Here is a 226,099-nt window from a genome sequence, read left to right on the forward strand (position 1 = left end):
GTCACTCACCGCTCCGGGCCCGCCCGCGCGCTGGCCGTGCAGCCCGGCGTACGGACCCGGCTGCCGCGCACCTTCCGCGCCGAGGGCGAGGAGTGGGTCGTATGGGTGACGGACGCCGAGGGCGACGACGCCCTCGAGTTCGCGCCCGCCACCGGACTCGCCCCCGGCGCCACCGCCCGCCGCCTCGCCGCCGGGCAGCTCGGCCGGGTCCTGGGCCTGGCCATGGCACCGGACGGCAGCCGCGCCGCCGTCGCCTCGCACGACGGGCGCGTCCTGCTCGTCGAGCGCGAGAGCGGCGAGGTCCGCGAGGTCGACCGCAGCGAGGACGGCGACGCCTCCGGGCTGGTCTTCTCGCCCGACTCGGCCTGGCTGGCCTGGTCGCACCCCGGCCCCGAACCGCTGCGCCAGCTGAGGCTCGCCAACACCACCGACCTGTCGGTGAGCGAGGCGACGCCGCTGCGCTTCAAGGACTACTCGCCGGCCTTCACCCTGGACGGCAAGCACCTCGCCTTCCTCTCCACCCGGTCCTTCGACCCGGTCTACGACGAGCACGTCTTCGACCTCGCCTTCGTCGAGGGTGCCCGGCCCCATCTGATCACCCTCGCCGCGACCACCCCGTCGCCCTTCGGCCCGCAGCGCCACGGCCGCGCCTTCGAGGCGCCGGACCGTGAGGAGACCCCTGACAGCGAGGGCACCCCGACCACCCGGATCGACATCGAGGGCCTCGCCGACCGCATCGTGCCCTTCCCGGTCGAGGCCGCCCGCTACTCCCGGCTGCGCGCCGCCAAGGACGGCGTGCTGTGGCTGCGCCACCCGGTCACCGGCGTCCTCGGCGCCTCCCGGGCCACCCCCGAGGCCACCGACCCCAACACCGAGCTGGAGCGCTACGACCTCGCCCAGCAGCGGATCGAGCACCTCGCCGCCGACGCCGACCACTTCGAGGTCAGCGGGGACGGCAAGCGGGTCCTGCTGTGGGCCGACGGACGGCTCAAGGTGGTGCCCAGCGACCGGCGGGCCTCCGGCGACGAGGACAGCGACACCAACATCACCGTCGACCTGAGCCGGATCCGGCAGACCGTCGAACCGGCCGCCGAGTGGCGGCAGATGTACGACGAGACCGGCCGCATCATGCGGGACCACTTCTGGCGGCCCGACATGAACGGCGTCGACTGGGACGGCGTCCTGGACCGCTACCGGCCCGTCCTCGACCGCCTCGCCACCCATGACGACCTGGTCGACCTCCTGTGGGAGGTGCACGGCGAACTGGGCACCTCGCACGCCTACGTCACCCCGCGCGGCGGCCACGTCGGCGCCGCCCGGCAAGGACTGCTCGGCGCCGACCTCTCCCGCCACGAGGACGGCACCTGGCGCGTCGACCGCGTCCTGCCCTCGGAGACCTCCGACCCCCATGCCCGCTCCCCGCTCGCCGCGCCCGGTGTCGCCGTACGCGCCGGGGACGCCGTCGTCGCCGTCGCGGGACAGGCCGTCGACCCGGTCACCGGGCCCGGCCCGCTGCTCGTCGGCACGGCCGGCAAGCCGGTCGAGCTGACCATCTCCCCGTCCGGCGGCGGCGAACTGCGGCACGCCGTGGTCGTCCCCCTCGCCGACGAGGAACCCCTGCGCTACCACGCCTGGGTCGCCGACCGCCGCGCCCACGTCCACGAGCGGTCGGGCGGCCGGCTCGGCTATCTGCACGTCCCCGACATGCAGGCGCCCGGCTGGGCCCAGATCCACCGCGACCTGCGCGTCGAGGTCGTCCGGGAGGGACTGGTCGTCGACGTGCGCGAGAACCGCGGCGGGCACACCTCCCAGCTGGTCGTGGAGAAGCTGGCCCGGCGCATCGTCGGCTGGGACCTGCCGCGCGGCATGCGCCCCGCCAGTTACCCGCTGGACGCGCCCCGCGGCCCGGTCGTCGCCGTCGCCGACGAGTTCTCCGGCTCCGACGGCGACATCGTCAACGCCGCGATCAAGGCGCTCGGCATCGGCCCGGTCGTCGGCACCCGCACCTGGGGCGGTGTCATCGGCATCGACAGCCGCTACCGGCTGGTCGACGGGACGCTGATCACCCAGCCCAAGTACGCGTTCTGGCTGGAGGGTTACGGCTGGGGCGTGGAGAACCACGGCGTCGACCCGGACGTCGAGGTCCCCTACCGCCCCCAGGACCACGCGGCGGGCCGCGACCCGCAGCTGGACGAGGCGATCGGGCTCGCGCTGGCGGCGCTGGAGGAGACCCCGGCGAAGACCCCGCCGAGCCTGCCCGGCTCCGACTGAGGCACCCGCTCGATACGATGCCCCGGTAGCAGATCACCACCGTGAGGAGTACCGCATGGCAGGGGAACCCCAGGACGACTGCCTGTTCTGCAAGATCGTCGCAGGCACGATCCCGGCGACCGTCGTCCGCGAGACGGACACGACCCTCGCCTTCCGGGACATCAACCCGCAGGCGCCCACCCACGTCCTGGTGATCCCCAAGGCGCACTACCGGGACGCCGCCGCGCTCGCCGCCGGCGCCCCGGAGCTGGTCGCGGACCTCCTGCGCGAGACGCGGGCGATCGCGGACCAGGAGAAGCTGGACAGCTACCGCACCGTCTTCAACACCGGCAGCGGCGCCGGCCAGACCGTCTGGCACACCCACGCGCACGTGCTCGGCGGGCGCGGCCTCGCATGGCCCCCCGGATAGGCGGCGCGTGTCCGTACGCGAACTGGTGGTCCTCGGCACCGCCAGCCAGGTCCCGACCCGGCACCGCAACCACAACGGCTATCTGCTGCGCTGGGACGGCGAGGGCATCCTGTTCGACCCCGGTGAGGGCACACAGCGCCAGATGCTGCGCGCCGGGGTCGCCGCCCACGACCTGAACCGGATCTGCGTCACGCACTTCCACGGCGACCACAGCCTCGGCCTCGCCGGCGTCATCCAGCGGATCAACCTCGACCGGGTCCCGCACGAGATCACCGCCCACTACCCGCGCTCGGGCCGGCGCTTCTTCGACCGTCTGCGGTACGCCACCGCCTACCGCGAGACCGTCGCCCTCACCGAGGCCCCCGTCGACACCGACGGACCCCTCGCCGCCACCCCCGCCTACACCCTGGAGGCCCGCAGGCTGTCCCACCCCGTCGAGGCGTACGGCTACCGGCTGACCGAGCCCGACGGCCGCCGCATGCTGCCCGAGCGGCTGGCCGCGCACGGCATCGAGGGCCCCGACATCGGCCGGATCCAGCGCGACGGCTCGCTCGGGGGCGTCCGGCTCGACGAGGTCAGCGAGATCCGCCGCGGCCAGCGGTTCGCGTTCGTCATGGACACCCGGCTGTGCGCCGGGGTGCACGCGCTCGCCGAGGGCTGCGACCTGCTGGTCGTCGAGTCCACCTTCCTCGACGCGGACGAGGCGCTCGCCACCGAGCACGGCCACCTGACCGCCGGCCAGGCGGCACGGGTCGCCCGGGACGCGGGCGTACGGCACCTCGTGCTGACCCACTTCAGCCAGCGCTATCCGGACCCGGCGGAGTTCGGACGGCAGGCACGGGCGGCCGGCTACCGGGGGGAGCTGACCGTGGCCCATGATCTACAGAGGGTCCCGGTTCCGAAACGTCGGTGATATCGCCGTACGATGCTCTGATGCCCCTGCCCAAAGCGGAACTGCACCTCCATATCGAAGGCACCCTGGAGCCCGAGTCGGCCTTCGCGCTGGCCGCCCGCAACGGCGTGTCCCTGCCGTACGCGGACGAGGACGCGTTGCGCGAGGCGTACCGGTTCGAGGACCTCCAGTCCTTTCTGAACCTGTACTACGAGCTGATGGCCGTCCTGCGCACCGAGCGGGACTTCGAGGACCTCGCCAACGCCTACCTCGCCCGCGCCGCCGCGCAGGGCGTGCGGCACGCGGAGATATTCTTCGACCCGCAGGCCCACCGCTCGCGCGGGGTGGAGATGGGCACGGTGGTGGAGGGACTGTGGCGGGCGCTGGGCCGCAGTCGGGAGAACCACGGCGTCTCCACCCGGCTGATCATGTGCTTCCTGCGCGACGAGTCCGCCGAGTCGGCGCTGGAGACCCTCGACGCCGCCAAGCCCCACCTGGACCGCATCACCGGCGTCGGCCTGGACTCGGCCGAGGCCGGCCACCCGCCGGTCAAGTTCCGCGAGGTGTACGAGGCCGCCGCCGCCCTGGGCCTGCGCAGGGTCGCGCACGCGGGCGAGGAGGGGCCGCCGGAGTACGTCACCGAGGCCCTGGACGTGCTGGGCGCCGAGCGGATCGACCACGGCCTGCGCTCGGTGGAGGACCCGGCGCTGGTCGAGCGGCTGGCGCGCGAGCGGGTCCCGCTGACGCTGTGCCCGCTGTCCAACGTGCGGCTGCGCACCGTCGACGCGCTCACCGACCACCCGCTGCCCGCGATGCTGGACGCGGGCCTGATGTGCACCGTCAACTCCGACGACCCGGCCTACTTCGGCGGCTACGCGGGCGACAACTTCGCCGCCGTGCACCGGGCCCTCGGCCTCACCGAGGAGCGGCTGCGGGAACTGGCCCGCAACTCCTTCCTTGCCTCCTTCCTGGAGGACGACGAGGACCTGCGGGCACGCTGCCTCGCCGAGGTGGCGGCCTACGAGTTCCCCGGCCCGTAGGGGCGCCGCAGCGGCCGGCCCATTGACGCCTGGCGGGCGCCTGCCTAGCCTCCATCTCCATACGTAGACGACAGCTACATACGGAGATGTGCCCGACCTGGGAGGATCCGCCCCGTGAACCTCACCGTCGCCGATGTCCGCCTGACGCCGATCCTGGTCGCCGATCCGCCCCTGCTGAACACGCAGGGCGTGCACCAGCCGTACACCCCCCGCCTGATCGTCGAGGTCGAGACCGCGGACGGGGTCACCGGGGTCGGCGAGACCTACGGCGACGCCAAGTACCTGGAGCCGGCCCGCCTCTTCGCCGGAAAACTGGTCGGACGTCAGATCTCCGACCTCAACGGCCTGTCCACCGTCGCGGACGAGGTCGCCGTCGACGCCACCCGGGTCTCGGAGCAGGTGGACACGGGCGGGCTGCGGGGCGTCCAGAGCGCCGACAAGCTGCGCCTGTCCGTCGTCTCCGCCTTCGAGGTCGCCTGCCTGGACGCCCTCGGCAGAACACTCGGCCTGCCCGTGCACGCGCTGCTGGGCGGCAAGGTGCGCGACGCCGTCGAGTACAGCGCGTACCTCTTCTACAAGTGGGCCCGCCATCCCCGGGGCGTCGCCGCCGAGCAGGACGACTGGGGCGCCGCCGTCGACCCGGCCGGGATCGTCGCACAGGCCCGCGCCTTCACCGAGCGGTACGGATTCGCCTCCTTCAAGCTCAAGGGCGGCGTCTTCCCGCCCGACGAGGAGATCGCCGCCGTACGGGCCCTCGCCGAGGCCTTCCCCGGACACCCGCTGCGCCTGGACCCCAACGGCGCCTGGTCCGTGGCGACCTCGCTCAGGGTCGCCGCGGAACTCGGGGACGTACTGGAGTACCTGGAGGACCCCGCGCTCGGCACCCCGGCCATGGCCGAGGTCGCGTCGAGGACCGGCGTGCCGCTGGCGACCAACATGTGCGTGACGACGTTCGCCGAGATACCGCAGGCGTTCGTCCGGGGCGCCGTACAGGTCGTGCTCTGCGACCACCACTACTGGGGCGGACTGCGCAGCACCCGGCAACTCGCCGCCGTCTGCCACACCTTCGGCGTCGGCGTCTCCATGCACTCCAACACCCACCTGGGCATCAGCCTCGCCGCCATGACCCACGTGGCGGCCACGCTGCCGGGGCTCCACCACGCCTGCGACACGCACTACCCCTGGCAGCGCGAGGACGTGCTCACCGAACGCCTCGCCTTCGACGGCGGCAGGGTCGCCGTCCCCGACGCCCCCGGCCTCGGGGTCGAACTCGACCGCGACAGGCTGGCGTTCCTGCACCGGCGCTGGCTCGACGACGACGGCACGCTCCGGGACCGCGACGACGCCGCCGCCATGCGGGTCGCCGACCCGGGGTGGGTCGCCCCCTCCGTCCCCCGCTGGTGACCCCCGGCGGGCGCCGGTCCCGCCGCCGCGGCCCCGGCCGACGGCGAGGACGCCGCCGGCCGGCGCCGTGGTGCACACTGGCCTGATCCGCACCATGCCAGGGAGCGCACCGTGACAGCGTCCACCGTGTCCACCGCCTCCGACGTGCCTGCCATGCCCGCCATGCCGGCCGACGGGAGAACCCACCGCCACACCCAGGACGAGGAACCGCACCGCCAGTCCCGGGTCGACCCCCTGGCCGGCCTGCGCACGCCGCAGGACCCGCCCTGGGACGTGTATCTGACGGGCACCGTCTTCCTCGACGTGATCTTCACCGGGCTCGACTCCGCCCCGGTGCGCGGGACCGAGTCCTGGGCCCGCGGAATGGGGTCGAGTCCGGGCGGCGTGGCGAACATGGCGACGGCACTGGCCCGCCTCGGCCTGCGCACCTCGCTGGCCGCGGCCTTCGGGGACGACCACTACGGCGACTACTGCTGGGACGCCCTCGCACAGGGCGAGGGCATCGACCTGAGCCCCTCGCGCACCGTGCCCGGCTGGCACTCGCCGGTGACGGTCTCGATGGCGTACGAGGGGGAGCGCACGATGGTCTCCCACGGTCACGAGCCGCCGCCCGAGGAGCCCTCCCCCGACTGCCCGCCCCGCGCGCGGGCCGCCGTCGCCTCCCTCACGCCCGGCGTCCGCGCCCCCTGGATCGCCCAGGCCGCCGCGCGCGGCACCCGGGTCTTCGCCGATGTCGGCTGGGACGACACCGGCGCCTGGGACCTGGCGGGGCTGCCGGACCTCGCGCACTGCGAGGCGTTCCTGCCCAACGCCGAGGAGGCCATGCGCTACACCGGCGCCACCTGCCCGCGGGCCGCCGCGCACGCCCTGACCGAGCATGTGCCGCTCGCCGTGGTCACCCTCGGCGCGGACGGCGCGTACGCGGTGGACCGGCGTACCGGGGAGAGCGCCGAGGTCCCGGCCATCGAGGTCGAGGCCCTGGACCCGACCGGCGCCGGGGACGTCTTCGTCGCCGGGTTCGTCACCGGCACCCTGGCCGGCTGGTCGCTGGCCGACCGCCTGGCCTTCGCCGGTCTGACCGCGGCCCTCTCCGTCCAGGAGTTCGGCGGCTCCCTCTCGGCGCCCGGCTGGTACGAGATCGCCACCTGGTGGCGCAAGGTCCAGTCGGTCCAGGGCCAGGACCCGGCGGCCCTGCGCCGCTACGCGTTCCTCGCGGCCCTGCTCCCGGCCGACCTGCCCGGCTCCTGGCCCCTGCGCCGAGCAGTCCCGACCATCGGCTTCCGCCCACCGTCCTGACCGGCCTCCCGGAGCCCCTCAGAAGCCGAGGCGGCGGAGTTGCTTCGGGTCGCGTTGCCAGTCCTTGGCGACCTTCACATGCAGGTCCAGGAAGACCGGTGTGCCGAGGAGTGCCTCGATCTGTTTGCGGGACTTGATGCCGACGTCCTTGAGGCGCTTGCCCTTGGGGCCGATGATGATGCCCTTCTGGCTGGGGCGCTCGATGAAGACGTTGGCGTGGATGTCCAGGAGGGGCTTGTCCGCCGGGCGGTCCTCGCGCGGGAGCATCTCCTCCACGACCACCGCGATGGAGTGCGGCAACTCGTCCCGCACGCCCTCCAGCGCGGCCTCCCGGATCAGCTCCGCGACCATGACCTGCTCGGGCTCGTCGGTCAGGTCGCCCTCCGGATACAGCGCGGGGCCCTCGGGCAGCAGCGGGGTCAGCAGGTCCGCGAGCAGGTCCACCTGCTGGTTCGCGGTGGCCGACACCGGCACGATCTCCGCCCAGGAGATGCCCAGTTCCTTGCCGAGCCGGTCGATCGCGATCAGCTGCTCGGCGAGGGTCTTGGAGTCCACCAGGTCCGTCTTGGTGACGATCGCGACCTTCGGGGTCTTCCTGATCCCGGCCAGCTCCTTGGCGATGAAGCGGTCACCCGGGCCCAGCTTCTCGTTCGCCGGCAGGCAGAAGCCGATGACGTCGACCTCGGCCCACGTCGCGCGCACAACGTCGTTGAGCCGCTCGCCCAGCAGCGTGCGCGGCTTGTGCAGCCCCGGGGTGTCCACCAGGATCAGCTGCGCCTCCGGCCGGTGCACGATGCCCCGCACGGTGTGCCGGGTCGTCTGCGGACGGTTCGAGGTGATCGCCACCTTCTGCCCGACCAGAGCGTTCGTGAGAGTGGACTTGCCCGCGTTGGGGCGGCCCACGAAGCAGGCGAAGCCGGCCCGGTGAACAGCCTCGGCCGGTTCTTCGGATGACTGGGTACGAACGCTCATGGCGCCCATTGTCCCTGATCCCCGAAGCCCCGCCGCACCGCGGTCGTCCGCCGGGCCCGCGGCGCTCAGCCCGCGCCCACCGTCTCACGCACCGCGCCGTCCGGACCGGCGACGAGAACCGGCGTCCCGGCACCCCCAGATCCCGCACCGCCGCCAGGTCCTCCCGCGACGCGGACTGCGCCTCGGTCACCACGGCCGCCGCCTCCAGCGACTTCGCACCGGACGCCACCGCCATCGCCACCGCCGTACGCAGGGCGCTCAGCCGCAGGGAGTCCAGGTCCACCGTGCCGGCGACATAGGTACGACCGGTCTCGTCGCGTACGGCGGCGCCCTCGGGGACGCCGTTGCGGGCGCGGGCGGAGCGGGCCAGGGTGACGATCTTGCGGTCCTCGGGGGCGAGCGCGCTGCTGTCGGTCATGGCATGAGCATACGGAGACGGCGGCGGCGAGCGGCACGGAGGGCGTCAGGGACGGTCGAGCCGGAGCCGCTCCGCACGCGGCAGACCGGCGACCACCAGGTCGTACGAGTCCTCGACCAGCTCCCTGACCAGGCGCTCCGGGAGGCCGCCGTCGACGGTCACCGTGTTCCAGTGCCGCTTGTTCATGTGCCGGCCCGGGACGATCAGGTCCGGATGGCCGCCGCGCAGCCGGACCGCGTCGTCCGGGTCGCACTTGAGGTTGACCGTGAGCGGGCGCCCCTCCAGAGAGGTCAGCGCGAACATCCTGCCCAGCACCTTGAAGACCAACGTCTCCGGGTTGAAGGGGAAGTCCTCCACCGCCGCGTTGAACGACAGGCACAAGCGGCGCAGCGCCTCGGGACTCACTCCGGTCCGGCCCCCTTCGGGGGTTCCGCCGCGCCCACCGGCTCCGCCAGCACGGTCACGATCTTGTTCCGGCGGCCCGCCGCGGCCTCCGCCGTCAGCCGCAGACTCCGGCCGTCGGGCAGCTCCACGGTCGAGGAGGCACCCGCGATCGGCACCCGGCCGAGCGCCTTCGCCAGCAGGCCGCCCACCGTCTCCACGTCCTCGTCGTCGAACTCCTCCAGGCCGTACAGCTCGCCCAGGTCGCCGATGTCGAGCCGGGCGGTGACCCGGAAGCGGTCCCCGCCCAGCACCTCGACGGGCGGCAGCTCCCGGTCGTACTCGTCGGTGATCTCGCCGACGATCTCCTCCAGGATGTCCTCGATGGTGACGATGCCGGCCGTGCCGCCGTACTCGTCGATGACGACGGCGACGTGGTTGCGTTCCTTCTGCATCTCGCGCAGCAGGTCACCGGCGTTCTTGGTGTCGGGCACGAAGGACGCCGGACGTATCGCCGTGGAGACGAGGTCGTTCTCCGCCTCCCGGCTGATGTGCGTCCTGCGGACCAGGTCCTTCAGATACACGATGCCGACGATGTCGTCCTCGCTGTCACCGGTGACCGGGATCCGCGAGAAACCCGAGCGCAGGGCGAGAGTGAGCGCCTGCCGGATGGTCTTGTAGCGCTCGATGACGACCAGGTCGGTGCGCGGGACCATGACCTCCCGCACGAGCGTGTCGCCCAGCTCGAACACCGAGTGCACCATGCGGCGCTCCTCGGCCTCGATCAGGGACTCCTTCTCGGCGAGGTCCACCAGCGCCCGCAGCTCCGCCTCGGAGGCGAACGGACCGCGGCGGAAGCCCTTGCCGGGGGTGAGCGCGTTGCCGATGAGGATCAGCAGCGAGGGGATCGGCCCCATGACCCGGGCCAGCGGCAGCAGCACGTACGCCGAGACCGTCGCCGTGTTCAGCGGGTGCTGGCGCCCGATGGTGCGCGGCGACACCCCGACGGCGACGTACGACAGGAGCACCATCACCGCGATGGCGATCACCAGCGCCTCGCCGGTGCCGTCGAACTGCCTCAGACAGGCGTAGGTGACCAGCGCGGCGGACGCCATCTCGCAGGCGACCCGGACCAGCAGCGCCACGTTGAGATAGCGCGTCGGGTCGGCGGCGACCCGGGCGAGCTTCTCGCTTCCGCGCCGCCCGGACCGTACGGCCTCCTCGGCGCGGAAGCTGGAGACCCTCGCGAGCCCCGCCTCCGCGCACGCGGCGAGCCAGGCGACCACCACCAGGGCGACGGCCCCCGCGACCAGCGGCAGGCTCATGAGACGGTCGGGGCCGGAGACGGGCCGGTCAGGCCCTTCTCCGCACGCCAGCCGTCCACGATGGCGGCCTGCAGACCGAACATCTCGGCCTTCTCGTCCGGCTCCTCGTGGTCGTAGCCCAGCAGGTGCAGCACCCCGTGGACGGTGAGGAGCTGGAGTTCCTCGTCCATGGAGTGCTGCGTCGCCGCCTCGGTGCCCTGCCTGGCGGCGACCTCCGGGCACAGCACGATGTCGCCGAGCAGCCCCTGCGGCGGCTCGTCCTCGTCCTTCGACGGCGGCCGCAGCTCGTCCATCGGGAAGGACATCACGTCCGTGGGGCCCGGCAGGTCCATCCACTGGATGTGCAGCTGCTCCATGGCGCCGGCGTCCACGACGATCACCGAGAGTTCGGAGAGCGGGTGGATGCGCATCCGCGCGAGCGCGTAGCGGGCAATGTCGAGGATCGCCTGCTCGTCGACCTCGGTTCCGGACTCGTTGTTGACGTCGATCGACATGGGCGTGCTGGTCTACTTCCCCTTGGCCTTGGCACCGCTTCTCGGTGTCCGGCCGCCGTTGTGGCCGCCGTTCTCGGTGCCGTTCCTGCTGTCGTACTGCTCGTAGGCGTCGACGATACGGCCCACCAGCTTGTGCCGTACCACGTCGTGGGACGTGAGCCGGGAGAAGTGGACGTCCTCGACGCCCTCCAGGATCTCCTGCACCTGCCGCAGACCCGACTTGGTGCCGCCGGGCAGGTCGACCTGCGTCACGTCACCCGTGATCACGATCTTCGACTCGAAGCCCAGGCGGGTGAGGAACATCTTCATCTGCTCGGGGCTGGTGTTCTGGGCCTCGTCCAGGATGATGAAGGCGTCGTTCAGCGTGCGGCCGCGCATGTAGGCGAGCGGGGCGACCTCGATCGTCCCCGCCGCCATCAGCCGCGGGATCGAGTCCGGGTCGAGCATGTCGTGCAGCGCGTCGTACAGCGGGCGCAGATACGGGTCGATCTTCTCGTACAGCGTGCCCGGCAGGAAGCCGAGCCGCTCGCCGGCCTCGACCGCCGGGCGGGTCAGGATGATGCGGGTGACCTGCTTGGACTGCAGGGCCTGCACCGCCTTGGCCATCGCCAGATAGGTCTTGCCGGTGCCCGCGGGGCCGATGCCGAAGACGATGGTGTGCTTGTCGATCGCGTCGACATACCGCTTCTGGTTCAGCGTCTTGGGGCGGATGGTGCGGCCGCGCGAGGACAGGATGTTCTGCGTGAGCACCTCGGCCGGGGTCTCCTGGCCGTCGCTCTCCCCGTTCTCGCTCGCCTTGAGCATGGCGATCGAGCGTTCCACTGCGTCCTCCGTCATCGGCTGCCCCGTGCGCAGCACCAGCATCATCTCGTCGAACACGCGCTGTACGAGGGCAACGTCATGGGCGTCGCCGACCGCGCTGATCTCGTTTCCCCGGACATGGATGTCGGCCGCCGGGAAGGCCTTCTCGATCACGCGCAGGAGGGAGTCTCCGGAGCCCAGAACGGTCACCATCGGATGCTGGGCGGGGACGCTGATCCGTGCGCTCGCCTGCTCCTGCGCGGGGGTGTGGGCTGAGGGTGTCTGAGTCATGGGCCGGCGCTCTAGGCCTGCTCGTCCTCCTCTGCGGCGTGCGCCGCGTGACGGATGTGGTCTGCTTCCCCCAGCGTACGACTCCCCGCCGACAGCACCCAGGTCTTTTGTCCGTCCGGGCGTACGACGGCCCCCGCCGGCGGCGCTCACCGCTGGTCGCGCAGCAGATCCCGGAACCAGCCGTACGACGCCTTGGGCGTGCGCCGCCGCGTCGCGAAGTCCACGTGGACCAGCCCGAAGCGGCGGGCGTACCCCTCGGCCCACTCGAAGTTGTCCAGCAGCGACCACACGAAGTAGCCGCGCACGTCCACGCCCGCCTCCAGCGCCCGGTGCAGGGCGCGCAGGTGCCCGTCGAGGTAGGCGACGCGGTCCCGGTCGTCCAGGCCCTCGTAGGCGCAGCCGTTCTCGGTGATCACGACCGGCGGGAGCCGGTCGCCGTAGCGCTCGCGGAGGCCGGTGAGCAGCTCGGTGAGGCCTTCGGGGACGACGGGCCAGCCGGAGTCCGTCCGGGGCCGGCCCTCGACCCCGCGCACCGAGAAGGGCAGCCCGGCCGGGAACGCCACCCCGCCGAACTCGGTCTCCGTGCCCCCGGGAGCGCCCACCCGGGTCGGCGCGTAGTAGTTCACGCCGTACCAGTCCAGCGGCTCGGCGATGACCTCCAGGTCCGCCGCGAGCCGCCCGGCGGGCCCCGGCATCAGCTCGTCGAGGCCCTGCGGATACCGCCCGGTCAGCAGCGGGTCGGAGAACATCCGGTTCAGCAGGGCGTCGTAGAAATCGGCCGCCTCCCGGTCGGCCGGCTGTGCCGAGGCCGGCCAGGTCGGCCCGTGCGAGTTGGCGATGCCGATGTCCGCGGCGCCGCCCGCGCGCAGGGCCCGCACCGCCAGGCCGTGCGCGAGGAGCTGGTGGTGGGCCGCCGGCAGGGCGTCGAACATCAGCTGCCGGCCGGGTGCGTGGACGCCGAGGGCATGGCCGAGCAGGGTGTGCTCGGCGGGTTCGTTGAGAGTGATCCACTTGCCGACCCGGTCGCCCAGCCGCCGTACGACGAGCGACACGTACTCCGCGAAGCGGGACGCCGTGTCCCGCTCCAGCCAGTCCAGACCGGCCGGCAGGTCCCAGTGGAAGAGCGTCGGCACCGGCCGCACGCCCGCCGCGCACAGCTCGTCCACCAGGCGGTCGTAGAAGCCGAGTCCGCCGGGGGAGTTCACCCGCGGCCAGGAGACCGAGAAGCGGTAGGCGTCCACGCCCAGGTCCGCCAGCAGCGCCACGTCCTCGCGGTAGCGGTGGTAGTGGTCGCAGGCCACCGCCGCCGTCGAGCCGTCCCCGACCCGCCCCGGCCGGTCCGTGAAGTCGTCCCACACGGACCGCTCGCGCAGGTCGGCCGCGCCCTCGATCTGGTGCGCCGAGGTCGACACGCCCCACAGGAAGCCGTCCGGGAACCGCGGTACCGGGTTCGTCGCCATGCGCGGATCATCCGCACCCCCGGTGAGGGAAGTCAACGCCCCCGCACCCGGGCGGCGTTACGCGCCCTCCTTCAGCACCCGGGAGATCAGCCTGCGCTGCTCGTCCGTGAGCCGGGGGTCGGCGGCGTACACCGTGTTGCCGTCCACGGTGATCTGGTAGCTGAACCCGTCCGGCACCCCCGCCGGGGGCGTGCCCCGGCCGTCGGCGACCGCCCGCTCGGCCAGGGCCCGCCACTCGGCCGCGTCCGGGCGTCCCGCGATCTCGACCTCCGCGTGGCGTTCGATGCCCGCGAAGCCTCCTGTGCGCCTCACCTGAATCCGCATGGGACCGTGTCTAGTACGGAACTACCGCGTGCGCACCCCCACCTGCTCCCAGGCCTTGCGCACCGCCTCCAGCTCGTCCGCGTCCCCGTACCGCTCCCGGGCCGCCTTCACGGTCAGGGTCGCGAAGTCCTCGAACAGCGCGTCCTGCGCCAGCTCGCCGCCGGTCAGCACGTCGTACCAGACCTGTCCCGCCCGCTCCCAGGCGTGTCCGCCGAGTTCGGTGGCGAGCAGGTAGAAGGCGTGGTTGGGGATGCCGGAGTTGATGTGCACGCCGCCGTTGTCGCGGCCGGTGCGCACGAAGTCGTCCATCGTCGCGGGCTGCGGGTCCTTGCCGAGCACGTCGTCGTCGTACGCCGTGCCCGGCGCCTTCATCGAGCGCAGCGCCTGCCCCGTCACGCGCGGGGCGAGCAGGCCGGCGCCGATCAGCCAGTCGGCCTCGGAGGCGCTCTGGCCGAGCGAGTACTGCTTGACGAGGGCGCCGAAGACGTCCGACACCGATTCGTTGAGGGCGCCGGGCTGGCCGTAGTAGGTCAGATTGGCGGTGTGCTGGGTGACGCCGTGGGTCAGCTCGTGGCCGATCACGTCCAGGGCGACGGTGAAGTCGAGGAAGATCTCCCCGTCCCCGTCGCCGAAGACCATCTGCTCGCCGTTCCAGAACGCGTTGTTGTACTCGCGGTCGTAGTGCACGGTGGCGTCCAGGGGGAGGCCGGCGCCGTCGATGGAGTCGCGCCGGTACACCTCGAGGAAGTGCTCGAAGGTGGCGCCCAGGCCCGCGTAGGCGCGGTTCACGGTGGCGTCCTTGCCGGGCTCCTCGCCCTCGCCGCGCACCTTGCGGCCGGGTAGGTCGGTGCCGTGCCGCGCGTCGTAGACGGTGCGGTGCGGTCTGCCGGTCTCGGCGCCGGCGCGCGGGGCCACGGTGGGGGCGCCGATGACCGTGGTCAGACCGCGGTGGGTGCGCTCGAAGGCGTCGCGCTGGAGGGTGCGGCGGGCCGGGCCCGAGAGCACCGGGTCCGTGTGCCGGGCGAGCCTGTCGAGGACGTGCGGCGGCACGATGGTGCAGAAGACGGGCTCGAAGCCCCCGTGAGTCGTCATGCCGAAAACCATCGCACTGAGTAATCAAGCTGTCACTACCCGCAATCATGATTGGTGAAATGCGGGATCGGGGTCTCCCGGTATCCGGTCGCGAGTGGTATACGGCGCTTTTTGTCCCGGTTCCCTCCGTGGTCCCGCATACTGATACGGACCCGCGTGACCGGCGTGGCTCGGCTAGAGTGCTGGGCACTATGCGTTTCGGGCTGCTTCTCCTTAGCTGCCGCGGCGAGGGCCTGTAGAGGCCGACTCCCTCCCCGCGGAGCTTGGTGGTGCCGTCGGCCGTCCTTCCGGACACGCGGACCCCGCCGAGAGACCGCGGACATCACGAGGAGCCCTCGCCATCATGGCCAACCGCCAGCAGCCCAGCCCCATGCCGACCGCCAAGTACCGCGGCTACGAGCAGGTGGACATCCCCGACCGCACCTGGCCCCAGAAGCGGATCACCGCCGCGCCCCGCTGGCTCTCCACCGACCTGCGCGACGGCAACCAGGCCCTGATCGACCCCATGTCGCCCGCCCGCAAGCGCGCGATGTTCGATCTGCTGGTCAGGATGGGCTACAAGGAGATCGAGGTCGGCTTCCCCGCCTCCGGCCAGACCGACTACGACTTCGTGCGCTCGATCATCGAGGACCCGGACGCCATCCCGGACGACGTGACGATCTCCGTACTGACCCAGGCCCGCGAGGACCTGATCGAGCGCACGGTGGAGTCCCTGAAGGGCGCCAGGCGCGCCACCGTCCACCTGTACAACGCGACCGCCCCGGTCTTCCGCCGCGTCGTCTTCCGCGGCTCCAGGGACGACATCAAGCAGATCGCCGTGGACGGCACCCGGCTGGTCATGGAGTACGCCGAGAAACTGCTGGGCCCCGAGACGGAGTTCGGCTACCAGTACAGCCCCGAGATCTTCACCGACACCGAGCTGGACTTCGCCCTGGAGGTCTGCGAGGCGGTGATGGACACCTACCGGCCCGGCCCCGGCCGCGAGATCATCCTCAACCTGCCCGCCACCGTGGAGCGTTCCACGCCGTCCACGCACGCGGACCGCTTCGAGTGGATGGGCCGCAACCTCTCCCGCCGCGAGCACGTCTGCCTGTCCGTCCACCCGCACAACGACCGCGGTACGGCGGTGGCGGCGGCCGAACTGGCGGTCATGGCCGGCGCCGACCGCGTCGAGGGCTGCCTGTTCGGGCAGGGCGAGCGCACCGGCAACGTCGACCTGGTCACCCTGGGCATGAACCTGTTCTCGCAGGGCGTCGACCCGCAGATCGACTTCTCCGACATCGACGAGGTCCGTCGCACCTGGGAGTACTGCAACCAGATGGAGGTCCACCCGCGCCACCCCTACGTGGGCGACCTGGTCTACACGTCCTTCTCCGGCTCCCACCAGGACGCCATCAAGAAGGGCTTCGACGCCATGGAGGCCGACGCGGCGGCCAGGGGCGTCACCGTCGACGACATCGAGTGGGCGGTCCCGTACCTGCCGATCGACCCCAAGGACGTCGGCCGTTCCTACGAGGCGGTCATCCGCGTCAACTCGCAGTCGGGCAAGGGCGGTATCGCCTACGTCCTGAAGAACGACCACAGCCTGGACCTGCCGCGCCGGATGCAGATCGAGTTCTCGAAGCTGATCCAGGCCAAGACCGACGCCGAGGGCGGCGAGATCACGCCGGCGGCGATCTGGGACGTCTTCCAGGACGAGTACCTGCCCAACCCGGAGAACCCCTGGGGCCGGCTGCAGGTCAAGAACGGCCAGACCACGACCGACCGCGACGGCGTCGACACCCTCACCGTCGAGGCCACCGTCGACGGCGCGGAGACCACCCTGGTCGGCACCGGCAACGGCCCGATCTCGGCGTTCTTCCACGCGCTGCAGGGCGTCGGCATCGACGTACGCCTGCTGGACTACCAGGAGCACACGATGAGCGAGGGCGCCTCCGCGCAGGCCGCCTCGTACATCGAGTGCGCCGTCGGCGACAAGGTGCTGTGGGGCATCGGAATCGACGCGAACACCACGCGCGCCTCGCTGAAGGCGGTCGTCTCCGCCGTCAACCGCGCGGCTCGCTGACCAGCCGAATCGGTGGTTTGGGGTCCCGCTCGCCGGAAAACGGCGGGCGGGACCGCGTCATATACCGGCCATATATCTGTGCAGGTCACGGAAAGGTCTCGTCCGGGGTACTGACTCGGCGTCGGTGATGTGGCTAACATCACGCCAGCGCGACGATGCTGTCGCGCCGTTACGGAGGTGCGACGTGCTGCCTGGACGGGGACGAAACAGCCGAGCTGCCCGGCTGCCACGCATCCTGGGCACCCGCACCGCGTGGACGCCCGTCGGCGACGGCGAGTTCTTCTGCCCCGGCTGCGGGGGCGACCGCAACTACCAGCGGCTCTCCGGCCGCCGCCGCTTCACCCTGCTCGGCGTGCCCGTGCTGTCGCGCGGCGAGGCGGCGCCGACCGTCGAGTGCGCCGCCTGCCGCCGCCACTACGGCACCGACGTGCTCGACCACCCCACCACCATCCGCTTCTCCGCGATGCTCCGCGACGCGGTCCACACCGTCGCCCTGGCGGTCCTGGCCGCGGGCGGCACCTGCTCGCGCACCTCGCTGGAGACGGCGGCCGTCGCGGTGCGCGCGGCGGGCTTCGAGGACTGCACCGAGGACCAGTTGGACGCGCTGGTCGAGGCGCTGGAGGCGGACACCGGCCGGGTCCGCGACGAACCCCGGGTGCCGGGCCTGGCCATAGAACTGCACGAGGCGCTGGACCCGCTGGCCCCGCACCTCGCCACCGTCGGCCGCGAGTCCATCCTGCTCCAGGGCGCCCGGATCGCCCTGGCCGACGGCCCCTACACCCCCGCCGAACGCGACGCCCTGGCGACCGTCGGCGCGGCCCTGACCATCTGCTCCGACGACGTGACCCGCCTCCTGGAGTCGGCGGGGACGCCCTCCTAGCGGGGTGCGCTCCTGACGGGTGCGCTCCTGGCGGGCGCGTTCCCGGCAGGGCCTAGCGGGGGAGATCCAGCCGCATGATCTGGCGGTGCATGCCAGGACCGAAGTAGTCCGGGCGCAGTCCGCCGTCCGGCTCCTCGGGGCGGAAGCCGAGGGAGCGGTAGAGGAAGATGGCGGCGAGGTTGGCGGGTTCCACGGTGAGGCGGACCACCTCGATGCCGTTGCGGCGCAGCCGGGTCAGAACCTCCGTCATCAGCTCCCGGCCCAGCCCGTGGCGCCGCCGGTCGGGGGTGACGCACAGGCCGAGGATCCAGCTCTCCGAGCCGAGCGCCCGGGTGGCGGCCAGGACGTAGCCGCGCAGCCGGCCCAGGCCGTTGTCGAGGACCAGGAAGTGTTCCTCGTACATGTCGAAGAGCTGGCGCAGCAGGAAGCCCGGGTAGGCGACCTCCTGGAAGACCTCCTCGTCCAGCCGCCGCAGTTCGGGCAGGTCGGACTCCCGTGCCGTGCGCAGGATCAGCGGCGTGTCCGGGCGGGGGGCGGGTTCCGTGAGCTGCTCGTGGCGGTCCAAGGAGCGTTCCAGCGGTTCGGCGGTCATGCAACCCCCAAGTCAGGACGTGCGGACGTCAACTCGAAGCCACCGGCGACGCAACCCGAAGGAATGAGGCGGTGTGTGGCGGCCGGTGACTCCTTCTGGCTAGAGTGAGCTTCCAACTTCCCCCGTGCAAGGGCGAGTTCGGGTATGCCACGATGCGCCCGACGTGCGCCCGGCGGATGCGGAGTGGCGAGTTCCCGGCTGTCTCGCAGTGTCCCGGTGTCCTACCGTGCACAACAGTGGGGTTTGTCCGGAATCGAATGGAACGCGGCAGGGTGACTATGGATCGCAACGCCGACGCACCTTGGTCGCAGTTCGACCCAGAGGTGTATGTCGACAACAACTACCGGACGCCGCTCGAAGTCGACCTGCTGATCGTCCGGTTGATGCGCGACTACTTCACCCGCTGTTTCGGCGGAGGCGTTCCGGATTCCGTGCGCGGCGTCAACGTCGGCGCCGGTGCGAATCTCTATCCCGCGCTTTCCATGCTGCCCTGGTGCGAAAAGGTGCTCCTGCTGGAATACGCGCGTCCCAATGTCGAATACCTGGAGAAGCAGGTCTCCCCGGGCGGGTACGACACCGCGTGGGACGCGTTCTGGGAAGTGCTGCGCGAGTCCCCCGCCTATGCCGCCGTCGAACCGAAGGCCCTGGTCAGCGAGATCGTCCGGGTGGAGCGAGGCAATCTGTTCGACCTGGAGCACGGAGACCGGCGCTGGGGTCTGGGGACGATGTTCTTCGTCGCCGACTCGATGTCCGAGTGCCCCGACGAGTTCCACCGCGGCGTGCGGTGCTTCATGAACGCGCTCACCGAGGACGCGCCCTTCGCCGCCGCCTTCATGAAGGAGTCGGTCGGCTACCGCGTCGGCGAACACCACTACCCGGCCTACCGGGTGAACGAGAACCGGGTCAGGGAGAGCCTGGAACCCTTCACCGCGGAGCTGGAGATCCACGATCTGCACCACATGGTGCGGCCGGGACACGAAGGAATGCTTCTCGCCCTGGGACGGCGCAATGCGGAGATTGCCGCCCCGTAGGAACGGGGACCATGCTGAACACAGGGCAACGGGATCTGTACGAGGGGTGCGGGGATGCAGATCAAGCCACGCCAGCATTTGCTGGACATCTGGCAGGCCATGGCCCGTCACTCGTTCGACGGCGGGAAACTCGTCCGGGGGGACACCGACGGGCTGAGCAGTGTCGCCGACGCCGAACGCCTGCTCTGCCTGCTCTACCCGGCCACCGAGGTCCCCGCCTTCCGGCTCGACCAGCCGGACACCACCGAGCGCGACGTCCTGCGCGCCCTCGGCCCGGTCGGCAGCCGGCTGGAGATCCCGCCCAACCTGATCACCGCGCTGACCCAGTTCATGCGCACCCACACCGGGGCGGACGACAGCCCCACCTTCTCCGGCGGCCACTACTTCCGGCCCGCCGAGCCCGACGGCGAGATCAGCTACGAGCAGAGCCAGTTGGGCGTGGTCGACTCCTACTCCATGTCCGTCACCCTCTGCCTGGCCACCCTCGGCTTCCTCAAGGTCTACGAGGGCACCACGACCCGCCCCGAGGTGCTCAGGGCCATCACCGAGCTGAGGGTCGCCACCAACGCCCGGCTGACCGCCGCGATGATCAGCCTGCTGCGCTCCTTCACCGTCAACGTCTTCGACGCCGAGTCCGAACAGGGCCAGCGGCTGATCCAGGTCATCGGCCAGGGCAGACAGTCCGACCGCCTCGTACTCCAGCAGTTCTCCCGCCGGTTACGCCCGCTGCGCGCCACCATCATCGAAAGCCTCACCCGCGGCATCCAGGTCGACGAGGGCATCCGCGACGAGAGCCAGCTCTTCGAGTGCGGCTGGTCCTGGGGCATCGTCAAGGACGCGCCCGAGATCTCCGACCTCGGCGTCCAGGTCCCCGGCCAGCCCGTCGGCATCGCCGACCGGCTGCCCTACGTGTACTTCACCGTCGTCGCCCTCGACGGCATCCAGGACCTCTTCTCCGACCGCACCCTCACCCTCGGCCTGCTCGACGCCGACCAGCAGAAACTCGCCGAGGCACTGCGCCTGCGCTGGGAACTCAGCCAGCAGTACTGGTCCGCCGTCGCCCGCTTCGGCACCGACCGCTGGCCCCTGGAGGACCTGCCCTGGCAGACCACCGGCCTGCGCCTGGAGTCCGAGTACTTCTCCCTGACCGTCGCGGCCATCCTCGTCCACGACCTGGTCCGCCGGAAGGCGACCGACGACGACCTCACCCGCACCGTCGCCGTCATGGAGCGCCTCGCCGACCGCGGCCGGATCACCAGCCGCATGACCAGGCGGGACCCCACCATCCGGCTGCACAACCCGGGCGTCACCATGCCGCTCGCCGGATCCGAACGCTCCGGCGGGCAACTGCTGTGGCGGATGACCGACTTCTCGGCCCAGCTCCTCAAGCGGACCGTCCAACTCGCCGAACTCTCCCGGAACATCGGCGCGCAGGACCGCCTGCTGCGCCTGTCCGAGCAGACCTTCGAGCACCTGTGGTCACGGCGCATCGAGGACGAGGAGGGCGCCGGCCTGTGGGACAACGTCCTGGCCGTCTACCCCGGCGCGCACAATGTCGGACTGCGCCTGTCCTGGAGCATCACCGAGCGCGTCACCGAATGCCTCGTCGCCGCCCACAACCTGTACATGCAGCAGCCCATCCGCAGCCCCGAACTCGGCGCGCTGGCCCGCGAACTGCTCAGCGAGGCCGGCCACCTGTTCGGCAAGGAGCAACTGGAGGCGTCCGCCGTCGCCGAGGGCAGCAGAGCCCGAGCCATGCGGAGCATCGAGAGCCGCCTCGACCACGCCCGCAGCCTGGTCGACGAACGGCCCGCGACCGCCTTCGCACTGGCCCTGCCCGTGCTCCAGGAACTCGACACCCTGGCCCAGGCCAGGGGCGCCGCCACACAGGAGGTGTGAGCGTGCTCGTCTTCGCCGCCTCCGACAAGGGAGGCACCGGGCGCTCGGTGACCAGCGCCAACCTGGCCTATCAGCGGGCCCTCACCGGCGACCACGTGGCCTACGTGGACTTCGACTTCGGCTCGCCCACCGCCGCCGCCGTCTTCGACGTGCCCGGCGCGACGCGCGGCACCGAGGAACGCGGCCTCCACTCCTACCTGGAGGGCGAGGCGGCCGAACCGGCCAGGATCGATGTCTGGCGGCAGACCGAGCACCCCCTGCTGCGCGCCCGCCCCAACCAGTCCGGCCGCCTCGTGCTGTTCCCCGGCGACGCCGGCGGCGGCGAGTTCGCGGTCGGCGAGGAGGTCCTGGAGCGGTGCGTCGACCTGCTGCTGCGGCTCAACGGCGAGTTCGACCTCACCGTCGTCGACCTCAGCGCCGGCCGCAGCTACGCCGTCGACATGGTCCTCGCGGCCACCGCCCACCCCCGGATGCGCAACGTCCCCTTCCGCTGGCTGGTCTTCCACCGCTGGACCCGCCAGCACGTCGTCGCCGCCTCCGGACTGGTCCACAAGGACCACGGCATCATCGGCGGCGGCGTCGAACGCGGCCACGACGAGGAGACCCTGCGGGCCGCCATCCGCTTCGTACGGGCCGCCGTACCCGACCCCGAGTCGCCGCTGTGGTCCCAGGGCTCGCCCGCACAGGCCGCCTGGATGCAGGCCTGCGACGAGTCGCTGCGCCGGCTCGCCGCCGAGCACCGCGTCGGCGACAGCGTCGTCCTCGGCATCGTGCCGCTGGAGCCCATACTCCAGTGGCGCGAGCAGTTGATCACCGAGGAGGACGTGCTCTCCACCCAGATCGCCAACAAGGAGACGCTGGAGGCGCTGGAGGAGATCGCCCGGCGCCTGACGGACGACTCGCACTGGGGGCGGCCATGACCGACGCCGTGTTCCGCGAGACCGCCGCCGAGCCGCGCACCCAGTCGCTCCCGCTGGCGCACCTCTCCCTGGAGCTGGGCCACCTCTACATGGAGGACTTCGAGGCCGGACCCGAGCGGCTGCGGGCACACTTCGCCGAGGTGCGGCCCTGGGTGGAGGCGGCGCGGGCCGCCGCCACCGGACGCACGGGCGGCAGACGCGCCCGGATCAGCACCTGCTTCCTGATCGACGACTACTTCACCCGCTTCGCCACCCCCGCCGAGGTCGTCCCCATGCTGCTCGCGGAGGCCGAGCGGGCCGGGCTGGGCGTCGACTACCTGGCCCGCGAGTCCGGCTGCGCCGTCACCGGCAAGGTGCCAGTCGCCGAGGCGGTGGCCGGACGCATCGTCGAGTCGCCGCCGCCCGGCAGCTACGGCGGACGCCCGCCCGCCGCACAGACCGGCTGGCTCGCCAACGGCCGGCGCAGCCCCGCCGCCCGCGCCCCGCAGGCGATGAAGCGGGCCGCCGTCTGGCAGCCGCCGCGGGAGACCGCGGCCCGCCGCCACTCCGTCTTCCTCGACGCCGAGCTGTGGAGCGAGGACGCCGACGGACACCGCACCTGGTCCTGCCCCTTCCTCGCCGCCGTGTGGCAACTCGCCCGCCTCGGACTGCTGCGCGACGCGGGCGAGGCCGTCCTCGCCCCCCAGCCGCACACCAGGGCCGGCTTCCCCGACGACTGGGACGAACTGCCCACCCTGCTCAGGCTCAACGACCGCGCCGACCCCTTCGCCGCCTACCGGACCTGCTCGGTGCTGCCCACCCGGTTCCTCCCCGTCGAGCACGCCGTCCGCGTGATCCTCGACCAGATCGAGGTCGACCCCGGCGCGCTGGCACAGGTCGCCGAGCGCTCCGCACGGGAGCGCACGCCCGTCCCGGACTCGGTCGCCGACCGCGTCTCCTACGTGTTCTACGCGGGGCCCTGACATGACGCCGCGGCAGAGCGCACCGCGCGCCGTACTCGCCTTCGGCGAGATCCGCACCTGCCTGCTGCCCGCCCGGCAGGCCCTCGACATCCGCTCCGCCGCCGGGCTCCTCGGCCTGCGCGCCGACGAACGGGTACTGCTCTCCGAACGCCCGGGTCTCTACGCGCGTTCTCCCGACACCCTCACCGGCGTCGACTGCCCCCTGCCCAGCTCCAGCGGCGCCCGGATCCGCGCCGTCGGCACCGTCGCCGCCCGCGCCGCGCTCACCGAGGGGCGCGTCCTGCAGACCTCCGCCCACTGCCGGCTCCCCGCCACCGGCCCCGACCAGCGGCGGCCCTGGGGCGAGTACCTGGTGCGGCCTGGAGTGGTCGAGCCCCTCGGCAAGCTGCCCCACGAGGCCGTCGCACAGGGCGTGCTGGACGGCGGACGCCGCGGCGACCTCGATGTCGGGCTGATCGCCGGCGGGCTGCTCACCCGGCTGCTGCGCCACCCCCTGCTCGACCAGCGCCCGCCCTTCAGATCCCGCCCCACCCGGCTGCGCTGGGCGGCCCTGCCCGCACCGCCGGGCGACGGCCCCCGCCTCGAACGGTTCACCCTCGCCGAGGACGAACTGCGCACCGTACGCCTGCGCGTGCCCGAGGACACCGCCGCGGCCGACCTCGCCGGGCTCTGCGCCGACCTCGCCCTGCACGACTGGCTGCTCACCACCGTGGTCCGCATGCTCGACGGCGTCCGCCTGGGCTCCGGGACCGCACAGGACGACGGCACCGTCGTCCGGGCGCTGCGCCCGGCCGTCGACCATCTGCTGCACCTGTGGATGCCGCGCGCCCGCGTGAGCGGGGAACTGGCCCCGCTGTGGGACCCGTTGGAGGAGCGGCCCGGCTTCACCCGGCAGTGGCTGGCCCTGGTGCAGCGCATCCGCGACCAGCTCACCCTGCACGCCATACCCGCATCCCACCGGGAGGTGGAACCGGCTCCCTGAACGGACGCCAGCGCCTTCCACGCACATCACCGCACCCCGATCCGACGCGCATCCCAACGGGGGGAGAAGCGAGATGAGCACGGCACAGTCACCCCGACCCGACGACACGCCCCGCAAGAGCAACCCCATAAACCCGAGGGCGGAGTCCCCCTGGGCGCGCCGGCTGCTGGTCGGCCTCGTCATCGGCGTCCTCACCTGGAGCACCGCGGCACTGCTGAGCCCGGAGGACGGAACACCGCGGCAGCTCGCCGTCGCCGCGCTCTTCACCGTCGCGGCCGTCCTCGTCCAGTACGTCCTCGCACTGGCCCCGCGCCCGGACCGCCCGAGGCTGGACGAGCACACCCGGCGGGTGGAGAGCGCCCTCGCCGAGAACACCGCCGCCGTACGGGAGGGCCTGAGCCGGTACGACGACGAGCTGCGGACCGGCCTGACCCGGCACACCGAGGCCGTGAAGCAACTGGTCGAGACGCATGTCACGCAGGTGGACCACCGGCCCGACGGGTCCCGCCCCCAACTGGACCCGGTCCGCATCGACAGCGTGCCCGACCTGGCCAAGGGCTTCGCCGACGTCCTGCTGCCGAGCCCCTCGATCCTGCACACCTTCGTGCACCTGGAGATGTCCCGGGTGGTCGGCCACATGGCGGACCTCACCAACCTGAGCGCCGAGTGCCCCGGCGAGAACCACGACTGGATGCTCACCCTCACCCGCGCCGCCGAGCAGTCCATCTGCGCCACCAGCACCTCCGTCGACCGGGAGTTCTGGAACAGCGAGCCGGCCGGCCGCTACCTCGACGCCCAGCAGGCGGCCATCGACGAACAGGGCGTCTCGGTACGCCGGCTGTTCCTGCTGGAGAGCGCCCGGGAACTCGACGACCGGCTGCTGCGCCTGTGCGAGGAACAGGAACTGCGGCGCATCGACGTACGCGCCGCCGTCCTGCCCGAACTGCCTCCGCACCTCCAGCGGGGCACCACCAACGACTTCATCCTCTACGACGAGGAGGTCTCCTTCGAGATCGAGCAGGACCTCCGCGACGTCAACGTCAGAACCCGGCTCACCGCCCGCCAGGAGTATGTGCGGGACCGGCTGAAACGCTTCCGGGAACTGTGGGACGCGGGCATGGGCCTGCGCGAACTCGAGGTACGGGTCGACGCCGAGGAGGACGGCAACTGGATGGTCGACCGGGCCTGACCGGCGCCCAAATCCGCTACCGGTTCCGGCTCGCTCGCCGCGGCATTGAAGTGGCTTGCGGGATTCAGGAGTTGAGCGCCTTCTCGGGTTCGGACACATGGTGGCTCCAGGCGCGGTAGGTGTCCGTGTGCGGGCGTTGTCCCGTTGTCAGGAAGTGGGTGACCGTGCGGTCGCCGCAGGTGTTGCCGTTGGCGAGGTGGGCGTTGTGGCCGGTGGAGTTCACCGTCACCATGACCGCGCGGCGGCCGAGGGCTTCCCGTAGCTTCCGGGCGCCGCTGAGCGGGGTGGCGACATCGCGTTCGTTCTGCACGAGCAGGATGTCCGAGGGGCCGCGGCCGGTGATCCGTACGGGGGCCTCGCGGGGCGGGTAGGGCCAGGCGGCGCACAGCATCGCGTTGCGCGGCATGCCCGCCGTGAGCGGGTACTTGGCGCGGCTTGCGGCGACATCCTTCTCGTAGACGGCCGCCTCGGTGGGCGCGGCCACGTCGTTGCACAGGACGCCGGCCCCGACGGTGGTGACGTTCTGCAACGCGGCCTCCGGCGGCGCTTCGGGCGCGGGCGGCACGGTGCCCTTCAGGGCGGCCCGCATCAGCCGGGCGAGCGTGGGGAACCTGTCCGGGGAGTAGAGGCTGTCCAGCATCGTCTGGCGGAGCACGTTGCCGTTCAGCTCCGTCGGGTTGGCGCCCGGCCAGGGGATCGGCTCCCGGTCGAGCCGGGCGGCGAGCCGCAGGAACAGCGGCCGTACGTCGGCGGCCCGCCGCGCCACCCGGTCGGGGTTGCCGGGCCTCGACGCCCAGGCCGCGAACTCCGGGAAGGTGTCCTCCACGCCCTGCTCGTGCCCGGCGAGCCAGGCGCGGGCGACGCGGGTGGGGTCGGGGTCGTCGTTGCTGTCCAGCACGAGCCGGTCGGTGTGCCCTGGGAACAACTGCGCGTACACGGCACCGACATACGTCCCGTACGACATCCCCCACGCGGAGAGCCTCCGCGTTGGCGGTGCTGAGGTGCCGGATCAGCTCGCCGCCGTTCTCGGCACAGGCGTCGGAAATCCGCCGGGCGGTGCCGAGGTTGCCGTCGATCGAGCCGTCGGGGGCGGGCCAGGGCCGGATCCTGGACGTGGCGAGGTCGCCGTGCTCCAGCCCGCAGCTCACCGAGGTCGACGGCGCGAGGCCGCGCGGCGCGAATCCGACGAGGTCATAGGTGTCCCGGACGCTCTTGGGCAGCTTCCGCCCCTTGCCCGAGGGGTCGTCGAGGCTCGACCCGCCCGGTCCGCCGGGGATGAGCAGCAGCGTCCCGCGCCGGGCCTGCGGACGCTCACTGCGGATGCGTGAGACTGCCATCTCGATGCGGGGGCCGTCGGGATCGGTGTAGTCCATGGGGACTTCGAGGGTGGTGCACTCCTGCCGGGGACGAGGCCCGATCCCTCGCACGTGGTCCAGGTGAGGGGCTCTCCCGGGTTCGTCGCGGACGCGGTGACGGGGGCGGTGGCGCCGAGGAGGGCGGCGTTGCGGAGGATTCGGGTGCGTTGCGTCATGCGACGAGCCTCACGGATTCGCTGGGCCATGCCCCATCCGGAGAACAACCCGAATACCAGGGGGGATTACCCCAGTGCGCCCCGGCGTCGGCCTGTCGGACGAAGAAGCCGTAGGTTGAAGGACCGCCCGCTGGAGGAGTGACCGTGGGGCCGCCCGCTTCCTTGTCAGTGTCGTGCTTCCACGTCCCGAGTAAAGGGCGCTCCCTGCGGTCGCGTCGCCTTCGGCGATGGCCCTGCGGGCCACCCTTGACTCGGGACGCTCCAGCACGGGTGAGAAGCGTGCGGGCGGCCGGGGGAGAGCGGGTGTCCCGGGCCCGTCGGTCCCTTGCGCCGACTGCGTAGCCACCCGGCACGAGGGGCGCGTCGGCGCCTCGCAAGCACGCCGGGCGGTCTCGGCGGCTGACGGCCGGTGGGCAGTTGATGGGTGTCCGGTGGGTGGTTGACGGGTGCCCGGTCGGTGCCGGGCGGGCGGCCGATGGCCGATGGCCGATGGCCGATGGGTGGCCTGGTGGGCGGCCGGTAGGCGGGGCGGAGGTGGGAGGGGGTGGGGAGCTGAGGGTGGGGGGGGACCTGTGCCGAAAAGCGTGAACACTTCGGGCCGAAGTGTTCACGCTTTTCGAGAAGGGTCCGCCACCCCCCCCGCCCATGTGGACTACGGTCCGTGGCGCATGGCGGAGCTGTTGCGTTGCCGTACTGCCCACTCACCGATCGCCGCTTAGCCGGGCCGGCGTGCATGCGAGGCGCTGACGCGTGGCGCCGACGCCGGGTGGTGGGGCAGCGGGCGGCTGATCGCAGGTGCCGGTCGGCCACCCGTTCCCCCGGGCCGCCCGCACGCTTCTTCCCCGTGCTGGAGCGTTCCGAGTCAAGGGTGGCCCGCAGGGCCATCGCCGAAGGCGACGCGACCGCAGGGAGCGCCCTTTACTCGGGACGTGGAAGCACGACACTGACAAGGAAGCGGGCGGCCCCAACGGTGCGTATGAACTCCGTCCACGCCGACGACCCGACGACGATCACCGGTCCACCGGCCGCTTTGCTGTCCCGGACCGGCACGATGCCGGTGACTCCGGCGGCGACCTCGACGCAGTCGCCGCCTTGGCCGTTGCTGTATGTGCTCTTCGTCCAGCGGGCGTCGCTCAGGTCGTACTCGCGCATCGTTTAAAGTCCTCCGCCGCCGATTCGATCAGGGGAAGGGACGCCTTCGGCGACAGCGCGGCGACCCTGAGCAGATCGTATGTGCGCTGGGCGTGCATCACTACGGCTGGATCGTCGATGAGTGTCCCGGAGTACTCCGTCTCTGTATAGGCCACTGGCGGGGCGTCTTCGAAGTTCATGAGCTTCAACATCCCGCCCATGGAGGCATGCGCCCCTGACCTGTAGGGCAGCACCGTCACCATCACTGCGCGCTCCCGCATCAGCCGTGCCACATGCTCCAGTTGGGCCGCCATCGCCTGGGGCCCGCCCACCGGGATCCGCAGCACGGTTTCGTGGAGCGTCACCCAATACTCCGGCCGTGTAGCGTCGTTCAGGATCAGCGACCGCTCCAGTCGGGCGGTGACGATCTCGTCGACGTAGGAGTCCGGCTTGAATGGGTTCGCGGCGATCGTGACCGCGCGGGCGTAGTCCTCCGTCTGGAGCAGGCCCGGAACGACCGTCGGTGCGAACTCGCAGATCCGCGTGGCCAGCCGCTCCAGCTCCACCACGTGCGCGAAGTAATCCGCATACCGCGGATCATCAATCAGCTTCCGGCACAGTCGCTCGAAAATACCGTCGGTTTGCAGTACGCCGTCAATCCGCTGGGCCACGTCCAGTTGCGGTTTACGAATTGCCTGTTCGAACTGGCCGATGTAGCCGCCGGACACGAATACCCGTGCACCCAGCTCGACTTGGGTGATCGCGGCGTTCTCCCGGCGGCGTTTGAGTTCGGTGCCGAAGAACTCCCACGCTGCTTGACGTGAACCGTTGGCCATAACCAATCCCCCCGCGCTGAACGGCACTTGTAGTGCGCAGACTTCTGCCGAGTGTAGGCGTGGAGAGGCATTCTGGGGACACGAAGAGTGAAACCGTAAAGCGAAGGGGAACACCGTGGAGGCACGACACTCGGCGCTCTGCGTCGAAGAAGCGGAGGCAGTGGTGGAAGAATTGCGCGCAGCACTCGTGAAGGCAGGAATTGTTCTGCCCTCCCTCGGGCTCGACCCGGTGAGTCTTGCGCGGGAGGCCCCCTGTCCACTCGTCGAACTGGGCCGGTGCTCCGTCGAGACCGCGCGGCGGCTCACGGCGGCGCTGCGATGATGCCGGTCGGTTCCCACGCCGTGGACACCCGCAGCGGGCGGGTCGGCGTCGTCATGGGGTACGAGGGGCCGTACGTGCAGATGCGACCGTACGGCGGGGGCCGGGAGTGGGACGCCGAGCCGGGTGACGTACGCCACGCCACCCTGTCCGAGCGGCTCAGCGCGGCGACGGCGTACACCAACGCCCGAAGCCGTGGCGAGGTGCCTTGAAGCATGCGCGAGAATGGGCGCCATGAGTCTGTTCCGCGACGACGGCATCGTGCTGCGCACCCAGAAGCTGGGCGAGGCGGACCGGATCATCACCCTGCTCACACGCGGTCACGGACGCGTACGCGCCGTGGCCCGCGGGGTGCGGCGGACGAAGTCGAAGTTCGGGGCGCGGCTGGAGCCGTTCTCCCACGTGGACGTGCAGTTCTTCGCCAAGGGGAGCGAACTGGTCGGGCGCGGGCTGCCCCTGTGTACGCAGAGCGAGACCATCGCGCCGTACGGCGGCGGGATCGTGACGGACTACCCGCGGTACACCGCGGGGACCGCCATGCTGGAGACGGCCGAGCGGTTCACCGACCACGAGGGCGAGCCGGCGGTGCAGCAGTACCTGCTGCTGGTGGGCGCGCTGCGGACCCTCGCCCGGGGCGAGCACGCGCCGAACCTCGTCCTCGACGCGTTCCTGCTGCGCTCCCTCGCCGTGAACGGCTACGCCCCGACCTTCGGGGACTGCGCGAAGTGCGGCCTGCCCGGTCCGAACCGGTTCTTCTCGGTCGGCTCGGGCGGCTCCGTCTGCGCCGACTGCCGGGTGCCCGGCAGCGTCGTACCCTCGCCGCAGGCCCTGGAGCTGCTCGGTGCGCTGCTCACGGGAGACTGGGGGACCGCGGACGTGTGCGAGCCGCGGTACGTCCGGGAGGGGAGCGGGCTGGTGTCCGCGTATCTGCACTGGCATCTGGAGCGCGGGCTGCGCTCCCTGCGGTACGTCGAGAAGTCCTAGACACAGGTAGAGCACGAGGAGACGAGAGACACATGGCCGTACGCGCGATCCTGGGGCGTCAGCGCCGGGAGTACAGGACGCCGGAGCCGCACCCGTCCGGTGCGCGGCCCCCGAGGCTCGGTGAACTGGTGCCCGAGCATGTGGCGATCGTCATGGACGGCAACGGTCGCTGGGCCAAGGAGCGCGGGCTGCCGCGCACCGAGGGGCACAAGGTCGGGGCCGAGCGGGTCCTCGACGTGCTCCAGGGCGCGGTCGAGATCGGCGTGCGGAACATCTCCCTGTACGCCTTCTCCACCGAGAACTGGAAGCGGTCGCCGGACGAGGTGCGCTTCCTGATGAACTTCAACCGGGACTTCATCCGCAAGAGCCGGGACCAGCTCGACGAGCTGGGGATCCGGGTGCGCTGGGTGGGGCGGATGCCGCGGCTGTGGAAGTCGGTGGCCAAGGAGTTGCAGATCGCCCAGGAGCAGACCAAGGACAACGACCGGCTCACGCTGTACTTCTGCATGAACTACGGCGGCCGGGCCGAGATCGCCGACGCGGCGCAGGCCCTCGCCGAGGACGTGCGGGCCGGGCGGCTGGACCCGTCGAAGGTCAACGAGAAGACCCTCGCGAAGTACCTGTACTACCCGGACATGCCGGACGTGGACCTGTTCCTGCGGCCGAGCGGCGAGCAGCGGACCTCCAACTACCTGCTCTGGCAGAGCGCGTACGCCGAGATGGTGTTCCAGGACGTGCTGTGGCCCGACTTCGACCGGCGTGACCTGTGGCGGGCCTGCCTGGAGTTCGCCTCCCGGGACCGGCGCTTCGGCGGTGCCATCCCGAACGAGGAGCTGCTGGCCATGGAGGGCCGCACCGAATGATCCGGTGATCCGGACGGTCCAGCCCGTCCGGCAAGGGGGTCCGGGGCGCGGCCCCGGCCCCGGCGGCTCAGCCGCCGCAGGCGCAGTCGGCGCAGGTACCGAAGACCTCCACCGTGTGTGCCACATTGACATAGCCGTGCTCGGAGGCGATGGCCTCGGCCCACTTCTCCACCGCGGGGCCCTCGACCTCGACCGCCTTGCCGCAGGTGCGGCAGACCAGGTGGTGGTGATGGTCGCCGGTGGAGCAGCGGCGGTAGACGGACTCGCCGTCGGCGGTGCGCAGAACGTCGACCTCTCCGGCGTCGGCGAGGGACTGCAGGGTGCGGTAGACCGTGGTGAGCCCGACCGAGTCGCCCTTGTGCTTGAGCATGTCGTGGAGTTCCTGTGCGCTGCGGAACTCCTCGACCTCCTGGAGGGCCGCCGACACGGCGGCCCGCTGCCGGGTGGCGCGGCCCTTCACGGGCGGTCCAGCGGTCGTCACTGGATTCCTCCTCACGTCTGGCGGCTTGCCGGGCCATTGTGCCAGCCCGGTCGGCCGGCGGTCAGACGCCGGTCTCGTCGGTGGCCCCCCTGATGGCCGGAATCCTGCACTCCGCCGGATCCTCGGCGGGCTGCGCGGCGGCGAGCGTCCGCGCGCGTCGCCGGGCGAGCGGCGCTGCCAGCACGGTCAGCAGGACGAACGCGCCGATGGTGAGCAGCACGATGGTCGCGCCGGGCGGCACGTCCTGGTAGTACGAGGTGACCGTGCCGCCGATGGTCACGGTCACGCCGAGCGCGACGGAGATCGCGAAGGTGGCGGCGAAGCTGCGGGTGAGCTGCTGCGCGGCGGCCACCGGGACCACCATCAGCGCCGACACCAGCAGCAGTCCGACGACGCGCATCGCGACCGTCACCGTCACCGCCGCCGTGACGGCCGTCAGCAGGTTCAGCGCGCGCACCGGCAGTCCGGTGACCCGGGCGAACTCCTCGTCCTGGCTGACCGCGAAGAGCTGGCGGCGCAGGCCGAGGGTGACCAGCACCACGAACGCGGCCAGCAGGCAGATCGCCGTCACGTCGGACTCGCTCACCGTCGACAGCGAGCCGAAGAGGTACGAGGTGAGGTTGGCGCTGGAGCCCGTCGGCGCGAGGTTGATGAACATCACACCGCCGGCCATGCCGCCGTAGAAGAGCATGGCGAGGGCGATGTCGCCGCGGGTTCTGCCGTACCAGCGGATCAGCTCCATGAGGACCGCGCCGAGCACGGAGACCAGGGTCGCCATCCACACCGGGGACCAGGAGAGCAGGAAGCCGAGACCGACGCCGGTCATCGCCACGTGGCCGATGCCGTCGCCCATGAGGGCCTGGCGGCGCTGGACGAGGTAGATGCCGACGGCGGGGGCCGTGATGCCGACCAGGACGGCCGCGAGCAGCGCCCGCTGCATGAAGGCGTAGTTCAGGATTTCCATCAGCTCAGCAGTCCCGTGCGGATCGGTTCGGCGCCCGACGGTGCGTGCGGGTGCACGTGGTCGTGGCCGGGCAGCGCGTGCTGGCCGACCGCCTCGGGGGGCGGTCCGTCGTGCGTGACGCAGCCGTCGCGGAGCACCACGGCCCGGTCGATCAGGGGCTCCAGCGGGCCCAGCTCGTGCAGTACGAGCAGGACGCTGGTGCCGTCCGCGACCTGTTTGCGCAGCGTCGCGGCCAGCACCTCCTGGCTGGCCAGGTCGACGCCCGCCATCGGCTCGTCCATGATCAGCAGTTCGGGTTCGGAGGCGAGCGCGCGGGCGATCAGCACCCGCTGGTGCTGGCCGCCGGAGAGGGCGTTCACGGAGTCCTTGGCCCGGTCCGCCATGCCGACCAGCTCAATGGCCCGGTGTACGGCCTCGTGGTCGGCCTTGCGCAGGATGCCGAAGCGGGCCCGGGACAGGCGGCCGGAGGAGACGATCTCGGTCACCGTCGCGGGGACGCCGCCCGCGGCCGTGGTGCGCTGCGGGACGTAGCCCACGCGCGCCCAGTCGCGGAAGCGGCGCAGCGGGGTGCCGAAGAGTTCTATCTCCCCGGCGGTCACGGGCACCTGGCCGATGACCGTGCGCACGGCCGTGGACTTGCCCGACCCGTTGGCGCCGAGCAGCGCGACGACCTCACCGTGGCGCACGGTGAGGTCGATGCCGCGCAGGACGGGGCGTGAGCCGAGTTCGGCGCGGACACCGCGCAACGATATGACGGGCTCGGTCATGCCACCCTCCGGTGGGTCGGGTCGGTCATTTGGCGTTCAGGGCCGTTTGCAGGGCCTTGAGGTTGGCTTCCATGACCTGGAAGTAGTCGTCGCCGCGGGACTGGTCGGTGATGCCCTCGATCGGGTCGAGCACGTCCGTCTTGAGACTCGCGTCCCGGGCGACCGTCTTGGCGGTCTTGTCGCTGACGAGCGTCTCGTAGAAGACGGTGGTCACACCGTCGGCCTTGGCCATCTTCTCAAGCTCCTTGATCCGGGCGGCGCTGGGCTCGGACTCGGGGCTGAGACCGCTGATGGCCTCCTCGATGAGGCCGTAGCGCTCGGCGAGGTAGCCGAAGGCGGCGTGCGTGGTGATGAAGACCTTGGTCTTGGTGTCCTTCAGCCCGGTCTCGAACTTCGTGTTCAGCTCGCCGAGCCTGCCGACCAGGGCCTCGGTGTTCTTCTTGTAGTCGGCGGCGTGGTCGGGGTCGGCCTTCTCGAAGGCCTTGCCGACGCCCTCGGCGACCTCGGTGTACTTGACCGGGTCGAGCCAGATGTGGGGGTCGAGGCCGCCCTCTTCGCCGTGGTCGTGGCCGTCCTCGTCGTCGGCGTGCTCGCCTTCGTCGTCGGCGTGCTCGTCCTCGGCGTGCTCGTCCTCGTGCTCGGCCGCGTGGCCGCCGACCTCGGAGCCGTGCTCCTCGAGCGAGGTCAGCGTGGCCGCGTCGATCTTGGTCTTGGTGCCGGACTGGGCGATGGCCTCGTCGACGGAGGGCTGGAGGCCCTTGAGGAAGAGCGCGGCGTCCGTCTCCTCCAGCTGTGCGCGCTGCTTGGCGCTGATCTCCAGGTCGTGCGGCTCCTGGCCGGGCCGGGTCAGACTGGTGACGTTGACGTGGTCGCCGCCGATCTGCTCGGCGAGGAAGGCCATCGGGTAGAACGACGCGACAACGTCGAACTTGTCCGTGTTGCCCGCCGCCTCGCTGTCGCCCGAGCAGGCGGAAAGGGTCCCGAGGCCGAGCGCGGCGACCGCGGTGACTGCTATGCCGGATATGTGGTGTCGTCGTACGTTCATGACACTCATTTTCAACAAATATGGAAACCGTTGTCAACAAGCATCCGCTCCGGGGTTGGCCGCCCCCGATTTGGTCGTGGGGTGACCCGCGCCGGTAACCTGAAGCATTCTCTGGAAGCAACTCGCTTCGTCGCCCGTCGTCGTAATGAAGAGAGCACCGTGGCCGCCGACAAGATCGACACCATCGTCAGCCTGAGCAAGCGCCGTGGCTTCGTATTCCCCTGCAGTGAGATCTACGGCGGTCAGCGCGCCGCCTGGGACTACGGTCCGCTGGGTGTCGAGCTGAAGGAGAACCTCAAGCGCCAGTGGTGGCGTTACATGGTCACCTCGCGCGAGGACGTCGTCGGTCTCGACTCCTCCGTGATCCTGGCCCCCGAGGTCTGGGTGGCCTCCGGTCACGTCGCCACCTTCACGGACCCGCTGACCGAATGCACCTCCTGCCACAAGCGGTTCCGCGCGGACCACCTGGAGGAGGCGTACGAGGAGAAGAAGGGCCGCGCCCCGGAGCACGGCCTCGCGGACCTCAACTGCCCCAACTGCGGCAACAAGGGCACCTTTACCGAGCCCAAGCAGTTCTCCGGCCTGCTCTCCACCCACCTCGGCCCGACCCAGGACAGCGGCTCCGTCGCCTATCTGCGGCCCGAGACCGCCCAGGGCATCTTCACCAACTTCGCCCAGGTGCAGACCACTTCGCGCCGCAAGCCGCCCTTCGGCATCGCCCAGATGGGCAAGTCCTTCCGCAACGAGATCACGCCCGGCAACTTCATCTTCCGCACCCGCGAGTTCGAGCAGATGGAGATGGAGTTCTTCGTCAAGCCGGGCGAGGACGAGAAGTGGCAGGAGTACTGGATGGAGCAGCGCTGGAGCTGGTACACCGGGCTCGGCATGCGTGAGGAGAACATGCGCTGGTTCGAGCACCCGGCCGAGAAGCTCTCCCACTACTCCAAGCGCACCGCCGACATCGAGTACCGCTTCCAGTTCGGCGGCAGCGAGTGGGGCGAGCTGGAGGGTGTCGCCAACCGCACGGACTACGACCTGTCCTCGCACGCGAAGGCCTCCGGCCAGGACCTCTCCTACTTCGACCAGGAGGCCGGCGAGCGCTGGACGCCGTACGTCATCGAGCCGGCGGCCGGTGTCGGCCGGGCGATGCTCGCCTTCCTGCTCGACGCGTACATCGAGGACGAGGCGCCGAACGCCAAGGGCAAGCTGGAGAAGCGCACGGTGCTGCGGCTCGACCCGCGGCTGGCCCCGGTGAAGGTCGCGGTGCTGCCGCTGTCCCGCAACCCGGAGCTGTCGCCGAAGGCGAAGGGGCTCGCGCAGGCGCTGCGGCAGAACTGGAACATCGAGTTCGACGACGCGGGCGCGATCGGGCGGCGTTACCGGCGCCAGGACGAGATCGGTACGCCGTTCTGCGTGACGGTCGACTTCGACACGCTGGACGACAACGCGGTGACCGTGCGGGAGCGGGACACGATGAAGCAGGAACGCGTGTCGCTGGACCAGATCGAGGGGTACCTCGCTTCGAGGCTCGTCGGCTGCTGACCTCCGCCGTCGGAGGTCCGGGGCTCCGCGCCCACCGGCCCGCCCCTCGCCCGACTCGCTCGGGTGAGGGGTGGGCCTTTGGCGATCCGGGGGCCTTCGCGTCGGGCGTCAGCGGCCCTGGAGTGACTTCACGTTGTCGCCGAAGGTCCAGTTCTGGGCACCGTCCCAGTTGACGGACCAGGTCATCAGGCCCTTGAGGGCGCCGTCGTAGTGGTTCCAGGCCTCGGCGACCTGGGACGGTGCCAGGTGGCCGCCGCCCGCGCCGGGCTGGGCGGGCAGGCCCGGGACCTGCTTGTCGTACGGCACCCGGATCGTGGTGCCCTGGATCTCCAGACCCTGGTCCAGACAGTCGGTCTGGGCGGTGAAGCCCTGCACCGTGCCGGCTTCGTGGGAGTCGCCGGAGCAGCCGTACATGCTGCCGTTGTAGTACTGCATGTTCAGCCACCACAGGCGGCCGTTGTCCGCGTACTTCTTGATGATCGGCAGGTACGCGCCCCAGATCGAGCCGTAGGTGACGCTGCCGCCGGTGACGTAGGCGGTCTCCGGGGCCATGGTGAGGCCGAAGTCCGACGGCATGCGGTCCAGGACGCCGTCGATGATGCGGATCAGGTTGGCCTGGGACGTGGAGAGTTGGCCGATGTCCCCGCTGCCGGACAGGCCGGTCTCGATGTCGATGTCGATGCCGTCGAAGTTGTACTCCTGGAGGATCGGCACGATCGTGTCGACGAACCGGTCGGCGACGGCGGTGGAGTTGAGGTCGATGCCGGCCGTCGCGCCGCCGATGGAGAGCAGGATCGTCTGTCCGGCCGCCTTGGCCTCGCACATCTCCGCCGGGGTCGCCACCTTCACGCCCGCGTCCATGCCGTCCTCCCACAGGGCCGTTCCGTCGGAACGGATCACCGGGAAGGCCGCGTTGATCACGTTGTAGCCGTGGGCGGCGATGTCGGGATCGGTGATGGGCGTCCAACCGAAGGGCGGGTGCACGCCGTTGGCGGCGCCGTCCCAGTTCTCCCAGTAGCCCTGGAGGACCTTGCCGGCGGGCTTCCCCTTCAGGGCGCAGGTGTCGGCGGCGGGCGCGGCCGGGGGAGCGGCGGACGCGGTGGCCGTCCCCAGTGGGGTGAGGACGGTGGCCGCGAGCGCGGCGGCCAGTAGACGGAACTTGCGGCGGATCATGCCGGGCCTCCCGGTGGGGGTGCGGTGAGGTGTTGTAGGCATGACAGTGCTGTGGTCCAGACCTTTCGTCAAGAGGTCTGGACCATCTGGGAGCGGAAAGCGGGTGCCGCGACCGTGCGGTGCGGGGTGATGTCCTCGGGGTGAGTGCTCGAAGTGCGAAATTCCGGATATATACGGAAGGTGATGTTCCAGGGTTTCGACAGCACGCACAGGGCGAGGACGAACAGCCATGGCTGAGCAGAAGTCGGCGCAGACGCTCCCACGGCCGCTGCACGCGGCCGTTTCCGCGTTGCGGAAGGTGCCGGGCGCCGAGACGGTCGGCAGGGCCGCCGAGGGCGCGCTGGACAGGATCGGGGCCGTGTCACCACGCGGACGCCGCGCGGTCGTGTACACGGGCGCCGGGGTACTGGGCGTCGCCGGCCTGGTCGAGTGGCCGGTGGCCCTGACGGGAGCGGCGGTGGCCTGGCTGACACAGCCACGACGCGGGGATGGTGGGGGCAGGGGCGCTGTGTCGGTGGGGGTGCGGGCGGCCGGGGCGCGTGACGCCGTGAGGAAGAGCACCGCCGCCGGGGCCGGGAAGAACACCCGGGCGGCGGAGACCGCCCAGGGCAAGCAGGCTGCCAGGAAGACCACCGCCAGAGCGAGCACGGCGAAGCAGACCCCTACGGAGAAGGCCGCCACCAGGACGGTCGCGGCAAGGAAGGCCACCGGCGCGGAGGCCACGGCGAAGAAGGCCCCCGCTACGAGGGCCGCGGCGAAGAGGCCGACCGGCGTGACGGGCGTGGCGAAGGAGCCGAGCGGCGCGGTGCGGAAGGTGACCGTCGCGACGGCAACGCCGAGAAAGGCCGCCGCCGCGACGGGCACGGCCAGGAAGGTCACCAGCGCGACGGCCACGGTAAGGAAGGCCCCCGCTACGACGGTTTTGGTGGAGAGGGTGACCGGCGCGGCGAACAAGGCCACCGGCGCGACGGGCACGGTGAAGAGGGCCACCGGTTCGGGGGATGCCGGGAACAGGGCGGCGGTGAGCAAGGCAACCGCCACGACTGCCACGGCGAGGAAGGCCACCGGCGCGGCGGATACGGCGAAGAGGGCCACCCGCGTGGGGGATGCCGTGAAGAAGGCTGCGGCGAGGAAGGCCGCCGCCACGGGCGCGGCGAGGAAGGTCACCGGCGCGGCGGGCGCGGCGAAGGTGCCGACCCGTGCGGTGCGGAAGGCGGTCGGCGGGACGGCTGCGGCGAGGAAGGTCACCGGCGCGGCGAGCGCGGCGAAGGTGCCGACCCGCGTGGCGGGCAAGGCCACCGGCGCGACGGCGACGGCGGGCAAGGCCACCGGCGCGACGGCGACGGCGGGCAAGACCACCGGCGTAACGCCCGCGCCGGGCAAAGCAACCGGCACGACGGCCGCGGCCAAGAAGGGCACCGGTCCGGTCGTCGGGGGCGTACCAGAGACCCCCGTGTCACCCGGGCGGGCCAACGCGTCCCCGGGGCGTTCCCCGGTGCCGGCCGGGACGCGGGGGCGTAGGGCCGCGGGCTCCTCGGCGCGTGTGCGCAAGGCGGGCTGAGGGCACGATGGCCGGTGGAGTTCTGACGCGTTCTCAGGGCGCCGTCGCCGGGTTCGTACTGGTCGGACCCCGGCTGTTCGCGCGCGGCACCGCCCCCGCCGTGGGCGCCGCGGCGCGTGCCGTGGCGGGCACCGCACGCGCCGGTGTACGCGGCGCGGACTTCGCGGCGCGAGTCGCCCGGGTCGCCCGCGCCGCGCTGCCGGGCGGCACCACGGACTGGCGGGCCGGACCCCGGGTCCACCTCGCGCTGCGGCCCGCCGCACCCGGCGAGGTGCGCCGGGCGGGCGGCACGGAACGCGTCGCGCGACAGGTGGCCGAGGCCCTGGCCCGGCACCCGGACGTACTGCTCGCCTACTGGGACACCGGCCTCGCCCGCCTGGTGGTGACCGCGACCGAGGACGAACTGACCGACCGGGTGGTGGACCGGGCCACCGAACTCGCCGAACGGCACGGACTGACCCGGGCGGACCAGGACCTGGGCAACCAGGCCGACGAACCGGCCCACCCCGGCGACCCCGCTTCGGTGCGCGTCGCGGCGACGGCCCTCGGCGCCGACACGCTGGGCGTCGCCGCCGCGGTGACCGGCGCACGCCTGCGGCTGCCGCCCTCGCCCCGCCTGGTGACCGCCGTGGCGACGCTGCTGCGCGAGAACCCGGCGTTCCGCGCCTGGCTGCGCGAACGGCTCGGCGACCACCGTATGGACGTGACCCTGGCCGTCGTCAACGCGGCCGTCCACGGCGCCGGACAGAGCCCCACCTCGCTGGTGCTCGACGGGGCGCTGCGCGCCTGCCAGTTGACGGAAGCGGTGACCCGGACGGCGGCCTTCGAGGCGGTGCACGACCAACTCTGCGTCCCCGGCCGGGGCAGCCTGCCCGCAGGCGCCGCCCCGCGTCCGCCGCTGCGCTGCTCCCCGGCCCAGGACTACGCCGCCCACGCCTCGGCCGGCAGCGTGGCGGGCGCCCTGGCGACCCTGCTGGTCAAGCGCGACCTGGCCGAGGCGGCCGAGGCGGTGCTCGCCGGCTCGCCCAAGGCCGCGCGCTACGGGCCCGCCGCCTTCCACGCCGTACTGAGCGCCGCGCTGTCCCGTACCGGCGTGCTCGTGCGCGACCCCGGACGGCTGCGGCAACTGGAGATGGCCCGCACGGTGCTCCTGCACCCCAGCGCCCTGCGGGTGCCCGGCGCGGGCGCGGACCCGTGGACCGAGGACGTGCTGGACGCGGCGCGCCGCGCGGGCCTGAACGTGGTGATGGTCGAGGACCCGGCGCTCGCCGACTTCACCGGCCTCGCGGACCGGGTCGTCCGGGCCTGGCGCCCGCTCCGGGACGTCGTGGACGAACTGCGCGCCGAGGGCGGCGTCATCACCGTCGTACGGCCCGCCCACGGCGACGACGAGTCGGTGGCGGCCGGACTGCTCGGCGGGGACGTGGCCGTCGCGCTGGCCGACGCGGACTGCCCGGTGGCGTGGGACGCGGACGTACTCGCCCCGCACGGCCTCGCCGACGTGTGGCGGCTGCTGCGGGCGGTGCCGCGGGCCCGTGCGATCGGGGGCCGCTCCCAGACGCTGGCCCGGTCCGGGGCCGCGCTGTCCGGGCTCCTTGTCGCGGTCGGCGAGGCGCGCGGTCGGCGCAGGGGCGGTGTCTCGTCGCTGATCGGGCTGCGGCACGCCCCGGTCGACATGAGCGCGGCGGCCGCCCTGCTGTCCGGGACGCGCGCCGCGCTCGGGGTGGCGATGGAGCGCGCCCCGCACCCCCGGGCACGGGTCGCGTGGCACGCGCTGGACCCCGACGACGTACGGGACCGGCTGGAGCGGGAGAGCGCGCCCGCGCCGCCCCTCGTCGAACAGGCCGCCGGCCGGGTGCGCGAGGGCGCCGACCGGGTGGTCCGGATCCGGGCACTGGCCCCGGCGCGCTGGTCGTGGCAACTGACCCGTGCCGTACGCGGCGAACTGGACGATCCGCTCACCCCCGTGCTGGCGGTCGGCTCGGCCGCCTCGGCGATCCTCGGCTCGGTCGTGGACGCGCTGCTGGTGGTCGGGGCGCTCGAACTGAACGCCCTGGTCGGCGGGTTCCAACGGCTGCGCGCCGAGCGGGCGCTGTCCGGGCTGCTGGCGGAGCAGAAGCAGAAGGCCCGCGTCACCGAGAAGCCCGCCCGGGACGGCGAGGAGCCCTCGCCGCGGAGCGCGCCGCGCATCGTGGACGCGGCCAGGCTGCACCCCGGCGACGTGATCGAGCTGAAGACCGACGACGTGGTGCCCGCCGACGCCCGGCTGCTGTGGGAGGACGGGCTGGAGGTGGACGAGTCCGCGCTGACCGGTGAGTCGCTGCCGGCGGACAAGCGCGTGGAACGGGCACCCCGGGCACCGGTGGCCGAGCGGTACTGCATGGTCTTCGAGGGCACGACCGTGGTGGCCGGACGGGCCCAGGCCGTCGTCGTCGACACCGGTGACCACACCGAGGCGGCCCGAGCGGTCGCGCTGGCGGCCCGTACGCCGTCGGCGGCGGGAGTGCAGGCCAGGCTCCAGGAGCTGACCCGCAAGGCGCTGCCGCTCACCCTGGCGGGCGGGGCCGCGGTGACCGGTCTCTCGCTGCTGCGCGGGGCGCCGGTACGGCAGGCCGTCGCCGGCGGCGTGTCGGTAGCGGTGGCCGCCGTGCCCGAGGGGCTGCCCCTGGTGGCGACGGTGGCGCAGCTCGCGGCGGCCCGCCGGCTCAGCCGCCGCGGCGTCCTGGTGCGCACCCCGCGCACGCTGGAGGCGCTGGGCCGCATGGACACCATCTGCTTCGACAAGACCGGCACGCTCACCGAGAACAGGCTGCGGCTGACGCGGGTCGCGGGCGCCGACGGCATCGTCCGCAAGGTGGCCGATCCGGACGCCGCCGACACCGTACGGATCGCCGCGCGCGCCTGCCCCCGGCTGAACGGCGACGGTGCCCGGCCCACCCACGCCACCGACGAGGCCGTCCTGGACGCGGCCGGCGACGACCCGCACTGGACGCAGGACAAGGGGCTGCCCTTCGAGACCTCCCGCGGCTACGCCGCCGCCGTCGGACGGGACGGCGCGGGCGGGCCCGGAACGCTGGTGGTCAAGGGCGCCCCGGAGACGGTGCTGCCCGCCTGCGTGGGCCTGCCGCCGCACGTCTCGGAGGTGGCGCAGCGCCTCGCCGGGGGCGGGCTGCGTATCATCGCGGTGGCGCGGCGGGTGCTGGCGGACGGCGAGAAGGCCGCCGACGTGCTCGAACAGCCGCCGTCCAAGCTGGAGTTCACCGGTCTGCTGGCGCTGGCCGACGTGGCCCGCGAGACCTCCCCCGCGCTGGTGCGCGGGCTGCGTGAGGCGGGCGTACGGCCCGTGGTGCTGACCGGCGACCATCCGCGTACCGCCCGCGCCATCGCCGTCGACCTGGGCTGGCCCGCGGACGCGGTCGTGGTCACCGGCGACGAACTCGCCGGCGCGGACCGCTCGGCACGCTCCCGCATGCTGCGCGACGCGGACGTGGTGGCCCGGGTGGCGCCCGAGCAGAAGCTCCAGGTCGTCGAGTCCCTGCGGGACGCCGGGCGGGTCGTCGGCATGGTCGGCGACGGGGCCAACGACGCCGCCGCCATCCGCGCCGCCGACATCGGCGTCGGCATCAGCGCGCGCGGTTCGGCCGCCGCCCGCAACGCCGCCGACCTGGTCGTCACCGGTGAGGACCTGCTGGTCCTGGTGGAGGCGGTCCGGGAGGGCCGCGCCCTGTGGCACAGCGTCGCCGACGCCATCGCCATCCTGATCGGCGGCAACGCGGGCGAGGTCGGCTTCGGCATCCTCGGCACGGTGCTGGGCGGCGCGGCCCCGCTGTCGACCCGCCAGATGCTGCTGGTGAACCTCTTCACCGACCTGTTCCCGGCGATGGCGGTCGCGGTGACGAAGACGGGGGACCCCGAGCAGGAGGCCGCCGACGCGGGCGCGCCGCTCGGTACGGCGATGCTGGGCGAGCCCCTGCTGCGGCAGATCCGGCACCGAGCCCTGACCACGGCACTCGGGGCGACCGCGGCCTGGCTGTTCGGCCGGTTCACGCCGGGCACGGAGCGCCGCTCGACGACCATGGCCCTGTGCGCGGTGGTCGGCACCCAGCTGGCCCAGACCCTCACCGACCGCCGCGGCAGCCGCCTGGTCCAGGTCACGTCCCTCGGTTCGGCCGCCGTCCTGGTCGCCCTGGTCCAGACCCCGGGCGCCAGCCGGCTCTTCGGCTGCACCCCGCTGGGCCCGGTCGCCTGGACGGGCGTGACGGCGGCGATCGTACTGGCCCTGGCGGGCCAGCGGGCGCTGCCGACGGTGGAGGAAGCGATCGCGAAGCACTGGCCAAAGCTCACCGAACCCCTCCCGGACGCCGTGCGATAACACGAACGCGGTCCCGCCCGTCCGGGCACCGACCGGCACGTCCCGACCGGGGCCCGGCGGATGCGCCCAGTGCGCCCGGCGGGGCCGGGGCGGGGCGCCTTCGGCGGGCGGGCCACCGGGGTCCGGCGGGCCCGGGAGATGTGTCCAGCGGCCGTGACGGGTGTGCACGCCGGCCGTGGGGCGCGGCACGGGCGTCCAGCGGCCGTGGTGGGCGCGTCCGGCCGCTGCGGCAGGCGGGTTCGGTGGGCGCGGACGTACGGCGGCCGTGGCAGGCGCGTCCGCCGGGCCCGGCACGCGGGCATCCAGCGGTCCCGGCGGGTGTCCGGCGGCCGTGGCAGCGGCATCCGGTCGGTGGGGGAGGGCTCACGCCCCCGTGTGCGCAGCCTCCCGTACCTCCGCCGACTCCAGTCGCCGCGCCGTCCGTTCGGCCGTACGGCGGGCCCAGGGGCCGTTCATGAGGGCGCCGAGGACGAGGACCGCGAGGCCGCAGGCGGCCAGGATCCACCAGCCGGGGCGGGCGGCGGAGACGAAGGTGTCCCGGTACGACGACGCGCCCACGCCCGCCGCCAGTACCGCGCCGACCACGGCGACGCCCAGGGTCTGGCCCAGCTGGCGGCTGGTGGAGGCGACGGCGGCGGCGACCCCGGCCTGGGCGCGGGGCATGCCGGAGACCGCGGTGTTGGTGATGGGCGCGTTGACGAAGCCGAAGCCGATGCCGAAGAGGACGTAGCCGATGACGAGGGTCAGGTCGGAGGTCTCGGCCTCGAAGGCGGCGAACAGCAAACCGCTCAGGGTCAGCGCGCCGCCCGCGATCAGCAGCGGCAGCCGTGGCCCCCGGCTGCCGACCAGCCGCCCGGACAGCGGGGCGCACAGGAAGGTCGGCACGGCCATCGGCAGCATCCACAACCCCGCCCGCAGGGCGCTGAGTCCGCGCACCTCTTGCAGATACAGCGTGGACAGGAACAGGAAGCCGCCCAGCGCGGCAAACGCGCTGATCGCGATCACGGTCGCCCCACTGAACGGCGCCGACCGGAAGAAGCGCAGGTCGATGAGGGGTTCGGCGCGACGGGGCTCGTAGCGGAGCAGTCCGATCAGGGCGGCGAGGGCCAGGACGGCGAAGGGCAGCACCGACCTGAACCCGGCGTTCGGCGCCTCGATGATCGCGTACGTCAGGGAGCCGAACAGCGCGATCACCATCAGCTGGCCCAGCGGGTCGGGGCGGCGGGCCTTCGGGGCGCGGGACTCGGGGACGTAGCGCAGGGTGAGCAGGAGCGCCACCAGGCCCACCGGCAGGTTGACCCAGAAGATCGAGCGCCAGCCGACCGACTCCACGAGCACGCCGCCCACCAGCGGACCGGCGGCCATGGATATGCCGACCACCGCGCCCCACACCCCGATCGCGCGGGCGCGTTCACGCGGGTCGGTGAAGGTGTTGGTGATGATCGACATGGCGACCGGGTTCAGCATCGAACCGCCCACCGCCTGGATCATCCGGAACACGACCAGCCAGGACAGGTCCGGCGCCATGGAGCACAGCAGCGAGCCGAGGGTGAAGACGACCAGGCCGGTCATGAAGACCCGCTTGCGGCCGATCCGGTCCGCGGTGGAGCCGGCCAGCATCAGCAGCGCGGCCAGCACCAGCGTGTACGCGTCGACCGCCCACTGCAGGCCCGACGTGCTCGCGTCCAGGTCGCGCCGCATGGCGGGCAGGGCGACGTTGAGGATCGTGTTGTCGATGCTCACGATCAGCAGGCTCATGCAGCAGATGGCGAGCACGAGCAGACGTTGGCGGTGGGAGAGCGCGGGCATGGCCCATATCGTACGCCCGCTTCGATAGTGCGGCTAACTAATGACCCATGCACGATCTTTGTCCACAGGGCGCGGCGAGCACCGCGGCGGGTACGTGACAATGGGGGAATGTCCACGCTCACCACGCCCGCCCCCAGCACCACCGACCGGCCGTTGCGGATCGGCCCGCACACCGTCGCGCCGCCCGTGGTGCTGGCGCCGATGGCGGGGATCACCAACGCGCCGTTCCGCACCCTGTGCCGCGGGTTCAGCGGGGGCAAGGGCCTGTTCGTGAGCGAGATGATCACCACCCGGGCACTGGTCGAGCGCAATGAGAAGACCATGCAGCTCATCCACTTCGACCCCACCGAGACACCCCGCTCGATCCAGTTGTACGGAGTCGACCCCGCCACCGTCGGCAAGGCCGTCCGCATGATCGCGGAGGAGGGCCTCGCCGACCACATCGACCTGAATTTCGGCTGCCCCGTGCCCAAGGTGACCCGCAAGGGCGGCGGCTCGGCCCTGCCGTACAAGCGGAATCTGCTGCGCGCCATCGTCCGCGAGGCCGTCGGCGGCGCCGGTGACCTGCCCGTCACCATGAAGATGCGCAAGGGTATCGACGACGACCACCTCACCTACCTCGACGCCGGCCGCATCGCCGTCGAGGAGGGCGTCTCCGCCATCGCCCTGCACGGCCGCACCGCCGCCCAGCACTACGGCGGCACCGCCGACTGGGACGCCATCGCCCGGCTGAAGGAGCACGTCCCGGAGATCCCCGTCCTCGGCAACGGCGACATCTGGTCCGCCGAGGACGCGCTGCGCATGGTGCGGGAGACCGGCTGCGACGGCGTGGTCGTCGGGCGCGGCTGCCTGGGCCGGCCGTGGCTCTTCGCCGACCTGGTCGCCGCCTTCGAGGGGCGCACCGACGCGTTTGTGAGGCCCACCCTGCGCGAGGTCGCCGACGTGATGGTCCGGCACGCCACCCTGCTCGGCGAGTGGATCGAAGGAGGAGGGACGGCCCGGAGGGCCACCGTTGAGGATGGTGGCGGCGGACGGGCGGGCGAGGCCCGCGGTGTCGTCGACTTCCGCAAGCACGTCGCCTGGTATCTCAAGGGCTTCGCCGTCGGCTCCGAGATGCGCAAGCGGCTCGCGGTCACCTCGTCCCTCCAGGCGTTGCGCGAGGGCCTCGACGAACTCGACCTCGACCAGCCCTGGCCCACCGGCGCCGACGGCCCCCGCGGCCGTACCTCCGGCAACAACCGGGTGGTCCTGCCGGACGGCTGGCTGAAGGACCCGTACGACTGCGCGGGCGTCGGTGAGGAGGCCGAGCTGGACACCTCCGGCGGCTGATCAGCCCTTCGACGGATGCGGGACGGAGCCGTACGCCGTAAGGAAGCGGTCGCGGAAGGAACTCATCTTCCACACCGGCGCGTCCTGGTCGGGCTTGAGTCCCCGCGTCCAGTTCCAGTCGTCGATCGCGTCCAGCACCTTCGGGTCCTTGGCGACGATCGACACGGGGACGTCCCGGCTCGCCTTGGCGCCGCTGACCCGGGCGAGCGGCTGGTGGTCGCCGAGGAAGACCAGGACGGTGTCGTCGGTGCCGTAGCGCTCCAGCCACTCGGCGAGGCTGGTGAGCGAGTACTCGATCGACTTGCCGTACTCCTCCTTCGAGCGGGCGGAGTCGGTGATGATGTCGGACGCCTTCACGCCCGACGCCTCGATGCCGTCGAAGACCGACCCGTCGCCCATCTCGTCCCAGCCGACCATCTTCGGGATCGGCGCCCACGGCTGGTGGCTGGAGGTGAGGATGACCTCCGACATCAGCGGCTTGTCGCGCTCCTTGCCGTGCTCCAGGCGTTGGAAGGCCTCAAGCGCGTACTGGTCGGGCATGGTCGACCAGCTGAACTTCGGGCCCTGGTAGCCCATGCCCGACGCGTCGTAGACCTTGTCGAGCCCGTACCACTTCGACTCCGGCCACGCCTTCTGCACCCCCGGCATCACCCCGACCGTGTCCCAGTCGCCGGTCTTCCGGAAGGCCTCGGTGAGCGTGAGGTGGTCGCTCGCGGTCACGGTGCGGTAGCGCTGCTGGCTGTCGACCCACAGGCCCGACATGAAGGTGGAGTGGCCGAGCCAACTGCTGCCGCCGTACGTCGCTGAGGTCAGCCAGCCGCTACGGGCCTGGAAGCCCGCGTCGGCCAGCGCCCGCGTGCTGGTGTCCAGGGTCCGGTCGACGCCGGGCGCCATGACCGGGTCCTCCAGGGCGCTGCGGCCGTAGCTCTCGATGAACGTGAAGATCATGTCCTTGCCGCGCAGGTCCGGTACCAACTGCGCGGCGGGCGTGGCGCCGAAGCGGTCCGCCTTCGCCTCCTTCGCGAAGGCCGCCTCGTCCCGCAGCGTGTCCGTCACCCGGCGCGCCTGGATCTCCACGGCCGCGGAGGCGCCCCTGGTGGCGACCGGCACGCCGAAGGTCTGCAGGCCGACCGCGGCGCAGGTCATCCACACCGTGGCCGCCATCAGCGCGCCCCGCGTCGCCCGTTCCCGGTGCTCGGCGAGCAGCTCGCCGAGCCGGACCATCGCCAGGGTCGTGAGCACCGGCAGCAGGACGGCGAGCAGCACGGCGCCCACGACGGCCCAGGTCGCCGCCGCCCCGCCCATCGAGTCCGCCACGTAGGACTGGGCGTCGCCGAGCAGGCCCCAGTCCAGGACGAGGTTGAAGCCCCGCCCGAGGTACTCGTTGAAGCCGATGTCGAGCAGGTTCAGCACGGTCAGCGTGCCCAGGCAGATCCCGAAGAACGCTGCCGCCACCAGGCGCCCCAGGCGCGGCAGGCGGAGCAGCAGCACCGCGATGACGACCGCCTCGGCCGGGATCCGCGCGAGCCGGTTGAGATGGAGGGCGGCGGCGTTGCTCGGCAGCAGCAGCGCCCCGAGCACGAGGACGGCCGCGAGGACGGTCGTGGTCCGGCGCACGACGAGGGCGGCACGGGGGTGCCGGGTGCGCCAGGCGCGCCAGTGGTCCAGGCGGGCGCGGAGGGGCGGGCGGGACTCGCCCGACGGGGTGCGGTCGGCGGGTGGGGTTTCGTCACCGGGGGTGGCCGGGTCACCGGTTCCGTCACCGGGCGGTGCGGGGGCTTCGGCCTCTTTTGGTTCCTCCGGCCGGTTCGGGTCGCCGGACTCATCGGTCCCGCCGGTCTTGGTGGCCTCCCCAGACTCCCCAGACTCATCGGTCCCGGCGGTCCCGGTGGCCTCCCCGGTCTCACCCGTCCCGCCGGAGTCACCGGAGTCACCGGGTTCGTGCGGTTCGTCGGCCGGTGGCGGGGAGGGGCGAAAACGCGTGAAGACTGGCACCCGGAGGTCCTTCCGTACGAAACCCGGTGGACGGCGGGCCCAACGAGGGGGCCGGGCCCGCCGCATTGTGTACGGCCATGGCGGGCGGTCCGTTCACATGTCCCGCATGGTGGAATCCAACGGCCTGTGGCAGCGTGATTCTCGCCACCTCTGATAGGAGTGTCGCTCAGATGAGCGGATCATGGACGGCTCCACTTCTCGCAGGTGTGGCACTGAGTGCCACGCTTTGATCGTTCATCGATCGAACTCAAACGTGGTGAATGGCGCTCATGTGAGCGCAGGGTGGGTGGGTCGGGGAACCCATCACTTCAAGAAGTGAAAACACAAGCGGTCGGTTGCTTGCCAAGCCTTGACTTTCAATCCGCTGGCGGACGAGTGGTTACAGGCACATGACGCGCACGTGGACGTACCAAGAGGCCTTTGAACTGGGTACATTCCTCGCCGTCAGGGCAGCCACCGCGTCCTCGAGGAGTCGAGACCCGTGTCGGAAAACAAGGAATCCCAGGGTGCGAACCCACCGAAGTTCGTTTACGACTTCACCGAAGGCAACAAGGACCTCAAGGATCTCCTCGGTGGCAAGGGCGCGAACCTCGCCGAGATGACCAACCTGGGCCTTCCGGTCCCGCCCGGCTTCACGATCACCACCGTGGCCTGCAAGACCTACCTCGACAGCGGCGAGGAACCGGCGGCACTGCGTGACGAGGTGAGTGCGCACCTCGACGCCCTCGAAGCGAAGATGGGCAAGAAGCTCGGCCAGGCCGACGACCCGCTGCTCGTGTCGGTCCGCTCCGGAGCCAAGTTCTCCATGCCCGGCATGATGGACACGGTCCTCAACATCGGCCTCTCCGACAAGTCCGTGCAGGGCCTGGCCAAGCAGGCCGGCGACGACCGCTTCGCCTGGGACTCCTACCGCCGTCTCATCCAGATGTTCGGCAAGACCGTCCTCGACATCGACGGCGACCTCTTCGAGGAGGCGCTGGAGGCGGCGAAGAGGGCCAAGAAGGTCGAGGTCGACACCGAACTGGAGGCCGCCGACCTCAAGAAGCTGGTCACCAGGTTCAAGAAGATCGTCAAGGCGGAGGCCGGCCGGGACTTCCCGCAGGACCCGCGCGAGCAGATGGACCTCGCCATCAAGGCGGTCTTCGAGTCCTGGAACGGAGAGCGCGCCAAGCTCTACCGCCGCCAGGAGCGCATCCCGCACGACCTCGGCACCGCGGTCAACATCTGCTCCATGGTCTTCGGCAACCTGGGCCCCGACTCCGGCACCGGCGTCGCCTTCACCCGCGACCCCGCCTCCGGACACCAGGGCGTCTACGGCGACTACCTGCAGAACGCCCAGGGCGAGGACGTGGTCGCGGGCATCCGCAACACCGTCGCGCTGGCGGACCTGGAGCGGATCGACAAGAAGTCGTACGACCAGCTGATGCAGATCATGGAGACGCTGGAGAAGCACTACCTGGACCTGTGCGACATCGAGTTCACCATCGAGCGCGGCCGGCTGTGGATGCTCCAGACCCGGGTCGGCAAGCGCACGGCGGGCGCGGCCTTCCGCATCGCCACCCAGCTCGTCGACCAGGGCCTCATCGACGAGGCGGAGGCCCTCCAGCGCGTCAACGGCGCCCAGCTCGCCCAGCTGATGTTCCCGCGCTTCGACGACGAGGCGAAGGTCGAGCAGGTCGGCCGGGGCATCGCGGCCTCGCCGGGCGCGGCGGTCGGCAAGGCGGTCTTCGACTCGTACACCGCCGTGAAGTGGTCCCGCTCCGGCGAGAAGGTCATCCTGATCCGCCGCGAGACCAACCCCGACGACCTGGACGGCATGATCGCCGCCGAGGGCATCCTGACCTCGCGCGGCGGCAAGACCTCGCACGCGGCCGTGGTCGCGCGCGGCATGGGCAAGACCTGTGTCTGCGGCGCGGAGGAGCTGGAGGTCGACACCAAGCGCCGCCGGATGACCGTCCCCGGCGGGCATGTCGTCGAGGAGGGCAACGTCGTCTCCATCGACGGCTCCTCGGGCAAGGTCTACCTGGGCGAGGTCCCGGTGGTGCCGTCGCCGGTCGTCGAGTACTTCGAGGGCCGTATGCACGCGGGCGCCGAGGACGCCGACGAGCTGGTCGAGGCCGTGCACCGCATCATGGCCTTCGCCGACCGCATGCGCAGGCTGCGGGTGCGCGCCAACGCCGACAACGCCGAGGACGCGCTGCGCGCCCGCCGCTTCGGCGCCCAGGGCATCGGCCTGTGCCGCACCGAGCACATGTTCCTCGGGGACCGGCGCGAGCTGGTGGAGCGGCTGATCCTGGCCGACTCCGAGGCCGTGCGCGAGGAGTCCCTGAAGGAGCTGCTGCCGCTCCAGAAGCGGGACTTCGTCGAGCTGTTCGAGGCGATGGACGGACTGCCGGTCACCGTCCGCCTCCTGGACCCGCCGCTGCACGAGTTCCTGCCCGACATCACCGAGCTGTCGGTGCGTGTGGCGCTCGCCGAGTCCCGTCAGGAGCCGCACGAGAACGAGCTGCGCCTGCTCCAGGCCGTGCACCGGCTGCACGAGCAGAACCCGATGCTGGGCCTGCGCGGCGTACGCCTCGGCCTGGTCATCCCCGGTCTGTTCACCATGCAGGTCCGGGCGATCGCCGAGGCCGCGGCCGAGCGCAGGGCGGCCAAGGGCGACCCGCGCGCCGAGATCATGATCCCGCTGGTCGGCACCGTCCAGGAGCTGGAGATCGTCCGCGACGAGGCCGACCAGGTCATCGCCGAGGTCGAGGAGGCCACCGGCACGAAGCTCAAGCTGGCCATCGGCACGATGATCGAACTGCCGCGGGCCGCGCTGACCGCCGGGCAGATCGCCGAGGCCGCGGAGTTCTTCTCCTTCGGCACCAACGACCTGACCCAGACCGTGTGGGGCTTCAGCCGCGACGACGTGGAGGCCAGCTTCTTCACGGCCTACCTGGAGAAGGGCATCTTCGGCGTCTCCCCGTTCGAGACCATCGACAAGGACGGCGTCGGCTCCCTGGTCGCCGCCGCGGCCAAGGCCGGCCGCGCCACCCGCCCCGGACTGAAACTCGGCGTCTGCGGCGAGCACGGCGGCGACCCCGAGTCGGTCCACTTCTTCCACGAGGTGGGCCTGGACTACGTCTCCTGCTCCCCGTTCCGGATCCCGGTGGCCCGCCTGGAGGCCGGCCGCGCGGCATCCCAGTCCAGGGGCAGCGACCACCGCTAGGCCCGGCCCGCCCGAAACCCCCGGAGCCGCCGTCTGTCACCCGACCACCCTCACCGATCGACGACGACTCCGGCTCGTGAGAAGGGCGGCACCCGTGCGGGGGTGCCGCCCTTCTCCTTCGGGGCGATCTGCCCCTGCTCTCCGACCTGCACGAGCAGGTCACGTACGTGCCCGACTTGCCTGCGCCTGCGATTGACCGCCCGAGCCGGGCAGCGAGGCCCCGACCCCCGGCAGGCCGGGCTCGAAGTCCGCGCGGGTCAGCCCGTGCCGTGCCTCGGTGACGCGGAAGTCCCGCTGCTGAGGCGGCAGATGCGCGAACCGGGCGGCATACGGGGTGGGGCGGCGACGGGTACCTCACGCTCGTTCGGCGCGGCGACCACTTTGTCCGCCGTGACGTCTTCCAGCGCGGTGACGACCATGACGGTGCGGGCCGTCGCTCAGTCCGACGGTCAGTCCGGCTCGTCTGTGGCTGCGGGTTCTGCCCGCCGCCCCCGGAGCCCGTCTCCACCACCTGGCCGACGGTGTCGGTGTAGCGGGCGGTCTGCGAGAACCGGCCTGTACCGCGCCGCGATCGTCGCCCAGCTCGCCGAGGTCGCCCGCCGCATCCACCGGGATTGTGGAACCGCCTGGAGTTCAGGCGCCGCTGACGCCGCCCTCGAAGCTACCGGCGCGCCGCTCGGTGATGCAGCGGTACAGGGCGCCGAGCGCGGCGGCCTGGACGACGGCGCCGATGGGGATGCCCACCAGGCCTGCGGGGCCGGTGAAGAAGAACAGCATCGAGGTCGGTGCGGTAACCAGGACGGCCCACACCCCGGCGAAGCCGGCGTCTCCGGAGGAGGCGCCGGAGAAGGCATCCGCAGCAACCCACAGACACACCGCGAGCACGATGCCCAGATACCCCAGAGCCATAGGGTTGACCAGGTAGTGACGGAGGGCCTGGGTCAGCGAACGAGAGGTCTTGTCCATGTCGGATCTCCTGGAAACGCCGGAATGCCCGGTGCGGTGGCTGATCTGCTGACACCCCGAACAATGCCGTCCGCCGGCACCCGCCACATGAGTAGCCATACTCATGCTCGTCCTCATTGTCCGACGCTGCCGGCCGAGTTCGAGCACGATTCGCGCCGTTGCCGTGACGCCCCCCGTCGCCGGCCCCCGTCCGTCGTCCAACCCTGTCAGCCCCGAACCCCCGGTCGTGCGCGTCAGTCCTGCACCGTCGGCCGGACGACGATCTCGTTGACGTCGACGCCCGCGGGCTGTTCGATCGCGTAGCCGATGGCGGAGGCGACGGCGGACGGCGGCATCGCGATCTCGTCGCGTCGTTGGATCAGTGCCGAGGCGACCTCGGGGATGGTGCCCTTGCCGACGCCCTCGGTGTTGGTGAAGCCGGGCGACACGACGGTCACGCTCAGGTCGGGGCCCGACTCCTGGCGCAGGCCCTCGGAGATCACGTTCACCGCCGCCTTGGTGGCCGCGTACACGGCCTGCGGGGGGACGACGACGTAGGCCGCGGTGGAGCTGACGTTGACGAAGTGACCGGAGGCCTGCCGGCGGAAGACGGGAAGGGCCGCGCCGATGCCGTTGAGCAGGCCGGTGATGTGCGTGGAGACCATGGCGTCCCAGTCGTCCTGGCGCAGTTCGTCGAACGGGGAGATGGCCATGGTGCCCGCGTTGGAGACGAGGACGTTGAGGCGGCCGTACTGCTCGACGGCCGTGTCGGTGAGGCGGTGGAGGTCTTCGCGGCGGGTGACGTTGACGAGGACGCCGGTGGCGGTTCCGCCCTTGGCCGTGATGCCGTCCACCACGGCGCTCAGCCGGTCCTCGCGCCGGGCCCCGAGCACGAGCCGGGCGCCCTTTTCGGCGAGGAAGTCCGCGGTCGCCTCGCCGATGCCGCTGCTGGCCCCCGTGATCGCGATGACCTTGCCCTGGATGCTCGACATGATCAGGTCCTTCCGGGAGGTGTGCGCAGGTCATCGCGTGACCTACAGTGAAAGCGGAGCCGCCCCCACTTGTTAGAGGCTAAGTGGGGAACTCTCCATTTGGCAAATCGGGTCACCCCGGGAAGGAGGCCGAAGACGATGGCCGCCGAAGCGCACCGCCCGTTGCGCGCCGACGCGCAGCGCAACAGGGACAAGATCCTCACCGCTGCCGCCCGCGTGTTCACCGCGGAGGGTCTGAACGCGCAGATGGACCGCATCGCCAAGGAGGCGGGCGTGGGCAGCGCGACCCTGTACCGCAACTTCCCCACCCGGGAAGCCCTGGTCGAGGCGGTCTACCGCAACGAGGTGGCCCAGCTGTGCGATTCCGTCTCGTCCCTGCTGGCGCAGGAGCCGCCCGAGGAGGCCCTGCGCTCGTGGACACGTCTGTTCCTGGACTACGTCACCACGAAGTACGGCATGATCGACGCCCTGCGTGCCATCGCCGCGACGGGAGGCAACCCCTACGGCCACAGCCGGGAGATGATCCAGGCCGCCGTCACCACCCTCATGGACGCGTGCGCGGCGGCCGGGCGGATCCGAACCGACATTCCCCCCACGGACATCAGCGCCGCACTGGAGGGCATCGCCCTCACGTCGGCGGGCGCGGAACACCGGCAGCAGGCGGAGCGCCTGCTCGACCTCATCCTGGACGGCCTGGGGCCCCGTGCGTGAAGACGCGCGGTCGTCCCGCCCCGCCCCCGGCAGTGCGGCGGGCGGCACCCCTGCCAGGGGTGCCGCCCTTGTCGTGCGCGCCGTGCCGCCGGGTCAGCGCGAGCCGGCGCCGCGGCGCCTGTTCACCGCCAGCAGCAGTCCGCCGCCGGCGAGCACGACGGCCGCGCCGCCCGCCGCGAGGTAGGGCGTGCTGTCGTTGCCGCCGGTCTCGGCCAGGTCGGCCCCCTGCTGCCCGGCGGCCTCCTTCGCGCCGGCCCCGCCGTCGTCCGTACTCCCGGAGCCCTTCCCGCTCCCCGAGGCCGCTCCGTCGGCGCTGTCCTTGTCGTCGTGGGACACGAAGCCGGCCGGCGGCCTGTCGCAGCCGAAGCCGTCGTTGTCGCGGTCCAGGTGCGCGCCGTAGTGCTCGTCGCCCTTGGCGATGTTGGAGTAGCCGGCGTTGTACGCCTCGGTGCAGTTCTTGAACGGGTGGGCGCCGTCGTGCGCCTGGGCGGCGGTCGGCAGGGCGGCCAGGGCCAGCGCGGCGACGACCACGGCGGCGGGCTTGTGGAGCAGGTTCATCAAGAGTCCCGGGAATGGTGTGGATGAGCGGATATGAGGTGACGAAGCTATTGAGATGACGAAGATGTGGTGGCGATATGGATGACTCGTGATGCGAACGTGACGTGACCGGACGGTAACTCTCTGCTCAGTGAGTTCGGGAGCGTACGGTGAGACGGGTCCGGACCAGGGAAGGAGCCGCGGATGACCGGCTGGAACACGGGCGACATCCCCGACCTGGACGGGCGCGTCGCCGTCGTCACCGGGGCCAACGGCGGCCTCGGCCTCGTGGTCGCCCGGGAACTGGCGCGCAAGGGCGCGTGCGTGGTGCTCGCCTGCCGCAGCGAGACACGGGGCAGGGCCGCCGTGGAGCGCCTCGCCGCCGAGGTCCCCGGCGCCGCCGTGGAACTGGCCCGGCTGGACCTCGGGGACCTGGCCTCGGTCCGCGAGTTCGCGCACGGGCTGCCGTACGAGCGGGTCGATCTCCTCGTCAACAACGCCGGGGTGATGGCGCTGCCCCACGGGACGACGGCGGACGGTTTCGAGACCCAGTTCGGCGTCAACCATCTGGGCCACTTCGCCCTCACCGGACTGCTGATGCCCACCCTGCTCGCCACGCCGGGCGCCCGCGTCGTGACCGTCTCCAGCTTCATGCACGCGCTGGCCAACATCGATCCGCGCGACCTCAACAACGTACGGCGCTACGGTCGCTGGACCGCCTACGCCCGCTCGAAGTCCGCCAACCTGCTGTTCACCCACGAGCTGGCGCGCCGGCTCGCGGCGGGGGACACCGCCTGGGACGTGCGCGCGGTCGCCGCCCACCCCGGGTACGCGGAGACCGGTCTGCAGACCGCCGGGCCCCGCGCCGAGGGGCGCCGGCTCGCCGAGCGCCTGGCGCTGCTCGGCAACCGGGTCGTCGCCCAGCCCGCCGAGGCGGGCGCGCTGCCCGTCCTGTACGCGGCGACCGCGCCCGGCGTGCCCTCCGACTCCTTCACCGGGCCGTCCTTCGCGATGTGGCGCGGCGCGCCCGCACCGTCCTGGCGGGCACCCTGGACCCTCGACGACGCGATGGGGGAGCGGCTGTGGGCCGCCTCGGAGCGGCTCACGGGGGTCACCTACGAGGCGCTGACGACCTGAACGCCCGCCGCACCGCCGCGCCGGGGAAGCTCAGAAGCCGCTCATCTCGATGGACGGGGCATCCATCTCGTCCATAGGGTCGCGATCATGCCCGACATGTCGCTGACCACGGTCGTCCTGCTCTGCCTCGCCGCGCTCGCGGCCGGCTGGATCGACGCCGTGGTCGGCGGGGGCGGCCTCCTGCTGCTGCCGGCCCTGCTGCTCGCGCTGCCCGCCGGTACGCCGGCCGCGCACGCGCTGGGCACCAACAAGGCGGTCGCCATCGTCGGCACCACCGGTGCGGCGGTGACGTACGCCCGCAAGGCGCCCGTGGACGTCCGTACCGCCGTGCGCATCGGCCTCGCGGCCCTCGCGGGTTCGTCCGGCGGGGCCTTCTTCGCGGCCGGGATGAGCACCGACGTGCTCAAGCCGGTGATCATGGTGGTGCTGCTCGCGGTCGCGGCCTTCGTCATCCTGCGCCCGGCCTTCGGCACCGCCCCCGCCCCCGGACCGGCCGGCCGCCGCCGGATCCTCGCCGCGATCGGCCTGGGCGGCCTCGGCATCGGCTTCTACGACGGCCTGATCGGACCCGGCACCGGCACCTTCCTGGTCCTGGCGCTCACCGCGCTGCTCCACCTCGACCTGGGCACCGCCTCCGCCACCGCCAAGATCGTCAACTGCTGCACCAACGCGGGCGCCCTCGCGATGTTCGCCTGGCAGGGCGCCGTCCTGTGGCAGCTCGCCGCGTCGATGGCCGTCTTCAACCTCGCCGGCGGCACCCTGGGCGCGCACACGGCCCTCAAGCGGGGCAGCGGCTTCGTCCGCGTCGTCCTGCTGACGGTCGTCCTCGCCCTGGTGGCGAACCTGGCGTACGAGCAGTGGGTGGCGTAGGGACGCCGTCCGGACCGCCCACCCGCCGGCTCCCTCGCGGTGAGGATCACCAACTGCCCTTGCCCGATGGGGCGGTTGAGCCCGCCTCCGGAGGCCTGGCGTATGTCGTGCGCACCGTGGTGCACGCGTTCGACCACCGCCCAGGGTCTTCCGAGCCGCCGGACCGCCGCCCGACGAGCGGGACGCAGCCCCGTCTCACCCGCCCCCGGTGAGGTGTGCGAAGACGACGACGTTGCCCTGGTACCCGGTGTCGCGGGAGTAGCCGCCGCCGCAGGTGATGACCCGCAGTTCGGGCCGTCGTGCCGCGCCGTAGACCCTCTCGTCGGGGAAGTCGTCGGCCGCGTACACCTCGACCGCGTCCACCGTGAAGACGGCCACGGTGCCGTCGCGGCGGTCGATCTCGATCGTGGCGCCCTTCTTCAGGGCGCCGAGGCGGTAGAAGACGGCGGGGCCCTTCGCGTTGTCGACGTGTCCGGCGACGATCGCGGTGCCCCGCTCGCCCGGGGTGGTGCCGGCCTCGTACCAGCCGGCGAGGTTCTTCTGCCCGGCGGGCGGCACGTCGAGGCTGCCCGACGGCGTCAGGCCGAGGCCCGTCAGCGGCGCGTCCACGCCGATCGCCGGCACGCGGACGCGGTCCGGCGGGGAGGGCGGCAGCGCCGGTACGGAGGCGGCCTCGCCGGTTTGCCCGGTACCGGCCTGGGCGGCGGAGGGCTGCGGCGGGGCCTCGGTGCGGGCGCCGCCGAGCAGCAGCCACGCCCCCGAGCAGAGGGCGACCGCGGTGACGGCCGCTATCGCGGTGTCCTTGACCCTGCGCATGGCGTCCCCTCTCCCTCACGTCCCTGGAGATCCCCCGCCCCCTCCGGGCCGCGAGGGGCATCGGACCCGGAGGGGGCGGGGAGTGCGGTACCGGCGGACGGGCAGCGGAGGGTGCCCGTCAGATCCCGTCGCCTCTCGCCCGGCGGTGCAGGAGCCAGGTACCGCCCGCGGCGGCGACGGCGAGGGCCGCCACGCCGGCCGCGGTCTGCACGGGGTCGGGGCCGAGAGCGCCGCCGACCCCCGTCTTGACGCTTCCCCTGGGGTACACCTGCTCACGGGCCGGGGTCAGCGTGATCACCAAATCGCCCGTCACCCGCCGGTCGCTGCCCCCGCAGGTCGCGACGATCTCGTACGTCCCCGGCTGCGCGCTGGGCGGCACCTCGAAGTGCCCGGTCGCCTGGCCCTCGTGGGCCCCCGGCGCCAGCGGGAACGCGCCGGCGCCCACCGCTGCGGCGTCGCCCGCCGCCGAACCCTCCGCGCCGCACGCCGTGGTGGTCACCGTGGCCCGCTCGCCCGGCACGACCGAGGTCGGGTACACCTCGAGTGCGCCGGCCGCCGCGGCCTGCCCGGCGTGCCCGGACGCCGGGGAGGCGAGGCCGACGGCCGCGACGGCGAGCGCGGTACCGGTCAGCAGGCGGGCGGTGCGTCGCATCGGTGCTCCTTGAGCTTCTTCGGTCCCTGTGAGCTACTTCGGTGGCCCCTGCCCTACCGAGGAAAGTCGCACCGAGGGCGGCCCGCTCCCCGAGAACGCCCCGGCAATGGGATGAACGGGTGTCGCCCGGACTTCCCGCGCACCCGAGCGGAACCCTGTTCCGGCAGGTCATCGACAGGTGGGGGCGTCCGCCGGAAAAGATCCCGAAGAGCGCCGGACGCGGGTGTGAACGGGTGACCCGTGCCTCCGAACGGGCCCACCGGCGGCGCCGACCGCTCCACGGATCACCCGGCCCGCGCGCCGCGAAGCACCTGCGCCGGGCCGCGGACCGTGACGGCGGGCAGTTCGGCGAGGACGACGCTCGGCCAACTGGTGTGGCGGCATCCTCCGCCGGGACGGCGCGGCGCGGCGAGGGACGCGTCAGCCCGCGTCGGCGAGGGCCCGTGACACGCCCGGTTCCTTCGGGCCGAGGAAGTGCGGGTCCGGTTCGAAGGCCGCGTCCAGCGCCGCCTTGCCCGCCGCGAGGATCTCCCGTACGCCCCCGTAGTACCAGGTCACGTCGTGCGGTTCGGCGACCCCGACGCCGTACGACGCCACCCCCGCCTCCTGGCACAGTGCCACCGCCCGCCGGATGTGGAAGCCCTGGCTGATCAGGACCGCCCGGTCCACACCGAAGATCTTCTTCGCGCGGACGCAGGAGTCCCAGGTGTCGAAGCCCGCGTAGTCGCTGACGATCCGCCGGTCGGGCACGCCGTGCCGTACGAGGTAGGTCCGCATGGCGTCCGGCTCGTCGTACTCCTCGCGGCTGTTGTCCCCGGTCACGAGGACCACCTCGATCCGGCCCGCGCGGTACAGCCCGGCCGCCGCGTCCAGCCGGTGCGCGAGGTACGGCGACGGCTCCCCGTCCCACAGGCCGGCGCCGAAGACGACCGCCACGTCGGTGCGGGGCACGTCGGCCGCGGTGCGCAGCCGGTCCCCGGTCACCAGGTGCAGCCACGTGGCCGGCAGCAGCGCCAGCACACAGCCGGCCACCACCGCCCGGATCAGCCGCCGCCGTCCCGTACGGGTGCGCGGCAGGCGCGGTCTGCGAAGTCTCGGGCGGCGCATCCGGGTGGTCCCCTCCTGGTGGTCTCCTGCCCCCAGGGACGTACCTGCGCACCGTCCGGTTCACCCGCCGGCTCGCACGCGGGGGCCCGCAGCCGCCCGGCGACCCCGTGGACCGCCGGCTGTCCCACCTTCCGCTTACTGTTCATGACATGGAAGGCACCGCACCCCCACCCCCGTACGACCCGACGTTCGGCCGCCCGCTACGCCCCCGAACCCGACAAACGCCCCGGCCGCACCGCCTTCCAGCGCGACCGGGCACGCGTGCTGCACTCCGGCGCACTGCGCCGCCTCGCAGGCAAGACGCAGGTCGTCACGCCGGGGGAGGCCAGCCCCGTCTGGGACGCCAGCCCCCGCACCCGCCTCACGCACTCCCTGGAATGCGCCCAGGTCGGCCGCGAACTCGGCGCCGCCCTCGGCTGCGACCCGGACCTCGTCGAGGCCGCCTGCCTCTCCCACGACCTGGGCCACCCGCCCTTCGGCCACAACGGCGAAGAGGCGCTCAACGCGTTCGCCGAGGACTGCGGCGGCTTCGAGGGCAACGCCCAGTCGCTCAGGCTCCTCACCCGCATCGAGCCCAAGCGCTTCACCGAGGAGGGCTCCGTCGGCCTCAACCTCACCCGCGCCACCCTGGACGCCGCGACCAAGTACCCCTGGCCCCGCGGCGCCCACCCCACCGACCCGGCCTCGCCCAAGTTCGGCGTGTACGACGACGACCGGCCCGTCTTCGAGTGGCTCCGCAAGGACGCCCCCGGCGCCCGAACCTGCTTCGAGGCCCAGGTCATGGACTGGGCGGACGACGTGGCGTACTCCGTGCACGACGTCGAGGACGGCCTGCACGCCGGCCACATCGACCCGAACTGCCTGTTCGCCGACCCCGAGCGGGAGGCGGTCTTCGAGACCGCCGTCGGCCGCTACGTCCCGGCCGGCACCGACCACGCCGAACTGGCCGCCGCCCTCGACCGCCTCCTCGCCCAGGACTGGTGGCCGCACGGCTACGACGGCTCGGCCGGCGCCCAGGCCCGCCTCAAGGACGCCACCAGCCAGCTCATCGGCCGCTTCTGCCTGGCCGCCGAGGCCGCAACGCGGGCCGCGTACGGCGGCGGCCGGCTCACCCGGTACACCGCCGAACTGGTCGTACCGCGCGAGACCCGCGCGGAGTGCGCCGTCCTCAAGGCGGTCGCCGTCCGGTACGTCATGCAGCGCACCGAGCAGGAGCGGCTCCGCGCCGCCCAGCGCGTCGTCGTCGCCGAACTCGCCGAGGCGCTCACCGCCCGCGCCCCGGAAGGACTCGACCCGCAGTTCCGCGCCCTGTTCGACCGGGCCGGCGACGACCGCGCCCGCAAACGGGTCGTCGTCGACCAGATCGCCTCCCTGACCGACGCCTCGGCCCGCTCGCTTCACGCACGCCTGACGGGGCATCCATGAGACTGGTGGGACAGGTGTGACCCGATGGGCCCGCGGACGCGGTGAACACGGCCCTCCGTGGCCTGATCGGGTCACTCCCCCTTCCCGCGCCACGGCGCGTGCGGGACGCTCGCATGTGGCGGCACCCTGACGAGGAGGCAGACAAGTGGTCGACGCGGATCAGACATTCGTCATCGTCGGAGGAGGCCTGGCCGGTGCGAAGGCGGCCGAGGCACTCCGCACGGAGGGGTTCACCGGCCGGGTGATCCTCGTCTGCGACGAGCGCGACCACCCCTACGAGCGACCCCCGCTGTCCAAGGGCTATCTGCTCGGCAAGGAGGAACGCGACAGCGTCTTCGTGCACGAGCCCGCCTGGTACGCGCGGCACGACATCGAGCTGCACCTCGGCCAGACCGTCGTCGCCGTCGACCCCGTCGCCAAGACCGTGCACTACGGCGACGACGGCACCCGCGTCGGATACGACAAGCTGCTCATCGCGACCGGCGCCGAGCCCTGTCGCCTCGACGTCCCCGGCACCGACCTCGCGGGCGTCCACCATCTGCGCCGCCTCGCCCACGCGGAGCGCCTCAAGGGCGTCCTCGCCTCCCTCGGCCGGGACAACGGCCACCTCGTGATCGCCGGCGCCGGCTGGATCGGCCTGGAGGTCGCGGCGGCGGCCCGCGAGTACGGCGCCGAGGTCACCGTCGTCGAGCCGGGCCCGACCCCGCTGCACGGCGTCCTCGGCCCCGAGCTGGGCGCCGTCTTCGCCGAACTGCACGAGGCGCGCGGCGTCCGCTTCCGCTTCGGCGTCTCGCTGACCGAGATCGTCGGGCAGGACGGCATGGTGCTGGCCGCCCGCACCGACGACGGCGAGGAGCACCCCGCGCACGACGTGCTCGCCGCGATCGGCGCCGCCCCGCGCACCGCGCTGGCCCAGTCCGCGGGCCTGGAGACCGCCGACCCGGCGCACGGCGGCGGCATCGTCGTCGACGCCCGCCTGCGCACGTCCGACCCCGACATCTACGCGGCCGGCGACGTGGCCTCCTTCCACCACACCCTCTTCGACACCCGCCTGCGCGTGGAGCACTGGGCCAACGCCCTGAACGGCGGCCCGGCCGCGGCCCGCTCGATGCTCGGCAAGGGCCCGGCCCACGACCGCGTGCCCTACTTCTTCACCGACCAGTACGACCTGGGCATGGAGTACTCGGGCTGGGCGCCCGCGGGTTCGTACGACCAGGTGGTGATCCGCGGGGACGCGGCCAAGCGCGAGTTCATCGCCTTCTGGGTCAAGGAGGGCCGGGTGCTGGCCGGGATGAACGTCAACGTGTGGGACGTCACGGACCCCATCCAGCGGCTGATCCGCTCCAGGGCCCGCGTGGACACGGACGCGCTGGCCGACCCGCACGTCCCGCTGGAAAGCCTCGCGGCACAGCTGTCGTAGCGCCCCCGTAGAATCGCATCGTGGCAGGACGGATCAACGACGAGGACGTGAAGGCGGTACGGGACGCGGTCCCGATCGACGCCGTCGTCTCGGAGTACCTCCAGCTGCGGAGCGCGGGCGGCGGCAATCTGAAGGGCCTGTGCCCGTTCCACGACGAGAAGTCCCCGTCCTTCCAGGTCAGCCCGAGCAAGGGGTTCTTCCACTGCTTCGGCTGCCAGGAGGGCGGCGACACCATCACGTTCGTGATGAAGATCGACCACCTCACCTTCTCGGAGGCGGTCGAGCGCCTGGCCGGTCAGGCCGGCATCACCCTGCGCTACGAGGAGGGCGGGTACAACCCCGCACACCAGCGCGGCGAGCGCATCCGCCTGGTCGAGGCCCACAAGGTCGCCGCCCAGTGGTACGCGGAGCAGCTGGCGACCAGCCCCGAGGCCGACGCCGGCCGCAGCTTCCTCGCCGAGCGCGGCTTCGACCAGGCCGCCGCCCAGCACTTCTCCGTCGGCTATAGCCCCCAGGGCTGGGACCACCTCACCCGCTTCCTGCGCGGCAAGGGCTTCAGCGACAAGGAGCTGGTCCTCTCCGGCCTCGCCCAGGAGGGCCGCCGCGGCCCCATCGACCGCTTCCGCGGCCGGCTGATGTGGCCCATCCGCGACATCGGCGGCGAGGTGGTCGGCTTCGGCGCCCGCAAGCTCCACGAGTCGGACAACGGCCCGAAGTACCTCAACACCCCCGACACGGCGATCTACCGCAAGTCCCAAGTCCTGTACGGCATCGACCTCGCGAAGAAGGACATTGCCAAGGCATCCCGGGCCGTGGTCGTCGAGGGGTACACCGATGTCATGGCCTGCCATCTGGCCGGGGTCACCACCGCCATCGCGACCTGCGGCACGGCCTTCGGCGGCGACCACATCAAGATCCTGCGCCGGCTGCTGATGGACAACGGCTCGGCCCGCGTGATCTTCACCTTCGACGGCGACGCGGCCGGTCAGAAGGCCGCCCTGCGCGCCTTCGAGGACGACCAGAAGTTCGCCGCCGAGACGTACATCGCCATCGCCCCGGACGGCATGGACCCCTGCGACCTGCGCCTGGCCAAGGGGGACGAGGCGGTCGCCGACCTGGTCGAGCCGCGCACCCCGCTCTTCGAGTTCGCGCTGCGCCAGATCGTCGGCCGCTACGACCTGGACACCCCGGCCGGCCGCGCGGCGGCGCTGGACGAGGCCGCCCCGGTCGTCGCCCGGATCAAGAACAGCGGCGCCCAGCACGAGGTCGCGGTGCAGCTCGCCGGCATGCTCGGCATCCTCGACACCCAGTTCGTGGTCAAGCGGATCGCCCAGCTGGCCCGCTGGTCCCGCGACCGCGGCGGCAGGGGCCCCGCCCCCGACCGGCAGCAGCGCGGCGGCGGCCCCCAGCAGCACGCGCCCGCCCCCGTCGGCCCCCGGGGCCCCGCCCTCAACCTGCGCAACCCCGTCTTCGCCACCGAGCGCGAGCTGCTCAAGCTCGCCCTCCAGTGCCCCGAGCTGGTCTCCCCGGCCTTCGACGCGTACGGCGTCGACGAGTTCACCGCCCCGCCCTACGCCGCCGTACGCCAGGCCATCCTGGAGGCGGGCGGCGCCGAGTTCGGCGTCCAGGACCCGCAGGACTATCTGGTCCGCGTCCGCGAGGCCGCCCCGGACGACGCCGTGCGCGCCATGGTCACCGAGCTGGCCGTCGAGGCGATCATGCTGCACCGGGGCGTGAAGGGCGTCGACGAGATCTACGCGGGCGCGCAGTTGGTCACCGTGCGCCGCCGCGCCGTCGAACGCCGCATCCGCGACATCACCGGCCGCCTCACCCGCCTGTCCGGCCACGGCGACCCGGCCGAACTGGCCGCCGTGCAGAATGAGCTGTGGGTCCTCCAGCAGTACGACCAGACCCTCCGCGAACACGGCGCCGACGCCCTCTAGCCGCACCCGCGCGGACACCCGGGGACGCCCGTCGGTCACGGCCCGGACGCAAAAAGTCACCGCACGCCCCTCGTGGCGGCGATGTGTCGTACCCCACACTGGGGGCGGTGCCTGAGCCGGACGGCGGCGAGTGAGCCGACTGCCCCCCCGAAGTACCGCCGCCGGCCCCCGCCGGCCGCGTCCATCCTGGAGGTCGCCCCCGTGCAGACCCAGACCCTCACCCCGACCCACACCGGTACCGGCGGCGCGGAGCCGAACACGGAGAGCGGTGCCCTCGCCGCGATCCCCCCGCGGCCCGATGCCGAGCACCACATCGAGGACCGGCCCGACGAGCCGCCGCCGCCCACCCGCACGGAGAGCGGCGGGCCCTCCTCCGACCTGTTCCGCCAGTACCTGCGGGAGATCGGCCGCATCCCGCTGCTCACCGCGGCCGAGGAGGTCGACCTCGCCCGGCGCGTGGAGGCCGGGCTGTTCGCCGAGGAGAGGCTGCGGCTCGCCCCCGACCCGGACAGCCGGCTCGCCCTCGACCTGGACCGGCTCGTCGTCATGGGCCGGGTCGCCAAGCGCCGCCTGATCGAGGCGAACCTGCGGCTCGTGGTGTCCGTCGCCAAGCGCTACGTCGGACGCGGGCTGACCATGCTCGACCTGGTCCAGGAGGGGAACCTGGGGCTGATCCGGGCCGTGGAGAAGTTCGACTACGCCCGCGGCTACAAGTTCTCCACCTACGCCACCTGGTGGATCCGCCAGGCCATGTCCCGGGCCCTGGCCGACCAGGCGCGCACCATCCGCGTCCCCGTCCACGTCGTGGAGCTGATCAACCGCGTCGTGCGCGTCCAGCGCCGCATGCTCCAGGAACGCGGCTACGAGCCGACCCCGCAGGAGGTGGCCGCCCATCTGGACCTGCCCCCCGAACGGGTCGGCGAGGTGCTGCGGCTCGCCCAGGAGCCGGTCTCCCTGCACGCCCCGGTCGGCGAGGAGGACGAGGTGGCCCTCGGTGACCTGATCGAGGACGGCGACGCCGCGAGCCCCGTCGAGTCCGCCGCGTTCCTGCTGCTGCGCGAGCACCTGGAGGCGGTGCTCTCCACCCTCGGCGAACGCGAGCGCAAGGTCGTCCAGCTCCGCTACGGACTGGCCGACGGGCACCCACGGACGCTGGAGGAGATCGGCCGCATCTTCGGCGTCACCCGGGAGCGCATCCGCCAGATCGAGTCCAAGACCCTCAACAAACTCCGCGACCACGCCTTCGCGGACCAGCTGAGGGGCTATCTGGAGTAGCCGGCCGGCGCCCGCCCTCAGTCCACCTCGGCCACGGCCTGCGTGAACTGCGCCTTGTACAACCGCGCATAGGCCCCGTCCGCCGCCAACAGCTCCGTATGCGCCCCCTGCTCCACGATCGCGCCGTTCTCCATCACCAGGATCGTGTCCGCGTCCCGGATCGTCGACAGCCGGTGCGCGATCACGAACAACGTCCGCCCGTGCGCCAGTTTGGCCATCGCCTTCTGGATCAGCACCTCGGTACGGGTGTCCACGGACAACGTCGCCTCGTCCAGCACCAGGATCACCGGGTCGGACAGGAAGGCCCGCGCGATGGTGACGAGCTGCTTCTCACCGGCGCTCACCCCTGTGCCCTCGTCGTCGATCACGGTGTCGTAGCCGTCGGGCAGCGTCCGCACGAACCGGTCGGCGTGCGCGGCCCGCGCCGCCTCCTCGATCTCGCCCCGGGTGACCTTCCGCGCCGCCCCGTACGCGATGTTCTCCGCGATGGTGCCGCCGAACAGCCAGGTGTCCTGGAGCACCATGCCGATGCCGGCCCGCAGCTCGTCCCGGGACATCTTCGCTATGTCCACGCCGTCCAGGGTGATCCGCCCGCCGGACACCTCGTAGAACCGCATCAGCAGGTTGACCAGCGTGGTCTTGCCGGCGCCCGTCGGTCCGACGATGGCGACCGTCTGTCCGGGCTCGACCTTGAGCGACAGGTCCTCGATGAGCGGCTTGTCGGGGTCGTAGCGGAACGACACGTGCTCCAGCTCCACCCGCCCCCGCAGCTCCTCGGGCCGCACACCGGGGATCGGGTCCGCCGACTGCTCCTCGGCGTCCAGCAGCTCGAAGACCCGCTCCGCCGACGCCACGCCCGACTGCACGAGGTTCGCCATCGACGCGACCTGCGTCAGCGGCATCGAGAACTGCCGGGAGTACTGGATGAACGCCTGCACGTCACCGATGGACAGCGAACCGGAGGCGACCCGCAGGCCGCCCACCACGGCGACCAGCACATAGTTCAGGTTGGACACGAACATCATCAGCGGCTGCATGATCCCGCTGTTGAACTGCGCCTTGAACCCGGCCTCGTACAGCGCCTCGTTCTGCTCGGCGAACTGCTTCGCCGACTCCTCCTGGCGGCCGAACACCTTCACCAGCGCGTGCCCGGTGTACATCTCCTCGATGTGCGCGTTCAGCTGCCCCGTGGAGCGCCACTGCTGCACGAACTGCGGCTGCGAGCGCTTGCCGACACGCGTGGCCACCACGAACGACAGCGGCACGGTCACCAGCGCGACCAGCGCCAGGATCCAGGAGACGTAGAACATCATCGCCAGTACGCCGATGATGGTGAGCAGCGAGTTGATCAGCTGGCCCATCGACTGCTGGAGCGTCTGCCCGATGTTGTCGATGTCGTTGGTGGCCCGGCTCAGCACCTCGCCGCGCTGCCGCTTGTCGAAGTACGACAGCGGCAGCCGCGACAGCTTCGTCTGCACGTCCTCGCGCAGCCGGAACATCGTCCGGTTGACCGCCCGGTTCACCAGCCGGGTGGCCACCGCCATCAGCAGCCCGGCGACGGCGAACGCGGCCAGCGCGAGCAGCAGCACCTCGCCCACGGCGGTGAAGTCGATGCCCCGGCCCGGGGTGAAGTCCGTGCTGCGGAGCATGTCGGCGACCTTGCCGTCACCGCGCTCCCGCATGGAGTCGAGCACCTGTTCCTTGGTGGCCCCGGACGGCATGTCCCGGCCGACGATGCCCGCGAAGACCAGGTCGGTGGCCCGGCCGAGGATCTTCGGCCCGACCACATTGAGGCCGACGCTGACGACCACGCATCCCAGCAGTGTGAGGAGGGTCGCCCGCTCCGGCCGGAACTGGCCGATGAGCCGTTTGCTCGACCCCTTGAAGTCCATTGAACGCTGGTCGGGACCGGACCCGGCCATCATGCGACCCGCAGGCCCGGCCATCAGGCGGCCTCCGCTTCCGTCAGCTGGGAGAGCACGATCTCCCGGTAGGTCTCGTTGTCCGCCATCAGCTCGTGGTGCCGGCCCATGCCGACCACCCGCCCCCCGTCCAGCACGATGATCCGGTCCGCGTCCCGGATGGTCGACACCCGCTGCGCCACGATCACCACGGTCGCCTCGGCCGTCTCCCGGCCCAGCTCGGCACGGAGCGCGGCGTCCGTGGCGTAGTCCAGGGCGGAGAAGGAGTCGTCGAAGAGGTAGATCTCGGGGCGCTGGACCAGCGTCCGGGCGATGGCGAGCCGCTGGCGCTGACCGCCCGACACATTGGTGCCGCCCTGCGCGATCGGCGCGTCGAGCCCGCCCTCCAGCTCGCCGACGAACTCCTTGGCCTGCGCCACCTCCAGCGCGTGCCACAGCTCCTCGTCCGTGGCGTCCGGATTGCCGTAGCGCAGATTGGTCGCGACGGTGCCCGCGAACAGATACGGCTTCTGCGGCACCAGGCTCACGACCCGGGCCAGCACCTTCGGGTCGACGGTCCGTACGTCCACCCCGTCGACCAGCACCTGGCCGTCGGTGGCGTCGAAGAGCCGGGGGACCAGCCCGAGCAGGGTCGACTTGCCGCTGCCGGTCGAGCCGATGACGGCGGTCGTCTCGCCCGGCCTGGCGACCACGTCGATGTTCCTCAGCACCGGCTCCTCGGCACCGGGGTAGCAGAAGCCCGCCCCCCGGATCTCCAGATGCCCGTGCCGGCGCAGCTCGGTGACCGGCGCGACCGGCGGCACCACGCTGCTCTCGGTGTCCAGGACCTCCTGGATGCGCTCGGCGCACACCTCGGCGCGCGGCACCATCATGAACATGAAGGTGGCCATCATCACGGACATGACGATCTGCATCAGATAGGCGAGGAACGCGGTCAGGTCGCCGATCTGCATCCCGCCGCTGTTGATGCGGTGGGCGCCGAACCACACCACCGCGATCGACGACAGGTTCACCACCGTCATGACCACCGGGAACATCAGCGCGAGCAGGTTGCCGGTGCCGAGGGCCACCTCCGTGAGATCGGAGTTGGCCCTGCGGAAGCGCTGCTGCTCGTAGTCGTCGCGCACGAAGGCGCGGATGACGCGGTTGCCGGTGATCTGCTCGCGCAGCACCCGGTTGACCGTGTCGAGGCGCACCTGCATGGCCCGGAACAGCGGCCGCAGCTTCCGCACGATCAGCGTGACGCAGACCGCCAGCACGGGCACCACCGCGACCAGCACCCCGGACAGCGGCACGTCCAGGCCGAGCGCCATCACGATGCCGCCGACACACATGATCGGCGCCGACACCATCAGGGTGAACGTCATCAGGGCCAGCATCTGGACCTGCTGCACGTCGTTCGTCGTCCGGGTGATCAGCGAGGGCGCGCCGAAGCCGCCCAGCTCGCGCGCCGAGAAGGACTGCACCCGGTCGAAGACGGCACCCCGCACGTCCCGGCCCAGGGCCGCCGCCGTGCGCGCGCCGAAGTAGACGGCACCGATGTTGCACACCACCTGGACCAGCGAGATGCCGATCATCAGGGCGCCGTAGCTCAGGATGTAGCCGGAGTCGCCCTTGACGACACCCTCGTCGATGATGTGCGCGTTCAGGGTCGGCAGATAGAGGGAGGCACAGGTCTGGAGGAGCTGGAGTGCCATGAGCAGGGCGATGGGTTTTTGATAGGGCCTGAGATAGGCCCGCAGGAGTCGTATGAGCACACTGGATCTCTCGGAGTCGGCGACGGGAGCGGTTGGTTGCCCCTGGCCCCTATCGTCGGGCACTGCCCCCGCGTTACCTCAACCGATTAACCCGACGGCGCGGCGCTTGCGGCCGTACGGGCGGTACGGGGCCGCCGCCGGTCACTCGTGTCACGTGCGCAGGGCGCCCGGGTGCGTCTGCTCGCGCACCGACACGAACTGCTGGCGCACGGCCTGCCCCACCGCCAGCTCCTCGCCCGGGTCCAGCACCTGCGCGACCGCGCCCTGCCACACGGGCGGGGTGCGCGGGTCCAGCGTGCCCTGGGAGGCGCCGAGCGCCCAGGCGGCCTGCCGGGCGGAGCCGATCGCGGCGTAGTCCGCCGGCTGCGGTACGACGACGCGCGTGCCGAACAGCGCGGGCGCCGCCGCCTGCACGGCCGGCAGCTCGGCAGCCGCGCCCAGCAGGAAGACCCGCCGCACGTCCACGCCCCGGCCGCGCAGCACGTCGAGGGCGTCGGCCAGACCGCACAGCATGCCCTCGAACGCGGCCCGCGCCAGATGCTCCGGGCGCATCGACTCGCGTCTGAGACCGGCCAGTGTGCCGGCGGTGTGCGGCAGGTTCGGCGTGCGCTCGCCCTCCAGGTAGGGGAGCAGCACCAGCCCGTGCGAGCCGGGCGTCGACTTCATCGCCAGCTCGGACAGGCTCTCCAGGTCCGGCAGGCCGAGCAGCTCGGCGGCGCCCCGCAGAGTCCGTACGGCGTTCAGGGTGGTGACGACGGGCAGGTGCATGCCGGTGGCGTCGGCCAGGGCGGTGATCATCCCGGACTGGTCGACGAGCGGTTCGTTGTGCACGGCCATCACGGACCCGGACGCGCCCAGCGAGACCACCGCGTCGCCGAGGCCGATGCCGAGCCCGAAGGCGGCGGCCTGGGTCTCGCCGGTCCCGGCGGAGATCAGCAGCCCCTCCGGCGTCGTACCGGCCGCGTCGGCCGGGCCGATCACCTCCGGCAGCATCACCTGGTGCCCGAGGGCCAGCTCCACCAGGTCGGGCCGGTACCCGCCGGTCGCCGCCGACCAGTAGCCGGTCCCGGACGCGCCGCCCCGGTCGGTGGTCCGCCTGACCGGCCGCCCGAGCAACTGCCACACCAGCCAGTCGTGGGCCTGGAGGAGTACGGCGGTCCGCGCGGCGGCCTCGGGTTCGCTGCGGGCCAGCCAGCGCAGCTTGGTCACCGGCTGGGCGGCCTGCGGCACCGAGCCCACGGCCTGCGCCCACGCCTCGCGCCCGCCCAGCGCGTCGATGAGATCGGCCGCCGCCACCTGGGCCCGCTTGTCGCCGCCGACCATCGCCGGGCGCACGGTGTTGCCCTGCGCGTCCAGCGGCACGACGGAGTTCGCCTGCGCCGAGACGCCGATGGCCTGCACGCCCTCAAGCAGCCCGCCGCCGGCGGCCTCCCCGAGCGAGAGCAGCCAGGCCTGCGGATCGACGTCCGAGGGACGGCCCCCGCGCTCGCGGCTCTCCAGCGGGTGCGGCGCGTAGCCCTGGCGCAGCACGGCACCGGTGTCCGAATCGCAGACGACGATACGAGTGAAATCGGGCGAACTGTCCAACCCGGCGACTATCCCCATGCCCAAAATTCTGCCGTACCGGGAGAGGTGTCCGTACCCGGCGGGGGCACGAGCCTCACGTGTTGCTGGTGCCCCAGTCGTCGGGACCGCTGCCGTTCGCACTGCGTTCACGCAGGGAGCGGACCCGCTGGGCCACCGATTCGGGCATCCGGTCCCCGACCTTGTCGCTCACGACGTGGTACGCCTTGTCGGCGAAGTACCTGCCCTGCTGGGCGGCGGACTCGGCGGTGTTGCGCACCGCGGGGTTCTGCGCGATCTGCCGCGCGGACTTCCGCAACTGCTCGTATCGCTCGCGCCCGGCCTTCGTGCCGAGCACGTAACCCACCGCTAGTCCGAGGGCGAACGTGAGCCGGTAACGCATGACGGCCACCTTTCCTTCACTGGCTTCGAGGTGCCGGGGAGTACCGATTGGCGGAGCACCCCCCTGCTTGCGCTAATGTATGTGTCGCAGCGAGCGCGCGCCCTCTGGCGGATACCCAGGCAGGCGCGTTCGATGCGATACGAGACCTTCCTCGGTAGCTCAATTGGCAGAGCAGCCGGCTGTTAACCGGCAGGTTACTGGTTCGAGTCCAGTCCGGGGAGCTCGGTCCTCCGTAGCTCAATTGGCAGAGCAGCCGGCTGTTAACCGGCAGGTTACTGGTTCGAGTCCAGTCGGGGGAGCATCGTGAACGAGGACCCCGCGGGGTCCTTTTTCATGTCCGGTTTCATGGCCCCGGAACTCCCGGGAACCACGCGGCACGCCGCGGAGTCCTCATGGTCGTGAAGGCAGCCGTGGAAGCCGACCATCCGAGGCAGGAGATCGTATGAGCGGCTATGCTGCGGCAGACGGCGCGCACACATGTACGCGACACGCCGCTATGGGGCGGTAGCTCAGCCGGTTAGAGCAGCGGACTCATAATCCGCCGGCCGTGGGTTCGAGTCCCACCCGCCCCACCAGGCGCTACGCGGGCAGAATCGATCTGACCTGCGGTTCTGTAACCTGATGGCCCGTCACTCAAACGGTGGCGGGTCACCTGTCACCCGTATACCAAACCAGTGGGACAGCAGCGCCCGCACGCCGCCTTCGGGCATGCCTTCGATCGAGGCTCCGCGGAGCGGCACCGCGAGGCCGCGTCGGCTGTCGTCCGGGCCCCGGGCGGTCGTGATCGGCAGTAGAACGACGGAGCGACGGGTCCTTCGAAGCGGTGACTGTCCACTGAACGGACGTGAGGACCGTACGGCAGTACGGTGAAACGGTGACCTCCTCACCGGAAGACTCGGCGCCGTCGATCGGCGAAGACGACCGCGATACGGCCGTGCGGCGCGTGCGGGAGGCGTACGTCGAAGGGCTCGTCTCGTACGAGGAGTTGGACGAACGCCTCCACCAGGTGTTCACCGCCGAGGCGCACAGCGAACTCGTGTCGGCTCTGGCCTCGCTCCCGGCGGAGCACCCGGGCGTCACGTCGACGATCGCGGCCGCCGGCGGACGGATCCAGCGGCGAGGCGCATGGCGGGTACCTCGGATCCTCAAGGTCGAGTCCGCTTACGGAAGGGTGCGGCTGGATCTGTCCCGGGCGGTCATCGGTCATCCGGTCGTCGACATCGAGCTGCGGCTCGGGACCGGCGGGGCCAGGATCGTGGTGCCTCGCGACGCGGTCGTCGACGTCGAGGGTTTGCGCACCGAGTGGAAGGACCTGCGCTACAGGGTCCCGCGGCGGTCCCGCCCCGGCGGGCCGACGATCCGGATCTTCGGGACCATGGGGTTCGGGCGGCTGAGGGTTCGCCATGCCCGGTGTTGACGGCGGACGGTGGCGGTCTTCCCGCGGTGGTCGGCACCCGGGGGCGAGCGGGTGACGCGACTTCTCTCGGGTGGGGTGCTAGCGGTCGGCTCGGTCGGGTTGTTCTCGGTGTCCGAGTCGGGACAGTGCTGTGCGCAGGGCCGTGCGTACCTCGGCCGGTGGGGGTGGGCCGTCGGTTCCGGCGCTGGCGGTGACCGCCGCGGCGACCGTGTGCAGCTTTGTGTTGGACAGCTGGGAGGCCTCCCGCAGGATGTGCCACGCCTCGTCCGACGTGCAGGCGTGCAGCGCCATGAGCACGCCCCGCGCCTGGTCGATGACGGGGCGGGAGGCGATCGCCCGGCGCAGTTGGGCCACTTCCTCCTGGAGGACGTGCAGCCGCTCGGCGGAGGGCGTGGTGCGCAGGGGGTCGGTGGTGTCCAGGCCGGCCAGCTCCAGGGCCCGCAGCGGCTGACCGTGCCAGTTCGTCGCGGTCACCGGTACCGACCGGCGGTGACCGTAGCCCCGTAACCGGTCCAGGAACCGCAGGCCGGCCGTGTCCATGAACACCACGTGGCCCATGTCCAGGTCGACCCGGCCGACGTTGGCCGGCAGCGCGGCCAGGGCCTTGGCCAGGATCTCCACGCATCCGTGGACCAGTTCTCCCCGCGGGACGAGCAGGGCCCGGCCGGCGTCCACCCGGCCGTCGATGGCCAGGGCGACCGGCTCACCCGCCGGACGTGGTGGTGCCGCTGGGGTCATGTCACCGCCCTGTCCGTCCATGTCGGTTCCTGACAGACGTATCGCAACCTCGCGCAGCACTGGTCGGCCGTCGGATCGACCGGCGCCGGATCCCGGAGCGCGATGGTCCGGCTGCGCTGTCGGTGCACCTGCCCGCCGCGGGACGGACTACACCCGGGGGAGGGGAATGACCGGCCCACGGCTGGGTAAAGGCGGGGCCCGACAGGTTCCGCTCCCGCGTGCTCACAGCGGCGACCACCACGTGAACCGCGTTCCCCGGCCGTCACCCCCGTCGGTCTCGCCGTCGTCGACGACCGTCAGCCGTACCCCGGACCGGCCGTCCGGTGAGGCGGCGGTCGCGTCCACGGCGACCTCGACGCGGGAGACGCCCGGCCGGCGGCCCGCGTCGGCCAGGGCGGGGCGCAGGGCGGTGACGAGCAGGTCGGCGACCCGGTCCGGTACGCGCGTGTCGACGGCGCCCGTGAACTGCGTGGACGGCGGGAAGCCGAGCCGGGCGGCGGCGGACGCGGTCTCGCGCAGCACCCGGCCGCGCAGTCCGGTCGGCGGGTCGGCCGGGGGCTGCTGGAGCGCGAAGATCGCCGTACGCACCTCCTGGACCGTGGAGCGCAGCTCGTCCACCGCCCGCACGAGGATGTCGCGGACATCGTCGGCGCCGGGCCGGCGCTGCGTGGACTCCAGCATCATGCCGGTGGCGAACAGCCGTTGGACCACGAGGTCGTGCAGGTCACGGGCGATACGGTCGCGGTCCTCGTAGACCGCGAGGCGCTCCCGGCCGCGCCGGGCGTCGGCGAGGACGAGGGCGAGGGCGGCCTGCGAGGCGAACTGCGTCGCGAGCAGCCGTTCCACGTCCGTGTACGGGCGCTCGCCGCGCCCGCGCGGCAGGGCGAGGGTGCCGATCAGCCGGCCGCTCGCCTGGAGGGGCAGCATCATGCTCGGTCCGAACCGGTGCCGCACATGCGTCGTCATCCTCGGATCGGTCGCCGAGTCCGCGATGAACACCGGTTCTCCGCCGAGGAGTTGCTTCAGTACGGGGCTGCCGGGCGCGATGGTCGCGCCGACGATGCCGTCCGGGTCGTCGCGCGTCGAGGCGGTCACGATCTCCATGCCGCCCTCGGGCGTCGGGTGGAGGATCACCCCCGCGGCGGCGTCGGCGAGCAGCCGGGCCCGTTCCGCGACCGTGGTCAGCGCGTCGTCGGCGCCCTCCTCGGTGAGCAGCGCGGTGGTGACGGCCGCCGCGCCCTCGATCCAGCGTTCGCGCTGCCGGGCCGTCTCGTACAGCCGGGAGTTGCCGATCGCGATACCGGCCTGCGCCGCCAGGACCCGCAGCAGTTGCTCGTCCTCGGCCGTGAACGGGCCGGCGCCGGGCCGCCCGGCCAGCCGCAGTTCGCCGAAGTCCACGCCGTGCACGTGGATCGGCACCCGCAGCCGGGGCGCCGTCCGCGGCACGCGGTCGGGGCCCGGGGTGCGGATCCCGGTGAGGCCGTCCAGGGCGGGGTCGGTGACGGCCAGGGCCGCCCGCTCGGCGCCGGTCAGTTCGGCGGCGCCGTCCACGAGGTGCTGGAGGATGCTGCGCAGGTCGAGGTCGGTGCCGACGCCCAGGACGGCGTCGAGGAGACGGGGCAGTCGGGGCGCGGGCTGCGCGGACATTCCGTGCGGCTTCCTCGGGCTCCGCGGCCGTGGATCAGCCGGCCGACGTCGGGTGCAGCGTGAGGGGCTCGACCCGGCCCTCCAGCATGCTGCCGAGGCCCTGGACCGCGCACATGTCCGGCCGCTCCGCGATGTGCACCGGCATCCCGGTGGCCTCCCGCAGCATCTGGTCGAAGCCCGGCAGCAGCGCGCTCCCGCCGACCATCATGATCCCCCGGTCGGCGAGGTCCGCCACCAGGTCGGGCGGGCAGTCCCGCAGCACCTTGCCGATCCCGTCGAGCACGGCGGTCAGCGGCGTCTGGATGGCGTTGCGCACGGCGGCGGTGTCGACCCGCACGCTGCGCACCAGTCCGGTCGCCACGTCCCGTCCGTGGATCTCGGTGGACGCCGGACCCTGTGAGGTCAGCCCGTTGCCGGACAGGGCGAGTTGCAGCGGGCGTACGGACTGGCTGGGCAGGATCAGCTCGTGCTGGTGGCGCAGGAGCTGCACGATCGCGTGGTCGACCGCCTCGCCGCCGACCGGGACGCGCTCGGCGGTCACGATCGAGCCGAGGGAGAGCACCGCGACCTGCGTGGCGTGCGCCCCGCACACCATGATCATGGTCGCCTCGGGCTGCTCCACGGGCAGTCCGCAGCCGACCGCGGCGGCGATCAGCGTGTCGACGAGTTCCACGCGGCGCGCGCCCAGCCCGACCAGCGTCTCGATCGCCGCCCGCCGGGCCAGCGGATCCGCGTCGTGCGGGGTGCAGGCGGCGGCCCGCAGCCGGGGCTTGCGGCGCAGGGCGCGGCGGACCTTGTCGCCGAGCAGGTGCCGCAGCATGCGCTGGGCCATCTCGATGTCGACGACCGTGCCGCCGGAGACGGGGCGTACGACACGGATGTAGGCGGGGGTGCGGCCGGTCATCTTCTCCGCGAACTCGCCGACCGCGATGAGCGCGCCGGTGCGGGTGTTCACCGCGGCGGCGGACGGCTGGTCGACGACGATCCCGGCGCCCTTGACGTACACCCGGGTCCGCGCGGCCCCCAGATCGACGGCGAAGTGGCAGCGGCGCAGTTGCTCCAGACTGGCGGTGCTGACGGTCATGGCAGATCCTCCCGAGAGCGCGGACCGTGCGGGCCGCCCGGTGGGGGGCCTCCCAGGCATCGTGCGCGCGGCCGGCGACGGGCGCCCGCTGGAGGGGGCCGGGCGGGGGGCCGCTGAATGGGGGGAGGCGTGGGCATGTTCCGGCCGCGCGTCGCGTTTGACGGGGGCGTCCGCCGGACGTCCCTGGCGGGAAGCCGCCGGGGCGTCAAACCGCCAAGTCTTGCCAACTCCCGTGCCCCACAGGTCTCCTGAGACTTCTCACCGCACTCGTCCCGGCACTCCGCGACGACCCGAAGAGAGGCGTGGATGAGCACAGGACCAGTCCGGCGCGGGGCGGCCCTCCTGTCGGCGGGGCTCGTGATCGCGCTACTGCCGACGGCGACGGCGACGGCGACGGCGACAGCGGCGGCACAGGAGCCACCCTCGGACCCGGCGTGCGCGGTGGCCTCGGTGCCCCGCGCCGCCGAGCCCCCGACCCCGGCGTGCGCCCCAGCCACCGTGGCCCGCGCCGCCCCGGTCCCGGCCCCCGCCCGGACCGCCCAGGGCGCGGCACCCGCCGCCGCGGCCGACGCCCGTACCGTCACCCTCGTCACCGGTGACCGGGTGACCGTCACCGAACTCGGCGGCGGCAGGAAGACCGTCGCGGTCGAGCGGCCCGAGGGTGCCGCCGGTGCCGTGCGCACCCTCAGTGCCGGCGGGCGGACCACCGTCGTGCCCGACGAGGCCCTGCCGTATCTGCGCGACGGCGCACTCGACGCACGGCTCTTCGATGTCGGGGAGTTGCTCGACCAGGGGCTCGCGGACGCGCAGAGCGGCGAGCTGCCGCTGATCGTGACCTACCAGGAGGGCGCGCGGGCCGTCGCCCCGAGGGGGACCGAGCGGACCCGGGCGCTGCCCAGCGTGCGCGGGGCCGCCGTCGAGGCCGGCAAGGGGCGTGCTTTCTGGCGGGAGTTCACGCGGCCCGGGGCCGGCATCGACGGCGTGTGGCTCGACGGGCGGGTCACCGCGGCCATGGCCGAGTCCAACGCGCAGATCGGCACGCCCGGGGCCTGGCAGGCCGGGCTGACCGGCAAGGGCGTCACGGTGGCCGTGCTGGACAGCGGCGTGGACGCCGGCCATCCCGACCTCGCCGGACGGATCGCCGAGAGCCGGAGCTTCGTCGCGGGGCAGGAGGTCGCCGACCGCAACGGACACGGCACGCACGTCGCCTCCACGCTCGGGGGCAGCGGTGCCGCCTCCGACGGCGCGGAGAAGGGCGTCGCGCCCGGCGCCACGCTCGCGGTGGGCAAGGTCCTGGACGACTCGGGCTCGGGCAGCGAGTCGGAGATCATCGCCGGCATGGAGTGGGCCGCCCGGGACGTGGGCGCCGACATCGTCTCCATGAGCCTCGGCTCGACCGAACCCAGCGACGGCACCGACCCGATGGCCCAGGCCGTCGACACCCTGTCCCGCGAGACCGGCGCCCTGTTCGTCGTCGCGGCCGGCAACACCGGCACCCCCTCCTCCATCGGCTCGCCCGGCGCGGCCGACGCCGCCCTGACCGTGGGGGCCGTCGACGCCGCCGACCGGGCCGCCTACTTCACCAGCGCCGGACCCCGTTACGGCGACAGCGCGCTCAAGCCCGACCTGTCCGCCCCCGGCGTCGACATCCTCGCCGCCCGCTCCCGGCTCACCGAGGGCGCCGGCGACTACACGTCCATGAGCGGTACGTCGATGGCGGCGCCGCACGTCGCCGGGGCGGCCGCCCTGCTCGCCGAGGCGCACCCCGACTGGACCGGCGCGCGGCTCAAGGACGCGCTGATGTCCACGTCGCGGGAACTCGACGCCTCCGCCTACCTGTTGGGCGCGGGACGGGTCAGCGTGCCGGACGCGGTCGGCGCCGAGGTCACGGCCACCGGAAGCGCCGACCTCGGCCACTATTCCTGGCCCTACGCGGACAACGAGCCGGTCACCAGGACCGTCACCTACGCCAACTCCTCCGGCCGGGACATCGAGTTGAGGCTGTCCGTGCGGGGCGCGCCCGAGGGCGTCGCCACCCTCGCCGACACCGCCCTCACCGTGCCCGCGCACGGCAGCGCCTCGACCACCGTCACCGGGGACGGCGCCAGGGCCCCGGTCGGCACGACGAGCGGCCGGATCGTGGCGTCGGACGCCGACGGCACGCCCGTAGCGCACACCGTGTTCGGGCTGGTCAAGGAGGACGAGCGGTACACGCTCACCGTCCACGTCAAGGACCGCGCCGGTGCCGCCGCCCCGGCCGACCTGGTCGTCCAGCACCTGGCCGAGGGCACCGACCCCGTCCCCGCGCACGTCGGCGACTCGGGCACCCTGACGCTGCGGCTCGCGCCGGGCACGTACAGCCTCACGTCCTTCCTCGACGTGCGCGGCAGCCACGGGGCCGACTCGCTCGGGCTCGGCTTCCTCGCGGCGCCCGAGGTCGTCGTCGACCGGGACCGCGAAGTCACCCTCGACGGCCGGGAACTGCGCGAGATCAGCGCCGATGTCCCGAGGCGCACCGAGACCCGGCAGCTCCTCATGGAGTACGACCGCGCCGCGCACGGCGCCGACCTGTTCGGCGCCGTCCAGGTCCCCCTGGTGTACGACAGCGTGTTCGCCGCGCCCACCGGCAAGGTCACCGAGGGCGACTTCGAGTACCGGACCGTGTGGCGGCTGGCCAGGCCGCTGCTGGAGGTGAAGGGGATCGGCGAGGCCGTCGTCCAGTCGGGCGGCACCCTGCTGGAGGGCCGGCACCGGCTGCCGCTGGCCGATGCCGGGGACGGCCCCTTCCCGGACGGCGTACGGGGCGGGGCGGCCCTCGCCCGCCTCACCGGCGGCACCGAACCGGCCGACCTCGCTCGGGCCGCCCAGGACGCGGGCGTCAGGGCGCTGTTCGTGACCGACGACGCCCCCGGACGGCTGACGGCCTGGTGGGGCACGGACGACAACGCCGACCGGCCGCTGCAGATCGCCACGGTCGACGCGGCCGACGCCCGGCGGCTGCGGGAGGCCGGACGGGTCGACATGACCGGCACCCGCAACACGCCGTATGTGTACGACCTGTCCGAGGGCCACCGCGGTGCCGTGCCCGACCGGGACCTCACCTACGAGCCGGGGCGCGGCGACCTCGCCGTGCTGCGGACGAGGTACCACGCCGCAGCGCCGGCGGGCGGGAGCGAGTTCCGGTACTCGATCACCGGCACCTTCCCGATCGGGCTCGGCTTCCGCGAGCGGGTCGACCACCCCGTCGAGCGCACCGAGTACGTGTCCACCGGGCCGGGCCAGCTGTGGCACGAGTCCGTGACGGCCGCCGGTGAGGCGCTGGAGGAGCGCGGCGGCCTGGTCCGGTACCGGGGCGGGACGCGCGGGGAGCTGAACTGGTTCAGGCCGGTCTGGCACCCGTATCTCGGCACCGGACTCGACGGCGGGCAGCAACGCGCGGGCGACCGGCTCCAGTTCAACGCCCCGGGCTGGGGCGACTCGGGACCCGACCACACCGGGTTCGGCGATGTGTGGAGCGAGGACAGCGGCATGTCGCAGACCACCTCGGTGTACCTGGACGGCGAACCGCTTGCCCAGGGACCGGGTTCCACCGCGTACGTGAACGGCGCGCCCGCCGACGAGCACACCTACCGGCTCGTCACCGACACCGCGCTCGACGCCGGCCGCTGGCCGTCGGCGACCGAGGGGCACGCGGAGTGGACCTTCCGGTCGGCGGCCACACCGGCGGACCGCTGGACCTCCCTGCCGCTGATCAACCTCTCCTTCGACATCGCCACCGACCTGGCGGGCGAGGTGCCCGGCGGCGGGAGGCTGCGGATCGGGCTCGGCGCGGAGTACGTGGCGGGTGCCGCCGGCACCGGGACGATCGGCGGCGGCACGCTGGAGGTGTCGTACGACGACGGAGGATCCTGGCGGCGGGTCCCGCTGCGCGGCGGGGGCGCGGCGGCCTCCTGGCACGGGACGCTGGACGTGCCCCGCGACGCCGGGCACGTCTCGCTCAGGGCCTCGGCGCGCGACGACCGGGGCGGCTCGGTCGGGCAGGAGATCGTGCGGGCCGTGGCCGTGCGGTAGAGCGCGCCGGGGCACGCGGACGGCGCCGCCTCCCTGGGACGGGGAGGCGGCGCCGCCGGGTTTCTCGGACCGTCAGACCAGCCAGCCGACGAAGTGGACGAGGCCGGCGAGGATGTCGGTGAGAATGTTCATGATCGTGCAGCTCCTTGCGCTGTGCATGTGTGGGACCTACTTGGGACTGTGCGTTCAACTACGGTCTGCAGCCCGTCGATTGCACACCGTAAGTATCGTTGGTCCCTGCACTCACATACGCCCCTACGGGTGACGATCACCTGTTCCGGGGAACAGTTGATCGCCTGTTCGGATCAGGCCCAGCTCGGCCAAGTCCTGCGGGCGCAAACGCAGTTGACCGGCCGTAGCCTCGATCTCCTCCGGCGGGCGCTTCAGGATCGCCGCCGCCGACTCCGGCGCGATGACGGAGAAGTAGCTGTCCGGGGTGGCCCAGGTGCGGCCGGGCGCGGCCAGGGCCAGCGCACCGCCCGAGCCGCCCTCGCCGATCACCAGCGTGGTGATGGGCGTACGCGCCGACGCCACCGCGCCGAACAGGCCGGCGATCGCGGCCCCCACCCCCTGCCGCTCCGCCTCCGCGTCGTTGGCCGCGCCCGGCGTGTCCACCAGAGTCAGCACCGGGACGCCGAGCCGGTCCGCGAGGCGGATCAGCCGGGTGGCGGTGCGGTACCCGGCGGGCCGGGTCGCGGTCCCCGTCTGGGCGGCGTAGGCGACCGTCCGCCCCGCGTGCTCGCCGAAGCCGCAGACCATGCCGCCGGGGTCGGTGCCGCCGCAGCGGTCGCCGGACAGGGTGACGCGATCGGTGAAGTAGGCGTCCAGATACGCGCCCGCGCGCGGCCGTTCCGGGTCGCGGGCCCGCCGCACCGCGTCCCACCCGCCGACCGGCAGATCGCTCGCCCCCAGCGGCGCGGGCACCGGCGCCGGGTCGCCCGACGGCGCCGCCAGCAGCCGCAGCCACCGCCCCAGCGTGCCCCGCAGCTCCCCGAGCGGTACGACGGCGTCCGCGCTGCCCGCCGCCACCTGCGCCTCGGCCGTGTACGCCGCCGGGTCGGCGTCCGGCGGCCGGACCCGGGAACCGGCGAAACCGACCTGGGCGCCGGGCAGCGCCAGGACCACGTCGGCGCCCGCGCCCAGGGTCGCCCAGCCGCCCCCGGTCGCCGGGTCCCGCACCACGGCGAGCTGCGGCAGCCCGGCCTCCCGGGTGAGCGCCGACTGCCGGGCCACCCGCTGGAGCTGGGTCAGCGCGAGCATCCCCTCCTGCATCCGGCTGCCGCCGGTGGCGACCAACGGCACCACCGGCAGCCGGTGTTCACGGGCGTAGGCGTACGCCGCCACCAGCCGGTCGCCGGTGCGCCCGCCCAGCGAGCCGCCGAGGAAGCCGAACTCGAAGGCCGCCAGCACGGCCGGGGTGCCCTCGACGTGCCCGGTCCCGCACACGACGGACTCCTCCTCGCCGGTGCGTTCGGCGGCGCGGGCGCGGGCGGCGTCGTAGCCCTGCCAGCCGAGGGGGCCGTCGGGCCGCCAGGTCCCGCCGGGCCGGGGCAGTTCGGTGAAGTCGTCGCTGAGCAGGGCCAGGAACTCGCGCGCGCGGGGGCGCTCAGCCATGGGACAGCGCCCGCTTCATGATCTTCCCCATGTCGTTGCGGGGCAGGGCGCCGAGGTGGTGGACCACCCGGGGCCGCTTGTGCGGGGCGAGCCGGGCGGCGACATGGGCGGCCAGTACTTCGAGGGCCGGTGGTGCCTTCGGGTCGGCCGGGACGATCCACGCCACGATCCGCTCGCCGAGGTCCGGGTCGGGCTCGCCGGTGACCGCGGCCTCCCGCACCCCCGGGTGCTCCAGCAGCGCGTTCTCGATCTCGCCGGCCCCGATCTTGTAACCGCCGCTCTTGATCAGGTCGGTGGCCTTGCGGCCGACGATGCGGACATGGCCGTCGGGGTCGCGCACCGCCATGTCGCCGGTGCGGAAGAAGCCGTCCTCGGTGAAGGCGGCGGCGGTGGCGTCCGGGCGGTTCAGGTACCCGGTGAACAGGTTCGGGCCGCGCACCTGGATCTCGCCGACGCTCTCCCCGTCCGGCGCGGCGATCGGTGTGCCGTCCTCCTCCACGAGCCGCAGCTCCACGCCCGGCAGCGGCAGGCCCACCGTCCCGGGGCGCGGCTCGCCGGCCGCACGCTCACCGGGCCGGGAGTCCGGGGGCGTCCACAGGGACGAGCACAGCATCAGCGTCTCCGTCATGCCGTACCGCTCGACCACCCGGCGGCCGGTCGCGGCGGCGATCCGCTCGTGGTCGTGCACGGGCAGCGCCGCCGACCCGGACACCAGCAGCCGGGCCCCGGAGAGGGCCTTCGCCAGCTCCGGGTCGCCGGGCAGGGCCTCGGCGATCCGGTGGTACATCGTCGGCACCCCGAACAGCATGGTCGCGCCGTCGTTCAGCTCCCGCGCCACGCCCTCGGTGGAGAACCTGCCCAGGTGCCGCACGGATCCGCCGCGCCGCAGCGGCCCGAGGACGCCCAGCACCAGACCGTGCACATGGAACAGCGGCAGCCCGTGCACCAGCACGTCGTCGCCGGTCCACCCCCACGCGTCGGCGAGCGCGTCCAGGGTCGTGGCGAGCGAGCGCCGGGGGATGACGGCGCCCTTGGGCGGGCCGGTGGTCCCGGAGGTGTAGACGACGAGGGCGGGATCGTCGTCGCCGGCGTGGTCCTCGGGGATCGGTCCGGCGGCGTCGGCGTCCACGTCGAGGCGCTCCAGGGCGGCCAGGGCGGGCGGGAGTTCACTGCCCGGGGGCGCCAGGACGAGCGAGGGGGCGCTGTCGGCGAGGATGTGCGCGAGTTCCTTGTCGCCGGACTTCGGGTTGAGCGGTACGGCGGGGACGCCGGCCAGCAGCGCCGCCACCACGGCGACGGCGGTCTCCACCGCCGGTGCCGCCCAGACGGCGACCCGCTCGGCGGCCCCGATCCGCCGGGCGGTGGCGCCCGCGGCGGCGGCGAGGGCCGCGTACGTCAGTGAGCGCTCGCCGAACCGCAGGGCGGGCCGGTCGGCCGCGGCACCGGCCGGGGCGGGGGAGAGGGCCGGGAAGAGAGAGGACACGTGTCGTACTCCTTGGCTGTTGCTCACGGTTGCCGGTCGTCCTGGGTGGGTCTACCCGCTCGGGCACCGCCGCCACGACGTTCCGCCGTACATCATCGACCGCCGGAGGACCGCCGGAGGACCGCCGGAGGAGACGCCCGCGGTCCGCGTCCGGCGCGGCGCCGGCCGGGAACGGGCCGTCGGCAGGGGCACGCCCACGCCCGGGGCGACCCGGGCGGCACCGGGCCGGCCGAGTGGGCGAGCCGTCCGGCCGCCGCGCGCCCGGTGTTACGCTCCCGGCCACCGGGGGACGAAGCTCGCCGAACCGGCCGCCGAGCGCCGCACCGGGACCCCGCGCCGGCCCGGAAGAGGAACGCCCGCCATGGTTCGCATAGCCCTTGTCACCTGCCGCCCCGGACCCCGGACCAGCGTCGACCGGGACCTCCCGGTACTGGTGCGGGCGCTGGAGGAGGCGGGGGCCCGCGCGTCCGCCGAGGTGTGGGACGACGACGGGGTCGACTGGGGGTCCTTCGACCTCGCCGTGATCCGCTCGACCTGGGACTACAGCTGGCGAGCCGGCGAGTTCACCGCGTGGGCCGACAAGTGCGGCAGGGCCACCCGGCTGGCGAACCCGGCCGGTGTCGTGCGGTGGAACACCGACAAGCGCTACCTCGGCGACCTCGCGGCGGCCGGCGTGCCCACCGTCCCGACCCGCTATGTCGCCCCCGGCGAGGCGCCCGGTCTGCCCGGCGACCACGAGTACGTCGTCAAGCCCACCTCGGGCGCCGGGGCCCGCTTCGCCGCCCGCTACACACCCGACGAGCACGCCAGGGCCCTGCGGCAGGTGGAGCGGATGCACGCCGAGGGCTTCACGGCGATGGTGCAGCCCTACGTGCGCGCCATCGACACCGCGGGCGAACGGGCGCTGCAGTTCGTCGGCGGGCGCCCGCTGCACGCCAGCCGCAAGGGCGCCGTCCTCACCCCGGGGACGCCCTACGACGAGCGGAAGGTCGCGCACCCGGGCCTTGCGCCCTGGACCCCGACCCCGGCCGAACTCGCCGTCGCCGAGAGCGCCCTGGCCGCCGTACCGGACGGCCCCGAGCTGCTGTACGCCCGTGTCGACCTGGTGGACGGGCCGGACGGGCGGCCGCAGGTGATGGAGCTGGAGCTGGTCGAGCCGAACCTCTTCCTGTGGCTGCACGAGCGGTCGCTGCCCCGGGTGGTCGAGGCGGTGCTCGAAGCGGCTACCCGCCGACCGCCGTCCGCTGGAGCAGCCCCCAGGTGAACTCCGCGACCACCTCGCGCGGTACGCCGTCCCGGTCCGGGGCGCTGAAGGCCAGCGCCCAGCGGGTGGGCGCCGAGCCCTGGAGCGGCCGGGCGGGGGCGAAGGCGCGGGCCGCCTCGTCGACCGTGCAGGACCAGGGGGTGAGATCGTCCAGGGTGCGCAGCTCGGGGCCCTCGGCGCCCGGGGCGCGCACCAGCCACTCGTTCCAGACGGCGCCCCCGTCGGCGACGAGCACCTCGAAGCGCAGGTCCGGCCAGAGGGGGAGCGCCCACTGCCGGGCCTCGCACTCCAGGTCGCCGATCCTGCGCGGAACCGACGACTCGGGTTCACCGAGGACGGAGCGGTAGCGGGAGGCGGCCGAACGGGACCGCGGGGAGCGGAGCATCGCCTGCCAGCGCTTGTTGGCCTCCCGCATCTGCGCGGGCGAGGCGCCCAGTTCGCGGCGGGCGTCCTCGACCTGGCCCGGGTTGTGGTCGGCCATGCGGCGCAGCAGCACCAGCTGGAAGTCGCGCGGGGTGAACGGACCGGCGGGACCGTTGGGAGTGGGGAGGGGCATGGGCACCATCGTGGACCATGGACAGGGACCGTGGCCGGCACGCCCGCCCATTGCCCCGGCAAACACGGTATGAGTAGCCTGTGTTCGCCATTCCGATCGTCTGTTGAAATCTCGAACATCGGGTTTTTCGACCGCAGGCGCCTGAGACACCTAGGGAGGGGGCCGGACATGGGACGTCTCGTACCAGCCGTGACCCGGGCTCTCGACATACTGGAGCTGTTCCTCGACGGGGACGGCACGCTCTCCGCACCCGACATCGTGCGCCGGCTCCAGTTGCCGCGCACCACCGTGCACGAGCTGGTCACCACGCTCGCCGCACGCAAGTACATCGTCCCCGTGGCCGGGCAGCCCGGACGGTACCGGCTCGGGGTGCGCCCGTACCAGCTCGGCGCCCGCTACGCCGAGCACCTCGACCTCGCCGCCGAGGGCCAGCAGGTCGCCCGGACCGTCGCCGAGACCTGCGACGAGACCGTGCACGTGGCGATCCTGGAGGACACCAACGTCATCTACATCGCGAAGGTCGACTCCACGCACGCGGTGCGCATGGTGTCGGCGGCCGGACGCCGGCTGCCCGCGCACTGCACCTCCGTCGGCAAGATGCTGCTGGCCTCCCTCCCCGGGCCGGAGGTCACCGCGCGCTTCCCCGACGGTGCCGAACTGACCGCGATGACCCCGAACAGCATCACCGACCCGGCCGCCCTGCGCGAGGCCCTCACCGCGATCCGCGAGCGCGGCATCGCGGTGGAGAGCCGCGAGTCCAACCCGGACGTGTCCTGCGTGGCCGCCCCGGTCCGCGACCGCACCGGCCGGGTCGTCGCCGCGCTGTCGATCTCCGTGCCGATGATCCGCTGGAGCGAGGAGCGCCGCGCCGAGCTGGAGCAGCTCGCCGCCAAGGGCGCCGCCGACCTGTCCGAGCGGCTCGGCCACCGGAGCGCGGCATGACGAGGCCGGCCGGCCCGGCGTGGGAGGTGGCCGTCGACGCTCGGGCGGCCCTCGGCGAGGGCCCCACCTGGGACCCGGCGACCAACCGCCTGCTGTGGATCGACATCCTGAACTCCCGTGTCCACACCCACGATCCGGCCACCGGCCGGCGCACGGTGCGCCGCACCGGCCAGCACGTGGGCGCGGTCAAGCCCCGGGCGGGCGGCGGGCTCGTCCTCAATCTGCGGGACGGGATCGGGCTGCTCGACGCCGACGACACCTTCCACTGGCTGTACCGGGAGGCCGTCCCGGGCCGCCGAGGCAACGACGCCGCCGTCGCACCCCACGGCAGCCTGTGGGCCGGCACCATGCGCTACGACGAGGCGGCCGGCGGCGGCACCCTGTCCCGGATCGCCGGGGACGGCACGGCCGAGGTCCTCCTGGACGACGTGACGGTGAGCAACGGCACCGGCTGGAGCCCGGACGGCCGGCTGATGTACTACAACGACACACCCACCCGCCGTGTCAACGTCTTCGACACCGACGCCGCCGACGGCCGGATCACGGGCCGCCGCACCCTGGCCGTGATCGAGGACGGCGCGGGCTTCCCCGACGGCCTCTGCGTCGACGCCGAGGGCTGCGTCTGGGTCGCCCTGTGGGACGGCGGCGCGGTACGCCGCTACACCCCGTCGGGCGACCTGGACCGGGTGGTCGCCCTCCCCGTGCCCCGCGTCACGGCCTGCGCCTTCGGCGGCCCCGGCCTGACCGACCTGTACGTCACCACGGCCCGGGTGGGCCTGCCGGACCCGCACCCCCTGGCGGGCGCGGTCCTGGTGGTACCGGACGCGGGCCGGGGGGTGCCGCAACCGGCGTTCGCGGGCTGAGCGCGGGGTCCCTCGGGGCCGGCCGCCCGCTCACACCCCCGTGCGGTCCAGGCCCGCGAGCACGCTCCGCTCGCCCGGGGTCAGCGGGGGCCCGGCCAGGGGCGGGAGCGGGGGACCGGCCAGGGCGGCGAGGACCGCGGCGGGGTGGAACACGCGGGCCGGGGACGCGCGCATGCTGGTGACGTCCCAGATCGCCGAGGCCGCCGGGTAGGAGCTGGTGGCCGCCCTCGCCATTCGCCGGGTGTACGCCGTCCCGAGGCGGTCGGCGACGCCCGGCCGCCGCGCGCCGCGCACATTCGGGTAGAGGACGTCCTGGCCGACGGCCATGGACCACGCCGCGTCCACCGACCGCGCCGCGCCCCGCAGCACCCGCCGGGCGAGACCGGCAGCGTCCAGGCCGTCGGCCCGGCCCAGCTCCCGGCCGAGGACCCGCGCGCCGAACGCGGCCACCGACATGCCCTGCCCGTACGCCGGGTTGAAGGTGCCCAGCGCGTCCCCGAGGACCACGAAGCCCTCCGGCCAGCCCGGCACCTTGTCCAGATACCGCCGCACGTTGCTGGTCGACCGGCTCAGATGCACGTCGGTGAGCGGCTGCGCACCGGAGATCAGCCGCCCCACGACGGGGTCGGGCAGTTCGAGCGTGTAGCGCAGGAACTCCTCGGGGTCCGCCGACGGTTCACCGCCGCGCGAGCCGCCGCAGCTCACCAGCCAGCGGCCCCCCTCGACCGGCATGACCATCGCGCTCCGCGCCGGCCTGGACACGTAGGGGTTGGCCTGCACGATCGTCAGCGGGAACCGTTCCGCGCCGGCCGGCACCCGGTACACGCGCGACGCGTTGACCAGCCCGGAGTCCACGGTCCTGGTGCGCACGCCGGACACCCCGAGCCCGTCGAGCCAGTTGACGACCCGGGTACCGCGGCCGCTCGCGTCGACGACCAGGCCGGCGTCGAGGTCCGTGTCCCCGCCGGGCGCCGCGATCCGCACCCCGCGCACCCGCCCCGCCGATCCGGTCAGGCCCACCACGGCCGCCCTGCGGATCTCGACCGGGCACTGTTCGAGGACCGCGGCCCGTACCGTCCAGTCCACCAGGGCGCGGGTGCACGTCAGCATGACGGGCCCCTCGCGCCGCCACCGCCGCAGCCAGCCCTCGGGGGTGAGGGCCAGCATGTCCGAGGCCAGGGATATCTCGTGCGCCCCGGCGGCGAGCAGCCGTGCGCGCACGCCCGGCACGATCTCCTCCATGGCGGCCAGCCCGCCGGCCATGAGCAGGTGCGCGTGCCGCCCCTGCGGCAGCCCACGGCGCGGCTCGGGCCCCTCGGGCAACTCGTCGCGCTCCACCACGACCACCTCCTCCGCTCCGGCGGCGGACAGCACGGCCGCGGCCAGCATGCCGGCCAGTCCGGCACCGATGACGACAGCTCTACGCGACATGGGGCTCCTCGGGTTCAGCCATTGGTTCCGGACAGGCCGGACAGGGAGGACGGCGCCGTACCGTCGGGCGCGGCGGCAGGGCCGGGCGGGCGGCGCAGCGCCTGCGCCAGTTCCACCAGCCCGCTCGGGCCGGTGACCTCGGTGGCGTGCAGCCGGTACGTACCGGCGGTCTCGGGCGGTTCCTCACGGGCGGCGGCCCGGCGCGCGGCCTCGGTGAGCATGGCCGCCTCCGCCGCCAGCCGGGCCTCGTGCGGGGAGCGGCCGGTGCGCAGGGCGGTCTCCCGCACCCGCTCACGGACCCCGTGGTCGAAGTAGGGCGCCAGCGCGAGCAGGGCGTCGTGGATGGACACCTCGCGCCACTGGAGCCGGGCCCGCGGAAGCTGCCACCAGGCGGTCGGCGGCTTGGGGGCGGTGGACACCGACCGCACCAGGGACCACAGCGGGTCCAGCCGGCGGTAGTCGCCAAGACCCCGCCAGTGGGCGGCCAGCGGCGGCAGCAGCCTCGGCAGCGCGAATCCCGCCGAGCACAGCACCGCGCCCAGCGAGGCCAGCGGCGGGGCCACGCTGGTGGACAGGAAGTCGAGGTCGTGCCCCGTCCAACGCGCCACGACCGCGGTGTACTTGGTCAGCTGGAACCCCACCACGTCGAGCAGCGCGCCCAGCAGGATCAGCCGTAACCCGGTCCGCAGCAGACCGCCCACCTCGCGGCCCCACTTGACGCAGACGGCGCACATCACCAGCATCGCCGCGCTGTGCCCGAGCAGGTACAGCAGGATCATCTCCCGCATGAACGGGGTGCCGGCGTAGTAGGTGTCGAGATCGGTCAGCCGCTCGGTGTCCGAGTCGGCGAGGGTGAACAGCACGACGATGGCGACCACCAGCAGACCGTAGGCGGCCATGCTGCGCAGCACCATCCGCCGCACCAGCCGGCGCGGGCCGCCCCGCCAGTTGATCAGCAGCACCAGCACGGCGCAGCTGTACGCGGAGAGCATGCCGTAGGTCAGCGGGGCACCGAAGTTGGGGACGCCGGTGAGTTCGTTGACGGCGGCGAGGGTGGCGGGGGCCGCGCAGACGAAGACCAGGGCACCGAGGACGATCGCCACGCAGGTGGACAGGGTCAGCGGGTTGCGCAGGGCGGTGCGCGGGCGGCGGAACAGCAGCACGGAGGAGGTCATGCCGAACACCAGGGCCGCCAGATACACGACGAGACTCATGCCGGACAACTCCTCTCGCGGTGGCCTTCGCCGGCCCGCCCGCCCCGGTCGTCGACGCGACCGCCGCCGCTCACGCGGTTCCCGCCGTGGTCGTACCGGTCGGCACCGCGGGGGCCGGCGGGGGCACCGGCGCGGTGCCCGCCAGCACGTCGGCGATCCGGCCGAGGGCCGCCGGGCCGGGGGCCGGCTCCGGGGGCCGGCCGGTGCCGTCGGGCGGCGGCGCCTGCCGGCCGGGGGCCGCCTCGCTCCGTACGGCGGCGGTGATCACGGCGGCCCAGGCGGTCGCCTCGGCCCGCTCCGGATCACCCGTGGCCCTCAGCACACCGGCGTGGGTACGGTCGTACAGGTCCCGGTCGAAGTACGCGGCCAGGTGGCCGAGCGCGTTGTGGATGCTGGTCCGGCGCCACATCAGCCGGGTGGCGGGCGAGGCGAACCGGGGCCTGGGCAGCCGCAGGGCACGGCGGGTGAGCAGGTCGTCCAGCGTCCGCTCCAGGGGCCCGAGCCGGGCGTACGTCCGCCCGGCCCGCCGCCACTCGGCCACCCGGGGCGCCGCCAGCGGGACGAGCACCCCGACGACCGTCAGCTGCGCGCCGAGGGCGGCGGCGGCCGGGGAGACGGTGGTGCCGAGCGCCGACCAGTCGTGCCCGGACCAGCGCGCGGCCACCGCGACGAGCTTGGTTCCGCTGTAGCCGGCCCCGCTCAGCGCGCCGGTGCCCAGCAGCATCAGGCCCGCCCGCAGCCCGCCCCGCACCCGGCGCGCCCAGCGCAGCGCGGACACCGTGGTCACGCTCACGGCGGTGAGGTGCGCGAGCAGGTACAGCACGATCATCTGGGCGATGAACGGGGTTGTCGCGTAGTAGGTGTCCAGGTCGGTGCGGCGCTCCACGGGCGCCTTGCCGAGGGCGAAGGTCACCGCGATGCCCACGAGCACCACCGCGTAGGCGAGCGTCCAGCGGCGGGCGGTGCGGCGCACCCGGGGCCCGCCGCGCCAGTGGACGACGAGGACCTGGGAGGCCGCGCAGTACCCGGTGATCGCCGCGTAGGTGAGCGGGGCCGCGAGGTTGGGCACGCCGCTCAGGTCGTTGACCGCGCCGACCGTCGGCGGCGCCCCGAGCAGGAAGCACAGCCCGGCCGTCCCCAGCACCGCGCAGATGGCCCGCAGATAGGGATCGTGCCGGTGGCGCAGCAGGTCGGGGGCCTTCACGACCAGGCCGAGCCACAGGGCCCCGCAGGAGACGTAGTTGATCAGGCCGTTCATCTGGTCGTCCCGCGGTAGTTGAGCGCCGCGCCGATGCGTCCGGCGAGGTCGCGCGGGTGCTCGGGGTCGCCGTCCCCGGCGGCGAACACCGGGTCGGCGGAGGCCTCCAGCCAGGTGCGCAGCCGAGTGCCCATCAGCATGCCGAAGCGGTCCGCCTCCTGCTCCTCGGCCAGGCTGAAGTCGGTGCGCGCGGCGACCGGCCGGGGTCTTCCGGCGGCGGCCGGGTCCGGCTCCGCCGGTCTGCGGTTCATGTGCCACACCTCGTGGCAGAAGATGACGATCTGGTGCCAGACGGCGGCGCGTTCGTCCACCACCACGTCGTCGTGGCTCTCCCGCTCCAGCCACAGTCCGCTCGCGGTGTGCGGCGGGAACGCCGCCCGGTGTACGACGACCTCGCGTCCGCGCCACGCGCTCACGGAGGCGACGAGCGCGTCGAACAGGACCTCGGGGTCGGCCGGTACCGCCACCCGTATGGGGTCGACGAGGGCGTCCGCCAGACGACGCATCTCCTTCCTGGTCCGCACCGCTGTCTCCCCGTTTCCCGTGACCGCCCCACCGCACCCAAGGCCGTTCGAGCCTACGCGGGTCGATGTGTCCGCGTCATGCGAGCGACGCCCACGGACCGTCCCGCGACGCGTTCTTGGCCGAGTTCTTGTCCGGGTTCTTGTCCGATCCATTGACGTGAAAGCGCTTCCCACCTACGGTCCCGTTCGAAGTTACGGGCGGTATTCGACATCCCGAACAATCGGGTCGAGTCATTCGAGCAATCCATGAGCAGATGGGGCAGGGCATGGGACGACCTGGCCTGGATCGCAGGCAACTGCTCGCCGCTGCGGGCGGGCTGACGGTCGCCGGGAGCTTCGGCTTCGCGGCGCTCGGTACCGGAGCCGACGCGCTCGCCTCCGGGGCGGACACCCGGGTGCGCTACTGGAACCTCTTCAGCGGCGGCGACGGATACAACATGATCGCGATGCTGGACTCCTTCCGCGAGGACAACCCCGGCATCGGCGTGAAGGACTCCACCCTCCAGTGGGGCAGCCCCTTCTACACCAAGCTCGCCATGGCCGCAGCCGGCAACCGCGCACCGGACCTCGCCGTCATGCACCTGGGCCGCGTCACCGGCTTCTCGCCCGGCCGCCTCCTGGACCCCTGGGACACCGGCCTGCTCGCCAAGTACGGCGTGCGGGAAGACGACTTCAGCCCCGAGCTGTGGAAACGCGCCGTCGTCGACGGCAAGCTCTACGCCCTCCCCCTCGACATCCACGTCCAGCTCTGCTTCTACCGCAAGGACGTGCTGAGGAGGGCCGGCCTGCTCGGCGCCGACGGGCGGATGGTGCCCGTGACGTCCACCGACGAGTGGTTCGACGTACTGAAGCGGGCCAAAAGGGCCACGCGGAAGGGGTTGCAGACCATCGGCCTGTGGCACAACGACCAGAACTTCCAGTGGTGGTTCTTCGTCGCCTTCTACACCCAGCTCGGCGGCACCTGGTTCGACGCCGCCGACACCGAGGTCACCTTCGACACCGACAAGGCCGTCCGGGTACTGGAGTTCCTGCGGCGGCACATCACCGACGGATACGCCGACCCGCGCTTCGGGGCCGGCGCGGGCGCCGAACAGTTCGTCAACGGCGCCCCCTTCGTCTGGGAGGGCAACTGGTCCGTGCCGGTCTTCGACGCCGCGAAGGCCGACTACGGCGCCACCCCGCTGCCGCCCGTCTTCGGCAGGCCGGCCACCCACGCCGAGTCCCACTCCTTCGTCCTGCCGCACCGGGCCGGCCGCGGCGGCGCCGCCGACGAGGGCGCGCACCGGCTCGCCGCCTACGTCGTCAGGCACGCCCGGCAGTGGGCGGCCGGCGGACACATCCCCGCCTACACACCGACACTGTCGACGGCCGCCTACCGGAGGCTGGCCCCGCAGAACGAGTACGTCACCGCGATGGACCACCAGGCCACCGAGCCCAAGGTGTGGTTCGCCGGCTCCACCGGCATCCTCGCCCAGCGCGTCGGACCCGTCGTCGTCTCCTCGACGACCGGCTCCGCGAAGCCCGAGGCGGCCGCCCGCCGGATGAAGGACACGCTCACCCGGCTGCTCGCCATGAAGAACCCGATGGACGGCCGCACCGCCGCCCAGGGAGGTGCCGTCGCATGACGACGACCGGCGCCGAGACGATCGCCCGCCCGGCGCGCGCGGGGACCGCCGCGGGCGGCGCCACCGTCCGCCGCGGGCAGGGCCTCCAGCACGGCGGCTGGTTCGTCGCCCCCTTCCTCGCCCTCTTCGCGCTCTTCGTGATCTGGCCGCTGCTGCGCGGCCTCCATCTCAGCCTCACCGACGCCAACATCTCGGGCGACGGCGCGGACTTCGTCGGCCCGGACAACTACCGCGAGGCCCTGAAGGACCCGCTGGTGTGGCAATCGCTCGGCCACAGCGCCTACTTCACGCTGCTCGTCGTGCCCTGCATCACGGTCCTCGCCCTCCTCCTCGCGCTGCTCGCCCACCACATCGAACGCGGCAAGTGGCTGTGGCGGCTGTGCTTCTTCCTGCCGTTCCTGCTGCCGTCCACCGTCGCCGCCAACCTGTGGCAGTGGCTGTTCAACCCCGGCACGGGAATGATCAACCACGTCTTCGGCATCGAGACGCCCTGGCTGACCGACAAGTCGTACGCGATGCTCGCCGTCGTCATCACCACCCTGTGGTGGACGGTCGGCTTCAGCTTCCTGCTCTACCTCGCCGCGCTCCAGGGCATCCCCGTACACCTCTACGAGGCCGCCGAGCTGGACGGCGCCAACGCCCGGCAGCGCGTCCTCCACATCACGCTGCCGCTGCTGCGCAACATCACCGGGCTCGTCGTCGCCCTGCAGATCCTCGCCTCGCTCCAGGTCTTCGACCAGGCCGTGGTGATCCAGGACTTCGGGCCGGGACCCGAGGAATCGACCCGCACCTTCGTGCAGTACACCCTCGAACAGGGCTTCACCAGCTACCGCGTGGGCTACGCCTCCGCGATCTCCCTCATCTTCTTCGTGCTCATCGCGGCCGTTGCCCTCGTACGCGTGTGGCTGCTGCGCAACCGTGAGGAGGGCGGCCGATGACCACCGCCGAGGCCCGGACCAGGACCCGCCGCGCCCGGCCGGGCGGCCAGATCGTGCTCACCCTCCTCGGCACCGCCGTCTCCGCGGTGTTCCTGGCCCCGCTCGCCTGGGCCCTGTTCACCTCGCTCAAGTCGGAGACCGAGGCCGTCGAGGTGCCGCCGCGGTGGCTGCCGAAGGAATGGACCGGCCAGGCCTGGACGGCCGTGTTCGAGACCGGCAACATCACCGACTGGTTCGTCAACTCCCTGGTCGTCTCGGTCTGCGTGACGACGATCGTGCTGGTGGTGAGCGCGCCCGCCGGATACGGCTTCGCCCGCACCGAGTTCCGGGGCAAGGGCGCCCTGATGGGCGTGGTGATGGCGGGCCTGATGGTCTCCCCGGCCGTGCTCGGCGTCCCGCTGTTCACCACCGTCCAGCAACTGGGCATGGTCGACACCTACTGGGGCATGATCCTGCCGCAGTGCGCGCCCGCCGCGATGGTCTACATCCTCTACAAGTTCTTCCAGGGCGTCCCCCGCGAGCTTGAGGAGGCCGCCTTCATCGACGGCGCGGGCCGCTGGCGGGTCTTCCTCACGATCATCGTGCCGCTGTCCCGCCCCTCGCTCGCGGCGGTCGGCATCTTCACCTTCATCAGCTCGTGGAACAACTTCCTGTGGCCCTACATGGTCACCAACAACCCCGACCTGATGACCATGCCGAACGGCATCGCGACCGTCATGAACTCCTACGGCATCCAGTGGGCCCAGCTCATGGCCGGCGGCCTCATGGCGGGTCTGCCGCTGATCGTGGTCTTCGTCTTCTTCCAGCGCCAGATCGTGGCGGGCGTCGCCCACACGGGACTCGCCGGCCAGTAGGGGGCGCAGCCCTCCGCGACCCGCGGACAGGACACCACCCACCGAAAGGAAAAGATGCGCACCGCCCGCTTCACCCTCGACCCCGCCTTCACCGTCGGCGAAGTCAGCCCCCGCCTCTTCGGCTCCTTCGTGGAGCACCTCGGCCGCTGCGTGTACACCGGCGTCTTCGAGCCGGGCCACCCCACCGCCGACGCCGCCGGCCTGCGCCAGGACGTGCTCGACCTGGTCCGGGAACTCGGAGTCACCGTCGTGCGCTACCCCGGCGGCAACTTCGTCTCCGGCTACCGGTGGGAGGACTCGGTGGGCCCGGTGGAGAACCGCCCCCGCCGCCTCGACCCGGCCTGGCGCTCCACGGAGACCAACCGGTTCGGCCTGTCCGAGTACATCGCCTTCCTCAAGAAGGCCGGCCCGCAGACCGAACCCATGATGGCGGTCAACCTCGGCACCCGCGGGGTGGCCGAGGCCGTCGAACTCCAGGAGTACGCCAACCACCCCTCCGGCACGGCGCTTTCGGACCTGCGCGTCGAGCACGGCGACAAGGACCCCTTCGGCATCCGCCTGTGGTGCCTCGGCAACGAGATGGACGGCCCCTGGCAGACCGGCCACAAGACCGCCGAGGAGTACGGCCGCCTCGCCGCCGAGACCGCCCGCGCCATGCGCCAGATCGACCCCGGCGTCGAACTCGTCGCCTGCGGGTCCTCCGGCCAGTCCATGGAGACCTTCGCCGAGTGGGAGGCGACGGTCCTCAAGGAGACGTACGACCTGGTCGACCTCATCTCCCTGCACGCCTACTACGAGCCGCTCGACGAAGACGTCGACTCCTTCCTGGCCTCCGCCGTGGACATGGAGTCGTTCATCGAGAACGTCGTCGCCACCTGCGACCACGTCGGCGCCCGCCTCAAGTCGAAGAAGCGGATCAACCTCTCCTTCGACGAGTGGAACGTCTGGTACATGTCCCGCTCGCAGGCCGAGGTCGCCGCCCTGGACTGGCCCGAGGCGCCGCGCCTGCTGGAGGACAACTACAGCGTCATGGACGCGGTCGTCCTCGGCTCGCTCCTCATCGCCCTGCTCCGGCACGCCGACCGCGTCGCCGTCGCCTGCCTCGCCCAGCTCGTCAACGTCATCGCCCCGATCATGACCGAGCCGGGCGGCCCGGCCTGGCGGCAGACGACGTTCTTCCCGTTCGCCCAGGCCGCCGGGCACGGGCGCGGCGAGGTCCTCGACGTCCGGGTGGACTCGCCGACGTACGAGACGCGCAAGTACGGCGAGGCCGACCTGCTGCACGCCACCGCCGTGCGCGCCCCGGACGGCTCGGTCACCGTCTTCGCCGTCAACCGCTCCCGCACCGAGCCGCTGCCCCTCGACATCACCCTGAGCGGCCTGGAGTTGACCGAGGTCGTCGAGCACAGCGCCCTCGCGGACGCCGACCCGGACGCCCGCAACACGCTCGCCGAGCCGGAGCGGGTCGTTCCGCACCCGGTCGAGGGCACGGCCCTGACGGACGGCAGGCTGACCGCCGCCCTCGAACCGCTGTCCTGGAACATGATCCGGCTGCGCTGAGGCCCGCCCGGGTCAGCGCCGGCCGGGGGAGGCCACCGGTTCCACCCGCACCCCTCCGGCCGCGCTGCCCAGCGGCTCCAGGCGCACCGTCCCCGGGCCCGACGCCGATCCGCCGCCGGAGAGGACCGCCAGCGCCAGGGTGTTGTCGACGGCGCGGGTACGCAGGACGCCGTTGGGCAGGACGAAGGTGTGCGGGCCCGTCCCGCCGCCCACGTACTCGCCCATGTTCCAGCCGTTCAGGAAGACCTGGGCGCGGTGGCCGGGGTCCGGGGCGCCGTCCAGGAGCAGCCCGACCGAGGCGTCGACGTCCGGCGGCACGTCCAGCCGGAAGGCCGTCCGGTACCAGGTCACGCCCTGGAGCCCGTCCTCGCGGGAGAAGGACACCGAGGGCACCGCCTGCCAGCCGCCGGCGTCGTACCCGGGCAGATGCCAGCCGTTGCGCTCCCCGTACAGCCCGCCGTTGTTGAGCGGCCCGCGCACGGGGTCGGGCGCGACGGCGCCCCGCAGCCGCCAGCGCACGTCGGGCGACGCGCCCTCGAAGCCGGCCGACACCAGCCCGCGGGCCGCCCGGTAGGCGTCCTGGTCGTGCTGGGTGCGCCGGACCAGGACGGACAGGACGGCGCGGTCGCCGCCGTCGGGCCTGCCGCGCCGCTCCTCGCGCAGCCGCTCCGGCAGCCGCAGGGCGGCCGTGGCGCTCCATGTGCCCGGCCCCTCCTGCTCCGCGCCGACGCGGTGCGTGCCCAGCGGCTCCCCGTCCAGCCAGGCCATCAGCAGCCCGTGCGCGCCCGTGCGGTAGTCGAGGGACACCGCCTTGAGGCCCGCGGCGCCGGTGAGCCGGCCCCGGTACCAGAACGTCGCCGTAGTGGAAGCCGTAGTCGTCGGCGAAGAGCACCGGCCGCCCCTCGGGCACGGGCGTCGTGCCGTACGACGCCGTGCGGTCGGCGGCCGGCCACGTCCCGTCGTCGAAGCCGGGCCCGGACTCGGGGTTCTCGGCGCGGCGCCGCCAGCCGCCGAGGGCCGGCAGCACCGGCTCGGGCGGGGTGGGCAGCGACGCCCAGGCGGCCCGCAGACTGTGCGCGCGGCTCGGCCAGGTGCGCACCGCCTCGCCGTTCCAGGTGACATCGGTGATGCCGTGCGGCGCCCACACCTCGAGACCGCACTTCTCGACGGTGTCACCGCTCAGCCGGACCGTGGAGCCGTCCAGTAAGACCTCGCGCAGCAGCGCCGGGCCGTGGACGAGGACCCGGCCCGAGGGCGTCCGGTGGGGCCACAGCCGCAGCGAGGCGGTGTCGTCGCCGACGAGCAGCACCAGGGTGCGGTCGCTGTCGCCGCTGCGGATCCGCACCCGGGTCAGCCGGTTCTCGGCGAGCGGCACCATGATGTGGAGCGTGCCGTGGTCGTACGCCCAGGCGGCCTCCTCGTCCAGCCGGGTGGGCCACGGCTCGTGCGGGCAGTCAAGGACCAGGTGCGCCATCTCCCCGGCCCGGCCCACGAAGGCGGCGATGTCCAGCCGTCCAAGGGACATCGAGAGCATGGGCTGCACGGTGGCGTACGCCAGCTTCCGGCCCGCGCCCAGGTCCAGCCCGGTGGCGAGCAGCTTGGCGTCCCCGGCCGGGACGGTGACCTCGACATCGGTTCCGGCCAGCGGCAGCGTCGAGGTCACGTCGGCGGCGGTGTCGTTGCGCAGGACGTAGGCGTGGACGCCGGTGCCCCGTCCGGTCAGGTGCCGCACCTGGATCCGGGCGTCGGCGGCGCGGACCCGCGGCGCCTCCTCCAGGGAGGCGAAGCCGGGGACGTGGTGCTGGAGGTGGCCGAGCTGGTGGAGCGGGGCGAGCCGGTCCGTCGGCCTGCGCGCCTCGTCGAGCACCGCCGTGGGGGCGTACGTCGGGCCGGGCGCGGACGGTGCGGGCAGCCAGCCCCACGAGGTGCCGCCGAACGCGGTGTGGGCCTCGCGCCGGATGCCCGCCTGCGCGAGCCGGGCGAGATGGAACTGCCGCGCCCCGGCGGCGTCCACGGGCTCCTGCGCCGCTCGCCGGGCGGCCGGGGCGTCGTCGTGGAGGAGGGGTACGTCGATGCCGTCGGCGCGGATCCTCTCGCGCAGGCGGCCGGGCAGGACGCCGGGCGCGGCGCCGACCCGGTAGAGCAGGACCGTGCCGGTGCCGCGGGTGAACTGGTGCCGGGAGACGACGGCGTTGACCCGGCCCAGCCACGCGCCGGCGTGCCGCGGACAGGCGGGGCCGGCGGTCGTCGTCAGCCAGCCGGGCAGGCCGCCGGCGTCCACGTCCGCGCCGATGCGCGGGCCGGGGTGGAGGACGACGTACAGGCCGGTCTCGGTGGCCGTGCGCAGGAAGAGGTCCAGGTCGCGGACGCCGGTGAAGTCGTACTCGCCGGGGGCGGGGGAGTGCTGGTTCCAGGCGAGCCGGACGTCGACCGCGTTGTAGCCGTACGCCCGCATCTTCTGCAGCACGTCCCGCCACAGGGACGGGCTCGGCAGCCGGAAGGGGTGCATCTCGCCGGACCACAGCGGCAGCGGTCTGCCGTCGACGCGTACGGAGTCCCCCTTCAGGGTGACCCGGCGGCGTACCCCGTCGGCGCCGGGCGGCCCGGTGAGCGCCGCAGCGGACGCGCCGGCCACGGGCAGCGCCCGGCCGCTCACGCTGCCGCCGAGCCCGAGACCGAGGAGGGTGGTGCCCGCCAGGGCGCTGAATACTCGTCTGCTTAGCTCCAAGGGAGCCTCTCCTGTGCTCTCGCGGGTACCGCGTATCCCGCCGGCGGAGCCGCTCCCGCGGCCGGGGCCGCCGGTGCGGGTGGGTCCGCCGGGGTGCCTGTGCTGGGGGCCATTGTCCACAACCGACCGCACAATGTGCGTATGAGGATCTCGGCGCGGGCGGACTACGCGGTACGGGCGGTGCTGGAACTCGCCGTCCGGCAGGGCGAATCGCCGGTGAAGGCGGAGGACGTGGCCGCCGTGCAGGAGATTCCGCACAAGTTTCTGGAGGGGATCCTCGGGGACCTCCGGCGTGGCGGCGTCGTCGAGAGCCGGCGCGGCGGGGGCGGCGGGTACCGGCTGGCGCGCGAGGCGTCGGCGATCACGGTCGCGGACGTGATCCGGGCGGTGGACGGGCCGATCGTCTCGGTGCGCGGGGAGCGGCCGACGGCACTGGTGTACACGGGCACGGCGGGCCCCCTGCTGCCGCTGTGGGTGGCGCTGCGCGCCAATGTGCGCCGGATCCTGGAGGGCGTGACCATCGCCGACCTCGCGGCCGGTGCCCTGCCGGACCAGGTACGGGAGTTGGCGGCGGAACCGGCGGCGTGGGAGAACCCGTAGGACCGCGCGCACCCCGGCACGACCCGCCCGTTCGCCGGGGCGTCGCCCGTGGCCCGGTGCACTTTTCGGCCGTTGGCCGCCGCCGCTGTGCGGGCCATTGACGCGCAAGGGGTTCGATTCTACGTTCCCGTCCGAAAAGGCGATCGATGTTCGAGATACGGAACAGGAAAGGGAGCGTCCCCACCATGAGCCGCAAGCGCACCGCACTCCTCGCCCTACCCGCCGCCGCACTGCTCGCCCTCGTCCCCACCACGGCGTCGGCGTACCCCGACCCGGGCCGGGTCACCGGCTCCCTCGTCACGCACGACCCGACGATGATCCGCACCGCCTCCGGGCAGTACCTGCTCTACGCCACCGGCGGCGGCATCAGCAGCAAGGCATCCTCCGACCGCACCGCCTTCTCCGCGGGCGCGGACGCCTTCGCCGCCCGGCCGGCCTGGTGGTCCCGGTACTCCGCCGTCCCCGAGGCCTGGGCGCCCGACATCTCGTACCACGGCGGCAAGTACCTGATGTACTACTCCGTCTCGAAGTTCGGCGTGAACACCTCCGCCATCGGGCTCGCGGGCTCCACGAGCGGTGCGCCGGGCAGTTGGAGCGACTACGGCATCGTCCACTCCTCGACCTCCGCCGACGACTACAACGCCATCGACCCGAACCTCTTCGTCGACGACGACGGCAAGTGGTGGCTGTCCTTCGGCAGTTGGTGGACCGGCATCAAGATGATCCGGATCGATCCGGCCACCGGGAAGCAGCTCGCCTCCGACACCGCCCTGCGCTCCCTGGCCTCCCGGCCCTCCGGGACCAAGGCCGTCGAGGCCCCGTACCTCGTCAAGCGCAACGGGTACTACTACCTCTTCGCCTCGTACGACACCTGCTGCGCCGGCAGCAGCTCCACGTACAAGGTCAAGGTCGGCCGGGCGGGCGGCGTCACCGGGCCCTACTACGACCGCAACGGCGTCCCGATGACGGCGGGCGGCGGGATGCCCGTGCTTGAGTCGCACGGCAGCGTCATCGGCCCCGGCGGACAGTCGATCATGAATGATGTCGACGGCGACCTGATCGTCTACCACTACTACGACGGCAACGACAACGGCACCCCGAAGCTCGGCATCAACCTCCTGGACTGGAGCAGCGGATGGCCGGTCGCCCACTGACGCCGCCTGCGGTCCGGGCAGGTGCGGTGCCTCAGCCCGTCTGGCCCATGCCCGCCGGGTTCGGCCAGTTCTGGGGCCCCGGCCAGCCCGTCGCCGGGACCGACTCCAGGCCGTTGGTGCCCCTGACCTGGGCAGCCGTGAGACCGCCGCGGGCCGGGACGCCGGGCGGGGTGGGTCCGGTGGGCGGCGGGTACTGGGCCGCCGGGGCGACCTGGGCGGGCGCGGGGGCCGGAGCCGGGGCGGGAGCGGGGACGGGGCCCTGGGCGGCCATGGGCTGGGGCTGCGGGACCGGTGCCGGGTGGGGGACCGGCACCGGTCCGGGGTACGGCGCCGGCTGGGGGACCGGCGCCTGTTGCGGGGCCTGCCGCGGGACCTGCTGAGGTTCCGCCGGCCCCTGCGGCGCGCCGATGGCGGCCGCCGCCGGGGCGGCGGACGCCGCGGCGGGGAGCGGCATGCCGGTACCGGCGGCCGGAGCGGCGGGGAGCACCGGAGCACCGGAGGTCCCCTCGGCCAGGCCCCGCATGCCCGCCCCGTTGGTCTGGCTCATCAGGCGGTCCACCGCCGCCGTGCCCGAGCTGTAGCCGGTCCCTGTAGCGGGCTCGGGCACGGCGGCTCCCCTCCCGGTCCCGTAGAGCACCTGTTCCAGGCCGGACACCAGCCGGCGCACGTCGGCCTGGGGGCGCACCACGAGACGCAGGAAGCGGCTGGACGAACCGATCTTGTTGCCGCATTCACGGACCAGGACCCGGTGCTCGGTGAGCATCCGGTCCCGGACGACGGTGCCCTCGGCGCCCACGGGAAGGCGCACGAAGAGGAAGTTGCCCTGGGAGGGGTAGACGGTCAGGCCGGGCAGCGAGGAGAGCTGGCCGGTCATCTCCAGGCGGTCGCGGCGCACCTGGTGCAGGCTCTGCGCGTACTCGGTGCCGTGGTTGCGCAGCATGAACACCACGTGCTCCGCGAAGGAGTTGAGGTTCCACTTGGGCAGCATCCCGCGCACCTTGCCCGCGAGCGCCGGGTTGGCGACCAGATAGCCGAAGCGGATGCCGTGCAGGCCGAAGTTCTTGCCGAGGCTGCGCAGGACGATGACGTTGGGGCGCAGCATCGCCTCCTGGACCACGCTGGGGTCCGACTCCGCGTCGGCGAACTCCAGGAAGGACTCGTCGATGACGACCAGGTCCCGGTCGGCCATCGCGTCCATGAACTGCACGAGCGCCTGCTTGTGCAGATAGCCGCCGTCGGGGTTGTTGGGGTTGCAGATCACCACCGCCCGGGTGCCTCTGGCCCGGATGAACTCGGCGTACCGGGCGAGGTCGAGGGCGAAGCCGCTGGACTCCTGGAGCGGGAACATGTCGACCCGCTTGCCGGTCTCCATGGGCTGGTCGGTCCAGCGGCCGAAGGTGGGGACGGGGACGGCGAGCGACTCGCGGACCAGCAGGTGGTCGATCCAGGTGATCAGCTCGGTGGAGCCGTTGCCCATCGCCACGCACTGCGGCGGCAGTTGGAGGAGGCTGCACAGTTCGGCGGTGATGGTGTCGGCGCTGCTCGGGTAGTACGTGATGATGTCGCGCAGCCGGCCGGCCATCTCCTCGAACATCGCCGGGGTGGGGAAGTACGGGTTGCACGGGATGCAGAAGTCCACCGGTCCGGCGCCGGCCTCGTCGCCGCTCTCCCGCGTGAGCGCAGCCATCGACGGGCTGTGCGCCGCGGTGCTGCGGAACAACGAGGTGACGTTGCCGGACAAGTGGACCTCCGTAGGCTGGGTGGCCCGCGCGGGGGAGCGCGGGCCACCCCTACATACGCGGGTGCGCGAGGCGCCGTTCAACGCGTGTGAAGGAAGTGTGCCTTACCTCTGCGCCCGCCCGGAGCGGGGGTCCTCACCGCCCGAACGAGTGCACCGTCGACGTCCGGTACGTCTGCCCCGGCCGCAGCACGGTCGACGGGAACGACGGCCTGTTCGGCGAGTTGGGGAAGTGCTGCGTCTCCAGGCACAGGGCGTCGCCCCGGCGGTACGGGGAGCCGCCGGGGCCGGTCTGGATCCCGTCGAGGAGGTTGCCCGAGTAGAACTGCAGACCGGGCTGGTCGGTGGCGATGCGCAGGACGCGCCCGCCGGAGGGCTCGCGCAGGGTGGCGACGTGCTCGGGGCGGCGGGTGAGGCCCTTGTCGAGGACCCAGTTGTGGTCGAAGCCCCGGGCGGTGACCACCTGCGGATGGGCGGCGCGGAGGTCCCGGCCGACGGGCTTGGCGCGCCGGAAGTCGAAGGGCGTGCCCGCGACCCCCGCCAGCTCGCCGGTCGGGATCAGACCCGCGTCGGTGGGGGTGTAGCGGGAGGCCGCGATCGACAGCTCGTGGTCCTCGATCGTGCCGCTGCCCTCGCCCGCCAGGTTCCAGTAGACGTGGCTGGTGAGGTTGACGACGGTGGGCCTGTCGGTGGTGGCCTCGTAGTCGATGCGCCAGTCGCCGCCCCGGGTGAGCGTGTACGTCGCCTTCGCCCTGAGCGTGCCCGGGTAGCCCATCTCGCCGTCGACGCTGGTGTGCCGCAGGACCAGGCCGACGTCGGAGCCCTCGGCGAACGGCTCGACGTGCCACACCCGGTGGTCGAAGCCCAGGGCGCCGCCGTGCAGGGAGTTCTCGCCGTCGTTGACGGAGAGCTGGTACCGCCTGCCGTCCAGGGTGAAGCGGCCCTCGGCGATGCGGTTGCCGTACCGCCCGATCAGGGCACCGAAGTACGGGCTGCGCGCCACGTAGTCGTCGAGGCCGTCGAAGCCCAGGCAGACGTTCGCGTAACGGCCCCGGCGGTCGGGGATCTCCAGGCGCTGCACGACGCCGCCGTAGGACAGCACCTTCATCCGGGTGCCGCCGTTCTCCAGCGACCAGCGGTGCACCCGCGTCCCGTCGGCGAGCCTGCCGAAGAGTTCCCCCACCGGCTTCCCGCCTCCCGTGGCGTGTGCCGGGAATGAGGCGGGGCCCCGCCCCGGCCGGCGGGGCCCCGGGGCCGTCACGAACCGACCCTGCGCTTGTTCCACACGTCGAACCCGACCGCCGCCAGTAGTACCGCTCCCTTGATGACCTGCTGCCAGTCGGTGCCGATGCCGACGAGGTTCATGCCGTTGTTCAGCACACCCAGGACCAGACCGCCGATGATCGCGCCGAGCACCGTGCCGACACCGCCGCTCATCGACGCGCCGCCGATGAACGAGGCGGCGATGGCCTCCAGTTCGAAGTTGAGGCCCGCCTTGGGCGAGGCCGCGTTGAACCGGGCGGCGAAGACCAGACCGGCCAGCGCCGCGAGCATGCCCATGTTCAGGAAGACCAGGAAGGTGACCTTCTTGTCCTTCACACCCGACAGCTTGGCCGCGGGCAGGTTGCCGCCGATGGCGTAGATGTGGCGGCCGATGATCGCGTTGCGCATCAGATAGCCGAAGCCGACGACCAGCACGCCCAGGATGAGCAGCACGATCGGGGCGCCCTTGTAGCTGGCCAGCAGCAGCGTGACCACGAGGACGGCGGCCACCAGCGCGACCAGCTTCAGCAGGAACAGCCTGACGGGCGGCACGTCGAGGGAGAACTCCCGCTGCCGCCTGCGGTCGCGGACCTCCTGGTACACCACGAAGGCGATCAGGACGAAGCCGAGCAGCAGGGTGAGGTTGTGGTAGTTGGTGTGCGGGCCGACCTCGGGCAGGAAGCCGTTGGCGATCTTCTGCAGGTCCTTCGGGAACGGGCCGAGGGTCTGCCCCTTGAGGAAGATCTCCGTCAGACCGCGGAAGAGCAGCATGCCCGCCAGGGTCACGATGAACGACGGTATGCCGAGATAGGCGATGAAGAACCCCTGCACGGATCCCGCGACGGCACCGATGGCCAGGCACAGCACCACCGCGACCGGCCAGGCGATGTCGTGCTCGACCATCAGCACCGCGGCCATCGCGCCGATGAACGCGGTCAGCGAGCCGACCGACAGATCGATGTGGCCCGCGATGATGACGAGCATCATGCCGATCGCGAGAATCAGGATGTAGCTGTTCTGCAGCACCAGGTTGGAGACGTTGCGCGGCAGCAGCAGGTCGCCGTCCGACCACACGGCGAACAGCACCACGATCAGACCGAGCGCGATCAGCATGCCGTACTGGCGCATGTTGCGGCGCAGGCCGTCCAGCATCAGCCGCAGCAGACCGCCGCCGGAGGCCGGTCCGCCCCTGCCCGGCGGCGCGGGGGCCGGGGTCTTCGCGGTCACGTCCGTGCTCATCGGGTTACCTCTTTGTCCTTGGTCATCTGACGCATCAGCGCTTCCTGCGAGGCCTCGGCCCGGGAGAACTCACCCGTCAGCCGGCCCGCGGCCATCGTGTAGATGCGGTCGCACATGCCGAGCAGCTCCGGCAGTTCGGAGGAGATGAAGACGACCGCCTTGCCCTGGGCGGCCAGTTGGTCGATGACCGTGTAGATCTCGTACTTGGCGCCCACGTCGATGCCGCGGGTGGGCTCGTCCAGGATCAGCACCTCGGGCCCCGCGAAGATCCACTTGCTGAGGACGACCTTCTGCTGGTTGCCGCCGGACAGCCTGCCCACCGGCTCGAACACGGTCGGCGCCTTGATGTTCATGGACTTGCGGAAGCCCTCGGCGACCTGCCGCTCCTCGTGCTCGTCGACGACACCCCGCCTGGAGACCTTGCCCAGCGCGGTCAGCGAGATGTTCCGGTTGATGGTGTCGATCAGATTGAGGCCGTAGTGCTTGCGGTCCTCGGTGACGTACGCGATGCCGTGCCGCACCGCCTCCGGCACGGACTTCGTACGGATCTCGGTGCCGTCCCTGAGCACCGTGCCGCCCGCGTGCCGGCCGTAGGTGCGGCCGAAGACGCTCATCGCCAGCTCGGTGCGGCCGGCGCCCATGAGCCCGGCGATACCGACGATCTCGCCGCGCCGCACCTCGATCGAGACGTCGTCGACGACCTTGCGCTGCTGGTCGATGGGGTGGTGCACGGTCCAGTTGCGGATCTCGAGGGCGGGCGCGGCGCCCTCCTGCGGATGGTGCGGGGTCCGCTCGGGGAAGCGGTGCTCCAGGTCGCGGCCGACCATCCCGCTGATGATCCGGTCCTCGGTCGTCTCCGCCGCCTTCACGTCGAGCGTCTCGATGGAACGCCCGTCGCGCAGGATGGTGACCGAGTCGGCGACGTGGCGGATCTCGTTCAGCTTGTGCGAGATGATGATCGAGGTCATGCCCTGATCCTTCAACTGAAGGATCAGGCCGAGGAGTTTGCCGCTGTCCTCGTCGTTGAGCGCCGCCGTCGGCTCGTCCAGAATGAGCAGCTTCACCTTCTTGGAGAGCGCTTTGGCGATCTCCACGAGCTGCTGCTTGCCCACGCCGATGTCGGCGACGCGGGTCTCCGGGTGCTCGTCCAGACCGACCCGGCGCAGCAGTTCGCCGGCGTGCTTCAGGGTGTCGTTCCAGTTGATGAGCCCGCGCCTGGCGTGCTCGTTGCCGAGGAAGATGTTCTCCGCGATCGACAGATACGGCACCAGCGCCAGCTCCTGGTGGATGATCACGATGCCGTGCTGCTCGCTCGCCCGGATGTCCTTGAACCGGCAGGTCTCGCCCTCGAAGAGGATGTCCCCCTCGTAGCTGCCGTGCGGATGGACACCGGAGAGGACCTTCATCAGGGTCGACTTGCCGGCGCCGTTCTCCCCGCAGATGGCGTGGACCTCGCCCTGGCGGACGGTCAGTGTGACGTCCGACAGCGCTTTGACACCGGGAAAGGTCTTGACGATCGAGCGCATTTCCAGGACGGGTCCCGCCATGGTCGTGCCTTCCAATCCTTGAGGTGTCCCGGTTACTTGAGGTCGTTCTCGGTGTAGTAACCGCCGTCGACGAGGACCTTCTTGTAGTTGGCCTTGTCGACGCTGACCGGCTGGAGCAGATAGGCGGGGACGACCTTGGCGCCGTTGTCGTAGGACTTGGTGTCGTTGGTCTCGGGCTTCTTGTCGTTCAGGACCGCGTCGACCATGTTCGAGGCGATCTCGGCGAGTTGGCGCAGGTCCTTGTAGACGGTCTGCGTCTGCTCGCCCGCGATGATCGACTTCACCGAGGCGACCTCGGCGTCCTGGCCCGTGACGACCGGCATCGGCTTGGCCTTGGAGCCGTAGCCGTCCGACTTCAGGGCGGAGAGGATGCCGATGGAGATGCCGTCGTACGGCGAGAGCACCGCGTCGATGTGGGAGCTGCGGTAGCTGGAGGTCAGCAGGTCGTCCATGCGCTTTTGCGCGGTGCCGCCGTCCCAGCGCAGGGTGGTGACCTGGTTGAGGGCGGTCTGCTTGGAGCGGACGACCAGCTCGCCCTTGTCGATGTAGGGCTTGAGGACGTTCATCGCGCCCTGGAAGAAGTACTTGGTGTTGTTGTCGTCGTTGGAGCCGGCGAACAGCTCGATGCTGAAGGGGCCCTTCTTGCCGTCCTTCAGACCGAGCCTGTCGACGATGTAGCCGCCCTGGAGTTCACCGACCTTCTCGTTGTCGAACGAGGCGTAGTAGTCGACGTTCTCCGTGCCGAGGATCAGCCGGTCGTAGGAGATGACCGGGATGTCGGCGTCCTTGGCCTGCTGGAGCACGTTGTTGAGGGACTTGTTGTCGATCGCGGCGACGATCAGGGCGTCAACGCCCTGCGTGATCATGTTCTCGATCTGCGAGACCTGCTGGTCCGGGTCGTCCTCGCCGTAGACGAGCCTGGTCTTGTAGCCCTTGCCCTTCAGTTCCTTCACGACGTTGGCGCCGTCGGCGATCCAGCGCTCGGAGGACTTGGTCGGCATCGCGATGCCGATGGTGGCCCCGTCCGAGCCCTTGTCCTCGCTGCCGCCCTCGCTGTTCTGGCCGCAGGCGGTCAGCGTGAGGGCGAGGGAGGCGGCGGAGGCAATGGCGGCGACTGCGGCTCTGCGGTTGCGCATGGTCATCATCCTTGATGTGGGTCAGGGCTCGGTCCGGTGGTGCCGGCAGGCGAAAGGCTGGGGGTGGGATCGACCGAGAGCAGGTGTGTGGGATTGTGCGCGGCTGTGTCTTCTTTTGTGAAGGGATTTTCCGGAACGTTATGACGAGATCTCGAACCGGTGGAGCGGGCCCGGCAACCGGGTGCCGAGCGGCGCCATGTCGCCGTCCGCGCCGTGCCGCGCGAGCAGATCCAGCGCGAGCCGGCCGCGCCGCACCCGCTCCTTGGCGGTGGCCAGCGTCAGTTCCCGCAGGTGGTGGCCGTAGGGATAGATCCCCGGCGCCTTGGAGAGGCCGAACTTGAGATACAGCGGGGCGCCGCGCCGGATCAGCTCGGCGACCTCGTACATCCGCACATAGCCCCCGAGGTCGTCGGGGGCCTCGATGTACATGTCCATGGGGGCGGCCGAAACCCGCCGTATTTCGGTCAGGTGATCCAGCGTCAGATCGCTGGGCACGTTGATGGAGTCGGCGCCGAGCCGCTCGTACACCGCGTACGAGGCCGGGTTGACCGGTCCGACGAGCGCCGACAGCTTGAGCGTGGTGCCGTCGGGCAGGATGCCGGCCGCCCGCGCCCGATGCAGCGTCCACAGCACGCCCTCGTCGGCGACGAGCAGGCACCTGACGCCCAACTCCGTGGCCCGGACGGCGTCTTCGACGCATCCGGCGACCGCGTCGTGCCCGCGTGCCCGCGCACCCGCGCCGCCCGAGTCGGTCCGGGTGGAGCCGCCGATGTCCCAGGTGCCGCGCGGGCCGGTGAACAGGCACAGCTCGATGCCGCGTTCGGCGGTGGCCTCGACCATCTCGGTGATCTCGGCGTCGGTCAGCATCCACACGCCGCTGCCCTGGCTGATCCGGTGGACCGGCACGTCCAGCCGCGAGGACTCCTTCAGTACGACCCCCAGCGCCTCCGGGCCCTCGCAGGAGGGGACCTCGGTGCGCCAGCGGCCACCGTCCGGGAAGGAGTGCGGCGAGGCGTCGGCGGGGTCGGGGGCGGGCACGGCCAGGCCGAGGGCGGTGAGCGCCTGCTCACCGGGCCTGCGTGCGGCGGCCTTGGCGGAAGCGTCGGTCACAAGCGTTCCTTAGATTCGATGTGCCGCGTCCGTGCGTCCTGGTCGGGACATCACGCTCGGTGCGTCACGTTCTGTGCGTCGTGTGCGTCGTGTGCGTCGTGTGCGTTGTGCTCGGTGCGTCGTGGTGCGGTGTGTTCGGGATGTCGGACGGGGTTCGCGGTTCGGCGTACGGGAGGCCGCGGGGCGTGTGTCAGGGGCGCAGCAGCACCTTGCCGACCTTCGGGTCGCCGGACCCCACCAGCTCGATGGCCTCGGCGAACCTGTCGAGCGGCAGCTCGTGCGTCACCAGCGGGCGCGGGTCGAGCAGGCCGGCCGCGAAGACCCGCACCGTGTGCGCCCAGGCCTCCGGCGGCGCCCCGAACACGGTGTGCACCTCCAGCTGCCGCACCACCAGGTCGGTGGGGTCCAGTCCGTCGGCGCCCGGCGCCGGGATGCCGGTCAGCACCAGCCGCCCGCCCCTGCGCGACAGCGCGGCCGCGGTGCGGGCGGCGTCGGCGGACCCGGCGGTCTCCACGACGACGTCGAAGTCGTCCGGGAGCGGCCTGTCCTTCGTGCGGAAGTCCGTGGCGCCGTACCGCCGCGCCAGCGCCTCCCGGTCCCCGCGGGTGCCGACGACCAGCAACTCGGCCGGGGAGGCGGCGCGCAGGAACTGCACGGCGAACATGCCGAGCGTGCCGGTGCCCACGACCGCGACGCGCTCCCCGGGGCGGGCGGCGGCCCTGAGCGCGGCGGCGGCGATGCAGGCGGCGGGTTCGAGCAGGGCGGCGGCGGTGAGGTCGGCGCCCTCGGGCAGGACGTGCAGGAGGCGGGCGGGCAGGGTCAGTGTCGGGGCCATGGCGCCCGGCCGGGTGAACCCCGTCTCCTCGTACCCGGCCGTGCACAGCGTCGTCTCGCCCGCGTGACAGCGGTCGCAGACCTGGCAGTTGCGGAACCCCTCGCCGACGACCCCGCGCCCGACCAGGCAGACGGGCACGCCGGCGCCGACCCGCGCCACGGTCCCGGACCACTCGTGGCCGGGGACGAGCGGATAACGCACGTACCCCTCGGGCCGGTTGCCCTGGTAGACCTCGCGGTCGCTGCCGCAGATCCCGGCGGCGTGCACCCGGACCAGTGCCTCGCCGGGGCCGGGCTCGCGCGGCTCGTGGGGCACGAGCCGGTGGACGCCCGGCGCCTCGATGACGACCGCGCCGCTCATGCCCCGCTCCCGGCCGGCCTGCGCCGCTCCCAGCCCTCGGCCCACAGGTCGAACCGGGCCTGCTGCTGCGGGAATTCGGCCGCCGCGTCGGTGTCCAGCTCCACGCCGAGACCCGGGGTGTCGCACAGGTGGAAGCAGCCGTCCTCCGGGTCCACCCGCGGGGCCCCCTTGACCACCTTCTTGATCTCCGCGTCGGCGAAGTCGTTGAAGTGCTCCAGGATCTTGAAGTTCGGGGAGGAGAAGCCGACTTGGAGGGAGGCGGCGGTCAGCACCGGGCCGCCCACGTTGTGCGGGGCGACCAGCGTGTAGTGGGTCTCGGCGGTGGCGGCGAGCTTGCGGGTCTCCCAGATGCCGCCGATGTGGCCTACGTCGGGCTGGACGATGTCCACCGACTGGTCCTCGAACAGCTCGCGGAACTCGATCCGGTCGTGGATGCGCTCACCGGTGGCGACCGGGATGTCGACCTTCTCGGCGACCTTCCGCAGTGCCTTGAGGTTCTCCGGCGGGACCGGCTCCTCCAGCCAGGCCGGCTTGAAGGGCGCGAGTTCGCGCGCGAGCCGCACGGCGGTGGAGGGCGAGAACCGGCCGTGCATCTCCAGCATCAGCTCGGTGTCGGGCCCGACGGCGTCCCGTACGGCCTCGATCAGCGACACGGCGTACCGGGTCTGGTCGTGGTCGAGTTCGAAGTGCCCGGTGCCGAAGGGGTCGATCTTCAGCGCCCGGTACCCGCGCTCGATCACGCCCTGCGCGGCCTTGTGATAGGCCTCCGGTGTCCGCTCCGTGGTGTACCAGCCGTTGGCGTACGCCTTCACCTTGTCGGTGACCCGGCCGCCGAGCAGTTGCCAGACCGGGACGCCGAGGGCCTTGCCCTTGATGTCCCAGCACGCCATCTCGACCACGGCTATCCCGGACATCACGATCTCGCCCGCGCGGCCGAAGTCGCCGTACTTCATGCGGCGGAACAGATCCTCGACAGCGAACGGGTCGGAACCGACAATGTGGTTGGCCTCGGCCTCCCTCAGATAGCCGAGGAGAGCGTCGGTGTGCCCCAGCATCCGGGTCTCGCCGACTCCGGTGATTCCCTCGTCGGTGTGCACCTGGACGTAGGTCAGGTTGCGCCATGGCGTCCCGACCACGTGTGTGCTGATTCCGGTGATGCGCACGGCGGTTGCCCTTCGCTGCGTTCGATATTTCGTCACTCGTTCGAAATGCTGGCGTGACAGTAAGGAGGGCGTGGTCGGGGTGTCAATGGGTCGGACACATAACGGTTTCGGCAGTTTCGACGGCGCGGGCGCGGCCGTCCGGAGCGGTTTCCCACACAACCTTCACAGGCGCCTCTAGGAACACGGCCGTTGCGGAACTTAACCTTCCCGCGTCATGGACTACTGCAACCCGTGCCGACGGCACCTCAACGGCGCTCTCGCCTGCCCGGGGTGCGGCATGCCCGTCGAACTCCACGCGTCCGGTGCGTCCCTGACGGAGGGTCAGGAAAGTCCGCAGCAGGCCGCCGACGAGGCGGACACGTCCGACGGGGCCCCCGACGACGACTTCGGGCCGGACGGCGCCGGGCCCGGCGCGGGGGCGAGCCGCCGTGACCGCAAGGCCGCCGCGCACCGCCGGCGCCGCCGCCGGACGCTGCTGATCGCCGCGGGCTTCGTGCTGGCCGCCGGCGGGCTGAGCCTCGCGGAACTCGGCACGGACGCCCCGGGTTCCCCCGTGAAGCCGGCGGCGGCCGGCGGCGAGACGACGGACGGCGGGGCGGGGCGGGAGGCGGGGGAGGCCTCGGCCGTACCGGGCGACGCGGCACCTGGGGCGAGCGCGGCCCCGGACAGCGCGTCCCCGGAGGCCTCCGCGTCCCGGTCCGCCGCCGCCTCCGCGCGTGCCTCCGCGTCGGCGTCGCGGTCCCCGGACGCGGAGGCGTCGAGCACGGCGGGCGAGAGCGGCGACCCGTCGGCGCCCCCGGCACCGGGGGCGGAGGCGACCCCGTCCGCGGATCCGCCGGACTCGCCCGAGCCGGACGACCCGGCCCCCGCCCCGAGTGCCACTCCCGGCCCGACGACGACCCCGGACCCCACCCCGACCGAGACGTGCGACCGGTTCCTGTGGTGGTGCACGTAGGCGCCCCCGTCCCCCTGCTACTGCTCCAGCATTCTCCGCAGCGCGTCCCGCAGGGCGAGCCGTTCCCCCTCCGACAGCCCCGCGAGCGGCTCCCGTGCGAACCGGAGCGACTCCCGCAGCCCCCGCGCCACCCGTCGCCCCTCCTCCGTCGCCGCCGCGACCTTCACCCGCCGGTCGCCGGGATCGGGCCGCCGCTCCACCAGTCCGCGCGCCTCCAGCCGGTCCACGATCCCGGTGACGTTCGACGGCTCGCACTTGAGCTTCTGCGCCAGCTTCCGCATCGGCAGCGGCTCCAGTGACAGCAGGCTGAGCAGCTTGGCCTGCGCCCCGGTCAGCGCGCGTTCCGCGGCGGCCTCCTCGTAGTCGGCGTGGAAGCGGGCCACGACCTCGCCGACCAGCTCGACGACTTCGAGGGTGAGTGCGTCGGGTCGGCGGGTGGTGTCGCGCGGTGTGGCCATGGAATCCAGGGTACCCATTTGTTTGACATCCTGAAATGTTCAGCCGCATGGTTGTTTCAGAGTGTGAAACAAACCAGAGTGTGAAACAAACCGAGGAAAGGTGCCCCCGTGTCCGAATCCCCCGCCCTGCCCGCCGTCAATCGCGAATGGCACCTGGTCGCCCGCCCGGTCGGCCGGCCCGAGCCCGAAGACTTCGCCCTCGTCGAGACGGAGGTACCCACCCCGGGCGAGGGGCAGGTGCTGGTGCGCAACCGCTACGTCTCCGTCGACCCCTACATGCGCGGCCGCATGAGCGCCGCCAAGTCCTACGCCGCCCCGTACGAGCTGGGCAGGCCCATGCAGGGCGGCGCGGTCGGCGAGGTCGTCGCCTCCCGCGCCGGGAACCTCGCCGTCGGCGACCACGTCCTGCACTTCTCCGGCTGGCGCGAGTACGCCGCCGTGGACGCGAAGGACGCCGTCAAGGTCGACCCGCAGGCGGCGCCGCTGTCGGCGTACCTCGGTGTGCTGGGCATGACGGGGCTGACCGCCTATGCCGGGCTGCTGCGGGTCGGCGCGTTCAAGGAGGGCGACGCCGTGTTCGTCTCCGGCGCGGCCGGTGCGGTCGGCAGCCAGGCGGGGCAGCTCGCGAGGCTCAAGGGCGCCTCACGGGTCATCGGCTCGGCCGGCTCGGACGAGAAGGTCGCGCTGCTCGTCGACGAGTACGGCTTCGACGCCGCCTTCAACTACAAGAACGGCCCGGTGAGCGAGCAGTTGCGCGCCGCCGCCCCCGACGGCGTCGACATCTACTTCGACAACGTGGGCGGCGAGCACCTGGAGGCCGCCATCGGCTCCCTCAACCTGCACGGCCGCATCCCCATCTGCGGCGCGATCTCCGTCTACAACAACACCGAGCCCGCGCCCGGCCCGAAGAACCTCGCCCGGCTGATCCAGACCCGCGGCCGCATCGAGGGCTTCCTGGTCGGCGACCACTACGACCTCCAGCCGAAGTTCGTCGAGGAGGTCGGCCCCTGGGTCCGCTCCGGCGAGCTGAAGTACCGCGAGACGGTCGTCGAGGGCATCGAGAACAACGTGGAGGCCTTCCTCGGCGTGCTGCGCGGCGACAACACCGGGAAGATGCTCGTCAAGCTCTGAGCTTCGCGCCGGCCCGGCGGCCCGGGGTCCGGGCGGCCGGGTTCCCGGGGTCCGCTACCCCGCCGACGCCGCCGCGTGCACCGCCGACACCAGCCGCTGGTTCTCCGGCGCCGCCCCGCCCGGATGGGCGAAACGGCGCCTGGTGTATCCGTACGCCAATCCGGCCGAGGGGTCCGCGAAGGCCTGGCTGCCGCCCGCGCCGCTGTGCCCGATCGTCCCGGCGCCCAGGCAGGGGTGCCAGATGTCCGCCGTCGCCTGGAAGCCCAGGCCGTACGACCGGTGCGACCGCGTCACCAGGTCGTAGCCCACCGAGTGGAACTGCCCGAACTCCGCCACCGTGTCCGGCTTCAGCAGCGGAGCCCTGCCCTCCAGCTCACTGATCGCCGCCGCGTACAGCCCGGCCAGTCCGCGCGCCGAGGCCACGCCGCCCACGGAGGCCGGGCCCCCGGCGCGGACGACCGGCTCGTTGGGCAGGGTCTCCAGATCGGTGGGGCGCGCCGTGTTGCGGTTGAGGGCGATGGCGGCGAGGGTGTGCGGCCCGTCCGCGAGCGGCGCGGGCGCCACCCGCTGCACCGGGGTGAGGACCGCCGGCAAAGTGGTGCGGAACCGGTGGTCGAGCGAGCCCGGCAGGCCCAGATGGAAGTCCAGGCGGTGCGGGGCGCGGACCCGCTCCTCGTAGACCTCCTTGAGGGTGCGGCCGGTGGCCCGGCGCACCACCTCGCCCACGAGGGCGCCGAGGACCAGCGCGTGGTACCCGAAGGCCGTGCCCGGACGCCAGTACGGACGCTGGTCGGCGAGACGCTCGGCGAGCACCCGGTCGTCGGCCAGTTCGGCGGTGCTGAAACCGCCGTCCGTGCCGATCACGCCCGCGCGGTGCGAGAGCAGCTCGCGCAGGGTCAGCGCGCCCTTGCCCTCCGCCGCGAACTCCGGCCAGTAGTAGGTCACCCTGCGGTCCAGCTCCAGGGTGCCCTCCTGCACCAGCAGGGCGGCCACCAGATGCGCGGCGCCCTTGGTGGCCGTGTGCACCCCGTACAGCGAGCCGGCGTCGGCGCCGTCGCCCGCCCACAGGTCGACGACTCTGCGCCCATGCACATAGGCACACAACTGACCTTCGTAGTCCGGGAGTTCACCGGCCACGACCGCCGTGAACTCCTCCCGTACCGCCTCGAAGCCGTCGGCGACGGTGCCGTGGATCTCCTGCGTCATCCGCTTCTCCTCACCAACTCGCCGGAACTTCCCGGGCCCTTCGCCGATCGGTACGGCAAGACGAGCGGGTTCGACTCAATCGCGGCGCGGGGGTGTCGGCGCCGGCCGGTAGAGTTCCGCCCATGCGCGATCTTGGGGCGGGATTCGGCCATCTCCTGAAGGGCCAGCGCTGGATGGCCCGGCACCGCAGAAGCTACGGTTTCGGGCTGGTCCCGGGCCTGGTCACACTGGTCCTGTACGTGGCCGCGCTGATCGCGCTGGCGCTGTGGGGCGCGGACTTCGTCGCCTGGGCGACCCCCTTCGCGGACGACTGGGCGAGCCCCTGGCCGGGCCTCTTCCGCGGCCTGCTCACCGCCGTCCTGTTCGCCCTCGCCCTGCTCCTGTCCGTGCTCACCTTCACCGCGGTCACCCTGCTGGTCGGAGGGTTCTTCTACGACCCCCTCTCCGAGCGGGTCGACCGCGACGTCTCCCCGGACGGCACCGCCCCCGAGTCCGACCTGTCGGTCCTGCGCGACCTGTGGGTCTCGGTGCGCGACAGCCTGCGGATCCTGGTCCGCGCCGCCGTCTGGGGCATGGCGCTCTTCGCCCTCGGCTTCATCCCGGTCGTCGGCCAGACGGCCGTCCCGGTGGCCGGCCTCCTCGTCACCGGCTTCTTCCTCGCCGAGGAGCTGACCGCCATCGCCCTCCTGCGCCGCGGGCTCGAACTGCGCGAGCGGCTGGCCCTGCTGCGCTCCCGCAAGACGCTGGTCTGGGGTTTCGGCACCCCGCTGGCCGCGGCCTTCCTGGTGCCGTTCGTCGCGGTGTTCCTGATGCCGGGCGCGGTCGCGGGCGCCACGCTCCTCGCCCGCGAACTGCTGGGCGAGGAGACCCACGACGGCGACGGCGACGGCGACGGCGACCGACCGGACGACCGGTCCGACGGCGGATCCGCCGACCCGGTGCTCAGTCCCGGTCCGCCACCGGCGCGCTGACCGCCACCGCCACGATCGCCCGCACCTGCGCCACGATGTCCAGCCGGTTGCGCACGAACCCGGGATCCGTGACCGTGCCGGTTCCCGGATCGGTGTTCCCCGCCCCGAACCGCAGCACCGGCGTGTGGACATGCCCGCCCGGCAGCGTCTCGTGCAGCCCGAGCCGGTCGCGCAGCAGGGTCACCCGGTAGGCGATCTCGTTGGAGAGGTAGTTGCCGCCGCCGCCCTCCCGGGCCGTCGAACCGGGCGTGGGCCCCTCGGGCCGTACGACCGGCCCGGTGCCGCCCGCCGGGATCTCGGTCACGCTCGTGTTGTCGTACACGGGGAAGGGGCCGGTGTCCGCGGCCGTGATCGCCCCGTACGGCAGCGTGGTCGTCGTCCACTGCGGCTGCGAGGCCGGGTCCGCCACCGGCACCGTCTCCGTCCGGGAGACGTTGTCGTTGTCCGGGAAGCCGCCCCGCCAGGCCCCGTTGGTCCGCTCCACGTCGAACCGCCCGACCCGGCCCTGACTCACGGTCGTGAACAGATCCACCCGCGGCAGATACGCCCGCAGCGCCGCCTCCACCGTCCCGTCCGCGAAGTCCTGCCAGCGCACCGGGAACACGGCGGTCTCCACCCGCGCCGGCCCGTCCGGCGTGTCGAGCACCGTGCCGTCCAGGGCGAGCGCGGCGGCGCCCGACGGGTTGGAGATCCGGACGTCGCTGTCCAGGGTGAAGGGGTCGAAGCCGGTCAGCAGCACCCGCTTCACGCCCCCGCCGTGCGGCAGACGGATGTCGCCCTGGCCGCGCGAGGTCCGCTCCAGTTCGTCCAGCAGCGCCGCCCGCTGCCCCTCGCCCAGCCCGAACCCGGGCTCCCAGGTGCGCAGTTCCCGGGTCATCCCCAGCCGTGCCCAGTACAGCGGCCGGTCGTCGTCCCGGCTGATGTCGCCGCGCGCGGGCCCGCGCCCCTGCGCCCGGTCCACCGCCCGCCGCCACAGCGCCGAGCCCTCGCGCGAGACGACCCGGCGCGCCTCGCGGTAGGAGTCCGCCCGCCCGAGCCCGCGCGCGAACGCCGGTGCCACCGCGGCGAATCCGGAGCGCCGCAGGATCTCCCGGGGCACGTCCCCGTCGAGCCGCCGCTCCTCCACGGTGGGCGCGGGGGCGGTGGCCGCCGGGGGTGCCGCCGTGGCCGTCGCCGGGGCGGCGGGCCCCGCCACCAGGGCCAGTGCGAGTATGCCGATCCGAACACGTAGGGGAGTCAAGGGAGTCCAGGTCCTTCCGTCGCCGTGGGGTGCGCTGCCGGACGGCGGCAGTATCGCGTGACGGAAGTGACCGGCGCCATGGTGCGTGGCCCGGGAGATCCCCGCCGCGGCGCCCGACGGCGCACCGCCTACCGCGCCGAGAAGCCGTACACCGTCTCCGAGCGGAACACCTCGCCCGGCCGCAGCACGGTGCTCGGGAAGTCCGGCCGGTTCGGCGAGTCGGGGAAGTGCTGCGTCTCCAGCGCGATGCCGTCGCCTGGCGCGAAGGGCTCGCCCAGGTGATCGGCGGTGTACAGCTGGAGTCCCGGCTCGGTCGTCGCCACCGTGAGCACCCGCCCCGACGCCGGGTCGTACAGCTCACCGACCTCCACGGCGGTGTCCGTGACACCCTTGTCCAGGACGAAGTTGTGGTCGTAGCCCGAACCGACCTTGCGCGCCCGCCGGAAGTCGAAGCGCGTGTCCGCCACCTCCGCCGGTTCGCCCACCGGGATCAGATCCGCGTCGACCGGCGTGATCCGCGAGGCCGCGAGCCGCAGCTCGTGCCCGCCCGCGTGCCCGGAGCCGCTCAGATTGAAGTAGCTGTGGTTCGTGAGGTTCAGCACGGTCGGCGCGTCCGTGACCGCCTCGTACGCGATCCGCAGCGCGCCCGGCTCCTCCAGCGTGTACGTCGCCGAGACCTCCAGCCGGCCCGGGAAACCCTCCTCGCCGTGCGGACTGACCCGGCTCAACCGGACGCCGTGCCCGACGGGCTCCGCCTCCCACACACGCTTGTCGAAGCCTCGCTCACCGCCGTGCAGCGAGTTCGGCCCGTTGTTCGGCGCCAACGCGTACGTCCGCCCGTCCAGCGGGAAACGGCCCCCCGCGATCCGGTTGGCGTACCGCCCGACCAGGGCGCCGAAGTACGGCTGCGGATGCCCCACGTAGCCGTCCAGGTCCGCGAACCCCAGCACCACCTCGGCCGCGTTCCCGTCCCGGTCCGGTACCCGAACCGACTGCACGATCCCGCCGTACGACAGGACCCGTACCCGCACGCCGGCCCGCTCCAGGGTCCAGCGGTGGACCGGCGTGCCGTCGGAAAGTGTGCCGAAGAGTTCGTTCATGTCCGGAACTCTAGGACACGCCCAGGTCAGGGCCGCTTCGCGGTGACCGCGCGGTAGGCGATCTCCGCCAGTCGGGCCTGGCCGTTCACACTCGGGTGGAACCAGTCCCAGCGGCTCAGCTGACCGGTGCCGAAGCGGAACGCGTGCACCGCGCCGTCGTCGGTGCGGCACCGCCGGTCCTTCGCGCAGACCTCCCGCAGCACCGTGTTGTAGTCGTCCACCCGGTCCCGCACGGTGTTGCGCCGCAGCACGGCCGCCGGGTCCAGCGCGTCCGCGTCGCTCAGCATCGACGGGCAGATGCCCAGCTTCCACACCTGCTTGCCCAGCGCGTTGGTGCGCCCCTGCGACCACAGCCGCTTCAGGTCCGGGATGCTCGCCACATACACCTGCGCCTTGGGCAGCTTCCCGCGCAGGGTCCTCATCGCCTGCTCGAACTGGGCCCGGAAGTCGGCCACCGGGGTCATCGCCGAGGTCGTCGCCCGGCAGGCGTCGTTCGCCCCGACCATCACCGCGAACAGCTCGGGGCGGTGCGCCGCCGCCCGCGACACCTGCCCGGTCAGATCCGCCATCCGGGCCCCGGTGACCGCGTAGTTCCAGCTCCGCTCGGCCGCCTTCGCCTTCCCCAGCAGCCGCACCGCGAGACTGTCGACCTCGGCGCTGCCGCCGGTCGCCCAGGAGACCTCGGGGCAGTCCGAGAGCACCGTGCAGGCGTCGAAGCCGCGCGTGATGGAATCGCCCACGGCGGCGACCGACTTCGGGCCGGTGTTCCAGACCGGGGCGGAGGCGGACCGCTTCGACGCCGAGCCGGACGGCTCGGGGGAGCCGCCGCCCGAGCCGTCGCAGCCGGCCGCGCCCAGCACGGCGGCGGTCAGGCCCGCGGCGAGCGCGGCCCGCGCACGGCGGCGACCGCGCCGCACCCCCCGGTCCCTCCCCTGCCCCATACCGGTCCCTCCCTCGCGCCGTGCCTCCAACGTCCTCAACCCATGACACCGCGCGAGGGTTCCCGAGGGCGACCGGGCGGCCCCTCACGCCCGTACAAGCGTCCTGCCGGGTGAATGCCGACAGTCTGTCGACACCCGGACCGACGGTACGTCACACTCCTTGCCCCGTCGCACGGTAGCCTCGCCATCAACGTGGCCCGCCCGGCCGCACCCGTTCCACCCCGTTCCGAGATGTCCCGCTCAGCCCGGAGGTTCCGGTGACGACCCGTGGAGTTCTGTACGTGCACTCCGCGCCGCGCGCGCTCTGCCCGCACGTCGAGTGGGCCATCGCCGGGGTGCTCGGCACGCGCGTAGGCCTGGACTGGATCCGGCAGCCCGCCGCGCCCGGCACCTGGCGCTCGGAGTTCTCCTGGCAGGGCCAGTCCGGCACCGCCTCCAAGCTCGCCTCCGCGCTGCGCGGCTGGCAACTGCTGCGCTTCGAGGTCACCGGGGAACCCTCCGCGGGCGCCGAGGGCGAGCGCTACAGCTGCACCCCCGACCTCGGCATCTTCCACGCCGTCACCGGCGTCCACGGCGACATCCTCATCCCGGAGGACCGGCTGCGCGCCGCCCTGGTCCGCTCCCGCAGCGGCGAGAGCGACCTGGAGTCCGACATCGCCAAGCTCCTCGGCAAGCCCTGGGACGACGAACTGGAACCCTTCCGCCACGCGGGCGAGGGCGCCCCGGTCCGCTGGCTGCACCAGGTGGTCTGAGCCGCCCGGCCCGCCGCCCCGGCTCGACGCGAAGGGCCCCCACCGGCCGGTGGGGGCCCTTCACCTGCGCACGAGCCTTGCTCAGACCGTCCGGAAGGCCAGGACGACATTGTGCCCGCCGAAGCCGAACGAGTCGTTCAGCGCGGCGATACGGCCCTCGACCGGCAGCTTCCGGGCCTCGCCGCGGACGATGTCCGCGTTGGCCTCGGGGTCGAGGTTCACGACGTTGATGGTCGGCGGCGCCACCCGGTGGTACAGGGCCAGCACGCTCGCGACGGACTCCACGCCGCCCGCGCCGCCGAGGAGGTGACCGGTCATCGACTTGGTGCCGGAGACCGCCATGTGGTCCACGTCGTCGCCGAAGACCTTGCGCAGCGCCTTCAGCTCGGCGATGTCACCGGCCGGCGTCGAGGTGGCGTGCGCGTTGACGTGCACGATCTCGGCCGGTTCCAGGTCGGTTCGGTCCAGCAGGTTCTGCAGGGCGCTGGAGATGCCGCGGCCCTCCGGCTCCGGCTGCACGATGTCGTGGCTGTCGGCGGAGATGCCCTGCCCGACCGCCTCCGCGTACACGCGGGCACCGCGCGCGGCGGCGTGCTCGGCGGACTCCAGGACGACCACACCGGCGCCCTCACCGAGGACGAAGCCGTCACGGCCCGTGTCGAAGGGGCGCGAGGCGCCCTGCGGGTCGTCGTTGTTCTTGGACATCGCCATCATGTTGCCGAACGCGGCGATGGGCAGCGGGTGGATCGCCGCCTCCGTGCCACCCGCGACGACAACGTCGGCGCGGCCGGTGCGGATCATCTCGATGGCGTAGCCGATGGCCTCGGCGCCCGACGCGCAGGCGGAGACCGGCGTGTGCACGCCCGCACGGGCGCCCACGGCCAGCCCCACGTTGGCCGAGGGGCCGTTCGGCATCAGCATGGGGACGGTGTGCGGGGAGACGCGGCGCACACCCTTCTCCTTGAGCACGTCGTACTGGTCGAGCAGCGTCGTCACGCCGCCGATGCCGGAGGCGATGACCGCACCGAGCCGGTCGGGGTCCACATGGGCCCCGTCGGCGCCCGGCGCGCTCTCGCCGGCCTTGCCGGAGTAGCCGGCGTCCTTCCAGGCCTCCTGGGCCGCGATCAGCGCGAACTGCGCCGAACGGTCCAGCCGGCGTGCCTGCGGCCGGGGGATGACCTCGGAGGGGTCGACGGCGGCCGGCGCGGCGATACGGACCGCCTGGTCGGCGGCCCACTCCTGCTCCAGGGGCTTGACGCCGGACCTGCCGGCGACCAGACCCTCCCAGGTCGAGGCTGCGTCGCCACCCAGCGGTGTGGTTGCGCCGATACCGGTGACGACCACGGTGCGATTGGTCGAGTTCACGGGAATTCTTTCTCCAACGGGATACGGATTCGTACGGCGCCACCGCCGGGTGGCGGGGCAGTCTGCCCCGATACTCGGGACTCGCCCGAGTATCGGCTGATCAGACCTGGTGGTCGAGGATGTACTTCGTCGCGTCGCCGACGGTCTTGAGGTTCTTGACGTCCTCGTCCGGGATCTTGACGTCGAAGCGCTCTTCGGCGGCGACGACGACCTCGACCATGGACAGCGAGTCGAACGTCCAGGTCGTCGGTGAAGGACTTGTCCAGCTGGACGTCCTCAACCGGGATGCCGGCGATCTCGTTCACGATCTCGGCGAGACCGGCGACGATCTCTTCCTGAGTGGCGGCCATGGTGGCGCTCCTTCGTTGTTGTCCAGAGGGTGTGGCGGTCCGCCGCGTCGGCGGCGGGTGTTGCTGCTCTCCGTTTCGGACCGGATGATCCGGCACGGAGTGCCTAGGGGAGGGTAACGACCGTCGCGGCGTAGACGAGACCCGCCCCGAAGCCGATGACGAGCGCGGTGTCGCCGCTCTTCGCGTTGCCGGTCGCCAGGAGCCGCTCCATCGCGAGCGGGATCGAGGCGGCCGAGGTGTTGCCGGTGGTGCGGATGTCACGGGCGACCGTGACGTGCTCCGGCAGCTTCAGCGTCTTCACCATCGAGTCGATGATCCGCACATTGGCCTGGTGCGGGATGAAGACATCCAGGTCGTCCGGGGTGATCCCGGCCGCGTCCAGCGCCTGCTGGGCGACCTTCGCCATCTCGAACACGGCCCAGCGGAACACCGCCTGGCCCTCCTGCGTGATCGCAGGAAACTTGACGTTGCCCTCGCCGTCGACGGGCAGCGTGGAGGTGTCGCCCCAGAACCGGTCCCAGGAGACCGTCTGCTTGATCGTCTCGGACTTGTCGCCCTCCGAACCCCACACCGTCGGGCCGATCGCCGGCTCCTGGGACGGGCCGACCACGACCGCGCCCGCGCCGTCGCCGAACAGGAACGCGGTGGCCCGGTCCTCCAGGTCGGTCAGGTCGGAGAGCCGCTCCACGCCGATGACAAGTGCGTACTCCGCCGAGCCCTCGACGATCATGCCCTTGGCCAGGGTCAGACCGTAGCCGAAGCCCGCACAGCCCGCCGAGATGTCGAAGGCCGCGGCCCTGTCCGTGCCCAGCCTGTCGGCGATCTCGGTGGCGATGGCCGGGGTCTGGCTGAAGTGCGACACGGTCGAGACGACCACGGCGCCGATCTGCGCGGCGTCGATACCGGCGTCGGCGATGGCCTTGCCGGACGCCTCGATCGACATCGCCGCGACCGTCTCCTCGGGCGACGCCCAGTGCCGCGTCTCGATGCCGGAGCGCGAGCGGATCCACTCGTCGGACGAGTCGATCTTCTCGAGGATCACCTCGTTCGGCACGACCCGGGTCGGACGGTAGCCGCCGACGCCGAGGATGCGCGCGTACGGGGCGCCCTTGCTGGGCTTGATCTTCGACATGCTCTCGCGCTCCTTGTCAGGCCTGCTGGGCGTGCTCGGCGACGATCTCGCGGGCGGCGTCGAGGTCGGCGGGGGTCTTCAGGGCCAGTGTCTTCACGCCGGGCAGCGCGCGCTTGGCCAGCCCGGTCAGGGTGCCACCCGGGCACACCTCGACGATCGCGGTGACGCCCAGCTCCTTGAACGTCTCCATGCACAGATCCCAGCGGACCGGGTTGGCCACCTGCCCGACCAGCCGCTCAAGCACCTCGGCGCCGGTGGCCACGGTCCGCCCGTCCCTGTTGGAGACATAGGTCACCTTCGGGTCGGCCGGCGCGAGCGCCTTCGCGGCCTCGGCCAGCGTGTCCACCGCGGGCGCCATGTGGTGCGTGTGGAAGGCGCCGGCCACCTTCAGCGCGACGACCTTGCGCACCCCTTCGGGCTTGTCCTCGTTCAGCGCCGCCAACTGCTCCAGGGTGCCCGCCGCCACGACCTGACCCGCGCCGTTCACGTTCGCCGGGGTCAGCCCGAGCTTCGCCAGATGCGCGACGCTCACCTCGGGGTCGCCGCCGAGCAGCGCCGACATGCCGGTCTCGGAGACCGCGGCGGCCTCGGCCATGGCCAGGCCCCGACGGCGTACGAGGGTCAGCGCGGCGGTGTCGTCCAGGACCCCCGCGAACGCGGCCGCGGTGATCTCGCCGACGCTGTGGCCCGCGACCGCGCCCGGCGCGATGTCGGCGATGTCACCGAGTGCCGCGGCGGAGAGGATGCCGGCGGCGACCAGCAACGGCTGGGCGACGGACGTGTCACGGATCTCGTCCGCGTCGGCCTTGGTGCCGAAGTGGGCGAGATCGAGTCCGATGGCGTCGGACCACGCGGCGACGCGGTCCGCGGCGCCGGGAAGGGCGAGCCAGTCAGTCAGGAAGCCGGGCGTCTGGGCGCCCTGGCCGGGAGCGACGAGTACGAGCACTCTCACACTCTCTCTTGAGGACGGCCGGAACCGCCCGTGGGGACAGGGACGAAGAACACGAGGGGGTTTTGTGGAGCCTGCACAAAAGCTTAGGGTTGCGGATCTCCGTCGGCCAGACGCCCCAGGATGAGCGCGATCCGCAGTGTGAACGCAGACCGTACATCAGAGGGTGACCATCCGGTGACGTCAGTCACACGTCGCAGCCGGTAGCGCACGGTGTTCGGGTGAACGAAGAGCATCCGGGCGGCACCCTCCAGACTGCTCGCCTGTTCGAGATAGACGCTGAGCGTCTCCAACAGCGCGGCCCCGGCCTCCTCCAGCGGTCTGTAGATCTCCTCCACCAACTGCTCGCGGGCCGAGGGGTCGGAGGCGATCGCGCGCTCCGGCAGCAGATCGTCGGCCAGCACCGGGCGCGGGGCGTCCTGCCAGGCGGTGCACGCCTTGAGGCCGGCGGCGGCGGCCTGCGCGGACCGGGTCGCGGCCAGCAGGTCCGGCACCACGGGGCCGGCCACCACCGCACCCTGCGCGAACGGCCCGATCAGCGACTTGGCCACCGCCAGCGGGTTGTCGCTGCCCCCCGCGATCACCACCAGACGGTCCCCGAGCACCCCGGTGAGCACCTGGAGCTTGGCGTGCCGGGCCGCGCGCCGGATGGCCTCGACGGTCAGCTCGGAGTCCCCGTCGGGTGCGGTGCCGAGCACCACGCACACATGCTCGGGCGAGTTCCACCCCAGCGCGGCGGCCCGTGACACGGCACCCTCGTCGGCCTCCCCGCTGAGCACGGCGTTCACCACGAGGGACTCCAGCCGGGCGTCCCAGGCACCGCGTGCCTCGGCGGCCTGCGCGTACACCTGCGCGGTCGCGAAGGCGATCTCCCGGGCGTACACGAGCAACGCCTCGCGCAGCACGGACTCGTCACCGGGCGCGGCCACCTCGTCGATGGCGGACTCCATCACCTCGATGGTCGTGCGCACCATCTCCACGGTCTGCCGCAGCGTGATCGCCCGGGTCAGCTCGCGGGGCGCGGTGCCGAAGACGTCGGTGGAGATGGCCTGGGGTGCGTCCGGCCGCCGGAACCACTCGGTGAACGCCGCGATGCCGGCCTGGGCGACCAGCCCGATCCAGGAACGGTTCTCCGGCGGCATGGCCCGGTACCACGGCAGTGTCTCGTCCATGCGCGCGATCGCCTGCGCGGCGAGCGAGCCGGAGGACTGCTCCAGCCGCTTCAGCGTCGCGGTATGCGGGTGGACGGGCTGGTCGGAGGGGCCGGGCCGGCCGGTTTCGGGTTCGGGCACGGGGACAAGACTGCCTTATCGGGACGGCCGGGTGTGCCGCCGGGTCTACGGTGGACGGCGTGATGGACGTACGGCGCGCCGACGAGCGCTATCCCGGAGGCGACCCGGCGGCGGGCATCGAGTCGCGGCACGCCTTCTCCTTCGGCCCCCACTACGACCCCGACAACCTCCGCTTCGGAGCGCTGATCGCCTGCAACGAGGAGCGGCTCGCCCCGGGCGCCGGCTTCGGCGAACACCCGCACAGCCACACCGAGATCGTCACCTGGGTGGTCGAGGGCGAGCTGACCCACCGGGACACGGCGGGCCACGAGACGCTCGTCCGCGCCGGGGACGTACAGCGCCTCAGCGCGGCGGGCGGTGTGCGCCACGTCGAACGCAACGACGCCTCCGGCCCCCTCACCTTCGTCCAGATGTGGCTGGCCCCGCGCCTCCCCGGCGGCGACCCCGCCTACGAGATCGTCCACGGCATCGCCGACTCCACCCCGTACGCCGTCCCCGAAGCCGGCGCGATGCTCCACGTCCGCCGCCTGGTGACGGGGGAGCGGACGGCGGTGCCCGACGGGGCCTACGTGTACGTCCACGTCGTACGGGGCGCGGTACGCCTGTCCGGCGAGAAGCTGGGTCCGGGCGACGCGGCCCGCATCACACACGCACGGGACCTGGACGCGGTGGCCTCCGACCGCGCGGAGCTGCTCGTGTGGGAGATGGCGTCCCACTGACCCGCGCCAAAGCGTGAGCATTACGGCTGCGAGTGTTCTCGTGGCGCTCGTTTGAGCGTTTGAATGACAGTTGTGTCCTCGTCGCTCAGGCTTTTGGGGAGGGGGTGCGGCTAGTGGAGGCCACCGAGAAAGTCCCTCCACGCCTCCGCCCCCACGATCACAACAGGACCGCCCACATCCTTACTGTCCCGCACCGGCACCACCCCGACGAGACCCCCGACGGCGACCTCCACACAGTCGCCGCCGTTGCTTCCGCTGTAACTCGACTTGCGCCATTCAGCGCGCTGTGCCTCTGGACCCAGGGGGCGGTTGCGAAGGTCAACAGGTGCGCGAGTTGCCCGCGCATGACCCTCTGCCCGCCGATCTCCCGCAACAGGGCGGCCTCATCCAGGATGACCCACAGGGCAGGCGGTTGGACGCGTTGGAGGATGCGCCGGCGTTCCATCCGGGCGGCGACCATCTCATCCACGTTATCGCCTTCCACACTGAGGACCGCCCGCGCGTACACCAACTGCGCCTGATACGTGGAGATGTACGTCGCCCTCGCCTCCATCTCCGCATACGGCTGAAACCACGTGGGAAGTTGGCTCCGCAGCACCAGACCGATCAGACGGGAGAAAAGGCCGTCCGTGCCGAGCGCGGCGTCCACGCGTTCGGAGAAGTCCCGGGTGGGCACCTTCCTCGTGGTCTCGATCTGGCCGATCAGGGATCCCGTGCAGAAGATGATGTCGCCGAGCTGACCCTGCTTGAGCCCGTGTGCCTCGCGCCGGCGGCGCAGCAACGGCCGACGGCGTTCGTTTCTGTGCGTAGTCGAGCGTACGCACCACGTTGCACAGTTGTGGCGTGAATCACGTAACTGGCCCGCAGACGGCGGGCATGGAGAGTGACTACCGCGCCGAGTTCGCCATGGCCGAGCACTCGGCCGGGCATCTGCGTCGCATGCTGCGTCTGTACCTTCTGCGCTCGGGCCTGGGCGAGGTGGCCGATGCCGCGGAGCCGGCACTGACGGAGCTGGTGTCCAACGTCGTACGGCACGTGCCGGGACGCCGTTGCCGTATCTGCTTTCTGCTGCGGCCCGACGGGGTGCGGGTGGAGGTCGCCGACCACGGGTGAGCGGGCGGCAGGGTTTCGGATCAGCGGCGTGGGACCGTGCCCCGGCCGGTGGGTCCGGGCGGGGCACCGCCTCCGCCGGTGGCCGTCAGGGCGACGGCGAGGGCGACGGCGATCAGGGTGAGAGGCGCGGCGGCGGTCAGCCAGAGGGGGACGGTCTCCTGGCCGTTGGTCCACAGGACGGCCGCCGTGGTCGTGGCCGTGATCAGTCCGCCGGTCAGGACCACGGCGACGAACGCGGTACGGGAGCGGTCGGCAGGGGCCCACCCCAGCTGGGTCCACAGGCGGGCCGCCTCGCGGGTGCCGCGTCGGCGCTGGAGGGCCGCGCGGGCGCACAGGACGGCCGTGGCGCCCGCGCCCGCCAGGGCCGTCGTGCCGGGCGGCCACCAGCTGTCGGTCAGCAGGAGGAGCAGGGCGACGGCGGCGGCCGTGCCCCAGCCGGTGAGGCAGGCCACCGCCCCCGCGCGGTGGGAGGCGGGCCGGTCGGCCCCGGCCCGCAGTACGGCGAGAGCCGGCAGGTACCACACGGAGCCGGCCGCGGTCAGCACCGCCGCACCGAGAGCCGGGGCGGGATGGGACACGGGTCAGTTCACCGCCTTGTCGAGGCTGTCGGCCCTCTCGAGCGCGGTGATCTCCGGGTGGTGCAGATCGAACGCCGGGGACTCGGAGCGAATGCGGGGCAGGGACGTGAAGTTGTGGCGCGGGGGCGGGCAGGAGGTCGCCCACTCCAGTGAACGGCCGTACCCCCAGGGGTCGTCGACCTCGACCTTCTCGCCGTACTTGGCCGTCTTCCAGACGTTGTAGAAGAACGGCAGGATCGACATGCCCAGCAGGAACGACCCGATGGACGAAAGGGTGTTGAGGGCGGTGAAACCGTCCGCGGCCAGATAGTCCGCGTAGCGCCGCGGCATGCCCTCGACGCCGAGCCAGTGCTGGACCAGGAAGGTGAGGTGGAAGCCCACCGTGAGCGTCCAGAAGGTGATCTTCCCGAGGCGCTCGTCGAGCATCTTGCCGGTGAACTTCGGCCACCAGAAGTGGAATCCGGCGAACATCGCGTACACGACCGTGCCGAAGAGCGTGTAGTGGAAGTGGGCCACCACGAAGTACGAGTCGGACAGGTGGAAGTCGAGCGGCGGCGAGGCCAGGATGACGCCGGTCAGACCGCCGAAGAGGAAGGTGACGAGGAAGCCCGTGGCCCAGAGCATGGGTGCCTCGAAGGACAGCGAGCCCTTCCACATCGTGCCGATCCAGTTGAAGAACTTCACCCCGGTCGGGATCGCGATCAGGAAGGTCATGAAGGAGAAGAACGGCAGCAGCACCCCGCCCGTGGTGTACATGTGGTGCGCCCACACCGTCACCGACAGACCCGCGATGGAGATCGTTGCCCCGATCAGGCCCATGTAGCCGAACATCGGCTTGCGGGAGAAGACCGGGATGATCTCGGAGACGATCCCGAAGAACGGCAGCGCCAGGACGTACACCTCTGGATGGCCGAAGAACCAGAAGAGGTGCTGCCACAGCAGCGCACCGCCGTTCGCCGCGTCGAAGATGTGGCTGCCGAACTTGCGGTCCATCTCCAGCGCGAACAGGGAAGCCGCCAGCACCGGGAACACGATCAGGACCAGCAGACCGGTCAGCAGGACGTTCCAGGTGAAGATCGGCATGCGGAACATGGTCATGCCCGGCGCGCGCATGCAGATGATGGTGGTGATGAAGTTGACCGCGCCCAGGATCGAGCCGAAGCCGGACAGGGCCACGCCCATGATCCACAGGTCGGAGCCAATCCCCGGCGAGTAGACCTCGGTGGACAGCGGGGCGTACAGGAACCAGCCGAAGCTGGCCGCGCCCTGCGGGGTGAGGAAGCCGCCGGCCGCGGTCAGGGAGCCGAACAGGAACAGCCAGTAGGCCAGCATGTTCAGCCGCGGGAACGCCACGTCAGGTGCGCCGATCTGGAGCGGCATCAGCCAGTTCGCGAACCCGGTGAACAGCGGCATCGCGAACAGCAGCAGCATGATCGAGCCGTGCATCGTGAAGGCCTGGTTGAACTGCTCGTTCGACATGATCTGCAGGCCGGGCCGGGCCAGTTCGGCGCGCATCGCCAGCGCCAGCACACCGCCGACGACGAAGAAGACGAACGCGGAGACCAGGTAGAGCGTTCCGATCCGCTTGTGGTCGGTGGTCGTCAGCCAGTCCACCCACGACGCGCGCGCCTGCCCGGTCGCGGACTGCTCGGGGATCTCCGGCGCCCCGCCCCCGTCGGGACCCGCGGCCTGCGCCTGCCCGGTCCCGACCTCTTGTATCTGCCCCTCGGCCACCGCCGGTGCCCTCTCCTTCTGGTCCGTACTCCGCTCCGGTCCGTTACGGGTTCGGACCGGAGTCGACGGGCCGGGAGGCGCCGACTGGACGGCATGGGACGCGGCGCATCCCGGCCGCAGCCACATGATCGTTGCCGCAATACCGGGACCGGCAGGGCCGAACAGTCCCCATGGGCCGTCGGGGGGAGGGACCAACGGCCCTGATGTCAGCCGCGCGGTTCCGCCAGCACCGCGTCCGTGAAGGGCGGCCAAGCCTGGACCGCCCAGGGGCCGAACGCCCGGTCCGTGAGCGCCACGCAGGCGAGCCCGGCGTCCGGGTCGACCCACAGGAACGTCCCGGACTGGCCGAAGTGGCCGAAGGTGCGCGGAGAGGACGACGCGCCCGTCCAGTGCGGGGACTTGGCGTCGCGGATCTCGAAACCGAGGCCCCAGTCGTTGGGGTTCTGGTGGCCGTAGCCCGGCAGCACGCCCTTCGTGCCCGGGTACTGGACCGTCATCGCCTCGGCGACGGTGCGCGGGTCGAGCAGCCGCGGCGCCTGGACCTCGGCGGCGAACCGCAGCAGGTCCTCGACCGTGGAGACCCCGTCCTTCGCGGGGGAGCCGTCGAGCGCCGTGGCCGTCATGCCCAGCGGCACCAGCACGGCCTGCCGCGCGTACTCGGCGAACGGCATGTCCGCCGCCTTCGCGATGTGGTCGCCGAGCTGCTCGAAACCGGCGTTGGAGTAGAGCCGGCGCTCCCCGGGCGGTGCGGTCACCCGGTGTTCGTCGAAGGCCAGCCCCGAGGTGTGCGCCAGCAGATGGCGGACGGTCGACCCGGGCGGCCCGGCGGGCTCGTCCAGCTCGATCGCGCCCTCCTCGTACGCCACGAGCGCCGCGTACGCCGCGAGCGGCTTGGTGACCGAGGCGAGGGGGAACCGGTGCGCGACCGGACCGTACGTTCCCGGGACGGCGCCGTCGGCACGTACGACACCCGCCGCGGCGGTGGGAACCGGCCAGTTCTCGATCAACGCGAGACTCTTCAAGGACATGCGACCGACCCTAAGCGGCTCACAGGCGCAGCCTCATCGAGGGGGCCGTGTCGCGGGTGAAGCCCATGGCCGCGTACAGGGGCTCGGCGGCCGGGGAGGCGGTGAGCATGACGTGCCCCGCGCCGCGCTCGCGGAACCACTCCAGCAACTCGTCCATGCACGCCCGCGCGTACCCGCGGCGCCGGGCGTCCGGGTCGGTGGCGACGCTGAAGACGTACCCGATCAGGCCGCTCGACGGACGGTCAGGGCCGCCGATCCGGTACTCCAGCGTTCCCACCACCAGCGCCGCCGGCGTCCCGGGCCGTTCCGGGTGGTCGACGACGAACGCCGCGAGATCCCCGTCCGGTTCGGCCAGCCGGGCCCGCAGCGCGGGCAGGGCACCGGCCTGCCAGCCGGTGGGCGAGCCGGGGCTCATCGAATCGATCATCACCTGACGCAGACGGAGCACTTCTCCCGCGTCCTCGGCCATGGCACGGCGTACGAGACTCATGCCCGGCACGCTAGTGAGCCCGCCCGCCGCGTGTCCTGCGTATTTCCCGCGGCGGCGCTTGCCTGGAGTGCACTCCAAGGTCATAGCGTGGGAGGCATGACGGTGATGCAGACCACGGCCGAGACGACCCGGCCGAACGCCACCAGAACAGACATCTGCTCCGCCCCGCCCCGGCGCCACCCGCGCCCCGACGGGCAGGACCACTACACCATCAGCGAGGTCGTGGCCTTCACCGGGCTGACGGCCCACACGCTGCGCTGGTACGAGCGGATCGGCCTGATGTCCCACATCGACCGCTCGCACACCGGGCAGCGCCGCTACAGCAACCGCGACCTGGACTGGCTCGACTTCGTCGGCAAGCTGCGCCTCACCGGCATGCCGGTGGCCGACATGGTCAGGTACGCGGAGCTGGTGCGCGAGGGCGCGAGCACCTACCCCGACCGGCGGGAACTGCTGGAGTCCACGCGCAGCGACGTGCTGACGCGGATCGACGAGTTGCGGGACGCCCTCGCGGTACTCGACCAGAAGATCGGCTTCTACGGGGACGCGGCGCGCGCCCGTGAGGAGGAGAAGAACCGATGACCGACCACAGGATCCCGACCGTGCGGCTCGGCGAGGGCGGCCCGGAGGTGGGCGTACAGGGCCTCGGCTGCATGGGCATGAGCTGGGCGTACGGCCCCTCCGACACCGACGCGTCCCGCGCCACCCTGGAACGGGCGCTGGAACTGGGCGTCACGCTCTACGACACGGCCGACGCGTACGGCGCCGGTGGGAACGAGCGGTTCCTGGCGCCGTTCTTCAGGGCCCATCGCGACGAGGTCGTCGTCGCGACCAAGTTCGCCCTGTCGAGCCCGCCGGACGAGCCGATGAAGCGGATCATCCGCAACGACCCGCCGTACATCCGCCGGGCCGTCGAGGCGAGCCTGAGCCGCCTGGAGGTCGACGTGATCGACCTCTACTACATGCACCGGCGCGACGTGAACGTGCCGATCGAGGAGACCGTCGGCGTGCTGGCCGACCTCGTCCGCGAGGGCAAGGTCAAGCACCTCGGTCTGAGCGAGGTCACGGGGGAGGAGCTGCGGGCCGCGCAGGGCGTGCATCCGATCGCCGCCGTGCAGTCGGAGTGGTCGCTGTTCAGCCGGGACATCGAGCCCGGCGTGGTGCCGGCCGCCCGTGAACTGGGCGTCGCCCTCGTCCCGTACTCGCCGCTCGGCCGGGGCTTTCTCACCGGCTCCTTCGTCAACGCCGACCAGGACCTCACGGCCGACGACTTCCGCCGTCGGCAGCCCCGGTTCACCGGCGACAACGCGGCGGCCAACGCCGCCCTCCTCGACCCGGTCCGCACGCTCGCGGACGCCCACGGCGCCACCCCCGGCCAGATCGCCCTGGCCTGGGTCCAGCAGCGGGCCCGGGTGCACGGCCTGCCGGTGATCCCGATCCCGGGCACCCGCAAGCCGGCGCGGGTGGAGGAGAACACGGCGGCGGCCCGGATCGTCCTGACCGAGGACGAGCTGTCCCTGCTGGAGCCGATCGCGGCCAAGGTGGCGGGGGACCGGTACGCGGACATGGCCTCCACGTCCGCGGGACGCGAGTAGGGCGGCGCCCCGAAGGAGCGCGGGGACCGCGCGGCGGGTCAGAGTTCCGCCAGCAGCTCGGCCTTCTTGGAGGAGAACTCCTCGTCCGTCACCAGCCCCTGCTGATGCAGCTCCCCCAGATGCCGGATCCGCTCGGCGATGTCCGCGGGGTCGCGCCGGGGCGCCGGCACCGGCACGGGCACCGGCGCGCCGGGACCCCGGTCCCGCACCGCGGCCAGCACCGCGGCGGCGAACGGCAGTGACTCGTGCACAGGCCCGTACCCGAGCCCGAACACGACCGCCGCCGGATCCTGGTCGGCCTGCGCGGCGGCCGGCGCGCCGTCCCGCGGCAGCAGCCTGAGATACCCCTCGAATGCCTCGGGGGAGCGCCACTCCACCCCGCCCAGGTCGGCGACCGGGAAGTTCTGGTCGCCGGCCTTCCACTTCGCCGACGACGCGCCGGTCCACGACCACCGGAAGGACACCGCCTTCCCGTCGAAGGCCGCCTTCCCGTCGTACGCCTTGAAGTGCAGCGGCGCCTCGGGCGCGGCCACCAGGTACCGGTCGGCCGGTTCGGCGTCCCGCAGCCGCGCCCGCAGCTCGTCGGCGTAGTACTCCGCGAGGGTCTCCCGTTCGGCGGGCAGCACCAGCCGGTAGGGGTCGAAGCCCTCCTTGAGCTGTCCGGCCGCCGCCTCGATCAGGGGGTCGGCGCCCGGACGCGGTTCGACGCGCAGCACGACGGTGCCGCGTCTGCCGGGCGTGAGCGTCACGTCCGCGATCGCCTCCAGGGGGACACGGCGTTCCCCCAGGGTCTGGAACAGCTTGGGTGTTCGGATCCCCCGTTCGTAGCGGATGAGCACGGAGTCGGTCTCGAACTCCCAGGCGGCATGAAATCCGGCCAGTACGTCACCCATGCGGCTCATCGTATGCGGCACGAGCCTCTCCGTCCCCTCCCCGGGCAAACCGGAGTTTCTCCTTCTCTACGCGCGTCCGGCCGCCGTGGCCGCGGACAAACCCGCCCGGCATGTGTCGTCTTCGTCGGCGCAGGCGACGGCCCCGTATGCGCCAACCCCGATCCGCGCGAAGTTCCGCAGGCTCTCCGTACCCGGTACGAAGTAGCCGCTGTGCCCCGGGGCGCCCCGCGCCGACAGCACCCGGGCCCCGAAGGCGGCGGAGACCGGATCGGCGCCGTGCCCGAGGCCGCCGACCTCCAGGTACGGCACGTCCTGGATCCAGTCGTCGGCGTCCCGCATCGCCCACACCCGGGCGGAGGTGCCCAGGCGGGAGGCGTTCCTCGTGCGCATGCCGGGGCTGCCGGCCACCGCTATGTCGCTCACCCGGCCGGGCGCGGCGCCGGCGGCGAGGCCGCACACCACCGAGCCGTAGCTGTGGCAGAACAGCGAGACGGGGGCCCGGCCGGGCAGCGCCCGCAGCAGCGCGTTGAGCCGCTCGGCCCCCTGCGCGGCGCGGGACGCGGTGGCCGCCTCCACACCGAGGCCGCTGGGCGAGGTGTAGTCGGCCCAGGCGATCACGGCGGTGGAGGTGTCCGGGCTCGCCGTGCGCTCGGCCGCGTACAGCGACTCGGCCATGCCGGCGGGCGCCGAGTACTTGCGGTCGGTGCGCCGGAAGGTGAGCAGCTCGGTGTCCACGCCGGGCACGACGACGGACACGCGGTCGGCGCGGTTCAGGTTCCCGAACACCTCGGCGACCTTGCCCGAGCCCGCCGGGTCGAAGGCGAGGACGTGGCGGCCGGGGGCGAGCAGCGCCTCGTAGTGGTGCATGCGCCGGCCGGCCTCGCGCTGCCCGGAGGGGGAGAGCCGCCTGTCGTGGGTGCGCAGCCGCTCCGCCGCCCGCGCCGTGTCGAGCGCCGAGCGGTTGGCGAGGTAGCGCAGGCCGACGGGGGCGCCGTTCATGTTGCCGACGGCCAGCGGGTAGCGGCGGGCGAGGCTCGCGCGCTGCCACTGGGTGAGCGAGGCGAAGAAGCGGGCCAGCCGGGCGGGGGCCGCCTGCGCGTCGGGCAGCCGCCGGCCGTCGATCCGGCCGTGCTCCCAGGCCGACACCGACGCTTCGAGGGCGGTGGGGCCCCGCTGGTTGCGCAGGGCGGTCCAGCCGGTGGTCGCCAGCATCACGAACACCACGGCCAGGGCGAGCAGTGCGCGCCAGACGTTCAGCTGCGGGGAGGTGTCGAAGGAAGTCACTGGGAGGACACACTAGGAGAACGGGACGGTCTCGCGTGGATCCGGTGACACGGATCACGTTTCGCGTCGGGGGCGTGCGGAGGGATCCGGCCGTCCGGTGGCCGCGGGGCGGTTTCCCCAGTTCCCGGCGAGCGCGGGCTCGACCTGGTCGAGGTGGGAGGCGGTCAGGACGCGCAGCTCCGCCAGGCCGGTGTCGTCGCGTGCCGACCAGATGCGCTCGGTCACCCGCAGGACCGCTCCGAAGACGGCCACGGCGACGCGGGGCCGCGGGTCCTCGTCCACGTCGAGGCCCTCGCGGTCGGCGACGACGCGGGCGATCTCCTCCTCCAGTTCCGCGGCGTGCCGCAGATGGGCGGCGAGCAGTGCGGGCGTGGACTCGATCACCCGGTAGAAGCGCATGTGCAGGTCCAGCGGGACCAGTTGCTCGACGGCCTCGCCGATGGTGTCCCAGCTCTCCATGAGGGCGCGGCGCAGCGCGTCCAGGGGCGCTTCGCCGGGCGGGCGGCGGCGTACGGCCTCGACGAAGCGCGACTCGGCGAGCCGCGACACGAAGAACGCGGCCTCCTCCTTGCCGGCGAAGTGGCGGAAGAAGGTGCGCTGCGAGACGGCGGCCACTTCGACGATGTCGTCGACGGTGGTCTCCTCGTAGCCCCGTGAGGCGAACAGTTCGAGCGCGGCTCGCAGCAGGGTGTCCCGGGTGCGCCGCTTCTTGCGTTCGCGCAGACCCGGTGGGGGAGCCGGGCGTGCGGATCCCGTGGTGGCCGCCGTGTCCGCCATGTTCAAAAGGTCGCTCCCGCGTGTCGGGTCCGTTGGTCTTTCCGCAGTTCAGGCTATCCGGAGATGACTTGTGAGTTACGACTGGCGGATCGGTTTGTCAACTGTCAGTCGCTGTCATTAGCCTCGTCGGTATGACTAGTCAGACCACGCTCGACAAGACGGGGCCGGGGGACGGACCGTCCACCCCGTCGGGCCCTGCGCAGGCCTCGGGGCTGCGCGGCCACCCGTGGGTCACCCTCATCACCGTCGCGGTCGGGGTCATGATGGTCGCCCTCGACGGCACCATCGTGGCCATCGCCAACCCGGCCATCGGCAAGGACCTGGGTGCCAGTTGGTCCCAGCTCCAGTGGATCACCAACGCCTACTTCCTCGCCCTCGCGGTCTCCCTGATCACCGCGGGCAAGCTCGGTGACCGCTTCGGCCACCGGCAGACCTTCATCATCGGGGTGGCCGGCTTCGCCGCCGCCTCCGGCGCCATCGGACTGTCCGACAGCATCGCGATGGTCATCACCTTCCGTGTCTTCCAGGGGCTGTTCGGCGCGCTGCTGATGCCGGCCGCGCTCGGCCTGCTGCGGGCCACCTTCCCGGCCGAGAAGCTCAACATGGCCATCGGCATCTGGGGCATGGTCATCGGCGCCTCCACCGCGGGCGGCCCGATCCTGGGCGGCGTGCTGGTCGAGCACGTCAACTGGCAGTCGGTGTTCTTCATCAACGTGCCGGTGGGCATCCTCGCCGTGGTGCTCGGGGTGCTGATCCTGCTGGACCACCGGGCCGAGAACGCCCCGCGCTCCTTCGACATCCTCGGCATCGCCCTGCTGTCGGCCTCGATGTTCTGCCTCGTCTGGGCGCTCATCAAGGCGCCGGACTGGGGCTGGGGCTCCGGTCAGACCTGGCTGTTCATCGCCGTGGCGGTGGTGGGCTTCGCCGCGTTCTCCTTCTGGGAGACCAAGGTGCGGGAGCCGCTGATCCCGCTGGGGATGTTCAAGTCGGTGCCGCTGTCGGCGGGTGTCGTCCTGATGGTCCTGATGGCCATCGCCTTCATGGGCGGCCTGTTCTTCGTCACCTTCTACCTGCAGAACGTGCACGGCATGAGCCCGATCGACGCCGGTCTGCACCTGCTGCCGCTCACCGCCATGATGATCGTCGCCTCGCCGGTGGCGGGCGCGATGATCACCCGGTTCGGTCCGCGGGTCCCGCTCGCGGGCGGCATGGCCTGCACCGCGATCGCCATGTACGGCATGTCCACGCTGGAGAAGGGCACCGGCAGCGTGACGATGTCCATCTGGTTCGCGCTGCTCGGTCTCGGTCTGGCGCCGGTCATGGTGGGCGCCACCGAGGTCATCGTGGGCAACGCGCCGATGGAGCTGTCGGGTGTCGCCGGCGGCCTCCAGCAGGCGGCCATGCAGATCGGCGGCAGCCTGGGCACGGCGGTCCTGGGCGCCGTGATGGCCTCCAAGGTCGACAGCGACCTCGCGGGCAACTGGGCGCGGGCGGGTCTGCCCCCGCTCGAACCGGCCCAGCTGGACCAGGCGGCGCAGGCCGTGCAGCTGGGTGTCGCGCCGGTGCCGGAGGGGACCCCGGCGCCGATCGCCGAGAAGATCACGGATGTCGCGCACGACACGTTCATCTCGGGCATGAGCCTGGCGTCGCTCGTCGCCGCGGGCGTCGCGGTCGTCGCCGTGCTGGTCGCGTTCCTCACCAAGCGCGGTGAGAACGCGGAGGCCGGTGCGGGCGTGGGCCACATCTGACGGAGTTCCGGGCCCTGTCCGCCCGTCTGGGGTGACGGGGCCCGGGAACCCTGGCTAGGGTGACGACTGGCCAAATTTGATTAGATCGGAGGCGCCATGCCGGAGGAGCCGGAACAGCAGGGCGGGCCGGAGCGGCAGGGGGAGGCACCCGTCGACAGCCCGACGGGCTGGGTCGCGGCGCACATACGCCGGTACGACAGCAGCGGCGGAAAGGAGGGGCAGAAGTGGTACGGGCTCGACACCCTGCTCCTCACCACCCGCGGACGCAGGTCGGGAAAGCTGCGCCGCACCGCGGTGGTCTACGGCCGGCACGGTGACGACGTCATCGTGGTCGGCTCGAACGGCGGAAAGCCCGAGCACCCCCTCTGGTACCTCAATCTGGTCGCCACGCCCGAGGCACACGTCCAGATCGGCGAGGAACACCTCGACGTACGCGCCCGCACGGCGACCGCCGAGGAGAAGCCGGAACTCTGGAAGCTGATGACGGGGATCTTCCCGCAGTACGAGAGCTACCGGAAGAAGACCACCAGGGACATCCCCGTGGTGGTCCTCGAACCGGTCGGCACCTGACCGATGCCGGCGACGCGGTTGCCGCCGGCGCCGGCCCTGCCCCGACGCCCGCGCCCTGCCGTGGCTCCCCGTCGTCATCGCCCGGGTGTCACGCGTCCCCGCCCGCCGGGCCCGGGTCGGCCGCCGTCACCTCCAGCAGCTGGTACCGGTCGACCGCCTGCTTCAGCGCCGAGCGGTCGACCTTCCCCTCGCGCGCCAGCTCCGTGAGCACCCCTACCACGATCGACTCCGCGTCGATGTGGAAGAAGCGCCGCGCCGCACCCCGCGTGTCCGCGAAGCCGAAGCCGTCCGCGCCCAGCGACTGGTACGTCCCCGGCACCCACCGGGCGATCTGGTCCGGCACCGAGCGCATCCAGTCGGAGACGGCCACGAACGGCCCCTGCGCACCCGCCAGCTTCCGGGTCACGTACGGCACCCGCTGCTCCTCCTCGGGGTGCAGCAGGTTGTGCTCCTCGCACGCCACCGCCTCGCGCCGCAGCTCGTTCCAGGAGGTCGCCGACCACACGTCGGCGCGCACGTTCCACTCCTCGGCGAGGATCCGCTGGGCCCGCACCGCCCACGGCACCGCGACCCCGGACGCCATGATCTGCGCCGGGATGGAGCCGCCCGTGCCCTCGCTGAAGCGGTACACGCCCTTGAGGATGCCCTCAACGTCCACGCCGTCGGGCTCGGCGGGGTGCTGGATCGGCTCGTTGTAGACGGTGAGGTAGTAGAAGACGTCCTCGCCGTGCGGGTGCTGCTCGTCCCCGCCGTACATCCTGCGCAGGCCGTCCTCGACGATGTGCGCGATCTCGAACCCGAAGGCGGGGTCGTACGCCACGCACGCCGGGTTGGTCGAGGCCAGCAACTGCGAGTGGCCGTCCGCGTGCTGAAGCCCCTCACCGGTCAGCGTCGTACGGCCGGCGGTCGCGCCCAGTACGAAGCCGCGCGCCAACTGGTCGCCCATCTGCCAGAACTGGTCGCCGGTGCGCTGGAAACCGAACATCGAGTAGAAGACATAGACCGGGATGAGCGGCTCGCCGTGTGTGGCGTACGCCGACCCGGCCGCGATCAGCGAGGCCGTGCAGCCGGCCTCGGAGATGCCGTCGTGCAGCATCTGCCCGTCGGGCGCCTCCTTGTAGGCGAGCAGCAGATCCCGGTCCACGGACTCGTACTGCTGCCCGAGCGGGTTGTAGATCTTCGCACTCGGGAAGAACGAGTCCATGCCGAAGGTGCGATACTCGTCCGGCGCGATCAGTACGAAACGCCGGCCGAGTTCCTTGTCCCGCATGAGGTCCTTGAGGAGCCGTACAAATGCCATCGTCGTCGCGATGGACTGCTGCCCCGACCCCTTCTTCACGGTCGCGTACGTCTTCTCGTCCGGCAGCGCGAGCGGCTTCGAGCGCACGACCCGGGTCGGGACGTACCCGCCGAGACCGCGCCGGCGGTCGTGCATGTACTGCATCTCCTCGCTGTCCCGGCCGGGGTGGTAGTACGGCGGCGCGCCGGACTCCAGCTCCCTGTCCGGGATGGGCAGATGCAGCCGGTCGCGGAAGCGCTTGAGGTCGTCGACCGTCAGCTTCTTCATCTGGTGCGTGGCGTTGCGGCCCTCGAAGTTCGGCCCCAGCGTCCAGCCCTTGATCGTCTTCGCCAGGATGACCGTCGGCTGGCCCTTGTGCTCCAGCGCCGCCTGGTACGCCGCGTAGATCTTCCGGTGGTCGTGGCCGCCGCGCCCCAGGTGCAGGATCTGGTCGTCGCTCATGTTCTCGACCATCGCGCGCAGCCGGTGGTCGTCGCCGAAGAAGTGGTCGCGGATGTAGGCGCCGGACTCGGTGGCGTACGTCTGGAACTGGCCGTCCGGCGTGGTGTTCATCCGGTTGACCAGCACCCCGTCCCGGTCCTGTGCGAGCAGCGGGTCCCAGGTGCGGTCCCACACCAGCTTGATCACGTTCCAGCCGGCGCCCCGGAAGACCGACTCCAGCTCCTGGATGATCTTGCCGTTGCCGCGCACCGGGCCGTCCAGGCGCTGGAGGTTGCAGTTGACCACGAAGGTCAGGTTGTCCAGGCCCTCGCGGGCGGCGATGGACAGCTGGCCCAGCGACTCCGGCTCGTCCATCTCGCCGTCGCCGAGGTAGGCCCACACGTGCGAACGCGAGGTGTCCGTGATCCCGCGCGCGTGCATGTAGCGGTTCATCCGCGCCTGGTAGATCGCGCCGATCGGGCCGAGGCCCATCGAGACCGTCGGGAACTCCCAGAAGTCCGGCATCGACCGCGGGTGCGGGTACGACGACAGGGCGTGGGGCGCCTTCGACTTCTCCTGCCGGAAGCCGTCCAGGTGCTCCTCGCCGAACCGGTCGAGCAGGAACGCGCGCGCGTAGATGCCCGGTGAGGCATGGCCCTGGAAGAAGACCTGGTCGCCGCCGTCGCCCTCGTCCTTGCCGCGGAAGAAGTGGTTGAAGCCCACGTCGTACAGCGAGGCGGAGGAGGCGAAGGTCGCGATGTGGCCGCCGACGCCGATGCCGGGCCGCTGCGCGCGCGAGACCATCACGGCGGCGTTCCAGCGGGTGGCGTTGAGGATCTTGCGCTCGATCTCCTCGTTGCCGGGGAAGAACGGCTCGCTCTTGGTCGGGATGGTGTTGACGTAGTCCGTGCTGCGCATCTCGGGCACGGCCACGCGCCGCTCCCGGGCCCGCTCGATCAGCCGCAGCATCAGATACCGGGCCCGCTCCCGGCCGCGTTCGTCGACGGCGGCGTCGAGGGAGTCGAGCCACTCCTGGGTTTCCTCGGGGTCGAAGTCAGGAACCTGACTCGGAAGGCCGCCAATGATGATCGGACTGCGATCGGATGCGGAAGCCACGCTGTTCCTTCGCTCGGAGGGCCACTTGTGCCGGGTGTCTGCGCCGATTCCCCATCGTGTACCTCACGGGGGCAATCGTCATCTGTACCGTGGGGTAACCGGTTCTCCCATGAGGATCGGGGGGCACGTTCATTCGAGTCTCGTACCCACACGTGGTTCCCAAATACGCAAACGGGGCAGATAGGTGTGGTGTACGTCACCTTCGGTCGGGGCGCCGCGTCTGGAGTTGCGGCGACACGGCCGGGATCGTCACCGTTTCGGCGGTCCTGGCGGCCGGGTACTTGCGCGATCCGTCCCGCCCGTGTGGACTACGGCCAATGCTTCGCGCACGCGCGTGGCTGAGACATTCACCAAGACATGATCAGGAGGCAACCCGTGAGCGCGACCGCGGACCACGCGGAGGAGCGGACGAACCCTGCCGTCAGGCTGGGGTTCCAGCCCGGGCAGGTGGTCCAGGAGATCGGCTACGACGACGATGTCGACCAGGAGCTCCGCGAGGCCATTGAGGGCGCCGTCGAGGGCGAGCTGGTGGACGAGGACTACGAGGACGTGGCCGATGCCGTCGTGCTGTGGTTCCGTGACGACGACGGCGACCTGACGGATGCGCTGGTGGATGCCACCACGTACATCGAGGAGGGTGGATCGATCCTCCTGCTGACGCCGAAGACCGGCCGTCCGGGGTACGTCGAGGCCAGCGACATTTCGGAAGCCGCGACGACGGCCGGACTGACGGCGTCCAAGAGCGTCAGCGTCGGAAAGGACTGGAGCGGCAGCCGACTGGCGACGCCCAAGGCCGCGAAGTCCAGGCGGTAGCCGGCCGGGCTCCGCACCACCCGACTCCGGACGGGCCGACCGCCGTCGGCCCGTCCGCGGGTCCGTGATGCTCCCTGCGTAGGGTGTTTCCAACGAACCATCCTCGGAAGGGACGAACACGACATGACGATCCAGGTCGGCGACAAGGCCCCCGACTTCGAACTGAAGGACAACCACGGCGCGAGCGTGCGGCTGTCCGACTTCCACGGCCGCAAGAACGTCGTGCTGCTCTTCTACCCCTTCGCCTTCACCGGCGTGTGCACCGGCGAGCTGTGCGAGGTGCGCGACAACCTGCCGCAGTTCACCGACCGCGACACCCAGGTGCTCGCCGTCTCCAACGACTCCATCCACACCCTGCGCGTCTTCTCCGAGCAGGAGGGTCTGGAGTACCCGCTGCTGTCCGACTTCTGGCCGCACGGCAACGTCTCGCGCGCCTACGGCGTCTTCGACGAGGACAAGGGCTGCGCCGTGCGCGGCACCTTCGTCATCGACCGGGAGGGCGTCGTGCGCTGGACCGTCGTCAACGGCCTGCCGGACGCCCGTGACCTGACCGAGTACGTGAAGGCGCTCGACACCCTGTGATTCCCCGGTCCCGGGGCCTGCGGACGGCGGGAACCCGTCACTAGGATCGAATCGTTGATCCGGCATCCACGCACTACCGACATCCACGCACTACGGGGCTCCCCGCCCCCGGACATCAATGGAGGACTCGTGGGAGTCAGCCTCAGCAAGGGCGGCAATGTTTCGCTGACCAAGGAGGCCCCCGGCCTGACCGCGGTCATCGTCGGTCTGGGGTGGGACATCCGCACCACGACCGGTACCGACTTCGACCTCGACGCCAGCGCGCTGCTGCTGAACAGCAGCGGCAAGGTCGCGAGCGACGCGCACTTCATCTTCTTCAACAACCTGAAGAGCCCGGACGGATCGGTCGAGCACACCGGCGACAACACCACCGGTGAGGGCGAGGGCGACGACGAGCAGATCAAGATCAACCTCGCCACCGTCCCCGCCGACATCGAGAAGATCGTCTTCCCGGTGTCGATCTACGACGCCGAGAACCGCCAGCAGTCCTTCGGGCAGGTGCGCAACGCGTTCATCCGCGTCGTCAACCAGGCGGGCGAGGCCGAGATCGCGCGCTACGACCTGAGCGAGGACGCCTCCACGGAGACGGCCATGGTCTTCGGCGAGCTGTACCGGCACGGCGCGGAGTGGAAGTTCCGCGCCATCGGCCAGGGCTACGCGTCCGGTCTGCGCGGCATCGCCCAGGACTTCGGCGTCAACGTCTGAGTCGTCCGGGGGTCCGGGGCCACGGCCTCGATCGTCCGGCGGGGCCACCGTCTCGACCGTCCGGCGCCGCACGGTTCGCGTGCGGCGCCGGACGCGCAGGAAACCCAAGAACCATCACCCGGGGAGGGACCATCACCATGGGCGTCACGCTTGCCAAGGGCGGCAACGTCTCCCTGTCCAAGGCCGCACCGAACCTCACGCAGGTGCTCGTCGGCCTCGGCTGGGACGCGCGTTCCACCACAGGAGCACCTTTCGACCTCGACGCCAGCGCACTGGTGTGCAGCAGCGGCCGGGTACTGGGCGACGAGTGGTTCGTCTTCTACAACCAGCTCAAGAGCCCGGACGGCTCGATCGAGCACACCGGCGACAATCTGACCGGTGAGGGCGAGGGCGACGACGAGTCGGTACTGGTCGACCTCTCCAAGGTGCCCGACCGGTGCGACAAGATCGTCTTCCCGGTCTCGATCCACCTGGCCGACGAGCGCGGCCAGACCTTCGGCCAGATCAGCAACGCCTTCATCCGGGTCGTCAACCAGGCGGACGGACAGGAACTCGCCCGCTACGACCTGAGCGAGGACGCCTCCACGGAAACCGCGATGATCTTCGGCGAGCTCTACCGCTACCAGGGCGAGTGGAAGTTCCGTGCAGTGGGGCAGGGGTACGCGTCGGGGCTTCGGGGCATCGCTCTAGACTTCGGAGTCAACGTTTCGTAAAGCCGAGTACGGCGCGGGGGAGCCCCTCCCCCCAGACTTCGTCTGGGAGGTACCCCCAACACACGATTGGGTAGCCAGTGCTTCTGAAAACCTTCGGCTGGTCGTTCGCGGTCACCGCGCTCGGCCTGGTCGCGGCGGTCTTCTACGGGGGGTGGACCGCCTTCGGTATCGTGGCGATCCTCTCCATCCTGGAAATCTCGCTGTCCTTCGACAACGCGGTGGTCAACGCCGGGATCCTGAAGAAGATGAACGCCTTCTGGCAGAGGATCTTCCTCACCGTCGGCATCCTCATCGCCGTCTTCGGCATGCGCCTGGTCTTCCCGGTCGTGATCGTGGCGGTCAGCGCCCAGCTCGGACCGATCGAAGCCGTCGACCTCGCGCTCACCAACAAGGACCGCTACCAGGAGCTGGTGACGGACGCCCATCCGTCGATCGCGGCCTTCGGCGGCATGTTCCTGCTGATGATCTTCCTCGACTTCGTCTTCGAGGACCGGGAGATCAAGTGGCTGGGCTGGCTGGAGCGCCCGCTGGCCAGGCTCGGCAAGGTCGACATGCTGTCGGTCTGCATCGCCCTGATCGTGCTGCTCATCTCCTCCATCACCTTCGGCGCCCACGCCCACCAGCACGGCGGCACCCATGCCGACAAGGCCGAGACGGTGCTGCTCGCGGGCATCGCCGGTCTGATCACCTACATGATCGTCGGCGGCCTCTCCGGCTACTTCGAGGACAGACTCGAAGAGGACGAGGAACGCGAGCACGAGGAGGAAGAGGCGGCCGAGCGCGCGGGCAAGCCCAAGTCGGCGGTCAAGCTGGCCGGCAAGGCCGCGTTCTTCATGTTCCTGTACCTGGAGGTGCTGGACGCGTCCTTCTCCTTCGACGGGGTCATCGGCGCCTTCGCCATCACCAACGACATCGTCCTGATGGCCCTCGGCCTGGGCATCGGCGCCATGTACGTCCGGTCGCTGACCGTCTACCTGGTCCGCCAGGGCACCCTCGACGACTACGTCTTCCTGGAGCACGGCGCGCACTACGCCATCGGCGCCCTCGCCGCCATCCTCCTGGTGACCATCCAGTTCCAGATCAACGAGATCATCACCGGCCTGGTCGGCGTGGTCCTGATCGGCTGGTCCTTCTGGTCCTCGGTGCGCCGCAACCGCGCACTCGCGGCGGCCGGGGAAGAGGGCGACCAGGAGAAGGTGGAAATCCCCTCCGGGGTGTGAAAGGCGTCCTCTCCCGGGCCGGGTCCGCTCCCGGTGCTCCCGCTCCCGTGGTGTGAACACGGCCCGGGTGAGGAACGCTCTGAGCGGGGCGGGCCATGAGGACGACTCCTCGGAGCCGCCCCGACGGCGGCCGAGTGAAGGTGGGGCGGCAATGGGCTTCTTCGACGGACTGCGGCGGGGCCGCGAGTTCGATTTCGACTCGGGCAGCGCGGCGACCAACTCCATCCAGCTGACCAAACGCAACGGCGAGATCTCGCTGACCAAGCAGGGCGCCGCCACCGGCCATCTGCGGGTCAACCTCACCTGGCGGATGCGGACCTCGGACATCATGGGCGAGCATCGCGAGAGCCTGCTGCGGCATCCCTTCAAGGCGCTCAAGCCCCCCGAGGTCGTCGGCCACAGCCAGAGCATGGTCAATGTCGACCTCGACCTCGGCTGCCTCTACGAACTCCAGGACGGCACCCGCGGGGTCGTCCAGCCGCTCGGCGGCCTCCTGGGCAACGTCAACGCCCCGCCGTACGTCAAACTCAGCGGCGACGACCGGTTCGGCTCGGCCTCCGGCGAGACGATCTACGTCAACCTCGACCACCGGGACGCCATCAAACGCCTCCTGCTCTTCGCCTACATCTACGACCAGACGCCCGCCTTCGACCGGACGCAGGCCATCGTCACCCTCTACCCGAGCAACGGCCCCCGCATCGAGATAAACCTCGACGAACGCCACCCCCAGGCCCGCTCCTGCGCCGTGGTGCTGATCGAGAACGTCAAGGGCGAGATCTTCGTCCGCCGCGAGGTGAAGTTCGTGTACGGCTTCCAGGGAGAGCTGGACCGGTTGTACGGGTGGGGCCTTCAGTGGGGCCGCGGGTACAAGAGCAAGGCGTAGCCGCAGGGCCGGTCTCCGGGCCCCGGCGTCCCCGGCGCGGCTACCGGCCGACGAACTGCGGTCCCTGCGGTGGCAGCCGGAAGTCCGGGTCGGGCGTCCCGGCGGCCGGCGGCGGATAGCCGTAGCCGGACTGCGCGCCGGCGACCCCCGCGGCGGCGGGCGCCTGCGGATAGCCGTACCCGGGCCGTGCGTCCGGCTGCGGGTAGCCGTAGGCCGGCTGGAGCGGCGGCGGCTGCTGCGGATATCCGTACGCGGGCTGCGCCGGTATCCCCGCGGGCTGCTCGGGCGGCAGCGGCCGGGAGGCGCCCGGGAGGGGCTGGACCGTCGTCGGCTCCTCGGGACGGACCACCGGTGGGCCGGACTGGTCGGGCACGGAGGGGGCGGGCTCGCCGGCGACCGCCTCGGGGAGAGGGGCCGGCATGCGCTCGTCCACCGCCTCCGACTCGTCCACCGAGATGCCGAAGTCGGTCGCGAGGCCCTTGAGCCCGTTGGAGTAGCCCTCGCCCAGCGCCCGGAACTTCCAGCCCTCCCCGCGCCGGTACAGCTCACCGCAGATCAGCGCCGTCTCCCGGCCCGTCTCCGGCTTGACGTCGAAGTACGCCAGCGGCTCCGCGTCGGCGTCCGCGGCGTCGTACAGCACGATGCGCAGGGACCTGACCCGGTCGAAGGGGACGCCGTCCGCCGAGGCGACCAGCAGGACGCGGCCCACCGAGGGCTCGACCCCGGACAGGTCTGTCTGGATCGTGTCGGTCAGGCCCTCGGGGACCCGCTTCTTGCCGAGCCGCCAGACCTGGCCGGAAGGATGCCGGGGCTGGTTGTAGAAGACGAAGTCCTCGTCGGAACGCACACGATCGTCCGGACCCAGCAGCAGCGCGGAGGCGTCGACGTCGGGCACCCCCTGCCCGGGGGTCCAGCGCAGCACGGCGCGTACCGTGGTGGCTTGCAGCGGGACGTTCGATCCCTTCAGCATCGCGTGCGTCATGCCGTCATCCTGCCTTCTCGGTCCTGGTCACGACAACGCGGGGGCGGGAACTCCGCTCGTGTCCGTTCGCCCCGGTCGCCGTCGCCGACACGGCCGGGTTACCTGGAATTCATGCCCGGTGGGAACCGCCGACACGGATACGTACGTACTATTACCGGCCACCTTCGGTGGTTCACCGGTTGCCCAGACACCACGGGGGAGTTCACATGCGTCATTTTGGACAGATGCCTCCATATGTGCGCAGGCGTCTCTTCCACCAGGAGCCCTGCTCCTTCACGGCGGACTCCCCGGCCCGGCTGCTGTCCGCCGCCCTGGGCGCCACGCTCTACAGCCCGGCCACCCGGCCCAGACTCGCCGACGACATCCTCAAGCAGGCCGCGGCCGGTGTGGTGTCGATGGTGCTGTGCCTGGAGGACTCGATCGACGACGCCGACGTACCGCTCGGCGAGGAGAATCTCGTCCGCCGGCTCACGGACCTGGCGAAACGTTCCGACACGGACATCCCGCTGCTGTTCGTGCGGGTCCGCACCCCCGAGCAGATACCCGACCTGATACGGCGCCTCGGCCCCGCCGCGCGGCTGCTGTCCGGATTCGTACTGCCGAAGTTCACCGAGGAACGCGGCATCCCCTTCCTGGAGGCGCTCGCCGCCGCCGAGGCCTCCAGCGGCCGCAGGCTCTTCGCCATGCCCGTGCTGGAGTCCCCCGACCTGCTGTACCGGGAGACCCGCGTGCAGACGCTGGAGGGCATCCACCGCGCCGTCGGCAAGTACCGCGACCGCGTCCTCGCCCTGCGCCTCGGCGTGACCGACTTCTGCTCCTCCTACGGGCTGCGCAGAGGCCCCGACATGACGGCCTACGACGTCCAGATCGTCGCCTCCGTGATCGCCGACGTGGTGAACATGCTCGCCCGTGCCGACGGCACCGGGTTCACGGTGACCGGGCCGGTGTGGGAGTACTTCCGCGTCCAGGAGAGGATGTTCAAACCGCAGCTGCGGCAGAGCCCCTTCCTGGAGGGGGAGGCCGTCGAACTGCGCCAGAAGCTGATCGAGCACTCCATGGACGGCCTGCTGCGCGAGATCTCCCTGGACCACGCCAACGGACTGCTGGGCAAGACCTGCATCCACCCCTCGCACGTACTGCCCGTGCACGCGCTGTCCGTGGTCAGCCACGAGGAGTTCAGCGACGCCCAGGACATCCTGCGGCCCGAACGCTGCGGCGGGGGTGTGATGAGGTCGGCCTACACGAACAAGATGAACGAGGTGAAGCCGCACCGGGCCTGGGCCGAGCGGACGATGCTGCGTGCGGAGGCCTTCGGGGTGGCCAACGAGGACGTCGGCTTCGTGGAACTGCTCGCCGCCGGCCTGGGCGACTGAACCCGGCCCGGCCGGCCGGACAGGGAAGACTTATGGCCGACGACGCGGTGGACAACGGGAGGCACGAGTACATGAGCGAGAGGGCGCACGCCGAGGGGCGGGCCGGGGTCTGGTCCGGCAGCTGGGTCGCCGAGCGGCTGGGCGTCGAACTCGCCGGCGACGACACACTCACCGGCATGCTGGGGCTCGCCCTGCGCCGCAACCCCAGGCGGGCGCACCTGCTCGTCTCGAACGTGCTCGGCAAGCACGTCCCGCAGTCGCCCTCCGTCGTGTACGGCCACGGCCTCGCCCTCGGCCGGCGCGTGCGCGACCTGCTCGGCGCGCGGGAGGCCGAACGCGCGGTCGTCCTCGGCTACGCGGAGACCGCCACCGGACTCGGCCACTCGGTCGCCGACGGCCTGGGCCCCGCCCCGTACCTGCACTCCACCCGCCGCCCGGTCGTCGGCGTCCCCCGGGCGGGCGGCTTCGAGGAGTCCCACTCGCACGCCACCTCCCACCTCCTGCTGCCCGAGGATCCCGCGCTGCTGGCCGGCGACGGGCCGCTGGTCCTCGTCGACGACGAGTTCTCCACCGGCAACACGGTGCTCAACACCGTCCGCGCCCTGCACGAGCGCTACCCCCGCGAGCGGTACGTGGTGGTGGCCCTGGTCGACATGCGCACCCCCGCCGACGCCGGCCGGCTGGACGACTTCGCCCGCGAGATCGGCGCCCGCGTGGACCTGGTCACCTCCGCCTCGGGCACGGTCCGCCTGCCACCGGGCGTCCTGGAAAAGGGCCAGGCCCTGGTCGCCCGCTACGAGACGGCGCGCTCCGGCGTCGCCCCCGCTCTCCCCGACGAGTCCGCCCCGGTGCCGGCCGGGGCCGTCGCGCGGGTGGAGCTGGGCTGGCCGCAGGGCGTTCCCGACGGCGGGCGGCACGGGTTCACGGCCGGTCAGCGGGGGCTGCTGGAGAGCGCGCTGCCCGGCATGGCGGCCCGGGTCGCCGAGGCGCTGCCCGCCGGCGTCCGGCGCGTGCTCGTCCTCGGGTTCGAGGAGCTGATGTACGCGCCCCTGCGGCTCGCCCACGCGCTGGAGCGGACCGTCGACGCCGACGTGCGCTACTCCACCACCACCCGCTCACCCGTCCTCGCGGTCGACGACCCCGGCTACGCCATACGCACCCGCCTGGTCTTCCCCGCGCACGACGACCCGGCCGACGGCCCAGGCGAGCGCTACGCCTACAACGTCGCGGGCGCCGGTTTCGACGCCGTGGTCGCCGTCGTCGACTCGGCCGCCGACACCCCCGCACTGCACGCCCCGGACGGACTGCCGGCCCGGCTCGCCGCCCACGTCCCGCACGTCCTGCTCGCGGTCGTCCCGTCGTACGTCCCCGAAAGGCCCTCCATGCTGCCCGAGCCCCTGCGCGGCCCCGACTTCTCCTCGTACGCGCCCGACGAGGTCGGCTGGCTGCTCCAGGACCTCTCGGACGTGACGCTGGAGGCGCCGACCGAGGAGCGCGAGGAGGCGATCCAGAGCGGCGGCGCGCACTACGCGGAGTCGCTGCCCGTGGAGTACCAGCCCAGCGAGCAGTACCAGGAGCTGTTCCACGCGGCGCTGCACACCTCGGCGGCCCGGCTGGCGCGCGCCGTCGGCGCCGTCACCGAGATCGTGCTCGCCGAGCGGTCACCGCGCCCCGTCCTGGTCTCCCTCGCCCGCGCGGGCACCCCCGTCGGCGTCCTGATGCGCCGCTGGGCGCGCTTCCGCCACGGCCTGGACCTGCCGCACTACGCGGTGTCGATCGTCCGGGGCCGCGGCATCGACGCCAACGCGCTGCGCTGGCTGGCCGCCCACCACGACCCCGCCAACGTCGTCTTCGTCGACGGCTGGACCGGCAAGGGCGCCATCACCCGCGAACTCACCGCCGCCCTGCGCGACTTCGAGACCTCGGACGGCGTCACCGGCTTCGATGCGGAGATCGCCGTACTGGCCGACCCGGGTTCCTGCGTCCGCACCTACGGCACCCGCGACGACTTCCTCATCCCCTCCGCCTGCCTCAACTCCACCGTCTCCGGCCTGATATCGCGCACCGTGCTGCGCGCCGACCTGGTCGGCCCGCACGACTTCCACGGCGCGAAGTTCTACCGCGAACTCGCCGGCGTCGACCTCTCCCCGGCCTTCCTCGACGCCGTCTCCGCCCGCTTCACGGAGGTCACCGACACGGTCGACGCCCAGGCCAAGGAGCTGCTGTCCGCCGACCGCACCCCCACCTGGCAGGGCTGGGCCGCCGTCGAGCGCATCAGCGAGGAGTACGGCATCCACGACGTGAACCTCGTCAAGCCCGGCGTCGGCGAGACCACCCGGGTGATGCTGCGCCGCGTGCCGTGGAAGGTGCTGGCCCGCGCCGGCGCCGGCGCCGACCTGGACCACGTACGTCTGCTCGCCCGGCAGCGTGGCGTACCCGTCGAGGAGGTCGACGGCCTGCCCTACACCTGCGTCGGACTGATCCACCCCCAGTACACGCGGGGCGCGACCGGCGCCGACGGCAGGGCGGTGGCGCTGTGACGCCGGTGCTCGTCGCCAGCGACCTCGACCGCACGCTCATCTACTCGGCGGCGGCGCTCGGACTGACCATGCCCGACCTGCGGGCACCCCGGCTGCTGTGCGTCGAGGTCTACGAGAGCAGGCCGCTGTCCTACATGACCGAGACGGCCGCCGCGCTGCTGACCGAACTCGGTGACAGGGCGGTCTTCGTGCCGGCCACCACCCGGACCCGCAAGCAGTACCAGCGCGTCAACCTGCCCGGCCCCCCGTCGAAGTACGCGATCTGCGCCAACGGCGGCCACCTGCTGGTGGACGGCGTCTCCGACCCCGACTGGCACACGCGGGTGACCGCACGGCTGGCCGACGAGTGCGCCTCGCTGGCCGAGATCCGCGACCACCTGGTGAGCACCGCCGACCCGCTGTGGGTGCGCAAGCACCGGGTCGCCGAGGACCTCTTCGCCTACCTCGTCATCGAGCGCGAACTGCTGCCCGAGGACTGGGTCAAGGAACTCGCCGCGTGGGCCGAGAACCGCGGCTGGACCGTGTCCCTCCAGGGTCGCAAGGTCTACGCCGTCCCCAAGCCGCTCACCAAGAGCGCGGCCCTGCGCGAGATCGCCCGCCGCACCGGCGCCGACCTCACCCTCGCCGCGGGCGACTCCCTCCTCGACGCCGACCTGCTGCTCGCCGCCGACCGGGGATGGCGCCCCGGCCACGGCGAGCTGGCCGACGCCGACTGGACGGCTCCGGCGATCGGCGCCCTGCCCGAGCGCGGGGTGCTGGCCGGCGAGCGGATCCTGCGGGAGTTCCTGCGCGCGACGAGCCCGGCTCGCTGACCCCGCCCTCCGCCGGGCCGGTCGTGCCGGTCGCGCCGGGGGTCAGCCGCAGCAGCCCCCGCCGCAGCAACCGCCTCCGCCGCCGCCCGACGAGGGCGCCTGGGCGGGCGCGGAGGCCGAGCCGCCGACCGCGACCGTCGACAGCAGCTTCACCGTGTCGTCGTGGCCCGCCGGGCAGGCGGCGGGAGCGGAGGACTCGGCCATGGGACGGCTCAGTTCGAAGGTGTCGCCGCAGCTTCGGCAGCGGTACTCGTAGCGAGGCATGCCCACAGGTTAGCGGCCCGGCCGGTTCAGTGGCCCGCCCCGCGTTCCTCCCGGATCCGGCTGACCACGTCCGTCGCCGTCTGCCGGACCGCCTCCGTCTCGGTCAGGAAGTGCCAGTAGTCCGGGTGCCGGCCCTCCAGCGTGCCGATCGCCCGCTCCAGCCGGGCCACCGCCTCGTCCAGCGGGCGCGCGTGCCGGGGCTCGGGGGTGTGGCGGCCCGCCATGGCCAGGCGTTGGGCGTCACGGATCGCGAAGCGGGTCCGCTCGATCTCCTGCTGCTGGTCCTTCTGCACGGCGTTCAGCCTGCGCAGCCGGTCACCGGCCGCCGAGACGGCCTCGTCGGTCGAGTTGAGCAGCGCGCGCACCGTCGACAGCAGGGCGGTCGCGTCGGGCCAGCGCTGTTCGTCGCGGGCGGTCCGGGCCTCGGCCAGCTTCCGCTCGGCCTTGCGGACCGATTCGGCGGCCTGGTCCGGCACCTGCTGGAGATCCTGCCAGCAGGCGGCGGTGAACCGGCGCCGCAGCTCGCTCAGGATCGGCTCGACCTGTGCGGCGCGGGTGGTCAGGGCCTGGGCGCGGGTGCGCAGCGAGACCAGCCGGTTGCCGGTCTCGGCGGCGCGTTCGGGCAGCCGTTCCGCCTCGGCGCGCACCGACTCGGCCTCGCGGATGACCCGCTCGGCCCGCTCCAGGGTCTGCGGCACGCCGTGCTGTCCCGCGCCCTGGTTCAGCCGGGTCAGCTCGGGGCCGAGGGCGGCGAGCCGGGCGGCGAGGTCGTCCGCCCTCAGCCCGGACCCCCGGGCCGTGTCCAGCGCGTTGGAGGCGGCGAGCAGGGCCTGCCGGGCGCGTTCGACGGCGGGCGCCAGCCGGGCCAGCTGGGTCTCGGCCTTGCCGAGCAGCGGGCCGAGACCCTCGGCGAAGCGGTCCAGTTCCTGCTTGACCCGGGTCAGTTCGGTCTTCGCGGCGGTCAGCTCGGTGCGGGCGCCGGCGGCGGCCGACGCCTCCAGGTCGTCCCGGTCCAGGTCGTGCGCGTCGACGGCCTCGATGTACTGGTGGCTGACCTCGTCGATGCGCCGGCCGAGTGCCTCGAAGTCGGTGACCGCGCGCCGGGCGGCGGGGGAGGAGTCGACGGCGGCGATCGTCTCTATCGAGATCCGCAGCTCCCGCTGGGCGGTGTCCAGCTCGTAGAAGGCGGCCGCGGCGTCGTCCTTCGCGGCCTGGGCCTCCGCCCGCTGGCTCTCGGCCCGCCCGCCGAACCAGCGCCGGGTGCCGCCCCCGGCGAACGCGGCGGGCAGCGCGAGCGCCACGAGGAGCGGCAGACCCATCAGGGTGAGCACGTCCCGGGCGGCTTCGGGCAGGCGGTGGCGCGAGTGGTGCGGCGGGCGCTGCGCGCGCGGCACCATCGGCGAGTACGGCTGCGATGGTGTCGCCGTCACATCCCTCTCCCGTGTCGTCCGTCCTGCCCGGGTACATTGTCCCACCCGTTGAGGACGAACACACGGGCCGGTCAGTTCGCTGTTCGGACCGTAATGCCGCCGTCACCGCTTCGCGCCTTCACCACATGGGCGCTGGCCTCGTCCCGGGGCACCGAAACGTCGACCCGGCCGTCACCGGTGTCGGTCGACACCTTGTACGTGGCCCGGGGCAGGGTGATGGTCACGGAGCCGTCGTCGGTGCGGGAGTCCACCAGGTCCGGGACGGTGCCGAGGTCGAGCCGGACCGAGCCGTCGCCGGTGCGGGCGGTCACCCGGCGGGAGGAGACCTCCGCGCGCAGGGCCCCGGCGCCGGTGTGCAGCACCAGCGGCCCGGAGGAGTCGGTGACGTGCACCGCTCCGTCTCCGGTGCGGATGTCGAGCGCGTCCTCGAACCCCCGCGCCCGTACGCTGCCGTCCCCGTCCTTCACCTTGACCGCGATGCCGCGCGGCACCTCGATACGGTGCTTGGCGGAGCAGTCGGCGACCATTCCGGAGCAGTGCATCCGCAGCGCCAGCCGGTCGCCGTCCATCTTCCAGCTCACGTCGGGGCCGGAGCCGAAAGTGACCTTCCCGGAGAACCAGCGGGTGACCCGGACCTCGCCGGACGTGTGGTCGTCCGAGGCGATGATCTCCAGTTCGGAGTCGTCGGAGTCGACGGTGAGCGTGTCGCCGGTCAGGGCGAAGGACCGGTGATCGGGGTCCGTGTCGTCCGTGGCGGAGGAACACGCGCCGAGCCCCGCGACGAGAACGGCGGCGACACCGGCGGCGGCGAGCGCGCGGGCAGGAGCGGTACGGGCGGACATGACGATCTCCCCCTGGAGCGGACGACGAGGTGCCGCGCCCGGAGCCCTTCCCGACGAGGCTCCCCGACCGTACTGAGCAGGGGCCCGCCCCGGGGATCCGGACCGCTACCGGATGCGGGGTGGGGTTAACCCCCGGGCGGGGCACCGGCGTCCGCGCGTTTGCCGGGCAGTGCCCCGGGCCATGTAGGCTGTCCACTCGTCCTGGGTGCGTAGCTCAGGGGTAGAGCGCCTGCCTTACAAGCAGGATGTCGGCGGTTCGAAACCGTCCGCGCCCACCACAGGCCAGAGGCCCCCCGCATGATCCGCGGGGGGCCTCCGTGCGTTCCTCGTCATCATGGGGGTCGGCCGGGCTCGGTACGGCGGCCTCAGCATCAGGGGTCGGCCGAGGCCTCGCCGATGTCACCCGCCCCATCCCTCTGGACGCCCTCGATCGGATGCGGGCCGCCTGCGGACTTGTGACCGCGCTCGCCGGGCTGGTCGTCGGCTGCCTGCGGATTCAGGCTGCCGGGTATGTGGGCACTCGCCGCGCCTGCGGCTTGTGGGCGGGTGCGTTCTCGGCGGCGGCCGGGTGGGGGACGTTCACCATCGGTGTGGTGCTGGGGTCCGGTAGGGGTGACCCGCCTGCGCCGCACCTGAGAAAGAGGCGTTGATGGTGGGGCTGCTGTCGTGGACTCAGAGTCGGGCTACGGACCGGAGGGCGGACTTCACTGCTTTCGCGGATCGCCTCGACAGGGGGGTGAAGGAGGAGCGGAAGCTGCTGACGCGCGCTTGCCTTGATCTCTTTCAGTGGGCCCGGCGTGTGGGTCCGCACACGCCGACCGGTCCGGTGCCGGAGCCCCCGCAAGACCTCGGCCTCACACCCTGGCGATGAGCACGGCCCGCCTTCCTCCGGGAGGGGGCCGCTTTCGTGCGTCCAGGGGCTACTCGGGAGGGCGGTTGTACGAGTCGAGCGTGGCCTTCGCTGTCGACGTGTCCAGGAGTCGCAGCTCCCACGGTCCCGTGTTCACGTCGAACTCCTTGCCGAACCCCACCCACTTGCCGGCCATGCGGCGGCCGGTCGGCTCGGCCAGCATCTGGAGGGCGCCGAAGTAGCGGGCGCCCCGGTAGTAGCCCTCGCTGGACGTCTGCTCGGTCCACGTGCCGGTGACGGTGCTGCCCTCCACCTGGAGGTCGAGGGTGAGCGGACTGTCGGGGTTCAAGGAGGCGCCGGGCAGGCTGCGGCCGGTGAGCCGGTTGCCGTGCTGGAGCAGGACTACGTGGTGCTTGCCGGTGAAGACTGCGTTGTCCCGCCCGCTGGAGACGTACTCGTAGGTGGAGAGCCATACCCCGGAGTAGTTCCCCCGCGGCGCCGTCTGCGGGGCCGGCGCGCCGTTCGCCGCGGGTACGCCGACGGGCGAGTCCTGGAGATCGTGACCGCCGCGCCCGTCCTCGGAGATCCGGGCGAGCGTCGCGGGCGGGAACCCCAGCGACTCCATGGGCAGGCCGGTCACGGCCTCCAGCGCACGGGCGTACACGGGGCGGGGGGCGGCAGTCGTGCCCGACTCCCAGCGCTGCACGAGCCGCTTGGAGGCGTCGTTGGGCTGTCCGGCCCGCTGACCGGCGTCGCGGATGGCGCGGGCGAGTTCGTCCTGGGACATGAGCAGACCCATGCGGACCGCTCGGAGGGTTCCGTTCGGAGTGGCCATGTGATCGACGGTAGCTCCACCTCGGATGGAATGACACCGAAATGACGCCCGGTGAGGCGTCGCAGTGACGCCCCGTCCGCCGTCGCGCGTCCGCCTTGGAGGAGTTGAAATGTCGCACCGTACCGGCACTGCCGCCGCGATGGCAGCACCGCCGCCCGTCCTCAGCGTGCCGCCTGCGGTCGTGGAGATCCTTGCGCTCCCCCCGCTCCGCACGCTCACCGACGACCAGGCCCGTGGCGCCGTCTGCGTCTGGGGCACCGGGCGGCTCAACGCCGAGAACGCCGTCGACCTCGGCGAGCGCACCGGGCACGCCGACCGGTCCGGTGCCGGAGCCCCCGCAAGACCTCGGCCTCACACCCTGGAGATGAGCACGGCCCGCTCTCCTTCTTCGGGAGGGCAGGGCCGTTTCGTCATGTCTGGGGTACGGCGATGTTCGGAAGTGGCATGCTCCGGCTCCACAGTTCTTCGGCATGCTCGGAGAACCGGTCGAACAGCCCGCCGCGTTCGTGCCTGCGCACGTGCATCAGCGGCGAGTCGTGGCCGACGAGGCGCGCCAGGTGGGGTGTGATCAGGGCCTGGTCGTCGAAACGAAAGACGGACAGGGACACGTGGGACATCGCGTCCTCGGCAGCCGAGTAGCGCACCTCGATCTGCGTATCGGCCAGCTTGGCCAGCTCATCGAGGGACATATGGATGCGGGTCGACACTGTGAGCGCCACGCCCTCGATGGCCTCGCGCTGCCTGGTGACGTCGCCGTCGGGGTCGCCGAGCAGGAAACGGACCCGACACCCGGCCGCCGCCTTCTGCCGCAGCGTCGCCGCGATCGCCGGCACCTGGGTCCACAGGAAGTAGTTGGTGTACCCGGCGAAGAGCAGTTCATCGGACGCGTTGGCGATCAGCTCTGCCCAGGTTGTCGACGGGCAGGCCGACCGGTACGGGTAGGTCCGGACGACTTCACGGTCCCCGCCCGTCTTCAGCCGGTCCCTGACGGCCTTGGGCCACAGCATGTCTGCCTCAACTCCCAGCGCCTGCGAGGCGTCTTCCCGATTCCTTGCGTGCGGGATCAGCTCGTCGTCGGCGATCCAGCGTTCCACTGTCTTGCCCGAGACCCCGACGCGCAGCGCCAGTTGCCTCGGCGACATCCCGGCGGAATCCATAGCTGATCGTAAGGCCGTATTCAAGGCTCCCCCTGCGGACGTTTGGACGCTTTCGACGCTAGCGCCCTAACGGCACACATGTCTGCAAGGTGACGCCGATTAGGGCCTGATGGGGCATCACGATGGGACCAAAGACCCCGGCGACCGCACGGCCGGCCCCCGGGGGCGTCCGTCTTGGAGGAGTTGAAATGTCGCACCGTACCGGCACTGCCGCCGCGATGGCAGCACCGCCGCCCGTCCTCAGCGTGCCGCCTGCGGTCGTGGAGATCCTCGCGCTCCCCCCGCTCCGCACGCTCACCGACGACCAGGCCCGTGGCGCCGTCTGCGTCTGGGGCACCGGGCGGCTCAACGCCGAGAACGCCGTCGACCTCGGCGAGCGCACCGGGCACGCCGACCGCCGCTGGTTCCCCCGCGCCTGCCGGCAGCATGTGGCCGGCCGAGCGCACCGGGCCCTGCTCATCCACGCCCCGACGTGCGACGACTGCCGGACGAAGCCGGCCGACGGCCGGCCCGTACCGTGCCGGACCGCGCGCGCTCTGTACCGCCTCGCCAGGGATGGCCGTCGATGACGATCTGCGCACGCTGTGACGAGCCGATTGAGGGCGAGCCGGAGAAGGTCGTGCCGGACTCGCCGTCCGCCGCGGCCGAGGTTCTCATTCATCCCGGCTACTGCGAGTCTGCGCCGCGGCAGACCTACCCGGCCGGGAGCGAGCGCTGAAGATTTCCGCCGGGGCGGGGGTTTGGAGGCGTTGCGCATCAGCGGGCGGGTGGCCGTCCCAACCGTCAGGCGTCCTCGGGCGGGGTCTCCTGGGCGTGTTTCAGCCTTGATCGGGCGTGGACCTGGTCGGGGCCGGTGATCTGCGACCAGTAGCGGTGGGTGCTGACGAACACGGCCAGCTCGCGCTCGCGCTGCCGGAGCTTTTCGACCTCGGCCTGCTCGTCCGCCGACCAGCCGGGGGAGGCCGGGCGCTCGACCTTCCGCCAGCCGTTGTCGTCGCTGAAACCGTCGAGCGGCTCGACGGACCAGGGAAGTCTCTTCAGCAGGGCCGACAGCTCGGCCCGGACCTGATGCAGTTCCTCCTGACCGGCGAGGAGGTCACTGGGGAAGTCATAGGTCGTAGCCACACCGCAATGATACGCCTGTTCGATTTTTAGCCGCATGTTCTCCTCGCCGGTTCACGCGAAAGGGTCGGCTGTCAGACCCTTGGCCTACCGTCGAAGACATGGCGAACGTGGACGAGTGGCTCGGCGAGGACGACGGGGACGGCGTGCGGGTGAGGCTGGTTCCCTGGGGTGAGGGGGACCTGTGGCTGCTGCGCGAGACCAACAGCCCGGAGATGACCGCGCACCTGGGCGGCCCGGAGACCGAGGAGCGGCTCGCGGACCGGCACCGGAGATACACCGGGCTGGAGCGCGGGCGGATGTACCGGGTGACCCTCGCGGACGGCGGCGAGAGTGTCGGCTCGATCGGGTACTGGCAGCGGACCTGGCGCGGCGAGGAGGTCTGGGAGACCGGGTGGGCGGTGCTGCCCGGGTTCCAGGGCCGCGGGCTGGCCGTACGGGCGGCCCGTGCCGTGCGGGAGGCGGCCCGCGCCGCCGGGACCCACCGGTATCTGCACGCGTTCCCGAGCGTCGGCCACGCCGCCTCCAACGCGGTCTGCCGCGGGGCCGGGTTCACCCTGCTCGGGCAGGCCGACTTCGAGTATCCGAAGGGCCACTGGATCAGGTCGAACGACTGGCGGGTCGACCTGGAGAGAGGAGACTGACCCCATGTGCCGCAGCATCAAGACACTGCGTCCGCCCGCGCTGGCCGAGGAGGCCACCGAGGACGAGATCAGGGCCGCCGCCCTGCAGTACGTACGCAAGGTCTCCGGTTTCCGCGCGCCGGCCGCGCACAACCGCGAGGTCTTCGAACAGGCCGTGGAGGCCGTCACCGCGGCCACGGCCGAACTGCTCGCGGGCCTGGAGATACGGGGCGGCACCGGCACCCGCCACGCCTCCTGACACCCCCGTGCTACGAGACCCCCGTGCTACGAGGCCTCCGTGCTACGAGGCCTCCGTGCTACGAGGCCTCCGTGGCGCGGGGCTGGCGGCGCATCAGGAAGCCCGCACCCGCCCCCGCGCCGAAGAGCGCCGCCAGGGACACCCCCGTCGCCAGCCAGGACGCGCCCAGCCAGTGGGCGCCGAAGTAGCCGAGGGCGACGCTGTAGGCGGCCCAGGCCAGGCCGGCGAGGGCCGACCAGGGGAGGAACTCGCGGATCCGGTGGTGGGCCGTGCCCGCGACGAGGGAGACGACCGAGCGCCCGGCCGGCGCGAAGCGGGCCAGTACGACGAGGGCGCCGCCGCCTCGCGCCAGGGCGCCCCCGAGGCGTTCCTGCGCCGTGGTCAGCCGGCGGGAGCGGGCGATCGCCCGGTCCAGGCGCGGTCCGCCGCGCCAGGCGAGGCGGTAGACCGCGAGGTCGCCGAGGACGGAGGCGGTCGCCGCGCACAGCGTCAGGACCAGGATGTCGGGCACGTCGTGCGGCACCCGCCCGGCGGCGGCCGCGCCCGAACCCGCGGCCGCCGCCGTGGCCGCCGTGATCACCAGGACACCGCTCGGCAGCACCGGCAGGAAGATGTCGAGGAGTACCGACACGGCCACCAGCGCATAGATCCATGGGCTGCTGACCAGCGAACCGATACTCCCGAGACTGTCGACCACACAAACTCCCCAATGTCCCCCGTGGGCCAGACCTTGCCGCGAGACGCGGGGGCGACAGGAGCGGCCGATGACACAGCCATACAGCGTACGCCCGGAGTGTGACAGAGGGTTCACGGGGGGCTTGTGTGTTCGCCGCGGGGTGTTCACCCCGCTTCGGATCAGGCCGCGACCGGCGTCTGCCGCTCCTCGGCGGCGGACTGCTCCTGCCCGGAGGCGCGCCGGGCGAACAGCCGGTCCAGGCCGAAGGCGCCGGAGCCGGTGAAGACCAGCAGCAGGAAGACCCAGCAGAACACCGCGGAGGACTCGCCGCCGTTCTCCAGCGGCCACAGGGCGCCGGGCTGGTGCACCTTGAAGTACGCGTAGGCCATCGAGCCCGAGCAGACGACCGCCGCCGCGCGGGTGCCGAGGCCCAGCAGGACGAGGCCGCCGCCGACCAGTTGGATCACGGCCGCGTACCAGCCGGGCCAGGCGCCCGTCTCTGTCGTGCCGCCGCCCACGGCGCCGCCGAGGACGCCGAAGAGGGAGGCGGCGCCGTGGCAGGCGAAGAGCAGGCCGACGACGATGCGGAACAGGCCGAGGGCATAGGGCTGGGCGCTGTTGAGGCGTCCGGACATGTGGGGGTTGCTCCTTCGGTCGCACGGCCCGCAGGGGGGCCGGTGGGGGACGGAACCGAGTGGGCTGCCAAGGTTAGGTCGACCTAATGAATGCTTGCAAGTTCAATATCTGGCCATGGCCTGACGCATAGTCACTTCTCGGTTTCGGCCCCCATCGCAGGCGGGAGCGCTCCCATGATCTCGGTGCGGTCCCTCGGCGTGACCGGATTCCTACCCGGCCCATTCCTGCCCGGCCCCGTCACCGGCCCCTGTCAGTTCCCGCTCCGTGACCGTCCGCAGCACGGCCGTCCCGTCGCGGTCCGCCCGTGCCTGTTCGAGCCGCAGCCGCGCCGACCGCCCGCGCAGGGACAGCGTCATGATCTGGTTGCCGAACCAGGGTCCGCCGCTCCTGCGCCAGCGGACCGCCGGCGGCGCGCAGCGTCCGTGCCGGGCGATGCGCCGCCCCAGGGCCCGCGCCGGGGCGCTCCAGCCGAAGCGGAAGCCGAGGCGGATCGAGAGCGGCACGGAGTTGTGGACGGGGGAGCAGGTCAGCTGCGCCACCCGGGCCTCGGGCGCGCGGCCCGGCCAGGACGGCTCGGCCACGTAGGCGTGGTGGACGTCGCCCGAGAGCACGCTGACCGTCGCGGGCGCCCCCGGCCCCGTACCGGCCTCGGCGATCAGGTCGGCCAGGGCGTCGAAGGAGGCCGGGAAGGCGGCCCAGTGCTCCAGGTCGGCCGCGCGCCGGATCCGCTCGCCCAGCCGTGCCCAGCGCGCGCCCCGTTCGCCGGCGCACATCGCGGCGTCCCAGGCCTCCGCGTCGTGCACCAGGTGGGGCAGCAGCCAGGGCAGGGAGGTGCCGATCAGCAGGTGGTCGTAGGAGTCCCGCCCGGCCAGGGCCTGTTCGCGCAGCCAGGAGGCCTCGTCCGGGTCGAGCATCGCGCGGCCGTCCTCCGCCAGGACGCGGGCGGCGCGCGAGTCCACCATCAGCAGCCGTACGCGGCCGAAGTCGCGCCGGTAGCTCCAGCGGACGGAGGCCGGGTCGGTGCCGGCCCGCGCGGCGAACGCGCGCAGGGCGTCGGTGCCGTCCGGGGTCTCGCGGACGGCGGCGAAGAGGGGGTCGGCGGCCAGTTCGTCCGGGGAGAGATTGCCCAGGTGCTGGTACACCCAGTAGGACATGAACCCGCTCAGCAGCCGCTCGTGCCACCAGTCGGTGGCCCGCATGTCGGCCAGCCAGGCGGCGGAGGTGTTCCAGTCGTCTATCACGTCGTGGTCGTCGAAGATCATGCAGCTGGGCACGGTGGACAGCAGCCAGCGCACCTCGGGGTCGAGCCAGGACTCGTAGTAGAGGCGGGTGTACTCCTCGTAGTCCGCGACCTGGTCGCCGGGAGGCTCGTCCGGGTCGCGGCGCCCGGCGATGAAGTGGCGCGTGGCGTCGGAGACCTCGTCGGCGTAGACCTGGTCGCCGAGCAGGAGCAGTACGTCGGGCCGGTCGCCCCCGGGGTCGGCGGCGATCCGGGCGGCGAGGGTGTCCAGGGCGTCGGGGCCCACCATGTCCTTGCCGCCGGAGGGCTGCGCGGCCCAGCGGCAGGAGCCGAAGGCGACGCGCAGCCCCTCGTCGTCGGTGCGCGTGGTGATCACCGAGGGCGGGAAGCGGGAGTCGGGCCGCGGCCACACGCGGGTGCCGTCGAGGAGGACCTCGTACTCCGTGGCCGTGCCGGGGGTCAGGCCGTCCACCGGGACCAGGGCGTAGTGGTGGCCCGCGATCTGGAAGGTGCGGGCCGTGCCCCGGGCGCCGTCGGCGCAGCGGACCTCGGCGGCGCAGGGGCGGTTCGTCTCGACCCAGACGGTCGCGCACGAGCCGTCGGTGTACCTCAGCAGTGGTCCCAGGCGCAGTCCGGCCACGGTGTGATCCCCTCCTCCGTCGCCCCGTACGGTACGGAACGACGGAGGCCGGCGTGCCGGATCCGCGCCGAACATCCGGCGGCGGGCGTCAGCAGCTCGCGAGGTAGCCCTGGAGCGCGGTCTTCTCGGCGGAGTCGACCGAGAGGCCGTAGTAGTACTTCACCTGGACCCAGGCGCGGACGTACGTGCAGCGGTAGGCGGTGCGCGAGGGCATCCACTGGGCCGGGTCCTTGTCGCCCTTGGACTGGTTGACGCTGTCGGTGACCGCGAGGAGCTGGGGGCGGGTCAGGTCGTTGGCGAAGGCCTGGCGGCGCGCGGTGGTCCAGGAGCCGGCGCCGGAGTCCCAGGCCTCGGCGAGCGGGACGAGGTGGTCGATGTCGACGTCGGAGGCGGCGCTCCAGGTGACGCCGTCGTAGGGGGAGTACCAACTGCCGCTGGTGGCGGCGCAGGCGGAGTCGGTGACGACGTTCGTGCCGTCGCGCTTGAGGATGGTCTCGCGGGTGTTGCAGGTGCCCGACTGGGTGATCCAGTGCGGGAAGAGGTCGCGGCTGTAGCCCGTGCGGTTCTCGGCGGCCACGGTGAGGGAGGCCAGGTAGGTGCGGGCGGTGGCGGCGCTGACCGGCGTGGGGAGGGCGGCGGAGGCGGCCGGGCCGTTGAAGAGCCCGGCAGAGGCTATGAGGCCGGTGAACGCGGCGAGCAGTCCGAGTCGTCGACGCGCGTAGAACTTGGGCATGCGAACTCCCTTGTGGTGTGGGGGCGTTGGGGCGCGGGCAGGAGAATGCTCGCGGCCCCGCATGGCGTGGAGATGTGCGGCCGGTAAGAAATTAGTGACGTGTGCATGGCACGTCTAGAGCGCGGCGGGACTTTCGCCCCTCGGGTCCACCTGGCGGTTCGCGTACGATGGACGGCGCAGAAGGGGAGTAGCTCTTCGCCGGACCGTCGACATACTGCTCAGCTCGTCTGAGCCGGCGCCCGGAGGCGGGCCCCGTATCCGGGGCCGGCCAGCGAGACCTTCGGCAAGCAGTGCACGCCCGTGCCGTACGGCAGGGGTGGATACGTGTGCTGCCGTGCCGAGGTGTATCGCGACGCGGATCCTGGAGGACGCGGGAATCAGCACTCTCGGCGGGGCGGCCCCGACCGATAGAGGAACCCTTGATCAGCCTCACCGTGACGGCGCTCGTCTTCGGCGTCGTCTTCCTCGCGGAACTGCCCGACAAGACCGCGCTCGCCGGTCTCGTCCTCGGCACCCGCTACCGGGCCTCGTACGTCTTCGCCGGCGTGGCCGCGGCCTTCACGCTGCACGTCCTGCTCGCGGTGGCGGCCGGCAGCGTCCTGACCCTGTTGCCGCAGCAGATCGTGCACGCGGTGACGGGTGTGCTCTTCCTGGGCGGCGCGGCCGTACTCCTGATGAAGAAGGACGACGAGGACGAGGAGGTCCGCGATCCGGCGGACCAGTCCTTCTGGAAGGTCGCCGGGGCGGGCTTCACGCTCATCCTCGTCGCCGAGTTCGGCGACCTCACGCAGATCATGACGGCCAACCTCGCGGCCCGTTACGACGACCCGCTCTCCGTCGGCATCGGCGCGGTGCTCGCGCTGTGGGCGGTGGCCGGGATCGGCATCGTCGGCGGGAAGGCCCTGATGAAGCGGGTGCCGCTGCGGCTGATCACCAAGGTCGCGGCGCTGCTGATGCTGGGCCTCGGGGCGTGGAGTCTGTGGGACGCGATCACCGGCTGAGCGGCGGCCGGGGAGCTGAACGGGGTGTGAACGTTCGGGGGGCGGTGGCGCGGTGCCCGGTTTGTTTTGTACCGTGGATGAACAAAGTGGCTCCCGCCCGTTCCCTGACCGGCGGGCGGGGCCGCCTTGTTTCCTCCCCGCGCCTTGGAGTCTGCCGATGACGGCCACCACCGTTCTGCCCGCCCGTGCCCTGCTGCTCGACATGGACGGCACCCTCGTCAACTCGGACGCCTCCGTCGAGCGCGTCTGGCGGCGCTGGGCCGGCCGGCACGGGCTGGACGGCGACGAGGTCATGAAGGTCGTCCACGGACGGCAGGGGCACGCCTCGATGGCGCTGCTGCTGCCGGACCGGCCCGTGGAGCAGAACCACGCCGACAACGCGCGCATGCTCGCCGAGGAGACCGCCGACATCGAGGGCGTCGTCGCGATCCCCGGCGCGGCGGAGTTCCTCGCCTCGCTGCGGGGGCTGCCGCACGCCCTGGTGACCTCGGCGGACGTGGCGCTGGCCACCGCGCGGATGGCCGCCGCCGGGCTCGCGCAGCCGGACGTCCGGGTCACCGCCGAGTCGGTCGGCGCCAGCAAGCCCGACCCCGAGGGCTTCCTCAAGGGCGCCGCCGAACTGGGCATCGCCCCCGCCGACTGCGTCGCCTTCGAGGACTCCGGCGCCGGCATCACGGCCGCCCGCGCCGCCGGGATGCGGGTGGTGGGCGTGGGACCGCGGGCCGGCCTGCACGGCCCGGACGCGGTCGTGCAGGACCTGACGGCGGTACGGGTGGAGTCCGCGGGGGGTGGCGGGTTGCGGGTGCGGATCGGCTGACGGGGGCGGGCTGTCGGCTTGTGGCTGCCGGGCTGTGCCCGTTGGCCCGTGTTCTCGCTCGGCTGTCCGTGTCGTGCGGCGTGCGCGCCGTCTATGGCCTGTGGGTCTCCGACTCCAGGCTGCGCCGGGTGTCCGGGCCGTAGACGCCGAGTTCGTCGGAGCGGATGCCGCGGGCCCACTGGTAGGTGCGCACCGAGTTCTCGACCTGGCGGTCGTAGGAGCCGTGGGTGCGGCCGACGTAGAGGTGCAGCTGGGCCAGGCGCTGCTGGAGTTCGGACACTTCGGGGCCCTGGTCGCCACGGCGCAGTGTGGCGCCGCCGACCGGGTCGCCGACGCCGTCCTCGGGGTCCTGCGAGGCATCGTCGTCGGTCGGCGTGGCCGTCGTGGTCTGCGTCGGGTCGGCCGACCGGGACGGCGTGGGCGAGGCGCTCGACGCCGACGGGGACGGCGAGGCCGTGGGGCCCGTACCGGCGGACGCCGGCACGGAGGCGGGGGCGGACGGGGGCGGTGCCGCGGCGGTCGGCTGAACCGACGCGGCGCTCGGCTCCGGGCTCGGGGAGGTCTCGTCGGCCGACGGGTCCGGCACGCTCGCCCGGATCTCGTCCGGCAGCGCTCCGTCCCGTGACGGGCTCTCGTAGGAGAACAGGCCGCTCGCGTACCCGGCCGCGCCCACCATGACCACGACCGCCCCGGCGGCACTGAGCAGTACGCCCTTGCGCCGCCTGCGCGGTGGACGCCCGTCGGCGCCCTCGACCGGGCCCGCAGGTGTGGCGGCCGAGGCCTCGAACATGCGCAGATCGTGCGCGTTGGGCGGGCCGGCCGAGGGCGCCAGGGGCGTGGGCAGTACGGAGGTCGCCTCCGCGCCCACGGCACGCAGCGTCATGGTGGCCTCGGGGTCGGCCGAGGAGGCGCCGGACGCCCCGACGGAGGGGGCACCGGCAACGGCTGTCCCGGACGAGGGTCGGGCTGAAGGTGGTTCAGCTGAAGGTGCCTCGGGCGAGGGCGTCGCGGCCGAAGCGGTCGGCGTCCCCGGGGCGGAGGCCGGCGGGCCTGAACGCTCGGCGGCGGCGTGCGTCTCGACGGACGGCGGGCCGGCAGAGGGCGTCCGGCCTGGAGGCGCCCCAGCGGTGGGTGTGCCGACGGTGGCGGGATTCCCGGCCGAGGTGTTCGCGGCAGCGGGCCTCTCTCCGGCGGTGGGCTCCCCGGTGGCAGGGCTCTCCGTGGCGGCAGGTGTTCCGGTGGCGGGTCCTCCGGCAGCAGCCTTTCCGGCAGCGGGCTTTCCGGCAGCGGGCTTTCCGACGGTGGGAGGGGTTCCGGTGGCGGTTTCTCGGGTGGGCGGGCGTCCGGCGGTGGCGGGTGCTCCGGGAGGAGCCTCTCCGGTGGCGGGCTTCCCGGTGGCAGTGGGTGTTCCGGTGGTCGCTTCTCCGGTGACCGGGCTCCCGGTGGCGGCAGCCCCTCCGGCAGCAGCCCCTCCGGCAGCAGGCGGCGCCGCGGGCGGCCCCCCGGCAGCAGACTTCCCGGCAACAGGCGGCGCAGCGGACGGCTCCCCGGCCGAAGGCGTGGGCACCGAAGGCCCTTCCGTCGAAGATCCCGCGCCGGAAACGCCTGCCGCCGAAGCCCTCGAAGGCGGCGCCCCTGTGGCTCCTCCCGTCGGAGGCGTTCCGGTCTGCGCCTCCGAGGGTGATGCGCTTGGTGTTGCCGTGGCGGAAGGCGTTCTGGCCGGTGCCGCCGAAGGTGCCTCCTGCGAGGGCGGCGCCCCTGTGGCTCCTCCCGTCGGAGGCGTTCCGGCCGGTCCCCCCGAGGGAGACGCTCCCGGCGCTGGCGTGGTCGAAGGTGCTCCCCGCGAGGGCGCTCCCGCCGGTCCCCCCGGAGTTGTCGCCGAAGCCGCCCCCGAAGGCCCCGAAGCCCCCGCCCCCGAAGGCGTCGCAGGCGTCCCGTCGGTGGCCGGGTTCCCCGGGCCGTTCAGGGCGACGTACGGCCGTATGCGCAGGGGGTTGTAGTCCTCCTCCGCCGCGGCCTGTGCGGTGCGGGCCTCGCGCAGGGCGTTGGACGCGCGGGGGCCGCAGGCGCAGGACGGTGTGTTGTCGGGCCGTCTGGGTGCCTCGCACTCCGGGCACGACGGCGCCGCGGGCTGCTCGTGCGGCTCGTTCTGGTGTTCCACGCGTTCGTCCCTCCGCTCGCGACTCCCCTCGCGAACTCCAGAGATTATCCAGATCTCCTCCACACTCTCGCGCGCACCTCCCCCGAATCCCGGCTCCGGGGAGGACTGAACCGGCCATAACTGGTCACACCGATCTGGATGGACGGTGCGCGACCGCACCGTCAGCCTTCGTGGAGGTCCGCATGGCCGCAGATGTGCCCGAGGCGGCGGGACACGAGCAGGTCTCCAGCAGCGTGCTCGTCTCGATCGGCGCCCTGCTCCTCGGCATGCTGCTCGCCGCGCTCGACCAGACCATCGTGGCCACGGCGCTGCCGACCATCGTCAGCGACCTCGGCGGCCTCGATCACCTGTCCTGGGTGGTCACCGCGTATCTGCTGGCCGCGACCGCCGCGACCCCGCTGTGGGGCAAGCTCGGCGACCAGTACGGACGCAAGAGGCTGTTCCAGACGGCGATCGGGATCTTCCTGGTCGGATCCGCGCTGTGCGGCATCGCCCAGAGCATGCTCGAACTCATCGCCTTCCGCGCCCTGCAAGGCCTCGGTGGCGGCGGGCTGATGGTGCTGTCGATGGCGATCGTCGGCGACCTGGTCACGCCCCGCGAACGAGGCCGCTACCAAGGGCTGTTCGGCGCGGTCTTCGGCGCGACCAGCGTGCTCGGACCGCTGCTCGGCGGCATCTTCACCGAGCATCTGAGCTGGCGCTGGGTCTTCTACATCAACCTGCCCCTCGGCCTCGTCGCGCTCGCCGTGATCGCGGCGGTCCTGCACATCCCGCGCCGGACCACCCGGCACGTCATCGACTACCTCGGCACCCTCCTCATCGCGTCCGTCGCCACCTGCCTGGTGCTGGTGGCCTCGCTCGGCGGCACGACCTGGGCCTGGAGTTCCCCGCAGATCATCGGGCTCGCGGTGCTCGGCGCCGCCCTGGCCGCCGTCTTCGTGGCCGTGGAACGCCGGGCCGCCGAACCCGTGCTCCCGCTCAAGCTCTTCCGCGTCCGCACCTTCACGCTCTCCGCCGTCATCAGCTTCGTCATCGGCTTCGCGATGTTCGGCGCGATGACGTACCTGCCGACGTTCCTCCAGGTCGTGCGGGGCGTCACCCCGACCATGTCCGGTGTGCACATGCTGCCGATGGTGTTCGGCCTGCTGCTGTCGTCCACCGTCTCCGGGCAGATCGTCAGCCGCACCGGCCGCTGGAAGGTCTTCCCCGTCGCGGGCACCGCCGTCACCACTCTCGGCCTGCTCCTGCTGCACCAGCTCGACGAGCACAGCGGGACCGCCGTGATGAGCGCCTGCTTCTTCGTCTTCGGGCTGGGCCTCGGCCTGGTGATGCAGGTCCTCGTCCTCATCGTGCAGAACGCCGTCGCCTACGAGGACCTGGGCGTCGCCACCTCCGGCGCGACCTTCTTCCGGTCCATCGGCGCCTCCTTCGGCGTGGCCGTCTTCGGCACGATCTTCGCGGGCCGGCTCGGCGACCGGCTCTCGGACGCGTTGCGGGGCGCCGCCCTGCCGCCCGGCGTCTCCGTGGACACCCTTGAGTCCGACCCGCGCGGCATCGGCGCCCTGCCGCCCGCCCTGCGCCCCGAGGCGGTGCACGCCTACGCCTCCTCCATCACCAACGTCTTCCTGTACGCCGCCCCCGTCGCCCTCGTCGCCTTCGTGCTGGCCTGGTTCCTCAAGGAGGACCGGCTGCGCGGCTCCGTCACGGCGCCGGACGCCACGCAGACCCTCGCCAGCAACCCGGTGGAGCGGTCCTCGCACGACGAGGTGTGCCGTGCGCTGTCGGTGCTGGGCACGCGCGAGGGCCGCCGGGAGATCTACCGTTCCATCACCGCACGGGCCGGCTGCGACCTGCTGCCGGCGGCGAGCTGGATGCTGCTGCGGGTCAGGAAGTACGGCCGGGTCGAGCCGGCCCTGCTCGTGGAGCGCGGCCCGGTCCCGCTGAGCGCCGTCATGGCGGCGGCCCGCCAGGTGGAGGAGCGGCATCTCGCCGTCCGCGAGGGCCCCGACCTGATCCTCACCCCGCGGGGCCGCGAGGTCGCCGAACGGCTGGCGCTGGCCCGCGAGGAGTCGCTGGCCGAGCTGCTCGGCGACTGGTGGGGCCCGGACCGCCCGACCGACCTGACGCGCCTCGTGCGGGAACTCACCGCCGAACTGTGCGGCTCGGAGCGGGAACGCCCCCACGACGACGAGGGACGCACCCCGACGCCGACCGGCTGAGCCCGCTCAAAAGACGGACGCACCGGCGTATTTTCCCACCGATGTGCCCTTCGCGCGAGCCGTACGCCGTTTGAGCGCGGTCTCAACGGCAACCCGAACGGCGAACCGGCCCGCTCCGAGAGCCGGTAGGGCCGAAAACCCGGAAGGCACTCATGTCCACAGGCGTGATCATCGCTTTGATCGTGATCGTGGCGGTCGTGCTCGTCGTCGCGGCCGTCCTTGCCCTGCGCGCACGGGGCCCCCAGCACGGCGGAAGCCTGAAGCGACGCTTCGGGCCCGAATACGACCGGGCCGTGACCCGGCACGACGGCGACACCGAGGCCGCCGAACGCGAACTCGCCGAACGCGTCGAACGCCACGGCTCGTTGCAGGCTCGGTCGCTGGAACCGGCCGAGCGCGAGAGCTACGAGGCGCGCTGGACCGTGGCGCAGGAGCGCTTCGTCGACTCCCCGCGCGAAGCGGTCGGCGAGGCGGACCGGCTGCTCGCGGAACTGGCCGGTGCCCGGGGCTTCCCGGACGGCGCACAGTACGAGGAGCAGCTCGCGGCACTGTCCGTGCACCACGCCCACCATGTCGAGGGCTACCGGCGCGTGCACCGCGTGACGCACACGCGCGCGGACGGGGCCGAGGACGGCGGCGCGGACACGGAGGAGCTGCGCGAGGCCATGGTCGAGGCCCGCGCGCTCTTCGAAGACCTGGTACGACCGGCCCGCCACGACGGCGGCCGGTACCGGAGCGACACGGACGGCAAGCAACCCGCGCCCGCCGGCGCGCACCACTCGTGGTCGCTCGGCAAGCGCCGGCCGAAGGAGAGTTGAGACACATGTCCGACCTGACCCGGCAGCCCGGCGACTTCCCCGTCGAACCAGGCGCGCCGACCTCCACCACCCGCCCCCGGCGGACGGGCGACGCACCCCCGCCCCCGCCCCCGACACAGAAACCGACACCGACACCGGCACAGACACAGACACCGAGTTCCACCACGCCCCCGAAGGCGGCCTCAAGTCCCACCCGGACCCCGTCGTCCTCCACCACCGGCGCCCGCGCCGAGGAGAGCGCCGGTGTGGGGACGCTCCTGCCGCCCGACGAGTCCGACAAGTTCGGGCAGCGGCTGCACCACGCGGTGGCCGGATTCGTCGACGCGCCCGGCGCCTCCGTGGAGGAGGCCGACCGCGTCCTGGAGGAGATCACCACCCGCTTCACCGACGCCGTGGCACAGCGCCGCCGGACCCTGCGCACGACCTGGCAGGACAGCGGCGACGACGGTCCCGACCACGGCACCGACACCGAACAGCTCCGTCTGGCCCTGCGGGACTACCGCGAGCTGGCGGACCGCCTGATGCGCCTCTGACACGTCCGGCGCTATCCGGCCGCCCGGCGCTCCCGCCACTGCCGTACGACCTCTTCGACGTCGTAGGGCTTCAGACCCAGCGGGGGGCCGGGCGGCGGCTTGAACATGACGTCGCGGATCTTGACGTTGATCTCCTCGACGATGCGGCGCACCACCCGCTCCGAGGGGGCCTTCGCCGCCGCCTCCAGGGCGTCCTCCGCCTCCTTGCGCAGGGCCAGCGTGGGCGGCAGCACGGAGAAGCCCTCGCGGGCCATCTTCCGCTTGACCCACCACAGTTCGTCGTAGGTGCTGTCCACGTCGCTCGGCAGCGGCTTGCCCGCACCGGGCAACTCGGCGAACTCGCCGCGCGCGTCCGCGTCTCGAATCTGCTTGTCGACCCAGGACTCGAAGTCGACGCCGGGTGGCTTTCGCTCGGTCATGACTTCAGTGTGCCGGACACCGTGCCGCCGGTCGATCTATCATTCGGCGGCGACAAGCCAACGACGGACGTCTCTGAGGTCTTCGAAGGAGCGCACGTGCTCGAACTCACCATGGCCGCCGTCAGCGCCGCGGACGCGGGTGCCACGGCCGGGATGCAGATGGCCGAGGCGCCCAGCGAGCCGGAGGCGGTGCTGCGGGTGGGCCGGGACAAGTCCGTGTGCCGGCTGTCGACGCCGGACGACTGGCTGTTCGTCTCCCGGGTCCACCTGGAGTTCCGGTGCGGCCCCGACGGCACATGGGCGCTGACCTGGCTGCGCGGCTCGCAGCCGGACCCCTCCTCGGAGGTCCGGCTCACCGTCGGCCCGCACACGCAGGCCTTGGCGTACGGCGGCACGGTGCCGCTGCCGAGGGGCGGCAGCGGCGAGATCGTGGTCCAGGACCGCGCCGAGCCGCGCAGCGTCAACGTCGGCTTCTACCACGAGGTGTAGCCGGGGCCCCGGGGCTCAGGCCACCACCCGGGCCAGCGCGAACCCGTCGTAGCCCTTGCTGCCGACGGTCTGGAGCGCCGTGCCGCTGAGCCGCGGGTGGCTGCCGATCAGTTCGATGGCGGCGCGGGTGCCGCGTACGTCGTCGGCGCTGTCGTCGGCGTCCGCCACCCGGCCGCCGCGGACCACGTTGTCCACGACGACGAGGCTGCCGGTGCTGGTGAGCTTGAGGGCCCACTCCAGGTAGTGCGCGTTGTTGCCCTTGTCGGCGTCGATGAAGACCAGGTCGAAGGGCGACGGGTTCTCGTCCGCGAGCCTCGGCAGCGACTCCAGGGCGGGGCCCACGCGTACGTCGACGAGCGCGTCGAGACCGGCGCGGGCGATGTTGCGGGTGGCGACCTCGGCGTGCCGTTCGCTGTACTCCAGCGTGACCAGGCGGCCGTCGGCGGGCAGGGCGCGGGCCAGCCAGATGGTGCTGTAGCCGCCGAGGGTGCCGATCTCCAGGATGCTGCGGGCGCCCTGGATCCGGGCGAGGAGCTGGAGGAACTTGCCCTGGTTGGCGGTGACGTTCGCCTGCGGCAGCCGGGCGGCCCGGCTCTCCCGCAGGGCGGCCTCCAACGGTTCGTCGTCGGGTGCGAGGTGGGTGGTGAAGTAGGCATCGACGTCGTCCCAGAGCTGCGACTCGCTCATGCCGGGGCCTCTCATGCGTCGTTAGTGTTCCTAAGTAGGTGCGCTAACGAAGATAGTCGCGTGCCGGGGCGTGTGTCAGGGTCGTCGCCGCGCGTGTCCATGCTCTGTTTACGCCCGGTATGCTTTTCGTTGCACAGTGCACCAAATGCCGCCACGACCTGTGATCCCCTGTGATCCTTCTCGCTCCCGCGAGAGGCGGGTGGCGGTCAGGTCGGGCGGGGGTCGGCTGCGTCTCCCCCTCGGGAGGGCGGTTGCGGGCCTCGTAGGCTTCGCAAGGAAGACACACCGCGTACACCGGCGCGGTACGAACGGGGCGGAGGCCGACGAGGCGTGGCGAATGCGGAGCACAGCGGGCGACCGGCGGAGCCCTTCGGGGCCACGGCCGTCGACGCGACCCAAGCACGGCTGCGCGTCGCGCGCCTCGCCCTGTGGCTGGTCGCCGCGGTCCTCGCCGTACGACAGCTGGCCGCGGTCCTCGGCACCCCGCGCGGCGAACGGCTGACGGACCTGGAGACCTGGGTCGGCGAGCACGGCGTCCTGCACGTGGAGGGCTCCCTCTACGACTCCACGCGGTTCACCGGCACGCCCTTCGTCGGCCTGGTCCTCAAACCCTTCACGCGCGCCGCCGAGCAGGCCCTCGGCTGGGGCTGGACCTTCGGCTCACTGCTGCTGGTCGTCGCCCTCGGCCTGGTCGCCGCCCGCGCCCTGCCCAAGCCGGTCGGACGCCGTACGGCCCTTCTGGCGGCGCCCGTCGCCGTCAGCCTGCTGATGCTGTCGCTGCCCGTGCGCAACGCCCTGTGGCTCGGCCAGACCAGCATCATCCCGGTCCTCCTGGTCCTGCTGGGCTGCTTCGCCGTACGCGGGAGACACGGCGACCGCGTCGGCGGCGTGCTGATCGGGGTCGCCGCCGCGTTCCAGCCGACCGTGCTCCTCTTCGTCCCGCTGCTGTGGTTCACCGACCGCGGCCGGGCCGCCGTGTCGACGGGGATCACCTTCCTCGCCTGCACCGCCCTCGCCTGGGCGGCCATGGCGCAGGACTCGTACACCTACTGGGTCCACCATCTGGCCGGTGTGGGCCTGGGCGGCGAGGCCGACGACCTCGCCAACCAGTCGTTGCACGGCGCGCTGCTGCGGCTCGGCCTCTCCGGACCGCTGGAGATCGCCCTCTTCCTCGTCCTCGGCGCGGCCGTCGCGGTCCTCGCCCTGCGCCGCGCCGTGCGCTACGCCCGCGACGGCCAACTGCTGCTCGCGGTCGCCGTCACCGGCTGCGCGGCCGTCGTGGTGTCCCCGACCACCTGGCAGCACCAACTGCTGTGGGTGTTGCCCGCGGTCGTCGGCAGGGTCGGCAAACGGGCCTCCGACCGGTACGTGTGGCCGGTCGCCGTCATCCTGGTGATGACGCTGCCCGCGAAGATGATGCTGCCGAACATGGCCGTCCTGTACCCGCTGCGCGACAACGTCGTCCTGCTCGCGGCGCTGGCCGCCGCCGTCGCCGTGCCCTTCCTGCCGCGCACCTCGCCGTACTTCGAGACGCCGGTCGCCGCGAGTTGCGCGCCGCCGGTGCCGACCCGCTTCAGGCATGTCCCGCTGCTGCCGTTCCTGCGCCGGGTCCTCACCCGCCCCAACCTCCTGCTGGAACTGCTCCTCATCCGGGTCACCTACGCCGCCTACTCCCAGGTCCGCCTCGCGGCGACCGGCGGCAGCAACTCGGCGGGCCGCGCCCGCGCGGAGGAGCACGGCCGGCAGATCTTCGACATCGAGCGCTTCCTGCACATCGACATCGAGCACGCGGTCAACCACGCGGTGGTCAAGGTCGGCTGGCTGCGGGACTTCTTCGACTTCTACTACACGTCGTTCCACTTCGTGGTCCCGCTGACCGTCCTCGGCATCCTGTACTGGCGCCGTCCGGTCGACTACCGCTGGGCCCGCGCCTCCCTGGGCTTCGCGACGCTGCTGGCCCTGGTCGGCTTCTGGCTGTACCCGCTGGCGCCGCCGCGGCTGATGCCGGGGCTCGGGATCATCGACACGGTGCACGGCGCGCAGGACTTCACGAAGCCGGACTACGGCACGCTGACGCACCTCACCAACCAGTACGCGGCGATGCCGTCGCTGCACTTCGGCTGGTCCCTGTGGTGCGGGCTGGTGATCGCGCTCATCGCGCCGAAGGTGTGGATGAAGGCCCTGGGCCTCCTCCACCCCCTGTTCACCGTCTCGGCGATCGTGGCGACCGGCAACCACTGGGTCCTGGACGCGGTGGGCGGCGCGGCCGTGGTCGCGGGGGGCTTCGGCCTGACGTACCTGTTCCAGGGGCCGCGGGCGCGGGGGGTCAAGGGCACGTCGCTGGTGACGGACGTGGCCGCCGCCCCGTCCCGGGCGGCAACCAAGGACCCCGCCCGGGACCCGGCCAAGGACTCCACCGGGAGCTGAGCCTCACCGGTGCCGGGTGAACCCGCCATCCCGGGCGCGGCCGTCAAGCCGTCGCGGATGCCCAGCTGAGGAAGCTGCTGAAGACGGCGGGGGCAACCGTGAGGGCCGGTCCCGCCGGGATCTTGGAGTCCCGTACGGCGACCGCGGCGGGCAGTTCGGCGATCTCGACGCAGTCGCCACCCAGGTCGCCGCAGTACGACGACTTGCGCCACGCCAGCCGGCCCAGTGGCGCGCACTCCACGCAGTCGCCGTCCTGGTCGCTGCTGTAGCTGGACTTACGCCACTGGATCCTCGTCGGCATCGGCTTGCTCCCCATAGCGTTCCTCCATCACCTGGCGGATCAGTTCCGCCGACTCCTTGAGGGAGAGCGCGGCGGCCCGGAGGTGATCGTAACGGAGTGAACAGTCGTTGACGTTCTCCGGATCGGCGGTCGTATGCCCGCTGCCGTACTTCTCCATGTAGAGGATGACCGGGTCCCTGGCGAAGTGGTAGAGGCTGAAAGCGCCGGTGAGCCCCGGGTGCGCGCCCACCGAGAACGGCAGCACTTGCACATTGACCCGGGGGTTGTCCTCGAAGGACAACAGCCGGGCCAGTTGGCCGCGCATGGTCTCTCGGCCGCCGACCTCCTGACACAGTACGGCCTCACTGAGGATCACCCAGTAGACCGGCGATCGCTTCTTCTCGAAGACGCGCTGGCGGGCGAGGCGCACAGCGGTGCGGTCGTCGAGGTTCGCCGGGTCGAACGCGCTGAGTACGGCCTGTACGTAGGCTTCGGTCTGGAGCAGGCCGTGGACCAGGTGCGGCTGGAAGGCGCAGATCTCGGTCGCCCGCGCCTCCAACTCCCCCACTTGCTGAAACCAGGCCGGTTGTTGACTGCGCATCACCAGGATGACCAGGCGGGACAGTAGTCCGCCCGTGCCCAGCGCGGCGTCCGCCCGTTCGCTGAACTCCGATGTCGGCAGCTTGCGGGCGGTCTCGATCTGGCCGACCAGTGAGCCGGTGTAGTTGACGATGTCGCCCAACTGCCGCTGGGTCAGCCCGGCGGCCTCGCGGTAGCGCCGCAGCTCAAAGCCGTAGTAGTCGAGCGGTGAGGCGCCCGGGTCGAGGGCGTTGGTCTGGGTCACGCTGAGCCCTTCTCGCGTAACTCGGTCCACTGTGGGGCCGGTTGCATCCGTTCGGTAGCTCACGGTAGTCGGGCCACGTCAGGCTTGTGGTGTGAACGAATACTTTCCTTCTGTCCTCCTGGGCCATTGCCCGGATCAGTACCGGATGAGTTTCACGCCGGGCGCGCACTCGGCGCGGCACGTCCGGCGGATCGTCCGCTCGTACCTGGTCGAGTGGGACCTCACCGAGCTGTCGGACGCCGTGGAACTCGGCGTGACCGAGCTGCTGGCCAATGTCGTGCGTCACGTCCCGGACCGCCGCTGCACGATGGTGCTGCTGCGGCAGGCGGGCGGCGGCGGGATTCGGGTGGAGGTGGCGGACAGCTGTCCGCGCCTGCCCCGCCGGGCCGACGCGGTGGGGGACGACGCGGAGTGCGGCCGTGGGCTGGTCCTGCTGGACGCGGTGGTCGACAAGTGGGGCGTGCGGTCCGAGCCGGAGGGCGGCAAGACGGTGTGGTTCGAGTGCGCGAGCCGCTCCCGGCCGTCGGCGTGAGCTTGCGTCCACGGAGCGCCCGTCGCCCAGCAGCCTCCCCCCCCATCCGTTTTCCGTGAACACCTTGACCTCCCCTGTCCTCCAACGTCTCATCTGAGCGCAGCAGTGACACTTCCGCCTCCGATGCTCACGGTTGAGGAGTAGACCCACTCCCCTCCGAGAGCGCCGAGGGAGCCTCGTCATGCGCGACGGCTCGACTCGTCGGGCTTCTCGAAAGTGACCGGTGCTTCGAAGGCCGCTCTGCGGGTGGCCCGGCGCAGGGCCTTCAGGACCGGGGGGCCGAGGGTGAGGGTCAGGACGACCGTCATGACGGCGCGGCCCGTGTCCCAGCCGAGGGACGTGGCCATGCAGTAGGCCAGGAAACGGGCCAGGTTGGCGGGGACCGACGCGTCCGGGTCGAAGGCGATGTTCGAGGCGAGCGCGTTCATGAAGGTCCAGCCCGCGAGGTTCATCACCGTGCCGTAGGCGAACGCGGCCAGGAAGCCGTACGCGGCCAGCATCAGCAGCTCCGCACGGCCGCGCAGCCGGTCGGGGCAGGGCAGCAGGCCCGCCCCCATCGTGAACCAGCCCATCGCCAGCATCTGGAAGGGCATCCACGGCCCCACCCCGCCGGTGAGCAGCGCGGACGCGAACATCGTGACCGAGCCGAGGACGAAGCCGAAACCGGGGCCGAGGACCCGGCCGCTGAGGACCATGAGGAAGAACATCGGCTCAAGTCCGGCCGTCCCCGCGCCGATCGGACGCAGCGCCGCGCCCGCCGCCGCGAGGACCCCGAGCATCGCCACCGCCTTGGGGCCGAGGCCGGACTCCGAGATCGTCGCCGCCACCACGGCCACCAGCAGCACCAGCAACCCCGCGAACAGCCACGGCGCGTCCTGGGCGTGCGCGTTCAGCGAGGCGTCCGGGGGAGCGAGGAAGGGCCAGCCGAAGCCCGCCACACCCACCGCGCCGACCAGGACGAGGGCCGCGACGGAACGGGGACCCAGCCGGACGGCGCGGGCCTGGCGGTCACGGGGAGCGGGAGCGCCGCCGGTCATGCCAGGGCCTCCCGCACCTGTGCGACCGTCAGCCACTTGCGCGGCGCCAGCACCTTGGCGACCTGCGGTGCGAAGGCGGGGGAGGCCACCACCACGTCGGCCGCCGGGCCGTCGGCGATGACCTCGCCCTCGGCGAGCAGCACGACCCGGTGGGCCAGCTCGGCGGCCAGTTCCACGTCGTGGGTGGCCAGCACGATCGCGTGGCCCTCGGCGGCCAGGCCGCGCAGGATGCCGGCCAGGCGGGCCTTCGCCGCGTAGTCCAGGCCGCGCGTCGGCTCGTCCAGGAGGAGCAGGGGAGGGCGGGCGGTGAGGACGACGGACAGGGCGAGGGTGAGACGCTGGCCCTCCGAGAGGTCCCGGGGGTGGATGTCGTCCGTGACACCGGGGAGCAGCTCGGACAGCAGGGCGCGGCAGGTGCCGGCCGGTGCCCCCGCGTCCCGGTCGGCGGCCGCGCACTCGGCGGCGACCGTGTCGGCGTACAGCAGATCGCGCGGCTCCTGCGGCACCAGGCCGACCCGGCGTACGAGGTCACGCGGGGCCGTGCGGTGCGGTACGGCGTCCCCGGCCCGGACCGCGCCGGAGGACGGTTCGACCAGGCCGACCAGCGCGGACAGGAGGGTCGACTTCCCGGCGCCGTTGCGGCCCATCAGGGCGACCGTCTCGCCGGGGGAGACGGTCAGGTCGACATGGCGCAACGCCTGGACGCGGTCGCGGCGGACGGCGAGGGAGCGGACCTCGGCGGCGTACGGCGTCGAGGGCGTCCCCGTGGCGCCGGAGGCCCTCCGGCGGGGGAGCAGGCGCCGGCGCGCGGCGGGGGCCGCGGCCCGGGGCGCGGGGAGCGGTGCGGTGCCCGGCGGCAGTGTGCGCTCGGGGATCTCCCGGTCGGCCAGCCGGTCCCGCAGCGGGCCCGCGCGGCGGCGGGCGTCCCGGACCGTCAGCGGCAGCGGTGACCAGCCCGCCAGCCTGCCCAGGCCCACCACCGGCGGATACACCGGGGACACGGCCATCACCTCCGCCGGGGGCCCGAGGAGCGGCGGCGCGCCCGGGGCCGGGAGCAGGACGACCTGGTCGGCGTACTGGATGACGCGTTCCAGCCGGTGCTCGGCCAGCAGGACCGTCGTACCGAGGTCGTGGACGAGACGCTGGAGGACGGCGAGGACCTCCTCCGCCGCGGCGGGGTCCAGGGCGGAGGTCGGCTCGTCCAGGACCAGCACCTCGGGGTGCGGGGTGAGCACCGAGCCGATCGCGACCCGCTGCTGCTGCCCGCCGGAGAGCGTGGCGATGGGACGGGCCCGCAGGTCCGACAGCCCAAGCAGGTCGAGGGTCTCCTCGACACGGCGCCGCATCACGGCCGGGGGCAGGCCCAACGACTCCATGCCGTAGGCGAGTTCGTCCTCGACGGTGTCCGTCACGAAGTGGGAGAGCGGATCCTGCCCCACCGTGCCGACCACGTCGGCGAGTTCGCGCGGCTTGTGGGTGCGGGTGTCGCGGCCGGCCACCGTGACCCGGCCGCGCAGGGTGCCGCCGGTGAAGTGCGGCACGAGGCCGCCGACCGCGCCGAGGATCGTGGACTTGCCGACCCCCGACGGGCCCGCGAGCAGGACGAGTTCGCCCTCGGGGACCTCGAAGTCCACGCCCTGGACGGTGGGTTCGGCCACGCCGTCGTACGTCACGGAGACTTCCTCGAAGCGGATCACGACGGCTCCTTGACGGGTGCGGGTGCGGGGGTGACGAACGCCGGGAGCAGACCGAGGAGTACGGCCGCCGCGGGCCACAGCGGGAGCGTCGGCGCGACCAGCGGGACCACGCCCGGGTGCAGCGCCGCCGGGTCGCGGGCGGCGGCGAGGAACAGCAGCGCCGCGACGGCCGCGCCGGATGCGGTGACCAGCCAGGCGCGGGCGCCCCAGCGGTCCGGGCGGTAACGGGTGCGGACCGACCTGCGGCCGCCGAGCCACAGGCCCGCGAGCGCGGCGGCGAGACCGGCGAGGAGGACCGGCACGCCGTACGTGCCGCCCGCGGCGGTCAGCACTCCGTACGTTCCCGCGCAGACGCCGAGCAGACCACCCAGGGTGAGGGCGGCGGTGGTCCGGCGCACCCGGGCGGGGACCTGCGCGGTACGGCCGTAGCCGCGGGCGTCCATCGCGGCGGCGAGGGAGACGGAGCGCTCCAGGGCGCCCTCCAGTACCGGCAGTCCGACCTGGAGCAGGCCGCGTACGCCCTTGTCGGGGCGGCCCCTGAGACGGCGGGCGGCGCGCAGGCGCTGTACGTCGGCGATGAGGTTCGGCGCGAAGGTGAGGGCGACGACGACGGCCACGCCCATCTCGTACAGGGCGCCGGGGAGGGACTTGAGGAGGCGGGAGGGGTTGGCGAGGGCGTTCGCGGCGCCGACGCAGACCAGGAGGGTGGCCAGCCTCATCGCGTCGTACAGGGCGAAGGCGAGGCCCTCCGCGGTGACCCGGCCGCCGAGGCGGATGCCCTGCGCCCAGTCGGGGAGGGGGACTTCGGGGAGCGTGAACAGGGTGTGCGTGCCGGGGATCGGGGAGCCGAGGACCGTGGTGAACAGGAGGCGGATCACGAGCACGGCGAGGGCGAGCTTGACGAAGGCGCCGTAGGAGCGGGACCAGGGGGTGTGGGGGCGGCGGGTGATGACGACGTAGGCGGAGACGGTGCCGAGGAGGGCGAGCAGGAGGGGGTTGGTGGTGCGGGTGGCGGCAGTCCCGAGCGCCAGCGCCCAGAGCCACCAGGCGCCGGGGTGCAGGGGGGTGGTTTGGCGGGCGCCGGTCCGTGTCGGCGGGGTGCGGGTGTTGTGGTGGTCGTAGGGGTCGGGGGCGCCGGCCCGCGTCGACGGGGTGCCGGTGGTGCGCTGGTCGTGGAGGCCGGGGGCGCCGGCCCGCGCCGGCGGGGTGCCGCCTGCGCCCACCCGTGCCGCCCCAGCGGCACGACTGCCCGCAGGCTGGGTGGGATCTGGGTCAGTCGGTGGCATTTCTGCGCCGCCTTGCTTGCCAGGCCGCTGCCGTGCCCAGGGTGGCGACGATCGCGATGCCTGCGACGAGGCCGGCCGACGGGCCGTCGCCGGCCTGGGTGTTGCCGCGCTCCGGGGCCGCGGAGGCGCCTTCCCGTGCCAGCTGCTCCCCGCACCCCGTCTTCGGATACCCCGCGATCGCGCACAGCAGGGCGTTGGTGTCGTAGCGGAGCGGGCCCGCCACGGCGGCGAGGGCGTCGGCGGTGGTGGCGTCGGGGGAGAGGCTCGCGCACGCCGTGCGCCCGGCCGGCGGACTCTCGCCGGACGCGGCGTCGGACGCCGTGCCGAAGTCCAGGACCAGCGCCACCCGCTTGCGGCCCTCCTCGGCCGGCGTCTTCGCGCAGATCGCCGCGAAGTCCGCCGTGCCGCGCGGCTGCTCCGCGTCCCCGGAGTCCTCGCTCACCGCGAAGCGGAAGCCCTGGACATCGCCGTCAAAGGGGCGGGCGGTGGACGGGCCCTGGGTCGCGTAGACCCAGTGGCCACCGGCGCGGTCCCAGAAGGACCAGTAGCGGTAGCCGGCGGCCTGCGCCTGGCCCGCGCCCCCGATGAGCAGGCACGCGGCCAGGGCGAGCAGGAGGACGCGGCGGGTCACGGCTGCCGCTTCTTGTTGCGGTTGCTGAGCAGGAAACCGATGCCGATGCCGAAGACCAGGCAGACGCCGACGAACCACCAGACGCCGAAGGGGGAGTCGTCCTTCGCGTCGGACTTGTCGCTCGCGCCCGCGCCCTCGGCCGCCTTGGCGCCCTGCGGAGCCGGTCCCGTCGCGTTGAGCCCGGTCACCAGGTCGGTGCCGCCGAAGGCGCGGGGATCGGTGCCCGTGGCATGGGCGGCGAAGATCAGCTGGGCGTAGGCCGCGGGGCCGCTCTGCTCCGCCCAGTCCGCGGCGTTCTTCTCCAGCCAGGCCAGCGGCTTGGCCGCCCGGTCCGCGCCGCCCTGCGCGGCGATGGCGACGACCGCGTCGGCGGTGTTGCCGTAGTCGGGCTGGTCGGCGGAGCCGCCGAGGCTGGTCGTGAGGTGGCCGTCCTCGGCGACGGCGGCGGCCAGGTGGGCGGCGCCGTTCGCGGCGGCCTGCTCGCGGGTCGGCTTCTTCGCGTCGGCGCAGGTGACCTCGCCCGCCGCCCTGCCCGCCCCGGTGACCAGGCCCTTGCCGAGCGCGCCGAGGACCCCGGCGGCCGTGGCGTCCGCGTTGGCGAGCAGCTTGCCGTCCTTGTCCGGCTGGAAGGCGAAGGCGCCCGCGCCCTCGTCCTCGGCGCAGGGCAGGGCGAAGGCCAGCAGGGCGTCGTACGGGGTCCGGCCGGCCTTCTCGACCCGCTCGGGCTCGGTGCCGGCGGCGGCGAGGGTGCCGATGACGAGGGAGGTGGAGTTGGCGTCGCTGGCGCCGCCAGGGGTGTAGCCCCAGCCGCCGTCCTTGTTCTGTACGGACTTCAGCCAGGCGAGGGCGGCCTCGACGGCGTCGCCGTGCCCGCCGAGGGCCCGCAGCGCCTGGACGGCGGCGGCCGTGCTGTTGGTGTCGACCATGGTCGTGGCGTCGCACGCCTTGGCGGGGTCGGCGCGGAACGGGGCGAAGCCGCCGTCGTCGCACTGCTGCCCGGTGAGCCAGTCCACGGCCTTCGACGACGGGACCACACCCACCGTGTCCTGCGCGAGCAGGGCGAGGGACTGGCGCCAGACACCGTCGTACTGGGGGTCGGCGGTGCCGTACAGACCGGACGGCGTGGCCGGCGTGGACGCGGCGGCGGACGGCGACGGGTCGGCGGCGACCGCGGGCGCGGCGGAGGCGCCGAGCACGGCTATGGCGGCAAGCGCCGCGGCGCTGCCCCGGCGGCGGACGTTCATGATCGGCGGGTGCCTTTCCCTGTGCGGGACCGGGCAGCAGGGGGCACCCCCGGCGGCTCGGCCCCGTATGCCTCGACGGTGCCCGTGCTCCGGCGGGCGCCGGGCACGTGAGCCGGTCACGTCCGTCCCGGGGCAGTCCGGCTCACCGCCCGGACAGGCCCTCACGGGGTCTCGGCGGGCGGTTCACGGTTGCGGGTCAGCGCCGGAATTGCACCGGCTTCCCCCCGTACGGTGTGATGACGACGCGGCCACCTTACCCGCCCGCCGGAGGCGGCCCGAGAGGCGGTCGTACGGCGGGGGCGGCCGGAGGATACGTTCCGGGTATGCGCATGGGGAGCCTGATCGGGGCGGGGCGTACGGCCGACGTGTACGAGATCGACGAGGCGTGGGTGCTGCGCCGCGACCGCGAGGGCCTCGGGGACGCGGCGGCCGAGGGCGCGATGATGGAGCACGTGCGCGCGCACGGCTACCCGGTGCCCAGGGTGCGGCCCGGCGGCCCCGGGGCAGCGCGCACGGACCTCGTACTGGAGCGGCTGACCGGTCCGACGATGCTGCGGGCGCTCCTCGACGGGGCGATGGCGCCGGACGAGGCGGGCGCCGTGCTCGCCGGGCTGCTGCGGCGGCTGCACGAGGTGCCCGCGCACCGCTCCGCCGACCCGGACGCGCGCGTCCTCCACCTGGATCTGCACCCGGACAACGTGATCCTGACCGCCGACGGCCCCCGGGTCATCGACTGGTCCAACGCCGAGGAGGGGGACCCCGGCCTCGACTGGGGCATGTCCGCGGTGATCCTCGCCCAGGTGGCGGCCGGTGACGGGCCGATGGCCGACCCCGCCGGCGCCGTGCCGGCCGCCCTGCTCGCCGACCCGTCCGCACTCACCCCACGGGGCCTCGCACGGGCGCGGGCACGACGCGCGGCCAACCCGACCATGAGCCGCGCCGAGCTGGAGCTGCTGCCCGCCGCCGAGGACCTGATCCGCTCCCACCTGGGCTGAGCGGCACCTGGACCGGGCGGCCGGTCCTCACGGACGGGTCGGGGCCCGCCCCGCCTCCGTCAGGTCGATCAGCCGGCACACCGTCTCGATGTCCGCCCCCACCTGGGCGAGGGAGGCGCGCCCCGCGAGCCAGGTGATCAGGGTGGAGAGCCAGGTGTGCTCGATGACGCGGACCGCGGAGAGCTGCTCGGCGGTGGGATTGTCCAGGCCGCCCATCGCGTCCAGGATGATCGCCGTGGTCTGCCGGGAGACCTGGTCGACCTCCGGGGAGACCCCGCGGTCGGCGAAGGTCAGGGCGCGCGCCATCGCCTCGGCCAGCCGGGGTTCGCGCTGGAGCGCGACGAAGGCCCGCATCAGGGTCTGCGCCACCCGCTCGGCGGCCGTCTCCCCGGTGGGCGGGCTCTTGCGCAGGGTGCCGTGCAGCCGCTCCAACTGGTCGTGCATGGTCGCGACCAGCAGATGGACCTTGGACGGGAAGTACCGGTAGAGCGTGCCGAGGGCGACCTGCGACGACTCCGCGACCGCGCGCATCTGCACCGCCTCGAAGCCGCCCCGGCAGGCCAGCCGGGCGGTCGCGTGCAGGATGCGGCGGCGGCGCGCCCGCTGCCGCTCGGTGAGGGACGGGGCGGCGGAGCGGCGCGCGGAACCGGCGGCTTCCGCCTCCGGGTTGTCCACCTTGGTCACCTGCTCCCCCTCACCCGGCCGGGCGGCGTGTCGTGCCGTGGCGTGAATCACCTGATCCACTCGTCACAGCTTCCCTACCTGCCGGTAGATTCGGAGCCGCTGACGATCAAGTCTGAAACTTGTTCTAGATTAACGTCCCGGCATAGTGTCGCGGGACAGTGCAGTGAGAAGGGGGCCCAGAGTGACCGCAGAGGCCAGTCAGGCGGGTCCCGGTCCGGAGCCCGCCGCCGACGGCTTGCGACCGCTCCGCATCGCACTCCTCACCTACAAGGGGAACCCGTTCTGCGGCGGCCAGGGCGTCTACGTCCGCCACCTCTCGCGCGAACTGGCCCGCCTCGGCCACCGGATCGAGGTCATCGGCGCCCAGCCCTACCCCGTGCTCGACGTGCTCGACGGACAGGGCGGCGACGAGCGGCTGTCCCTCACCGAGCTGCCCAGCCTCGACCTCTACCGCCAGCCCGACCCCTTCCGCACCCCCAAGCGCGGCGAGTACCGCGACTGGATCGACGCGGTGGAGGTCGGCACGATGTGGACCGGCGGCTTCCCGGAACCCCTGACGTTCTCGCTGCGCGCCCGCCGCCATCTGCGCGCCCGCCGCGGCGACTTCAACGTCGTCCACGACAACCAGACGCTCGGCTACGGCCTGTTGGGCGACGTGGGCGCCCCCCTCGTCACCACCATCCACCACCCCATCACCGTCGACCGGCAACTGGAACTGGACGCCGCCGGCAGCCGCAGACAGCGGTACTCGGTGCGCCGCTGGTACGCGTTCACCCGCATGCAGAAGCGGGTCGCGCGCCGCCTGCCCTGCGTGCTCACCGTCTCCGGCACCTCCCGCCAGGAGATCGTCGACCATCTCGGCGTACGGGACGACCGCGTCCACGTCGTCCACATCGGCGCCGACACCGACCTGTTCTCGCCCGACCCGTCGGTGCCCCGGGTACCGGGCCGGATCGTGACGACCTCCAGCGCGGACGTGCCGCTCAAGGGCCTGGTCTTCCTCGTCGAGGCGCTGGCCAAGACGCGTGCCGAACACCCGCGCGCGCACCTCGTCGTGGTCGGCAGCCGGCCCGCCGAGGGGCCCGTCGCCCAGGCGATCGAGCGGTACGGCCTCGAAGGCGCCGTCGAGTTCGTCAAGGGCATCTCCGACGCCGAACTCGTCGGCCTGGTGCGCTCGGCCGAGGTCGCCTGCGTGCCGTCGCTGTACGAGGGGTTCTCGCTGCCCGCCGCCGAGGCCATGGCGACGGGCACGGCCCTGCTCGCCACGACCGGCGGCGCGGTCCCGGAGGTCGCCGGACGCGACGGCGAGACCTGCCTCGCCGTGCCGCCCGGCGACGCGGGCGCGCTGGCCGCCGCACTGAACCGGCTGCTGGGCGACCGCGAACTGCGGGCCCGGCTCGGCGCGGCCGGCCGCGAACGCGTACTGCGCCACTTCACCTGGGCCCGCGCCGCCGAGGGCACGGCCGCCCGCTACCGGGAGGCCGTCGGCTCCTCCACGACCACCCCGAGGGCCGTCCCCGCGACGCCCGCCAGTGACACCGGCGTCTACCCCGAAAGCAGGGCCACGTGCTGACCGTCGACTTCTCCCGGTTCCCGCTCGCCCCGGGCGACCGCGTACTGGACCTCGGCTGCGGCGCCGGCCGGCACGCGTTCGAGTGCTACCGGCGCGGCGCCCGGGTCGTGGCGCTGGACCGCAGCGCCGAGGAGATCCGCGAGGTCGCCAAGTGGTTCGCGGCGATGGAGGAGGCCGGCGAGGCCCCGGCCGGCGCCACCGCCACCGCGATGGAGGGCGACGCGCTCGCCCTGCCCTTCCCCGACGAGTCCTTCGACGTCGTCATCATCTCCGAGGTGATGGAGCACATCCCCGACGACAAGGGCGTACTCGCCGAGATGGTCCGCGTCCTCAAGCCCGGCGGGCGCATCGCGATCACCGTGCCGCGCTACGGCCCCGAGAAGGTCTGCTGGACCCTGTCCGACGCCTACCACGAGGTCGAGGGCGGCCACATCCGCATCTACCGGGCCGACCAGCTCCTCGCCCGCGTCCGCGAGGCGGGACTCAGGCCCTACGGCACCCACCACGCGCACGGGCTGCACTCGCCGTACTGGTGGCTGAAGTGCGCGTTCGGCGTCGACAACGACAAGGCGCTGCCGGTGCGCGCGTACCACAAGCTGCTGGTCTGGGACATCATGAAGAAGCCGCTGGCGACGCGGGTCGCCGAGCAGGCGCTGAACCCGCTGATCGGCAAGAGCTTCGTGGCCTACGCGACCAAGCCGCACCTGCCGCCCGTGGACGCCGCGTGACCACCTCCCGCACACCCCGCACCGAACACCTCGTCCTGCCCGGCGTCCTCACCGACGCGCAGGCCGCCGAGACCGTCCGCGGCATCCTCGCCCACCAGCGCGAGGACGGCGCGATCCCCTGGTTCCGCGGGCACCATCTCGACCCCTGGGACCACGTCGAGGCGGCGATGGCCCTGGACGCGGCGGACGAGCACGAGGCCGCCGCGCGGGCCTACACGTGGCTGGCCGAACACCAGAACGAGGACGGCTCCTGGTACGCGGCCTACGCCGACGGGGACTTCGCCGCCGTCACCGACCGCGGCCGGGAGACCAACTTCGTCGCCTACGTCGCCGTGGGCGTCTGGCACCACTACCTCGCCACCGGCGACGACACGTTCCTGGACCGGATGTGGCCCGTCGTCCACGCGGCGGTCGAGTTCGTCCTGCGCCTCCAGCAGCCCGGCGGACAGATCGGCTGGCGCCGCGACCAGGACGGCACCGACACCACCGACGCCCTGCTGACCGGCAGTTCGTCCATCCACCACGCCCTGCGCTGCGCGCTCGCCGTCGCCGAGCAGCGCGAAGAGCCGCAGCCCGACTGGGAACTGGCGGCGGGCGCGCTGCGGCACGCCATCCGCCGGCACCCGGAGCGCTTCCTCGACAAGGGCCGCTACTCGATGGACTGGTACTACCCCGTGCTGGGCGGCGCGCTGACCGGCACGGAGGCCAGGTCCCGCATCGCGGAGAGCTGGGACCGCTTCGTGGTCCCGGGCCTCGGCGTGCGCTGCGTCGTGCCCAACCCGTGGGTGACCGGCGGCGAGTCGGCCGAACTCGCGCTCGCCCTGTGGGCGGTGGGCGAGTCCGACCACGCCCTGCGGATACTGCAGTCCATCCAGCACCTCCGGGACGCGGACAGCGGCCTGTACTGGACCGGCTACGTCTTCGAGGACCGGGCGCTCTGGCCGCGGGAGCTGACCACCTGGACGGCCGGCTCCCTGCTCCTCGCCGTCGCCGCGCTCGGCGGACACGAGGCCACCTGCCAGGTCTTCTCCGGCGACCGCCTGCCGAGGGGCCTCGACCCGGACTGCTGCGGCTGAGCGGCGCGGCGGATCAGTGCCGGTGCAGTCGGTTGGCGATGGCGTGGCCGACGAAGAGGTAGACGACCGCGGCCAGCCCATAGCCGGCGACGACGCGGGCCCAGGCCTCGTCGAAGGTGAACAGGTCTCGTGACCAGCCGGCCAGCCAGTTGGCCGCGTCATGGACGAACCGCACCAGGTCGTTGGCCCGGTTGGCGTCCAGCAGATACATCAGGATCCACAGTCCGAGGATGACGGCCATGATGTCCGCGATCACCGCGACGGCCGTACCGGCGGAGTTGGAACCACTGCGACTTCGAGGGGACATGCCTTCCGTCTGGCCCCGGAAGTCCGTTTGAAACCCGCGCCGCCACCGAAGGCGACGGCCCCCGCCCGGAAGGGCGGGGGCCGTTGACGTTGAGCGCGGGGCGGGCGCGGTCAGCCGCGCTGGATGCCCGAGGTGTCCTGGAGGACGCCGCGGCGGCCGTCCTGCGTCTGGGCGACCAGGTTGGCGCCACGCTGCTCGACGGCCAGGTACCAGGTGCCCGGCGCCAGTTCGGCGATCGGGGTGGGGGAGCCGTCCTCCGCGAACAGCGGACGCGGCACCGGCACGGCGAACCAGAACGGCGAGAAGTCCCCGGCCGGCTGCGCCTGCGCCTGCTGCGGGGCGGGCGGCTGCGGCTGACCCGGCTGGGGCTGCCCGCCGAAGGACGGACCCGGCTGACCGGGGTGCCCCGGCTGCCCCGGCTGACCGGGCTGGCCGCCGAACGGCTGCTGCGCGCCCGGGTAGCCGTAACCGCCCTGGGGCTGGCCGCCGTAGGGCTGCGGCGCGGCCGGCCGGGCGGCGGGGAGCAGGGAGCCCTTGAGGGCGGGGACCAGCGGCGTGGCCACGGCAGCGGCGGCCATGACCAGCGTCGCGATGAGCGCGAGGATCAGACCCACACCGAGGTCGGGGCCGCTGGTACCGCCGCCGACGTTGTCGATGCCGCCGGCCGGGTCGAAGACGTTGCCGAGCGCGCTCCACGCGGCGAAGACCGTGAACGCGACGCCGAACTGGCCGAGGTCGAGACCCGCGATCTGCTTGGGCTGCGGCAGCCCCCGGGCCACCACGATGAGCGCGGCGCCGATGATGCCCGCCAGGACGACACCGAACACGACCGGCGCACTGCCCCACAGGCTGGGCAGATCGAGGCCGGCGGGGGCGCCGTCGACGGAGTAGAGGCCGAGGAACGACGCGATGAACAGCAACACCGCTGCTCCGATCACCACGCCGTCGCCTCGAGTGAGGGAGCGGATATTCACTTCAGGTCCTTCGTAGGTCGTCTCGTCGTCGGTAGAGGCGTCGCTGTCACGATGTCGCCGAAAAGGTTCCGGTGTGAAGCGCGGGGGTGACCCCTCATGGTACGGAGGACACTATCGTCCGTACCTCGCGGCTGTCCGCAGGGACCGGGGCGCTGATCGCTACCGGCGCAGGAAACTCACGATTCCCTCAGACATCCCTTGTGCCGCCTTCTGCCGCCAACTGCCGCTGGTCAGAAGGGCGGCGTCCGTACTGTCGCGCATGTTGCCGCACTCGATGAACACCTTGGGAACCGTTGACAGATTGAGACCGCCCAGGTCCGTGCGCGTGACCAGACCGGTGCCCTCGCCGACGTAGTTGGAGGGCGCGCTGCCCGTGACGCGGACGAAGTTGCCCGCGATGCGCCGGCCCAGTTCCGCGGAGGGCGCGACGACGGCCCGGTTGTCGGCGCCGCCCTCGCGCACCGCGCCCGGCAGGATCACATGGAAGCCGCGGTTGCCCGCCCCCGACCCGTCGGCGTGGATCGAGATCGCGGCGTCCGCGTGCGCCTCGTTGCCGATCCGGGCCCGCTCGTCCACGCAGGGCCCGTACGGACGGTCGCCGTCCTGCGTCAGCCGCACCGTGGCGCCCTGCTCCTCCAGCAGGGTGCGCAGCCGGTGGGCCACGTCGAGGGTGAACTCCGCCTCCGGCCAGCCCGCGTTGGTGGACGTGCCCGTGGTGTCGCACTCCTTCCAGTGGGTGCCGATGTTCACCCGGCGGTTGATCTCGGCGGTGTGCCGGAAGTTGCCCGTGTTGTGCCCCGGGTCGATGACGACGACCTTCCCCGCGAGGGGACCGGATCCGGCGGCGGGCGCGGACTTCGAGGCGGACGCCGACGGCCGCGCGGTGGTCGCCGCGGCGCTGGAGGGCGAGGAACCCGTGGGCTTCTTGCCCTCGCCCGCCGGGGCGGCCGGATCACCGGAGGACGGCGCCGCCGATGTCGCGACGGCGCCCGCGCGGCCGGTGTCGTCCCCGCCCCCGCCGTCCGGGCCGCCGACCGCCGCGTACACCCCCCACCCGAGCAGCGCCCCGGGCACGAGCGCGGCGACGGCCACGGTCAGCGGGCGGCGCAGCGGGGAGCGGCGGGGCTGGGGAGGATCGAAGTCCGGGCCTGTGTACGACACGCAGCGACTCTAAACCGCGCCCTCAGATCCCCGCGCCCGTTCGCCGCAGGACGCGCAGCGAACCGGTCGCCGAGACCTCGGTGAACGCACCGGACGCCAGAGCCCTCAGAAAGACGCGGTACGGGGCCTGGCCGGTGAACTCGTCGGCCGGGTCCGGGAAGACGTCGTGGATGACCAGGAGGCCGCCGTCGGCCACGTGCGGCGCCCAGCCCTCGTAGTCGGCGTTCGCGTGCTCGTCGGTGTGGCCGCCGTCGACGAAGACGAGGCCGAGGGGGAAGTTCCAGAGCGCCGCGATCTGCGGTGAGCGGCCGACGAGGGCCACCACGTGCTCCTCCAGACGGGCCCGGTGCAGGGTGCGGCGGAAGGCGGGCAGGGTGTCCATGACGCCCAGTTCGGGGTCGACCGTGTCCGGGTCGTGGTAATCCCAGCCCGGCTGCTGCTCCTCGCTGCCCCGGTGGTGGTCGACGGTGAGCGCGGTGACCCCCGCCCGGCGGGCCGCGTCGGCGAGCAGGACGGTGGAGCGCCCGCAGTACGTGCCGACCTCCAGCAGCGGCAGCCCGAGCCGGCCGGCCTCCATGGCGGCGGCGTACAGCGCGCGGCCCTCGTGCGGGGGCATGAATCCCTTCGCGGCCTCGAAGGCGGTCAGGGCGTCGGGGGCGGGTGCCGCGGGCATGGGGGTTCCTTCCGGCGAGATGGCGCGGGCGCTGGTGGGCCGGCGCCCATGCTGCCGTACCCCCCGCCGGGCGGGCGGCGGGGGGTACGCAGGAGGTACGGGGCCGGAGGGCGCGGGTCAGGCGGAGACCGTCTCGCCCGGCAGGGACAGGTCGAGGCCGACCGGGCGGTCGCCGTCGTGGGTCGCCGAGTGGGCGAGCGGGCCGTGGCCCACGGCGCGGGCGGCCAGGACGTACGGCCCCCCGGCGGGCACCGCGAGGGCGTAACCGCCGTCGGCGGCGGAGAGGGCCGCGCCCGCCTGGCGGCCGTGCCGGTCGATCAGCGTGACCTTGGCACGGGCGACGGGGCTGCCGTCGGCGGCCAGCACCCGGCCGTGGAAGCCGCGCGGCGGCCCGCCGGCCGCCGGCTCCCCGGCCAGCGCCCGCTCGGCACGGGCCAGGTTCGCGTCCTCCTCGCTGCTCGCGCGCAGTTGCGGGAGTGCGGCCGGACCGCGGCGGGGGAGGAGGAGAGCCAGCGCCAGGCCGATCACCACCGCGCCGGTCGCGATCAGGAAGGAGACCCGGAAGCCGCGCATCGTGGGGACCGCGACACCGCCGACCTCGTCCGCCGTACTGGCCAGCACCATGCCGATGACGGCGCTCGACACCGATGTGCCGATGGACCGCATCAGGGTGTTGAGGCCGTTGGCCGCGCCCGTCTCCGAGGCCGGGACCGCGCCGATGATCAGGGCGGGCAGCGAGGAGTAGGCGAGGCCGATACCGGCGCCGAGCAGCACCGAGGTGACGACGGTCTGCCAGGCGGCGCTCATCAGGCCGAGGCCGCCGCCGTAGCCGACCGCGATGATCAGCAGACCGATGATCAGGGTGGTGCGGGGTCCGTGGCGGGCGGCCAGCCGGGCGTACACCGGCGCGGTGAACATCATCGTCAGGCCCAGCGGGGCCACGCACAGGCCCGCGACGACCATCGACCGCCCGAGGCCGTAGCCGGTCCCGGAGGGCAGTTGGAGCAGCTGCGGCAGGACCAGCGAGACGACGTAGAAGGCGACGCCGACCATGATCGAGGCGAGGTTGGTGAGCAGCACCTCGCGGCGGACCGTGGTGCGCAGGTCGACCAGCGGGGCCGCCACCCGCAGCTCCATCAGGCCCCACAGGAACAGCACCACCGCGGCGGCGGCGAACAGGCCGAGCGTGCCGGGCGAGGACCAGCCCCAGTCGGCGCCCTTCGTGATCGGCAGGAGGAAGAGGACCAGACCGGCCGCCAGACCGAACGCGCCCGGCAGGTCGAAGGAGCCCTTGGCGCGCAGCGGGGACTCCGGTACGACCAGGAGGGTCAGGGCGATGGAGAGCACACCGAGGCCCGCGGCGCCGTAGAACAGGGCGTGCCAGTCGGAGTTCTGCGCGACCAGGGCCGCGGCGGGCAGCGCCAGGCCGCCGCCGACGCCGATCGAGGAACTCATCAGCGCCATCGCCGAGCCGAGCCGCTCGCGGGGCAGCATGTCGCGCATCAGGCCGATGCCGAGGGGTATCGCACCCATCGCGAAGCCCTGGAGCGCACGGCCGACGATCATCGGGAGCAGGGTGTCGGTCAGGGCGCTGACCAGCGCGCCCAGGACCATCACCGACAGGCTGGCGATCAGCATGCGGCGCTTGCCGAACAGGTCGCCGAGCCGGCCCATGATCGGCGTGGCCACGGCTCCGGACAGGAGCGTGGAGGTCAGCACCCAGGTGGCGTTGCCGGGTGTGGTGTCCAGGAGTTGGGGCAGGTCCTTGATGACCGGGACCAGCAGGGTCTGCATCACCGCGACGACGATGCCCGCGAAGGCGAGCACCGGGACGGTGGCCCCGCTCGCTCTCCGCACGGGTTCGTCGGTCGTCGTGTGGGACATGGGGTGGGGCCTCCAGGCCGGGAGCGGGCCAGTGCGATGCGGGACGTGTGCGGGCGGGGTGTGCGCAGGGTCAACCCCGTACGCCGGGGCGGCTATTCCGTTGCTTCGGGTCCCTAACGAATTCTTGACCATCTCTTGGGGGCACCCCTGCGTCCGGTTCGTGGTAGTGCGCGGCTACGTCCGTGGTCGTAGGCCCGGTCGTCGGACCAAATCCCGATGCAAGGGGTGCCTCCGGCTTGAGACCATGACGCCCATGCTCGAAGCCACCGGTGCCTCCGCCGCCTCCCGTCTGTCCCCCCGCCGCACGCCACCGACCTGGCTGGTCGTCGCGGTCACCTGTGCCGGGCAGTTCCTGGTCGTGCTCGACGTGTCCGTCGTCAACGTCGCCCTGCCGTCGATGCGGACCGACCTCGGGCTCAGCGCGCAGGGCTTGCAGTGGGTGGTCAACGCCTACGCCATCGCCTTCGCCGGGTTCATGCTGCTCGGCGGGCGGGCCGGGGACCTGTACGGGCGCAAGCGGATGTTCCTGGTCGGGCTCGGGCTGTTCACGCTGGCCTCGCTGGGCGGCGGATTCGCCCAGGAGGGCTGGCAGTTGCTCGTCGCCAGGGCCGTGCAGGGGCTGGGCGCGGCGGTACTGGCTCCGTCGACGCTGACCATCCTGACCGCGGCGGTGCCCGAGGGCGCGGCGCGGGCGCGGGCGATCGCGACCTGGACCGCCGTGGGCGCGGGCGGCGGGGCCGCCGGTGGCCTGGTGGGCGGCGTCCTGGTGGACGGGCTGTCGTGGCGCTGGGTACTGCTGATCAACGTGCCGGTGGGCGCGGTGGTGCTGGCGGGCGCCGTGCTGTGGGTGACCGAGAGCCGGGGCGGCGTGCGGCGCCGCCTGGACCTGCCGGGCGCGCTGCTGGTGACCGCGGGCCTGGCCACGCTGGCCTACGGCATCTCGCAGACCGAGTCCGAGGGGTGGGCGGCGACGGCGGCGCTGCTGCCGCTGCTCGCCGGGCTCGCGCTGCTGGCGCTGTTCCTCCTCGTCGAGGCGCGTACGGCGGCGCCGCTGATGCCGCTCGGGCTGCTGCGGCTGAGGTCGGTGGCGTCGGCGAACGTGGCGATGCTGGTGTCCGGCTCGGCGATGTTCTCGATGTGGTTCTTCATGACCCTGTACGCGCAGAACGTGCTGGGCTACTCCCCGCTGGAGGCCGGTCTCGCCCTGGTGCCCAGCTCGCTCGCGGTGGTCCTCGGGTCGAAGGCGGCGCCGCGGTTCATGCGGGTGCTCGGAGCGCGCAGCGTGGCCGTGCTGGGCACGTTCGTGGCGGCGGCCGGCTTCGGCTGGCAGTCGACGATGACCGTGGACGGCGGCTATCTGACCACGATCATGATCCCCGGTGTCCTGATGATGCTCGGCGCGGGCATGGCGGGGACTCCGCTGGCCTCACTGGCCATCACCGGCGCGGCACCCGGGGACGCCGGACTGGTCTCCGGTCTGATCAACACCTCCCGCACGATGGGCGGTTCACTGGGACTCGCGGTGATGTCCACCATCGCGGCGACCCGGGCCGGCGGGGACAACGCAGGCCCGGCCGCCCTGACGGACGGCTACGCGCTGGTCTTCCGCACGGGCGCGGTGGTACTGGCCGCCGCCGCGGTCCTGATGTGCGTGTGGCTGCCGGCGGGCGGTCGGCGGGGTGAGGGGGCGGCACGGGGGTGAGGCCGGCGGGTGGGGCCGGTGTTCAGAGCCAGCCCTGTCGGCGGGCCTCGCGCAGGGCCTCCGTGCGGTTGCGGGTGGCGGTCTTGCCGATGGCCGCGGAGAGGTAGTTGCGGACCGTGGACTCCGAGAGGTGCAGCGCCGCCGCGACATCGGCGACGGTCGCGCCGTCCGCCGAGGCCCTCAGTACGTCGCACTCACGGGCGGTGAGCGGACTGGGGCCCGCGCTGAGCGCGGCGGCGGCGAGCACGGGGTCGACGACCGTCTCTCCGCCCAGCACCCGGCGGATCGCCCCGGCCAGCTCCTCCACCGGGCCGTCCTTCACCAGGAAACCGGCGGCGCCCGCCTCCATGGCCCGGCGCAGGTACCCGGGGCGGCCGAAGGTGGTCAGGATCATCACCCGGCAGCCGGGCACCCGCTCACGCAGCTCGGCGGCGGCGTCCAGACCGCTCAGGCCCGGCAGTTCGATGTCGAGGAGGGCCACGTCGGGGCGGTGCGCGAGCGCGGCGCCGACGATCTCGTCCCCGGCCGACACCTGAGCGACCACCTCGATGTCCGCCTCCATCCCGAGCAACAGCGCGAGCGCGCCGCGCATCATGCCCTGGTCCTCGGCGAGGAGGACGCGGACGGGGCGGGGCGATCTGGAGGTCTCGTCGGTCACGGGGCAAGGGTAGAGGGGGCCCCGCCGGCGGAGTCCGGCGGTGCTACGCCGGTGTCCCCACCCGGTTCTCCTCCCGGGACACCGGCAGTTCCGCCGTCAGGGCGAAGCCGCCCTGCGGGTCCACCCTGGCGGTCAGGGAGCCGCCGGCCGCGGCGAGGCGTTCCGTGAGGCCGGTCAGGCCGGTACCCGGGCCTTGGGCGGGGCCGTCGCCGCCGGTGCCGTTGTCCGTGACCGTCAGCCGGACGCGCTCCGCGCCGCCCGACACCGCGATCTCGCACCGGCTCGCCCCGCTGTGCCGCACGACGTTGGTGACCGCCTCCCGCACCACCCACCCCAGCAGCGCCTCGGTCTGCGAGGGCAGCGGCGGTCCGGACCGGCGCACCACCGGCTCCACGTCCGCCGCGGTCAGCGCCGAGCGCGCCCGGTCCAGCTCGGTGCCGAGACTGCCCTCGCGGTAGCCGGTGACCGCCTCCCGCACCTCGGTCAACGCCTGCCTGCCGACCGACTCGATGTCGCCGATCTGGGTCAGGGCCGCGGCCAGGTCGCGCGGCGCCAGCCGGCGGGCGGCCTCCGACTTGACCACGATCACCGACAGGGTGTGCCCGAGCAGGTCGTGCAGATCCCGGGAGAACCGCAGCCGCTCCTCCGCCACCGCCCGCGTGGCCAGCTCCTCCCGGGCGGCGCGCAGTTGCCGTACGGCGTCGGACAGGCTCAGGATCGCGGCCGTCACCATCGTCGACAGGAAGGTCCCGTAGGCGATGTTCAGACCGGCCCAGCCGTCCTTGACACCGGCCACCGCACCCGCCACGACCGCCGGCGACCAGCCCCACCGGCCCAGCCACCGGCCGCGCAGCGCCGCCCCCGCGGCGAGGCCCAGCAGCGGGAAGAACAGCAGCCAACTGCCGCCGTAGGCCAGGGACAGACCGATGGTCACCACTGCCATGGCGGCCAGCGCCGCCCGGGTGGACGGCGCCCGGCGCAGCTCCTCGTGGAAGGAGCGGAAGGCCACGTAGACGTAGAGCGAGTTGAAGACGAACAGGCCAAGACCGCCGACCCAGGGGTTGGAGTCCTGGCCCCGGAAGATGTTCGCGAGGCTGCCCAGGCCCAGCAGCAGCCAGGGCAGGAGCGTGAAACCGGACGGCGGCGGACCGATCCGCTCCGGCTGCTCCCCGGCCTCGTACGGTTCGGACTGCCGCGCCGGCTTCCACGCGTCCAGGCGGCACGAGATCCTGTGCAGCCGCCCTCTGATCCCGCTCATGGCCCTCGCTTCCCTTCCGCTTCCGCCTGCCGTCCGCCGTCCGCCGTCCGCCGCCCGTCGTCGATCAGCCGCTCCCCGCACCGCGGCGGTAGGACAGGACGGCGTACACCCCGAACGCCACCAGCCATCCCGTCAGTACGAGAATCGCACCCGCGGGTGGCGCGTGCCCCGTCGCGACCGAGGTGCCCAGCTGGGCGAAGCGGTTGGTCGGGGTGTACGCCGACACCGCGCGCAGCCACTCCGGGAACAGCGCGAGCGGGAACCACAGGCCCCCGACGACCGCCAGCCCCAGGTTGGCGGCCATGTTCGCCACGCCCGTGGTCTGCCCGGTCAGCCGGTAGCCGTTGCCCAGGCCCAGCAGCGTGAAGGGGACCGACCCCAGCCAGAGCAGCAGCGCCAGCGCGGCCCACTGCCAGGCGTGCAGCCGTACGCCGTTGACCAGGCCGCCCGCCGCGAGTACCGCCGAGATCGCGGGCAGCACGGTGACCGAGCCGGTCAGGGCGCGGCCCACCACCACCTGGTGCGGGGGCATCGGGGTCACCCGCAGTTGCCGCAGCCAGCCGATCGCCCGGTCCTCCGCGACCCCGCCGCCGGTGTTGAGGGCGGAGCCGACCGCGCCGTAGGCGGCCATGCCGACCATCGCACCGGTCTTCCAGCCGCCCGCGTCACCGTCCCCGAGATTGGTGAACAGCAGGTACATGAGGAGGGGCATGGCGACGCCGCCGACGACGAAGCCGGGGTCGCGCAGCGTACGGCGGATCTCCAGCCGCAGATAGTCCCTCATCGCACGGTCTCCCTCTCCCCGGGCGGCGCCTTCGCCGTCCCCGCCTCTGTTGTCAGTGCAAGGAACGCGTCCTCCAGGGACGCCGGGGCGACCTCCAGGCCGCGGATCGCGCCGAGTTCCGCGAGGGCGACCACGGTCGCGTCGGAGTCCTCGGTGCGCAGCAGCACGCGGTCCCCCTGCGTCTCCACCGCACGCACCCCGGGCAGCAGCATCAGATCCCCGGTGGGCCGGCCCGCCGGGTCGAAGCGGACCCGGCTGCCGCCCGCCGCCCGGCGCAGCCCGTCACCGGTGCCGTCCGCGACGATCCGCCCCCGGTCGACGACCACGATGCGGTCCGCGTGCGCCTCGGCCTCCTCCAGATAGTGGGTGGAGAAGAGGACCGTGCTGCCGCGCCGGGCGTACGCCCGCATCGACTCCCAGAAGGCGTGCCGCGCCTCCACGTCCAGGGCCGCCGTGGGTTCGTCCAGGACGAGCAGGTCGGGATGGCCGGCCAGCGCGACCGCGAACCGCACGCGCTGGGTCTGCCCGCCGGACAGCCGGTCCACGCGCCGCCCGGCGAGACTGGCGATCCCGGCCAGCTCCAGGGCCTGCCCGACGGGCATCGGCGCCGGATAGCGGCTCGCCACGAAGGCGACCAGCTCGCCCACGGTGACCCGCGGGACCGCCCGCGCCTCCTGGAGCATCGCCCCCACGCGCCCCGCGCGCACGGCCTGTTCCGGCGGCCCGCCGAACAGCTCCACGCGGCCCGTGTCGGGCGCGCACAGGCCGAGCAGCAGGGCGATCGCCGTCGACTTGCCGGCGCCGTTGCGGCCCAGCAGCGCGACGGTCTCGCCGCGCGCGATGTCCAGGTCCACGCCGTCGACGGCGCGGACCTCGCCGTAGGCCTTGGCCGCGGTCTCGAAACGGACGGCGGGAGCGGTGCGTCGTGTGGTCGGTGGCATACGGACGACGCTACGGAGCCGGCGGGGGCGCCCGGCAGATGCGGTTGTCCGGAGATCGGCAGGACAAATGTCACGGGTGGCCGGCGTCCCGTACGGTCGGGGCTGTCCATGACGGTGACAGGAGGGTCATGCCCATCGACGCAGCCGGGGCGCTCGCCGCGGCACCCCGGGTCCGGGAGATCGCCTGGGACCACAAGGACGTCCAGCTCTACCACCTCGGCATCGGCGCCGGCCCGCCCGCCACCGACCCCCGCGAACTGCGCTACACCCTGGAGTCCCGGCTGCACGTCCTGCCGAGCTTCGCGACGGTCGCGGGCGGCGGCCCCCCGGGCGTGATCGGCGCACTGTCCGTACCCGGCGTCAACGTCGACCTCGCCCACGTCCTGCACGGCGGGCAACACCTGCGCCTGCACCGGCCGGTTCCGGTGCGGGGCCGGGCGAGCGCCGCCTCCCGCGTCGTCGCCGCGTACGACAAGGGCACGGCGGCCGTGCTCGTGCTGCGCACCGAGGTCGGCGACGCGGACGGGCCGCTGTGGACCGACGAGGCCGAGGTCTTCGTACGCGGGGAAGGCGGCTGGGGCGGTGAACGGGGACCCTCCGCACGCCCGGCGCCGCCGCCCGCCGCGCCGCCGGACCACGTGGTCGAGCGGCCCGTACGCGAGGACCAGGCCCTGCTCTACCGGCTCTCCGGCGACTGGAACCCGCTGCACGCCGACCCGGAGTTCGCCGCGCGCGCCGGTTTCGACCGGCCCGTCCTGCACGGGCTGTGCACCTACGGCGGCACACTCAAGTCGGTCGTCGACACGCTGCTGGACGGTGATGTGACCCGGGTGCGCGAGTACCGCGCGCGGTTCGCCGGGGTGGTGTACCCGGGGGAGACGCTGCGGGTGCGCGTGTGGCGCTCCCCGGAGCCGGAGCAGGGGGTGGGGGCGGTGCGGGTGGCCGTGAGTGCCGTGGAGCGGGGTGACGCGCCCGTCCTCGCCGACACCGTGGTCCGGTATGCCCGGCAGGTCCGGCAGGGGTGACGGCAACGGCCCCGTCCGCCGCGCGGGGCGAACGGGGCCGGAGCCGCCCGTACTGCCTGGGTGTGCTTGTCGTGCCGTGCCGTCAGGCGGCCGTTTCCGACTCCTCGGCAGGCCTGCGGTGGCGGCCCCGCGGGGTCGCCGTGCCGTCCTGGCTGGAGACCGGTCCCCGGTGCTTGCCGTGTCCGTTGTCGGTCTCGGAAACGTCGGCACCGGCGGCCTGCATCGGCTGGGTCGTGCTGGTGTCGTTCATCGGAAGGAATTCACCCCGTCAACATGATCTTTCCTACAGCCGGGCGAGTGTAACCAGCACACCTCGGCCCGGATCCAGGAGACCGCGCCAACCGGCACTACTTCGTTACAAGCCTTGCCAGCGGGGCCTGTTGGAGCGGCACGGGACGCGAGGGAGCCGACGCCGGACCGTCCGGTTCGCCCTGTTCGCCGGGTTTCTTCGATCCATCCGGAACTGATTCCTCCGAATCCCCGGGGTGCTCCGTCCCCCCGCCCTCTTCCGCCCCCTGCGCGCGGGTCGCGGCGAGCCGTGCCACCCCGCACGGCTGCCGGGGAGTGGAGCACGGCAGCCGCAGTTCCCCGTCCGGGGTCCACAGCCCGGCGCCCGTCAACCATCCCTCGGGCGCCGGAACATGACGCACCCGCCGCTCGGTGGGCCGCCACACCCCGACCCAGCTGCCGAACGGCCCGTCCACCCGCAGCGCCACCGCGCACCGCTCCGGCGTCAACACCTGCCCCGGCTGGATCGCGAACGGCGTCACGACGCAGTCCGGCAGCCGCAGGCACTCCGGGAAGCGCACCGGCAGCGTGCTGCCCAGCACCCCCCAGCCGAGCCGGTCCTGCCCCGGCGAGGGCGCGTCCGAGCGGACCAGCGCCAGCCCGCTGTCCGGGTCGGCCAGCAGCATCCGGTCGTCGCTGTCGGGGGCGATCTGCAGCAGCGGCGACACCTCGCCGCCCTGCCCCAGGTCCACCACGACCGCCTTGACCCGCCCGCCGGTCTCCCGGTCCACGGCCAGTATCCGGCCCGCGCGGTCCAGCCAGACCCCGCCCGAGCAGCGGCCGGGGATCTCGGCCAGCCGCTCCGGGCCGTCGGTGCCGCCCGCGACCCGCCACAGCACCGTCGCACGCGGGCCGACGGCGAGGGCGTAGGCCCGCTCGCCGCCCGGGACCGGCGGCAACAGCCGCAGCCCGGTGGTGTCCGCCGGGCACTCGACCGCGCCGAGCGGCAGCTCGCCGGTGCCGGGGCCGGTCGGGTACAGCAGCGAGAAGACGTGCCGTCCGGCCGCCACCCGGTGCACCAGGACCCGCCCGTCCCCCATCGGCTGCACTTCGGTGCCGGGCTCCTCCGGCTGATTGCCGGGCAGCGGCACCGCGTACGGCTCGGGGCCGTCCAGGGTCCAGCGCTCCGGGAACCAGGAGTCTCCGCGCAGGGCGAGGCGCGCCGCGTAGCCGCCCTCCGCGGTGATGCTGCAACCCACCCGCGGTGGTCCGCCGTCCCCCTGGTTCCCTCGGTCCGCCGAAGGCTCGATCGCACAGGCCGTCATCGTTCGGTCACCTCCGGCGACGAAGCTAGTTTTCGCACGCGGGAACGGGGGCCGGTGGCGGTCCTCATCACACATACGTGTGGCACAGGAACGATTCGTCCGAGGCGAGGGCGGGGTATGTGCTGTGCGTACCGGGGCCGGGGGCACGGAAGCCCGCTGCGGGTACGGCGCCGCAGATCAGCCAGGTAGCCTTGCGTATGTGCCCCGTCTGTCAGAAGTCATCGCCGCGCTGGAGAGCCTGTGGCCCGCCGAGCGGGCCGAGTCCTGGGACGCGGTCGGCACCGTCGTGGGCGACCCCGACCAGGCGGTTTCCCGGGTCCTGTTCGCCGTGGACCCCGTCCAGGAGATCGCCGACGAGGCCGTGGGGCTGGGCGCCGGACTGCTCGTCACCCATCACCCGCTGTATCTGCGGGGGACGACGACGGTCGCGGCCTCCACCTTCAAGGGCCGCGTGGTGCACACGCTCATCAAGAACGACATCGCCCTGCACGTCGCCCACACCAACGCCGACACCGCCGACCCGGGCGTCTCCGACGCGCTGGCCGGAGCGCTCGACCTGCGCGTCGTACGCCCCCTCGTGCCGGACCCGACCGACCCGCGGGGCCGCCGGGGCCTGGGCCGGGTGTGCGAGCTGGAGCGCCCGCTGACCGTCCGCGAGTTCGCCGCCCGTGCCGCGGAGCGGCTGCCCGCCACCGCGCAGGGCGTCCGCGTCGCCGGAGACCCGGAGGCGCCCGTCCGCACGGTCGCCGTCAGCGGCGGCTCGGGCGACAGCCTCTTCGACGCCGTACGGGCGGCGGGCGTCGACGCCTTCCTCACCGCGGACCTGCGCCACCACCCCGTGTCCGAGTTCACCGCGGACCGCGCGCACGGTCCCCTCGCGCTGCTCGACGCGGCGCACTGGGCCACCGAATGGCCCTGGTGCGAGCTGGCCGCAGCCCAGCTCGACGAGATCTCCGACCGCAACGGCTGGGACCTCAGAGTCCACGTCTCCAAGACGGTCACCGACCCCTGGACCGCCCACGCGGCGTCCACCCCGACCTCTAGCGCAATGGGAGCCCCCAACTGAAAGCCGCGTCCGCCGACCAGATCCGACTCCTCAACGTCCAGGGCCTCGACGTCCGGCTCCAGCAGCTCGCGCACAAGCGCAGGTCCCTGCCCGAGCACGCCGAGATCGAGTCGCTGACCAAGGACCACACGCAGTTGCGCGACCTGCTCGTGGCCGCGCAGACCGAGGAGAGCGACTGCGCCCGCGAGCAGACCAAGGCCGAGCAGGACGTGGACCAGGTGCGCCAGCGCGCCGTCCGCGACCAGCAGCGCCTGGACTCGGGCGCCGTCACGTCCCCGAAGGACCTGGAGAACCTCCAGCGCGAGATCGCCTCGCTCGCCAAGCGGCAGGGCGACCTCGAGGACGTCGTCCTGGAGGTGATGGAGCGGCGCGAGTCCGCGCAGGAGCGGGTCGCCGAGCTGACCGAGCGGGTCGGCGCCGTGCAGGGGAAGATCGACGACACCGTGGCCCGCCGGGACGCCGCCGTCGAGGAACTGGACGGCGAGGCCGCCTCGGTGGCCAAGGAGCGCGAGGTCATCGCGGGCTCGGTCCCCGCGGACCTGCTCAAGCTCTACGACAAGCTGCGCGAGCAGCAGGGCGGCGTCGGCGCGGCCAGGCTGTACCAGCGCAGTTGCCAGGGGTGCCGCCAGGAGTTGGCGATCACCGAGCTGAACGAGATGCGCTCGGCGGCGCCCGACACGGTCGTACGCTGCGAGAACTGCCGCCGCATCCTGGTGCGTACGGCGGACTCGGGGCTCTAGGGGTGGTTGCGGTGCGGGAGTTCGTCGTCGAGGCCGACGGCGGGTCGCGGGGCAACCCGGGGCCCGCGGGCTACGGGGCCGTGGTGCTGGACGGGCCGACGGGGGAGGTGCTCGTCGAGGTCGCCGAGTACCTCGGGGTCGTCACGAACAACGTGGCCGAGTACCGGGGCCTGCTGGCCGGCCTGCGCGCGGCGAGGGAACTGGACCGGGACGCGAGCGTGCGGGTCCGGATGGACTCCAAGCTCGTCGTCGAGCAGATGTCGGGCCGCTGGAAGATCAAGCACCCCGACATGAAGCCGCTGGCGACCGAGGCGTCGCGCGTCTTCCCGCCCGGCCGGGTCACCTACGAGTGGATCCCCCGCGCGAACAACAAACACGCCGACCGCCTGGCCAACGAGGCGATGGACGCGGGCGCCCGCGGCGAGCGGTGGTCCGCGTCGCACTCGACGGCGGAACTGGACACGGGGGGTGCCTTCGCCGGCGGCGGGCTTGGTGCGGGGGAGTCGGCCGGCGAGTCCGGGCCCGGTACCGGGGAATCGGTCGCCGGGAGCGGGCCCGGCGCGCGGGAGTCGGCCGTCGAGGGTCGGCCCGCCGCGCAGGACACCGCCGCCGGAAGGGGATCCGGCCCGCAGGACGCCGCCGCCGAGAGCGCGTCCGGCGCCCCGTATGCCGCCGATGCCGACCGGGCCGCCGGCGGCGCCGTGGGTGAGCGTGCCGTGCGGGCGGCCGGGACCGGGGCCGGGACGGCGTCCGGTGCTCGCCCTTCCGCCACGGCCACCGGCGGCACCGCGACGGCCGCCGCCAGCCCCGGCGGCCCCCGCCCCCGCCCCGCCGCCACTCCCGTCGACGCCGACGTGCGGGCCGCGAAGGTCGTGGCCTCGCCCGGCTGGGGACCCCCCGACATGGGCGCCCCCGCGACCTTCGTCCTGCTGCGGCACGGAGAGACGCCCCTGACCCCGCAGAAGCGGTTCTCCGGGAGCGGCGGCGGCGACCCGTCCCTGTCGTCCGTCGGCAGGGAGCAGGCCGGGAAGACCGCCGCGAGCCTCGCCGGGCGCGGCACGATTGAGGCGGTCGTCGCCTCTCCGCTGGCCCGCACCCGCGAGACCGCCCGTATCGTCGCCGCCCGCCTCGGTCTCGGGGTGACGGTCGAGGAGGGCCTGCGGGAGACCGACTTCGGCGCCTGGGAGGGGCTCACCTTCGGCGAGGTGCGCGAGCGGTACCCGGACGACCTGGAGGCCTGGCTGTCCTCCCCGTACGCCGAACCGACCGGCGGCGGCGAGAGCTTCGCGGCGACCGGCGCCCGTGTCGCCGCCACCCGCGACAGGCTGGTCGCCGCCCACGCGGGCCGCACCGTCCTGCTGGTCTCCCACGTGACGCCGATCAAGACGTTCGTGCAACTCGCCCTGGGCGCCCCGCCCGAGTCGCTGTTCCGGATGGAGCTGTCGGCCGCCTCGCTGTCGGCGGTGGCGTACTACGCGGACGGCGCCGCCAGCGTACGGTTGTTCAACGAGACGTCCCACCTGCGCTGAGCGCCGCCGCCTCGCGGGCGAGCCGCTCCACCCGCCCCCAGTCACGGTCGGCGATGGCGTCCTTGGGGAGCATCCAACTCCCCCCGACGCAGCCGACGTTCGGCAGCGCGAGGTACTCCGGCGCGGAGGTCGGCCCGATGCCGCCGGTCGGGCAGAAACGGGCCTGCGGCAGCGGGGCGGCGAGCGCCTTGAGGTAGGCGGTGCCGCCCGCGGCCTCGGCGGGGAAGAACTTCATCTCCCGCACCCCGCGCTCCAGCAGTGCCACCACCTCCGAGGCGGTCGACACCCCCGGCAGGAAGGGCACCCCGGACACCCGCATCGCCTCCAGCAGTACGTCCGTCCACCCCGGGCTGACCAGGAACCGCGCCCCGGCCGCCACGACCTCCCCGACCTGCCCCGGCGTGATGACCGTGCCCGCGCCGACCACCGCACCGGGCACCTCTTCGGCAATCGCGCGGATCGCGTCGACCGCGACCGGCGTCCGCAGCGTCACCTCGATCGCGGGCAGCCCGCCGGCGACGAGCGTCCGGGCGAGCGGCACGGCGTCGGCGAGATCGTCGACGACCACGACGGGCACGACGGGCGCGAGATCCAGTACCGAGGCGGTGCGGGAGGAGGGCAGCGGAGAACTCATGAGGTCATCGTGCCGCCGGAACGCACGGTGTGCAATGTCCGTTGCAATATATGCAACGCATGGAGAGTGTCCCCGGGCTGCCTCAGTGAACCTCCGCCACCAGCACATCCAGCGCCCACGGCCGCCCGCCCCTCGCGGGCGCCTCCGCCTCCACCTCGTACCCCAGGTCCCGCAGCGCCTCCACCAGCTCCGCCGGTCCCCCGGGCGCGATCCCGGACGCCAGCAGGCTCCGTACGATCCGCCCCTTGGTCGCCTTGTTGAAGTGGCTGACCACCTTCCGGGTCGGCGCGTGCAGCACCCGTACGGTCGCCGTACGCTGCGCCACCTCGCCCTTCGGCTTCCAGGCCGCCGCGTACGCGGACGAGCGCAGGTCCAGTACCAGCCGGTCCCCGGCCACCTCGGGCAGCACCTCGGCCATCGGGGCACGCCAGTACTCGCCCAGCGCGCCGATCCCGGGGAGTCTGACGCCCATCGGGCAACGGTAGGAAGGAATCCGGTCGGTCACCCGCACCGCGCCCCACAGCCCCGAGAACACCAGCAGCGAACGGGCGGCCCGCCGCTTCGCCGCCGCGTCGAGGGAGGCCAGGTCCAGCGCGTCGTAGAGCACACCGGTGTAGATCTCCCCGGCGGGCCGCGCGCCGGCCGTGCGCAGCTCCGCGTTCTTGGCGACCTCGCCGCGCAGCCCCTCGCTCAGCCCCAGCACCTCGCGCGCCTTCTCCTCGTCACCGGCGCACAGCTCGGCCAGCTCGCCGAGTACGGCCTCCCGGGCCGCGGTGAGCCCCGGCAGGGACAGCGACCCGGTCCTCAGCGGGGCACCCCGGCCGGACGCGGCCTTCCCCTCGGACGGCGGCAGCAGGACAAGCACGCGTACTCCCTCACTTCGGCTCTCGACCCCTGGTCAGGGTACGGCGTGCCGTTCCGCCCCAGGGCGCCCCGCCTCGCGTGGCAACGCCGGCGCGCACGCCCGGTACCATGGTCGACACGGCAGACGAGCCGGGCGGACGGCCGCGTGGAGTCCCTCACGGGACTTCCCGAGGAACGTCCGGGCTCCACAGGGCAGGGTGATGGCTAACGGCCACCCGGGGTGACCCGCGGGACAGTGCCACAGAAAGCAGACCGCCGGGGACCTCGGTCCCCGGTAAGGGTGAAACGGTGGTGTAAGAGACCACCAGTGCCCAGGGCGACCTGGGCAGCTGGGTAAACCCCACCCGGAGCAAGGTCAAGAGGAGACACCCGGTGTCTCTGCGCGGACGTTCGAGGGCTGCCCGCCCGAGTCCGCGGGTAGACCGCACGAGGCCAACGGCAACGTTGGTCCTAGATGGATGGCCGTCTCCCCGGCCGCCGCGAGGCGACCGGGTGACAGAACCCGGCGTACAGCCCGACTCGTCTGCCGCCACCTGCGGCTTTGCCTGGGAAGGGCCTCTGACCTGCGTCGGAGGCCCTTTCCGGTCTTTCAGGGGCTTGCCGCGTTAGGCCGCGAAAAGTCCCTCGGAAGTCCCTCGGGCAGCGCTGAAGTCCCTGGAGCGGAGGGGCGGGCGAGGCCTCTGAGCTGGCTCGATCGATGGGACACGACGCTGTACATCTGCCCCCGCGGATTGCAACTGCCGTAACCGCAGCAGGGTGGTCTGACGCGAGGTGCGGAGGGGTACGGTCTACGCGACGTGCGTTTTCGGTGTTCGCGGCCTCGAGAAACCGACCCGTGTACCACAACACGCCAAAGCATCAAGGCGTCTTGTCGGGCGTGCCTACAGACAGACTGTCCTCCCGCAGCCCTTGTCGGGTGGAAGGCTTCCTTGTCATTTAGGCCACTACCAGGTGAGGTTGTCGTCATGGCGCGTCGCAGTCCCGAACGTCCGACATACGGATTCACGGTTGCGGCTGCTGTCGACGCTGTCCCGGCCGCACGCCGCCAAGTTGTTTCGCTGGCCCTGGATCTGGGGCTTCCGCTGTCGGACCAGACACTGGAGACCGTCGAGTTGCTGGCTGGCGAGGTGATCGCCAACGCTGTCCTTTACACAGACGCTCCGTGCGACGTCTCCGTGACGCGGGCCGACGAGCGGCTTCGCGTCGAAGTCACGGACACGGATGCATCGTTGCCAAGAAGTGTTGAGGCAGGGCCGAACGACGAGAACGGTCGCGGCCTCCTGCTCGTGAGCGCCTTGGCGGTCGATTGGGGGATGCAGCCGGAACCCTCGGGCAAGACGACCTGGTTCGAGATCACGTCGGAGCCCTGGGCCGAGGGCACGGGCGACTACCGTGCGGATGAACCGCCGTCACCCCACGCGGGTGACGCTGCCGTCCGACGAACCGAGTGTGACGCTCGTAGGGCCTTGCCGGCCGACTCGCGGTCGTCGTTCGGCGCAGCAACTGCTGGGAAGCGACATCAGGCTGCCTGAGACTGTGATCCAAAGCGGCCGTCCCCGGCGGCCTTGGGACGGAACGGCTTGTGGCCGAACTTCACGCGGGTTGAGGGATGGTCCGGTCGTAGAGGAGTCGTTGGAAGTCAGCTGGTCGTTCCTGGCGAGGTCGTAGCTGTCGCCAACAGGGCGACCTCGTGGGCGCTGCCGCCCGAAGCCGAGACGCCTGCACAACGGTTGGACACGTACAGTCACGATCCAGTCCGTGTAACCTGCTGGGTGCCCGGTGCTGTGTTCCGCCTGGGACAACGGGGTTCGCAACGATCATCTTCGGCTTGGAGGACGGGTGGCAGTGCAGCGGATCACGACCCGCAATGCCCGTTTCCAGCAGCTGCAGACGTTGCTCAACAACCGCACCAAGCGAGGGCGTGCCAAGGAGTTCCTCGTTCAGGGTGTGCGGCCGATCACGATGGCCGTGGAGTACGGCTGGACCATTCGGTCCCTGCTCTACGACGCCAGCCGCCCGCTCTCCCGATGGGCCGAGGATCTTATGCGCGGTGTCGGCGCCGAGCGCGTGGCGATGGCGCCGCAGTTGCTCAGTGAGCTGAGTGAGAAGGCCGACGGGGCGGCGGAAGTCCTGGCAGTGGTCGAGATGGCGCCGGACAGCCTGTCGCGGATCAAGGTTCGCGACGACTTCCTCGGTCTGGTCTTCGACCGGCCGACGCAGCCCGGCAACATCGGAAGCATCGTGCGATCGGCCGACGCCTTCGGCGCCGACGGGCTCATCGTGACGGGGCATGCGGCGGACCCGTACGACCCCAAGTCGGTACGTGCCTCCACGGGATCGTTCTTCGCCGTGCCCGTGGTGCGGAGCCAGTCGCACCACGAGGTCATGGAGTGGCTGGAGAAGGAGCGCGCTCAGGGGCGGCCGGTTGCCGTCGTCGGCACGGACGAGGACGGCGATGCCGAGGTCTCGGAATTCGATCTGACCCAACCGGTTCTACTGCTCATCGGCAATGAGACCGCCGGCCTCAGCACCGCCTGGCGAGAGCTCTGTGACCACGTGATCAGCATTCCGATGACGGGCTCGGCCAGCTCCCTGAACGCGTCGAACGCCGCCTCTGTCGTTCTCTACGAAGCGCGCCGTCAGCGTCTGGCGAAGCAGCGCACGGCGTGACCTTCCGAGGTCACGTCCAGACCTCGCCGCTGACCGCTCTTTTGTAGACCGCCAGGTACTGGCGGGCGATGGTGTGGTGGCCCCATCGGTCGACCGCTGTCTCCCGCACGCCCTGGGCCGTGGGCAGCGACGCCAGCACCCCCTTCGCGTCGCCGGGTGTGATCTTCCACCCGATCGGCAGCACCGTTCCGACGCCGGGGACGATCTCCGGCAGGCATCCGTTGTCCGTGGCGATCACCGGGGTGCCGCTGGCGGCGGCCTCCGAGACCACGGTGGCGCCGGGCTCGATCCATCGTCCGCCGAACGGTCCTCCCCACGGCTGGGACAGTACGAGCTGCGCTCGGGCGTGTGCGATCAGTCGGGTACGGGCTCTGCCACCGACTTCGCCCACATAGCGGACGGTGTGCGGGAAGTCGGCCAGCAGAGTGTCCAGGTAGTCCTTCTCCCAGGCCGGTCCGGCGACCGTCAGCGGCACGCCGGCGGCGTGTGCGAACGCCGCTGCCTCGCGTACGCCCTTGTGCGCGGAGACCCGGCCGAGGAAGAGGAGATAGTCGTCCTTCGTCTCCTGGAACTGACAGCGTGCGGGGTTGACCGGTAGCCGGATCACCGGGGCGGAGACCGACCCCGCGGCAGTGCGTTGCGCGCGGGAGAGGTATATGCCATTGATCTGGCGCTCCGGCACCCCGTTCAGGTGATGCGTGCTCACCGTTGGCTTGGCGGTGTCGGCTGGCAGCGCGGCGGTGTTCGAATGGTCGTGGACGATGTCCGGGCCGAAGGCTTTGATGGCGGCGTGGATCTCAGCCGTCTCCATTGCGGCGGATACGGTGACGCCCTCCCGGACCGGGCTTCCTGGAACTCCGAGGAGCAGGATCTCGCACCCGGCCTCCAGCAGTCCGTCCATGAGCGTGGCGACGACCCACTGGATGCCACCGTAGCCCTGGGGTGGCACAGTGATCCACTGGCTGGGGTCGGCACCGTACCGGTACGGCGGAATGACCATGGCTACCTTCATCAGCCGCTCCTGGGCTCGGCGTCGGCGGCGCTGGTCCGGCTCCGTGCGATGGCCTCCCGGCAAACTCCGAGAAGAACGCTGGCGGTGTAGAGCAGAGCGAGGGCGGCCCGCACCGCACGCGCGCCGTCTCCCGAGCGGTTGCGGTTCCATTCCTTGGTCATGCCTCGCCGCGCGTCGCTACGCCGTGCTTCGCTGCGGCCCTGCCAGAAGGCGCGGCGTAGCAGGTAGGAAAGGGTGAGCCGGTGGGCGGGGATCAGGTGTTGCACCTCGGCGTCGTGCAGGATCGTCGCGGTGGCACCGCGCGCGGTCATGTCCCGCACGAAGGTGGTGTCCTCGGCGGAGATGAGGGAGCCGCCGATACGGCCGAGGCGCTCGTCGAAGCCGACTCCGAGCAAGCGGGCGTGCTCAACGTCGATGGCGAAACTGCCGCCCCAGATCGACGCCGGCTGGGCCGGCGCATGGGAGCCGAGGTAGTGCAGCTGTCCCGAGGTGAGGAACCACGGGCGGCGGCGCCCTTGAAGGTGGGCGGTGATCCTCGTCCCGGTGACGTGTGCGCCGGCTGCCAGAGCCTCGCGTATTCGAGTCAACGCCTCGGTGGTGGGGACGATGTCGTCGTCTAGGAAGACGACGTGCTGCGCCGTGGCCTCCTTCATGGCCTTGTTGCGGCTGTGGGCGAGCCCCTGGTTCCCCTCGTTGCAGATGGTGCGGATGCGGGACGGAGGCGGCGAGACGTTCTGTGGGCAGCGCGGGCAGGCGCTGGGCGGGCATGTCCGCGATGACCAGGAGGCGGTCCCTGGGGCCCATGGTCGGGGCCGTGCGGGCGACAGCTGCCGGCAGGCTGTCGGGGCGGTTGCTGCAGATGACGATGGTGAGAGGCAGGTCGGCGCCGAAGGTCACGGGCGCACCTCCTGGCTGGGGCGTGGGCTGCGCTCTTCGCGGCTGATGGTCCGCAGCACATCGGCCAGGTCTCCGAGGGCGGCGATGGCCCAGTGCCCCGTGCCTCCCTCGGTGGTGTGGCCGCGGTGGACTTTCAGCCCGCGGTAGGCGGTCACGATCTCGGGAGCGACCCCAGCTGGCACGCTCCAGCCGGTGTCGACGTTGACGATCGCCGCCGAGCAGCCGAGAGCGAGTGCCGGAGCGGCGTCGTGGTCGGACCGGTCGCCGATGACCATGGTGTGTTCCGGCTTCCAGCTCAGCCGGTCCAGGGCCCACTCGAAGAGGCGGGGGTCGGGTTTGGCGAAGCCGACGAGGGAGTCGAGCGCGACGAGTTGGACTTGCTGCTCGATTCCGAGGGCACGCAGGGCCGCGAGGCATTCCGAGGGCTGGTTGGCGACGATGCACACCTCGTACTCTTCGGCGAGGTGGCTGAGAGCGTCAACGGCTCCAGGAATGGGCTGGACTAACGAGGTCCAGCGTTCGCGGACGTCCTGCCAGCTCTTCGTGCCGTTGGGCGGGAACAGGCTGGGCGGGGGTGATCCGGGCGCGCGGCCCTGGTAGAAGTCGCGCATGGCCTGGCGGAAGGCGTCCACGGTGAAGGTGGGATCGTCCGCGCGCGTGAGCTCCCAGACGCCTTGGAGCCAGGCGAGGTCGAAGGGCTCGTCGTAGTAGAGGACGCCGCCGACGTCGATGGCCAGGGTGCGGCCCGTCATGACGTGGCCGCCCGTCCGGCGGCCCAGGTGAACCACTCGGGCTTGTCCGCGGTGTCGTTCTCGATGCTGAGGGAGGTCGCGGGTTCCACGGGGCCGTGTTCACGGGCCCAGGCCGCGGTGCGTCGCAGGCATTCGGCGAGCGGGGTGTCGGCCCAGTCGCCGAGCGTCATACGGGCGAGCCTGTTGTCGGTGTACGCGGCGTGGACCTCGTCGCGGGCCGCCAGGTGCTTGAGCGGGTGGTCGGGTACGCCCATGGCGGTGCGCACGGCGTGCGCCATGTCCAGCACGGTGCTGGTGTGCGACGAGCCGACGTTGAAGACCTGGCCCCAGGCGGCCGGCTGGTCGGCGGCGGCGAGGAAGGTGCCGACGATGTCCGGGGCGTAGGTGAAGGCGCGGATCTGGCTGCCGTCTCCGTATACGCTGATCGGCTCGTCGCGCATGATCTGGTTGAGGAAGATGGCGACGGCGTTGCGGTACGGGTCGCCCATGTTCTGCCGCTCGCCGTAGACGTTGTGCATGCGCAGAGCGAAGTACGGCAGACCCTGAAGCTGCATGGTGACGGCGAGTTCGCGCTCCACAGCGAGTTTCGCGTTGCCATAGCTGTCGGCGGGGACGGGCCGCTCGTCTTCGCGCATGGGGACGTGCCCGTGGCCGTACACGGCGACCGACGACGCGAAGCCGAAGAACCTGACCTTGGCGGCCAGCGAGGCGTTGATCAGGTTGATGCTGCCGAGCAGGTTGACGGAGTAGTTGTGGTGCTTGACGGCGTGGCTGATGCCTTCGGCGGCGAAGGCGGCCAGGTGGTAGACCCCGTCGAAGCGGTACGAGGCGCAGAGTTCGGCGACCGTGGCTTGATCGGTGACCGAGCCGACGACGAGGGTCGCGTCGGCGGGCACGTTCTCGGTCTTGCCGCCGTCGAGGTTGTCCAGGACGACAACGTCGTCGCCGCGCTCGATCAAGGACGCGGCAAGGTGGGACCCGATGAAGCCGGCGCCGCCGGTCACCAGATGTGTGGGCATGGCGTGTCTCCCTTGACGTGAGTGGGTCCCGCTGCGGCCCCGGACTGGGCCGCAGCGGGTCGTGCGCGATGCGGTGCGGGCAGGCGACTGCCTCTGCGACTGGTGGTTCAGGCGCCGAGGAGCTCGTTGATCTGAGCGAAGTCGCTGCGGGTGCGGTCCGTGATCAGCGGGAGCTGCTGCCGCAGGGTGGTGCGCAGAGCGGTCGCGTCGGTGTCGTTGACGAGCCGGCCGATGACCGTGGTGTCCTGGGCGAAAGCGCGGACATCCGCGTGGATGCCGTCGATGTCGACCGTGTCGCCGTAGGTTTCGGCGAGCACCCCGTTGAACTTGTGCGAGTGGCCGATCGCAATTGCCGGGGCGCCGCCGGACAGTGCGCCGATCGCGGCGTGCAGGCGCTCGGAGATGACGAGTTCGGCCTGTGACAGCACGCCCTTGTAGTCGGATGCCGTCAGCGCGCCCGGCAGCGCCATGACCTCGGGCAGGCCGGCGGCTTCGGCGATACGGGTGGCGAGGATCCGGTCGTCGTTGTGCGGGCGGGAGTCGTGGCAGTGCGGGACGAGGACGACCGGCACCTTCCGGGTGCGGACGAGGGAGGTGGCGAGTTGCGTCAGCGCTGCCGCATGCTGGGACTCCTCCAGGGTGCTGAAGCGGGTGATGCCCTGGCTGGGGGCGAGGCAGAGGTAGGGGTCTTCGCGGGCGAGTCCCAGCGGTCTGAGCACGACCGCTATTCGCTCGTTAGCGGCTGTCGGCAGCAGGAAGGCGGGGTCGGAGGACAGTCGCACACGGTGTTCGGGAAGGCCGAGCTTGCCCACGAGGTAGTCGAGGGAGACGCTCTCCCTGACGGTGAGGAGAGCGCACCGGGCGGCGACCATGAGCCATGCCTCGGCATCGGACAGGTCATTGAAGGGGCCGACGGACTGGCCGATCATGACCGTCGGGATGTCCCGCTGTTGCGCGGCGGTGAGGGCGCGGAGGTACGGCGTGGAGACCCCGTAGTCCGAGGTGTGCAGGTCGCCCCCGGTCGCGATGACCAGATCGGTTTGGGCGAGGAGCTGTTCGCGGCGTTCGGCCAGTTCGGCGGGGCTCTCCTGGGGGCGCATCTGCTGCCAGGAGCGGGAGACGACGAACGGGTCGGCCACGCAACGGGCGCCGGTGGGGGCGAGGGCTTCCGCGTCGAGCACCGGGGTCTGGGTGAGGACGGTGACGTTGTCGCCTCCCCCGGGGCCTTCGGTGTTCAGCTGCTCGATGATGGAGCGGGCCAGGGCCTCGACGCCGCGACTCTCACAGCTGGTGATGCCGGTGATCAGGACGTTGGACACAGCAGACCTCTCGGGGATCATCGGGTGAACCGGATGAGTTCCGCCAGAACCGCGCGGTAGTTGAAGCGTTCGTGTACTCGGCGCTGGATGGTCGCCAGCCGCTCGCGGTACCGGATCGGCTCGCGGATCATCCGGGCGAGGCTGTCGGCGGGATCGTCGTCGAGCAGGAAGAGCTCCACGTCGTCGCCGTAGAGTGCGGACAGGTAGCCCAGGTCCGGCCAGAGCGCGGGGATGCTGCCCGAGGCGAGGGTTTCGAACATGCGGGGGGTCAGCAGCTCCATCCGCGAGAGCAGCGGACGGGCCAGCACCGGCGTGATCGCCGCCTGGGACATGGTGGAGACCATGTGCCCGAACGGAACGGGTGGCGCCACCTCGACACGGTGATCCTGCATCCAGCCGGACACGTTGGCGGTGGCGGTCACGTGGTCGGGGTGCGGGGCGCCGGTCCACCAGCGTCCGCACACGCGGATGCGTTGGATCGGCGGCCGAGCGGCGGCTGCGGCCCGGATGAGGCTGGTCATCTCGTTCCAGCGCCACCAGTTCGCGCCGACGTACTGCAGCTCGTACGGCAGTGCCTGCGGGTCCGGGAAGTCACTGGCGAGCCGGTGGATGTCCGGCATTCCGAAGTAGCTGAAGAACTCCGCCCCGTCGGGGAGGTGTTCGTTCATACGCGGCTGAAGGACCAGATCGCTCAGGTCGGCATACAGCTTGTGCCAGGACTCGACAGTGTCCGCACCCGCGTTGTCGTCCACGCCGGCGGTGACGTACGGGCCCCAGTGACTATCGGGATCCACGATGATGCGCCGCTGCCGCGGCACGGCCTCGCAGAGTTCACGCTGCTGGGTCGAGAGGAACTGCCTGCTCTCGAAGACGAGGACGAGATGGGTGGCCCAGGTGATGTCGTCCACGAGCGGCAGGTGGCCGTTCACCGTGCCGTCCAGGCGCGACAGTTGGCTCGAGACACCGACCTCGCATCCGGATGCCGAGGCAGCCCTGGCGTACTCGGCGATCATGTGGCTGGAGCCCGCGTTCCAGTGGAAGACGCCGGCGAACAGAATCCGGGGTCTGGTCATCGCGCGCTCCTTGCCCGCAGTCGCGCACGACTGTCCGTCCGCAGGGCGAGCTGGCGGTGTGCACGTCTCCGGGCCCGGATCAGAGGTGCGAGGCGCACGAGCCAGCACACGGCTTTCGCGGTTTCCCAGGTCCCGCGCCACCAGGTGGTCACTCCGCCCACGCCCCGTCCGCGCAGATCGTCCCTCAGCCACCGGGTTGCCAGTCGCAGCACGGGCAGCGGGCGCCAGTCGATGTCGGTGAGGAGGTAGTAGTAGCGGTTGCGGCGCATCTGGATGCGCCGGTAGCTGCTGCCAGCCGTTCCTCCACCGCCGAAGTGCTGTATGCCGACGTTGAGCAGGAGCGCGACGCGCCATCCGGCCCAGCGGGCGCGGCGGCACAGGTCGGTCTCCTCGAAGTACGTGTGGAAGACCTCGTCGAAGAGTCCAACGGTGCGCAGCAGCTTGGCGCGTACGAAGAAAGCGGCGCCCTGGACGTACGCGTGCTCCAGGGTGTTCGGGGCCCGGCCTTCGGGTGGGCCGGCCGGCGAGGGGTGGGTCGGCCAGTCGCCGGCGAAGGCATGCTGCTCGCCCCAGCGCAGAGCGGACTTCGACCAGTCGTTGTACGCGCCCAAAGCGGTGCTGCCCGACTCGTCGTACCCGTACTGCATGGGGCCGACCACGCCGTAGTCGGTCCAGGTCTCCATGAACTCGACCAGCTCGTGCATCAGCGACTTCGGAGTCTGGGTGTCCGGGTTGACGAGGAAGACGTATTCGGCGCCGTCGGCGAGGGCCGCGCGCATGCCGATGTTGTTGGCACGGGAGAAGCCGACGTTGCTCTCGTTCTGGATGACCCGCACCTCGGGAAAACGGTCCCGGACGAAGGCCGTGCTGCCGTCGTGGGAGTCGTTGTCGACGTACCAGACCGTCAGGTCGACCCCGGGCACGTCGCTGTCCAGGAGCGTGGCAAAGCAAGGCTCCAGCCAGCGGGACTCGTTGGTGCCCACCGTGATGGTGGCCACCCGCACCCTGGGACTCTCGCCAATGGGGTTGAGGAAGGTCACGGCAACTCCAGCTCAGCGGGGGCGAACTCGACGACGATGCTGCGCCGGATCCTCGGAGAGGTGTTGCGGCGCGAGGCGTGGGCGATGCGTACGTCGTGTACGGCGACGTCACCGGCCGAGAGCGGGAGAGCGCGGACAGGGCCCCGCGCCTGGAGCGCCTCGGCCTCCTCCGCATCGGACGCCAGGTGGGAGCCTGGAACGAACTCAAGGCATCCGTTACCCACGTCGGAGTCATCGAGGAAGACGCTCAGGTTGCACACGGTGTGCGGAGGAACATTGGTCCGGTCTCGGTGCCAGGGCACCTGAGCGGCCACTCCCGGCAGTTTGACGATCATTGCGCAGGCGGTGGCGCGTACGGGCCCGCCGAGGATCGCGACGGCCATCGGGTGCAGAGGGCTGTCGTCGGCGTAGAGGCGTGTCGCCGCCGGGGAGCCCTGGTTCTCCAGGTTGTGGATGCGGTAGAGAACGGGCGCGTCCGTGCCCGCGGGGGTGAAGTGCCAGTAGTCGTCCGAGCGGAACCCGTCCTGCGTGAAGCGCCGGATCAGGGCATCAGCCTCTGTGTGGAGGGCTTCGAGGGACTCTCCCGCGATCTTCTGGGATAAGACCGCGTAGCCGTCCGCGCGGAAGTCCTGGAGAAACCCGTCGCCGAGCTGCTGCCTGTGCGACAGGGCCTCGGCGGACTCCGTCATTCGTGGTGCGTGTCGCGTCATCGTTCCCTCACTGCGGTGTCGTTGAGCTGCGCGGCGAACCAGTCGATGGTGGTGCTCAGGCCCTTACGGGGATCGGTCTCCGGCTTCCAGCCGAACTGCTCCCAGGCGAGGGCGATGTCGGGTCTGCGGCGCTCCGGGTCGTCGACCGGGCGGTCGACGAACTCGACGGGCGCGGCGGACCCAGTCAGTTCACGCACCAGGTGTGCGAGTTCCAAGACCGTGGTCTCGGCGGGATTGCCCAGGTTGACGGGGCCGGGGTGGCTGCCCGCGGCGACGGCGAGGATGCCCCTGACCGTGTCGCCGACGTAGCACAGGGACCGCGTCTGCGAGCCGTCGCCGGTGACGGTCAGTGGCTCACCCGCCAGCGCCTGGCGGATGAAGTTCGGTACCGCTCGCCCGTCCTCCGCGCGCATCCGCGGCCCGAACGTGTTGAAGATCCGCACGATCGCGGTGTCGACACCGTGCTCGGTTCGGTAGGCGGTGGTCGCCGCCTCCGCGAACCTCTTCGCCTCGTCGTACACGCTGCGCGGCCCCACCGGGTTGACGTTGCCCCAGTAGGACTCCCGCTGAGGGTGCTCCAGCGGGTCGCCGTACACCTCGGAGGTGGAGGCGAGCACGAAGCGGGCCTTCTTCTCTCTGGCCAACTCCAGGGCGCTGAAGGTTCCCAGGGAACCGGCCTGAAGCGTCTGGACCGGCAGACGCAGGTAGTCCTGCGGAGAGGCCGGCGAGGCTAGGTGGAGTACGAGATCGACTTCCCCGGGTATCGGGATCGGGTCGGTGACGTCGTGGACCATCAACTTGAACCGGTCGTCCGGCTGACGGTGCACGACGTTGTCCTCCGTGCCCGTAAGGAGGTTGTCCACGCACACCACCTCGACACCGCTGTCGAGCAGCAGATCGCACAGGTGTGAACCGACGAATCCACAACCGCCGGTGACGACCACACGGCGGAAGGGGGCCCGGTTCGAGTCCGGACCGCGCCTCCGTAAAGTGGTACTCATAGTGCCTCATTCCTCACAATGTGAACGAAAGTTGGCATGGCTGTGCCACACAGCAGGTGTGGCGAGAAGTGCGACGAGCTCAGCGGCGTTCGGCAGGGCCGGCGTGCAGCCGCAGTGCCCGGTGAGCGCGACCAGGAGCAGGCTTCGGTTGGTCTCGGAGATTTCGCCGTTGTCCCTCAGCGGGGTTCGGCGACAGCCTGATCAATCACTTCGACGACGGCATCGTCATCGGCCGACCAGGCTTCACCCCGTCGCGCCGGAGCCCCCTGTGGTTCTATCGGCGTCGGCGACGAGTTCGGTCTGTGACCAGGCCGTCGTCCTTGACGGCATACGGGCCCGGCCAGCCGCTGAAGCAGCGGTGGACGATGCGGCGTGCCACGCCGGCAGCGACCGGTTCGGCCGCCAGGGAGCACCGGAGCCGAGGCGTCCTTGTGGACTGCCTGGTGTTGAGCGTCAAGGTCATCATCTGGCCCTTGCCAGACGTGGTCCCTTGCCTACGCACGGCTTCACCTCCATGGGGAGCCACCGCGAGATGCGGAGCAAGCGCGGTCGGCCCGCACTCCACAACGACGGTGAACAGCCCTTCTGCTTATGAGTGTTTATGAGCGTGCTGTCGTCGCCCCGCCCGACAGTCGTTCGCGCATGCGGACCGTGCTCCTGGCCCCCGGGGGCGAGGTCCCTCATGTACGTGATGGCCTCCGCGGAGCGGCCGGTGCGGGTGAATCCGGACTTGATCAGCACCCGCTCGGAAGCGTGGTTGTCGGGGCGGCGCTTGGCGTCAACGGAGGCCAGGCCGAGCGTGGTGGAGGCGAAGCCGAGTACGAGCGCCACCGACCCGGTGACGTACCCGTGACCCCATGCGTCGTCTCGAAGGATGCAGCTGAGCGCCGCCGAGGTACGAGCGGGACGTAGCTTGATCACGCCGACCAGGTCGTCAGCGTGTTCGATGCCGAAGCAGTACAGCTTCCGTGGCGTCGTACGACTCTCGGCGATGCGATCGGTCACCCAAGCCACAGCGCTCTCAGCGGTCAGGGGCGCTCGCGGCAGGTACCTCACGGAAGCGGCGCTGTAGATGCGGCGGACCGCGGGTGCGTCGGTCAGGGCCACCTCTCGGAGCGAGATCACGGCTCAACCTTGAGCAGGAGCTCCGCCGGCTCGCCGGCCGTGGGCCTGTCCTCGGGCACGGCAGCGAGCGCGGGGCAGAAGGCGTCCTGGAGCTCGGGCCACACAGCCGGTGCGAACGGCAGACGGCCAGGGGCGATCGCGTCTCGAACCCCGTCCGGGCCCGCGGCCTTCCGGTCGATACCCGCTGCCTTGTAGTCGAGCGGCCAGCCCCCGAGGCGCACGTCCACAGGACACCGGCGAGGGCGTACATGTCGCTGGCGCGCGTCGGCGTCACCGGACCGTCTCCGCGTGCGACGGCGGCAGCCAGTTCGGGCGCCATGAGATGCACGATGCCACCGCTGAAGCCGCTGACCGGCTCCTCGCCCTCACGCCAGGACCAGGCGAAGTCGATCAGGCGGGCGCCCGCCGGGGTGTGGATGCCGTGGGAAGGCTGGAGGTCGGCGTGGATCCATCCGGAGGCGTGCAGGTCGGCGACTGACCGGCGCAGGTCAGCGCCACCTCGGAGTGCGGTCCCACGTCCGTCCGTGCCCTCGCGAGCGGGGGTGAAGACCGCCCAGGTGGAGGGGCCGGTGAACCAGGGCGTGACGAGCCACGAGCCGCCGTCGTACGAACCGGAGACCGCCTCGTATTCGGCAACGCCCATGGCCACCAGGGTGGTTGCCTCTCGCAGTGTGGCGGCCACACCGTCGTCGTATCCGATTTTCACCGCGACCGTACCCTCGGGGCCGGCGGCCTTCCAGACCGCGGAGCCACGCCGGTTGGCCAGCTCCTTCAGGTCGACAGTGCCGCCGCAGGCGGCTTCCGCGGCTGCGAGGGCTTCGGGGGGACAGGGAGGGAACGCGACCATGCCTTTACCGCCTGCCAATCGTGTGGGATTCACTCGAGGACATCGCTCCCATCGTCTACCGCGACCGAGAGGGCATCCGCGAGATCAGGGGTGTCCTTCAGGAACTGAGGGTCGCGGGCTCTCACGGCGGGGCGAACAGGGAGGAACGAACACGGGGGAGGCGAGCAGCGGCTTGATCTGTCGAGCCGCTGCTCGCCTCCCTGGAACTTCCCGAACATGACACCGACAGGGCTGTACAGGTTCTTCGGTGCCCAGCGCGGCCACGCCATCAACTCACGGTGTTCGACTCCTTGGACGTCCCCCAGGATGACGACGTTCTCACAGACGAGAGCGCCTCTCGGGCGAGCCGCGAGTGGACGAACCCACTCCGCGGCCTGCACTCCCGCATGGAACAGACCAGCTTCCATGGACTCGGGATCGTTGCTTGCGATCTCGTACACCGTCCAGGCCGTCAGACCGTGTCGAAGGGAAGGTGCGAGGTAGGGGCAGTGCGCGGACACACGGTCGATGTAGCCCGCGATGTCCACCGTCCGCGGAGCCATGGTACGTGCCTCGACCAGGCGGAGCGCCCTGGCACGGGACCAGGATGCTCCGGTCAGAGGGCTGGTTGTCATCCGGCCGCGAGTGCCGAGATCTTCGGTGCGACGTCCCCGCCGTCGCCCGGGATGGGGCTGCAGTCCCACTCCGCCCACATCGCGCCGGTCTCGCGATAGCGCGCCATGGCCCGCTCGTCGAGCACCCCGTCCGCGCCGGTGAACCACACCTCGGGCAGCGGGTCGAACATCTCCACGTAGGCGTCGACCCAGGAGATGCGGCCGTAGCCGGTGTTCTCCACGTGCTTGATCAGTCGGCCGGCGCTCTGCGCGCAGAACTCCCCGTACTCGGGCTTGTCCAGGAGCTGGTGCCACTCGGCGTCGATGGCGGCCGAGAACATCTCGGGCGCGACCTGGCCGGCGTCGAACTGCCGGACCGAGACCTGGAAGAACTTGCCCAGCTCGGTCCTCTCGGGGGTCTGGACAGCGGTCACGCTGAACTCCTCTCGTCTGGCGGAAGTGGTCTTGGAACGTGTGCCGGGAATCCCTCGGGACTGACTCCCAAGGCCGGTTGGCACCCGCCGTGCAGTTGATCGCGGAGACTCGGCGGGCCCCGCGCGGCTGCGCCGACCGATCTGGTCGGGGGCGCTCGGATGGCCGGCATCTCGTGGTGAAGACCCTTCCAGTTCGCACACATCGTGAGCGGACAGGTTGTCCGCAGGTTTCCGGTGCGAGGAGAGTTGACGGATCAGCATGTTGTGCTACGGGCGGCGAGCCAACTGTGCGAATTCGTATTGCAGTTGAGGGGTCGGTTCAGGAACCCGAAGAAGGGCTTTCAAGGGACCGGCCACCTTGCTACCGAGCTTCCGCTGCCGTGTTTGGGTGATCGGCCGGCGCGGCAAAGTAGTCCTGTGAAAAGTTCGGCAGCTGGGGGATACGCCTGATCACCTAGTAGTGCTTGGTCATGTTGGTGCGGGGTCTGGCATGTCGCGGTGACAGGTGGGGCAGGCGCCGGTCCAGATCGCGAGGAGTAACTGCAGCTCGCGGACGACTTGGTAGAGGCTCAGGCCGACGCCGTCTCTTTTGGGGATCGGCTCAGTCGCTGCAGAGTGCAGAAGGCATGGGCGACCGAGACGAGAGTGACGTGGTGGTGCCAGCCTGGCCAGGTTCGGCCTTCGAAGTGGGCCAGGCCCAGGGTCTGCTTCATCTCGCGGTAGTCGTTCTCGATGCGCCAGCGGAGTTTCGCGGTGCGCACGAGGACGGGCAGGGAGGTGGTCTCGGGCAGGCTGGACAGCCAGAACTGCACGGGCTCGTCCTGGTCGGCGGGCCATTCGGCCAGCAGCCAGCGGACCGGGAGCCCGGTGCCGGCCGTGGCCTTGCGGATCTCACGTCCGGCGGGCCGGACCCGCAGGGCCACGAAGCGCGAGTACATGCGTTTGTGTCCGCTGCGGCCACTCCCCGGCCTCGATCCCTCCCGCCACTGCACCGGCCGCGTGGCGCGTTTCCCGGCCGCGATGACCAGGCTCTTCACGGTCTGCGCGGGCTCGGGGTAGGCCGGGACCGGCCGTCGGCCCAGGCCGGAGTAGGCCGGGGTGCACGGCTGTGCATGTTCGGGTTGTGCGGTGGTCGTGGTCGAGATGCCCACCACGTAGTCGAGACCGCGTTCTTCCAATCCGAGCCGGAAGGCGGCGGTGTCCCCGTAGCCGCCGTCGGCGATGACCTGGGGTACTTCGATGCCCCAGGACCGCGTCTCGTCGATCATGTCGAGAGCCAGCTGCCACTTCTCGACATGCCCCACCTCGGCAGGAATGGCGCATCTGGCACGGCGGGCCACTTTGGCCGGATCTGCCTTCGGCGAGGCGGGATCCCAGCTCCCGGGCAGGAACAGACGCCAGTTCACCGCCGCCGAGGCACCGTTGGAAGCCAGGTGCAGAGAGACGCCGGCCTGGCAGTTGGTGACTTTGCCCGCCGTGCCGGTGTACTGCCGGGTCACGCACGCGGACGCATCCCCGTCCTTGAGGAACCCGGTGTCATCGATGATCAGCGCGGTCGGCTTGATGACCGGCTGCATGCGCCAGGCCAACCGGGCCCGCACATGCGCCGCATCCCACGGGCTGGAAGTGACGAAGTGGGCCAGGGCCTGCCGGTTCCCGTCCTCGCCCAGGCGGGCGGCCATCGGCTCCACCGACTTACGCCCGCCGTCCAGCAGCAGACCCCGCAGATAGACCCCGCCCCATCGTCGCTGATCCGCCCGCGCGAACGGCTCGAACATCTCCGCCGCGAAGTCCTCCAGATCACACCGGACCACAGCCAACTCCCCACCCAGCACACCCGGTCAACGACACGACCGATCAAGAAGACACGCCACCACGAACCGCACGTGACCAAGCACTACTAGGGGTGAGACCGGGATGGCTCGCGGGGTGGAACGGCACTGTTCGGTGTGCCGTGCGACGCTCAGCCGATTCAACGTAGGACCGCGGTGTGGGCCCTGCCAGGGGGGTGCAGCACCCCGAGTCGGACGTGAGTTCCGGGTGGAACCCGCAGTCGTGGCAGCGATCCGTGCCTGGGAACTCGGTGTGGTCGTGCGGCTCTTCCGGCAACACACCGGCCTCTCACAGGCAGAGGTCGCCCGGCTCGTCAACATCGACCAAGCCGAAGTGAGCCGGCTGGAGTGCGGCCGGAAGAAGATCCGCGACCGTCGCCAGCTCGCACAGTGGAGCGAGGCCCTTGGAGTGCCTGACGGCCTCCTGGGACCGTTACCCGACGTTCGACCGACCGTCGTCTATGGCGGACAGCTTGGGCAACCACCTGACGCTTCCTTACGGACACGGGCAGCTCCTGCTGCCCGCCGGGCGGAACCTGCCGCCTACGGCGCTTCCCACGCTGACGGGGCCAGTCGCCTCCTTACAGGGCGAGGCTCTGCTTCTCGCGTCGAGCGGGGAGGCCCGAGGCATGGAGTCGGATGCCGCTCATAGCCCTGCTCGCCGTGCACCACAGCGGAGACGGGACAGAGCGGTACTTCGTCACGGACGCGCGTGGGGGCGTCCGTGACGCGCCGGAAGCCCCTTCGCCATTCCCATGGCCTACGAGTTCGACTACTTCACCTTGGGGATCCTCTGGGCTGCGGCAGGGTTCGACTCCGCCATCGTTGGCGACGACGCGGCGCTTTACGGAGAACTGGACCTTCCATCACAGGACTTGTCAGGAGTAGGCCGTCAGCCGGTCACTCTCGACGGCCTCACCGCGGCTCCCAGATGCTTGTCGGCTCGCGGGCATGCGCCCGGTTCATCCTCGACCAGCGCGACCAGCCGGCCGGCGATCCGGTCTTCTGGACCCGCGAACAGCGAGGGGAGGAAGCCGCGACCTGGCTGCTCTTCGAGCACAAGCACCGCTGTCTTGAGTTGATGGCTCCCGCGCGAGCACACGACGGCGTTGGACGAGCATTCTGCGTTCCCCACCAAGAGGTCGCCGCCTCGCCCATGTACGAGCGCGTGTTGCTGTTCCTCGCGATCGCGCCGATGGAGTCGTACGGCATCACGACCTGGGTGACCGACGAGGCGGACCTCCAGCAGACAGAGGGCTTCGCGCTCGTTCATGGTCACCGGGCCGCCGTAGCGACCTGGGTACGCGCTGAATCCGCGCCCCAGACCGCTCTGACTTCCGGGGCGCGTTCCCTGCGGGCCTTCGCGGGCATCCGGGCATGCGCGAGCACATAGCGTCACGATGGGATCGACCTCCGGGGAGTGCTTGGCGGCGACCTCGGACTATCTCGGCCTTGACCGAGCTTGGTTGACTCACCGCTGCGGACAGCTTGCCGCTGTGGGAACCACCGGCCTCGCCCGGCCACGAAGCCGCCATCTCAGCCTTGATGCCTTGGACCGGGCCTGCGCGTAGGTGGCGGCCGAGTTGCGGTCCGAGGCCGGTGCCCCTGTGGGAGCGACTCGATAGCCTGCACGGAAAGATCTCCGAGGACGAGATCCAACCAGGCTGCGTGGATCGGAAGGTGGGGCGATGGCAGGCGTGACACGAACGGTGGCTGTCTACTCTCTCGGCGGCACCATCGCCATGACCACCGACCCGGCGACCGGGGGAGTCGTGCCGGCTCTCTCCGCCCATGACCTTCTGGCGGCTGTCCCTGGCCTGGATGTTCACGGCATCGACCTGCGCGTGCACGACTTCCGCCGGGTGCCCGGTGCCTCGCTCACCTTCGACGACCTCACGGAGCTCGGCACTGAGATCGACAAGGTCCTCGACGGCGACGGCGACGACGTCGACGGGATCGTGATCACACAGGGCACCGACACCATTGAGGAGACGGCGTTCTTCCTCGACCTCCGCCACGGTCACAACCAGCCGGTCGTCGTTACCGGTGCCATGCGCAACCCCACCATGGCCGGCCCTGACGGACCGGCCAACCTGTACGCGGCCGTTGTCGCGGCAGCCGACCCGCAGCTGCGCGGAGCCGGGGTGCTGGTCGTCCTGAATGACGAGATCCACGCGGCACGGCATGTCCGTAAGTCCCACACCACCAGCCCTGCCGCCTTCGCGTCACCCGGCGCCGGACCTATCGGCCGGATCGCGGAAGACCGGGTACGGCTGACCTCCCCGCTGCCCGATCGATTCGTTCCCCTGGCACCGGCCGTCCATGACACACGCGTGGGCCTTTACATGGTCAGCCTCGGCGACGACGGCACGCTGCTCGAAGCCTGGTCCGGCCAGTGCGACGGGCTCGTCGTCGCTGCCTTCGGCGTGGGACACGTCCCACAGCGACTCGTCGAGGGTCTCGAACGGCTCGCCGTACGCATTCCCGTGGTCCTCGCTTCGCGCATCGGCAACGGTCCGGTCCTGAACGGAACGTACGGTTTCCCCGGATCGGAGAAGGACTTGATCAGCCGAGGGCTCATCCCGGCCGGCGACCTCGGCCCGTACCAGGCACGCCTCCTGCTCCAGGCGTTGCTCGCCCAGGACACGGTTCGCGAGAGCATCGCTGAGAAGTTCGCCGTTTTCGCGCGCTGATCCCGCACGTCAGCCACGCCCGAGAGGACCCGCATGCGTGCCCATGAACTGACCACCGGCCGGACGTTCGGCGTCACCTTCGACCACGGCGAGGACTCTTTCGACGCGCTCTCCGCGTTCTACCGTGACCAAGGAGTGCGGCAGGGCTACATTCCCTCGTTCATCGGTGCGTTCGCCGAAGCCGAGATCGTCGGCGCCTGCGAGAAACTCGAAGACCCGGACGCCCCGGTCTGGGCCAAGACGTTGTCACCAACGCCGAAGCCTTCGGTGCTGGAACAATCGCCCATGATCCGGAGACGGGAGGCATCCTGCCGCACATCCACGTCTCCGCCGGGCTGAAGGCACAGTCGGCCGACGGCCGTACCAGTCACCTCCTGGGCGCCAAGGTCCAGTTTCTCAGCGAGCTCTTTGTCGTGGAAGTGATGTCACCGGCCATGACACGGCCTCGAAAGCCTGAACTGTACGACGTGCCACTGCTCACTTTCGGCCCTCCGGAGTGATGCCCTCGTGGAACGACAAGGTCGTGATCGTGCACGGCGACGAGCACGCGCACGGACCCGCCGAGGTAGCGCTCAGTGCGGAGTCGGCGCTGTGGAGACGCGTGGCGTACCGGCATCCAGTCTCAGCCACTCTCGCCTCCTTCCTCGCACGAGATAGCACGGGTGCCGTACTTCACGAGAGAATGAGGCAACACGCTCAGGTAGTCCCGTCGCGCGAAATGAGTGACCACTGTCCGTAACGGGATACGGCTTGTTGATCGCAGCAGTCGAAGAGAGGCGCGGACAATCTGTCTGTAAGCAATTGCTCCCCAGCCCTTGACGACCGAGTCGCAATGGCACTCAAATCTGGACCACTTTCCTCCTCATTGCCCACGTTTACGTAAGTTCCTCAAATTGTGCTGGGAGTCTCGGGAGCGATACCAAGGGGCTTCACCCCATGGGCACCCCGCTGCCAGCTCCGTTAACACTTGGTGACCAGGGGCGCGAGTTGGGGCGTTCTCCGTACCCTGAGGCGAGTGCTCCATCGCGAAGGGACAGATCCACCGATGAGTGAAAACCTGACGCTGGGAGATCGTCTCCGTACAGCACGCAGGACACGGAAGCTGTCTGCCGCTCAACTGGCACAGAAGGTCGCAGTCTCCCCGAGCTACGTGCAGAAGCTGGAGTCCGGTGCGCGAAAGGCTTCACCGTCGCTGACGCTGGCACTCGCGAAGGCGCTGCGCTTCGGCCCCGAGGTCCTGACCGGCCAGCCCTACTACGGTGAGCCGGAAGCCGAAGACGGCGTCCACGCCGTCATCCCTGAACTGCGCCGCCTCCTGCTCTGCTACGACAGCCCCGACGACCTGGAGATCGCACCCCGTGCACTTCCCGTACTCGCCTCGGAAGTCGACCAGGTGGCGGCCCTGCGCCGTGACGCCCGCTACGCGCCGATGGGTCCCCTGCTGCCGCCGATCATCACCGAGTTGACGCACGTAGCCCTTGGCGGCGGCAACGGCGACCAGAGCAAGGCGTTCTGGCACCTGGCGCGCGCCTATCGTGCCGTGAACTCTCTGGCCCACAAGATGGGTCACCACGACCTGTCGAACACGGCGTTGGAACGCGTCCGTTGGGCGGCCGACCGCTCTGGCGACCCCCTGATGCAGTTCACGGCCGGTTACCTCGTCGCGGGAGCGATGCTCCGCCAGGGCGCGTACTCGCCGGCACGTCGTAAGCTCCTCGCGCTGCGGACCGAGCTGGAGTGGTTCCAGCCGGAACGCTCCTTCACGCAGGACGCGCTTGCCGTCGACGGTGCGCTGCTGCTGAAGCTGGCCGTTCTCGAAGCCCGTGAGAACAACTCCGATCGCGCCGACGCGTACCTGCGGGAGGCGGAGCAGGTCGCGGGCATGGCAGGCAACCGCGACTCCCTTGCCTACGAGATGTCGTTCGGCCCGACGAACATCCGCATCCACGAGGTGCACGCGGTGATCGACATGGGTGACACCGAGCAGGCTCTCGCCCGCCTCACCGAATGGTCTCCCGTTTCCGGCGGCGAGTGGGCGCCGCCCAGTACGACCGTCGGCGAGCGGTCGAGCCACCACTTCATCGACGTGGCCTCCGCGAAGCTCGCTGTGGGCGATCGGCCCGGTGCCTTCGCGGATCTCAAGCGCGCGCGGAAGGTCGCGCCGAACCACACGCGGTTCCACCCGTCCGTTCGCGAGACGGCTGCGGCGCTGCTCAGGATGGACGCCCATCCTTCCAACGAGCTTTCTGCGTTCGGCAGTTGGACGGGACTTAGCGCAACCTGAGTTTGTGTCAAGGGCTTTGGTGAGCGAACCCCACGGACAGTCTGTCCGCGCACAATGGCTTGCTGAATGGAATGGTCTCCTCACACGCAGTGGTGAGGAGGCCTTTTCCATGTCCGACGACAATCCCGCAGCTCGCGCGGTCCCGCGCTGGATGCCCATCGGCGAGGAGCCGGAGCTGTGCTCGGCAGGCGAGTGGTGGGATGCCGTACGCGCCGTGGAGGCCGTGGGTCGGCGCGCGATCGAGATCCTCGGCGAGGGCGACGAACCGGTCGGCCCGGTGATCCTGGACCACGAGGGTCCGGAGCCCCGGCTGTACTTCCTGGTGCCGGTGGGTACCGCGGCCCGCTGGGAGGAACCGGGGACCGTTGCCCTGGGGCAGAAGTGCCACGTCGTCGTGCCGTCCGCCGAGAGCACGACGCCTCCGGGGATGCACTGGCACGTCTTCCCCCAAGCCCCGCGATCGCTGACCCGGGCCGATGCTCTGCGCCGCGCGCTGAGCCAGGCTCGCAGGGAGGGGCAGGGGTCTGCGGAGGAAGCGGCCTCCTGATGGCTCTGAGCATCTCGTTCGTGCTGTTGCTCGGCATCGTCGTGGGCGTTCTGATCCGCAGCAAGTCCGTGAAACCCGGACCCGCGATTGTCTGCGCGCTCTTCGGGTTCTTCCTGTCGGGCACGTCGATGGCCCCGAGCATCAACCGGTTTATGACCAGCATCGCGGACATGATCGGCCAGATCCGCTTCTAGGCAGCCCGACCCGATGCCCGACTCGGGCACCGCTGCGCCTCCCAGCGGCGGTGCACCCCCCAACTTCGCGGCCCCACCCCCCAACTCGCCCGAGGCCCCCGATGACATTGACGTTCAACCCAGAGCGCACGACGCCACCTCGCACAGTTCGAACACGCCGGACGAGCGGCCTCGAACTCGCGTTCCGCCACCGTCCCGTTCACGGCCGGGGACTCTGACGCGCCTCGTCTATCACCCCGTCGGCCACGACGACGA

General features: G+C 72.1%; 199 protein-coding genes, 4 tRNA genes, 1 other RNA gene, 7 pseudogenes and 1 riboswitch (1 of these 212 only partly in view). Of the genes and pseudogenes, 94 read left to right on the top strand and 117 right to left on the bottom strand.

Annotated features, from left to right (window positions below):
- The 6 genes from AC4IHM_RS22440 to AC4IHM_RS22465 form a co-directional block, all read left to right on the top strand.
- Positions 1–2,271 carry the 3' portion of a S41 family peptidase gene (locus tag AC4IHM_RS22440; protein WP_490868799.1) on the top strand. It extends 936 nt beyond the left edge of the window, so 2,271 of the gene's 3,207 nt are visible here — the last part of the coding sequence; the start codon falls outside the window, past its left edge; the stop codon is at positions 2,269–2,271.
- 55 nt (positions 2,272–2,326) lie between these two features.
- A complete protein-coding gene (locus AC4IHM_RS22445) occupies positions 2,327–2,680 on the top strand; it encodes a histidine triad nucleotide-binding protein (RefSeq protein WP_490868800.1) in 354 nt (117 codons plus the stop codon).
- Between the two features lie 7 nt (positions 2,681–2,687).
- Complete coding sequence (locus AC4IHM_RS22450; protein ID WP_490868801.1) at positions 2,688–3,593, top strand: ribonuclease Z; 906 nt, start codon at positions 2,688–2,690, stop codon at positions 3,591–3,593.
- A 20-nt stretch (positions 3,594–3,613) separates the two neighbouring features.
- On the top strand, positions 3,614–4,612 hold the full coding sequence (locus AC4IHM_RS22455; RefSeq protein ID WP_490868802.1) for an adenosine deaminase: 999 nt from the start codon (positions 3,614–3,616) through the stop codon (positions 4,610–4,612).
- Positions 4,613–4,726: 114 nt separating this feature from the next.
- Complete coding sequence (locus AC4IHM_RS22460) at positions 4,727–6,016, top strand: glucarate dehydratase family protein (protein ID WP_490868803.1); 1,290 nt, start codon at positions 4,727–4,729, stop codon at positions 6,014–6,016.
- Positions 6,017–6,178: 162 nt separating this feature from the next.
- A complete protein-coding gene (locus tag AC4IHM_RS22465) occupies positions 6,179–7,312 on the top strand; it encodes a carbohydrate kinase family protein (RefSeq protein ID WP_490870901.1) in 1,134 nt (377 codons plus the stop codon).
- A gap of 18 nt (positions 7,313–7,330) precedes the next feature.
- Here the strand turns inward: AC4IHM_RS22465 and era are convergent, their stop codons facing one another.
- The 9 genes and pseudogenes from era to AC4IHM_RS22510 form a co-directional block, all read right to left on the bottom strand.
- Positions 7,331–8,284, bottom strand: coding sequence for a GTPase Era (gene era, locus AC4IHM_RS22470; RefSeq protein WP_490868804.1), 954 nt, complete (start codon positions 8,282–8,284; stop codon positions 7,331–7,333).
- A 65-nt stretch (positions 8,285–8,349) separates the two neighbouring features.
- Positions 8,350–8,702 (bottom strand): annotated as a pseudogene (locus AC4IHM_RS22475) (cytidine deaminase).
- A 45-nt stretch (positions 8,703–8,747) separates the two neighbouring features.
- Positions 8,748–9,107: an MmcQ/YjbR family DNA-binding protein gene (locus tag AC4IHM_RS22480; RefSeq protein WP_490868805.1), complete on the bottom strand. Its 360-nt coding sequence runs from the start codon at positions 9,105–9,107 to the stop codon at positions 8,748–8,750.
- Positions 9,104–10,408 carry a hemolysin family protein gene (locus AC4IHM_RS22485; RefSeq protein ID WP_490868806.1) on the bottom strand — a complete coding sequence of 435 codons (1,305 nt, stop codon included), beginning with the start codon at positions 10,406–10,408 and terminating at the stop codon, positions 9,104–9,106. Before AC4IHM_RS22485 ends, AC4IHM_RS22480 begins: the two co-directional genes overlap by 4 nt.
- Entirely contained in the window at positions 10,405–10,902 is a 498-nt protein-coding gene (gene ybeY, locus AC4IHM_RS22490) for an rRNA maturation RNase YbeY (RefSeq protein ID WP_490868807.1), read from the bottom strand. Before ybeY ends, AC4IHM_RS22485 begins: the two co-directional genes overlap by 4 nt.
- Before the next feature lie 12 nt (positions 10,903–10,914).
- A complete protein-coding gene (locus AC4IHM_RS22495) occupies positions 10,915–11,994 on the bottom strand; it encodes a PhoH family protein (RefSeq protein ID WP_490868808.1) in 1,080 nt (359 codons plus the stop codon).
- 146 nt (positions 11,995–12,140) lie between these two features.
- A complete protein-coding gene (locus AC4IHM_RS22500) occupies positions 12,141–13,454 on the bottom strand; it encodes a GH1 family beta-glucosidase (RefSeq protein ID WP_490868809.1) in 1,314 nt (437 codons plus the stop codon).
- Between the two features lie 57 nt (positions 13,455–13,511).
- Positions 13,512–13,778, bottom strand: coding sequence for a protealysin inhibitor emfourin (locus AC4IHM_RS22505; protein ID WP_490868810.1), 267 nt, complete (start codon positions 13,776–13,778; stop codon positions 13,512–13,514).
- A 21-nt stretch (positions 13,779–13,799) separates the two neighbouring features.
- Positions 13,800–14,870 (bottom strand): M4 family metallopeptidase, encoded by a 1,071-nt coding sequence (locus AC4IHM_RS22510; RefSeq protein WP_490868811.1) that lies wholly within the window; start codon positions 14,868–14,870, stop codon positions 13,800–13,802.
- Between the two features lie 343 nt (positions 14,871–15,213).
- Between AC4IHM_RS22510 and leuA the strand changes: the two genes are divergently transcribed.
- Positions 15,214–16,935, top strand: coding sequence for a 2-isopropylmalate synthase (leuA, locus tag AC4IHM_RS22515; protein ID WP_490868812.1), 1,722 nt, complete (start codon positions 15,214–15,216; stop codon positions 16,933–16,935).
- Positions 16,936–17,119: 184 nt separating this feature from the next.
- Positions 17,120–17,815, top strand: a complete 696-nt coding sequence (locus AC4IHM_RS22520; RefSeq protein ID WP_490868813.1) for a tellurite resistance TerB family protein — start codon at positions 17,120–17,122, stop codon at positions 17,813–17,815.
- A gap of 52 nt (positions 17,816–17,867) precedes the next feature.
- Here AC4IHM_RS22520 and AC4IHM_RS22525 read toward each other — a convergent pair whose 3' ends face one another.
- Positions 17,868–18,407, bottom strand: a complete 540-nt coding sequence (locus tag AC4IHM_RS22525; RefSeq protein ID WP_490868814.1) for a GNAT family N-acetyltransferase — start codon at positions 18,405–18,407, stop codon at positions 17,868–17,870.
- 257 nt (positions 18,408–18,664) lie between these two features.
- Here AC4IHM_RS22525 and AC4IHM_RS22530 point away from each other — a divergent pair, with 257 nt between their 5' ends.
- The 6 genes from AC4IHM_RS22530 to AC4IHM_RS22555 all read left to right on the top strand — a co-directional run bounded on the left by AC4IHM_RS22530 (position 18,665) and on the right by AC4IHM_RS22555 (position 25,390).
- Positions 18,665–19,438, top strand: a complete 774-nt coding sequence (locus tag AC4IHM_RS22530; protein ID WP_490868815.1) for an SCO2525 family SAM-dependent methyltransferase — start codon at positions 18,665–18,667, stop codon at positions 19,436–19,438.
- Positions 19,439–19,492: 54 nt separating this feature from the next.
- On the top strand, positions 19,493–21,337 hold the full coding sequence (locus AC4IHM_RS22535) for an SCO2524 family protein (protein WP_490868816.1): 1,845 nt from the start codon (positions 19,493–19,495) through the stop codon (positions 21,335–21,337).
- 2 nt (positions 21,338–21,339) lie between these two features.
- A complete protein-coding gene (locus AC4IHM_RS22540; RefSeq protein WP_490870902.1) occupies positions 21,340–22,257 on the top strand; it encodes an SCO2523 family variant P-loop protein in 918 nt (305 codons plus the stop codon).
- Complete coding sequence (locus AC4IHM_RS22545) at positions 22,254–23,219, top strand: SCO2522 family protein (protein ID WP_490868817.1); 966 nt, start codon at positions 22,254–22,256, stop codon at positions 23,217–23,219. Before AC4IHM_RS22540 ends, AC4IHM_RS22545 begins: the two co-directional genes overlap by 4 nt.
- A 1-nt stretch (position 23,220) precedes the next feature.
- On the top strand, positions 23,221–24,201 hold the full coding sequence (locus AC4IHM_RS22550; RefSeq protein ID WP_490868818.1) for an SCO2521 family protein: 981 nt from the start codon (positions 23,221–23,223) through the stop codon (positions 24,199–24,201).
- 73 nt (positions 24,202–24,274) lie between these two features.
- A complete protein-coding gene (locus tag AC4IHM_RS22555) occupies positions 24,275–25,390 on the top strand; it encodes a hypothetical protein (RefSeq protein ID WP_490868819.1) in 1,116 nt (371 codons plus the stop codon).
- A 64-nt stretch (positions 25,391–25,454) separates the two neighbouring features.
- Here AC4IHM_RS22555 and AC4IHM_RS22560 read toward each other — a convergent pair.
- The 3 genes and pseudogenes from AC4IHM_RS22560 to AC4IHM_RS22570 all read right to left on the bottom strand — a co-directional run bounded on the left by AC4IHM_RS22560 (position 25,455) and on the right by AC4IHM_RS22570 (position 28,888).
- Positions 25,455–26,921 (bottom strand): annotated as a pseudogene (locus AC4IHM_RS22560) (alpha/beta hydrolase).
- Positions 26,922–27,839: 918 nt separating this feature from the next.
- Positions 27,840–28,073, bottom strand: a complete 234-nt coding sequence (locus AC4IHM_RS22565; RefSeq protein WP_490868820.1) for a DUF397 domain-containing protein — start codon at positions 28,071–28,073, stop codon at positions 27,840–27,842.
- Entirely contained in the window at positions 28,055–28,888 is an 834-nt protein-coding gene (locus tag AC4IHM_RS22570) for a helix-turn-helix domain-containing protein (RefSeq protein WP_490868821.1), read from the bottom strand. Before AC4IHM_RS22570 ends, AC4IHM_RS22565 begins: the two co-directional genes overlap by 19 nt.
- A gap of 115 nt (positions 28,889–29,003) precedes the next feature.
- Between AC4IHM_RS22570 and AC4IHM_RS22575 the strand changes: the two genes are divergently transcribed.
- From AC4IHM_RS22575 to AC4IHM_RS22590, 4 genes are read left to right on the top strand one after another with little or no spacing between them, the layout of a single operon-like run.
- On the top strand, positions 29,004–29,210 hold the full coding sequence (locus tag AC4IHM_RS22575) for a hypothetical protein (RefSeq protein WP_490868822.1): 207 nt from the start codon (positions 29,004–29,006) through the stop codon (positions 29,208–29,210).
- The gene (locus AC4IHM_RS22580) at positions 29,207–29,419 is read left to right on the top strand and encodes a hypothetical protein (RefSeq protein ID WP_490868823.1); all 213 of its coding nucleotides are present in this window, start codon (positions 29,207–29,209) and stop codon (positions 29,417–29,419) included. Before AC4IHM_RS22575 ends, AC4IHM_RS22580 begins: the two co-directional genes overlap by 4 nt.
- 22 nt (positions 29,420–29,441) lie before the next feature.
- Positions 29,442–30,191: a DNA repair protein RecO gene (gene recO, locus AC4IHM_RS22585; RefSeq protein WP_490868824.1), complete on the top strand. Its 750-nt coding sequence runs from the start codon at positions 29,442–29,444 to the stop codon at positions 30,189–30,191.
- Between the two features lie 32 nt (positions 30,192–30,223).
- Entirely contained in the window at positions 30,224–31,054 is an 831-nt protein-coding gene (locus AC4IHM_RS22590) for an isoprenyl transferase (RefSeq protein ID WP_490868825.1), read from the top strand.
- Between the two features lie 67 nt (positions 31,055–31,121).
- Here AC4IHM_RS22590 and AC4IHM_RS22595 read toward each other — a convergent pair whose 3' ends face one another.
- The 4 genes from AC4IHM_RS22595 to AC4IHM_RS22610 form a co-directional block, all read right to left on the bottom strand.
- The gene (locus tag AC4IHM_RS22595; RefSeq protein ID WP_490868826.1) at positions 31,122–31,535 is read right to left on the bottom strand and encodes a Fur family transcriptional regulator; all 414 of its coding nucleotides are present in this window, start codon (positions 31,533–31,535) and stop codon (positions 31,122–31,124) included.
- Positions 31,536–31,596: 61 nt separating this feature from the next.
- Positions 31,597–32,499 carry a metal ABC transporter permease gene (locus AC4IHM_RS22600; protein ID WP_490868827.1) on the bottom strand — a complete coding sequence of 301 codons (903 nt, stop codon included), beginning with the start codon at positions 32,497–32,499 and terminating at the stop codon, positions 31,597–31,599.
- Entirely contained in the window at positions 32,499–33,266 is a 768-nt protein-coding gene (locus AC4IHM_RS22605) for a metal ABC transporter ATP-binding protein (protein ID WP_490868828.1), read from the bottom strand. Before AC4IHM_RS22605 ends, AC4IHM_RS22600 begins: the two co-directional genes overlap by 1 nt.
- 25 nt (positions 33,267–33,291) lie before the next feature.
- A complete protein-coding gene (locus tag AC4IHM_RS22610; protein ID WP_490868829.1) occupies positions 33,292–34,311 on the bottom strand; it encodes a metal ABC transporter substrate-binding protein in 1,020 nt (339 codons plus the stop codon).
- 159 nt (positions 34,312–34,470) lie between these two features.
- Here AC4IHM_RS22610 and AC4IHM_RS22615 point away from each other — a divergent pair, with 159 nt between their 5' ends.
- Positions 34,471–35,853 carry a glycine--tRNA ligase gene (locus AC4IHM_RS22615; RefSeq protein ID WP_490868830.1) on the top strand — a complete coding sequence of 461 codons (1,383 nt, stop codon included), beginning with the start codon at positions 34,471–34,473 and terminating at the stop codon, positions 35,851–35,853.
- A 108-nt stretch (positions 35,854–35,961) separates the two neighbouring features.
- Here the strand turns inward: AC4IHM_RS22615 and AC4IHM_RS22620 are convergent, their stop codons facing one another.
- Positions 35,962–37,026 (bottom strand): chitinase, encoded by a 1,065-nt coding sequence (locus AC4IHM_RS22620; protein ID WP_490870903.1) that lies wholly within the window; start codon positions 37,024–37,026, stop codon positions 35,962–35,964.
- A gap of 1,568 nt (positions 37,027–38,594) precedes the next feature.
- Here AC4IHM_RS22620 and AC4IHM_RS22625 point away from each other — a divergent pair.
- Positions 38,595–42,959 carry a cation-translocating P-type ATPase gene (locus AC4IHM_RS22625; protein WP_490868831.1) on the top strand — a complete coding sequence of 1,455 codons (4,365 nt, stop codon included), beginning with the start codon at positions 38,595–38,597 and terminating at the stop codon, positions 42,957–42,959.
- Positions 42,960–43,322: 363 nt separating this feature from the next.
- On the opposite strand, the gene AC4IHM_RS22630 is transcribed toward AC4IHM_RS22625, so the two are convergent.
- The gene (locus tag AC4IHM_RS22630; protein WP_490868832.1) at positions 43,323–44,768 is read right to left on the bottom strand and encodes an MFS transporter; all 1,446 of its coding nucleotides are present in this window, start codon (positions 44,766–44,768) and stop codon (positions 43,323–43,325) included.
- 108 nt (positions 44,769–44,876) lie between these two features.
- Here AC4IHM_RS22630 and dusB point away from each other — a divergent pair, with 108 nt between their 5' ends.
- Complete coding sequence (gene dusB / locus AC4IHM_RS22635) at positions 44,877–46,097, top strand: tRNA dihydrouridine synthase DusB (RefSeq protein WP_490868833.1); 1,221 nt, start codon at positions 44,877–44,879, stop codon at positions 46,095–46,097.
- On the opposite strand, the gene AC4IHM_RS22640 is transcribed toward dusB, so the two are convergent.
- On the bottom strand, positions 46,098–48,092 hold the full coding sequence (locus AC4IHM_RS22640) for an alkaline phosphatase family protein (protein WP_490868834.1): 1,995 nt from the start codon (positions 48,090–48,092) through the stop codon (positions 46,098–46,100).
- 481 nt (positions 48,093–48,573) lie between these two features.
- Between AC4IHM_RS22640 and ppdK the strand changes: the two genes are divergently transcribed.
- Complete coding sequence (ppdK, locus tag AC4IHM_RS22645) at positions 48,574–51,303, top strand: pyruvate, phosphate dikinase (RefSeq protein WP_490868835.1); 2,730 nt, start codon at positions 48,574–48,576, stop codon at positions 51,301–51,303.
- A 633-nt stretch (positions 51,304–51,936) separates the two neighbouring features.
- Here ppdK and AC4IHM_RS22650 read toward each other — a convergent pair.
- Both AC4IHM_RS22650 and AC4IHM_RS22655 read right to left on the bottom strand, forming a co-directional pair.
- A complete protein-coding gene (locus AC4IHM_RS22650) occupies positions 51,937–52,269 on the bottom strand; it encodes an SCO4225 family membrane protein (protein WP_490868836.1) in 333 nt (110 codons plus the stop codon).
- Between the two features lie 233 nt (positions 52,270–52,502).
- Positions 52,503–53,240 (bottom strand): SDR family oxidoreductase, encoded by a 738-nt coding sequence (locus AC4IHM_RS22655; RefSeq protein WP_490868837.1) that lies wholly within the window; start codon positions 53,238–53,240, stop codon positions 52,503–52,505.
- Between the two features lie 138 nt (positions 53,241–53,378).
- On the opposite strand from AC4IHM_RS22655, the gene AC4IHM_RS22660 reads away from it, so the two are divergent.
- A complete protein-coding gene (locus AC4IHM_RS22660) occupies positions 53,379–53,951 on the top strand; it encodes a TetR/AcrR family transcriptional regulator (RefSeq protein WP_490868838.1) in 573 nt (190 codons plus the stop codon).
- 93 nt (positions 53,952–54,044) lie between these two features.
- Here AC4IHM_RS22660 and AC4IHM_RS22665 read toward each other — a convergent pair whose 3' ends face one another.
- Positions 54,045–54,509: an excalibur calcium-binding domain-containing protein gene (locus tag AC4IHM_RS22665; RefSeq protein ID WP_490868839.1), complete on the bottom strand. Its 465-nt coding sequence runs from the start codon at positions 54,507–54,509 to the stop codon at positions 54,045–54,047.
- 183 nt (positions 54,510–54,692) lie between these two features.
- On the opposite strand from AC4IHM_RS22665, the gene AC4IHM_RS22670 reads away from it, so the two are divergent.
- Together AC4IHM_RS22670 and AC4IHM_RS22675 are read left to right on the top strand one after the other, a co-directional pair.
- Positions 54,693–55,625: an oxidoreductase gene (locus AC4IHM_RS22670; protein WP_490868840.1), complete on the top strand. Its 933-nt coding sequence runs from the start codon at positions 54,693–54,695 to the stop codon at positions 55,623–55,625.
- A gap of 87 nt (positions 55,626–55,712) precedes the next feature.
- The gene (locus AC4IHM_RS22675; protein WP_490868841.1) at positions 55,713–56,495 is read left to right on the top strand and encodes a sulfite exporter TauE/SafE family protein; all 783 of its coding nucleotides are present in this window, start codon (positions 55,713–55,715) and stop codon (positions 56,493–56,495) included.
- Positions 56,496–56,690: 195 nt separating this feature from the next.
- Here the strand turns inward: AC4IHM_RS22675 and AC4IHM_RS22680 are convergent, their stop codons facing one another.
- From AC4IHM_RS22680 to AC4IHM_RS22690, 3 genes are all read right to left on the bottom strand, one after another.
- Positions 56,691–57,311 (bottom strand): class F sortase, encoded by a 621-nt coding sequence (locus tag AC4IHM_RS22680; protein ID WP_490868842.1) that lies wholly within the window; start codon positions 57,309–57,311, stop codon positions 56,691–56,693.
- A 118-nt stretch (positions 57,312–57,429) separates the two neighbouring features.
- Positions 57,430–57,963 (bottom strand): GVDTG sorting domain-containing protein, encoded by a 534-nt coding sequence (locus AC4IHM_RS22685; protein ID WP_490868843.1) that lies wholly within the window; start codon positions 57,961–57,963, stop codon positions 57,430–57,432.
- 420 nt (positions 57,964–58,383) lie between these two features.
- Positions 58,384–59,070 (bottom strand): SanA/YdcF family protein, encoded by a 687-nt coding sequence (locus AC4IHM_RS22690; protein WP_490868844.1) that lies wholly within the window; start codon positions 59,068–59,070, stop codon positions 58,384–58,386.
- A 149-nt stretch (positions 59,071–59,219) separates the two neighbouring features.
- Between AC4IHM_RS22690 and AC4IHM_RS22695 the strand changes: the two are divergent.
- From AC4IHM_RS22695 to AC4IHM_RS22710, 4 genes and pseudogenes are all read left to right on the top strand, one after another.
- A pseudogene (locus AC4IHM_RS22695) lies at positions 59,220–60,495 on the top strand (deoxyguanosinetriphosphate triphosphohydrolase).
- Positions 60,496–60,640: 145 nt separating this feature from the next.
- A complete protein-coding gene (locus AC4IHM_RS22700; protein ID WP_490868845.1) occupies positions 60,641–61,915 on the top strand; it encodes an NAD(P)/FAD-dependent oxidoreductase in 1,275 nt (424 codons plus the stop codon).
- A 20-nt stretch (positions 61,916–61,935) separates the two neighbouring features.
- Positions 61,936–63,858 (top strand): DNA primase, encoded by a 1,923-nt coding sequence (gene dnaG / locus AC4IHM_RS22705; protein WP_490868846.1) that lies wholly within the window; start codon positions 61,936–61,938, stop codon positions 63,856–63,858.
- 130 nt (positions 63,859–63,988) lie between these two features.
- Positions 63,989–65,133 (top strand): annotated as a pseudogene (locus AC4IHM_RS22710) (RNA polymerase sigma factor).
- Between the two features lie 17 nt (positions 65,134–65,150).
- On the opposite strand, the gene AC4IHM_RS22715 reads toward AC4IHM_RS22710, so the two are convergent.
- The 4 genes from AC4IHM_RS22715 to AC4IHM_RS22730 all read right to left on the bottom strand — a co-directional run bounded on the left by AC4IHM_RS22715 (position 65,151) and on the right by AC4IHM_RS22730 (position 70,778).
- Positions 65,151–67,079 carry an ABC transporter ATP-binding protein gene (locus AC4IHM_RS22715; RefSeq protein WP_490868847.1) on the bottom strand — a complete coding sequence of 643 codons (1,929 nt, stop codon included), beginning with the start codon at positions 67,077–67,079 and terminating at the stop codon, positions 65,151–65,153.
- Complete coding sequence (locus AC4IHM_RS22720) at positions 67,079–68,812, bottom strand: ABC transporter ATP-binding protein (RefSeq protein ID WP_490868848.1); 1,734 nt, start codon at positions 68,810–68,812, stop codon at positions 67,079–67,081. The genes AC4IHM_RS22715 and AC4IHM_RS22720 overlap by 1 nt, the downstream gene beginning before the upstream one ends.
- A gap of 150 nt (positions 68,813–68,962) precedes the next feature.
- Positions 68,963–70,417 (bottom strand): xylulokinase, encoded by a 1,455-nt coding sequence (locus tag AC4IHM_RS22725; protein ID WP_490868849.1) that lies wholly within the window; start codon positions 70,415–70,417, stop codon positions 68,963–68,965.
- Between the two features lie 55 nt (positions 70,418–70,472).
- Entirely contained in the window at positions 70,473–70,778 is a 306-nt protein-coding gene (locus AC4IHM_RS22730; protein ID WP_490868850.1) for a YtxH domain-containing protein, read from the bottom strand.
- 148 nt (positions 70,779–70,926) lie between these two features.
- Here AC4IHM_RS22730 and AC4IHM_RS22735 point away from each other — a divergent pair.
- The 4 genes from AC4IHM_RS22735 (at position 70,927) to AC4IHM_RS22750 (ending at position 72,195) form a co-directional block, all read left to right on the top strand.
- Positions 70,927–70,999, top strand: a tRNA-Asn gene (locus tag AC4IHM_RS22735).
- A 5-nt stretch (positions 71,000–71,004) separates the two neighbouring features.
- Positions 71,005–71,077 (top strand) — tRNA-Asn (locus AC4IHM_RS22740).
- A gap of 199 nt (positions 71,078–71,276) precedes the next feature.
- A tRNA-Ile gene (locus tag AC4IHM_RS22745) sits at positions 71,277–71,353 on the top strand.
- A 299-nt stretch (positions 71,354–71,652) separates the two neighbouring features.
- Complete coding sequence (locus tag AC4IHM_RS22750; protein WP_490868851.1) at positions 71,653–72,195, top strand: DUF1707 SHOCT-like domain-containing protein; 543 nt, start codon at positions 71,653–71,655, stop codon at positions 72,193–72,195.
- A gap of 78 nt (positions 72,196–72,273) precedes the next feature.
- Here AC4IHM_RS22750 and AC4IHM_RS22755 read toward each other — a convergent pair whose 3' ends face one another.
- The 3 genes from AC4IHM_RS22755 to AC4IHM_RS22765 form a co-directional block, all read right to left on the bottom strand.
- Complete coding sequence (locus AC4IHM_RS22755; protein ID WP_490870904.1) at positions 72,274–72,933, bottom strand: STAS domain-containing protein; 660 nt, start codon at positions 72,931–72,933, stop codon at positions 72,274–72,276.
- Between the two features lie 222 nt (positions 72,934–73,155).
- On the bottom strand, positions 73,156–74,580 hold the full coding sequence (locus tag AC4IHM_RS22760) for a sensor histidine kinase (RefSeq protein WP_490868852.1): 1,425 nt from the start codon (positions 74,578–74,580) through the stop codon (positions 73,156–73,158).
- Between the two features lie 34 nt (positions 74,581–74,614).
- On the bottom strand, positions 74,615–75,664 hold the full coding sequence (locus tag AC4IHM_RS22765) for a rod shape-determining protein (protein WP_490868853.1): 1,050 nt from the start codon (positions 75,662–75,664) through the stop codon (positions 74,615–74,617).
- A gap of 306 nt (positions 75,665–75,970) precedes the next feature.
- Here AC4IHM_RS22765 and AC4IHM_RS22770 point away from each other — a divergent pair, with 306 nt between their 5' ends.
- Positions 75,971–79,735, top strand: a complete 3,765-nt coding sequence (locus AC4IHM_RS22770; RefSeq protein WP_490868854.1) for a S8 family serine peptidase — start codon at positions 75,971–75,973, stop codon at positions 79,733–79,735.
- A 255-nt stretch (positions 79,736–79,990) separates the two neighbouring features.
- Here the strand turns inward: AC4IHM_RS22770 and AC4IHM_RS22775 are convergent, their stop codons facing one another.
- Positions 79,991–81,349 carry a carboxyl transferase domain-containing protein gene (locus AC4IHM_RS22775; protein WP_490868855.1) on the bottom strand — a complete coding sequence of 453 codons (1,359 nt, stop codon included), beginning with the start codon at positions 81,347–81,349 and terminating at the stop codon, positions 79,991–79,993.
- Complete coding sequence (locus AC4IHM_RS22780; protein ID WP_490868856.1) at positions 81,342–82,832, bottom strand: acyl-CoA synthetase; 1,491 nt, start codon at positions 82,830–82,832, stop codon at positions 81,342–81,344. The genes AC4IHM_RS22775 and AC4IHM_RS22780 overlap by 8 nt, the downstream gene beginning before the upstream one ends.
- Before the next feature lie 361 nt (positions 82,833–83,193).
- Between AC4IHM_RS22780 and AC4IHM_RS22785 the strand changes: the two genes are divergently transcribed.
- Positions 83,194–84,096: an ATP-grasp domain-containing protein gene (locus AC4IHM_RS22785; protein WP_490868857.1), complete on the top strand. Its 903-nt coding sequence runs from the start codon at positions 83,194–83,196 to the stop codon at positions 84,094–84,096.
- Here the strand turns inward: AC4IHM_RS22785 and AC4IHM_RS22790 are convergent.
- Positions 84,056–84,652, bottom strand: a complete 597-nt coding sequence (locus AC4IHM_RS22790) for a hypothetical protein (RefSeq protein WP_490868858.1) — start codon at positions 84,650–84,652, stop codon at positions 84,056–84,058. The two genes, AC4IHM_RS22785 and AC4IHM_RS22790, sit on opposite strands and share 41 nt — an antisense overlap.
- A gap of 168 nt (positions 84,653–84,820) precedes the next feature.
- Between AC4IHM_RS22790 and AC4IHM_RS22795 the strand changes: the two genes are divergently transcribed.
- Positions 84,821–85,594, top strand: coding sequence for an IclR family transcriptional regulator (locus AC4IHM_RS22795; RefSeq protein WP_490868859.1), 774 nt, complete (start codon positions 84,821–84,823; stop codon positions 85,592–85,594).
- Positions 85,591–86,457: an SMP-30/gluconolactonase/LRE family protein gene (locus tag AC4IHM_RS22800; protein WP_490868860.1), complete on the top strand. Its 867-nt coding sequence runs from the start codon at positions 85,591–85,593 to the stop codon at positions 86,455–86,457. The genes AC4IHM_RS22795 and AC4IHM_RS22800 overlap by 4 nt, the downstream gene beginning before the upstream one ends.
- 30 nt (positions 86,458–86,487) lie before the next feature.
- Here AC4IHM_RS22800 and AC4IHM_RS22805 read toward each other — a convergent pair whose 3' ends face one another.
- From AC4IHM_RS22805 to AC4IHM_RS22820, 4 genes are all read right to left on the bottom strand, one after another.
- Entirely contained in the window at positions 86,488–87,888 is a 1,401-nt protein-coding gene (locus tag AC4IHM_RS22805) for an FAD-dependent monooxygenase (RefSeq protein WP_490868861.1), read from the bottom strand.
- Between the two features lie 14 nt (positions 87,889–87,902).
- On the bottom strand, positions 87,903–89,102 hold the full coding sequence (locus AC4IHM_RS22810; protein ID WP_490868862.1) for an MAB_1171c family putative transporter: 1,200 nt from the start codon (positions 89,100–89,102) through the stop codon (positions 87,903–87,905).
- A 70-nt stretch (positions 89,103–89,172) separates the two neighbouring features.
- On the bottom strand, positions 89,173–90,360 hold the full coding sequence (locus AC4IHM_RS22815; protein WP_490868863.1) for an MAB_1171c family putative transporter: 1,188 nt from the start codon (positions 90,358–90,360) through the stop codon (positions 89,173–89,175).
- Positions 90,357–90,884: a toxin gene (locus AC4IHM_RS22820; protein ID WP_490868864.1), complete on the bottom strand. Its 528-nt coding sequence runs from the start codon at positions 90,882–90,884 to the stop codon at positions 90,357–90,359. The genes AC4IHM_RS22815 and AC4IHM_RS22820 overlap by 4 nt, the downstream gene beginning before the upstream one ends.
- A gap of 266 nt (positions 90,885–91,150) precedes the next feature.
- On the opposite strand from AC4IHM_RS22820, the gene AC4IHM_RS22825 reads away from it, so the two are divergent.
- From AC4IHM_RS22825 to arfA, 4 genes are read left to right on the top strand one after another with little or no spacing between them, the layout of a single operon-like run.
- Positions 91,151–92,509, top strand: coding sequence for an extracellular solute-binding protein (locus AC4IHM_RS22825; RefSeq protein WP_490868865.1), 1,359 nt, complete (start codon positions 91,151–91,153; stop codon positions 92,507–92,509).
- Positions 92,506–93,447 (top strand): carbohydrate ABC transporter permease, encoded by a 942-nt coding sequence (locus tag AC4IHM_RS22830; protein WP_490868866.1) that lies wholly within the window; start codon positions 92,506–92,508, stop codon positions 93,445–93,447. The genes AC4IHM_RS22825 and AC4IHM_RS22830 overlap by 4 nt, the downstream gene beginning before the upstream one ends.
- Positions 93,444–94,301, top strand: coding sequence for a carbohydrate ABC transporter permease (locus tag AC4IHM_RS22835; protein ID WP_490868867.1), 858 nt, complete (start codon positions 93,444–93,446; stop codon positions 94,299–94,301). Before AC4IHM_RS22830 ends, AC4IHM_RS22835 begins: the two co-directional genes overlap by 4 nt.
- A 54-nt stretch (positions 94,302–94,355) precedes the next feature.
- On the top strand, positions 94,356–95,861 hold the full coding sequence (gene arfA / locus AC4IHM_RS22840; RefSeq protein WP_490868868.1) for an arabinosylfuranosidase ArfA: 1,506 nt from the start codon (positions 94,356–94,358) through the stop codon (positions 95,859–95,861).
- 12 nt (positions 95,862–95,873) lie between these two features.
- On the opposite strand, the pseudogene AC4IHM_RS22845 reads toward arfA, so the two are convergent.
- Positions 95,874–98,370: pseudogene (locus tag AC4IHM_RS22845) on the bottom strand (beta-galactosidase).
- Between the two features lie 360 nt (positions 98,371–98,730).
- On the opposite strand from AC4IHM_RS22845, the gene AC4IHM_RS22850 reads away from it, so the two are divergent.
- Both AC4IHM_RS22850 and AC4IHM_RS22855 read left to right on the top strand, forming a co-directional pair.
- Positions 98,731–99,189, top strand: coding sequence for an RrF2 family transcriptional regulator (locus tag AC4IHM_RS22850; RefSeq protein ID WP_490868869.1), 459 nt, complete (start codon positions 98,731–98,733; stop codon positions 99,187–99,189).
- 185 nt (positions 99,190–99,374) lie between these two features.
- The gene (locus AC4IHM_RS22855) at positions 99,375–100,343 is read left to right on the top strand and encodes an arabinan endo-1,5-alpha-L-arabinosidase (protein WP_490868870.1); all 969 of its coding nucleotides are present in this window, start codon (positions 99,375–99,377) and stop codon (positions 100,341–100,343) included.
- Between the two features lie 31 nt (positions 100,344–100,374).
- Here AC4IHM_RS22855 and AC4IHM_RS22860 read toward each other — a convergent pair whose 3' ends face one another.
- From AC4IHM_RS22860 to AC4IHM_RS22895, 8 genes are all read right to left on the bottom strand, one after another.
- The gene (locus AC4IHM_RS22860) at positions 100,375–102,084 is read right to left on the bottom strand and encodes a pyridoxal phosphate-dependent aminotransferase (protein ID WP_490868871.1); all 1,710 of its coding nucleotides are present in this window, start codon (positions 102,082–102,084) and stop codon (positions 100,375–100,377) included.
- A gap of 133 nt (positions 102,085–102,217) precedes the next feature.
- Entirely contained in the window at positions 102,218–103,342 is a 1,125-nt protein-coding gene (locus AC4IHM_RS22865; RefSeq protein WP_490868872.1) for an aldose epimerase family protein, read from the bottom strand.
- Positions 103,339–104,583: a multiple monosaccharide ABC transporter permease gene (gene mmsB, locus AC4IHM_RS22870; RefSeq protein ID WP_490868873.1), complete on the bottom strand. Its 1,245-nt coding sequence runs from the start codon at positions 104,581–104,583 to the stop codon at positions 103,339–103,341. Before mmsB ends, AC4IHM_RS22865 begins: the two co-directional genes overlap by 4 nt.
- The gene (gene mmsA / locus AC4IHM_RS22875; protein WP_490868874.1) at positions 104,580–106,130 is read right to left on the bottom strand and encodes a multiple monosaccharide ABC transporter ATP-binding protein; all 1,551 of its coding nucleotides are present in this window, start codon (positions 106,128–106,130) and stop codon (positions 104,580–104,582) included. The genes mmsB and mmsA overlap by 4 nt, the downstream gene beginning before the upstream one ends.
- Before the next feature lie 32 nt (positions 106,131–106,162).
- Complete coding sequence (gene chvE / locus AC4IHM_RS22880; RefSeq protein ID WP_490868875.1) at positions 106,163–107,266, bottom strand: multiple monosaccharide ABC transporter substrate-binding protein; 1,104 nt, start codon at positions 107,264–107,266, stop codon at positions 106,163–106,165.
- Positions 107,267–107,404: 138 nt separating this feature from the next.
- A complete protein-coding gene (locus AC4IHM_RS22885; RefSeq protein ID WP_490868876.1) occupies positions 107,405–108,376 on the bottom strand; it encodes a hypothetical protein in 972 nt (323 codons plus the stop codon).
- Positions 108,377–108,566: 190 nt separating this feature from the next.
- Positions 108,567–109,571: a zinc-dependent alcohol dehydrogenase gene (locus tag AC4IHM_RS22890; RefSeq protein ID WP_490868877.1), complete on the bottom strand. Its 1,005-nt coding sequence runs from the start codon at positions 109,569–109,571 to the stop codon at positions 108,567–108,569.
- Entirely contained in the window at positions 109,568–110,734 is a 1,167-nt protein-coding gene (locus AC4IHM_RS22895; RefSeq protein WP_490868878.1) for a mandelate racemase/muconate lactonizing enzyme family protein, read from the bottom strand. Before AC4IHM_RS22895 ends, AC4IHM_RS22890 begins: the two co-directional genes overlap by 4 nt.
- A 214-nt stretch (positions 110,735–110,948) precedes the next feature.
- Between AC4IHM_RS22895 and AC4IHM_RS22900 the strand changes: the two genes are divergently transcribed.
- On the top strand, positions 110,949–111,689 hold the full coding sequence (locus AC4IHM_RS22900; RefSeq protein ID WP_490868879.1) for an SCO2400 family protein: 741 nt from the start codon (positions 110,949–110,951) through the stop codon (positions 111,687–111,689).
- A 17-nt stretch (positions 111,690–111,706) separates the two neighbouring features.
- On the opposite strand, the gene AC4IHM_RS22905 is transcribed toward AC4IHM_RS22900, so the two are convergent.
- Positions 111,707–112,147 carry a MarR family winged helix-turn-helix transcriptional regulator gene (locus AC4IHM_RS22905; protein WP_490868880.1) on the bottom strand — a complete coding sequence of 147 codons (441 nt, stop codon included), beginning with the start codon at positions 112,145–112,147 and terminating at the stop codon, positions 111,707–111,709.
- 108 nt (positions 112,148–112,255) lie between these two features.
- Between AC4IHM_RS22905 and AC4IHM_RS22910 the strand changes: the two genes are divergently transcribed.
- Positions 112,256–113,278 (top strand): NADP-dependent oxidoreductase, encoded by a 1,023-nt coding sequence (locus AC4IHM_RS22910; protein WP_490868881.1) that lies wholly within the window; start codon positions 112,256–112,258, stop codon positions 113,276–113,278.
- Positions 113,279–113,332: 54 nt separating this feature from the next.
- On the opposite strand, the gene AC4IHM_RS22915 is transcribed toward AC4IHM_RS22910, so the two are convergent.
- A complete protein-coding gene (locus AC4IHM_RS22915) occupies positions 113,333–114,484 on the bottom strand; it encodes a serine hydrolase domain-containing protein (protein ID WP_490868882.1) in 1,152 nt (383 codons plus the stop codon).
- A 122-nt stretch (positions 114,485–114,606) separates the two neighbouring features.
- Here AC4IHM_RS22915 and AC4IHM_RS22920 point away from each other — a divergent pair, with 122 nt between their 5' ends.
- Positions 114,607–115,455, top strand: coding sequence for an EI24 domain-containing protein (locus AC4IHM_RS22920; RefSeq protein WP_490868883.1), 849 nt, complete (start codon positions 114,607–114,609; stop codon positions 115,453–115,455).
- Here the strand turns inward: AC4IHM_RS22920 and AC4IHM_RS22925 are convergent.
- The 3 genes from AC4IHM_RS22925 to AC4IHM_RS22935 all read right to left on the bottom strand — a co-directional run bounded on the left by AC4IHM_RS22925 (position 115,427) and on the right by AC4IHM_RS22935 (position 118,736).
- The gene (locus tag AC4IHM_RS22925; RefSeq protein ID WP_490868884.1) at positions 115,427–116,695 is read right to left on the bottom strand and encodes a pyroglutamyl-peptidase I; all 1,269 of its coding nucleotides are present in this window, start codon (positions 116,693–116,695) and stop codon (positions 115,427–115,429) included. The genes AC4IHM_RS22920 and AC4IHM_RS22925 overlap by 29 nt on opposite strands.
- A gap of 128 nt (positions 116,696–116,823) precedes the next feature.
- A complete protein-coding gene (locus AC4IHM_RS22930; RefSeq protein ID WP_490868885.1) occupies positions 116,824–117,795 on the bottom strand; it encodes an aldose epimerase family protein in 972 nt (323 codons plus the stop codon).
- A gap of 26 nt (positions 117,796–117,821) precedes the next feature.
- Positions 117,822–118,736, bottom strand: a complete 915-nt coding sequence (locus AC4IHM_RS22935) for an SGNH/GDSL hydrolase family protein (RefSeq protein ID WP_490868886.1) — start codon at positions 118,734–118,736, stop codon at positions 117,822–117,824.
- 257 nt (positions 118,737–118,993) lie between these two features.
- On the opposite strand from AC4IHM_RS22935, the gene AC4IHM_RS22940 reads away from it, so the two are divergent.
- Positions 118,994–119,488 (top strand): DUF3145 domain-containing protein, encoded by a 495-nt coding sequence (locus AC4IHM_RS22940; protein ID WP_490868887.1) that lies wholly within the window; start codon positions 118,994–118,996, stop codon positions 119,486–119,488.
- An 81-nt stretch (positions 119,489–119,569) separates the two neighbouring features.
- Here AC4IHM_RS22940 and AC4IHM_RS22945 read toward each other — a convergent pair whose 3' ends face one another.
- The 5 genes and pseudogenes from AC4IHM_RS22945 to fasR all read right to left on the bottom strand — a co-directional run bounded on the left by AC4IHM_RS22945 (position 119,570) and on the right by fasR (position 124,576).
- Positions 119,570–120,853 (bottom strand): beta-ketoacyl-[acyl-carrier-protein] synthase family protein, encoded by a 1,284-nt coding sequence (locus AC4IHM_RS22945; RefSeq protein WP_490868888.1) that lies wholly within the window; start codon positions 120,851–120,853, stop codon positions 119,570–119,572.
- Positions 120,854–120,953: 100 nt separating this feature from the next.
- Positions 120,954–121,203 (bottom strand): annotated as a pseudogene (locus AC4IHM_RS22950) (acyl carrier protein).
- 103 nt (positions 121,204–121,306) lie between these two features.
- On the bottom strand, positions 121,307–122,335 hold the full coding sequence (locus tag AC4IHM_RS22955) for a ketoacyl-ACP synthase III (protein ID WP_490868889.1): 1,029 nt from the start codon (positions 122,333–122,335) through the stop codon (positions 121,307–121,309).
- A 16-nt stretch (positions 122,336–122,351) separates the two neighbouring features.
- Positions 122,352–123,281: an ACP S-malonyltransferase gene (locus AC4IHM_RS22960; protein ID WP_490868890.1), complete on the bottom strand. Its 930-nt coding sequence runs from the start codon at positions 123,279–123,281 to the stop codon at positions 122,352–122,354.
- Positions 123,282–123,370: 89 nt separating this feature from the next.
- Positions 123,371–124,576: a fatty acid biosynthesis transcriptional regulator FasR gene (fasR, locus tag AC4IHM_RS22965; RefSeq protein ID WP_490868891.1), complete on the bottom strand. Its 1,206-nt coding sequence runs from the start codon at positions 124,574–124,576 to the stop codon at positions 123,371–123,373.
- Between the two features lie 62 nt (positions 124,577–124,638).
- Between fasR and AC4IHM_RS22970 the strand changes: the two genes are divergently transcribed.
- Entirely contained in the window at positions 124,639–125,295 is a 657-nt protein-coding gene (locus tag AC4IHM_RS22970) for a pirin family protein (protein ID WP_490870905.1), read from the top strand.
- 110 nt (positions 125,296–125,405) lie between these two features.
- Here the strand turns inward: AC4IHM_RS22970 and AC4IHM_RS22975 are convergent, their stop codons facing one another.
- The gene (locus AC4IHM_RS22975) at positions 125,406–125,528 is read right to left on the bottom strand and encodes a DUF397 domain-containing protein (RefSeq protein WP_490868892.1); all 123 of its coding nucleotides are present in this window, start codon (positions 125,526–125,528) and stop codon (positions 125,406–125,408) included.
- A gap of 59 nt (positions 125,529–125,587) precedes the next feature.
- Positions 125,588–126,225, bottom strand: a pseudogene (locus tag AC4IHM_RS22980) (Scr1 family TA system antitoxin-like transcriptional regulator); the annotation flags it as partial.
- Between AC4IHM_RS22980 and AC4IHM_RS22985 the strand changes: the two are divergent.
- Positions 126,139–126,408, top strand: a complete 270-nt coding sequence (locus AC4IHM_RS22985) for a hypothetical protein (protein WP_490871020.1) — start codon at positions 126,139–126,141, stop codon at positions 126,406–126,408. The pseudogene AC4IHM_RS22980 and the gene AC4IHM_RS22985 sit on opposite strands and share 87 nt — an antisense overlap.
- A gap of 20 nt (positions 126,409–126,428) precedes the next feature.
- On the opposite strand, the gene AC4IHM_RS22990 is transcribed toward AC4IHM_RS22985, so the two are convergent.
- From AC4IHM_RS22990 to AC4IHM_RS23005, 4 genes are all read right to left on the bottom strand, one after another.
- Entirely contained in the window at positions 126,429–126,986 is a 558-nt protein-coding gene (locus AC4IHM_RS22990; protein WP_490868893.1) for a hypothetical protein, read from the bottom strand.
- Positions 126,987–126,989: 3 nt separating this feature from the next.
- Positions 126,990–128,642 carry an aa3-type cytochrome oxidase subunit I gene (gene ctaD / locus AC4IHM_RS22995; protein ID WP_490870906.1) on the bottom strand — a complete coding sequence of 551 codons (1,653 nt, stop codon included), beginning with the start codon at positions 128,640–128,642 and terminating at the stop codon, positions 126,990–126,992.
- A gap of 284 nt (positions 128,643–128,926) precedes the next feature.
- Complete coding sequence (locus AC4IHM_RS23000) at positions 128,927–129,748, bottom strand: serine hydrolase domain-containing protein (RefSeq protein WP_490868894.1); 822 nt, start codon at positions 129,746–129,748, stop codon at positions 128,927–128,929.
- Between the two features lie 19 nt (positions 129,749–129,767).
- Entirely contained in the window at positions 129,768–130,238 is a 471-nt protein-coding gene (locus tag AC4IHM_RS23005) for a GNAT family N-acetyltransferase (protein ID WP_490868895.1), read from the bottom strand.
- Between the two features lie 96 nt (positions 130,239–130,334).
- Here AC4IHM_RS23005 and AC4IHM_RS23010 point away from each other — a divergent pair, with 96 nt between their 5' ends.
- Together AC4IHM_RS23010 and AC4IHM_RS23015 are read left to right on the top strand one after the other, a co-directional pair.
- Positions 130,335–130,820 carry a MerR family transcriptional regulator gene (locus tag AC4IHM_RS23010; protein WP_490868896.1) on the top strand — a complete coding sequence of 162 codons (486 nt, stop codon included), beginning with the start codon at positions 130,335–130,337 and terminating at the stop codon, positions 130,818–130,820.
- On the top strand, positions 130,817–131,833 hold the full coding sequence (locus tag AC4IHM_RS23015; protein ID WP_490868897.1) for an aldo/keto reductase: 1,017 nt from the start codon (positions 130,817–130,819) through the stop codon (positions 131,831–131,833). The genes AC4IHM_RS23010 and AC4IHM_RS23015 overlap by 4 nt, the downstream gene beginning before the upstream one ends.
- Positions 131,834–131,871: 38 nt before the next feature.
- Here AC4IHM_RS23015 and AC4IHM_RS23020 read toward each other — a convergent pair whose 3' ends face one another.
- The 3 genes from AC4IHM_RS23020 to AC4IHM_RS23030 form a co-directional block, all read right to left on the bottom strand.
- Complete coding sequence (locus AC4IHM_RS23020; RefSeq protein ID WP_490868898.1) at positions 131,872–132,726, bottom strand: DUF4429 domain-containing protein; 855 nt, start codon at positions 132,724–132,726, stop codon at positions 131,872–131,874.
- A gap of 66 nt (positions 132,727–132,792) precedes the next feature.
- On the bottom strand, positions 132,793–134,010 hold the full coding sequence (locus AC4IHM_RS23025) for an alpha/beta hydrolase (protein ID WP_490868899.1): 1,218 nt from the start codon (positions 134,008–134,010) through the stop codon (positions 132,793–132,795).
- Positions 134,011–134,064: 54 nt separating this feature from the next.
- Positions 134,065–134,787: a TetR/AcrR family transcriptional regulator gene (locus tag AC4IHM_RS23030; protein ID WP_490868900.1), complete on the bottom strand. Its 723-nt coding sequence runs from the start codon at positions 134,785–134,787 to the stop codon at positions 134,065–134,067.
- Between the two features lie 131 nt (positions 134,788–134,918).
- Between AC4IHM_RS23030 and AC4IHM_RS23035 the strand changes: the two genes are divergently transcribed.
- Entirely contained in the window at positions 134,919–136,535 is a 1,617-nt protein-coding gene (locus AC4IHM_RS23035; protein ID WP_490868901.1) for an MFS transporter, read from the top strand.
- A 96-nt stretch (positions 136,536–136,631) separates the two neighbouring features.
- Positions 136,632–137,105 carry a nitroreductase family deazaflavin-dependent oxidoreductase gene (locus AC4IHM_RS23040; RefSeq protein WP_490868902.1) on the top strand — a complete coding sequence of 158 codons (474 nt, stop codon included), beginning with the start codon at positions 136,632–136,634 and terminating at the stop codon, positions 137,103–137,105.
- A gap of 88 nt (positions 137,106–137,193) precedes the next feature.
- On the opposite strand, the gene aceE is transcribed toward AC4IHM_RS23040, so the two are convergent.
- Positions 137,194–139,941, bottom strand: a complete 2,748-nt coding sequence (gene aceE / locus AC4IHM_RS23045; protein ID WP_490868903.1) for a pyruvate dehydrogenase (acetyl-transferring), homodimeric type — start codon at positions 139,939–139,941, stop codon at positions 137,194–137,196.
- A gap of 375 nt (positions 139,942–140,316) precedes the next feature.
- On the opposite strand from aceE, the gene AC4IHM_RS23050 reads away from it, so the two are divergent.
- The 6 genes from AC4IHM_RS23050 to AC4IHM_RS23075 all read left to right on the top strand — a co-directional run bounded on the left by AC4IHM_RS23050 (position 140,317) and on the right by AC4IHM_RS23075 (position 144,857).
- On the top strand, positions 140,317–140,754 hold the full coding sequence (locus tag AC4IHM_RS23050; RefSeq protein ID WP_490868904.1) for a DUF3052 domain-containing protein: 438 nt from the start codon (positions 140,317–140,319) through the stop codon (positions 140,752–140,754).
- 123 nt (positions 140,755–140,877) lie between these two features.
- Complete coding sequence (locus tag AC4IHM_RS23055) at positions 140,878–141,336, top strand: peroxiredoxin (protein ID WP_490868905.1); 459 nt, start codon at positions 140,878–140,880, stop codon at positions 141,334–141,336.
- A 129-nt stretch (positions 141,337–141,465) separates the two neighbouring features.
- Positions 141,466–142,041 carry a calcium homeostasis/redox stress adaptation protein gene (locus AC4IHM_RS23060; RefSeq protein WP_490868906.1) on the top strand — a complete coding sequence of 192 codons (576 nt, stop codon included), beginning with the start codon at positions 141,466–141,468 and terminating at the stop codon, positions 142,039–142,041.
- Positions 142,042–142,178: 137 nt separating this feature from the next.
- The gene (locus tag AC4IHM_RS23065; RefSeq protein WP_490868907.1) at positions 142,179–142,754 is read left to right on the top strand and encodes a TerD family protein; all 576 of its coding nucleotides are present in this window, start codon (positions 142,179–142,181) and stop codon (positions 142,752–142,754) included.
- A gap of 77 nt (positions 142,755–142,831) precedes the next feature.
- Positions 142,832–143,974 carry a DUF475 domain-containing protein gene (locus AC4IHM_RS23070; RefSeq protein ID WP_490868908.1) on the top strand — a complete coding sequence of 381 codons (1,143 nt, stop codon included), beginning with the start codon at positions 142,832–142,834 and terminating at the stop codon, positions 143,972–143,974.
- Between the two features lie 151 nt (positions 143,975–144,125).
- On the top strand, positions 144,126–144,857 hold the full coding sequence (locus AC4IHM_RS23075; RefSeq protein WP_490868909.1) for a TerD family protein: 732 nt from the start codon (positions 144,126–144,128) through the stop codon (positions 144,855–144,857).
- Positions 144,858–144,897: 40 nt separating this feature from the next.
- Here AC4IHM_RS23075 and AC4IHM_RS23080 read toward each other — a convergent pair whose 3' ends face one another.
- A complete protein-coding gene (locus tag AC4IHM_RS23080) occupies positions 144,898–145,839 on the bottom strand; it encodes a TerD family protein (protein WP_490868910.1) in 942 nt (313 codons plus the stop codon).
- Positions 145,840–146,045: 206 nt separating this feature from the next.
- Between AC4IHM_RS23080 and AC4IHM_RS23085 the strand changes: the two genes are divergently transcribed.
- The 3 genes from AC4IHM_RS23085 (at position 146,046) to AC4IHM_RS23095 (ending at position 150,564) form a co-directional block, all read left to right on the top strand.
- Complete coding sequence (locus AC4IHM_RS23085; protein ID WP_490868911.1) at positions 146,046–147,212, top strand: HpcH/HpaI aldolase/citrate lyase family protein; 1,167 nt, start codon at positions 146,046–146,048, stop codon at positions 147,210–147,212.
- 71 nt (positions 147,213–147,283) lie between these two features.
- Positions 147,284–149,752, top strand: coding sequence for a phosphoribosyltransferase (locus AC4IHM_RS23090; RefSeq protein WP_490870907.1), 2,469 nt, complete (start codon positions 147,284–147,286; stop codon positions 149,750–149,752).
- On the top strand, positions 149,749–150,564 hold the full coding sequence (locus AC4IHM_RS23095; RefSeq protein WP_490868912.1) for an HAD family hydrolase: 816 nt from the start codon (positions 149,749–149,751) through the stop codon (positions 150,562–150,564). The genes AC4IHM_RS23090 and AC4IHM_RS23095 overlap by 4 nt, the downstream gene beginning before the upstream one ends.
- Before the next feature lie 42 nt (positions 150,565–150,606).
- On the opposite strand, the gene AC4IHM_RS23100 is transcribed toward AC4IHM_RS23095, so the two are convergent.
- The 3 genes from AC4IHM_RS23100 to AC4IHM_RS23110 all read right to left on the bottom strand — a co-directional run bounded on the left by AC4IHM_RS23100 (position 150,607) and on the right by AC4IHM_RS23110 (position 153,100).
- Positions 150,607–150,828, bottom strand: coding sequence for an FmdB family zinc ribbon protein (locus AC4IHM_RS23100; protein WP_490868913.1), 222 nt, complete (start codon positions 150,826–150,828; stop codon positions 150,607–150,609).
- Between the two features lie 26 nt (positions 150,829–150,854).
- Positions 150,855–152,258 (bottom strand): hypothetical protein, encoded by a 1,404-nt coding sequence (locus tag AC4IHM_RS23105; protein WP_490868914.1) that lies wholly within the window; start codon positions 152,256–152,258, stop codon positions 150,855–150,857.
- A 71-nt stretch (positions 152,259–152,329) separates the two neighbouring features.
- Positions 152,330–153,100, bottom strand: a complete 771-nt coding sequence (locus AC4IHM_RS23110; protein ID WP_490868915.1) for a DUF4097 family beta strand repeat-containing protein — start codon at positions 153,098–153,100, stop codon at positions 152,330–152,332.
- 203 nt (positions 153,101–153,303) lie between these two features.
- On the opposite strand from AC4IHM_RS23110, the gene AC4IHM_RS23115 reads away from it, so the two are divergent.
- Positions 153,304–153,378: transfer RNA gene (locus tag AC4IHM_RS23115), tRNA-Val, on the top strand.
- Between the two features lie 642 nt (positions 153,379–154,020).
- Here the strand turns inward: AC4IHM_RS23115 and AC4IHM_RS23120 are convergent.
- Positions 154,021–154,785: a helix-turn-helix domain-containing protein gene (locus AC4IHM_RS23120; RefSeq protein ID WP_490868916.1), complete on the bottom strand. Its 765-nt coding sequence runs from the start codon at positions 154,783–154,785 to the stop codon at positions 154,021–154,023.
- Positions 154,786–155,195: 410 nt separating this feature from the next.
- Entirely contained in the window at positions 155,196–155,942 is a 747-nt protein-coding gene (locus AC4IHM_RS23125; protein ID WP_490868917.1) for an XRE family transcriptional regulator, read from the bottom strand.
- 188 nt (positions 155,943–156,130) lie between these two features.
- On the opposite strand from AC4IHM_RS23125, the gene AC4IHM_RS23130 reads away from it, so the two are divergent.
- The gene (locus tag AC4IHM_RS23130) at positions 156,131–156,511 is read left to right on the top strand and encodes a hypothetical protein (protein ID WP_490868918.1); all 381 of its coding nucleotides are present in this window, start codon (positions 156,131–156,133) and stop codon (positions 156,509–156,511) included.
- Positions 156,508–156,660 carry a hypothetical protein gene (locus AC4IHM_RS23135; protein ID WP_490868919.1) on the top strand — a complete coding sequence of 51 codons (153 nt, stop codon included), beginning with the start codon at positions 156,508–156,510 and terminating at the stop codon, positions 156,658–156,660. The genes AC4IHM_RS23130 and AC4IHM_RS23135 overlap by 4 nt, the downstream gene beginning before the upstream one ends.
- Positions 156,661–156,725: 65 nt before the next feature.
- On the opposite strand, the gene AC4IHM_RS23140 is transcribed toward AC4IHM_RS23135, so the two are convergent.
- Positions 156,726–157,067, bottom strand: a complete 342-nt coding sequence (locus AC4IHM_RS23140) for a DUF8825 domain-containing protein (RefSeq protein ID WP_490868920.1) — start codon at positions 157,065–157,067, stop codon at positions 156,726–156,728.
- Between the two features lie 98 nt (positions 157,068–157,165).
- Here AC4IHM_RS23140 and AC4IHM_RS23145 point away from each other — a divergent pair, with 98 nt between their 5' ends.
- A complete protein-coding gene (locus AC4IHM_RS23145) occupies positions 157,166–157,708 on the top strand; it encodes a GNAT family N-acetyltransferase (protein ID WP_490868921.1) in 543 nt (180 codons plus the stop codon).
- Between the two features lie 4 nt (positions 157,709–157,712).
- Positions 157,713–157,946 (top strand): DUF2277 domain-containing protein, encoded by a 234-nt coding sequence (locus AC4IHM_RS23150; protein ID WP_490868922.1) that lies wholly within the window; start codon positions 157,713–157,715, stop codon positions 157,944–157,946.
- Positions 157,947–158,004: 58 nt separating this feature from the next.
- On the opposite strand, the gene AC4IHM_RS23155 is transcribed toward AC4IHM_RS23150, so the two are convergent.
- From AC4IHM_RS23155 to AC4IHM_RS23170, 4 genes are all read right to left on the bottom strand, one after another.
- Positions 158,005–158,643, bottom strand: a complete 639-nt coding sequence (locus tag AC4IHM_RS23155; protein ID WP_490868923.1) for a DedA family protein — start codon at positions 158,641–158,643, stop codon at positions 158,005–158,007.
- A 158-nt stretch (positions 158,644–158,801) separates the two neighbouring features.
- A complete protein-coding gene (locus AC4IHM_RS23160; RefSeq protein ID WP_490868924.1) occupies positions 158,802–159,257 on the bottom strand; it encodes a DoxX family protein in 456 nt (151 codons plus the stop codon).
- A gap of 210 nt (positions 159,258–159,467) precedes the next feature.
- Positions 159,468–161,138, bottom strand: a complete 1,671-nt coding sequence (locus AC4IHM_RS23165) for an alkaline phosphatase D family protein (protein ID WP_490868925.1) — start codon at positions 161,136–161,138, stop codon at positions 159,468–159,470.
- Between the two features lie 88 nt (positions 161,139–161,226).
- Positions 161,227–161,871 (bottom strand): HNH endonuclease family protein, encoded by a 645-nt coding sequence (locus tag AC4IHM_RS23170; RefSeq protein ID WP_490868926.1) that lies wholly within the window; start codon positions 161,869–161,871, stop codon positions 161,227–161,229.
- Between the two features lie 419 nt (positions 161,872–162,290).
- On the opposite strand from AC4IHM_RS23170, the gene AC4IHM_RS23175 reads away from it, so the two are divergent.
- A complete protein-coding gene (locus AC4IHM_RS23175) occupies positions 162,291–162,872 on the top strand; it encodes a TMEM165/GDT1 family protein (RefSeq protein WP_490868927.1) in 582 nt (193 codons plus the stop codon).
- Between the two features lie 157 nt (positions 162,873–163,029).
- The gene (locus AC4IHM_RS23180) at positions 163,030–163,689 is read left to right on the top strand and encodes an HAD-IA family hydrolase (protein ID WP_490868928.1); all 660 of its coding nucleotides are present in this window, start codon (positions 163,030–163,032) and stop codon (positions 163,687–163,689) included.
- A 91-nt stretch (positions 163,690–163,780) separates the two neighbouring features.
- On the opposite strand, the gene AC4IHM_RS23185 is transcribed toward AC4IHM_RS23180, so the two are convergent.
- Positions 163,781–164,572 (bottom strand): peptidoglycan-binding domain-containing protein, encoded by a 792-nt coding sequence (locus AC4IHM_RS23185; RefSeq protein ID WP_490868929.1) that lies wholly within the window; start codon positions 164,570–164,572, stop codon positions 163,781–163,783.
- A 1,460-nt stretch (positions 164,573–166,032) separates the two neighbouring features.
- Here AC4IHM_RS23185 and AC4IHM_RS23190 point away from each other — a divergent pair.
- The 3 genes from AC4IHM_RS23190 (at position 166,033) to AC4IHM_RS23200 (ending at position 169,420) form a co-directional block, all read left to right on the top strand.
- A complete protein-coding gene (locus AC4IHM_RS23190; RefSeq protein WP_490868930.1) occupies positions 166,033–168,069 on the top strand; it encodes an MDR family MFS transporter in 2,037 nt (678 codons plus the stop codon).
- Between the two features lie 152 nt (positions 168,070–168,221).
- Entirely contained in the window at positions 168,222–168,887 is a 666-nt protein-coding gene (locus AC4IHM_RS23195; RefSeq protein ID WP_490868931.1) for a hypothetical protein, read from the top strand.
- A gap of 5 nt (positions 168,888–168,892) precedes the next feature.
- Positions 168,893–169,420 (top strand): hypothetical protein, encoded by a 528-nt coding sequence (locus AC4IHM_RS23200; RefSeq protein WP_490868932.1) that lies wholly within the window; start codon positions 168,893–168,895, stop codon positions 169,418–169,420.
- A gap of 11 nt (positions 169,421–169,431) precedes the next feature.
- Here the strand turns inward: AC4IHM_RS23200 and AC4IHM_RS23205 are convergent, their stop codons facing one another.
- Positions 169,432–169,839, bottom strand: a complete 408-nt coding sequence (locus AC4IHM_RS23205) for a DnaJ family domain-containing protein (protein ID WP_490868933.1) — start codon at positions 169,837–169,839, stop codon at positions 169,432–169,434.
- 96 nt (positions 169,840–169,935) lie between these two features.
- On the opposite strand from AC4IHM_RS23205, the gene AC4IHM_RS23210 reads away from it, so the two are divergent.
- The gene (locus AC4IHM_RS23210; RefSeq protein ID WP_490868934.1) at positions 169,936–170,328 is read left to right on the top strand and encodes an FHA domain-containing protein; all 393 of its coding nucleotides are present in this window, start codon (positions 169,936–169,938) and stop codon (positions 170,326–170,328) included.
- A 15-nt stretch (positions 170,329–170,343) separates the two neighbouring features.
- On the opposite strand, the gene AC4IHM_RS23215 is transcribed toward AC4IHM_RS23210, so the two are convergent.
- On the bottom strand, positions 170,344–171,015 hold the full coding sequence (locus AC4IHM_RS23215; RefSeq protein ID WP_490868935.1) for an O-methyltransferase: 672 nt from the start codon (positions 171,013–171,015) through the stop codon (positions 170,344–170,346).
- A gap of 330 nt (positions 171,016–171,345) precedes the next feature.
- Here AC4IHM_RS23215 and AC4IHM_RS23220 point away from each other — a divergent pair, with 330 nt between their 5' ends.
- Positions 171,346–173,442 carry a bifunctional glycosyltransferase 87/phosphatase PAP2 family protein gene (locus AC4IHM_RS23220; protein WP_490868936.1) on the top strand — a complete coding sequence of 699 codons (2,097 nt, stop codon included), beginning with the start codon at positions 171,346–171,348 and terminating at the stop codon, positions 173,440–173,442.
- 43 nt (positions 173,443–173,485) lie between these two features.
- Here the strand turns inward: AC4IHM_RS23220 and AC4IHM_RS23225 are convergent, their stop codons facing one another.
- Together AC4IHM_RS23225 and AC4IHM_RS23230 are read right to left on the bottom strand one after the other, a co-directional pair.
- A complete protein-coding gene (locus tag AC4IHM_RS23225; RefSeq protein WP_490868937.1) occupies positions 173,486–173,743 on the bottom strand; it encodes a DUF397 domain-containing protein in 258 nt (85 codons plus the stop codon).
- Positions 173,718–174,566, bottom strand: coding sequence for a helix-turn-helix domain-containing protein (locus tag AC4IHM_RS23230; protein WP_490868938.1), 849 nt, complete (start codon positions 174,564–174,566; stop codon positions 173,718–173,720). Before AC4IHM_RS23230 ends, AC4IHM_RS23225 begins: the two co-directional genes overlap by 26 nt.
- 145 nt (positions 174,567–174,711) lie before the next feature.
- Between AC4IHM_RS23230 and AC4IHM_RS23235 the strand changes: the two genes are divergently transcribed.
- Positions 174,712–175,098, top strand: coding sequence for an ATP-binding protein (locus tag AC4IHM_RS23235; RefSeq protein ID WP_490868939.1), 387 nt, complete (start codon positions 174,712–174,714; stop codon positions 175,096–175,098).
- 179 nt (positions 175,099–175,277) lie between these two features.
- Here AC4IHM_RS23235 and AC4IHM_RS23240 read toward each other — a convergent pair whose 3' ends face one another.
- The 5 genes from AC4IHM_RS23240 to AC4IHM_RS23260 are packed head-to-tail and all read right to left on the bottom strand — an operon-like array spanning position 175,278 to position 180,993.
- On the bottom strand, positions 175,278–176,135 hold the full coding sequence (locus AC4IHM_RS23240) for an ECF transporter S component (protein WP_490868940.1): 858 nt from the start codon (positions 176,133–176,135) through the stop codon (positions 175,278–175,280).
- Positions 176,132–177,832, bottom strand: coding sequence for an ABC transporter ATP-binding protein (locus AC4IHM_RS23245; protein WP_490868941.1), 1,701 nt, complete (start codon positions 177,830–177,832; stop codon positions 176,132–176,134). Before AC4IHM_RS23245 ends, AC4IHM_RS23240 begins: the two co-directional genes overlap by 4 nt.
- Entirely contained in the window at positions 177,829–179,118 is a 1,290-nt protein-coding gene (locus tag AC4IHM_RS23250) for an energy-coupling factor transporter transmembrane component T (RefSeq protein ID WP_490868942.1), read from the bottom strand. The genes AC4IHM_RS23245 and AC4IHM_RS23250 overlap by 4 nt, the downstream gene beginning before the upstream one ends.
- Complete coding sequence (locus tag AC4IHM_RS23255; protein WP_490868943.1) at positions 179,105–179,749, bottom strand: SCO2322 family protein; 645 nt, start codon at positions 179,747–179,749, stop codon at positions 179,105–179,107. Before AC4IHM_RS23255 ends, AC4IHM_RS23250 begins: the two co-directional genes overlap by 14 nt.
- Positions 179,746–180,993, bottom strand: coding sequence for an SCO2321 family membrane protein (locus tag AC4IHM_RS23260; protein ID WP_490868944.1), 1,248 nt, complete (start codon positions 180,991–180,993; stop codon positions 179,746–179,748). The genes AC4IHM_RS23255 and AC4IHM_RS23260 overlap by 4 nt, the downstream gene beginning before the upstream one ends.
- A 166-nt stretch (positions 180,994–181,159) precedes the next feature.
- Positions 181,160–181,217: riboswitch (cobalamin riboswitch) on the bottom strand.
- Positions 181,218–181,316: 99 nt separating this feature from the next.
- On the opposite strand from AC4IHM_RS23260, the gene AC4IHM_RS23265 reads away from it, so the two are divergent.
- Positions 181,317–181,988 (top strand): phosphotransferase, encoded by a 672-nt coding sequence (locus AC4IHM_RS23265; protein ID WP_490868945.1) that lies wholly within the window; start codon positions 181,317–181,319, stop codon positions 181,986–181,988.
- A gap of 27 nt (positions 181,989–182,015) precedes the next feature.
- Here the strand turns inward: AC4IHM_RS23265 and AC4IHM_RS23270 are convergent, their stop codons facing one another.
- On the bottom strand, positions 182,016–182,672 hold the full coding sequence (locus AC4IHM_RS23270; protein ID WP_490870908.1) for a TetR family transcriptional regulator: 657 nt from the start codon (positions 182,670–182,672) through the stop codon (positions 182,016–182,018).
- 181 nt (positions 182,673–182,853) lie between these two features.
- On the opposite strand from AC4IHM_RS23270, the gene AC4IHM_RS23275 reads away from it, so the two are divergent.
- Genes AC4IHM_RS23275 through AC4IHM_RS23285 form a run of 3 tightly spaced genes read left to right on the top strand, consistent with a single transcriptional unit; the run spans position 182,854 to position 186,049 of the window.
- Complete coding sequence (locus tag AC4IHM_RS23275; protein ID WP_490868946.1) at positions 182,854–184,245, top strand: glycosyltransferase family 4 protein; 1,392 nt, start codon at positions 182,854–182,856, stop codon at positions 184,243–184,245.
- On the top strand, positions 184,239–184,973 hold the full coding sequence (locus AC4IHM_RS23280) for a class I SAM-dependent methyltransferase (RefSeq protein ID WP_490868947.1): 735 nt from the start codon (positions 184,239–184,241) through the stop codon (positions 184,971–184,973). The genes AC4IHM_RS23275 and AC4IHM_RS23280 overlap by 7 nt, the downstream gene beginning before the upstream one ends.
- On the top strand, positions 184,970–186,049 hold the full coding sequence (locus AC4IHM_RS23285; protein ID WP_490868948.1) for a prenyltransferase: 1,080 nt from the start codon (positions 184,970–184,972) through the stop codon (positions 186,047–186,049). Before AC4IHM_RS23280 ends, AC4IHM_RS23285 begins: the two co-directional genes overlap by 4 nt.
- Before the next feature lie 13 nt (positions 186,050–186,062).
- Here the strand turns inward: AC4IHM_RS23285 and AC4IHM_RS23290 are convergent, their stop codons facing one another.
- The 5 genes from AC4IHM_RS23290 to AC4IHM_RS23310 form a co-directional block, all read right to left on the bottom strand.
- A complete protein-coding gene (locus tag AC4IHM_RS23290; RefSeq protein ID WP_107479119.1) occupies positions 186,063–186,356 on the bottom strand; it encodes a hypothetical protein in 294 nt (97 codons plus the stop codon).
- 110 nt (positions 186,357–186,466) lie between these two features.
- Entirely contained in the window at positions 186,467–187,330 is an 864-nt protein-coding gene (locus AC4IHM_RS23295) for a hypothetical protein (RefSeq protein WP_490868949.1), read from the bottom strand.
- 159 nt (positions 187,331–187,489) lie between these two features.
- Positions 187,490–188,491 carry an N-acetylmuramoyl-L-alanine amidase gene (locus AC4IHM_RS23300; protein WP_490868950.1) on the bottom strand — a complete coding sequence of 334 codons (1,002 nt, stop codon included), beginning with the start codon at positions 188,489–188,491 and terminating at the stop codon, positions 187,490–187,492.
- Positions 188,492–188,513: 22 nt separating this feature from the next.
- Positions 188,514–189,164, bottom strand: a complete 651-nt coding sequence (locus tag AC4IHM_RS23305) for a class I SAM-dependent methyltransferase (protein ID WP_490868951.1) — start codon at positions 189,162–189,164, stop codon at positions 188,514–188,516.
- Between the two features lie 117 nt (positions 189,165–189,281).
- Positions 189,282–191,048, bottom strand: coding sequence for an MFS transporter (locus tag AC4IHM_RS23310; protein WP_490868952.1), 1,767 nt, complete (start codon positions 191,046–191,048; stop codon positions 189,282–189,284).
- Positions 191,049–191,301: 253 nt separating this feature from the next.
- Between AC4IHM_RS23310 and AC4IHM_RS23315 the strand changes: the two genes are divergently transcribed.
- Positions 191,302–192,750: an MFS transporter gene (locus AC4IHM_RS23315; RefSeq protein WP_490868953.1), complete on the top strand. Its 1,449-nt coding sequence runs from the start codon at positions 191,302–191,304 to the stop codon at positions 192,748–192,750.
- A 22-nt stretch (positions 192,751–192,772) separates the two neighbouring features.
- On the opposite strand, the gene AC4IHM_RS23320 is transcribed toward AC4IHM_RS23315, so the two are convergent.
- The 4 genes from AC4IHM_RS23320 to AC4IHM_RS23335 form a co-directional block, all read right to left on the bottom strand.
- A complete protein-coding gene (locus AC4IHM_RS23320; protein WP_490868954.1) occupies positions 192,773–193,408 on the bottom strand; it encodes a response regulator in 636 nt (211 codons plus the stop codon).
- A gap of 43 nt (positions 193,409–193,451) precedes the next feature.
- On the bottom strand, positions 193,452–194,666 hold the full coding sequence (locus tag AC4IHM_RS23325; protein WP_490868955.1) for a sensor histidine kinase: 1,215 nt from the start codon (positions 194,664–194,666) through the stop codon (positions 193,452–193,454).
- 64 nt (positions 194,667–194,730) lie between these two features.
- Positions 194,731–195,450 carry an ABC transporter permease gene (locus AC4IHM_RS23330; protein ID WP_490868956.1) on the bottom strand — a complete coding sequence of 240 codons (720 nt, stop codon included), beginning with the start codon at positions 195,448–195,450 and terminating at the stop codon, positions 194,731–194,733.
- Complete coding sequence (locus AC4IHM_RS23335) at positions 195,447–196,391, bottom strand: ABC transporter ATP-binding protein (protein WP_490868957.1); 945 nt, start codon at positions 196,389–196,391, stop codon at positions 195,447–195,449. Before AC4IHM_RS23335 ends, AC4IHM_RS23330 begins: the two co-directional genes overlap by 4 nt.
- Positions 196,392–196,519: 128 nt before the next feature.
- On the opposite strand from AC4IHM_RS23335, the gene AC4IHM_RS23340 reads away from it, so the two are divergent.
- Complete coding sequence (locus AC4IHM_RS23340; protein ID WP_490868958.1) at positions 196,520–197,416, top strand: MaoC family dehydratase; 897 nt, start codon at positions 196,520–196,522, stop codon at positions 197,414–197,416.
- A gap of 82 nt (positions 197,417–197,498) precedes the next feature.
- On the opposite strand, the gene AC4IHM_RS23345 is transcribed toward AC4IHM_RS23340, so the two are convergent.
- Both AC4IHM_RS23345 and AC4IHM_RS23350 read right to left on the bottom strand, forming a co-directional pair.
- Complete coding sequence (locus tag AC4IHM_RS23345; RefSeq protein ID WP_490868959.1) at positions 197,499–197,666, bottom strand: hypothetical protein; 168 nt, start codon at positions 197,664–197,666, stop codon at positions 197,499–197,501.
- A gap of 97 nt (positions 197,667–197,763) precedes the next feature.
- Positions 197,764–198,969, bottom strand: coding sequence for a S1 domain-containing protein (locus tag AC4IHM_RS23350; RefSeq protein WP_490868960.1), 1,206 nt, complete (start codon positions 198,967–198,969; stop codon positions 197,764–197,766).
- A 199-nt stretch (positions 198,970–199,168) separates the two neighbouring features.
- Between AC4IHM_RS23350 and AC4IHM_RS23355 the strand changes: the two genes are divergently transcribed.
- The 3 genes from AC4IHM_RS23355 to AC4IHM_RS23365 are packed head-to-tail and all read left to right on the top strand — an operon-like array spanning position 199,169 to position 202,304.
- Positions 199,169–200,035 carry a Nif3-like dinuclear metal center hexameric protein gene (locus AC4IHM_RS23355; RefSeq protein ID WP_490868961.1) on the top strand — a complete coding sequence of 289 codons (867 nt, stop codon included), beginning with the start codon at positions 199,169–199,171 and terminating at the stop codon, positions 200,033–200,035.
- Positions 200,032–200,775, top strand: coding sequence for a zinc ribbon domain-containing protein (locus AC4IHM_RS23360; RefSeq protein WP_490870909.1), 744 nt, complete (start codon positions 200,032–200,034; stop codon positions 200,773–200,775). The genes AC4IHM_RS23355 and AC4IHM_RS23360 overlap by 4 nt, the downstream gene beginning before the upstream one ends.
- Before the next feature lie 11 nt (positions 200,776–200,786).
- Complete coding sequence (locus AC4IHM_RS23365) at positions 200,787–202,304, top strand: bifunctional RNase H/acid phosphatase (protein WP_490868962.1); 1,518 nt, start codon at positions 200,787–200,789, stop codon at positions 202,302–202,304.
- On the opposite strand, the gene eda is transcribed toward AC4IHM_RS23365, so the two are convergent.
- Together eda and yaaA are read right to left on the bottom strand one after the other, a co-directional pair.
- Complete coding sequence (gene eda / locus AC4IHM_RS23370; protein ID WP_490868963.1) at positions 202,279–202,938, bottom strand: bifunctional 4-hydroxy-2-oxoglutarate aldolase/2-dehydro-3-deoxy-phosphogluconate aldolase; 660 nt, start codon at positions 202,936–202,938, stop codon at positions 202,279–202,281. The two genes, AC4IHM_RS23365 and eda, sit on opposite strands and share 26 nt — an antisense overlap.
- A gap of 82 nt (positions 202,939–203,020) precedes the next feature.
- A complete protein-coding gene (yaaA, locus tag AC4IHM_RS23375; RefSeq protein ID WP_490868964.1) occupies positions 203,021–203,803 on the bottom strand; it encodes a peroxide stress protein YaaA in 783 nt (260 codons plus the stop codon).
- Positions 203,804–203,927: 124 nt separating this feature from the next.
- Here yaaA and rnpB point away from each other — a divergent pair.
- From rnpB to AC4IHM_RS23390, 3 genes are all read left to right on the top strand, one after another.
- An RNA gene (gene rnpB / locus AC4IHM_RS23380) (RNase P RNA component class A) lies at positions 203,928–204,328 on the top strand.
- 439 nt (positions 204,329–204,767) lie between these two features.
- A complete protein-coding gene (locus AC4IHM_RS23385; protein ID WP_490868965.1) occupies positions 204,768–205,334 on the top strand; it encodes an ATP-binding protein in 567 nt (188 codons plus the stop codon).
- A gap of 307 nt (positions 205,335–205,641) precedes the next feature.
- Positions 205,642–206,472 carry an RNA methyltransferase gene (locus AC4IHM_RS23390; RefSeq protein ID WP_490868966.1) on the top strand — a complete coding sequence of 277 codons (831 nt, stop codon included), beginning with the start codon at positions 205,642–205,644 and terminating at the stop codon, positions 206,470–206,472.
- Between the two features lie 10 nt (positions 206,473–206,482).
- Here the strand turns inward: AC4IHM_RS23390 and AC4IHM_RS23395 are convergent, their stop codons facing one another.
- From AC4IHM_RS23395 to AC4IHM_RS23455, 13 genes are all read right to left on the bottom strand, one after another.
- Positions 206,483–207,484 (bottom strand): glycosyltransferase, encoded by a 1,002-nt coding sequence (locus tag AC4IHM_RS23395; protein ID WP_490868967.1) that lies wholly within the window; start codon positions 207,482–207,484, stop codon positions 206,483–206,485.
- Positions 207,484–208,311 carry a glycosyltransferase family 2 protein gene (locus AC4IHM_RS23400; RefSeq protein ID WP_490870910.1) on the bottom strand — a complete coding sequence of 276 codons (828 nt, stop codon included), beginning with the start codon at positions 208,309–208,311 and terminating at the stop codon, positions 207,484–207,486. Before AC4IHM_RS23400 ends, AC4IHM_RS23395 begins: the two co-directional genes overlap by 1 nt.
- A 66-nt stretch (positions 208,312–208,377) precedes the next feature.
- Entirely contained in the window at positions 208,378–209,133 is a 756-nt protein-coding gene (locus AC4IHM_RS23405; protein WP_490868968.1) for an HAD family hydrolase, read from the bottom strand.
- The gene (locus tag AC4IHM_RS23410; RefSeq protein ID WP_490868969.1) at positions 209,130–210,152 is read right to left on the bottom strand and encodes an NAD-dependent epimerase/dehydratase family protein; all 1,023 of its coding nucleotides are present in this window, start codon (positions 210,150–210,152) and stop codon (positions 209,130–209,132) included. Before AC4IHM_RS23410 ends, AC4IHM_RS23405 begins: the two co-directional genes overlap by 4 nt.
- A gap of 107 nt (positions 210,153–210,259) precedes the next feature.
- Positions 210,260–211,492, bottom strand: coding sequence for a polysaccharide pyruvyl transferase family protein (locus AC4IHM_RS23415; protein ID WP_490868970.1), 1,233 nt, complete (start codon positions 211,490–211,492; stop codon positions 210,260–210,262).
- Positions 211,489–212,544: a glycosyltransferase gene (locus AC4IHM_RS23420; protein ID WP_490868971.1), complete on the bottom strand. Its 1,056-nt coding sequence runs from the start codon at positions 212,542–212,544 to the stop codon at positions 211,489–211,491. Before AC4IHM_RS23420 ends, AC4IHM_RS23415 begins: the two co-directional genes overlap by 4 nt.
- The gene (locus tag AC4IHM_RS23425) at positions 212,541–213,584 is read right to left on the bottom strand and encodes a glycosyltransferase family 2 protein (RefSeq protein ID WP_490868972.1); all 1,044 of its coding nucleotides are present in this window, start codon (positions 213,582–213,584) and stop codon (positions 212,541–212,543) included. The genes AC4IHM_RS23420 and AC4IHM_RS23425 overlap by 4 nt, the downstream gene beginning before the upstream one ends.
- Positions 213,581–214,273: a phytanoyl-CoA dioxygenase family protein gene (locus AC4IHM_RS23430; RefSeq protein WP_490868973.1), complete on the bottom strand. Its 693-nt coding sequence runs from the start codon at positions 214,271–214,273 to the stop codon at positions 213,581–213,583. The genes AC4IHM_RS23425 and AC4IHM_RS23430 overlap by 4 nt, the downstream gene beginning before the upstream one ends.
- A gap of 17 nt (positions 214,274–214,290) precedes the next feature.
- Positions 214,291–215,295, bottom strand: a complete 1,005-nt coding sequence (locus AC4IHM_RS23435; protein ID WP_490868974.1) for a UDP-glucuronic acid decarboxylase family protein — start codon at positions 215,293–215,295, stop codon at positions 214,291–214,293.
- 462 nt (positions 215,296–215,757) lie between these two features.
- Complete coding sequence (locus tag AC4IHM_RS23440; protein ID WP_490868975.1) at positions 215,758–216,420, bottom strand: GNAT family N-acetyltransferase; 663 nt, start codon at positions 216,418–216,420, stop codon at positions 215,758–215,760.
- An 876-nt stretch (positions 216,421–217,296) separates the two neighbouring features.
- The gene (locus tag AC4IHM_RS23445; protein WP_490868976.1) at positions 217,297–217,794 is read right to left on the bottom strand and encodes a hypothetical protein; all 498 of its coding nucleotides are present in this window, start codon (positions 217,792–217,794) and stop codon (positions 217,297–217,299) included.
- 83 nt (positions 217,795–217,877) lie between these two features.
- Positions 217,878–218,294 (bottom strand): hypothetical protein, encoded by a 417-nt coding sequence (locus tag AC4IHM_RS23450; protein ID WP_490868977.1) that lies wholly within the window; start codon positions 218,292–218,294, stop codon positions 217,878–217,880.
- A gap of 569 nt (positions 218,295–218,863) precedes the next feature.
- Positions 218,864–220,129: an IS701 family transposase gene (locus tag AC4IHM_RS23455; RefSeq protein ID WP_490868978.1), complete on the bottom strand. Its 1,266-nt coding sequence runs from the start codon at positions 220,127–220,129 to the stop codon at positions 218,864–218,866.
- A gap of 82 nt (positions 220,130–220,211) precedes the next feature.
- Here AC4IHM_RS23455 and AC4IHM_RS23460 point away from each other — a divergent pair, with 82 nt between their 5' ends.
- The 7 genes from AC4IHM_RS23460 (at position 220,212) to AC4IHM_RS23490 (ending at position 225,844) form a co-directional block, all read left to right on the top strand.
- Positions 220,212–220,778: a helix-turn-helix domain-containing protein gene (locus AC4IHM_RS23460; RefSeq protein ID WP_490868979.1), complete on the top strand. Its 567-nt coding sequence runs from the start codon at positions 220,212–220,214 to the stop codon at positions 220,776–220,778.
- 279 nt (positions 220,779–221,057) lie between these two features.
- The gene (locus tag AC4IHM_RS23465) at positions 221,058–221,519 is read left to right on the top strand and encodes a hypothetical protein (protein ID WP_490868980.1); all 462 of its coding nucleotides are present in this window, start codon (positions 221,058–221,060) and stop codon (positions 221,517–221,519) included.
- A gap of 295 nt (positions 221,520–221,814) precedes the next feature.
- Positions 221,815–222,819, top strand: a complete 1,005-nt coding sequence (locus AC4IHM_RS23470) for an asparaginase (RefSeq protein WP_490868981.1) — start codon at positions 221,815–221,817, stop codon at positions 222,817–222,819.
- A 33-nt stretch (positions 222,820–222,852) separates the two neighbouring features.
- Complete coding sequence (locus tag AC4IHM_RS23475) at positions 222,853–223,158, top strand: PCC domain-containing protein (RefSeq protein ID WP_490868982.1); 306 nt, start codon at positions 222,853–222,855, stop codon at positions 223,156–223,158.
- Between the two features lie 706 nt (positions 223,159–223,864).
- Positions 223,865–225,103 carry a helix-turn-helix domain-containing protein gene (locus AC4IHM_RS23480; protein WP_490868983.1) on the top strand — a complete coding sequence of 413 codons (1,239 nt, stop codon included), beginning with the start codon at positions 223,865–223,867 and terminating at the stop codon, positions 225,101–225,103.
- A gap of 109 nt (positions 225,104–225,212) precedes the next feature.
- The gene (locus AC4IHM_RS23485) at positions 225,213–225,650 is read left to right on the top strand and encodes a hypothetical protein (RefSeq protein WP_490868984.1); all 438 of its coding nucleotides are present in this window, start codon (positions 225,213–225,215) and stop codon (positions 225,648–225,650) included.
- Positions 225,650–225,844: a hypothetical protein gene (locus AC4IHM_RS23490; RefSeq protein WP_490868985.1), complete on the top strand. Its 195-nt coding sequence runs from the start codon at positions 225,650–225,652 to the stop codon at positions 225,842–225,844. The genes AC4IHM_RS23485 and AC4IHM_RS23490 overlap by 1 nt, the downstream gene beginning before the upstream one ends.
- The last annotated feature ends 255 nt before the right edge of the window (positions 225,845–226,099 follow it).

The sequence above is a fragment of the Streptomyces sp. SL06 genome (assembly GCF_058244745.1).

Coding starts and splice junctions, on each gene's coding strand:
- AC4IHM_RS23180 (WP_490868928.1), top strand. CDS start 163,030: ATGACGGCCACCACCGTTCTGCCCGCCCGTGCCCTGCTGCTCGACATG.
- AC4IHM_RS23065 (WP_490868907.1), top strand. CDS start 142,179: ATGGGCGTCACGCTTGCCAAGGGCGGCAACGTCTCCCTGTCCAAGGCC.
- AC4IHM_RS22725 (WP_490868849.1), bottom strand. CDS start 70,417: ATGGGGATAGTCGCCGGGTTGGACAGTTCGCCCGATTTCACTCGTATC.
- AC4IHM_RS22650 (WP_490868836.1), bottom strand. CDS start 52,269: ATGGACAAGACCTCTCGTTCGCTGACCCAGGCCCTCCGTCACTACCTG.
- AC4IHM_RS22930 (WP_490868885.1), bottom strand. CDS start 117,795: ATGAACGAACTCTTCGGCACACTTTCCGACGGCACGCCGGTCCACCGC.
- AC4IHM_RS23405 (WP_490868968.1), bottom strand. CDS start 209,133: ATGACGGGCCGCACCCTGGCCATCGACGTCGGCGGCGTCCTCTACTAC.
- AC4IHM_RS23430 (WP_490868973.1), bottom strand. CDS start 214,273: ATGACGGAGTCCGCCGAGGCCCTGTCGCACAGGCAGCAGCTCGGCGAC.
- AC4IHM_RS22590 (WP_490868825.1), top strand. CDS start 30,224: ATGGCCGTACGCGCGATCCTGGGGCGTCAGCGCCGGGAGTACAGGACG.
- AC4IHM_RS22825 (WP_490868865.1), top strand. CDS start 91,151: ATGGGACGACCTGGCCTGGATCGCAGGCAACTGCTCGCCGCTGCGGGC.
- AC4IHM_RS22915 (WP_490868882.1), bottom strand. CDS start 114,484: ATGACGCAGGAGATCCACGGCACCGTCGCCGACGGCTTCGAGGCGGTA.
- AC4IHM_RS22690 (WP_490868844.1), bottom strand. CDS start 59,070: ATGCGCCGCCCGAGACTTCGCAGACCGCGCCTGCCGCGCACCCGTACG.
- AC4IHM_RS22670 (WP_490868840.1), top strand. CDS start 54,693: ATGACCGGCTGGAACACGGGCGACATCCCCGACCTGGACGGGCGCGTC.
- AC4IHM_RS23225 (WP_490868937.1), bottom strand. CDS start 173,743: ATGCCGACGAGGATCCAGTGGCGTAAGTCCAGCTACAGCAGCGACCAG.
- AC4IHM_RS22580 (WP_490868823.1), top strand. CDS start 29,207: ATGATGCCGGTCGGTTCCCACGCCGTGGACACCCGCAGCGGGCGGGTC.
- AC4IHM_RS23005 (WP_490868895.1), bottom strand. CDS start 130,238: ATGAGTCTCGTACGCCGTGCCATGGCCGAGGACGCGGGAGAAGTGCTC.
- AC4IHM_RS23135 (WP_490868919.1), top strand. CDS start 156,508: ATGACGATCTGCGCACGCTGTGACGAGCCGATTGAGGGCGAGCCGGAG.
- AC4IHM_RS22685 (WP_490868843.1), bottom strand. CDS start 57,963: ATGCGACGCACCGCCCGCCTGCTGACCGGTACCGCGCTCGCCGTCGCG.
- AC4IHM_RS22815 (WP_490868863.1), bottom strand. CDS start 90,360: ATGAACGGCCTGATCAACTACGTCTCCTGCGGGGCCCTGTGGCTCGGC.
- AC4IHM_RS23260 (WP_490868944.1), bottom strand. CDS start 180,993: ATGAACGTCCGCCGCCGGGGCAGCGCCGCGGCGCTTGCCGCCATAGCC.
- AC4IHM_RS22770 (WP_490868854.1), top strand. CDS start 75,971: ATGAGCACAGGACCAGTCCGGCGCGGGGCGGCCCTCCTGTCGGCGGGG.
- AC4IHM_RS22905 (WP_490868880.1), bottom strand. CDS start 112,147: ATGGCCACACCGCGCGACACCACCCGCCGACCCGACGCACTCACCCTC.
- AC4IHM_RS22890 (WP_490868877.1), bottom strand. CDS start 109,571: ATGAGCGGCGCGGTCGTCATCGAGGCGCCGGGCGTCCACCGGCTCGTG.
- AC4IHM_RS22605 (WP_490868828.1), bottom strand. CDS start 33,266: ATGACCGAGCCCGTCATATCGTTGCGCGGTGTCCGCGCCGAACTCGGC.
- AC4IHM_RS22830 (WP_490868866.1), top strand. CDS start 92,506: ATGACGACGACCGGCGCCGAGACGATCGCCCGCCCGGCGCGCGCGGGG.
- AC4IHM_RS23415 (WP_490868970.1), bottom strand. CDS start 211,492: ATGATCCCCGAGAGGTCTGCTGTGTCCAACGTCCTGATCACCGGCATC.
- AC4IHM_RS23160 (WP_490868924.1), bottom strand. CDS start 159,257: ATGTCCGGACGCCTCAACAGCGCCCAGCCCTATGCCCTCGGCCTGTTC.
- AC4IHM_RS22970 (WP_490870905.1), top strand. CDS start 124,639: ATGGACGTACGGCGCGCCGACGAGCGCTATCCCGGAGGCGACCCGGCG.
- AC4IHM_RS23150 (WP_490868922.1), top strand. CDS start 157,713: ATGTGCCGCAGCATCAAGACACTGCGTCCGCCCGCGCTGGCCGAGGAG.
- AC4IHM_RS22675 (WP_490868841.1), top strand. CDS start 55,713: ATGCCCGACATGTCGCTGACCACGGTCGTCCTGCTCTGCCTCGCCGCG.
- AC4IHM_RS23410 (WP_490868969.1), bottom strand. CDS start 210,152: ATGCCCACACATCTGGTGACCGGCGGCGCCGGCTTCATCGGGTCCCAC.
- AC4IHM_RS23460 (WP_490868979.1), top strand. CDS start 220,212: ATGGCTCGCGGGGTGGAACGGCACTGTTCGGTGTGCCGTGCGACGCTC.
- AC4IHM_RS22900 (WP_490868879.1), top strand. CDS start 110,949: ATGGACTACTGCAACCCGTGCCGACGGCACCTCAACGGCGCTCTCGCC.
- AC4IHM_RS23490 (WP_490868985.1), top strand. CDS start 225,650: ATGGCTCTGAGCATCTCGTTCGTGCTGTTGCTCGGCATCGTCGTGGGC.
- AC4IHM_RS23435 (WP_490868974.1), bottom strand. CDS start 215,295: ATGAGTACCACTTTACGGAGGCGCGGTCCGGACTCGAACCGGGCCCCC.
- AC4IHM_RS22810 (WP_490868862.1), bottom strand. CDS start 89,102: ATGAGTCTCGTCGTGTATCTGGCGGCCCTGGTGTTCGGCATGACCTCC.
- AC4IHM_RS23035 (WP_490868901.1), top strand. CDS start 134,919: ATGACTAGTCAGACCACGCTCGACAAGACGGGGCCGGGGGACGGACCG.
- AC4IHM_RS23330 (WP_490868956.1), bottom strand. CDS start 195,450: ATGAGGGACTATCTGCGGCTGGAGATCCGCCGTACGCTGCGCGACCCC.
- AC4IHM_RS23075 (WP_490868909.1), top strand. CDS start 144,126: ATGGGCTTCTTCGACGGACTGCGGCGGGGCCGCGAGTTCGATTTCGAC.
- mmsA (WP_490868874.1), bottom strand. CDS start 106,130: ATGGCGGGACCCGTCCTGGAAATGCGCTCGATCGTCAAGACCTTTCCC.
- chvE (WP_490868875.1), bottom strand. CDS start 107,266: ATGCGCAACCGCAGAGCCGCAGTCGCCGCCATTGCCTCCGCCGCCTCC.
- AC4IHM_RS22600 (WP_490868827.1), bottom strand. CDS start 32,499: ATGGAAATCCTGAACTACGCCTTCATGCAGCGGGCGCTGCTCGCGGCC.
- AC4IHM_RS22795 (WP_490868859.1), top strand. CDS start 84,821: ATGGGACGTCTCGTACCAGCCGTGACCCGGGCTCTCGACATACTGGAG.
- AC4IHM_RS23145 (WP_490868921.1), top strand. CDS start 157,166: ATGGCGAACGTGGACGAGTGGCTCGGCGAGGACGACGGGGACGGCGTG.
- AC4IHM_RS23090 (WP_490870907.1), top strand. CDS start 147,284: ATGAGCGAGAGGGCGCACGCCGAGGGGCGGGCCGGGGTCTGGTCCGGC.
- AC4IHM_RS22525 (WP_490868814.1), bottom strand. CDS start 18,407: ATGACCGCCGAACCGCTGGAACGCTCCTTGGACCGCCACGAGCAGCTC.
- AC4IHM_RS22850 (WP_490868869.1), top strand. CDS start 98,731: ATGAGGATCTCGGCGCGGGCGGACTACGCGGTACGGGCGGTGCTGGAA.
- AC4IHM_RS23170 (WP_490868926.1), bottom strand. CDS start 161,871: ATGCCCAAGTTCTACGCGCGTCGACGACTCGGACTGCTCGCCGCGTTC.
- AC4IHM_RS22785 (WP_490868857.1), top strand. CDS start 83,194: ATGGTTCGCATAGCCCTTGTCACCTGCCGCCCCGGACCCCGGACCAGC.
- AC4IHM_RS23395 (WP_490868967.1), bottom strand. CDS start 207,484: ATGAAGGTAGCCATGGTCATTCCGCCGTACCGGTACGGTGCCGACCCC.
- AC4IHM_RS22935 (WP_490868886.1), bottom strand. CDS start 118,736: ATGGGGCAGGGGAGGGACCGGGGGGTGCGGCGCGGTCGCCGCCGTGCG.
- AC4IHM_RS23015 (WP_490868897.1), top strand. CDS start 130,817: ATGACCGACCACAGGATCCCGACCGTGCGGCTCGGCGAGGGCGGCCCG.
- AC4IHM_RS22535 (WP_490868816.1), top strand. CDS start 19,493: ATGCAGATCAAGCCACGCCAGCATTTGCTGGACATCTGGCAGGCCATG.
- AC4IHM_RS23350 (WP_490868960.1), bottom strand. CDS start 198,969: ATGACGGCCTGTGCGATCGAGCCTTCGGCGGACCGAGGGAACCAGGGG.
- AC4IHM_RS22655 (WP_490868837.1), bottom strand. CDS start 53,240: ATGTCGAGCATCCAGGGCAAGGTCATCGCGATCACGGGGGCCAGCAGC.
- AC4IHM_RS22790 (WP_490868858.1), bottom strand. CDS start 84,652: ATGCCCCTCCCCACTCCCAACGGTCCCGCCGGTCCGTTCACCCCGCGC.
- AC4IHM_RS22955 (WP_490868889.1), bottom strand. CDS start 122,335: ATGTCGAAGATCAAGCCCAGCAAGGGCGCCCCGTACGCGCGCATCCTC.
- AC4IHM_RS22730 (WP_490868850.1), bottom strand. CDS start 70,778: ATGCGTTACCGGCTCACGTTCGCCCTCGGACTAGCGGTGGGTTACGTG.
- era (WP_490868804.1), bottom strand. CDS start 8,284: ATGAGCGTTCGTACCCAGTCATCCGAAGAACCGGCCGAGGCTGTTCAC.
- AC4IHM_RS22855 (WP_490868870.1), top strand. CDS start 99,375: ATGAGCCGCAAGCGCACCGCACTCCTCGCCCTACCCGCCGCCGCACTG.
- AC4IHM_RS23055 (WP_490868905.1), top strand. CDS start 140,878: ATGACGATCCAGGTCGGCGACAAGGCCCCCGACTTCGAACTGAAGGAC.
- ybeY (WP_490868807.1), bottom strand. CDS start 10,902: ATGTCGATCGACGTCAACAACGAGTCCGGAACCGAGGTCGACGAGCAG.
- AC4IHM_RS23340 (WP_490868958.1), top strand. CDS start 196,520: ATGCCCATCGACGCAGCCGGGGCGCTCGCCGCGGCACCCCGGGTCCGG.
- leuA (WP_490868812.1), top strand. CDS start 15,214: ATGGCCAACCGCCAGCAGCCCAGCCCCATGCCGACCGCCAAGTACCGC.
- AC4IHM_RS22570 (WP_490868821.1), bottom strand. CDS start 28,888: ATGGCCAACGGTTCACGTCAAGCAGCGTGGGAGTTCTTCGGCACCGAA.
- arfA (WP_490868868.1), top strand. CDS start 94,356: ATGCGCACCGCCCGCTTCACCCTCGACCCCGCCTTCACCGTCGGCGAA.
- AC4IHM_RS22760 (WP_490868852.1), bottom strand. CDS start 74,580: ATGTCCGCGCAGCCCGCGCCCCGACTGCCCCGTCTCCTCGACGCCGTC.
- AC4IHM_RS23110 (WP_490868915.1), bottom strand. CDS start 153,100: ATGTCCGCCCGTACCGCTCCTGCCCGCGCGCTCGCCGCCGCCGGTGTC.
- AC4IHM_RS23125 (WP_490868917.1), bottom strand. CDS start 155,942: ATGGATTCCGCCGGGATGTCGCCGAGGCAACTGGCGCTGCGCGTCGGG.
- AC4IHM_RS23265 (WP_490868945.1), top strand. CDS start 181,317: ATGCGCATGGGGAGCCTGATCGGGGCGGGGCGTACGGCCGACGTGTAC.
- AC4IHM_RS22805 (WP_490868861.1), bottom strand. CDS start 87,888: ATGTCGCGTAGAGCTGTCGTCATCGGTGCCGGACTGGCCGGCATGCTG.
- AC4IHM_RS23120 (WP_490868916.1), bottom strand. CDS start 154,785: ATGGCCACTCCGAACGGAACCCTCCGAGCGGTCCGCATGGGTCTGCTC.
- eda (WP_490868963.1), bottom strand. CDS start 202,938: ATGAGTTCTCCGCTGCCCTCCTCCCGCACCGCCTCGGTACTGGATCTC.
- AC4IHM_RS23020 (WP_490868898.1), bottom strand. CDS start 132,726: ATGGGTGACGTACTGGCCGGATTTCATGCCGCCTGGGAGTTCGAGACC.
- AC4IHM_RS22755 (WP_490870904.1), bottom strand. CDS start 72,933: ATGACCCCAGCGGCACCACCACGTCCGGCGGGTGAGCCGGTCGCCCTG.
- AC4IHM_RS23240 (WP_490868940.1), bottom strand. CDS start 176,135: ATGACCGGCGGCGCTCCCGCTCCCCGTGACCGCCAGGCCCGCGCCGTC.
- AC4IHM_RS23385 (WP_490868965.1), top strand. CDS start 204,768: ATGGCGCGTCGCAGTCCCGAACGTCCGACATACGGATTCACGGTTGCG.
- AC4IHM_RS22765 (WP_490868853.1), bottom strand. CDS start 75,664: ATGACCGTCAGCACCGCCAGTCTGGAGCAACTGCGCCGCTGCCACTTC.
- AC4IHM_RS23030 (WP_490868900.1), bottom strand. CDS start 134,787: ATGGCGGACACGGCGGCCACCACGGGATCCGCACGCCCGGCTCCCCCA.
- AC4IHM_RS23345 (WP_490868959.1), bottom strand. CDS start 197,666: ATGAACGACACCAGCACGACCCAGCCGATGCAGGCCGCCGGTGCCGAC.
- AC4IHM_RS22485 (WP_490868806.1), bottom strand. CDS start 10,408: ATGAGCCTGCCGCTGGTCGCGGGGGCCGTCGCCCTGGTGGTGGTCGCC.
- AC4IHM_RS23085 (WP_490868911.1), top strand. CDS start 146,046: ATGCGTCATTTTGGACAGATGCCTCCATATGTGCGCAGGCGTCTCTTC.
- AC4IHM_RS23315 (WP_490868953.1), top strand. CDS start 191,302: ATGCTCGAAGCCACCGGTGCCTCCGCCGCCTCCCGTCTGTCCCCCCGC.
- AC4IHM_RS23480 (WP_490868983.1), top strand. CDS start 223,865: ATGAGTGAAAACCTGACGCTGGGAGATCGTCTCCGTACAGCACGCAGG.
- AC4IHM_RS22665 (WP_490868839.1), bottom strand. CDS start 54,509: ATGAACCTGCTCCACAAGCCCGCCGCCGTGGTCGTCGCCGCGCTGGCC.
- AC4IHM_RS22800 (WP_490868860.1), top strand. CDS start 85,591: ATGACGAGGCCGGCCGGCCCGGCGTGGGAGGTGGCCGTCGACGCTCGG.
- AC4IHM_RS23190 (WP_490868930.1), top strand. CDS start 166,033: ATGGCCGCAGATGTGCCCGAGGCGGCGGGACACGAGCAGGTCTCCAGC.
- AC4IHM_RS23305 (WP_490868951.1), bottom strand. CDS start 189,164: ATGCCCGCGGCACCCGCCCCCGACGCCCTGACCGCCTTCGAGGCCGCG.
- AC4IHM_RS22530 (WP_490868815.1), top strand. CDS start 18,665: ATGGAACGCGGCAGGGTGACTATGGATCGCAACGCCGACGCACCTTGG.
- AC4IHM_RS22715 (WP_490868847.1), bottom strand. CDS start 67,079: ATGGCCGGGCCTGCGGGTCGCATGATGGCCGGGTCCGGTCCCGACCAG.
- AC4IHM_RS22835 (WP_490868867.1), top strand. CDS start 93,444: ATGACCACCGCCGAGGCCCGGACCAGGACCCGCCGCGCCCGGCCGGGC.
- AC4IHM_RS22510 (WP_490868811.1), bottom strand. CDS start 14,870: ATGACGACTCACGGGGGCTTCGAGCCCGTCTTCTGCACCATCGTGCCG.
- AC4IHM_RS23100 (WP_490868913.1), bottom strand. CDS start 150,828: ATGCCTCGCTACGAGTACCGCTGCCGAAGCTGCGGCGACACCTTCGAA.
- AC4IHM_RS23080 (WP_490868910.1), bottom strand. CDS start 145,839: ATGACGCACGCGATGCTGAAGGGATCGAACGTCCCGCTGCAAGCCACC.
- AC4IHM_RS23465 (WP_490868980.1), top strand. CDS start 221,058: ATGCTTGTCGGCTCGCGGGCATGCGCCCGGTTCATCCTCGACCAGCGC.
- AC4IHM_RS23130 (WP_490868918.1), top strand. CDS start 156,131: ATGTCGCACCGTACCGGCACTGCCGCCGCGATGGCAGCACCGCCGCCC.
- AC4IHM_RS22500 (WP_490868809.1), bottom strand. CDS start 13,454: ATGGCGACGAACCCGGTACCGCGGTTCCCGGACGGCTTCCTGTGGGGC.
- AC4IHM_RS22465 (WP_490870901.1), top strand. CDS start 6,179: ATGCCGGCCGACGGGAGAACCCACCGCCACACCCAGGACGAGGAACCG.
- AC4IHM_RS22620 (WP_490870903.1), bottom strand. CDS start 37,026: ATGATCCGCCGCAAGTTCCGTCTACTGGCCGCCGCGCTCGCGGCCACC.
- AC4IHM_RS23325 (WP_490868955.1), bottom strand. CDS start 194,666: ATGAGCGGGATCAGAGGGCGGCTGCACAGGATCTCGTGCCGCCTGGAC.
- AC4IHM_RS23335 (WP_490868957.1), bottom strand. CDS start 196,391: ATGCCACCGACCACACGACGCACCGCTCCCGCCGTCCGTTTCGAGACC.
- AC4IHM_RS22445 (WP_490868800.1), top strand. CDS start 2,327: ATGGCAGGGGAACCCCAGGACGACTGCCTGTTCTGCAAGATCGTCGCA.
- dusB (WP_490868833.1), top strand. CDS start 44,877: ATGTCCACGCTCACCACGCCCGCCCCCAGCACCACCGACCGGCCGTTG.
- AC4IHM_RS22555 (WP_490868819.1), top strand. CDS start 24,275: ATGAGCACGGCACAGTCACCCCGACCCGACGACACGCCCCGCAAGAGC.
- recO (WP_490868824.1), top strand. CDS start 29,442: ATGAGTCTGTTCCGCGACGACGGCATCGTGCTGCGCACCCAGAAGCTG.
- AC4IHM_RS23475 (WP_490868982.1), top strand. CDS start 222,853: ATGCGTGCCCATGAACTGACCACCGGCCGGACGTTCGGCGTCACCTTC.
- AC4IHM_RS22680 (WP_490868842.1), bottom strand. CDS start 57,311: ATGCGCAGGGTCAAGGACACCGCGATAGCGGCCGTCACCGCGGTCGCC.
- AC4IHM_RS22630 (WP_490868832.1), bottom strand. CDS start 44,768: ATGCCCGCGCTCTCCCACCGCCAACGTCTGCTCGTGCTCGCCATCTGC.
- AC4IHM_RS23485 (WP_490868984.1), top strand. CDS start 225,213: ATGTCCGACGACAATCCCGCAGCTCGCGCGGTCCCGCGCTGGATGCCC.
- AC4IHM_RS22550 (WP_490868818.1), top strand. CDS start 23,221: ATGACGCCGCGGCAGAGCGCACCGCGCGCCGTACTCGCCTTCGGCGAG.
- AC4IHM_RS22455 (WP_490868802.1), top strand. CDS start 3,614: ATGCCCCTGCCCAAAGCGGAACTGCACCTCCATATCGAAGGCACCCTG.
- AC4IHM_RS23200 (WP_490868932.1), top strand. CDS start 168,893: ATGTCCGACCTGACCCGGCAGCCCGGCGACTTCCCCGTCGAACCAGGC.
- AC4IHM_RS22660 (WP_490868838.1), top strand. CDS start 53,379: ATGGCCGCCGAAGCGCACCGCCCGTTGCGCGCCGACGCGCAGCGCAAC.
- AC4IHM_RS23205 (WP_490868933.1), bottom strand. CDS start 169,839: ATGACCGAGCGAAAGCCACCCGGCGTCGACTTCGAGTCCTGGGTCGAC.
- AC4IHM_RS23235 (WP_490868939.1), top strand. CDS start 174,712: ATGAGTTTCACGCCGGGCGCGCACTCGGCGCGGCACGTCCGGCGGATC.
- mmsB (WP_490868873.1), bottom strand. CDS start 104,583: ATGAGCACGGACGTGACCGCGAAGACCCCGGCCCCCGCGCCGCCGGGC.
- AC4IHM_RS23040 (WP_490868902.1), top strand. CDS start 136,632: ATGCCGGAGGAGCCGGAACAGCAGGGCGGGCCGGAGCGGCAGGGGGAG.
- AC4IHM_RS23215 (WP_490868935.1), bottom strand. CDS start 171,015: ATGAGCGAGTCGCAGCTCTGGGACGACGTCGATGCCTACTTCACCACC.
- AC4IHM_RS23185 (WP_490868929.1), bottom strand. CDS start 164,572: ATGACGCTGCGTGCCGTGGGCGCGGAGGCGACCTCCGTACTGCCCACG.
- AC4IHM_RS22775 (WP_490868855.1), bottom strand. CDS start 81,349: ATGGCTGAGCGCCCCCGCGCGCGCGAGTTCCTGGCCCTGCTCAGCGAC.
- AC4IHM_RS23010 (WP_490868896.1), top strand. CDS start 130,335: ATGACGGTGATGCAGACCACGGCCGAGACGACCCGGCCGAACGCCACC.
- AC4IHM_RS22920 (WP_490868883.1), top strand. CDS start 114,607: ATGCGCGATCTTGGGGCGGGATTCGGCCATCTCCTGAAGGGCCAGCGC.
- AC4IHM_RS23420 (WP_490868971.1), bottom strand. CDS start 212,544: ATGACCAGACCCCGGATTCTGTTCGCCGGCGTCTTCCACTGGAACGCG.
- AC4IHM_RS22495 (WP_490868808.1), bottom strand. CDS start 11,994: ATGACTCAGACACCCTCAGCCCACACCCCCGCGCAGGAGCAGGCGAGC.
- AC4IHM_RS22625 (WP_490868831.1), top strand. CDS start 38,595: ATGGCCGGTGGAGTTCTGACGCGTTCTCAGGGCGCCGTCGCCGGGTTC.
- AC4IHM_RS23470 (WP_490868981.1), top strand. CDS start 221,815: ATGGCAGGCGTGACACGAACGGTGGCTGTCTACTCTCTCGGCGGCACC.
- AC4IHM_RS22545 (WP_490868817.1), top strand. CDS start 22,254: ATGACCGACGCCGTGTTCCGCGAGACCGCCGCCGAGCCGCGCACCCAG.
- AC4IHM_RS22505 (WP_490868810.1), bottom strand. CDS start 13,778: ATGCGGATTCAGGTGAGGCGCACAGGAGGCTTCGCGGGCATCGAACGC.
- AC4IHM_RS22565 (WP_490868820.1), bottom strand. CDS start 28,073: ATGCGCGAGTACGACCTGAGCGACGCCCGCTGGACGAAGAGCACATAC.
- AC4IHM_RS23000 (WP_490868894.1), bottom strand. CDS start 129,748: ATGTCCTTGAAGAGTCTCGCGTTGATCGAGAACTGGCCGGTTCCCACC.
- AC4IHM_RS23290 (WP_107479119.1), bottom strand. CDS start 186,356: ATGTCCCCTCGAAGTCGCAGTGGTTCCAACTCCGCCGGTACGGCCGTC.
- AC4IHM_RS22610 (WP_490868829.1), bottom strand. CDS start 34,311: ATGAACGTACGACGACACCACATATCCGGCATAGCAGTCACCGCGGTC.
- AC4IHM_RS23250 (WP_490868942.1), bottom strand. CDS start 179,118: ATGCCACCGACTGACCCAGATCCCACCCAGCCTGCGGGCAGTCGTGCC.
- AC4IHM_RS23195 (WP_490868931.1), top strand. CDS start 168,222: ATGTCCACAGGCGTGATCATCGCTTTGATCGTGATCGTGGCGGTCGTG.
- AC4IHM_RS23310 (WP_490868952.1), bottom strand. CDS start 191,048: ATGTCCCACACGACGACCGACGAACCCGTGCGGAGAGCGAGCGGGGCC.